The organism is Tsukamurella sp. 8F (assembly GCF_029167375.1).
Lineage (GTDB): Bacteria > Actinomycetota > Actinomycetes > Mycobacteriales > Mycobacteriaceae > Tsukamurella.
Genome location: NZ_JARFTP010000001.1, coordinates 57,672 through 285,832, shown reverse-complemented (window position 1 = coordinate 285,832; position 228,161 = coordinate 57,672). Strand labels below are relative to the sequence as shown.

The following is a 228,161-nucleotide window of genomic DNA, read 5'->3' as shown; positions in this document are numbered from 1 at the left end:
CCGGCGAGGTCGACGGAGTGGATCCACACCTCTCGGCAGCGCAGCCAGATCGTCTCGGATGCAGGAACCGTCCGGCCCTGCGCGGTCCTGACCTCCGCCTGCCACGCGGAATCGGAGGCGCGGCGCCACTTCTCGTCGAGCCGGGCGACCGCGTGGTCGAACAGATTCCGCAGAGCGCCCGCCGACAGGGTCGCGCCCTCATCGATCTCCCGGGCGCGCTGGTCGACGGACTCGTACATGGGCGTCGGGGTGCCCGTGCTCGCCCAGTCCATCAGCCGCGCCAGCGCCAGCGCGTTGTAGCCGACATGCGCAACCAGGTGCCGTCGTCCCCAGCCCGGCAGAGCGGACCGCTCGTCCAGCTCCGCGTCACTCGTCTCCCCCAGCCGACGCGCGAAATACGAGGTGCCGCAGCGGACTAACGAGAGCTGATCGGCACGCGGCAGGTCTCGGAAGCCCACGGTCAGCGCACCACCGTCTTGTTCTTCACCGAGCCGATGCCTTCGATGGTCACCTCGACGGTCTCGCCGTCCTGGATGTGTCGCGCGGGCGTCCTGGCGTGCCCGACGCCTCCCGTCGTTCCTGTGATGACGACGTCGCCGGGCGCCAGGGTGACGATGTGGGAGATGTACTCCACCAACGCCTCCGGCCCGAATACCAGATCGTTGGTCACGGCATCCTGCATGAGCTCGCCGTCGAGAGTCGCGGTGATGCGCGTGTTCGGCGTGTAGTCGGTGACCAGGTGCGGCCCGAATCCGGCCGACTTCTCGAACGACTTCCCCTGGTCCCACTGCAGCGTGCGGTACTGGTAGTCACGCATGGTGTAGTCGTTGATCACCGTGTAGCCGGCGATGTGTGCGGCGGCATCCGACGCCTTCACCTGGTATGCAGGCTTGCCGATGATCACGGCGAGCTCGGCCTCCCAGTCCAGCTCACCGGCGGCGTACGAAGGGACCACTACATCGTCGTACGGACCGGTCAGCGCCTCACGGAACTTCGCGAACAGGGTCGGATATTCGGGGAGGTCGCGCCCCATCTCGCGGATGTGCGTCGCGTAGTTCAGGCCGACGCACACGATCTTGCCCGGGGTGGGGACGACGGGGGCGTAGTCGGCATCGTCGAGGTCCATGGTGTCACCGGAGGCGTTCGCCGCCAACGACTCCCAGTCAGGATCGGCGAGCAGCGTCGACAGGTCGGCGTAACCGGAGACGACGGTGGCGGTGGTGCCGTCGACGCGCACGGCTGCGGTGCCGCCGTCGATACGGAGTGTTGCTAGGCGCATGGTTCAGGCTCCTTCGGGGGTATGCGTACGTGCCAGGTGCAGGCGCTCCAGAATCGGGGCGTCGGAGAAGGCGAACAGGTCCAGCGGCTCGTCGGCCTCGAGCCACCAACGGACCCAGGAGGGCACGGCGATCAGATCGCCCTTCGCGACCGACCAGGCCACATCGCCGAGGTGGACCGTGCCACTGCCCTCGAACACCTGGAAGACATTGCTGCCGACATCGTGCCGCGGCCTGGTATGGGCACCCGGCCGCAGGCGGTGGAACTCCGCGCGGATCGTCGGCATGATGTCCCCGCCTGTGGTGGGGTTGGTGAATCGGACCGCCGCGTGCCCCGGGTCCGTGGTTGCGGGGTATCCCTCGTCCTCGAGCTGGAGCTGGGCCGCGAGCGCAGCGTCGGTGTGCTCCCACCGGTATGCGGCGATCGGCGAGTTGACCTTCGGTCCCTGCCCGACGAGGGGCCGCAGGCCGGGGTGCGCCCACAGACGTTCCGCTCGCGACACGTCAGGTGTCGAATCGTCGGTCACCCCATCGCATCCGAACTCGAAGAACCCCGCGTCTGTGTAGTGCACGAACGGGATGTCCAGGCCGTCGAGCCAGGCCATCGGATGGTCGGTCTCGTTATGGTGACCGTGGAAGTGCCACCCCGGCGTGAGGAGCAGGTCACCACGCCGCATCGCGACCGGATCGCCGTTGACAACCGTCCAGACACCCTCGCCCTCGACCACGAACCGGAAGGCGTTCTGACTGTGCCGATGCTCGGGCGCCACCTCTTTCGGGCCGAGGTACTGGACGGCGGCCCACAGCGTGGGGGTGACGTGTGGCGCCCCACCCAGTCCCGGGTTGGCCAAGGCGATCGCACGTCGCTCGCCGCCGCGACCGACGGGAACGAGGTCGCCCGCGCGAGCGGCGAGCGGGAACAACGACGACCACCGCCACACGTGCGAGACGGCCCGCGGAGTGGGTGCCGCCGGCATCAAGTCGCCGATCTGGGTCCACAACGGTGTCATGTGTCCGGCCGCGAAATCGGCGTAGAGGCGGTCGAGTTCGGGGTCGGGCTCCGGCAGGGGCTCGGTCGCGGTCATGGTCGCTCCTCAGACTGTCGACGATGGGCCGACCGTAGGGCGCTGCACCTGCCGTCCGGTCCGACATTCTGCCTAGCGGAATATGACGTGAGGCGTCGCTCCGGTCGGACCACACTTGGGCGAACACCGTCCGCGCAAGCAGAAGGACCCACCATGGCTCTCCCGACCTCCCGTAACCTGATCGACGGCACGCTCGTCGGCGATCCCGATCAGGAGTCCATCTCTCCAGGCGATGGCGCGGTACTGGGCTTGTTCGCCGCCGGCGGCGAACCGGAGGCGGCCGCGGCCATCGAAGCAGCGGCTCGCGCATTCGACAGCACGGAGTGGTCCCGTGACCGCCATCTCCGCCACCGAGTGCTCAACGCGGTCGCCGACCGTATCGAGGCGCGTACCGACGAACTCGCGCTCGCCCTAGCCCGGGAGAACGGAAAGATCCTGCGCGAGGCCCACTTCGAGCTATCGCTGACAGTGCCCAAGCTGAGGTACTACGCGGCCCTAGCGCTCACGGACGCCGGGCGCGCGATCGAGGTGTCGCCCGGCCTGCACATGCGCAGCGTCGCCGAGCCGGCGGGCGTCGCGGGCGTGATCGTCCCGTGGAACTCGCCCATCGTACTGGCCGTCCGGTCCTTCGCGCCTGCGCTCGCCGCGGGCTGCACAGTGGCGATGAAGATGCCCGCCCAAACCGGCATCGTGAACGGCATCTTGCACGAGATCCTGGCCGACACACCGGGTTTGCCCGCCGGCGTGATCAACTCGGTCACCGAGTCGGGTTCGGCACTCGCGCAGGCGCTGGTCTCCTCACCCGACGTCGAAGTGGTCAGCTACACGGGCAGCACCGCCGTCGGCCGCACGATAATGGCGAACGCGGCCCGGCATTTGAAGCGGCTCTCGCTCGAACTCGGCGGCAAGAGCCCGATGATCGTGTTCGACGACGCCGACCTCGAAGCGGTGGTCCCCACCCTCACGGCGGCGGTCACGACCTTCGCCGGGCAGTTCTGCATGACGGGGAGCCGCGTGCTCGCCCACTCCGCGATCGCCGGCGAGCTCCGCGAGCGCCTCGTGGCGTCCTTGGGGACCGTGCACCCCGCGCCGGGCGACGCGCTGGACAGCCCGATGGGCCCCATGATCGACGCCGCGACCGCGCGGCGGGTCGAGAAGGTCCTCGCGGACGCCGAAGCGGACACGACGGTGGAGGTACTACTGCGCGGCGGGCAGGTCGGCGGTCCCGACAGCGCCTTCGTCGCGCCAGCGCTGCTGGCCCCGAAGGAATCCTCACATCCGGTCGTCCAGGGTGAGATATTCGGTCCCGTAGCAACTTTCGAGGTGTTCGAAACCGAGGACGAGGCCGTCGAGCTCGCAAACGCCACCGACTACGGTCTCGCCGCATCCGTATGGTCGCGGGACATCGACCGACCCACTCGCGTCGCCCGCCGAATCAAGGCCGGCACCGTCTGGACCAACACGTGGGCGGTCGTCGCCGACGAGTTCGAGGAGGGCGGATTCAAGCAGAGCGGCGTCGGCCGCCTCAACGGCGTCGGCGCACTCGCCGAGTTCCAGGAGGTCAAGACCTACGTGCACAACGTGGGAGCGTGACCGTCATTCGTGCCCGAGCGGTCCTCACCCGATAGGTAGGTTCGAAGCCGTGCAGCGCTACTCCATCGTCAAGAAGCCCAGCTACGCGGTAGCGGTGGTCGACAACGCGCTTCGACTGCTGACGCTGCTGCGTCGCGAAAGCGACGGTCTGCGTGTGCAGGAGGCCGCGGAGTACCTGGGCGTTGCGCCGTCGACGGCACACCGCCTCCTCTCGACCCTCGTGTACCGCGGATTCGCGGAACAGGACGCGAGCCGGAGGTACGTCGCCGGAGCCGCCCTGCGCGGTGATCCCGAGGTGGTCGGGGTCGCCGGTCTGCCTGCGACGATCGCCGGACCGCTGGGCGACCTCGCCCACGCGACCGGCGAGACCGTGTCCCTGCTGCGGCGGGACGGAACCGGCGTCGAGTTCCTGGGATCGATCGAGTCGCGCCACCGGCTGCGTGTGGGCGAGCGGACCGGAACCCTCCTCCCCGCGCACCTGACATCGGGCGGCAAGGCCCTCCTGGCCGGCCTCGGCGACACACCCGTTCGCACCCTCTATACGAGCCAGGCCGCACGGCTGGCCGGAAGCCATCTCGCGGGGCAGGACCTGGACGCGCTGATCGCCGAACTGCGCCGCGTGCGCGAGGTCGGCTATGCCCTCAATCTCGGGCTGACCGAGCCGGGGATCTGCGCCATCGGGATGGCCGTTCCCGCGGCCGGTCAGCCCTCTAGGCATGCGGTGGCCGTGAGCGTGCCCTCGATCCGCGAGGCCGTCCTCACCGACCCCGAAACGACGTCCGCCCTCTGGGCCTGCTGCGCGGCCCTGCACGCGTCGATCACAGAGGCCGAGCTCCTACCCTGACCCGTGCCCGACTGTGCCGCGGACGTGTCAGGCCAGCTCGATGAGCTCCTGGTACTCGGCCGACCAGTGGTCCTCTGTGCCGTCCGGCAGCAGGATGACGCGCTCCGGGTCGAGCGCTTCCGCGGCGCCGGGGTCGTGTGTCACGAGCACGACAGCCCCCTCGTACGACCGCAGCGCGTCGAGCACCTGCTCACGACTGATCGGGTCGAGGTTGTTGGTCGGCTCGTCGAGCAGCAGCACGTTGGCGGCCGACGAGACCAGGCCCGCCAGCGCGAGGCGAGTCTTCTCGCCACCCGAGAGCGTGCCTGCCGGTTGCTCGAGCTGGGGCCCGGTGAACATGAATGCACCCAACAGGCCACGCAGGTCCTGCTCCCCCGCATCCGGTGACGCGTGGCGGATGTTGTCCCAGACGCTTGCAGCATCGTCGAGCGTGTCGTGCTCCTGCGCGAAGTAGCCGATCTTGAGCCCGCGGCCAGGCTCCAGCCCTCCGGCATCCGGCTGTTCCACTCCCGCAAGCAGTTTCAGCAGCGTGGTCTTGCCCGCACCGTTGAGTCCGAGCACCACGACGCGCGAGCCGCGGTCGATCGCGAAGTCGATGCCCGTGAAGATCTCCAGCGACCCGTACGTCTTGGTGAGCCCCTTGACCATGAGCGGGGTCTTACCCGACGGCGCGGGCGCCGGGAATTTGATCCGGGCCGTGCGGTCGGCGACGCGCACCTCGTCGGCCTCCTCGAGGAGACGTTCTGCGCGCCGAACCATCTGCTGCGCCGCCGCGGCCTTGGTGGCCTTCGCACCGAGCTTCGCGGCCTGTGCCTTGAGCGCCGAAGCCTTCTTCTCGGCGTTCGCGCGCTCGCGGCGGCGGCGCTGCTCGTCCGTGGCACGAGCATCGAGGTACTTCTTCCAGCCCATGTTGTAGACGTCGGCCTCGCCGCGCACGGCGTCGAGGAACCACACCCGGTTCACGACATCGGCCAGCAGCTCGACGTCGTGAGAGATCACGATGAGTCCGCCGTCGTGGTTCTGCAGGAAACCGCGCAGCCAACCGATGGAGTCGGCGTCGAGGTGGTTGGTCGGTTCGTCCAGCAGCAGCGTCGTGCCGGACTTTCCGCCCGAGCCGTCGGATGCGGCGAACAGGATACGAGCGAGCTCGACGCGGCGCCGCTGGCCGCCCGAGAGGGTGCGCAGTTCCTGCCCCAGGATCCGGTCGGGCAACCCCAGGCTGTGGCAGATCCTGGCGGCCTCGGACTCCGCGGTGTACCCGCCGAGCGACGAGAAGCGGTCCTCGAGATTGCCGTACTTCCGCACGGCGACGGCGAGCTCGGCGTCATCGACCAACTCGGCCATCCGGGCCTGCTGCTTCTCCATCTGCCGGAGGATGGCGTCCAGTCCGCGCGCCGAGAGCACCCGGTCCTTGGCCAGGACGTCGAGGTCGCCCTCCTTAGGATCCTGGGGGAGGTAACCGACTTCACCCGACGAGACGATCCTGCCCGCGTACGGTTCTCCCTCACCCGCGAGGATGCGCAGCGTCGTCGTCTTTCCGGCGCCGTTGCGCCCGACCAGACCGATCCGGTCGCCCGGCTGCACCCGGAGGGCGTCGCCGGGCGCGGTCAGCAGGGTGCGCACGCCGGCGCGCACCTCGAGGTCGGTCGCAGTAATCACGAGGAGCCAGTCTACAGGCGCGAACCAGCGGATTTCCCACGCCGCCGTGCGTCCTTCAGCGCTCGCGGACCCCCGCTGCCAGTTCGGAGGTCAGCTTCCGCACGTCGTCCAGCGACGTGCCGGCGGCGCTCACCAGTGCCGAGCCGACGATGACCGCGTCCGCGTAGGCCGCGATCTCCGCCGCCTGCTCGCGGCTGCGCACGCCGAGCCCCACCCCGACGGGGATGTTCGACACCGCACGTACGCGCTCGACGAGCTCGGGCGCGACGTTGTCGACGGTGTCGCGAGCACCGGTCACGCCCATCGTGGACGCCGCGTAGACGAAACCCGACGAGGCCTCGCACGTCATGGTGAGGCGCTCGGTGGTCGACGAGGGTGCCACCAGGAAGATCTTGTCGAGCCCTGACGCGTCGGCCGCCGGTATCCAGTCGCCCGCCTCCTCGGGGATGAGGTTCGGCGTGATGACACCCCGGCCGCCCGCCGCGGCCAGATCTCGCGCGAAACGCTCGACCCCGTACTGCAGCACGGGATTCCAGTACGTCATCACCACGGGCGCTCCGCCCGCCGCGGCCACGGCCTCGGCCATCGGGAACACGTCGGCGATCCGGACCCCTTGCCGCAAGGCTTGATCCGCCGCCCCCTGGATCACCGGGCCGTCCATCACGGGATCGCTGTAAGCGACCCCGATCTCGACGATGTCCGCACCCGACTCGACCATGGCGACGACGGCCTCGGTGCCCCCGGTCACCGTCGGATACCCGCAGGGCAGATACGTGACCAGCGCAGCACGGTCCGCCGCGCGACACTCGACGAAGACCGGTGCCAGAGCGCTCACTTCGCCTCCTCCTTGCGTGTGACGTGCGAGAGATCCGCACCGACGACCTTCTGCCCCACTACTTCTCCGTGCTCATCGAGCATGCCGAACCACCGGCCCGCGGTATCGACGTCCTTGTCGCCGCGGCCGGACAGGGAGACCACGACGATCGCATCGGGCCCGAGCTCCCTGCCGATCTCCAGCGCGCCGGCAACAGCGTGCGCCGATTCGATCGCCGGGATGATGCCCTCGGTCCGGCACAGCAGCGCGAACGCATCCATCGCCTGCGCATCCGTCACCGCCCGGTACTCCGCCCGGCCGCTGTCCTTGAGCGCCGAATGCTCCGGGCCGACGCCCGGATAGTCCAGGCCCGCCGAGATCGAGTGCGACTCCACGGTCTGCCCGTCCTCGTCCTGCAACAGGTAGGCGTACGAGCCCTGGAATGCGCCCGGGGTACCGCCGGTTATCGCGGACGCGTGCCGGCCGGTGTCCACACCGTCGCCGCCGGCCTCGCATCCGATCAGCCGCACGCCCTCGTCGGCGATGAACGGGTGGAAGATTCCGATCGCGTTGGATCCGCCACCCACGCATGCCACGACCGCGTCGGGCAGCCGACCGGTCAGTTCGAGTGTCTGCTGTCGCGCCTCGAGCCCGACGATGCGCTGTAGGTCCCGGACCATGAGCGGGAACGGGTGCGGCCCGGCCGCGGTACCGAAGCAGTAGTACGTGTCGTCCGCGTGGCTGACCCAATCGCGGAGCGCCTCGTTGATCGCGTCCTTGAGCGTCGCCGAACCCGAGGCAACGGCGATGACCTCGGCGCCCAACAGGCGCATCCGCGCGACGTTGAGCGCCTGGCGGTCGGTGTCGACCTTGCCCATGTAGATCACGCAGTCGATGCCCAGCAGCGCGCACGCGGTCGCGGTTGCGACTCCGTGCTGGCCGGCGCCCGTCTCCGCGATGACGCGGGTCTTGCCCATGCGCTGCGCGAGGAGCACCTGTCCCAGCACATTGTTGATCTTGTGCGACCCGGTGTGGTTGAGGTCCTCGCGCTTCAGGAGGATCTGCGCTCCGCCGGCGTGCTCGTTCAGGCGGACGCACGGGTACAGCGGCGACGGGCGCCCCGAGTACACCTTCTGCAGCCGGTCCAGCTCGTCCAGGAAACCGCGGTCGCTGCGTACCTTCTCGAACTCTGCGGTGACCTCCTCGATCACCGCCATCAGCGCCTCCGGCACGTGGCGCCCGCCGTACAGGCCCCAGTGCCCTCCCCCGTCGGGCTGGTGTCCGGTGGGTTCGGCGAGGCCGGTCGAAGCTGCTGGAAGAGTCACACCGCGGATTATCCTCCATCGGCCGCGACCGGAGCAGAGTGGTCCCTCGGCGCCGCCGCGCGCTCTCGAATCACCGTGGGCGCAAGCCTTGGACGAACGATCGGAAGCGGCAAGCCTTGTTCGCCATGACCACCGCATGCACCCGTGGCACCGACACCCACGTGCTCGACGACCCGGTGACCACCTCGCTGCACGGCGCCCACGCGAGGTTTCGCATCGGCGAAGGCTCCGTCGTCCGGTACGACCCGCAGGTCACGCGGTTCGTCGGCTTTCCCCGCCGCGCGACCGCCACCGACTGGGCGGCGCTCGCCCGGATCGCTCAGGCAGACGAGCGACTCTCACTGCGCGGCCTCGCAACGCCGGTGCCACCCCCGTGGACCGAGCTCGACCGCTTCGGCATCGTCCAGTTCGACGGTGCCCCACTCGAGGTGGCGCCCGATCCCGACGCGGTCCGGCTCGGCGGGTCGGACGTACCGGAGATCCTGGACCTCGTCGAGCGCACGCGGCCCGGCCCGTTCACACCGCGGACGATAGAGCTCGGCACCTACCTCGGGATCCGCCGCGGAGGGCGGCTCGTCGCGATGGCCGGGGAACGGCTGCACCCGCCCGGGTGGACCGAGATCAGCGCGGTCTGCACCCACCCCGATTTCCGCGGACAAGGCCTCGCCACGCGCCTGATCCGTGCCGTGGGACAGGGCATACGCGCCCGCGGCGAACTGCCGTTCCTGCATACTGCCGCGGACAACGCGCCTGCGATCGCGCTGTACGAGCGGCTCGGCTTCGTCCTGCGGTCGCGACTCGAGCTCACGTTCGTCGGTCCCCCGGCAGGCGGTGCCGCATGACCGCCGTCGCACACCGGCCCGCCGCTCCCGCGTCCGACGAGCCCGACCTCGCGGCCATCGGCGGCCTCCCGGTACGGCACAGGCCCCATATCGGGCGATGGGTGGCGGTCGCGGTCGCCGCCGTACTCCTCGCGCAGCTCGTCGTGAGCGCCACGACCAACCCGCGGTACGACTGGCCGACCTTCGTCGCGTACATCATCAGCCCGACGATCCTCGAGGCGCTGTGGCTGACCATCGAGCTGACGGTGATCGGCTCCGTCATCGGCTTCGCACTCGGAGTCGTCCTCGCCGCCGCCCGGCTGTCGAAGAACCGGATACTCGCGGGATTCAGCTTCGCCTTCACCTGGCTGTTCCGTTCCGTGCCGCTGATCGTGCAGATCCTGTTCTGGGGATACCTCGGAGCGCTCTACCCGGTGATCGGCATCGGCATACCGTTCGGCCCCACGTTCGCGGACTCCGCGACCAGGAATCTCTTGTCGCCCTTCTCTGCAGCCGTCGTAGGCATCGTCCTGCACCAGGCGGCCTACGGTTCGGAGATCGTTCGGGCCGGCATCTCGGGCGTCGACCCCGGCCAGCACGAGGCCGCCCGCGCCCTCGGTATCCCCAGGTGGCGGCACTTCTACCGGATCACCGCGCCGCAGGCTCTGCGGCTCATCACGCCTCCTGCCGTCAACGAGGTGATCGGCCTACTCAAGGGCACGTCCGCGGTGTTCATCCTGGCCCTGCCCGACCTCTTCTACCGGGTCCAGGTGATATACGGGCGCAACGGCAGGATCATCCCGCTGCTGCTCGTGGCCGTCGCCTGGTACGCCGTCCTCACCACCGTTCTGTCCGTTGTGCAGCACCTGTTGGAGAAGCGACTCGCACGATGACCGATACCCTGATCCGCCCCGGCACGGTCGACCGGGTACCGCGGCTAGAGGCCGCCGGCCTGACCAAGACGTACGGCCATCTGAAGGTGCTCGACGACGTGTCCCTCACCGTGGCGCCCGGCGAGGTCGTCGCCGTCATCGGCCCGTCGGGCTCCGGCAAGTCCACGCTGCTGCGCACCCTGAACCGCCTGGAAGAGCCCGACTCCGGTGCCGTACGAGTCGACGGCGAACTCATCGGTGTGCGCCGACGGGGCGACCATCTCATCGCACTCGGTGAAGCCAGGGTCAGGACCCAGCGAACCCGAATCGGATTCGTGTTCCAGCATTTCAACCTCTTCCCCCACCTCACCGCACACGACAACATCGTCGAAGCCCAAGTGTCCGCGCTACGCCGCAAACGGTCCGACGCCCGGCGCCGCGCCGCGGAGCTGCTGGACCGCGTCGGCCTCGCAGACCGGGCCGACCACTATCCGCGACAGCTGTCCGGAGGACAGCAACAGCGGGTCGCAATCGCCCGAGCTCTCGCACTCGACCCCAGCCTCCTGCTGTTCGACGAGCCGACGTCGGCGCTCGACCCCGAACTCGTCGGTGAGGTGCACCGCGTCATCGCCGAACTCGCAGGCGAGGACAACACGCTCGTCGTGGTCACACACGAGCTCGCGTTCGCGCGCCGCATCGCCGACCGCGTCATCTTCATGGACAACGGGCGCATCGCCGCGACCGGCACACCGGCGTCGATCCTCGACGCGCCGCCTACCGACCGTATCCGCGCCTTCCTGGCACACAATCGTGCCTGAATCCCGTTCCCCGAGAGGACCATCCGTGAGACCCGTACGACCCGCCCTGCTCGCAGTCCTGACCGTCGCCGCCCTCACCGCCACGGCGTGTGGCGCCAGCGGAACCGAGGCCACAACGGCCAGTGTCACCGACTCCTCCGGGAAGTCGCTGAACCTCACCTCCAAGCAGGATCGCATCATTCCCGCCAAGGTCGACTCGATCGCCGCCGAGGTGCCCGCCGCGATCCGCCAGCGCGGAGACATCGTCATCGCCCAGGGGTCCGGCGCGGGCAACCCGCCGTTCGGCTTTCCCGCCAGCGACAACGACAGCGTGTTCATCGGCGACGAGGTCGACATCTCCAACCTCATCGCCGGCGTCCTCGGGCTGAAGCTCGAGACCACCAACACCTCGTGGGAAGGCCTGTTCCTCGGAATCGACAGCGGCCGATACGACCTCGGCGTCTCGAACATCACCGTTACCGAGGCGCGCAAGGACAAGTACGACTTCGCCACCTATCGCAAGGACAACCTCGCGGTCGAGGTCGCCAAGGACTCGACGCTGACATTCACCGGCCCGCAGTCGTTCGACGGCAAGACCATCGCCGTCGGCTCCGGCACCAATCAGGAGAAGATCCTCCAGCAGTACGACGCCGACGTGAAAGCCAAGGGCGGCAAAGGGATCAACATCAAGTACTACCAAGACACCACCGGCGTGTACTCGGCGCTCGCCTCCGGTCAGATCGACGCCTACTTCAGCCCCTACCCCGTCTCCGCATTCCACGTCGCACAGACCGTCGGCACGCCGCAGGCCACGAAGATCGTCGGGAACGTCTCAGGCGCCGGAACCACGCTGCAAGGGCTCATAGCCGCAACCACCAAGAAGGGCAGCGGCCTAGTCAAGGCCGTGCAGGACGCGATCAACCACGTCATCGCCAACGGCGACTACGCCAAGGTGCTGGCCAAATGGAACCTCTCCGGCGAAGCGGTCACGAAATCCGAGATCAACCCACCGGGGCTCCCGCGCGACAACAAGTAGAGGCAGCAGCGGGCCCGCCCTCCTCCTACGAGCGCCGAGCCCGCGCGACGAACTTGAAGCGGTCGCCCCTGTACACACACCTCGTCCACTCGATCGCCACCCCGTCGGCGTCCCGCCCCTGACGGTGGATCATGAGCAGCGGATGCCCCGTCGTCACTCGCAGCAGCTCCGCCTCGGCGGGCGTCGCGAGCGCGGTCTCCACCACGTCCTCCACCTCGGCGACCTCGCGCCCGTAAGCCGTGCGCAGCAGCTCATAGAGCGAATCCCCGCCCTGTAGGCGCTCGGCGAACCCGCGCAGCGGCCCTCGCAGGTGCGCGATCTCGACAGCGAGCGGCTCGCCGTCGACGGTACGCAAGCGCATGACGCGGTACACGCGCGCTCCCCGCTCGAGCTCCAGATGCTGGCGCACGTCCGCATCGGCGAGCCGATGCTCCGAGGACAGCACCTCTGCGCCGACGGTCAGCCCGCTCACGCCGAAGTCCTCGGTCGACGACGTCAGCTGCCGGACACGCACCACCTTCGGTGGCGCGACATAGGTCCCGCTGCCGTGCTCGCGCCGCAGCACCCCCTCCGCCGACAGCTCGGCCAGGGCCTTGCGCAGCGTCGTCCGCGACACACCGAGCTGCTCCGCCAGCTGACGTTCCGCAGGTAGGGACGCGCCCTCGGCCAGTTCACCGATCCTCTGCTGGAGCTCCAGCTTCGCCCGGAAGTACCTGGGCAGTCCTGCACCCTCGGCCCCGGGAACGGTCATCGCCTGCATGTGTCGCACGATACCCCTTGACGTCCCAAGTGGTCTATGCCACTCTTTCTCTACCGCGAATGGTATATACCAATCATTGCGGGGCGACAAGGAGACCCAATGAGCACACAGGTTGCGAGCGGCACCGGCCGGCTCGGCATCCTCGTCGGGGTGGCGGCCGCCAGCCTCGGCATCATCTACGGCTACGACACGTCGAACATCGGCGCAGCCAAGGACTTCATCACGAAGCAGTACGACCTCGGCACAACGATGACACAGGCGATGGCCTCGGTGGTAGTGGTCGGAGAGATCCTCGGCGCCATCCTGGCCGGCTGGCTCGCCAACCGGTTCGGACGCAAGCGGTCGATGGTCACGGTCGGTGCGTGCTATGCGATCTTCGCCGTACTGAGCGCCGTCGCCCCCAACCCCGAGCTGCTGCTCGTCGCGCGCTTCTGCCTCGGCCTCACGGTCGGCGTATCGGTAGTGGTCGTTCCCGTGTTCGTCGCCGAATCCGCACCCAGCGCGAAGCGCGGAGGCATGCTGGTGACGTACCAGTTCGCCACCATCTTCGGCATCATCCTCGGCTACGTCCTGGGGTACCTGTTCGCGGACGCCGGCTTCGGCGACGGCGCGTGGCGCTGGATGCTCGGCGTCGCCGCGATTCCGGCCGTCATCGTCACCCTCGTCCTGCTGCGCCTCCCCGATACCGCGCGCTGGTACATGAGCCAGGGCCGCGAGGTCGAGGCCCGCACCACGCTGTCGCGCATAGAACCCGACGGCGACGTAGAGGGCGAGCTGAACGATATGCGCAGAGCGCTCGCGGATGAGGCCGGCGGCGGGCTCGGCGAGCTGTTCCGGAAGCCCTTCCTGCGCGCCACGTTCTTCGTGGTGGGGCTGGGCTTCTTCATCCAGATCACCGGTATCAACGCGATCATCTACTACAGCCCGGACATCTTCAAATCCATGGGCTTCGAGGGTGACTTCGGCTCGTACATGCTGCCCGCGTTCGTCCAGGTCTTCGGACTGGTCGCCGTGATCGTGTCGCTCTTCACGATCGACCGCTTCGGCCGCCGCCCGATCCTGTTGTCCGGCATCGCGATCATGATCCTCGCGTTCGTGGTGATGATCGTGGCGTACTCGATGGCCGGCGGCGACTTCGGCAGTAGCAAGAGCGCAGGCGTCCTCGGCTTCATCGGCCTGGTACTGGTGACGGTCGGCTTCTCGTCGGGCTTCGGATCGCTCGTGTGGGTCTATGCGGGAGAGGCGTTCCCGGCCCGGCTGCGCTCGCTCGGTTCCTCTGCGATGCTCACGTCCGATCTCGCCGCGAACTGGATCGTCGCCCAGTTCACCCTGTCCCTGCTGCGTGGGCTCGGGGGCGCCTGGACGTTCGGCCTGTTCGGCGTCCTGACGGTCGCGGCCTTCGCGTTCGTCTTCAAGTTCGCGCCGGAGACCAAGGGCCGCAAGCTCGAAGACATCCAACACTACTGGCAGAACGGCGGCAGCTGGCCGGTGGAGCCAGCGTCCGGGGCCGGCCGATGACGGTGATCGGCCTCGATATCGGGGGCTCGAAGACCCAGGCCGTCAAGGTCTCCGACGCGGGGGCCGTCCTGGGAGAGGCCCTGTCGGGAAGTGCGAACATCTCGTCGGTCGGCCCGGCAGAGGCGGGGCGCCAACTGGACCTGGTCCTCGACCTGGTCGGGGTCGACGGCGTGCGTGCCGTGTGCGCCGGTGCCGCAGGGGTGGAGACGCCCTCCGGCGCGGCCGTGCTCACCAAGCTCATCGCGGACCGGGTCCCGGGCGCGCGCATCCGAGTCGTACACGACACGGAGCTGATCCTCGCCGCGGCCGCGGTCAGGGACGGCGTCGCCGTCATCTCCGGTACCGGCGCAGTCGCGTGGGGCCGGTCCGGCGACCGACATGTACGCGCCGGCGGCTGGGGTTATCTGCTCGGCGACGAAGGCAGCGGCTACTGGGTGGCGCGCGAGGCGGTCAAGCGGACCCTCGGCCGGATCGACCGCGAGGAACCGGCCGATCGCCTGGGCCAGCAGCTCGCCGCGGACTGCGGGCTCCAGGACACCTCGGAGCTACTCGATCACTTCTACGCACAGACCGAACGGCGCTACTGGGCCGGACGCGCGCGGGTGGTGTTCGAGCTGGCGGGCTCCGGCGACCCCGCGAGCCGCGCGATCGTCGACGAGGCCGCCGCCTCGCTCGCGGCGATCGCCGTCTCGGTCGGCGAGCGACTCGGGTCCAAGGGGCCCGTGGTCCTTGCCGGGGGCCTCGCCGTGCACCAGCCCGCGCTGCAGGAGGGGATCCGGGAGCAGCTGGCGCCGCACGGCTTCGACGACGTGCGTGTGCTCACCGACGATCCCGTGCGTGGAGCCGTGCTCCTGGCACACGAATCGATCAGCCGGGACTAGCGGTTCGGCTCAGCGCGCCGGCCGTGGGCAGCTGGGGTGCGAGCCTGCGGTGACGAGATCCGAGACCGCGGCGCGCGGGTCGCCTGCGGTCACGAGCGCCTCGCCGACAAGCACCGCGTCGGCACCCACGCTGGCGTAGGTCAGCAGGTCGCGACTATCGCGTACCCCTGACTCCGCGATCTTGATGACATTCGACGGCAGGCCGGGGGCGATCCGGGCGAAGCAGTCGCGATCCACCTCGAGCGTCTTGAGGTTGCGGGCGTTGACACCGATCACGGTGGCACCGGCTGCCAGTGCGCGGTCCGCCTCCTCCTCGGTGTGCACCTCCACGAGCGCGGTCATGCCCAGTGACTCTGTGCGGTCGAGCAGCGAGACCAGCACCTGCTGCTCGAGCGCCGCGACGATCAACAGGATGACGTCCGCGCCGTGCGCGCGCGCCTCGTGTATCTGATACGGACCGACGACGAAGTCCTTGCGCAGCACCGGGATGCTCACCGCCGCACGTACCGCATCGAGGTCGGCGAGCGAGCCGTGGAAGCGGCGCTCCTCGGTGAGCACGCTGATGATCCGGGCGCCCCCCGCCTCGTATTCCGACGCCTGCTGCGCGGGATCCGCGATGTTCGCCAACGCACCCTTCGACGGGCTCGCGCGCTTCACCTCCGCGATGACAGCGATACCGGGCCGACGTAAAGCGGCAGTCGCGTCGACGGGAGCCTTCGCGGCCTTCGCGGCCACCTTCACGGCCTTGAGATCGAGCTCTGCCTCGCGCCGAGCGACATCCGCGCGTACACCCTCGATGATCGAGTCGAGCACTGTGGGGGGGTTCACGCCGGACGACCTTTCCTTACTGCGCGGGAGACTGCTGTCGAGGTTAGCCCCCGGTCTTCCGACGCCCTTCATTCGGGGTCGCATCGGTCGGGTCGGCGCCCGTGTCGAGCGCGTCCCAGAGGTCGCGCTCGGTGGTCTCACCCGCGCCGTCGGGCTTCGTCACGGCGCCCTCGGAAGCCTCTGCCGAAGGCGCGCCGTCCTCCCCGAAGACCTTCTTCTCCAGCGCCGCGCGCCGCGCGGCAGGCGACAGATACCGGTCCCCTGCCGCCGCCGCAGGGCCGCCCCGACCTGCACGCACGAGGACCACCGCCGCGGCCACCGCCAGAGCACACCCGACCAGGCTGACGACAGGGCCCCACAGCGACATATGGATGTCGACCGGGACGTCCTTGTGCGACAGCTCCAGGACCTCGGTCGCGTGGGCGACGTCCGGATCGGAGGTCAGCACCCCGAGCGCGGGCAGGGTCGATGCGACGCCCACGAGTGCCACGAGCACAGCGACTACGCGCCGCGCCCGGCCTTTCACCGCGAGCACCGCCGCAATCCCGGCCAGCAGCACCAATGCGAGCGGCGTGAGTGCTCCAGCCCAGCGTTGGCCGTCGATATCGAGTGTGCGCGGCGGGCCGAGGCCGTCGGCCACGGTCAGGGTCGACCACCGCATCCGGCTGGCGCCCCAGAGCGCGGCGGCGGCAAGCGCCAGGCCGGCCGACGCGATCACGAGGGGACGCCGCGACTGCGCGGCGGCCGTCACCGGTCCGCCTCGCCGCGCACCGGCACCATCGAGCCTGCCGCTGCGACGGCCTTGAGCACTGCCATCGACTTGTTGCGAGCCTCGTTGTACTCGTAGGGCCCGTTCGAGTCGGCGACGACGCCCCCGCCGGCCTGTACGTACGCCTTGCCGTCCTTCATGAGGGCGGTGCGGATGGCGATAGCGGTGTCGGCATCGCCTGCGAAGTCGAGGTAGCCGACGACTCCCCCGTACACGCCACGCCGGGTGATCTCAGCCTCGTCGATCAACTCCATGGCACGCACCTTCGGCGCGCCGGTGAGCGTGCCCGCGGGGAAGCACGCCGCGACCGCGTCGAGGGCCTGGCGGCCCTCGGCCAGCTCGCCGGACACCGTCGACACCAGGTGCATGACGTGGCTGTACCGCTCGATCCGGCGGTAGTCGGTGACACGCACCGTGCCCGGCCTACAGACCCGGCCCAGGTCGTTACGGCCGAGGTCGACCAGCATGAGGTGCTCGCTGTTCTCCTTCTCGTCGGCCTGCAGATCCTTGGCCAGGAGGATGTCCTCCTCGGTCGTCTGCCCGCGCCACCGCGTCCCCGCGATGGGGTGGGTGGTCGCGACGCCGTCGGCGACGGTGACGAGTGCCTCGGGGCTGGAGCCCACTATCGAGAAGGCGAGCGAGCCGTCCGGCGCGGGCACCTGCAGCAGATACATGTACGGACTCGGGTTGGAGGCGCGCAGAACGCGGTAGACGTCGATCGGATCCGCGTCCGTGGCCATCTCCAGCCGCTGCGACGGCACGACCTGGAACGCTTCGCCCGCCTCGATGTCGCGCACGAGTCCGTCGACGATCGCCGTGTACTCCTCGAGCGTGCGTTGCTCGGCGAATTCGGGGTCGGGGCGCGTGAACGTGGAGACGCTGGACGCCAGCGGCTGCGCCAGCGCGTCGGCCATGCGGTCCAGGCGCGCTACGGCGTCCGCATAGGCCACCTCCGCCCGCTCAGGGCGGTCGTCCCAGTTCACGGCGTTGGCAATAAGCGTGATGGTGCCCTCGTGGTGGTCGATCGCCGCCACGTCGGTCGCCAGCAGCATGACCATCTCGGGCAACTGCAGGTCGTCGATGGTGGTCTCGGGCAGGCGCTCGAGGCGGCGTACCGCGTCGTAGGCGATATAGCCGACCATGCCGCCGATCAGCGGGGGCATGCCGTCGATGCGTTCGCTCGACAGCAACCGTTGCACCTCGCCGAGTGCGTCGAACGGGTCGCCACCCGACGGTGCCCCCGCAGGCACATGCCCGATCCACGCTGCCTCACCGCCGCGCACCGTCAGCGCGGACGGTGCCGGAGCCCCCACGAACGACCACCGCGCCCAGGACTGCCCGGCCGCGGCGGACTCGAGCAGGAAGGTCGCGGGCCGGCCGGCAGCGATCTTCCGGTACGCGGACAGCGGCGTCTCGGCGTCCGCGAGGACCGTGCGGGTCACGGGCACGACGCGGTGATCCGCCGCGAGCTCGAGAAACCTCTCGAGGGTGGTTGTGGACCCGTCGGGCTGGCCAGCGGGCTGACTCGGTACGTGTGGGCTGCTCATCGCCCCCATTATCAGCCCGCCGCCCGAAGGTGCCGGGCCCGGGGCTACTCCTCGGACGCGAGCAGGAGGTCGGCGTCGAAGCAGGTGTGGGTGCCCGTGTGGCACGCGGGGCCGGTCTGACGCACGGTCAGCAGCACGGTGTCGCCGTCGCAGTCCAGGCGGACGGACTCGACGTGCTGGGTGTGTCCCGACGTCTCGCCCTTCACCCAGATCTGCTTCCGCGAGCGCGAGTAGTAGGTGCCCTTCCGGGTCGCCAGCGTGAGAGCAAGCGCCTCGTCGTTCATCCACGCCTGCATGAGCACATCGCCGGTGCCCACCTCCTGCACCACGGCCGCGACCAGCCCGGCGTCGTTGCGCTTGAGCCGGGCGGCGACGGCCGGGTCGAGCCGGGCCGTCATCGGATCACCAGCCCCGCACGCCGCATCTCGCCCTTCACATCACCGATCGTCATGTCCCCGAAGTGGAAGACGCTGGCTGCCAGGACCGCATCGGCACCGGCCTCGACCGCCGGGGCGAAATGCCCGGTCTCCCCGGCACCACCCGATGCAATCACTGGAACCGAGACCGACTGCCGCACAGCGGATATCATCTTCAGATCGAAGCCGTTCTTCGTGCCATCGGCGTCCATGGAATTGAGTAGGATCTCACCGACACCGAGTTCCTCACCGCGCCTGGCCCATTCGACGGCGTCGATCCCGGCGCTGCGCTTGCCGCCGTGGGTGGTGACCTCCCATCCGGACGGCTGGGGCGCGCTGCCGTCGGGCACCGTGCGTGCATCGACGGACAAGACGATGCACTGCGAGCCGAATCGATTGCTCAGCTCGCGCAACAACTCCGGGCGCGCGATCGCCGCTGTGTTGACCGACACCTTGTCCGCACCGGCACGCAGAAGTGTGTCCACATCCTGGAGCGAGCGGACGCCGCCGCCCACGGTGAGGGGGATGAAGACCTGCTCCGCCGTGCGCCGCACCACCTCGAGCATGGTGCCCCGGCCGGAGCTGGAGGCAGTGACATCCAGGAAGGTCAGCTCGTCGGCACCCTGCGCGTCGTACGCTGCGGCGAGCTCGACGGGATCACCGGCGTCACGCAGATTCTCGAAGTTGACGCCCTTAACGACGCGGCCGTCGTCGACGTCGAGACACGGGATCACCCGTACCGCAACCGTCATCGCTTCGTCCCCTCTCGGTAGTCGTCGCCGTCGCCCACGGAGCGGACGACCTCGAGCAGTTCCTCGTACACGCCGGGCGCCCCCAACAACGCCGAGTCGGAGCCGGCGTGCCAGGGCGCCCCGGCCAGGTCGGTCACGACGCCGCCCGCCCCTAGGGTCAACGCCACGCCCGCCGCGTTGTCCCACGGGTGGTATCCGAAACACACGGCGCCGCCGAGAGCACCGGATGCCGTGTAGGCCATGTCGACGCCCGTACTGCCGAACAGCCGGATCCTGGACACCGCACGCGACACCTCGCCGATGACCGCGAACCGGTAGTCGCCCGGGAACCGGCCGCGGCTGCCACGACTGAAACTGCCGCACGCGATCATGGTGTCGGCCAGCGATTTCCGGTGCAGTTGCGGTAGCGTCTCGCCGTTGTTGGTGATCGCTCCGCCTACGTGGCCTGCGAATCGGTCGCCGTTCAACGGGAACCACGCGAGGCCGGCGACCGGCAGGCCGTCGTGCAGCAGACCCAGCAGGATCCCACACGCCGGGTATCCGACGGAGTAGTTGAACGTGCCGTCGATGGGGTCGAGAACCCAGACCGTGCCTGCGCCCACATCGGGGCCGCCGAACTCCTCGCCGTGTACTTCGATCCCCGTCGCGTCGACGAGTGCCGACGTTATGCGCCGCTCCAGCTCGAGGTCGAGGTCCGTCGCGAAGTCCGCTGGGCCCTTGTCGACAGTCGCCGGCGCGCCGAGCCCCTCGACGAAGCGGGGCGTCACATCGTCGAGAATCGTTGCGGCGGCCGCTATCAGAGCATCCGGGTCGCCGGAGAATCCGGTGGGCAGGTTCACGTGCGCGACACCGCGTCCAGGGCTAGAGGAAGCGTGAAGCGGCCGGCGTACAGCGCCTTACCGATGATGGCGCCCTCGACGCCCTCGTCGACGAGCGTCGCGATCGCCTCGAGATCCTCGATCGAGGAGACGCCACCGGAGGCGATCACGGGGGCGTCGGTCGCGTTCGCGACGGACGACAGCAACTCCAGGTTCGGCCCGGCGAGTGTGCCGTCCTTCGACACATCGGTGACGACGAAGCGGGCGCAACCGTCACGGTTGAGACGCTCGAGCACCTCCCACAGGTCGCCGCCGTCCGAGACCCAGCCCCGGCCGCGTAGCCGCCATTCGCCATCGATCTGCTTGACGTCGAGCCCGACTGCGATGCGATCGCCGTACTCGCCTATCGCGCGGGCGCACCACTGCGGGTCCTCGATGGCGGCGGTACCCAGGTTGACACGGGCGCAGCCGGTCGCCAGGGCCGCGCGCAAGGACTCATCGTCACGGATGCCACCGGACAGCTCGACACGTGCGTCCAGCTCACCGACGACGCTCGCGAGTAGTTCACGGTTGGACCCCCGGCCGAATGCCGCGTCGAGGTCGACGAGGTGGACCCAGTCGGCTCCGTCGTGCTGCCACGCGAGCGCCGCGTCCCGGGGCGATCCGTAGGCGGTCTCGCTTCCCGCCTCGCCCTGCACCAACCGCACCGCCTGACCATCCGCGACATCGACCGCGGGAAGAAGCACCAAACTCACGGGTCCAGGGTAGTCGAGGCGCTCAGGGACGCCGCTTCTCGTCCTCGGCGTCGGATTCGATCGCGCGCGCGACCATGCGGCGCGACACGAAACCCATAGCCGCGACGCTGCCGACGAGCCCGAGTAGAACAATGGTCAGCGCGACGCCCTGGCTGGGCTTGATGATCCACACCAGCGCGGTGGCAGCGACCAGCACGAGCGCCGCAGCCCCGAGGGAGAACACCGCGAGCCGGCCCAGGGACAGGCCCCGCGCACTCACAGTGCCTCGACCCAGTTGCGCAGCAGGCGGGCCCCCGCGTCGCCCGACTTCTCGGGGTGGAACTGCGTGGCCGACAGCGGGCCGTTCTCGACAGCGGCGACGAAGTGGCCGCCGTGGTCGGCCCACGTCACTTTCGGGGCGGCGATGTGCTCGCCGACCTCGAGTTCCCACTTCTGGGCAGCGTACGAATGCACGAAGTAGAAGCGGGTGTCGGGTTCGAGGCCGGCGAACAGCACGGAATCCGCCGCGGCGTCCACGGTGTTCCAGCCCATGTGCGGCACGACGTCTGCCTGCAGGCGCTCGACGGTGCCGGGCCACTGTCCGCAACCCTGTGTCTCGACGCCGAACTCGATGCCCCGCTCGAACAGGATCTGCATGCCCACGCAGATACCGAGGACCGGGCGCCCGCCCGCGAGGCGTTCGCCGATGATGCGGTCACCCTTCACCGATTTCAGACCAGCCATGCACGCCTCGAATGCGCCGACCCCAGGGACGACCAGCCCGTCCGCGGCGAGGGCGACACGGGGATCGGACGTGAGCGCTACATCGGCGCCCGTCCGTTCAAGCGCCCGTTGCGCCGAGCGGAGGTTGCCCGAGCCGTAGTCGAGGAGGGCGACGGTGGTCATGGCCTCAGCCTACGTCGCGGCCGGTTGTGGTCCTGAACCCGGCCGAACCGGGTCGCGGCCCCGCTCCGCGGGCGAATCGGCGGTCACGAAGGCTGTTCGTTGCGGCGCAGGCGGCGTAACCACACCGTGGCCGACATGTACGAGACCGCGACCACGCATCCGATCGCGGTCTCGAGCAGACGCTCCGGGAGATAGTGCTGAGCGCCGGGAAGCGCAAGTGACTGAGCGGTGAAGACCAGGGTGGTGATGAACACGCACGCGACGGCGTACAGCCTGATCACCGTCAGCTCGATCATGAACTGGCTTACCACGATCACGGAGAGTGCCGCCCCCAACGGCAGGTGCGCCGACAACAACGCGCCGGCGAGCAGGACGCCGACGACGGTGCCCGTGATCCGCTGGGCCACTCGTCCGAAGCGATGCGGCATCCAGGTGGGCGGCAGGGTCGCGACCGTGACGATCATCGCCCAGTAGGGCCGGCCGCCGTTCGCTCCGACGGCGATCAACCCCGCGGTGACGACGGCGAGGACGTTGCGAAGCACCGTCGCCCAGACCTGCCAGTCCGCGACCGCGCCCGGCCTGAACTCCGGTTCCCGCTGCAACGTCTTGAACAGCACGTCGCGCAGCGGCCCGGCCGACGTGTTCGATCTCCTACGGAGTAGCCACCCCGCCATCGTCAGCGTCCAAGCGAGGGCCACGGAGCCGACTGCGACTGCGAGCCGGAGCCGCCCCTCCGTGGCCACCGGAATCGAGGCACAACCCGTGAGCGCGATCATCTGGAAGAACGGCTGCGCCGGAACCAACTGGAACGCGGCCGTGAGCAGGCATCCCGGCACCAGCATCAGCGCCGCAACCGCTACCAGCCAGACGTTGCCCACCTGATACCGCGAGAGGACCATGCCCACCGCGATCGCTGCCAGGATCCCCACACCGCCGGCGGTGACCGACCGGATGCGGACCCGGTAACGCTCGTTGGAGCCGTAGACCGCGGTGAAGGCTCCGAACATCACGTACATGGTCAGATCGGTGCGTCCCGCCCAGTAGAGGACAGCCGCACCGATGGCGACCGTCAGGGCCGATCTCGTCGCCACCTCGAGCTTCTCGAGGTGGATCGACAGAGCCGGGTATCGCCGGACGGCGAGTTCGCGCACACGTGCCGACACCGACCAGCACCCCCTTGTGACTCACGCCGATTGGACAGGACCGGACGGCCCGCCTCGCGACCCGACGCCTGAACCCAACCGGACCGGAGTCCGATGTATTCCTGCCGATGGCCGGACTCCATCACGCCGCACACACGCCCCGCCCCGGTGTCCGTGCCCGTCCGGTAGCCGGACGGTGGGACTCACGGGATCAGGATGAACTTCCCGACCGGGTGCGGCTGCTTGAGCTCGGTGTGTGCCCGAGCGGCCTCCGAAAGCCCGAAGGTCTTCGCGATCGGGTTCGTTAGCTCGCCCCGCGCCGCCAGGTCGAGCAGCTCGCCTCGCACCCGATCGCGCAGCGCCGCACTATCGGGATTCCCGCCGCCGAGCGCCGTGAACCCGTCCGTGCCCGCTCGTTCGAACGCGGCGATCGTCGCGATGCGCGCACGGTCCCCCACCAGCTGCAGTGAGACGTCCACGGCCTCGTCGGTGCCGACGGTGTCGATCGCCGCGGTCACGCCGCCGGGTGCCAGCTCACGCACCCGATCGGCGAGTCCGTCTCCGTATGCCACCGGGATCGCTCCGATGCTGCGCAGGAATTCGTGGTTCGTCTCCCGCGCAGTGCCGATCACCGTCGCCCCGCGCAGCCTCGCCAGCTGCACCGCGAGCAGCCCGACCCCTCCGGATGCACCGTGGATCAGCACGACGTCGTCCTTCGTCACGCCGACGGTCTCGACGGTGTCGTATGCGGTGGCCCCGGTGAGCAGGAGGCCGCCGGCCTGCTCCCACCCGAGCCCGGCCGGCTTGCGCAACACCGAACCGGCCGGCTCCAGCGCTCGCTCGGCGTAGGTCCCGCTCCCGCGATACACCACGACCTCGTCGCCTACTGCGAGCGGGCCGTCGGGCCCTACTGCGTCCGGGCCGGCGGCTACGACGATGCCCGCGCCCTCGCTACCCAGCCGGAGCGGCAGCGCAGACGGGTCGGCGCCGAACGCGCCGGCGGCCTGCTTGTACTCGACCGGATTGACGCCGATCGCCTTGAACTCGACCAGCACCTCGCCCGGACCCGGCGCTGGGAGCTCCTCGTCGACGACCTCCAGGACCTCGGGTCCTCCGAATGCTGTAGCAACCACTGACTTCGTCATGCCCAGCTCAACTACCGGGGCCTGAGCGGAAATTCCTGCACGACTCACGGCGATCGCATCCCGGCGGGGTTGCTAGCGCAGGTTGCTCGTTCGGTCCGAGGGGCCGCGCAACGCGCGGACGAACCTGCGCGGCTCGTCCGCGGTGATGTAGACCGCCACGGGCGGATCGGCCATGGAGCGGCCGCCGACCACCACCCGCGCACCGGGCCCCAGTCGGATCTCGACGTTGGCCTCACCAGCCGCGATCGTCGCAGTCGTGCCATCGGCTGACGGGCGCCAGCCACGGGCGCCGTCGTATTCGCGATAGCGACCCACATGGACGTCCAGGACGTCGGCGCGATCGATCAGCACGTCCGTCGAGAAGCCCGAGCGCAGGACGATCCGGTCGGGCTCTACGGTGTGCGGGCGCGTCACCCCGCAGGCCTGCAGTGCCAGCAGGAAGAAGACGCCGTAGACATGGAGGGCGAGCGCGACGAGCACCCAGACCGAGTCGCCCAACACCGCTGCCAGCACGATCTCGAACACCGCCCCCTCGAGCACGGTCAGCCCCACCGCGACCCACAGCACCCCGGCCACGCCCCGGTGATGAGTGATCGGTTCCCCCGGCGGCCGCCACCCACGTATCCAGCGCACCAGTGCGAGGACGGCGCGCGGCTCGCCCATGACGAACTGCACGACGCTCACCACGCACCTCCCCGGCCCGCGTCGACGATCAGGCGTATGCACCGCTTCTGCGCGACCGATATGCCGTCCATCGCGTCGAGCGATGAGACGAGGTCGTCGGGCGTCATCGGGGCAGGTTCGTTCGACTCCTCCACCAGCGCAGCCGATTCCGAAAGCCCACGCCCCATCCGCACTGCGAGATCCGCGACCGCGACGACCCCGGGGTCGTCCGGCGCACGGTCGCGCAGCGCCTCGAACCGCGACTCGAGCTCAGACACCCGCACGACGTTGCCAGGATCCGCGAGGGCCGCTTCGTACAGGTCGACACTGCCGGGCGCGAGCGCCGTGAACGTCTCCATCATCGCGAGCTCGACGCGAGCGGTGGCTCCGTCGTCGTAGAGCTCCCGCAATCGCTCGGCTATCGCGGCCGTTCGCGGCGACAGCAGCCCGCTGTCGGCCAACCCGACGACCTCCGCGATCCGGCTGCGCCGCTCGGCGATTCGCGCCTGCTGATCGGCGAGCTCGGCGTCGAGCTCGGCCAGGATCTCGGCGGCGTCGCGCCCCGCGTCGTCCGCAAGCGCCGCGCCCACCTCGTCGAGAGACATGCCCAGATCTGCCAGGCGGCGGATCCGCAGCAGCCGGACCACATCGTCGAGCGAATACGCGCGATACCCGTTGGACTCGCGCGCCGGCTCCTCCAGCAGACCGATCCGGTGATAGTGCCTGATCGCCCGCGTGCTGATGCCGACGATCCGCGCCAACTGTCCGATCCTCATCGTGCCCTCCCGTCGTCCGGTCGAGCCGATTCCACACCTTGACGCTGCGACAAGGTCAAGTGGCACCTACAGCTCCCTCACGGCAGGACGCCGCGGGCCCGTCCGCACACCCATGTCCATTAGAACCGTTTACTCACCATCGACCCTATTGCCCGATATATAGTAGGTAAGCCTATACTTCCTTCCAACAAACGAAGCCGGCCGCTCGACGATGGATCGAGCGACGCGCCGAACTCGGGCAGTCCCCGACCGGCCGGTGGTTACTGAAAGGCCGTTCATGAACGTATCGTCGAGGTCCCGCCGAGCGCTGACCGGGATGGCGCTCTCGATCGCCCTGCTCCTCGCCGGTTGTGGTGACACCTCGCCGAACGGGGCAGCGACTCCCATCGCGCCATCGGACCACGACACGCGAATATTCGCCGCCGACAACGGCGACGTCGATATTCCAGTGGCTCCGCGGCGGATCGTGACCATAGGTAACACGACACCACTCGCGGCCGAGCTGGGTATCACGCCGATCGGCTACACGATGAGCAAGGGCGTGGACACCCGGTGGTATACAACGAACGAGCTCGAACGCTTGAAATCCGCTACAGAAGTCGGGTCCGGCTCGGGAATCGACTACGAGAAGGTGGCCGGCCTCGAGCCGGATCTGATCGTGGTGCTGGCTCCGACCGCGTCGCTGAAGACCGATTTCGGCGACGAGCGCCTCGACCGGATCGCCCCGACGGTGAAAATCGCCTTCAAGACCGACTGGAAGGAGACCAGCCGCCGAGTGGCCGACGCGCTGGGAGCGAAGGGGGCGTTCGACGCACAGAAGGCCGCGTACGAAAAGAAGGCGGCATCCGTCCGCTCCACCCACGCCGGCCCCATCGGACGTGCCACCTTCGTATCGATCAGCCGCTGGACATCCAGCGAGCCCGGGACCTTCAGCATCGAGAAGGCATCATTCGGCTGCAACAACTTCGCCACCGACGCGGGGCTTCGGCTACCGCCGCCCCGCGGCGTCGAGATGACGGCGGGAACTCTCACCGTCGGCATGGAGCGGCTGACCGACCTCCAGCAGTACGGTGCGATCCTCTACCCGCTGGACCCGGACGGACGGCCCAAGGCCGAGATGTCTCCACTGTTCGAGTCCAATAGCTGGCGGTCGCTGCCGCTCGTCACTTCAAGGAACACGATCGGAACCAAGTGTCGCGGCACGAACAGCTACGCCAGCGGGGTGGTGTACCTCGAGTCGCTGGACGCGGGTCTCGCGGCGCTCCCACATAGTCGCTGACGACGCCGGGAATCATTGGGGACGGCGGTCGCCCGGTCATCCACGTATGTCGACGGAACCGACCCGAGTGCCGTAAGACACCGCACCTCGGCGTGGTCGAGTGGCCGCTACAGCGTGCCCTTCGTCGACGGCACGCCCGTGACGCGCGGATCGGGTTCGACGGCCGCGCGGATCGCGCGGGCCGCGGCCTTGAACTCGGCCTCCGTGATGTGGTGCTGGTCGCGGCCCGACAGCACACGCACGTGCAGTGCGATGCGCGCATTCATCGCGAGCGACTCGAAGACGTGGCGGTTGATGACCGTCGAATACGGGACACCCGGATAGCCGCCGATCACGGCGTGCAGCATGTGCTCGGGCTCGCCGGAGTGCACGCAGTACGGCCGCCCGGACACGTCGACGGCGGCGTGTACGAGCGCCTCGTCCATCGGTATGTACGAGTCGCCGAAACGGCGGATCCCCTTCTTGTCCCCGAGCGCCTGCGCGAGAGCCTGACCGAGCACGATGGCCGTGTCCTCAACGGTGTGGTGCGCCTCGATCTGGACATCGCCCTGGGCGTGCACCTTCAGGTCGAAGCTGCCGTGCGCTCCGAAGGCGGTCAGCATGTGGTCGAAGAACGGCACACCCGTGTCGATATCGGTCGTGCCGGTGCCGTCCAGGTTCAGTTCGACGACGATGGAGGACTCCCGCGTCGTCCGCTCGATCCGCGCTACGCGATCGCTCACTTCTTCTCCCCTGTCAGTCCCGCCGCCAGCTTCTCACTGATCGCCAGGAACCTGTCGTTCTCCTCGTCCAACCCGATCGTCACCCGGAGATGCCCGGGGATGTGCATGTCGCGCACCAGGACTCCGCCGTCGAGATACGTCTCCCACGCCTTCGCCTCGTGGGCGAATCCGCCGTAGAGGATGAAGTTCGCGTGCGAGTCGATCACGGCGTACCCGAGCTCGCGCAGCCGCGCGGCCACCCTGTCACGCTCGGCCGACAGGTGCGCGACAGAAGCCAGGGTCTCGGCGCGGTGGTCGATCGCCGCAATGGCCGCGGCCTGTGTGAACACGGACAGATGGTACGGCAGCCGCACCAGTTGCAGGGCATCGACGATCGCCGGCGCGGCCACGAGGTAACCCACCCGGCCGCCGGCGAACGCGAACGCCTTGCTCATAGTGCGGCTCACGATGAGCTTGCCGGGGAACTCGTCGATCAGCCGGACGGCCGACGGGCCCGACGAGAACTCGCCGTACGCCTCGTCGACGATGACGATGCCGGGTGCCGCCTCGATCAGCCGCTCGAGTTCGTCGGCGGGTATCAGGTGGCCCGTCGGGTTGTTGGGATTCGTGAGGAAGACGACGTCGGGCCGCAGCTCCTCGAGAGCGGCGAGCGCCGACTCGGTATCCAGCGCGAAGTCGGCGGTGCGCTTGCCTGCGATCCAGTGCGTGTCGGTGCCCGCACTGATGATCGGGTGCATCGAGTACGACGGCACGAAGCCCATCGCGGTGCGCCCCGGCCCGCCGAACACCTGCAGCACCTGCTGCAGGATCTCATTGGAACCGTTTGCCGCCCAGAGATTCTGGGGTCCGACGGCGACGCCGGTCCGCTCGGTCACATACTCCGCGAGACGGCTGCGCAGCACGCCGAGATCGCGATCCGGATACCGGTTCATCGACTCGGCCGCCTCCGCGACGGCCTTCGCGATGTCCGCGACGAGCGCAGGACTCGGCGGGTGCGGATTCTCATTGGTGTTCATCGCCGCGGCCACCGGCAGCTGCGGTGCGCCGTAGGGTTCCTTGCCGCGCAACGTCTCCCGGATCGGCAGCTCGGCCAGCGACAAGTCCTCGCCCGGGATCGCGGTCACTTGCGCAGCCCTTCGAAGCGCAGCCGCACGGCCTCACCGTGGGCCGGGAGATCCTCGGCGTTCGCCAGGGCGATCACGGTGCCCGATACGTCCTTGAGTGCGGCCTCGTCGTACTCGACGACGTGGACTCCGCGCAGGAACGTCTGCACGGACAAACCCGAGCTGTGCCGGGCGCATCCCGCCGTCGGGAGCACGTGGTTGCTGCCCGCGGCGTAGTCGCCCAGGCTGACGGGGGCCCATGGGCCGACGAAGATCGCACCTGCGGCGCGCACGCGCATAGCGACGTCGCGGGCATCGGCGGTCTGCACCTCGAGGTGCTCGGCTGCGTAGGCGTTCACGACCGTCAGCCCGGCGTCGACGTCATCGACGAGGACGACGCCCGACTGCCTGCCCTGCAACGCCGTCGTCACACGCTCCCGGTGGCGGGTCAGCTCCAGCTGCGCAGTGAGCGCCGCGTCGACGCGCTCGGCCAGCTCCGGCGAGTCGGTGACCAGCACCGATGCGGCCATGACATCGTGCTCGGCCTGGCTGATCAGGTCGGCGGCGATGTGCACCGGATCTGCGGTGTGATCGGCCAGGATCGCGATCTCGGTCGGGCCCGCCTCGGCATCGATGCCTACCAGGCCCCGGCACAGCCGCTTAGCCGCTGTGACGAAGATGTTGCCGGGCCCCGTGATCAGGTCGACGGGCGCCAACTCGGTCCCGTCGGTGTCGGTGCCGCCGTGCGCAGCCAGCGCGATCCCCTGCGCGCCGCCGACGCCCCACACCTCGTCGACGCCGAGCATCGCGCACGCCGCGAGGATCGTCGGGTGCGGCAGGCCGTCGAAGTCCTTCTGCGCGGGCGAGAGCACCACCAGCGAACCGACGCCCGCCACCTGCGCCGGCACGACGTTCATCACCACTGACGACGGGTAGACCGCATTGCCGCCCGGCACGTACAGGCCGACGCGGTCGACGGGGATCCAGCGCTCAGTGACCGTGCCGCCGGCGACGACCTCCGTGACGGAGTCTATGCGTCGCTGGTCGGCGTGCACCTTCCGAACGCGCGCGACGGCCTCCTCGAGGGCCTCGCGCACCGTCGGGTCCAGTTCCGCGAGTGCGCGGTCGAGCCGCGCCGCGGGGACCCGCACCGCGGCGGGTCGGACGCCGTCGAACCGTTCGCCGTACTCCAGGGCGGCGTCGGCTCCGCGCTCGGCCACCGCGTCGACGATCGGCTGTACACGCGGCACCACCGAGTCGACGTCCACCCCGCCGCGGGGCAGAGCGGCGCGCAACTCGGCGAGCGACGGTCGGCGGCCTCGGAGATCGAGGCGGTGGAGCTGGAGCTGATCGGACATGGCCTTCATTCTAGGTGGCGGCGCACGCCCGTTTCGAGGCGCCGCGGCACCGTGCCCGAGTGGCGAGGTGCGCCCGTCGCACCCAGAATGGGGGCGGTAGCCCTTCGTCTTTCGATCACCAGCCCGGGAGGTGACATGCCGATCCCGTCCGATTCCCCTGCATTCGTCGGCGTCATCGCACCCTATGACTTCGCCCTCGACCGCGAGATGTGGCGCTGGGCACCCCGCACCGTCGACCTCCTGGTGACCCGCACGCCGCAGCTCGGGCTGGGGTCGACGGTCGAGATGGCCGAGGCCATCAGCTCGGACCGCGCAGTACGCAAGGCGACTCAGCAGTTGCTCACGACCGCACCCTCTGTCGTCGTATACCTATGTACCTCCGGCAGTTTCGTACGTGGAGCCGTGGGCGAGCGGCGGCTGCGACGCGTCATGACGGACGCGGGAGCGCCGATCGCGGTGACCACGGCAGGCGCGGTCGTCGACGCGTGTGCCGCGCTGGACGTGCACCGCCTCGCAGTGGCCACGCCCTATACGGGGGCGGTGAGCGCGCGACTGCACGACTTCCTGGCGGAGTCCGGCGTCGATGTCGTCGCGAGCGGGCAACTGGGACGCGAGGACCGCATCTGGCAGGTGACGCCCGCGGAGATCTCGGCACTCGTACGCTCCGTGGACCGCCCCGACGCCGACGGCGTGTTCATAAGCTGCACGAACCTGCGCACCTACGACCTCATCCCCCGCCTCGAGGACGAATTGGGCAAGCCGGTGCTCACTGCCAATCAGGTGTCGCTGTGGGCGGCGTTGCGCGCCGCCGGGATCCGCCGGCCGTACGCGCGGCAGCTACTGTTCCGGCGCACCCGCCAGCGGGCGCGCCGCGGCCCGCGCCGATCGCCGTCACAGGCCGCCATCGCGGCGCTCGAAGCGCAACCGCTCCCCTTCGGCGCCGGTGCGCCAGAGGTCGTTCGCGGCGCCGGCGAGGTCGTCGAGGCCCCGCTCGATCGTCGCGAACACGGTCCCCGGAACGAACCCGAAATCCGGGTTGAGTAGCAGGTTGTTCCGCCCGTAGAAGAGCGCCAGGTCGATCTGGCCGCCCTGCGCCGCATACCCGTGGGTAGCTGGTGTCAGCTGCCACGGCTCGAACGCGAAGTACATCACGTCGCCCGGGATCGGCGTTATGGTCGGGTTCTCCAGCCCCGGCTCTGCCCGGGCGAAAGCCTGTACCAGCGTGTAGATCTCGTTGCGCGCATATTTCGCGTGATAGACCTCGTCGCCCAGCGGGAGGGCGTCCCACACGGCGTCGCACGTCTTGGGGGCGAGGTCGTCGAGCAGCCGTGCCGTACACGTGACGCCACGGCGGGCGAGGGTGATGTCGATGTAGCGAGCCACGGGCGGACTCCTTCCATGCGAGGTAGATTGCCGACAATCTACATCCGCGCGAGGAGGTGCGACCATGACCTTCACGACCGTCGGGATCCTCTACCCCGGCCACTCTGCAGAGGACGACTACCCGCTGTTCGAGACCCTGCTGCCGGGCACGTGCGCGCTGCCCGTCCAGCACACCCTCATGAACGTCGACGCCCACCGCGTCGAGCAGTTGCTCGACTGGGGACGCCCCGAGACGCTCGCCGCCGGCGCCCTGGCGCTACGTTCCCGCGGAATAGCGCCCGACGTGGTCATGTGGGCCTGCACGAGCGGCAGCTTCGCCTATGGTTGGGACGGCGCGCATGAGCAGGCCCGGGAACTCGGGGAGGTCGCCGGAGTGCCCGCATCCTCGACGTCCCTGGCCTTCGCTCATGCGCTCGCGGAGCTGGGGTTGGAGAGGGTCGCAGTGGCCGCGACCTATCCCGCCGACGTCGCGGCGCTCTTCGCGGAGTTCCTGGGCCGCGCCGGCACACAGGTCACCGCGGTGACCAGCCACGACATCGTGACCGCCGCCGAGGTCGGGACGATCGACGGCGACAGGCTGGTGGATATGGCGCGCGCCGGCGACTCACCCGAGGCACAAGCTGTGCTGTTGCCGGACACCGCATTCCACACGGCGGCTCATCTCGCCCGCATCGAGGCCGCGGTCGGGAAACCGATTCTCACGGCCAATCAGGTGACGGTCTGGGAAGGGCTTCGGCTGGGCGGATCCCGCCCGGTCGCCGCCGGTCTCGGTGCCCTCTTCGCCGGGTGAAGCCGGTCAGACCGCAGGCAGCGTCGCGGTATCGATGACGAAGCGGTAGCGCACATCCGAGGCGACGACGCGCTCGTACGCCTCGTTGATCTTCTCCGCGGAGATCACCTCGATCTCCGCGCCCAGCCCGTGCTCGGCGCAGAAGTCCAGCATCTCCTGTGTCTGGGCGATGCCGCCGATCATGGATCCGGCGAAACTCCTCCGGTTCCGGGTCAGATCGAAGACGTTCACCGGGACCGGATGCTCGGGCAGGCCGAGCTCGACCAGCGTTCCGTCCACCGCGAGCAGGCCGAAGTACTGGTGCATGTCCAGGTTCGCGGAAACGGTATTGAGGATCAGGTCGAAGCTGCCGCGCAGCTTCTTGAACGTGTCGGGATCGGACGTGGCGTAGTAGTGGTCCGCACCGAGCCGCAGGCCGTCCTCCATCTTCTTGAGCGACTGGCTGAGCACCGTCACCTCGGCACCCATGGCGTGGGCGATCTTCACCCCCATGTGGCCTAATCCGCCGAGGCCGATGATCGCCACCCGCTTACCGGGGCCGGCGTTCCAGTGGCGCAACGGGCTGAACAGCGTGATGCCGGCACACAGCAGCGGCGCGGCCTCAGCGAGGTCGATCCCCTCCGGAATCCGGCACACGTAGTTCTCGTCCACGACGATGCTCGTGGAGTATCCGCCCTGCGTAGGCTGGCCGTCGCGTCCGACGGCGTTGTATGTGCCGGTCATGCCGCGCACGCAGTACTGCTCTTCACCCGCGCGGCACGGCTCGCACTCCCGGCAGGAGTCGACGAAGCAGCCGACGCCGACGCGGTCCCCGACCCTGTACTTCGCGACGTCATCCCCCACGGCGGTCACGGTTCCGGCGATCTCGTGGCCCGGCACCACCGGATAGCGCGCGGCGCCCCACTCGCTGCGGGCCGTGTGTATGTCGCTGTGGCAGATACCGGCGTACTCGATATGGATCTCAACGTCGTGCGGGCCGGGATCCCGGCGCTCGATCGCGAGGGGCGCTAGGGGCTCGGTGGCGGACTGGGCGGCGTAGGCAGAGACCTTGGTAGGCATGCAGCCCATTGTGCAGACCGATGCATGGATGCGCATACCCGGCCGGTCGCACACCGAGCCTTCGGCTCACATGTGACCGTCGCCGGTCACATGTCCAGACCGAGATCCAAGGCGGTGACAGAGTGGGTGAGGGCTCCGACCGCCAGGAGGTCGACGCCGGTCCGGGCGTAGTCCCTGGCGGACTCCAGCGTGAGACCGCCGGACGACTCCAGCCTCGTGCGCGGCGCGTTCTGCTTCCGTCGCTGCACCGCAACCTGCGTCATCCACAGCGGGAAGTTGTCCAGGAGGACGAGGTCCACATCGAGCGCGAGGACCTCGTCGAGCTGCTCGAGCGAGTCGACCTCCACCTCGAGCGGCACCCCGGGCGACCTCCGCCGCACGGCCTCGACCGCCGCCGTCACCGAGCCGGCCGCCGCGACGTGATTGTCCTTGATCAGCGCCTCGTCGCCGAGCGCCATACGGTGGTTCAGACCGCCGCCCGCACGCACGGCGTACTTCTGCAGGACCCGCATGCCCGGCAGCGTCTTTCGACTGTCCCGCACGTGCGCACCAGTGCCCTCGAGCTCCCGGACCCAGCGATCGGTCGCGGTGGCGATGCCCGACAGGTGTGTCAGGAAGTTGAGCAACGTGCGCTCCGCGGTCAGCAGTGCCGCGGTGGGCGCCTCGATCACCATCACGGTGTCCCCGGGTCCGATGGCGGTACCGTCGACCGTCTTGCCGGGGACACGGTAGTTCCCGACGCCGATCACCTCGTCGAGAACCCACTCCGCGACCGGCACCCCGGCGAGCACACCGTGCGCACGACTCACGACGCGGGCCTCCGTCCGGTCGCCCTCCGGCACCGTCGCCAGCGTCGTGACGTCGGGGCCGTAGCGCAGGTCCTCGCGCAACGCCGTGCGGATGAGGCCGACGACCTCGGCGCGGACGGGTTCGAGGGTCAGGTCGGTCATGCACACTCCTTGCTCTCGGCCCGGTCGGTCACTCTCCGGCCACCGACCGTGGGGGCCGGAGGACGCGCGCGGGCCTGATGCACCACTATTCGCGCGAGCGCGGTGAGCGCGGCGTCCTCATGATCTCGCAGGGTCGTCGGAATACGCGCTGGGGCGAACGCGGGGTCGTCCATCAGATCCGTGAGCCGGCTCAGACCCGACGATGTCCGGTTCACGCCGCAGTACCGGGTCATCAAGTCCTGCAGCGCGATCCGATCCGCGATCGGTCGCGGGCCCGAATCGGCAGCGGCGGCGCTCGCCGCGGGCGACACCGCGGCGGACGCCACGCGCAGCCCCATGACAAGCGCCTCCAGCAGACTGTTGGAGGCCAGCCGGTTCGCGCCGTGCAGCCCGGTGCAGGCGACCTCACCGACCGCGTAGAGACCGGGCACCGTCGTCGCTCCGTCGAGGCCGGTGACCACGCCCCCGCACAGGTAGTGCGCGCCGGGCGTCACGGGGACGAGGTCCCGCGCAGGGTCGATTCCCGCGTCGGACACCGCGGCGGTAACCGTCGGAAACCGTCGCGCGAAGCCGGCGATCGACCGCGCATCCAGGTACACGCACGGAGAATCCGTGCGTTCCATGGCTGCCTGCACCGCCCTCGACACCACGTCGCGCGGCGCGAGGTCGCCGAGCGGATGCACGCCCGCGGTGACGGAGGTGCCGTCGGCGGCGACGAGCCGCGCACCCTCGCCCCGCACCGCCTCGGTCACGAGTGCCCGCCGGCCCCGGGCGCCGGGCGTGAACAGCATCGTCGGATGGAACTGCACGAAGTCTACGCCGGAGACCTCGGCGCCTGCCGCCGCGGCGAGCGCGATTCCGTCGCCGGTGGCCCCGAGTGGGTTGGTGGTGCTGGCGTAGAGATGCCCGGCACCACCCGTCGCAAGAACGACCGCGCCCGCGCGCAGATCGCCGCAGTCGGTGCGGACGCCCAGCGCTGCACCGTCGGGCCCGAGCAGCAGGGACTGCGCGACGGCGCGGCGCACGCGGACACCGCCCGAGCGCGCCGCGGCGGTCAGCGCGCGCTGGATCTCTGCTCCAGTGGCGTCGCCGCCGGCGTGGACGATGCGGCGGGCGCTGTGTCCGCCCTCGCGCGTGCGGCTGAGGAGGCCCGTCCCGTCTCGGTCGAAACGCGCGCCCCACGTGATGAGCCTGCGCACCGCGTCTGCACCGCCGGTCAGGATCGACCGCGCCGCGACCTCGTCCACGTATCCGGCGCCGGCCGCGATCGTGTCGGCAACGTGCAGTTCGATCGAGTCGCCGGGGTCGCCCAGCAGCGGATCGTCCGGCGCACACACCGCGACGCCGCCCTGTGCGAACGCCGTGGCCGTCGCAGGCCCGCGATCCGTGGCGGGCTTGCACAGGACCGTCACGTCACGGCCCGCCTCGACGGCCGCGAGTGCCGCCGTCAGTCCGCCGACACCGGCACCGACGACGAGGAGATCGGTCATTCCCCGCCGCCGGGCCGGCCGATGCCGATCATGCGCTCCACGGCGACGCGGCCGGCGGCGGCCATCTCCTCGTCGACGAACACCTCGTCGCGCCCCTCCACGAGGCAGCGCAGCAGCGCGGCCGGGGTGATCATCTTCATGTACCTGCACGACGCCCGGTCGTTGACGGCGCGGAACTCGACTCCCGGCGCTGCCCGTCGGAGCTGGTGCAGCATTCCCACCTCGGTGGCCACCAGAACCTCCTTGGCGCCGGTCGCACGAGCCGCGTCGAGCATGCCACCCGTCGAGAGGATCTTCACGCGGTCCTCCGGCACGGCACCCTCGCCCGCGAGATACAGAGCCGAAGTGGCGCAACCGCATTCGGGGTGCACGTAGAGGTCGGCGTCCGGATGCTCGAGCGCCTGCTGCGCGAGCTCATCGCCGTTGATGCCGGCGTGCACGTGGCACTCACCTGCCCAGATGTGCAGGTTCGCGCGGCCGGTCACCCGCTTTACGTGCGCACCGAGGAATTGGTCCGGGAGGAAGAGTATCTCGCGGTCCGCTGGGATCGACTCCACGACCTCGACGGCATTCGAGCTCGTGCAGCAGATGTCGGTGAGTGCCTTGATCTCGGCAGTGGTGTTCACATACGAGACGACCACCGCCCCCGGGTGCTCGGCCTTCCACTCCTCGAGCTCGACCGCCTTGATGGAGTCGGCCAGCGAGCAGCCTGCCCGCTGGTCCGGAATGAGCACCGTCTTCTCCGGGCTCAGGATCTTCGCGGTCTCGGCCATGAAGTGCACTCCGCAGAAGACGATCGTGTCGGTGGTGACCTCCGCGGCGATGCGAGACAGCGCGAGCGAGTCACCGACGAAGTCGGCGACGTCCTGGATCGCGGGTACCTCGTAGTTGTGGGCCAGGATGGTGGCGTTGCGCAGGGTCGCGAGGCGCTCGACCTCGGCGGCCCACCGGGCGTCGGGCTCGATCCCGGCATAGTGGCCGCCCGCCTCGACGATGTCGTCGTAGAGCGGCGAGCTGGTATCGGGCAGGGATGCTGCTGTGGTCATCGCTCTGCCTCCTGTTCTTCGGCTGGGGTCCCCGGCCGCGCCGGGAGGTTTTCGCTCACTGATCGAAAACCTGCCTTCGACAGTAGCACCGCTATGCCGCGCATGACAGAATCCAGCATCGTGCCCCCCACTGCCCACGAGGTCCTGTCCGTCGTCTTCCGCGTCGACGGCGGCAGCGTGTCCGTCCTGCTCTGGCAGCGCGCGCTGGAGCCCGCCGCGGGAGCCTGGGCCCTCCCCGGCGGCCCGCTGGGGCCGGACGAGGACCTGCCGACCTCCGCGCGCCGCCTCCTCGCCGACAAGGTCGACCTCACGGACGTGGCCCATCTGGAACAGTTCGCGGAGTTCTCCGAGCCGCACCGGATACCGCCCAGCGACAGCGCATCGCGGACGATCGCGTCGGTCTTCCTCGGGTTGGTCCGCGCAGGTACCGAGCCGCGCCTGCCGGAGGACACCGCATGGCACTCCGTGGACGACCTGCCCAACACCGCCTTCGACCACGGCGTCATGGTGCACCGCGCCCGGGCACGACTCGCCGCGCGGCTGTCTTATACCAACATCGGGTTCGCACTCGCGCCGCGCGAGTTCCCCGTCTCGGAGTTGCGCGACATCTATGTCGCCGTGCTCGGATATCCGGTCGACGCAACGAATCTCCTGCGGATCCTGTCCCGCCGGTCTGTCATCACCGCGACGGGCACCACCGCGAGATCGGGGCGCAGCGGCGGTCGCCCGCCCGCCCTGTACCGGTTCCAGGACACGTATCTGCGCGTGACCGACGAATTCGCGACGCTCCGCCCGCCGGGCTGACACACCGGGGCGCTAGCGCATGACGTCCATACGGGACAGGCGGGCGACGGCCGCCGCGAACACCGCTACGCAGAGCACCGTGAAGAATGCCAGTGACCCGATACGGCCGCCGAAAAGACTGTCGATCGTGGACATCTGTCCCACACCGAGCTCGGCGTTGCGGAACGGAGAGAGCCGCTGTAGCAGCATCCCGGCGTCGCCCGGGACGAACGTGACCGCGGTCTCGACGCCGAACTTCCATAGCAGGACGCCCATCATGACGAGACCGGCCCGCGGTAGAAAGACAGCCGACCCGATTCCGAGCAGCGTAGCCAGGACCATGTAGTAGGCGACCCCGCACCAGAGCGCGACCCCGGTCGCCGAGAACAGATCCACCCGCCCCCAGATCTCGGGGAACACCACAGGCAGCCCACCCACCACGATCAGCGTCGCGAGTGCGCCGGCAACTGCGGCCACGGCTCCGAAGACGATCGCCTTCGCCACCGGCAGCGTCCAACGGCGCGCCGACGCGGCGAACACGGTGTCCACGGTGCCGTTCCCGAACTCGGCGCCCATCGAGAACGCGGCGCCGGCCATCAGGATGAACGTCGAGAACACCAGGATCCAGTAGGCGGAGTTGTTCGTGTCCATCCCACCGGAACCGTCGATCCGATTCTGCGCGGCGGCCGCCGCGATGGCCGCGTTCACAGAGAGCGGGATCAAGACGGCCAGCGGGACCGCCACGCTCAGAGCGGGGCTGCGCGGCGACAGTTTCGCCAGCTCACTGCGCACGGCGCGGCGCAGGTGGTGGCGGTCGGCGATAGTCGTACCGACGGTGCCCGTCGTCATCCTGCCTCCTCGCCGACGGCGTGATCGACGCTGCCCCTGGTGATCTCGATGTAGGCAGCCTCTGCCGGCCGGGGACCGCCGCCCTGCGCCACGAACTCGTCGCGGCTGTTGTCGGCGAGCACCCTGCCCCGGCCCATCACCACCACGCGGCATGCGGTGGCCTCGACCTCGGTGAGGTCGTGCGAGGCGACCAACAACGTCGTGCCCGCTGCGGTCAGCTCGGCCAGGAGGTCCCGGAGCCAGAGCACACCGTCGACGTCGAGGCCGGTCCCCGGCTCGTCGAGTACGACGACGTGGGGCGCACCCAACAGCGCCGACCCGATGACCAGCCGTTGCGACATACCGAGCGAGAACCCACCGACCCTGCGGCCCGCCACATCACGCAGGCCGACCCGCCGAAGGACGCGCACGACCTCCGAATCGCCGACCCCGCGCAGGCGTGCCTGCCACCGCAGATGCTGCTCGGCGGTATGCGTGGGGTTGCAGGAGAACGGCCCGAGTCCGACGCCGACCGACGGCGCACGTCGACGGCGATCGGCCAGACCGATACCGTCGACGACCACCTCCCCCGACTCGGGGCGTACAAGGCCCGCCACCATTCGAAGCAGCGTCGTCTTGCCCGCACCGTTCGGCCCGAGCAGGTAGGTCAGGGTGCCCGACGGCACCTCGAAGCTGGCCTCGCGCACCACCGTGCGACCGCCGAATCGCTTCGACACCCCGGTGACGCTGATCACGCGAGCGGGCAGCGCGACGCCATCAGTAACCGAAGTTCGGGTTGCCGGTGCAGGACATCGACTGGCAGTTGGCCTTCCAGTCGAACTTCCACAGGCCGCCTTCGCGCACGTAGTGATAGGTCGCGGTGTTGGCCGGGAAGCCGACGACCACGGCACTCATCGTCGCCGTGGCGGTGTCACCCTTCACCGAGACGCCGTTGACGCGCGCCTTCGCCGAGAGGAAGTCGTACACCTTGGAGAACTCCATCACTTTCGCGAGCGCCGGACGTGCCTTCGCTCCCCCGCGGCTCACGGCCACCTTCTGGTCCAACGAGATCCCCGGGTTCCAGAACGCCGCGGCCTGACGCTCGAGCTGGCCGGACGACGGTGTCGCGGACGTGACCGTGAGGTCGCCGGCAGACGTGTCCCGAACGGTCGTGTCGGCGGACGCGGGCGCGGCACACAGGGCGCCGATGGCCAGCATGGTGGTACCCGTAGCAACGATTCTCCGAAGTGTGCTCACGAGGGTCTTCCTTCAGGCTAGGACGGCCGTCGCGGCCGCGTCGATCGGCCGAGCGAGCGCTCGGTGGGAATTAGGCTAGCGGAACCTAATCGTCGATGCTATAGCGCTGCCCGGGCGCCCGACGCCAACCGGGCGTCCGGTGACCCGGCATGCCCTAACCTGAGATCGTGACGGAGTCGCGCGCAGTCGATCTCGTGCTGGAGGGCGGTGGCGTGAAGGGTGTAGCCCTCCTCGGCGCGGTGCTCACGCTCTCCGATGCCGGCCACCACTTCCCTCGCATAGCGGGGACCAGCGTCGGAGCGCTCGTCGGCGTCCTCGTCGCCGCGTACCAGAAGGCCGGCCGCGACCTCCACGACCTACGCGACGCGCTGGACGCCGTCGACTTCCGGCGGTTCGCCGACGGCAGCGGGCTGCAGCGCGCGCTGGGGCCCATCGGCGACGGGATATCCCTCCTACTACACGACGGGATGCACCCCGGCGGCTACCTCGAGGAGTGGCTGACTCCGCTGCTCGCCGACGCCGGAGTCCACACGTTCTCCGATCTGCGTATCACCGATGACCCCGGAACCTCCCTCGAGCCATACCAGCGCTACCACATGGTCGCGATGGTCACCGACCTCTCCCGACGGGTGTCCGTGCGCCTGCCGTGGGACTACGACCAGTACGGCCTCGACGCCGACCAGCAGCCTGTCGCGCCCGCTGTCCACGCCTCGATGGCCGTCCCGTTCTACTTCCGGCCGGTCCAGGTCGAGACGTCGCGGGGTACGTGCACCTGGGTCGACGGCGGGGTGCTCGACAACTTCCCCGTCACCGTCTTCGACCGCACCGACCGGGCGGCCGAGCGGTGGCCCACGTGGGGTGTCAAGCTCTCGGCCGAGCCCGACGCCGACCGGCCCGACCGTCCGGTGCGCGGCCCCCTGGATCTGGTCAAGGCGTGCCTCGGCACCGTGACCAACGAGGACGCAGGGCGCTATCGGCTCGCCGAGGAAGGAGTCGGGCGCCGCACGGTCTATATCGACACGACCGGCATCGGTTCGCTCGATTTCGATCTCACCGCGGCGGACCGGCAGCGTCTCTTCGACGCCGGGCGACGCGCGGCGGATCAGTTCCTGGAACTGCAGCGGTCGTGACCCCGCGCCGCGTCAGCCGGCGGCGGCCACCTTCTCGGGGTCGATGCCGCGCTTCGCGGCACGGGCACGTTCGCGCTCGACGGCGCGAGCCCGCGACTCCTCGAACCGGATGACGTTCTTCTCCATCTGATCCATGAACTCGGCGAGTTCCGCACGTGCCTGCTCACCGCGCGCCGTGAGGTCGTCGCGATCGAACACCCTCCAGATCTTGAAGATCGGCTTCAGCACCTCGTCCATGTGCTGACGCAGGTCGTAGATGCCGTGCTTGACCATCAGGACCCCGTTGCGACGGAAGCCGGGTTTGCCCTCACCCGGCATGACGAAGTTCGTGGTGATCTTCTTGATCGCCTCCATCGTCTGATCCGGTGCAAGGTCCAGCGCCGCCCCTGTGATGTTGCGGTAGAAGATCATGTGCAGATTCTCGTCTGCGGCGATCCGCTTGAGCAGTCTGTCCGCAACCGGCTCGTCGCACACCCGTGCCGTCTGCCTGTGACTGATGCGGGTCGCGAGCTCCTGGATCGACACGTACACCACCTGATTCAGTGCGCCACCGAAGCCGTCCGGCGCTGCGACGCCGAGCTCCAGGTGCGTCATCCGGTCCTGCTCGAGTGCGACCGGGTCGACGCTTCGCGTCGCGACCAGATAATCGCGCATCGCGATGCCATGCCGGTTCTCCTCCGCGGTCCAGCGGCCCACCCACGCGCCCCATGCATCGTCCAGGGTGAAGTTGTCGGCGATGGTCCGGTGGTACGACGGCAGGTTGTCCTCGGTCAGGAGGTTGGTGATCATCGCGACCCGGGCGACCTCGGACAGCGGGGACTGCTCGACGGACCAGTCCTCGCCACCGAGGGCCGCGAAATCGCGCCCGTCGTCCCAGGGGACGTAGTCGTGCGGGTTCCAGTTCTTGGCCACCCTCAGGTGCCGGTCGATATTCTCGGCGACGACGGGTTCGAGTTCGGTCAGGAGCTGCAACTCTGTGAGATCCGTCATACCCATCGACTATATGTCGCATCCTCACGGATCGCAGCATAAGTGCGCAACGAACAGGGATCAGGCTTCCAGATACGCTCGCAGGCCCGACATCGCGCGGGAGAGCAGGGCCAGCAGGTCCTGCTCCGGATCGGCCAGCCACGTCTCGTAGGCGGACAGCGAAAGAGCCAGGCTGACGTGACCGACGGTCCGCGGCAGCAGATCCGAAGGCGACGTGCCGGTACGCGCGGCGACGTACTCGGCGATCACGGCGCGCCACTGCCCGTAGCGGAGGACGGAATGGGCCTCGAGCGCCGGCGTGCCCAGGATCAAGGCCATGCGCTCGATGTGGCTCGGCACCCCGGGCCTGAACCGGTTGAACTCGAGCACACAGTCGTGGACCGCCTGGAACAACGGCAGCTCCGGATCCGCGGCGGCGAGGAGTTCACGCAGGTGCGTCAGGGTCTGGTCGAACTGCCCCCACGGGATGTCGTTCTTGGAGGGGTAGTAGCGGAAGAGGGTCCGCCGGGAGACCCCCGCCTCCGCTGCGATCGCAGCCATCGTCGTCTTCTCGAACCCGCGATCGGCGAACAGGCGGAACGCCGCCCGCTCGATATCTCCCAGTGAGGTCACCTCCGGGCGCCCGACCGTCGGTGCCCGACGCTGCTGGACCTGCCGTGACATGGACCGACGGTAGCAATATCGACCTAACCCTTCCTTTTTGCATCGAGTGCAATTATTGTGTGCTGCACGTCACAAGCGGGATCCGTGGCGTGAACGAACCCGGAACGAAGGAGATGGACATGGCCGATCAACACGTGACCGACGAGACCGACGTCGTCGCCGAGAGCCTCATCGAGGACGTCTCGATCGACGGCATGTGCGGCGTCTACTAGAACGCCCGTTACCGATGACAACCCCCGATACGGAGCGGAAGGGCACGCAGATGGAGGACGCGATGTTGGACGAGCCGATGTTGGACGAGCCGATGTTGGACGAGCCGATGTTGGACGAGCCGATGTTGGACGAGCACTGGACGACGTCACCGTCGGTGGCGCTGCGCCCGGAACCGTTCGGGGCACTCCTCTACCACTTCGGCAACCGCCGACTGACCTTCCTCAAGAGGCCGGAGTTGGTAGCGGTCGTCCGCGAGCTCGCGGGCGCGCGGGACGTTCGGGCCGCGCTCGACGCGGCCGGCATAGACGAGGAGTCCCGGCCCGCGTACCTGCGCGCGCTGGCCGGACTCGCCGACGGCGACATGATCCGACGCGCAGCGACCGGAGGTGCGGCATGACCACACTCGAACGACCGCGAGGCGGAAGTCTCATCCAGCAGTTCGAACTCGGCCTCGACGCGCCGATCTGTCTGACCTGGGAGCTCACCTACGCCTGCAACCTGGAGTGCGCCCACTGCCTTTCGAGCTCGGGCCGGCGCGACCCACGCGAGCTGACCACGCAGCAGTGCAAAGCCGTGATCGACGAACTGGAGCGCATGCAGGTCTTCTACGTCAACATCGGCGGCGGCGAGCCCACCATCCGGCCCGACTTCTGGGAGCTCGTCGAATACTCCGTCGCCCACAAGGTCGGTGTGAAGTTCTCCACCAACGGCGTCCGCATCGACCGCGGGAAGGCCGAATTCCTCGCACGCACACCGTACGTCGACGTCCAGATCTCCCTCGATGGTGCGACCGCAGAAGTCAACGACTACGTCCGCGGTCCCGGTTCGTACGACACTGCGCTGCGAGCTCTACGCAATCTGCGCGACGCAGGCTTCACCGATGCCAAGATCAGCGTGGTCGTCACACGGCAGAACGTCGGGCAACTCGACGAGTTCAAGGCGATCGCGGACGAGTACGGCGCGACGCTGCGGCTCACACGCCTCCGGCCTTCCGGTCGTGGCGCGGATGTGTGGGATGAGCTGCATCCGCTCCCCGAGCAGCAGCGGGATCTCTACGAGTGGCTGCTACGGAACGGCGAGAACGTACTCACCGGCGACTCGTTCTTCCACCTCGCGGCATTCGGCGAATCCCTGCCTGGCCTCAACCTCTGCGGCGCTGGACGCGTCGTCTGCCTGATCGACCCGGTCGGCGACGTGTACGCCTGCCCGTTCGCGATCCACGACACCTTCAAAGCGGGCAACCTTCTCGCCGACGGCGGATTCCGGCGCGTGTGGCAACAATCCGACCTGTTCGCCGATCTACGCGCCCCGCAGACTGGCGGCGCGTGTGCGAGCTGCCACGCGTACGACTCGTGCCGCGGCGGGTGCATGGCCGCGAAGTTCTTCACCGGCCTGCCGCTCGACGGCCCGGATCCCGAGTGCGTACAGGGTCACGGCGAGGGCGCCCTGGGCCGCGACCGGAGTGTCCCGGCACCCTCGCAGAACCATTCGAAACTCAGCCCGACGCGCAACCAGCCGGTGATGCTCCAGCTCACCCGGCGCAGGCCTGACTCCGCTCCCCCGGTCTCGGCCTGCGCGGCCTCCCCCCTGGCCGACTTCCGCCCTGAAAGCGATTGAGAGACATGAAGATCGAGAACCCCTGGAAGCAGAACCCCTGGTTCGAGTCCGTCGCCGTCGCTCAGCGCCGCGCGAAGAAGCGATTGCCCGCATCGGTCTATGGGGCGCTGGTCGCGGGATCCGAACGCGGACAGACCATCTCGGAGAACGAGGCCGCATTCGCGGCGCTCGGTCTCGCACCACACGTCGCGGGCCACAAACCCGACCGCACGATGAACACATCGGTGCTCGGTATCGACGTGTCGCTACCTGTGATCATCTCGCCGACGGGGGTACAGGCCGTGCACCCCGAAGGCGAACTCGCCGTGGCTCGGGCGGCCGCCGCACGTGGCACCGTCATGGGCCTGTCCAACTTCGCGTCCCGCTCCATCGAGGAGGTGGCCGAGGCGAATCCGAACACCTTCTTCCAGATGTACTGGACCGGCGATCGCGACGTCATGGTGCAGCGGATGGACCGCGCGCGCCGAGCCGGAGCCAAGGCGCTCATCGCGACCCTCGACTGGTCCTTCTCCATGGGCCGCGACTGGGGAAGCCCCGAGATTCCCGAGAAGGTCGACGTGCACGCCGCTCTGCGCATGGCCCCCGAGGTCGCGCTGCGCCCGGGCTGGTTGTGGCGTTTCGCCCGGTCCGGTGCCATCCCCGACCTCACCGCACCGAACTTGGCCGCGCCGGGAGAGGCCAAGGGGCCCACGTTCTTCGGCGCCTACTACGAGTGGATGAACACCCCGCCTCCGACCTGGGAGGACGTCGAGTGGATGGTGCGGGAGTGGGGCGGGGAATTCATGCTCAAGGGCGTCTGCCGCGTCGACGATGCCAAGCGCGCCGTGGATGCCGGCGTCTCCGCGATCTCCGTCTCCAACCACGGCGGCAACAACCTGGACGGCACGCCCGGCATCGTCCGCTGCCTCAACCCGATCGCGCAGGCGGTCGGCGATGAGATCGAGGTGCTCCTGGACGGCGGGATACGCCGGGGTTCCGACGTCGTGAAGGCCGTCGCACTCGGCGCGCGCGCAGTCATGATCGGCCGCGCCTACCTCTGGGGACTCGCCGCGAACGGCCAGGCCGGAGTCGAGAACGTCCTCGACATACTGCGCGGCGGCATCGATTCCGCGCTCCTCGGTCTGGGCCTCGAGTCCATCCAGGAACTGACGCCCGAGAGCCTGATCGTTCCCGACGACTTCCACCGCGCGCTCGGCGTTCGGACCGCAGCGGCCACGGGCGTCCACGTGGCGGCTCCGGGACCGGCCTAGACCGACGGTGCCGCGCCGGGCTCCGCGCTCACGGCTCCCGCCGGCGCGGCCCCTGCGGCCTCGTCGTCCAGGCTGTCGGGGGCGGAGTCGGGCTCGTCTACCCCGCGCACCAGGGCGACCGCGGTGCACCAGGCCGCCGTCGCCGTCGGCCACGCGAGCAGCACCACCCACGATGCGAGCCAGGCGAGTGTTCCCGAACCCCAGCCTGTCGGGTGGGCCATGACGACTGCCCCGTTCAGGTGGATGGTGGGCGGCGCGGTGAATTCGCCGCCGACGGCCGCGGGGCCGTGGAACCGCGCATCGACGATGGCTTCACCCAGCCAGGCCGCCACCGCCACCGCGAGGCATGCCGAGCCCAGAGCCGACCAGACGCCTCGCACGGTGCGCCGCCCGCCCCGAAACACACCCGCACCGTTGAGGATGCCGCCGACCGCGGACAGGCCCACGAAGCCCGCGACAGCGAGGAAGAAGTTATCCGTCTGCCCGTCGTAGTAACCGACGCCGACGCGTGTCACGAGGCCCCGGACGCCCGGCGCCCACAGGCCCCACGCCATACCGGCGGCGGCACCGAGCGCGAGTGCGAGGGCTATCGACACCGCGGCGGCTCGGGCTCGGGGCTGTCTCACCCGATCCAGGGTAGCGACGCGTCGGACGAGTCTCGTTCACCGTGTCGCGAGCAGCGCGCCGTCCAGCCGTGTGGCGAGACCTGCACTATCATTCGGCGGCCGCAGAACCCGCAGTACCGCGGCGGTTCCAGTCCGAGCCGGACCGATTCCGGGACGGCGACCCCCTCGGCCACCGGGCGACCGGTGTACTCGCAGTACGTCTTGCCGGTGGTGGTCACAACGACTCGTTGAGAGCCTTGATCGGCATCCTCAGTTCATTGAGGAGGTCTAGATCGGTCTCGGCGGGGCGGCCGAGCGTCGTCAGATAGTTGCCCACGATGACGGCGTTGATACCGCCGAGGATCCCCTTCTCCGCGCCGAGGTCGCCGAGCGTGATCTCGCGACCGCCCGCGAACCGCAGGATCGTCTTGGGCAGCGCCAGGCGGAACGCGGCGACGGACCTGAGCGCTTCGGTCGCAGGCATCACATCGAGGTCGCCGAACGGTGTGCCCGGGCGCGGGTTGAGGAAGTTGAGGGGGACCTCGTCGGGCTCGAGGGCCGCCAGATCCGCCGCGAACTCCGCGCGCTGTTCCAGCGTCTCGCCCATGCCGAGGATGCCCCCGCAGCACACCTCCATACCCGCGTCGCGGACCATGCGCAGCGTGCCCCAGCGCTCTTCCCAGCTGTGGGTCGTGACGACGTTCGGAAAGTGCGAACGCGACGTCTCGAGGTTGTGGTTGTAGCGGTGCACGCCCATCGCTGCGAGCTCGTCGACCTGCTCCTGCGTGAGCATCCCGAGGCTGCAGGCGATCTGGATGTCGACCTCGTTGCGGATGGCCTCGATGCCGGCTGCGACCTGGCTCATCAGCCGCTTGTCGGGTCCGCGCACCGCGGCGACGATGCAGAACTCGGTCGCGCCGGTCTTCTGGGTCTGCTTGGCAGCCTCGACCAAGGACGGTATGTCGATCCACGCGGAGCGTACCGGCGACTCGAAAAGACCGGACTGACTGCAGAAGTGGCAGTCCTCGGGACAGCCGCCGGTCTTGAGGCTGATGATGCCCTCGACCTCCACCTCGGGCCCGCACCAGCGCATACGGACGTCGTGTGCCAGCTGCAACAGCTCGTCGAGCCGCTCGTCGGGCAGTTGCAGCACTGCGAGAGTCTGCTCCTGGGTCAGTCCCTCGCCGCGTCCCAGGACCTGGTCGCGCGCGATGTCGAGGATGTCGGTGAGGACGCCGGTCATGGGCAACTCCTTGGGTCGATCGGCCGGGCTGTTATGTGTTCACCCACCGACACGGCGGGCACTAGCGGAGAATTGTACACCGTTCAATGACTCCCTTTTTCGAACGACGTTCGAGAGGCGCGTAGGGACACGAGTGCGCACCGTTCACCGAATCGACGTGCAGAGTTTCCTTGTCGCCTACTGGTTCTCACACAAGACTTCTCGCCATGAATGCCGCAATCCGGAGGATTCTCACAGGCGTCGTCGCAGCCACCGCGCTAGCGACGGCCACCACGACGCACGTCCCGCTGGCCGGCGCCGCCCCGACCGCGGCCTGTAGCTTCAGCCCGACGGCTGCGCCTGAGTCCGCACCGTACGGCTCGGCGGCGACCTCGTCGCCCGCGTCCGGCGACTACGTCGCACAACTCTCGGGCTTCTCCTCGCTGTCGCAGGCGGTCGAAGACCAGAACCTGGCCACCGCGATCCGGGTCAACAACACCGCCACCAAGGCCGACCAGACGGCCGCGGTGAACGACAACTACGACATCGGCACCTCGGTGATCTTCGACGCTATCGGCTCACGCCTCTACCCCGCCTTCCAAGCCGCACAGAAGGCGGGTGAGCTGCCTAAGACCAGTGCCCTGTTGATCGGCGAGGAGTCCCTGCTCGGCGAGCGGGTCAGCACGTCGGCGGCCAAGAAGCACTTCGCCTACAAGCGACCGTTCGAGGTCACGCCGGCGAGGATCAAGCACTACGGGGACGGCCGGCCCGATCTCTACGAGGACGTCCGCGGCTCGGGTTCGTACCCGTCGGGCCACACGGCATGGGGCTATTCGGAGGCGATGGTCATCGCCGCGCTGCTGCCCGAGGTCGGTCCGCAGGTCCTGGGGCGCGCAGCCGACTACGGCCGGCACCGCGTGGTACTCGGCGTCCACTATCCGCTCGACGTGATCGGCGGGCGCATCCTCGCGCAGGCCGCGGTTGCGGACGCGCTCGCAGACCCGGGATTCGCCGCCCTGGTCCGCGGCGCCCGGGAGGAACTGCGCGGTGTCCTTGCGGCACGCGTCGGGGCACCCATCGCGACCGCTGTGCGCTGCCAGCAGAACTACCGCTCCGCCGCGGACTACCGGTCCGACCTGACATGGGGCTTCGCGCGCAGCGGGGCCGACCGTCCCGAGACCGTGCCCAGCCACGCGGTCGAGCTGATCCGGGCTGCGCATCCCGGCGCCACCGATGCGCAGCTGCGGACGATCCTCTCCCGCACGGCGATCCCGGCCGGCTATCCGCTCGATCTGACCGGCACGGCGGGCGGGTGGCAGCGGCTGGACCTGCAGGCTGCGCTCCGCTAGCCGATAGATCCCGCAGCAAGACCCGCGACCCAGCCCCCGGCGAACCAGCCGGGGGCATCGGCGCGGAACCGCTCCGGTGCGAGCGCCGAGGCGCCATCGGGCACGGCGCCCACCAGGGGTACCCCCGTGACCTCTGCCAGCTCCTCCCTGTTGCACCGCTCGGCGAGGCCGGGCTGGTCGGGCCAGCGACCGAGCACGATGCCGGAGCACCTCACATCCGCACCGCGCAGCGCCGCGACCGTGAGCTCGGTGTGATTGAGCGTGCCCAGCGCCGGGTCCGCCACAACAACGACGGGTGCACCCAGATCCCGCGCCAGGTCCACGAGATTGAACACCGTTCCATCGGAATCGGCGCCTAGGCGGACCAGCACACCGCCCGCACCCTCGACCAGCGTGAGCGCCTTCGCATCCCGCCGCACCAGCGCGGCGGCGTCCACACGACTCAGCGGCTCGAGTCCCGCGCGTCGGGCAGCCGTGAGCGGCGCGAGCGGGTCGGGGTACCGCGCACCCTCGACGACACGTACTCCCGAGCTGAGACGGCGGACCTCGTCGGCGTCTGCGCGCGCACCGTCGGCATCGAACCGCGCACCAGGGCCGAAGCCGGTCTGCGCGGGCTTCACGACTGCGACGTCGATCCCCTCGGCCTGCGCCGCGGCCGCGATCGCTGCGCACGCGATCGTCTTGCCGACGCCTGTGGACGTACCGGTGACGCAGACGATGGTCACGCCGACTCGCGGACGACGGCGATGGCGCGCTCCGTGTCGGCGTCCGTCAGGTCGGCGCGGGCGGTGATCCGCAGCCGCGACGTCCCCTCGGGGACCGACGGAGGCCGGAAACACCCGACCCGCACGCCCCGGTCCGCGCACCGCGCGGCCGCCGCGACTGCGAACGCCGGGTCGCCCAACACCAGCGACACGACCGCCGACGACGGTGCCGGGGCGCCGATCCCGTGCGCGATCCGGCCCGCCCGCGCCAGCACGTGTGCAGCCAGCCCCGGCTCCGACTCGAGGACCGTCAGAGCGGCGCCCGCCGCCGCGACCGACGCGGGCGCGAGCCCGGTATCGAAGATGAACGCCCGGGCGGTATCGATCAGGTGGTCCCGCACGCGCTCGGCGCCGAGCACGACGCCGCCCTGCGAGCCGAGCGCCTTCGACATGGTGGCCGTGACCACGAGGTCCTCGGCCGCGGCCAGACCCAGCTCGTGCACGAGCCCGCGCCCGCCCGCGCCACGCACACCCAGGCCGTGCGCCTCGTCGACCAACAGGACCGCGCCGTACATTCGCGCGGTGGCATAGAGCTCGGTGACGGGCGCCAGGGCGCCGTCGGCGCTGTACACCGAGTCGGTGACGACGAGGGCCCGGGTCTCGGTGCGATCCGCGAGCGCGGTCGCCACCGCGGTCGCGTCGCCCCGGGGCGTGACGACGACGCGCGCCCGCGACAGGCGGCAGGCGTCGACGAGCGACGCGTGCGAGCCTCCGTCGGACACGACGAGCGTGCCCCTGCCGGCGAGCGCCGTCACTGCACCGAGGTTGGCGAGGTATCCGGAACTGAAGCACAGCGCGGACTGCTGTCCCATGAACGCCGCCAGCCTGGCCTCGAACTCCTCGTGGAGTTCGGTGGTTCCAGTGACCAGACGGGATCCGGTGGATCCGGCGCCCCACAGCTGCAGCGCCTCGACCGCGGCCGCGGTCACGCGCGCGTCCCGGCTCAGGCCGAGGTAGTCGTTGGATGCGAGATCGATCCCGGCGACGGCCGCGGGCCGGACACGCAGCCCGCGGCGCAGGCCGGCCGCGCGGCGGTCCTCGGCGTGGCCGTCGAGCCAGTCGAGGGCCGCCCCGGTTCGCGCGACGGGCTCCGCGAATGTCGCACCATCGAGTTGAACACCGTTCATGGGCTCACTGTAGAGCGGCGCGCACGGCCGCACCAACCCCGGCGCCGACCGCGGCCACGTCGTCGGCCGTGCAGAGATACGGCGGCATGGTGTACACGAGGTCGCGGAACGGCCGCAGCCAGACGCCCGCGTCGACCGCGGCATCGGTGGCCGACCGCATGTCGACCGGCCGCTCCAACTGCACCACGCCGATCGCCCCCCGCACACGGACATCGGAGACGCCGTCGAGGGCGGACAGCGGACGCAGGGCCGACTCCAGCCCGGCCTCGACCGCGGCCACCTCACCCGCCCAGTCGCGGCGCAGCAGTTCCTCGATCGAGGCTACGGCGATCGCGCACGCGAGCGGGTTGCCCATGAACGTCGGACCGTGCATGAGCGCGCCCTGCGGCGAGCGCGAGATGGTGGCCGCGACCTCGTCGGTGCACAGGACCGCGGCGAGCGTGACGTACCCGCCGGTCAACGCCTTGCCGACGCACATGATGTCGGGGGTGACGCCGGCGGCGTCGCAGGCGAACAGGGTTCCGGTACGCCCGAACCCGGTGGCGATCTCGTCGCAGATCAGCAGGACCCCGTGGGCGGCGCAGATACGCCGCAGATCGGCCACGAGCGCGGGCGGGTGGAATCGCATACCGCCGGCGCCCTGGACGATCGGCTCCACGATGACGGCCGCGAGTTCGTCACTGTGCTCGGCGACCAGCCGCTCCAGCCCCGCGACGTACTCCGCGTCGTACTCGGCCGGCGGCGGCGGCGCGAACACCTGCTCCGACAGGACGTCGGTCCAGAGCGCGTGCATCCCTCCCTCGGGGTCGCAGACGCTCATCGGCGTGAACGTATCGCCGTGGTATCCGCCGCGCCACGTGAGCAGCCGGTGACGACCCGCCACGCCGCGTGCCCGCCAGTACTGCAGCGCGGTCTTCACGGCGATCTCGACCGATACGGAGCCCGAGTCGCACAGGAACACGCGGTCCAGCCCGCCGGGCGTGACGTCGACGAGCAACTGCCCCAGCCGCGCCGCGGGCTCGTGCGTGAGCCCACCGAACATCACGTGTGCCATCCGCCCCAGCTGGTCACGCGCGGCACGATCGAGCGCGGGGTGCCGGTAGCCGTGGATCGCGGCCCACCACGAGCTCATGCCGTCCACCAGCTCACGGCCGTCCCCGAGCCGCAGGCGCACCCCCTCGGCGGACTCCACCACGAGCGGCGGGACCGCGCCCGGCGCGTCCGCGAGCGCGGGTGCGTAGGGATGCCAGAGCGTGGCGGCGTCCAGCGCGGACACCGTCTCGGAGGTCATACGGCTCATCACGACGGGTCAGGGTAATCGCCACTAGGGTGACGAGGTGACCTCCCCGACCGCCGATCAGGCGCCCAGCCCCGCTCCGGTCCCGCCACCTCTGGAGGTCTGGCCCGGAGCCCACTATCCGCTCGGCGCCGCGTACGACGGCGGCGGCACCAATTTCGCTCTGTTCTCCGAGGTGGCAGAGCGAGTCGAGTTGTGTCTGTTGGACGACGACGATCGCGAGACGCGTGTCGAGCTCACCGAGGTCGACGGCCACGTCTGGCACGCGTACCTTCCCGCGGTCGCTCCCGGACAGCGTTACGGGTTCCGCGTGCACGGGCCGTACGATCCGGGGTCCGGGCTGCGCTGCGACCCGACGAAGCTGCTGTTCGACCCGTACGCCAAGGCGTTCACCGGAGAGTTCGACGGGAACCCGTCGCTGTTCAGCTACTCCGAGGAGCCCGAGCGCGACTCGTTCGGGCACACGATGACGTCCGTCGTCATAAACCCCTACTTCGACTGGCGGCACGATCGCGCACCGCGCCGGCCGTACCACGAGACCGTCATCTACGAGGCGCACGTCAAGGGCATGACGATGCGGCACCCGGGGATTCCGGAGTCGCTGCGCGGGACGTACGCGGGCCTCGCGCACCCCGAGATAATCACGCACCTCAAGGATCTGGGGGTGACCGCGATCGAGCTGATGCCGGTGCACCAGTTCATGCAGGACCAGACGCTGCTGGACAAGGGATTGCGAAACTACTGGGGCTACAACAGCTTCGGATTCCTGGCACCGCACCACGAGTACGCGTCGACCCCGGACGCGGTCACCGAGTTCAAGGCGATGGTGCGCGACTACCACGAGGCCGGCCTCGAGGTGATCCTCGACGTCGTCTACAACCACACCGCCGAGGGCAACCACCACGGGCCGACCATCGGCTTCCGCGGAATCGACAACGCGGCGTACTACCGCCTGGTGGACGGCGACGCCGAGCACTACATGGACTACACCGGCACGGGCAACAGCCTCAACGTCCGCAATCCGCACACGCTGCAGCTGATCATGGACTCGCTGCGCTACTGGGTGACCGAGATGCACGTGGACGGGTTCCGCTTCGACCTCGCGTCCACGCTGGCCCGCGAACTGCACGACGTGGACCGCCTGTCCGCATTCTTCGACCTGGTCCAACAGGACCCTGTGGTATCGCAGGTGAAACTCATCGCGGAACCCTGGGACGTGGGTGAGGGCGGCTACCAGGTGGGCAACTTCCCGCCGCTGTGGACCGAGTGGAACGGGAAGTTCCGCGATACCGTCCGCGACTACTGGCGCGGAGAACCGGCGACGCTGGGCGAGTTCGCATCGCGCCTCACCGGGAGTTCGGACCTGTACGAGAACACGGGCCGCCGCCCGGGCGCGTCTATCAACTTCGTCACGGCCCACGACGGCTTCACCCTCGGCGACCTGGTCTCGTACAACGACAAGCACAACGAGGCCAACGGCGAGGAGAATCGCGACGGCGAATCGCACAACCGGTCGTGGAACTGCGGTGTCGAGGGTGAGACCGACGATCCCGAGATCCTCGCGCTGCGGGCGCGCCAGCGGCGCAACATCATGGCGACCCTGCTGCTGTCGCAGGGCACGCCCATGATCGCGCACGGCGACGAGCTCGGACGCACCCAGCGCGGTAACAACAACGCGTACTGCCAGGACAACGAGCTGACCTGGATCGACTGGTCACTCGCCGAGTCGAATGCCGAGTTGGTCGACTTCACCCGCAGGGCGGTGCGACTGCGGGCCCTGCACCCCGTGTTCCGGCGCCGCCGCTTCTTCCGCGGGCTGCCGATCCGCAGCGGCGAGCAACTGCGCGACATCGCGTGGCTCACCCCGGGCGGCGACGAGATGACCGAGGCCGACTGGGGCTCGGGGTTCGGCAGATCCCTCGCGGTGTTCCTGAACGGCAACGGCATCGAGGAGCCCGATGCCCGCGGTGAGCGGGTCGTGGACGACTCGTTCCTGCTGTGCTTCAACGCCCACTACGAGGACATCGAGTTCACCCTGCCCACCCGCTTCGACTCCCAGCGCTGGCGCGGCGTGCTCGACACGACGCACCCCGCGGGCGAATCGGAGACCGATGTGGTCGCCGGGGAGCGTGTCACGGTGGGGGCGCGGTCACTACTCGTACTCGTGCACGTCGCCGCGGAGGACGCGTGACGACGCGGCCCGTCGGGGCGACCTACCGCCTACAGCTCACGCCCGACTTCGGGTTCGCCGCCGCCGAGGCACTGGTTCCGTACCTCGCCGACCTCGGCGTGACGCATCTGTACCTCTCGCCGATCCTGACGCCCGTGCTCGGGTCGACGCACGGCTATGACGTCACCGATCCCACGACTGTGTCCGCCGAACTCGGCGGACGCGCGGGGCTCGAGTCACTCGCCGGGGCCGCGCACACAGCGGGGCTCGGCCTCGTCGTCGATATCGTGCCGAACCATATGGGCGTGGGCGCGCCGCGCGAGAACGCGTGGTGGTGGGATGTACTGCGCTACGGCCCCTCGTCGGCCTGGGCCTCGTTCTTCGATATCGACTGGTCCCCCGACAACGGGTGCGGCGGCCTCCTCGCGGTGCCCGTGCTGGGCTCCGACGGAGCCGTCACGGTGGATCGGAGCGGCCCCGAACCCGAGCTGGCGTATTACGAACACCGCTTCCCACTGGCCCCCACCACGTGGTCGCTTCCAGACGCGGAAATAGCTGCCGCACAGCAGTATCGGCTCGTTCGCTGGGACTCGCCGGTGCGCACCTACCGCCGATTCTTCGCCGTCGACTCGCTCGCCGCGCTGCGGCAGGAGGACCCGGCGGTGTTCGCTGCGACGCACGCCGAGATCGGCTCGTGGTTCTCGGACGGGCTCGTCGACGGCCTACGGGTGGACCACCCCGATGGGCTGACGGATCCCGGAGGTTACCTGCGCCGGCTCCGCGAACTCTGCGGCGGCGACGCCTGGATCGTCGTCGAGAAGATACTGGAGCCGGGTGAACACCTCGACCCGACGCTGCCCGTCGCGGGTACCACGGGCTACGACGCGCTACGCGAGCTCGGGCACGCCTTCGTCGACCCCGCAGGCGAGGAACCGCTCACGCGTCTGCACCTGCGGACGACCGGATCCACGGGCGACGCCGCGTGGCTCGGGGAGCAGGTGCAGGAGGTCAAGTGCAGCGTGGCCCGCGATCTCTTCCCCGCTGAACTCGGGCGGTTGTCGCGGGCGGCGCTCGCCGAGGCGGCGGCGACGGGTGTGTCGGCGGACGGCGTCGCCGACGCTGCGACGCAGTGGGTCTCGCGCGTGCCCTACTACCGGGACGATTACCCGGTGCTGCGCGAGCAGGCCTCCGCGATCGAGTACCTCGCCGGCCGCGCCGTGCCCGGCCCGGCGTTCACGACGCTGGCCGCCGCGCGTCGGCGAGCGGGCGAGGCGAACGCCCGCTTCGCGCAGCTGTGCGGCGCCGTGACGGCGAAGTCGGTCGAGGACACCGTGTTCTACCGCACGGCACGCCTGACCTCGCTGCAGGAGGTGGGCGGCGAACCCGGCACGTTCGGCCCGTCCGATCCCCATGAGGCGTTCGTGGCGCGGGCGCGCGACCTGCCCGCCGCGATGACGACCCTCTCGACCCACGACACCAAACGCGGCGAGGACGTGCGGGCGCGGATATCGGTGCTGTCGCAATGCCCGGGCGAGTGGGCCGCGGCGCTGGACTCGTGGCACGAGGCGCTCTCCGACACACCGCCGCCCGAGCCCGTGACCGGCCTGCTGTTGTGGCAGGCCGTGATCGGCGTGTGGCCGGTGGACGGCGTGGTGACAGACGAGCTGCGCGGGCGGGTGCACGCGTATGCCGAGAAGGCGATGCGCGAGGGTTCGCTGGGCACGTCGTGGAACGCCCCCGACGAGGCCTTCGAGGCGGCCGCGCACGACTTCCTGGACGGCGTGTTCGATCGGCTCACCCCATCGGTGACCGCGTTCGTGGCCGCGCTCGACCCACATGCGCGATCCGACTCACTGGGCCAGAAGCTGATGCAACTGGCCGGTCCCGGTGTTCCGGACGTCTACCAGGGCACCGAGCTCTGGGAGGACTCCCTGGTAGACCCCGACAACCGGAGGCCGGTGGACTTCCGGTCGCCGCGCGAGGGACATCCGAAGTTCGAGCTCGTGCGCAGCGCGCTTCGGCTGCGGCGTGAGCGGCCCGCGTCGTTCGTCGGTGGGGACTACGTCCCAGTGCGCGCTCACGGCGCAGGGTCCGGACACGTGCTGGGATTCGGCCGCGCGCCCGCGGGGTCGGCGCCGGACGTGGTCGCGCTGGCCACCCGCTGGTCGCTACATCTGGCGGTGGACGGCGGCTGGCGCGACACGATCGTCGAGCTACCGGACGGGACGTGGACCGACACGTTGTCGGGGCGCACGTACACGGGTGCGGCTGCGGCCTCGGAGATCTTCTTCGAACGTCCGATCGCACTCCTGACCTGCTGATACGGAAACTTGTCAGGGGTAGGTCGCACACTTGACCTCATGAATACGAAAGCGACCTCGGCCACCACCGGGGGCGACCGCGCCGGCCGCCCCGTGCTCGACCCGGCATCCCGCGCGTGCGCAGGGCTCCACCGCACCCCGCTACACACCGTCGCCGATGTGCTGCGCGATCACGCGCTCGATCCCGTCGTCGTGCCGGGCGGCACCCTGCAGATGCGGGTCGGCTCCGCCACGTTCACCGCGCACGCGGTCCGGGCAGGCGGCCACACAGCGATAGAGCTGCGCGGGCAACGCGACGGTCGGCGGTCCTTGTTGGGCTGCGTCACCGATCCGCATGAGGCGGCGCATCTGCTGCTGGAGTTCGCGTCCCTCGCTGATGCGTGGGCGCTGGCCGGCGAGGTCTTCGATCGGCTCGTGCTCCAGGGTGACGTTGCGGTGCTCGCGTCTGTGCCCGTCACCGAAACGGTGTACGCGCGGCTCGGCCCGCGCATCTTCGCGGAGATCGAGTGCGACCGCGGGGACCTATGCGCCGGGATCCCCGCGACGGCGCATCTGACCACCGTCATCGCGCGAGAGCCGCTGGACGACGAGTGGCGCTTCGAGCGCCTGGCAGACCGCCGGTTCGCGCTGGCCGGTCGGGTCGACGGCGGTACTCACACCGGGGTCGAGGACGTGCTCGCGGCGCTGGACCTGCATCGTGCGCGTGTGGCGGCGTGGGAGGAGTTGCACTAGCGCCGCGAACGGCACCGAGCACCGTTGCCGATAGGGTGGGCTCCTGATGGCGCAGAGGACATTCGAGGTGTGGGCCCCACGGCCGTCGTCAGTGGTTCTGTGGGTGGACGGCACCGAGCATCCGATGGCACCCGCGGGCGGCGGCTGGTGGGCCGTCGTGGCGGAGGCCGCCCCGGGGGCGCGCTACGGCTTCATTCTCGACGGTGAGGAGACCGTACTGCCGGACCCGCGGTCGCCACGGCAACCGGACGGCGTGCACTCCCCTTCACAGGTCTGGTCGGCTCCCGTCGCGCCGCCGCGGTGGGCGGGCCGTGAGCTGCACCATTCGGTGGTGTATGAGTTGCACGTCGGCACGTTCACGCCCGATGGGACGTTCGACGCGGCGATCGAGCGACTCGACCATCTCGCGGCCCTCGGGGTCGGCTTCGTCGAGCTGATGCCGGTGAACGCCGTGAACGGAGTGCACAACTGGGGCTACGACGGGGTCGGCTGGTATGCGGTGCACGAGCCCTACGGGGGCCCTGACGCGCTGCTGCGGCTGATCGCCGCCGCACACGAGCGCGGCCTCGGCGTACTCATCGATGCCGTCTACAACCACCTCGGTCCGTCCGGAAACTACCTGGGCCGATTCGGTCCCTACGAGACCGACGGAACCAACACCTGGGGTCGCACGATCAACATCGCGGGACCCGACAGCGACGAGGTCCGGGAGTTCGTCATCGAAAGCGCGTTGCGGTGGATGCGCGACTTCGGCGCCGACGGGCTGCGCCTCGACGCCGTACACGCCCTGGCCGATACCACGGCCGTCCACCTGCTCGAGGAGCTGGCCACCCGGACGGAGGCGCTGGCGACCGACCTCGGTCGGCCACTCGCCCTGGTCGCCGAGTCCGACCTGAACGATCCGCGCCTCGTCACGCCGCGCGACCGCGGTGGGTACGGCTTGGCCGCGCAGTGGGACGACGACGTCCACCACGCGATCCACGCCATCGTATCGGGCGAGCGGCAGGGCTACTACGCCGACTTCGGCAGCGCCGAATGCCTGTCGAAGGTGTTGCGGGAAGGCTTCTTCCACGCCGGAACGTACTCGTCTTTCCGGCGCAGACGCCATGGGCGCCCGTTGGATCGGGACATCGTCGACGGCGGGCGACTGCTCGCCTACACGTGCACGCACGACCAGATCGGCAACCGCGCCACCGGCGATCGCCCGGCCGCATATCTGACGCCCGGCCAGCTGGTCGTCAAGGCGGCTCTGGTGTTGTTCTCCCCCTTCACGCCGATGTTGTTCATGGGCGAGGAGTGGGGCGCCACCACACCGTTCCAGTTCTTCACCAGCCATCCCGAGCCGGAGCTGGCGCGGCGGACCGCGGAGGGCCGGGTCGCGGAGTTCGTCCAGCACGGGTGGCCGCCCGGGGACGTGCCCGACCCACAGGACCCCGTCACATTCGAAGCGTCCAAGCTGGACTGGTCGCAGCGGGAAAGGCAGCCTCATGCGCGCGTGCTCGCCGCGTACCGAGATCTACTGGCGTTCCGGGAGGGCCGGCCCGGCATCCTCGACGGCGACCTGCGGATGCTGACGACCGAATACCCGGACGACGAGTCGTGGTTCGCCGTGCACCGTGGCGATTTCACGCTGCTGGTCACCTTCACCCCGGACGGGGCGCGGATCCCGATCGGCGGCGATCCGGTGCTGTGGTGGGACGAGCCGGAGACGTCCGGGAATTCGACGACCTTGCCGGGGCACTCGTTCGCGATCCTCCGCACACGGTGATGTCCACGAGGTCGATGCGCACGGTCACGGGTTCCGCACTCAGGGCGCGTACGTTCACAGCGTTGAGCCAGCGCAGCGGCCGCCACCCGCACAGCAGGCGCTGGCGGGCAAGCGGGTCGTCGCCCGCGACCACCTGTGCGACGCCCGATACCCACACGAAACGCAGGCCGCGGCGGAAGCGGACACGCACGCGCGGGTCGCGTCGAAGGTTCTTCACGTAGTCGGCGCGCTCGCCGTGCTCGGCGACGATCCAGAAGACGCCGCCGCGGTGTCCGTTGCCCACCGGGACCACCCGCGGCCGCTGCGTGACACGCCCGGTGGTCTCCAGGAGCGCATATCCGAAGGGTACGAAGCCGATCCGGAAGAGCAGCCGTACAACGGGATTGAGAGTCCATCGCTGCACCGCGGCGACGACGGTCCGCTTGGCCCGCGGCGAGGCGAGCGTCAGGACGATGTTCGCGGCCATCAGCCCTGTGACGACCGCGGGCTGCACCGGGTCACGGCCCACGGAGGGATCGACGCCCCACAGCATCCACTGCAGAACCGCCAGGCCGACGGACCCGGTGACCACGGCGCGCGCACCCGTTCCCATACATCCGTATGGTTCCATACGGATGTATGGTTGTCCAGGTGGTGACCCGACGCAGTACCGGACCGGACGACCTCGCCGACGCGGCACTCGCGGTCGCCGGACGGAGAGGCCTGTCCGGCATGACCGTGCGCGGCGTGGCCGACGAGGCCGGTGTGTCCATCGGCGCCGTGCAACATCATTTCCCCACGACAGACGCGCTTTACCGCTTCGTGTTCCAGCGTCTGGCAGAGCGCATCCGCCGGCGGATCGATCGCGACCCGGTAGCGCGCGACGCAGGCGCGCCGGTCGACGACCGGTTGTCCGCGGCACTGCGGCATCTACTGCCTACCACGGTCGCCCGGCGTCGCGAGGCCGCAGTGATGGTCGAGTTCGCCGCGCGCGCCACACACTCCGCCGAGCTTGCCGAGGTGCAGTCGCTCATCCTCGGCGGGATCCGCTCCGAGCTCGTCGAGATCCTCGGCGCACACGGCCTGCCGGAGCCGGACGTGCGCGCCGCGCTGTTGCTGGCCACTGTCGACGGCCTGGCATTGGACGCCGTCTCCGCCCCGTCGCTCTACCCCGGCGCGACGCTCGACGCGTGCCTCTCCCGCCAGATCGCCGCAGCCCTCACGCCGTGAACGGGCTACTTCTTCAGCAGGCGCATCGCGAGCAGGGCACACAGCAACGAGGCGGCGCCGGACAGCCCGGCGGCAACGTGCATCCCGCTGACGAAAGACTCCGTCGCCGTGGACATCACGCGTGCACCGGCACCGCCACCGAGCCCCGCACCGACTTGCATCGCCGCCCCGATCGTCTCTCGTGCACGCTCGGCCAGTTCCGCGGGCAGGTCACGCAGGTCGACGCCCGCGCGGAACACCGCGGTGGCGACCGATCCGAGGATCGCCACGCCGAGCGCGTGACCGGCCTCGTATGCGGTCTCGGTCACGGCCGACGCCGCCCCCGCCCGGTCCTCGGGTACCGCGGACAACACGAGCGCAGACGTCACGGTGAGCACGGCGCCGGCACCCACGCCGATGAGCGTCTCTGCCACGACGAACGCTGCGACGCCACCGCCCACACCGACCATGGCCACGGCGCCGGCGACCTGTAGGAACAGCGCGCCCAGCAGGACGGTTCGCACCGAGAACCTGCGCTGCAGCGGCGCCGCGGCCAGCGCGGCCGCGCCGTTCGCGAACATCGCAGGCAGGATGACCAGCCCGGACTGCAGCGCGCCGAAGCCGTGCACCACCTGCAGGTACTGCGATCCGAAGTAGAGCAGACCCGCCACTGCGAACACCGCGATCAGGTTCGTCAGGACGGCGACGGTGAACGCCGGCCGCCCGAACAGCCCCACGTCGATCAGGGGCACGGCGAGCTGACGCTGGCGCCGCACGAACGCGAAGCCTGCAACCACCCCCGCCACGGCAGCTACCGAATCGATCCACGAGAAGCCGTGCGCCGCAGTCTCTTTGATCGCGTAGATCAGGGGAAGCAGAGCGAGGACGCTCAGGGCGACCGACGCAGGGTCGAGTCGCCCGGGCGCAGGGTCACGGCTCTCGCGCACCAGTACGGGGCCGAGCGCGACGATGAGCGCCGCGACGGGGACGTTGACGACGAACACCGAGCCCCAGAAGAAGTGCTCGAGCAGCCAGCCGCCGATCACCGGACCGGCCGCCGCACCGCCGGCGGCCATCGCCGACCAGACGCCGATCGCGAGCGTGCGCTGCGTCGCGTCTGCGAACGTGGAACGGATCAGCGCCAGAGTCGCCGGCATGAGCGTCGCGCCCGCGATGCCCTGGACGACACGCGCCGCGATCAGCATCTCGGGCGATACCGACATACCCGCGATCAACGAGGCGGCCGCGAAGCCGACGGCACCGATCAACAGGATTCGACGGCGGCCGATACGGTCGCCGAGGTTGCCCGCGGTGATGAGCAGCGCCGCGAGGACGAACGAGTAGACGTCCACGATCCACAGCAACTGCGTGGCAGACGGGTCGAGAGCCTGCGTCATGTGCGGGACCGCGATGTCGAGGACCGTCGCGTCCATCGAGACCAGGAACACTGCAGCCGACAACACCACCAGGGCACCCCAGTCACGCCATCCGGCGCGAGATGCCGCCGTCCTGCGGAGAGAGTCGAGGGTGGTCATCGTGTCACAGTCCTTCCGAGCCTTGCCAGAGACGATTTACTTAACCGTCCAGCCGGTACAGTAGCAGTGCACCGTCCAGCCGGTACAGCTGCTACGGTGGTGATGATGGCCACCGATACCCGCGACCGACTCCTCGACGCGACCGAGCAGATCCTGCTCGGCGCCGGCACCGCCTCCCTCACCCTCGACGCCGTGGCAGCCGAGGCCGGAGTCAGCAAGGGCGGGTTGCTTTACCACTTCAAATCGAAGGACGCGCTGCTCCTCGGCGTCGTGGACCGGCTCAGCCAGCGCTGGAACGCCGACATCGGGGACTCCGTCGCCCGCTGGTATCTCGCTGCGCCCGAGGGTGACGAGGCCCGCGAAGCGCAGATGCTCACGTCCATCGCCGCCGCCCTGCGAACCGCCGATCGCCGCGACGACGAAGTGCACGCCGCGGTCTGCCACCTCAATCGGCAATGGGACGACGCGATCCGGTCAGAGGTACCGGACCCTGTCACCGCCGAGACGGTGCGGCTCGTCGGTGACGGGCTGCTACTGGCCGCGATGCTGGGACTCCCCATGCCGGAGCCCGACCTGTACAAGCAGGTCGTTGCCCGTCTGCTCGACCCCGAGGAGGATACGACGGGGCGGGCGTAGCGACGGGAAGATCAGATACGTGTCCAACGTTGCAGGTGCCGTGACCACAATCTCCGTTCTGGACCTCGCGCCCGTCTCGGCCGACGCCACCGTCGGCGAAGCTCTCGAGGACACGGTCGCCGTGGCCCAGGCCGCCGAGCGGCTCGGCTACCACCGGTTCTGGGTCGCCGAGCATCACTCGATGCCGGGCATCGCGAGCGCCGCCCCCGCTGTTCTCATCGGCCGGATCGCTGCGGCCACCGAGTCGATCCGCGTGGGCTCGGGCGGCGTCATGCTGCCCAATCACCAACCCCTCGTCGTCGCCGAGCAGTTCGGCACGCTCGACGCCATGTTCCCGGGGCGCGTCGACCTCGGCATCGGTCGCGCACCCGGCACCGATCAGCTCACGGCCCACGCGCTGCGCGGCGGCAACGTGCAGGAGAAGGTCGAGGACTTCCCGCAGGCGCTCGCCCATCTGCGCGCGTTCTTCGCCGACGCATTCCCGGCGGACCACCCGTACGCCGCCATCACTGCGACGCCCGGCATCGGGGCGACACCCGAGGTCTGGCTCCTCGGCTCGTCGACGTTCAGCGCGCAACTCGCGGCCCTGCTCGGTCTGCCCTTCGCGTTCGCCCGGCACTTTGCGCCGCAGCAGACGATGCCTGCCCTTCGGACATATCGCGAGAACTTCAAACCCGCTGCACAGCAGGATGATCCCTCTCTCACTGGAACCCTCGATGCGCCGCGCGCGATGTTGACGGTCACCGTCGTCGCCGCCGAAACGGACGAGAAGGCGCGGCGCGTCGCCGCGCCCGCCAAGCTGGCGATGGCGCGGCTGCGCACAGGCAGCCCCGGCCGACTGCCCACCTTCGACGAAGCGGCCGCCGCACCGCTGACCGAGCTACAGGAGTCCGCGGTGGCACCGTCGTCGTCCGCGTGGATCGTCGGATCGCGAGAGACCGTGCGCGCTGAACTCGCCGAACTGATCGAGCGGACCGAGGCCGACGAGCTCATGGTGTCGGGGATGATCCCCGGACGCGCCGAGCGCATTCGCAGCCTCGAACTCATCGCCGAGGCGGCCGCGGCCTGATCTCCACCCGGAGCTCCACCCGCGGGTCGATCCGGAATCGCGCGCGCACGGCGAGTCTGAACGCATGAACGCGATAACAACCGCTCTCGTCGCTCTGGCCGTCGTGTGCTTCGTCCTCTACCGACAGACGAGGCCCCGTCCCATCGGCGACGACCTCCTCAAACTTCCGATCGTCCTCGGTGCGATAGGCGTCGTCCAGATCCTCGAATACCTCGGGCACGGAGGGGCGCCGTCGGTCGGAGAGGTGTGCGCCGCCGTACTCGGCCTCGCCGTCGCGCTGGCACTGGCGTACCCGCGTGCGGCATCGCTGCGCGTGTATCGCACTCCGGACGGCACGCTCATGCGCCGCGGGACGGCGGCGACTGTCGCCCTGTGGCTCATCGCGATCGGTGCCCACATCGCAATCGACGCCGTCGTGCCGCTCGCGTTCGGCGACCACGGGCGGGGAGGACTCGCGGGCGTGACCCTGATGCTGTACCTCGCCATCGCCCTCGGTGCGCAGGCCGTATTCCTGCGGCGCCGCGTGGCCGCGCATCAGCAGCCGGCAGCGCCCGTTCAGGTCAGGTAGCGGTACGCCGGCGAGCCCGGCTCGAGGCGCTCGCAGTGCAGTCGCGAGTCGTCCATCCGGTCGAGCAGCGCCGAGAGATCGTCGGCATGCCCGAGCTCGACGCCCACGAGCGCCTCTCCGGTGTCCCGGTTGTTGCGCTTCACGTACTCGAACAGCGTCACGTCGTCGTCGGGGCCGAGGACCTCGTCGAGGAAGCGGCGCAGCGCGCCCGGCTCCTGCGGGAAGGCGACGAGGAAGTAGTGCTTGAGCCCCTGATGCACGAGGGATCGCTCGATCACCTCGTTGTAGCGCGATACATCGTTGTTGCCGCCCGAGAGCAGGCAGACGACGGTCGACCCGGGCACCAGATCCAGCTGCTCGAGCGCGGCGACCGAGAGCGCTCCCGCCGGCTCCGCGATGACTCCCTCGTTCTGGTAGAGGTCGAGCATCGTGGTGCAGACGGACCCCTCGTCCACCTCCACGATCGCAGTGATGCCGGGCTCGACACGAGACGGCCGTTTGCCGTCCCACACCCGGGCGCCCGCGTCGACCGCTGCGTCGTAGCCGATCCTGCCGATCCGCTTGACCGCGGCGCCGTCGACGAACGGGTCGATGGTGCGTAGATCCACCGGCCCGCCCGCCGCGAGTGCCTCGACCATCGACGGCGCGCCCCCCGGCTCGACGCCCACGAGCGCGGCCTCGTCGGACACGTGGCGTAGGTAGCGGGAGATCCCCGCGAAGCATCCGCCCCCGCCCACGGGCACCACGGTGACGTCGGGAGCGCCGCCGAGCTGGTCGACGATCTCCATCGCGATGGTTCCCTGGCCCGCCGTCGTCCGGGCGTCGTCGAACGCATGCACCCATGTCGCGCCGGTGCGCGCGACATCCTCCTGTGCCGCTGCCGCGGCAGCGTCGTAGGTCTCCCCCGTCGCGATCAGCTCGACGAAGCCTGCGCCGTGGGCACGGATCCGGTCCCGCTTCTGCTTCGGCGTCGTCGTGGGTACGTAGATGCGGCCCTGGACGCCCATCGCACGGCACGCGAACGCCACCCCCTGCGCATGGTTACCGGCCGACGCGGCGACCACCCCCGCGGCCTTCTCCTCGTCGTCGAGCTGCGCCATCAGGTTATACGCGCCGCGGATCTTGTACGAGCGCACCACCTGCAGGTCCTCGCGCTTGATGTACACCTTCGCACCGGTGAGCTCAGACAGCCGCTCGACGTACTGCAGCGGGGTGGTCGTTACCACGCCGTCGAGACGTGCCCGTGCCGCCTCGATGTCCGCAATGCTCGGCACAGCGGTGTCGCCGGGCGGTGCGGACCTGGAGTTCGAGACGTCGGTGGTCATGCCGAACATGGTCCCACGTGCCGAGGCCTTGTCCGCGTCCGGCCGATAGTGCTCCCGGCCCGGACCGGGTCAGCCCGCGAACGCGGCGGTGAAGGGCTCTGGACGCCCGTGGAACCAGCCCTGCGAGTACGTGCAGCCCAGGTCGCGCACGCGGGTCGCCAGCGAGGCGTCCTCGATGCCCTCGGCGACCGTCTCGATGCCGAGGCTGCGGCACATCGCCACGATCGCGCTGACGACGACCTGACGCTTATAACCGTCGTCATCGCCGAGCGCCCGCACGAACGACTTGTCGATCTTGACGACGCTGATCGGGAACTGACTCAGGTGGTTGAGCGCCGAGTATCCGACGCCGAAGTCGTCGAGGCTGACCCGGACCCCGAGGTCGGCCAGGTCCGACAGCACCCGAGCCGCGTTGTCGGTGTCCGCGATGAGCGCGGTCTCGGTGAGCTCGATCCACAGCGCCGACGGAGGCACGCCGTGCCGCGCGAGCGCGCGATCCACCCGCTCCGCAAGGCCCGGGTCCTGCAACTGCCGTGCCGACAGATTTACCGAGACCGCCGATCGACCACCCGACCGCCGGTGACGGCCGATCTCGGACAGCGCGGCATCCAGCACCCAGTCACCGATCTCCACGATCAGCCCCGAGCTCTCGGCGACCTCCATGAACTCCTCGGGGTTGACGACATCGCCTTCGCGGTGCCAGCGCAGCAGCGCCTCGTAGGCCACCACACGGCCCGTGGTGTTGGAGACGATCGGTTGGTAGTTCAGTTCGAACGACCCGTTCGCGACCGCTTCGCGCAGCCCGGCCGTCAGCTCGAGCCGGTCCAGCGCCTCGGCCCTCAGCCGCTCGTCGAAGACCACGACGGGCTGCGCCCCGTCGGCACGCGCGCTCTGCATCGCGGCGTCGGCCTCACGCACCACGTCGACGGGGACCGTGCCATCGCTCGCCTGACCGACACCGACATGCGCGGTGAGCGCGATCCGCGCGTCGCCGATCCGGAACGGCTCCGACACCGAGGTGACCAGATGTTCCCCGAGGGCCGCCGCGACCGCGGCCCGCATGTCCGTCACGATCACGAAGTCCTCGCCGCCGACACGGTACGTACTCCCCTGCGACCCGACGACCTGCTGCACTCTCCGGGCGACCTCGACCAGCGCCCGGTCGCCGACCCCGCGGCCGAAACTGTCCGCAACGGTTCGCAGGCCGTCGACACCGAGATAGAGCACGCTCCGCGAGTTCTTCTCGGCGGCCATGACCTCGGCGAGCCGGGTCCGGTTCGGCAGGCCGGTGAGGGCATCGTGTGTGCCGTCGTACCGCGCGGCGGCGGCCTCGCGCTCGAGGTCGCGCAGTGCACGGTCGGTGCGCGTGAGTATCAATGCGACGAGGCCCGCCACTACCAACATCCGCAGCGTCGCACCCAGTTCGCCGCGGGCGCCACCGAACCCGGGCGCTATGGCGACTGCCACGCCGACCGTGGCTATCTCGACCACCTGGTACGCGCCACGACGCACCTGCATCGCGTCGGGCGGAGCGTGTCGCGCGAAGTCGGGGTGCACGGCCGCGGCGGCGAACAACGCCAATGCGATCACGACGAGCGAGCGGTACAGGGTCGGCATGGGATGCCCACCCCATGCGCCCATCACGAGCGCCACGCCGGCCGCCACGTTCACGGCGAACCCGTAACACATGAAGTTGAAAGCCCGGTTGTGCCGGGCGGTCACCAGAGAGACCTGCATGACCGTCACGAGGATCGCCGCGTCGACGCTCACGCAGAGCACCGCCGCGACGCGGGGGTCGTGCAGATGCGCGACACCGGCTCCCAGCCACAACATGGAACCGCCCCACACCAGCGGGACGAATACCACGGGCAGCAGCAGAAGCGGCCAGGACCGCTGATCACTCAGCCCGTGCGCACGAAGCCAACGCATCACGCCGAACGCGACGATCGAGTGCGCGCACAGAACCGCGACCTCGAGCGCCGGCGTCGTCACCGAGTCGTGTGGGCTGTAGTGGTCGATCGTCTGGATCACGGCGGTCGACAGCAGGCCGACGGCGAGCGGGGTGACGACCGCCGACTCACCGAGACGTATGCCTGCTATCAGCACTGCCGAGCCCGCGACGGCGGAGGTGATCACTGCGAGCGCCTCGGCCAACGGGTCGTTATCCATCACCTGCGCGAAGACGGCGATACCCACCAGCGGCACCAGCACCAGGAGCGCGAAAGCGCTGAACCACCCCTGGTTGCGCATCGTCGTGTTCTCCATCCGCTTCGGCGTGCCGACGCCACGATACCCGACCACTCTGTGCTGAAATTCACGAACACAAATCGAAGCCGTCGGAATCGGTCGGTCACCAGATAGTCGCGACGCACACCGCATACGCGGCTAAGAGCATCGCCGCGCCGTGCGGGCTCGCACGGCTGCGGGCCGATGCCGCCGCCACGAGCGAGCACACTTGCGCGAGCACTACGGCGATGCACACACCCGTCGGCCCGGCCACCCAGCCCACCGCCGCTCCCAACGGGACGGCGAGTTTGACGTCGCCCGCCCCGATACCGCCGCAGACGAAACCCACGAGATAGACGCCGCACCACGCAGCCGCGCCGACCAACGGCTCCCACTCGCCCGCCGCCGCACCCACACAGGCCGCCGTCGTGGCCAATAGGCATGCGGGCACCGTCAGGACATTCGGAAGGCGGCGCGTCCGCACGTCGATCGACGCGGCGGCCAGCGCCCACGGCACAGCGATCAGCAGGACGACGAGTTCCATGCCGGGAGCATCCCCCGGAGCACCGACAGGTTCGGCGCGCCGCGACGGATGCCCGCAGCGTCGCTAGGCCGAGCGCGCCGCCGCGAGCGCCGCGGCCATCTCCGCGCGAGGCGCGGGACGGCCTGTGAACAGCTCGGACTGCCGGAACGCCTGGTGCAGGAGCATCGTCAGCCCCCCGACGACGGCCGCGCCCCGCACACCGGCGGCAGCCGCGAGCGGCGTCGGCCACGGCTCGTAGATCGCATCCGTGACGGCAGGCGCCAGACCCGCGAGTACGGATGCGAGCTCGCCTGCGAGGGCGACGGCCGGCACCGTCGAACACACGACGTCCACCTCGCCCACGCGGACGAGGTCGGTCGGATCGAGCGCGACCCATGTGGCTTCGACGCCGAACGCCGCGGCGCATCTCAGTGCACCGTCGGCACGCTCACGCGATCGGGAGGCGACGGTGACCCGGGCGCAGCCTCGTTCCGCGAGCGCGGCGATGGTCGGCAGCGCGGATCCGCCCGCGCCTACGACCAGAGCGGTACCCGCGGCAGCCGGCGCGCCGACCTCATCCAGCATCGCGGCTGCCCCGTCTATGTCGGTGCAGTCCGCGAGCCAGCCTCCGCCAGTGCGGACGAGGGTGTTGGCCGACCCCACCGCAGCGGCACGATCGGTTCGTTCGGTGGCCGTCGCGAGGGCGGCGAACTTCCCGGGCATGGTCACCGAGAATCCCACCCAGTCCGCGTCGGCTGCGGCGACGAGACCGGGCAGGCGCTCGGCGTCGCACTCGATCCGTTCGTACGTCCAGTCCAGACCGAGCGCCACGAAAGCCGCCTCGTGCAGAACCGGCGAGAGGGAGTGCGCGATGGGCGTGCCGAGCACGGCGGCGCGCATCAGCAGCCGGTCGACAGCAGCTTGGAATCGCAGGCCTTCTGCCGGTTCTTCTCGTGCTCCGTGTAGTCGGCCGTGAACAGGGTCGTGCCGTCCTTGTCGATCGTGACGAAGTACAGCCACGGGCCCGGCGCCGGATCCTCGACCGCATCGAGCGCGTCCTGCCCGACGGCCCCGATCGGCGTCGCAGGCAGCCCGTACTTGACGTAGGTGTTCCAGTCGGTCGCCTTGGACAGGTTCTCGCCGGCGACGTCGATGTTGGTGACGCTCGCCGTGTAGTTGACCGTCGAATCCATCTGCAGTCGCTGCTTCTTGGCGAGGCGGTTCAGTACGACACGGGCGACTTTGGGGTAGTACTCCGACTTGTTGACCTCGCGCTCCACCACCGACGCCGAGACGAGTGCCTGGTACGGAGTCAGCTTGGCCGGCCCGTCTGGCGCGACGTCGAGCAGGCCCTGCACCTCGTACTTCGCCGCCGACTTCGAGATGAGATCCGCAAGGATGGCGGTGGGGCTCGCATCCGGGTCGACCTGGTCCCAGATGCCGGGCGCGATGAGCCCCTCGAGGCGCCGGTGATCGCCGGTCTTGGCCTTGACTGCGGCCGCCGCCCAATCCGGCACCCCGAGCGCCTGGGGAGTCGCCGTCGAGGCGGCCTTGGCCAGTTGGCTGACCGTGATCGCGTGCTTCTTGCCGTTCGCCTCGTACTGGGTCGCCTCGGCGATCATCGAGAAGATCCCACGGGTCGTCTTCTTGTCGATGCCGCGCTTGTCGTCGAGCTGCGCGCCCGGCGGAACGTTGAGCATCCCGACGCGGTGCGCGCGCTGCGGGTCGACGAGGACAGTCACTGCGTTCTGGGCCGACATGTGCTTACGCATCAGGTAGTAGCCGGCCGAGATCGGCTTGTCCGTGGCGGCCTCGTTGAACGCGCCGACCGACCGCACGACTCCAGCGTCGACCAGGTTCTGCGCGAATTCACCGTTGGTGGAACCGGTCACGTGTACCACGACGTCGGCGCCCTCCGAGCCCGAGGACCAGTCCTGCGCAGACACGCTGTCGCCGCCCCACAACCTGCTGATACCGAGCGTGTGCCGCAGCGGGTAGGCAACGGCGGCCACGACGACCAGGAAGATCACGACGATCGCGACGAACACGAACCGACGGCGACGGGCGACCCGCGCCTGCCTCTCCCTCTCGCGGCGACGTTCGGCCCGAGACGTGGGCGGGCGCCCCTCCTCGGAGCCGATCTGCGTCGGTTCGGCGCGCTGGGTGTGCCAGCCGTCGTTCACTCGTCGTCCTCCTCGCTGCCGGTGGCCGCCGACCGCTGCTCGTCGAGCCATCCTTGCAGGATGGCCACCGCGGCGGCCTGGTCGATCACCGATCGCTGCTGCTTGGCACGCATGCCGTTCTCACGGAGCGCGCGCTGCGCGGCCACCGTCGTGAACCGCTCGTCACTGAAACATACCCGCGGTGCAGGCTCACGCTGGGATCTCGCCAGCGCGGCGCGTAATCCACGCGCGAAGCTCTCCGCCATCTGCGCCGAGGCGCCGTGCTCGCCACGCAGGGTACGCGGCAGCCCGACCACCACCTCGATCGGCTCGAAGTCGTCGACGAGCGCCAGGATCCGGCGAATGTCGCTGCCGTCCTTGGCCGCTCGTACCGTCTCGACGGGCGTGGCGAGGATTCCGTCGGGGTCGGACACGGCGACGCCGATGCGGGCCCGGCCCACATCCAGAGCCAGTCGTCTCCCCCGCTGGAATCCGCCCACCGTCAGGCGCCCACCGCCGACGCGACGGCCGTTCGGACCGCCGCAAGAGCGGAGTCGATCCCGGACGCATCCGATCCGGCGCCCTGCGCGAGGTCCGGCTTACCGCCGCCCCGGCCGCCGACCGCCGGCGCCGCCGCCTTCACCAGATCGCCCGCACGGACACCCAGATCCTGCGCGGCGTCGTTCACCGCCACGGCGAACGGGACCTTGTCACCGTCCTCGGCGAAGAGTGCGACCACGGCGGGCTCTGCGCCTACGCGACCCTTCAGCTGCGTCACGAGGCCGCGCAGGTCACCTCCGGCCACGCCCTCGGGCGCGCGGGCCGCGACGACGCGCGCGGCGCCCACCCGCTCGGGCGACGCCGCGAGCTCGGACAACGCCGAGAGCGCCGCCTGGGAGCGCAGCTTCTCGAGTTCCTTCTCGGCGTCCTTGAGACGGTTGACCATCGACTCGACACGACCGGGAAGTTCCTCGGACGGAACCTTGAGCGACGACGACAGCGCGGACACCAGGGCGCGCTCCTTGTTCAGCTCCGTGACGGCGTCCAGGCCGACGTACGCCTCGACGCGGCGCACGCCCGAACCGACGGAACTCTCGCCGAGCAGCGTGACGGGCCCGACGAGCCCGGAACTCGCGACGTGCGTGCCGCCGCACAACTCGAGCGAGAACGGCCCACCGATCTCGACCACCCGCACACGCTCGCCGTAGTTCTCTCCGAACAGTGCCATCGCGCCGCGCCGCTTGGCTGTCTCCAGGTCGGTGACGTCGGTGTTCACGGCGTAATCGGCCTGCACGGCAGCGTTGGTGACGCCCTCGATCTCTGCTCGCTGTTGCTCCGACAGCGCGCCCTGCCACCGGAAGTCGAAACGCAGGTAACCCGGGCGGTTCAGCGATCCCGCCTGCACGGCGTTCGGGCCGAGCACCTGACGCAATGCGGCGTGCACGAGGTGCGTACCGGAATGTCCCTGGGTGCTGCCATGCCGGTGTGCCGGGTCCACGGCGACGGTGACGGTGTCACCCTCCGCGACCTCCCCGGAAGCCACGGTGCCCTGGTGGCGCCAGACGGTCTTGGCGACGCGCTGCACGTCGGTGACGACGATCTGCGCGCCGGCCGCGGTCGTGATGGTGCCGATATCCGCGAGCTGGCCGCCGGCCTCCGCGTACAGCGGGCTGCGGTCGAGGACGACCTCGACGTCCTCCCCGGTCGCGACTGTCGGAACCCGCACGCCGTCGCGGACGAGGCCCAGCACCTGCGCGCCCGAGGTGAGCTCGTCGAAGCCGGTGAACTCGGTCGGCCCGCGGTCGACGAACTCGCGGAAGACCGATAGATCCGCGAGCGCCGACTTGCGGGAGTTCGCGTCGTCCTTCGCGCGCTGCCGCTGTTCTGCCATGAGGGCTCGGAAGCCGTCCTCGTCGACCGTGAGACCGGCCTCGGACGCCATCTCCAGAGTCAGGTCGATCGGGAAGCCGTAGGTGTCGTGAAGGGTGAACGCGTCGTCGCCGGACAGCACAGAGCTCCCGGCCGCCCTGGTCGACGAGGCGGCGTTCCCGAACAACGTCGTGCCCTGTTCGAGTGTCCTGAGGAACGCAGCCTCCTCACCGATCGCAACGGTCCGTATGCGCTCGGCGTCGTCGGCGAGGGAGGGGTACGACGGCGACATCGTCGCGAGCACGGTGTCGACGAATGCGCCCATGGTCTCGCCCGCGGCGCCCAGCAGACGCGCCGACCGGACGACGCGACGCAGCAGCCGGCGGAGCACGTAGCCGCGGCCGTCGTTACCGGGATTGACGCCGTCCTCGATGAGCATCACGGCGGTGCGGGTGTGGTCCGCGATGACGCGGAACAGCCGGTCTCGCTCGGGGTCGCCCGCGGAGTAGCGCTGCCCGGTCAGCTCCTCCGCGCGATCGATCACGGGACGCAGCAGATCGGTCTCGTACACATTGTCGACACCCTGCAGCAGGAAGGCGACGCGCTCGATGCCCATACCGGTATCGATGTTCTTCTTCGGCAATTCGCCGAGGATCTCGAAGTTCTCCTTGCCGAGCCCCTTACCGCGCTCGTTCTGCATGAAGACGAGATTCCAGATCTCGATGTACCGGTCCTCGTCCGCCTCCGGGCCCCCCTCCACGCCGAAGTCGGGGCCACGGTCGTAGAAGATCTCGGAGCACGGTCCGGCCGGACCGGGGATGCCCATGGACCAGTAGTTGTCTTTCAGACCGCGGCGCTGGATCCGTTCCGGGACCTGGCCGACCTCGAGCCACAGGTCGCGGGCCTCGTCGTCATCGAGGTACACCGTGGACCACAGGCGCTCGGGGTCGATACCGAAGCCGCCGTCCTCCACTGCGCCGGTGAGCAGCGTCCACGCGAACCGGATGGCGTCGCGCTTGAAATAGTCGCCGAAGCTGAAGTTGCCTGCCATCTGGAAGAAGGTGTTGTGGCGGGTCGTGATGCCGACCTCCTCGATATCCAGTGTGCGGACACACTTCTGGATCGAGGTGGCGCGGTCGTAGGGCGGCGTCTGCTGCCCCAGGAAGTAGGGCACGAACGGCACCATGCCCGCGATCACGAACAGCTGATTCGGGTCGTTCAAGACCAGGGAGGCGCTGGGCACCTCGGTATGGCCGTTCTTCACGAAGTGGTCGGTGAACCGCTTCCGGATCTCGTGGGTCTGCACGCAGCTTCCTTAGGCTTCAGGGCGTCGGTAACGACCTACGACCTTACCGACGCCGGAGAATGGAGCGAAGGCGCGCCACCCGCGGCTTGATCTCGCGCTCGAACCCGTACTCGGTGGGCTGGTAGTAGTCGGTGCCCACCAGTTCGTCCGGCGGGTACTGCTGCGCGACGACGCCGCCGGGATGGTCGTGCGGATAGACGTAGCCCTGCGCGTTGCCGATCAGCTTCGCGCCCGCATAGTGGCCGTCCCGCAGTGCTGCCGGGACCGCACCGGTCTTCCCGGTCGCCACATCGCCGAGCGCCGCCGTGATCGCGGCGTTCACGCCGGGCGACTTGGGTGCGGTAGCGAGGTGGATCGTGGCCTGCGCCAAGGCCAGTCGCGCCTCCGGCATGCCGATCAGCTGCACCGCCTGCGCAGCCGCTGTGGCAACCTGCAGTGCCGTCGGATCGGCCATGCCGACGTCCTCGGACGCATGCACAACGAGCCGGCGCGCTATGAACCGTGGGTCCTCCCCCGCGGTGATCATGCGGGCCAGGTAGTGCAGCGCCGCGTCGACGTCCGAGCCGCGGATGGACTTGATGAACGCGCTGATCACGTCGTAGTGCTGGTCGCCCGCACGGTCGTACCGCACGGCCGCGGTGTCGATCGACGCCTCGACCCGCACCAGCGACAACTCGGTCTCGCCCGCTGCGATGGCGAGGTCCGCCGCGGCCTCGAGCGCGGTGAGTGCCCGTCGCGCGTCGCCGCCCGAGAGCCGCACGAGATGCTCGCGCGCGTCGTCCGCGATCACGAGCACACCCGCGTAGCCGCGCGCGTCGGCGAGAGCGCGGTCGATCAGCGTGCCGATCTGCTCGGGCTCCAGCGGCTGCAGCGCGAGCACCAGCGAGCGCGACAGCAGCGGCGACACAACGGAGAAGCTCGGGTTCTCGGTGGTCGCCGCGACGAGCAGCACCACGCGGTTCTCCACCGCTGCGAGCAGTGCGTCCTGCTGCGACTTGCTGAACCGATGCACCTCGTCGATGAACAGCACCGTCTGCTCGCCGGCCGACAGGCGGCGCCGGGCGAGCTCGATGACGCCCCGAACCTCCTTGACGCCCGACGACAGTGCCGACAGCGCCTCGAACCGTCGCCCGGTGGCGCCCGAGACGAGCGATGCGATGGTCGTCTTTCCCGTGCCGGGAGGGCCGTACAGGATCACCGATGCGGCCCCGGAGCCCTCGATCAGCCGCCGAAGCGGAGTGCCCGCGCCGAGTAGATGCTCCTGGCCGACCACCTCGTCCAGGGTGGCGGGTCGCATCCGTGCTGCAAGGGGCGCGCCCGCGTGCGTGGGCACGAACTCGACACCGGACCGCGCGTCGGCGCCCGCCCCCGCCGCGCCAAGGTCACCGTCGTCCCCGAACAGGCTGGAGGTCACAGCTTCCGGGCGATGTCCGCGGCGCCCGCGGCGAATTCTGCGAGGCCCGGCGCCACCTGGGGCATCTCCGGACCCAACGCGGCGGCGAGCGCCTGCCACCGGTCCGCGAGGTCGGCCCCCGACCACTCCGTGAGCGCGTGCAGGTGCCCCGCGTCGAAACCCGCGTCCTGCGAGTCCGGGCCATCGGGGAGATGCCAATAGGTCGCCAGCACCAGCCACGCCGTGAGCGCGGCGGCCATGTGCCGTAGCAGGGTCACGTCATCGTCGAGGCGCGGCCAGATCCGGACCACCTCCGAGCGCCACGACTCCACGAGCGTGCCGGACAGTCCATCCTCTAAACCCGTCCGGAGCGGGTTCGGATAGGTGAGCATCGCGTAACCCACGTCCAGCGTCGCGTCACGGAACCCGGCCCACTCGTAGTCCAGGAAGCGCACGCCTCCGTCGATCACGACCGCGTTGTCGGGGCCCACATCCGACGGACTGAATGCGCGGTAGGGCCCGCCGGTGAAGAGGCTCGCGGCCTTGCGTAGCAGCTCCGTCGGGGCGGGCGCGACCATACCGAGATCTGCGAGACGTCCCGGAACGCTGTCCGCGGCGCGCGCCGCCTCGCAACCGACGGGGTCGTGCCGCACGTCCGTGTGCTCGCGCCGGGCGAGCGCGCTCAGGTCGTCCTCACGCCCCACGGTGCCGGCGTGCATGCGGCCGAGGGCCTGCCCCCACGCCGCGAGCAGCGTGCCTGCGGCCATGGTCTCGGCACGGGCGAGCACTGCGGCGACACTGTCCCCGACACCCAGGTCCGATAGCACGAGGATCCGCTGCTCCGGATCCGACGCGAGCAGCGTCGGCCCCGGACGGGAGTCGACGGGCAGCGCGGTGGCGAACTTGTAGGCGGCGGCCTCGCGAGCGAAAGCCTCGCCGAGGTCCGCGTCGGTCGCATCGGCGTCCAGCAGCTGTTTGACGACGACGGTGCGTGGTAGCGAGAAGTTGTTGTGAGCCACGCGTGCGCGCATCACGAGAGTGCGGCCGCTCCCACCCAGGTCCTCCGGGTCCACGAGGATCGTCTCCATCCCCGTGCGCCGCTGCAGGAGGCGCTCCACGGCCGCGAGGGTCGATTCCACGACCCGTCCACGCCCGACCGATTCCACCGTTGCAACCATCGCCCCCGAGGCTACCCCAGTAGGGTGCCGACTGAGGGTGTCCACAGTTTCCGTTGCGCGGAATTCCCCGGCTGTTGCAGATCCGTTATGCGACAGGGGCTACGTCCACCGACACGGCGATGCGGCTCTGCCGGGATTCGGTGTACACGACGCCCCGAAGCGGGGGGACGTCCTCGTAGTCGCGGCCCCACGCGACGGTCACGTGCCGCTCGTCTACGAACTTGTTGTTCGTCGGGTCGAAGGGCAGCCACTTCCCTCCCGGCATCCAGACCGCCGCCCACGCGTGTGTCGCGCCGGCGCCGACCACCCGGTCCTGGCCCGGAGGCGGTTCGGTCGCGAGGTAGCCCGATACGTACCGGGCGGCGAGGCCGCGCGAGCGCAGGCACGCGATCGCAACCCGCGCGAAGTCCTGGCAGACACCCTCCCGCCGCTGCATGACGGTGCCGACCCGCGTCGATACCGACGTCGAGCCCGAGTGGTACCGGAAGTCCGTGTAGATGCCGGTCGTGAGGTCCCGGACGGCCTCCACCAGCGGCTTGCCCGGCGTGAAGATCGCCGCAGCGTATTCGCGGACCGCATCGTCGATCTCCGGCGGCTCGAGGTCGAGACGGTACTGCGTCGCCGCTGCGCCCGCCGCTCCCGCGGGCCGCGCGAGCTCCCAAGGCGCCACCGCGGCCCCCTCGCCGGTGATCGTCGCGTCGAGCGGATCCACCTCCACCAGCGACGTCCCGGTCACCGCGAGCACGGTGTGCGGTGTCGTCACATGGAAGAACGTATCGGTGTTGCCGAACGCGTCCACGCCCTCCGACCGGTCGGACGGCTCGGGATCGACCTCGATCGCGTGCTCCAGCACCCGCTGTTCCGGCAGGTCGCGAGGCGCGAGGTAGCAGCGGCCGTACGACGAGGTCACGGGCGCGTCATACGTGTAGCGCGTGGAGTGCACCACCCGGTAGGTGCGCGTGCGCGAATCCGCGGTGCGCTCGCTGAACGATAGGGGCTTCGCCGCCGACGGTGCCGCTGCGGCCGTCGTGGGTTCGGACATCATTCCCCTCCCATGGTGCCGGACCACAGCGGTCGCGCCTCGCCGGGCGGCGCGAAGCGCGTGCGCTCGAGCACGTCCGATACCTCGCGCAGCGCGTCGGCGATACCGCCCAGCAGCCCGTCGAGGGCCGCGCGACGGCCGCCGTCGACGAGGTCGGTGTCACCGGGGTCGAACCGCCCGACCTGCGCGATCTGCTCCTCGACGATCCGCTCCACGGGGCCCGACCGCAACTCGTCGGGCAGAGCGGCGAGGTCGGTACGCAGCCGGTGCAGCTGATAGATCAGCGAACGCGGATTGGACTCGTCGAAATACATCAGGTCCACAGCGGCGCGCGCCAGCATCACCGAGCGGTGCCGGCGCCGGTACGTCACCGACGACTCGCACGCGATCAGGTAACCCTCGATGAGCGCAGCGTCTGTATCGGGGTCGTGGACGGCGACGAGCACCTCACGGGTCAACGCAACCAGCTGCAGCGAGCGCTCGATGCGGCGGCCTGCGTCCATCATGAGCCAGCCCGGGTCGCGGACCATCGATTCGCGGGCGAGACCCGAGAACGCGAGCAGCGAGACCAGCACGTCGGCCAGCGTGAGATCCAGCTGGGCGCCGTCGTCCTCGACTGCGACGTCGAGACGGTGCAGCGCCCGCTCCGCACCGCCGAGCACCGTCCACGTCCCCGTCGACATCTGGTCGCGGACCGCGCGTGCCGCCCCGACCACGCGGGTGAACGACTGGGTCACCGACCCCTCGAGGCGGGGCGCCAGCGTCAACGTGCGCAGTGCCGCGGCGACGTCGGTCTCGTCCGGGCCCTCGGCGCGCACGGGCCCCAGCGCGTCGCCGGTCGCGGAAACGGCGACCACGGCGTCCAGCCACGGCTGAAGCGACGCGGCCCCGGCCTGCCACGGGCGGTTCCGGTACTCGGCGGTGCGCTCGCTCGCGACGCCGAGCATCCGCACCATCGCCTCGGCGCGCTCGGCGTAGCGACCCATCCAGAACAGATCGGACAGCACGCGTGGCGTCGCGACGGGACCGCTGGCGGGCACCGTCGGGCGCGGGATCGCCGGCAGGGTCGCGACGCGCACGCCCGCCCTGGTGTCCTCGGATATCGGGACCCACACGTCCTTGGCGGCGGCGGTGCCGCTCGTGGTGCCATCAGCGGCATCCGAGAGCACCTGCCCCAGCCCGCCACCCATGACCGCATAGCCCGACTCCTGCGCGACCGAGAACGTGCGCATGCCGAAACCACGTGCGGCCACAGCACCGTCGTCGAGCAGCGACGGCGCGGTCGAGTAGTCGGGCACCTCCTGCGCGACCCACAGCTCCGGCTCCTCGGCGACCCGCGCGCGCAACTCGCGAGCGGCGGCCCCGTCGAGGCCTCTCCCCAGTACACGCTCACCGCTCGCGATGCGGGTCAGAACCAGCGAGTCGAGCTGCTGGTCCAGCGCCGCTCGCCCCGCGGTGGACGCGAGGTGATGGGTGGGCGTCGACGGCAGCAGCAGGTCTTCGTCGAGCAACACGCGGCACAGCTCGGGCAGGAACGGGTGCAGTGCGGGACTCTCGAGGACGCCGGACCCGAGTGTGTTCACGACGCTCACCGCACCGCGGGTCATGAGCTCGACGAGCCCCACGACGCCGAGGCGCGAGTCGGTGCGCAGGTCGAGCGGATCGGAGAACTCGGAGTCGACGCGGCGCAGGACCACGTCGACACGCTTCATCCGCCCCAGTGCGCGCATGTGTAGACCGCCGTCGCGCACCGTCAGGTCGCCCGCTTCGACCAGCGGCACGCCGAGTACAGACGCGAGATGCGCCTGGTCGAAGGCGGTCTCGGAATAGGAGCCCGGGCTGAGCACGACGATGGTCGGGTCCTCGACGCCGTTCGGCGCGGCGTCCACCAATGATCCGCGAAGCAGCTGCGCGAAGGATCCGAGCGACCGCGGCGTAGCGGCGCGGAACATCCGCGGGAGCGACCGGGACAGGATCCGCCGACCGGCCAGCGCGTAGCCGACACCCGACGGTGCCTGTGTGCGGTCCGCGAACACCGCGAAGTTCCCGTCCGGGGTTCGCCCCAGGTCGACGGCGTGCAGGAAGAGGGACTTCGGCCCGGGGGGCGGGACACCCACTGCGCGGCGGATGAAACCGCGATTCCCGAACACGACCTCGGGGGGCACGATCTGCTCGCGCACCGCCCGCTGTGGGCCGTAGAGATCCTTGAGCACCGCGTCGAGTAGGGCCGAGCGCTGCGCGACGCCACGCGCGAGTCCGTCCCACTCGTCGGAGTCGAACAGCATGGGCAGCGCGTCGAGGCGCCACCGCGTCGAGGCGGCGGCCTGCGCGGTGTCCGGACCGAGGCCGTCGACCGGGCCGCCGGCGACCGGGTTGTAGGTGATGTCGTCGTCGTCGACCATCTCCCGTACCCGGTCGCGGACGCGGATCAGGGAGTCGTGGCGCAGCTCGTGCAGCCGGTGCGCGAGCGGCCGCCACGGCGTCCGGAGCGCGCCGTCGGGGTCGAGGAGTTCGTCGTACGGCTCCCCCGGCTGGTAGCCGCCCAGAAGCATGCCGGCGTCACGGCGATCGGCGCTGTCGACGGTCACGTCAGCACTGTACGTGTCGGCTACTCGCCCTCACCGCCACTCGCCTCGGGGCCGGCGGCCTTGGGCTTGGTATCCATGCCGGACTCCTTGCGTTGCTGCGCCGTGATGGGCGCGGGCGCGTCCGTCAGCGGGTCGACGCCGCCGCCGGACTTGGGGAACGCGATGACATCACGGATCGACGGCGAGTCCGACAGCAGGGAGACCACACGGTCCCAGCCGAACGCGATACCGCCGTGCGGCGGCGCGCCGAATGCGAACGCGTCCAGCAGGAAGCCGAACTTCTCGCGTGCCTCGGCCTCATCGATACCCATCACGGCGAACACCCGCTCCTGCACGTCGCGGCGGTGGATACGAATCGAGCCGCCGCCGATCTCGTTGCCGTTGCAGACGATGTCGTAGGCGTAGGCCAACGCGTCGCCCGGGTCGGTGTCGAACGTTTCGAGCGACTCGGGCTTGGGGCTGGTGAACGCGTGGTGCACCGCCGTCCACGCACCGTGGCCGACGGCGACATCGCCTGCCGCGGTGGCCTCGTCGGCGGGCTCGAACAGCGGCGCGTCGACGACCCAGACGAAGGACCAGTCGTCCTCACGTATGAGACCCAGCTTGTCGGCGATCTCGCTGCGCGCCGCGCCGAGCAGGGCCCGCATCTGCTTGGTCGCGCCCGCCGCGAAGAACACGCAGTCGCCCGGCTTCGCGCCCACGTGCTCCGCCAGGCCGGCCTTCTCCGCATCCGACAGGTTCTTGGCCACGGGGCCCGCGAGCTCGCCGTCGTCGCCGATCAGCACGTACGCGAGCCCCCTGGCGCCGCGCTGCTTGGCCCACTCCTGCCACGCGTCGAGCTGGCGGCGGGGCTGTGCGGCACCGCCGGCCATGACCACGGCGCCGACGTAGGGCGCCTGGAACACGCGGAACGGCGTGTCGGCGAAGTACTCGGTGCACTCGGTGATCTCTATATCGAAACGCAGGTCCGGCTTGTCGGATCCGTAGCGCCGCATGGCCTCTGCGTACGTGATGCGCGGGATCGGCAGCGGGATCTCGTGCCCGATGAGCTCCCACAGCGCGCGCACGATCTCCTCGCCCAGGGCGATCACGTCCTCCTGGTCCACGAAGCTCATCTCGATGTCGAGCTGGGTGAACTCGGGCTGACGGTCGGCACGGAAGTCCTCGTCGCGATAGCAGCGCGCGATCTGGTAGTAGCGCTCCATGCCCGCCACCATCAGGAGCTGCTTGAACAGCTGCGGGCTCTGCGGCAGGGCGTAGAAGCTGCCGGGCTTAAGGCGCGCCGGCACCAGGAAGTCGCGCGCGCCCTCCGGGGTCGAGCGTGTCAGCGTAGGGGTCTCGATCTCCACGAAATCGTGCCCGTCGAGCACCCGGCGCGCGGCCGAGTTGGCCTTCGAACGCAGACGCAGGGCGGCGGCCGGGCCCTCGCGACGCAGATCGAGGTAGCGGTACTTCAGACGCGCCTCCTCACCCGGCTCCTCGTCGAGCTGGAACGGCAGCGCCGCAGCCTCGTTCAAGACCACGAGGTCCGACACGTTCACCTCGATCGCGCCGGACGGCAGATTCGGGTTCTCGCTGCCCTCCGGCCGCTTCTCTACGGTGCCGGTCACCTGCACGCAGTACTCGGACCGCAGTCGATGCGCCTGCTCGGCGACCGCCGACTCACGGAAGACCACCTGTGCCACGCCCGACGAGTCCCGCAGGTCGATGAAGATGACGCCGCCGTGGTCACGCCGCCGCGCGACCCATCCGGTCAGGGTGACGACGGTGCCCTCGTCGCCGCAGCGCAGCGATCCGGCGAGGTGGGTGCGCAGCACGTGGAGGTCCTCTCGATAGAACTTCTGGTATCTCTCGGCCGACGGCCGACACGACGCTCCATGGTACGACCCGGCGTCGGCTACATTCTCACCCGCATTCGTGCTTAGCTAGCTGCGGGATCCAGCCGACTATTCGACCAGTGCACTATCCGAAAGGCGTGACCAAGTGACGTTCAGGGACGACGGTGACATCAGCGGCGGCGACGTCAGCGCCGGTGGTAGCGGTGGTGGCGGAGGAGGGTTCGGCGGATTCGGCGGCGGAGGCGGCGGTTTCCCGACCGGCGCGATACTCGGCGGCGGCGGGATCGGCACGGTGGTGATCGCGCTGATCATCTGGGGAGCGTCGAGCTTCCTGGGCGGAGGCTCGCCCAGCGGCAGCGGCCAGCAGGTCGGCTCCGGCGCCGGCTCGGCCGGACAACAACAGCTGCAGCAACAACTCGACGCCTGCAAGACCGGGGCGGACGCGAACAAGAGCACCGCTTGCCGGATCAAAGCGACGACGGTCAGCCTCAACACGGTGTGGCCGCAGCTGCTCAAGGGCTACACCAAGCCCGTGGGCACCGTGATCATGCCGTCCGGCGCGCAGTCGGTGAACACGGCCTGTGGCGTGGCATCCGCCGACACCGGGCCCTTCTACTGCCCTGCCGATAAGAAGGCCTACTTCCAGCTCGACTTCATGGACAAGGTGATCGGGCAGATGGGCGGCTCCAACAAGCCGTTCTCGCAGGAGTACATCGTGGCCCACGAGTTCGGGCACCACGTACAGAATCTGTTGGGCGACATCAAGAAGTCGCAGCAGAGCGCGCAGGGCGCGGAATCGGGCTCCGTCCGCGTCGAACTGCAGGCCGACTGCTACGCCGGCGTCTGGGCCGCACACGCCGACAAGGGCGCGAACCCGCTGCTGAAGCCGCTCACCAAGGGCGACATCCAGGAGGCGATCCAGACCGCGAAGGCGATCGGCGACGACACGATCCAGACGAACGCGGGTCGCAACGTCAATCCGGAGTCGTGGACCCACGGATCGTCGGCGGAGCGCGTGAAGTGGTTCAGCACCGGTTACCAGTCCGGCGATCCCAACAAGTGCGACACCTTCTCCGGCTCGATCTGACAGCTTGGGCTTAGGTGGCCCTTACCCGGCGTGGCATTATCGGTTGCGTGGCTCATATACAGGGTGAAGAACGACCGCTGACGCTGGCGGACGGGCGCGAGCTGTTCGTACTCGAACTTCCCGGGCCCGACCCGGACCCGGATGCGGTGACCGTCGTCTTCGAGTGTGGCGCGGCGACCACGAGGTCGTCCTGGGCTCTCGTGCAACCCGAGGTCGGCCGGTTCGCGCGAGCGGTCGTCTACGACCGCTCGGGCCTCGGCCGAAGTGCAGCCGACCCCCGCGGGCGCACCCTGAGTCGCATGGCCGACGACCTGGCGGACCTCACCGATCGGTATCCGGGACCGCTGATCCTCGTCGGGCACAGCGCGGGCGGGCCGATCGCACGGCTCGCGGCATCGCGTCGACCGGGCCGTGTGAAGGGTCTCGTGCTCGTCGATCCCACGGACGAGGGCGCCGACTCCCTGTTCGGCACCGCCTTCCGCCGCGCGGAGAGGGTTCTGACGACGATCGGCCCGCTCATCGCCCGCACCGGCCTGCAGCGCTCCCTGTTCCGCCGCGACGGAGTGTCCCTGCCGCCCGACGCGCGGGCCGACTTCTTTGCGGACGGCCTGGCGCCCAACGTCTTCCGGACACAGGCCGAACAGGCCCGGACCTTCCTCGACGAGCTGCAGACCTGGCGCGAGGCACCTCCGGACACAGGCGATGCAGCGGTCACCGTCGTCTGCGGGGCGCTGCCCGGCGACGGCATGAACCGCGCCCTACGGGCCGAGGCCAACGCGGCGAACGAGGCCCGGGCCGCGGCTTCCCCGAACGGCCGTTTCGTGCTCGCACCGCGCTCGGCCCACAAGCCGCCGCTGACCGATCCGGACGTGGTCGCGCTGGCGATCGAGGAGATGGTGAGCCTGGTGAACTCACGGCCCGCATGAAAGGCTCGGAGGTATGACCACTCCTCCGTCTGCCGCCCGCGGCGGCGAGTACAAGTTCGGTGACCGCTACGTCCGACGCCTCGGCTACGGCGCCATGCGCCTGTCCGGCCCGGCGATCATGGGGCCGCCTACCGACCCCGACGAGGCCGCCGCCGTATTGCGGCGCGCACTCGACGCCGGCATAAACCACATCGATACCTCCGACTTCTACGGCCCGCACACCGTCAACCAGCTGATCGCGGACACGCTGTATCCGTACCCACCCGAGCTCGCGATCGTGACCAAGGTCGGCGCACGTCGCACGCCCGACGGCGACTGGCCACCTGCGACCGCGCCCGACGAACTGCGGCAGGCAGTCGAGGACAACCTGGCGCGCCTACGCGTCGACTCCCTGTACGCGGTGAACCTCCGCATGTCGGGCCCCGGCGGCGACGTGTTCCGCAGTGGCTCGATCGCGGAGCCTTACGGGGTCCTGGTGGATCTGCAGCGGCAGGGCAAGGTCAGGCACCTCGGCATCAGCAACGTCGGCTCGGATCAGGTGCACGAGGCCCTCTCGATCGCTCCCCTCGTATGCGTCCAGAACGCTTACAACATCGCGCACCGCGGGGACGACTCGCTCATCGATGAACTGGAGACGCTCGGGATCGCGTACGTCCCGTTCTTCCCGCTAGGCGGGTTCGCGCCCCTGCAGTCCCAGAAGCTCGCGGAGATCGCAGCGCGTCTCGATGCATCGCCGATGCAGGTCGCCCTGGCCTGGCTGCTCCGCCGGTCGCGGAACATCCTGCTCATTCCCGGCACGTCCACGCGGGCGCATCTCGACGAGAACCTGCGTGCGGCCGATGTCGCCGACCGCATCGACGCGGGCACACTCGCGGAGCTGAACGCCCTGTGAGCGCCGCGATCTCGCCTTTCGACGCCCTCGCGGAGCGCTACGCCGTGCGTCTGTCCGCCCTCGACCCCATCGAGGCGACGAACGCCGGAGCACCGGGTAACGACGATGCTCTCACCGACTACTCCCCGGAGGGCGCACAGGCCCGCGCCGATCTCGCGCGCGACACCCTGCGCGAGCTGGACGGGCTCTCCGCGCCGCAGGATCCCGTCGACCGCGTCACCGCGGCATCGCTTCGCGAACGCCTCGGGGTACAGCTGGACCTGCACGCCGCAGGACGCTCGGTGGGCGCGCTCGACGTCATCGCGTCACCGCTGCAGGACATCCGGGACGTGTTCGACCTCATGGCGGCCGGGACGCCGGCCGCCGACGAGCTACTGCTCACGCGCCTGGGAGCGGTCCCGGGAGCCGTCGATTCGGCGATCGAGGGGCTCCGGGCACGCGTGGCGGGTCTCTCGGGCGACCAGCCCTGGCCTTTCCCCGCACTCCAGGTACGCGAGGTGACTGCTCAGGCACGCGCGGCCGGAGACCTGGTGTCCGCCAACCTCTCCCGGCTGTCCGCCCCGGTGCCCGATGGCATGGCGGATTCGGTGCGACAGGCTTTCGCACGGTACGCCGGCGTCCTCCACGACGAGATCGCACCGCTGGCAGTCGGTTTCGATGAGCCGGGCGGGCTCGGCGTGGGCCGAGAGGCCTATCCGCTGCACTCGCGGGCTTTTCTGGGGACCACGATCGACGTCGACGAGACCTACGCCTGGGGGCAGGAGTTGTTGGCGGGGATCGTGGCCCAGCAGGCCGAGATCGTCGCGGACCTCTACCCCGAGCTGACCGGGGATGGTGCCGTCGGGGAGGCCCTGCGTCGGCTCGACTCCGAGGAGCGCTACACCCTGCGCGGTACCGACGCGCTCCGTACCTGGATGCAGGAGAAGTCCGACGCCGCCGTATCGGCGCTCACGGGAACGCATTTCGACATCCCCGAGGACCTGACGCGCCTGGCCTGCCGGATCGCCCCGTCGGCCTCGGGCGGGATCTACTACACGGCACCGTCGGCGGACCTGATCAGGCCCGGCACGATGTGGTGGTCGGTTCCCAAGGGCCAGGACACGTTCCACACATGGCAGGAGACGACGACGGTCTACCACGAGGGCGTACCGGGTCACCACCTGCAGATCGGACAGGCGGTGGTGTCGCCGCGACTGAACAGGTGGCGAAAACTGTTCTCGTTCACGTCCGGCCACGGCGAGGGCTGGGCGCTCTATGCCGAGCGCCTTATGGCGGACCTCGGATTCCTGGACGATCCGGGCGAGCGCATGGGGATGCTGGACTCGCAGCGGCTGCGCGCGGCCCGCGTCGTCCTGGACATCGGTGTCCACTGCGGGTTGGAAGCGCCTACCGAAGTCGGCGGCGGGGCGTGGAACTACGACAAGGCGTGGACGTTCCTCACGAGCCACTGCGCGATGGACCGCGAGGTCCTGCGCTTCGAACTGCACCGCTACCTCGGGTGGCCCGGGCAGGCACCGTCCTACTCCATCGGGCAGCGGGTGTGGGAGTCCACGCGCGACGCGTACCTCGCTGCACACACCAACGCGACGGTGCGCGAGTTCCACACGGAGGCTCTCGCTCTCGGAGGCCTCGGTCTGGACACGCTCACCGCCGCGCTGTCGTAACGGCAGCGGACTAGCGCAGGTGCGGCCCCTGCGGTCCCTGCCAGTCCTGCGCGTAACCCTGTCCCGGGTGCTGCGGCCGGTCGAATCCGGTGGTGGGCGGCTGCGGCGGACCGGGAGGCGTCTGCGGCGGCAGGCCCGGGCCGGACGGTCCCGTCCCACCCTGCGGGGGTCCCGCGGGGCGCTGCTGCGCCGGGTAACCCTGCTGCGGCGCCGGGCCGCCCTGCGGACCCTGCGGTCCTCCCTGGGGCGGACGCGGCTGCTGGAACGCACTGGTGAGAGGCGAGTCGGCCGAGTGCGCGCCGTGGCGCGAATCGACGTCGATCGCTTCGGTGCGCTCGGCGCGGCGCGTCGAGATCTCGTCCTCGGCCTTGGACAGCCAGCCGTCCCACCGGTCCTGCATGGGCCGCACGAGGCCGCCGCCGACGCCGACGACGATCACGCCGCCGATAGTCGCGAGCACGGCGACCAGCACCGGAGTGGTCACCGCGGTGGCCACACCGATCTGGTTGAGCGCGGCGATGATTCCCGCACCCCAGATGAACAGCGACGCGAGCGTGCCGAGCAGCGGGCCGTACGAGGTACCGCCGAGTGCGCCACGGATGAGGTCCTTCACGGCCTTGGCGATCGCGGCGACGATCACCACGATCAGGATCGCCACGAACAGCTTCGGCAGCCAGGCTACGAAGCGGGACAGCAGGTCGGAGATCGGGTTCGGCCCGAACACCCCGATCGCGAGTTGCAGCGCTATCAGCAGGATCGCGTAGTAGACGACCTTGGCGAGCAACCCCGGTGCGTCGTAGTTGCCCTTGGCGAGGACACCATTGAGGCCACTGCGCTCGGTCAGCCGGTCGAAGCCGACCTTCGTCAGCACGGCCTTGACGAGCCGCGCGAGGATCTTCGCGACGATCCAGCCGATGACGAGTACGACGACGAACGCCACGAGCTTCGGCACGAACGTTGCGATGGATCTCCATGCGTCGGAGATCCCCGATCCGTAGTCGATGGCGAGATTGGAGGTCATGGGGTGCTCCTTCTCGATCAGCGCTCCACACTCGCTCCGGAGTGCGCGAACGTGTCACGGGTTGGGTCCGCCGCCCCGCCGCTGGCTCGATGAGGCGTGTAAAGCTGAACCTTAGTCACTGATCTACCCCCCTGCCCGGCACCGACACGAATTCCACCCGTCGAGTTATCGCATTGCGGACATATCGAACAAGGCCCGTTCGCCTCGGCCGCCGGCACCTCGTCGCAGCTCTCGATACCCGTGTCCAGCGACGACGGTGCGCATCGCCTACGCACCGCCCCTTAAGGCGCCATGCCGGCCACATCGCATATATACGTTGATATATGGATATTCCGGTATCGACCGAATATTGCTCGAAGAATCTTCTCTGCCAACCCCTGGTTGGTTGAGCGCCGAGGGGAAACGAAGTTTCGGACGTTAGCGGACGCCGCGGCGAAAGGCCCGGTGCCGCACGCACACCCGCGGTTGCGTAGCGGAGCGAACGAGCGAGGAGAAGCGCTAACGCCGTCGGTGATGGCGTCGAATATCCGGGCATGAAGAAAACAGTGATTCTTGCGGTGAGCGTGATGGCGCTCGCGGCACTGCTCTTCGTCTTCGGCGATGCAGCTGCCGCGAACGCGATGCCCTGGCACCCGGGCCCAGGCCCCATGTACTGCACTCCCCCTAGGTGGCACGGCGGCTATTGGGTCCCGGGCGCCTGGCACCCGGGCTGGTTCGACTGGCGCGGCTGGCACCCGGGCTGGTTCAGCCCGCCGTGGTGGCACGCGGGCTGGTGGGAGCCGGGCCACTGCTTCCCCCGCCGCTGGTGAGCGTCTGACGTAGCCATAACCGTTCAGCAACAACCGAATCGACCGCGGTGCGCCGCCCATGCCGGACGTGGGCGGCGTTCGCGTGTCGGTAGCGCAGCCTCAGGGCATGGGCGGCACGATGACATCGAGCGTGCCGGGCCGCACGACAGCGGTGAACGGCAGCTCGGTGAGGTAGTCGCCGTCGGCGTGCACGGGCACAGGCCGGTCGGCGGCGACCGTCACCGTCGTGCCTGACAACACCAGCACCTCGGGGCGGCCGACGTGCGCCCCGGTCCGCGCCTGCCCCATGAGGTTCGCGAGCCGATACTTCGAGTGATCCCCGCGCACGACGAGGATCTCCAGGCGCCCGCTCCCGACATCCGCCGACGGCACCATCCGCAGCCCATGGCCGTAATCGCCGGAGTTGGCGACCACGACCATATGCGCGGCGAGGTCGAGTGTCTCGCCGTCCACCGTGACCGTGAAGCGAGCCGGCCGCCAGCGAAGCGCGGCCAGGACGGGCGCCAAGCGGTAGGCGGCGGTGCCGATCGAACGCAGCCGGTTTATCAGTTCCGTCGACAAGGAGTCCAGTCCGGCGTAGACGTTTCCGAGGACTGTCATCCCGCCGACGTCGACGGTGTCGACGGTCCTGCGAGTGCCCGCGCACAGTACGTCCGCGAGCGCGACCGCGTCGTGCGGCAGGCCCAGATGGCGCGCGAGATCGTTCCCGCGCCCCGCAGGCGCGATGCCCAGGGCCGCGCCGGGCACGCGGGACAGGCCCTCGGCGACGACCCGGATCTGGCCGTCGCCGCCGACGGCCACGACCTGCGCACCTTCGCGTGCCGCGGCCTCGGCCGCATCGGCGGCATCCGCGGCGCCGCTGGACCAGATGATGCGGGCGTCCACGCCGCGCGCGGTGAGCGCAGCCTCCAGCGCCGGCCACACCATGCGTGCCGCGCCTCCGCCGGAGACCGGGTTCGCGATTCCCACGACCTCAGCAGTCACGGCAGCAGCACACCCGGGTTGCACAGGCCTTCCGGATCCAGGGCGCGCTTCACTGCCTGTAATGCGGCGAGCTGCACCCCGCCGATCTCGTCCAGATATGCTGCGCGATGGTCGATTCCGACGGCATGATGATGGGTGATCGACGCCCCGGCAGCCCGGATCGCGGCATTCGCCGCCTGCTTGGCGGCCGCCCATTGCGATACCGGCTCCGTGAGCGCCTTCGCTACCACCGTGAAGTACAGGGACGCCCCCGTCGGATACACATGCGAGATGTGGCACATCACCACCGCTGGTGTGCCCTGCGCGGCCAGGGCCCCGGTCACAGCGTCGGTCACGGAGTCCTTGAGCGCCTGCAGGTTCGACCAGAACGTGACGGTCTCGAGCGTTTCGACGAGCGCACCCGCGTCGAGTAGTGGGTCGCGCAGATACGGCCCCCGGAACCGCCCCTCGCGCCAGTGCTCGCCGGGCTCGGAGCCGAGATCGGTGCCGCCCGATTCCGCCAGCCTCCGCGACAGGTACGAGTACCTGGTCTCGACATCGTCCTCGTCACCCTCGACACCCAGCACCATCAGGCAGCCTCCGGCCGCCGCCCCCGCACCGGCTGCCGAGGGGTTCGCCAGGTTGAGACCCGTCTCGGCCTCGTCCGACAGGCGGATGACGGTCGGCCGGATCGAACCCTGTGCGATGGCGCGCATGGCCGCCGAACCGGATGCGAAATCCGGGAACCGCCAGCCGGAGAAGCGACGCACCACGGGCAGCGGGTGCACACGGACGGTGACGGACGTGACGACTCCGAACGCCCCCTCGGAGCCCAGCACGAGCTGTCGCAGGTCGGGTCCGGCTGCGGATTTCGGGGCGGTGCCGACCTCGGCCGTCCCCACCGGCGTCGCCAGCGTCAGCGCTACCACCATGTCGTCGAACCTCCCGTGACCGGACGACGACTGGCCGGCCGAACGGGTCACCGCACAGCCGCCGACGGTGGCCCCCTCGTACGACTGCGGATAATGGCCGAGCTCGAATCCCTCTGCGGAGAGTAGCCGTTCGGCCTCGGGCAGGCGCGTACCCGCAGCGAACGAAGCCGTCTGGGACACCTCGTCGATCGCGATCAGCCCCGTCATCCGACGCAGATCGAGACTGACGGCAGGACGCGCACGGTCGACGGCGAGCCCACCGGTGACCGATGTTCCACCCGCATAGGGGGACAGCACCAGCCCATGCGCCGAGCACACAGCGAGTAGGTCCGCCACCTGCTCCTGGGATTCGGGTGCCACGACCACGTCGGGGGCGTCTGATCCGTCGCCGGCGCGCAGACGCAGGAGGTCCGGGGTCGAGAACCCGCGTAGGTGCGCGATCCGGGTCTCGCGGTCTACGGCGACGTGATCGGCACCGACGACATCGCGCAGGGCGGCCAAGGCGGCGCCATCCACCCTGGTAGCCGGCAACCGGACGTCGGCGAGCGCGACGGGTTCGGGTGCGTCGGCATCGATCCCGAGGAAGCCCAGGGCGCCGCGCACGCCGTCGGACAGGACAGCGGGGTCGTCGGGGTCGCCCCACCGCCCGGGCGTGAACGTGAGTGTCGGCAGGGCCGCCTCGGAGACGGGCAGGTTCATGACTCCTCCAGGATCGGGGTTTCGCTGATACACTTCTACACGTGATGTCGCAGGATCTCAATGGGGGCCGGGTGCCCGCCAACGCCATTCCCGAGGACGTGATCCTCGACGCCGCGCGCGACCTACTCGCCACTGTCGGCATCCGCCGCACGACCATGGCCGACGTCGCACGCGCCGCCGTCGTCTCCCGGGCGACGCTCTACCGCAGGTTCAGCAACATCGAAGAACTCGCGGCCGCCGTCACGACCCGCGAGTTCCAGAACGCGCTCGGCGAGGTCGCTGCCGCCGACACCGGGGACCTGGACGGACTGGTCACGATCGTCGTGCACGCCGTACGCGTTGCGCGGACGCACCCGCTCATGCGCCGCATCGTCCAGCTCGACCCGGACTGGCTCGCGACGTATCTGCTGCAGCGGCCCGGTCGGACCTCGACGATGCAGCTCGGCGTCGTCGAGGATCGGCTCGCGCGAGCCGTCGATGCCGGAGTGTGCCGCGACGACGACCCGCACGAGCTCGCGGTCGGTGTGCTCCTGACCGCCTGGTCGTTCGCGCTCACGGGTCCGGTCTTCGCTCCCGACGACTCCACGCTGCTCGACCACCAACTCACCGAACTCCTGACGAGGTACCTGCGCCCGTGAGCCTCCATCCCGCCGTCTCCCCCGGCTCCGTCCTGTCCGCGGCCAGGCGCGTCGCCGATCTGACTGCGCTCCAAGCGGATCCGTCCGTGGATCTGCTCGTCGTCGGCGGAGGCGTGACGGGCGCCGGGGTGGCCCTCGACGCGGCCTCGCGTGGACTCAGCGTGGTTCTCGCGGAGCGCCGCGACCTCGCGTTCGGAACGAGCCGGTGGTCGTCCAAGCTCGTCCACGGCGGCCTGCGCTACCTGGCCTCCGGGGCCGTGGGGATCGCCTATGAGAGTGCGGTGGAGCGCGATTCACTGATCCGCACGATCGCACCCCATCTGGTCCGCCCACTCCCCCAGGTCGTACCGCTCCTGCCGGGCATGCGACCACTCGATACGGCGTTGACCCGCATAGGTTTCCATGCCGGGGACGCCCTTCGCATAGCAGCCCGGACGCCCGCGACGACACTAGCGCGGTCGCGGCGCATCGATGCCGCCCAGACGGCTGGGCTGGCGCCGACCGTCCGGCGCGAGGGCCTGCGCGGCGGCCTGTTGAACTGGGACGGGCAGCTCACCGACGACGCCCGCCTCGTCATCGGGATCGCCCGCACCGCAGCGGACTTCGGCGCACGTGTGCTCACGCACTGTCCGGCGTCCGAGGTCACGGGCGACGGCGGCCTGCTCACCGACTCCGAGACGGGCGCTGCGGTCCGCGTGCGCGCCCGAGCGGTCGTCAACGCGACTGGCGTATGGGCCGGAACGGTCGACGGTTCGGTCGCACTGCGACCCAGCCGCGGAACCCATCTGGTATGCGGCGCCTCGGCTTTCGCGGCCGACGGCGTTCCCCTCACCGCAAGCCTCACCGTGCCGGTGCCGGGCTCGTTCGGGCGTTACGTGTTCGCGCTACCACAGCCCGACGGCAGGGTGTATGTGGGACTCACCGACGAGGAGGCGCCCGGCCCGGTGCCCGACGTCCCGATCGCCGCCGATAACGAGATCGACTTCCTGCTCGACACCATCAACGGTGCACTCAGGTCGCCACTCTCGCGCGACGACGTCCTCGGGACCTATTCCGGCCTGCGCCCGCTGCTCGACTCCGGCGCGGGGAGAACCGCCGACGTGAGCCGCAAACACGCCGTCCTCACGCGGGCGGACGGGCTGGTCACCGTGGTGGGCGGAAAGCTCACCACCTACCGGCGCATGGCGGAGGACGCCGTCGACGCCGCGCTGGCACGATCACGGCTCCGCGCCGGCGCGTGCCGCACGCGCGAGATCCCACTCGTCGGCGCGGCCTCGCCACGCGCTCTGGCGATGCTGGACGCGCCCGACCGCCTGGTGCAGAAGTACGGGACCGAGGCCGAAGCCGTTGCGGCGCTGTGGGATGCCGACGCGAGGCTCGCCGCCCCGGTCGCCGAGGGCACGGCCGTCACGGGGGCCGAGCTCGTGTTCGGCGCCGCAGTCGAGGGAGCGCTGGACGTCTCGGACCTTCTCGAACGCCGCACTCGTCTGTCCCTCACACCCGTGGTCGCCGGGCACGCACGTGCCGCAGCAGAGCGGGCGCTGCGCAGGCAGTAGCAGGACAGGGCGCCGCCCTCAGAACAGTTCGCCCTGTACGGCCGGAGCGACGGCGCTGCTGCCCTCGACGCGCAGACGCCCTCGGATCGGTCGAGCCGGTCGCTTCGGTGCGAGGGAGTACGGGCCCTCCTCGAGCGGGTCGGTCGCCAGCCCGAACTCGGCTAGCAGCGGAGCCACCCGCGACCGCAGGTGCGTCCGATATTCGGGCGACGCCCTCCCCGACGAGCCGTAGAGGGTGCGATATCTCCGGATCAGCGCCGGGTGGTTCCTCGTGAGCCAGGCCAGGAACCAGCCGCGGTAGCGACCCGTGAGATTGAGCGGAAACGCCGTCACCCCGCTCGCACCCGCATCGGCAACGGCCCCGAAAAGACGCCGCAGCGAGGCTTCGTCGTCCGTGAGGTACGGGATGATCGGCGCCGCCATCACGTGACAGTCGAAGCCTGCCTCGGCGACCGATCGGATCAGCCCCAGCCGCGCCGCGGGCTTCGGTGCTCCGGGCTCGAGGCTCGCGTGCAGTTCGGCATCCATCACAGCGAGCGAGACCGCGATGCTGACCGGCACCGTGGTAGCGGCAGTCGCCAGCAGAGGCAGATCGCGCTGCAGCAGCGTGCCCTTGGTCAGGATCGACATCGGTGTGCGCGCGTTCGCGAGTGCTCCGATGATCCCGGGCATCAGCCGGTACCGGCCCTCGGCGCGCTGATAGGGATCGGTGTTGGTCCCCAGGGCGACGGTGTCGCCCTGCCACGACGCCCGCCGCAGCTCGCGGCGCAGCACCGCAGCGACATTGGTCTTCACGACGATCTGCGTGTCGAAATCCCCGCCGGCGTCGAAATCCAGGTACTCGTGGGAGGATCGCGCGAAGCAGTACGTGCACGCGTGCGTGCAACCCCGGTACGGGTTGATCGTCCATGCGAAAGGCAGAGCAGCCGACTCGGGTACATGGTTGAGTGCGCTCTTACACAGCACCTCGTGGAATGTGACGCCCTCGAACTCGGGCGTCGTCACCGTCCGCGCCACATCGTCCATCCCCGGAAGTGCCGCAGTACCCGACCGCGCCTCGACCGCCGCCACCGTCTGCCCGTCCCATCGCACACCCTAGATCGAACACTTGCGTTCGATTCATGTCAAGATCCAGGCGTGTGTGTTCGATATCGGCCGCCGGCTATTCGACGATCTCCCCGATCTCGTCGCGCGTGAGCACGAGTTCCGACCGACCCGGAAGCTCCCGCGCGATCGCAGCGGCACGGAACAGCGGTCGCATCTCGACCGGCGCACTCACCGACTGCACCCGCATCTGCTCCATCAGCACATGCGACACCGCGAGGGCCTCTCGCAGCGGGTTTCCTGCCAGCGCCTCCGCCAGCCGGCGCATGCCCAGCATCGTCAACTCCCGGCCGCGCGGACCGTCGGCACCCGGACCGTACAGGGCGAGCGGGACACGCACGGTCGTCGCGCCCTGATGCACGCGCAGGGCGACCTCGGACAGGGCAGCCGTCCTGGCCACGAGCTCGACAGCGTCCGCCGCGATGAGATTGACGCGCCGCGTGACGTACACGCGGCGCGACAGCACACGGTGGTCGATGACGACTCTGCGACGTCGCAGCCCGACGTACCCGACCAGTCCGGGCGCCGCGCCCGCGGCGAGCACGGCGCCAGCGATCCGGACATCCGTCACCAGCAGGACGATCCAGGACGCCACGAACGTGACGGTCAGACCCACCAGGAGCGCGCGACGCACCTTGGGCAGCAACAACTTCGGCGGCACGAGATCGATGTCGACGGCGTCCTCGGAGCTCAGTTCGCGGGGGTCGCGCGCGCCCGGTTCGGCTGGGCTGTACGACCAGCGGCGGTCGCCGTCGTCCCAGCCGTCACCATCCCACCCCGCCTCAGGATGGTCTTCCGGGTACCGGCGCGCCATGGGGCTACCCTGCCAGTTCGTCCACGACGGAGTCCAGAGGCATCGACCGCTGCTCACCCGTGGCGAGTTCCTTGACGGTAACGGTGCCGGCCTCGAGCTCGGACTCGCCCAGCACCAGCGCATAGCGCGCGCCGGACCTGTCGGCAGCCTTCATGGCCCCTTTCATACCGCGGCCTCCATATGCCATGTCGCATGCGACCCCGGCAGCGCGTAGGCGCCCGAGCAGCGGGACCATCGCGTCGCGGGCGGCATCGCCCAGCGGGACCCCGAACACGACGACCCGTGCCTGCGCGGGCGCGCTCTTCCCCTCGGCGGCGATCGCCAGCAGGGTACGGTCCACCCCCAACCCGAAGCCGATCCCGGAAAGGCCGTCCCGGCCGCCCAGTTGCTCGACCAGACCGTCGTACCTACCGCCGCCGCCGATCCCGGACTGGGCGCCGAGCCCGTCGTGCACGAACTCGAAACAGGTCTTCGTGTAGTAGTCGAGACCGCGGACCATGCGGGGGTTGATGGTGTACGGGACGCCCAGCGCGTCGAGGTAGCCGAGCACGCTGTCGAAGTGCCGCTCGGCCTCCTCCGACAGGTGGTCGAGCATGAGCGGTGCGCCGGCCGTCATCTCCTTCATGTGCGGCCGCTTGTCGTCGAGGACTCTGAGCGGGTTGATCTCGGCGCGCCGGCGCGCGTCGTCGTCGAGGTCCAACCCGAACAGGAAATCCTGCAGCAACTCGCGGTAGCGCGGGCGGCACGTCGAGTCCCCTAGCGAGGTGATCTCGAGACGGAAGTCCGTGAGGCCCAGCGAGCGGTAGCCGCGGTCCGCGACCGCGATCACCTCGGCGTCCAGTGCCGGGTCGTCCACGCCGATCGCCTCGACGCCCACCTGCTGCAGCTGGCGATAGCGCCCCTCCTGCGGGCGCTCGTACCGGAAGAACGGGCCCGCGTACGCGACCTTGACCGGCAACTGCCCGCGGTCGAGCCCGTGCTGCAACACCGCACGGACCACGCCCGCCGTCCCCTCGGGACGCAGCGTCACCGAGCGCTCGCCGCGGTCAGCGAACGTGTACATCTCCTTCGAGACGACATCGGTGGACTCGCCGACGCCACGGGCGAACAGTGCCGTGTCCTCGAAGACAGGCAGTTCGATGTAGCCGTACCCGGCGTCCGCAGTCGCCTGCAGCAGCGCGCCTCGCACCGCCAGGAAGTCTGCCGAACTGCCGCGCTCACCGCTGGGGCGCGGCACGTAATCGGGGATGCCCTTAGGCGCCTGGAAGCTCCCAGCGCTCACAGTCCGTAGCGTCCTTTCGTCTCCGCCGGCCTCTGGATCCCGGTCAGCGATTGCAGGAACGGGTTCGTCGCCCGTTCGTGCCCGATAGTGGTCGCCGGCCCGTGGCCCGGCAGCACGACGGTGTCGTCGGGTAGCGGCAACAGTCGATCTGCGATCGATTCGAGGAGTTGCTCGTGGTTTCCGCCGGGCAGGTCGGTGCGGCCGATGGAGCCCTGGAACAGGACGTCGCCCGCCAGGGCCACGGTGACCGTCCCCTCTTCGGTCTCGACCGGCGTGGTCAGTACGACGGACCCCTGCGTGTGCCCCGGCGCGAGGTCCACACCGAAGGTGATACCGGCGAGCGTCACGGATTCGCGATCGACGAAATCGATCACCTTGCCCGGCTCGACGAACGTCTGATCCCCGATCATCGCCGCAAGGGCACGGCCTATGCCGAGAGCCGGGTCGGCGAGCATGGGCCGGTCGTCGGCGTGGATGTAGACGGGGATTCCGTACTCGTCCGCGAGCGGCTGCGCCGTCCAGGTGTGGTCCAGGTGTCCATGTGTCAGCAGAATCGCTACGGGGTTCAGCTCGTGTTCCGTAAGCACCCTCTTCAACGGCTCCACCGCGTCCTGCCCGGGGTCCACGATCACGGCGTCCGAGCCCGGACCGTCCGCAAGGACGTAGCAGTTCGTCTGGAACGCACCTGCTGGGAATCCGGTGATGAGCATCGGCCCATTGTCGCACCCGACCCCTTGCAGGCGGCGTTCAGGTTCAACTGGCACACTTGGCGTCCGAACCATGCGTGCCCGCAGGTCGCGATGTCGCGGCGCCGCGGGTCCCGTCGATCAGGAGGTCCTCACACAGTGCCGAGCAACGAGGAGCGTCGCGCCGCCGCCCTGAAGAAACTCGAGCAGCAGAACGAGCAGCGCGCCGCCGCCGCCCGCAAGCGCAAGGTACTCGGGATCTCGGCCGGAGCGGCCGTCGTCGTGGTGCTGGTAGCCGCCGGCTGCTACCTGTGGCTCCCTCAAGGCCCGCGTGGGCCCCTGCGCTTCGCCGCGGAGAACCGCTACAAGACTCTGCATACGCAATGCGATTACGCAGACCAGAAGGACCAGGTCGCCGCGCTCCAGCAGAACATCGCGCAGGGCAAGGAGCAGACCGCGAAGCTCCCGGCCGCCCAGAAGACGGAGGCCGATCGGCAGATCAAGCGCCTAGAGGACGCGGTGCCGAAGCTGCAGGCGCAGGCCGCCTTCGTCAAGGGCCTGAAGAAGCCGTCAGGCAAGGACGTGCCGAACACCGGCGATGTGTCGGGCGAGTTGACCACCAACTTCGGAGCGCTGCCCTTCACCCTCGACAGGTCGTGGGCGCCGTGCAACGTGGAGAGCTTCGCGTCGTTGATCTCGCAGAAGTACTTCGACGGCACCCAGTGCTTCCGGGAGACCGCGGCCGACGCCGCAGCTGGCGCGAACGTTTCGGTCCTGCAGTGCGGTGACCGTTCGAACACGGCCCTCGGCGGCGCGTCCTGGACCGCGCCGGACGAGACACCCACCCAGCTCAAGGCCGCACCCAACGCGCAGGCGCAGATGGGCTCGGCGCCCACCGTCATCTACCCGGCCGGCACGATCGCGATGGCCAAGTCGTCGGCCCCGAACTCGGCGTCCAGCCAGTTCTTCCTGGTCTACGCCGACACCCAGCTCCCGGCGTCGTACTCGACCATCGGCAAGCTGAGCGACTCGGGCCTGAAGACGCTGAAATCGATCACCGACAAGGGCATCGACCCGAGCCCGTACGACGCACCCCCCGCCGCCGGAGCCAAGGTCAGCGACGGCGTGCCCAAGGAGACCGTCACGGTGTCGGGAGCCAAGCTCTCGTAGCTCCCGCACTTCGGTCGCGAAGAGGTCCCCCTGCGCGCGGGCGCGATGCCTGTTCCCGATCCGGCGCATACCTGCACCCGCGGCGTGGAGGTGTGCGCCGGTGCGCCGGCCCGGGCGCGCCACGAGCATCGGTCGCCCACTCCATGACCTCTCCGGGCGGTGCGCTGATCAGGCCGAAGCGTGCGCCACTACTGGGCCGAGGTCACGCGGTAGACGTCGTAGACACCCTCCACGTTCCGCACCACGTTGAGGACGTGCCCCATGTGCTTGGGGTCGCCCATCTCGAACGTGAAGCGGGACACCGCAACTCGGTCGCGCGACGTGGCGACGGATGCGCTCAGGATGTTCACCTTCTCATCGGCCAGCACCTTGGTCACGTCCGACAGCAAGCGGTGCCTATCGAGTGCCTCCACCTGGATCGCGACCAGGAACACCGAAGACGGCGACGGAGCCCAGGTGACCTCGAGGAAGCGCTCCGGCTGCTTCTCCAGCTCCTGGACGTTCGTGCAGTCCGTGCGGTGCACGGATACTCCACCGCCGCGCGTCACGAAGCCGAGGATCTCGTCACCGGGCACCGGTGTGCAGCACTTGGCCAGTTTCGCGAGAACACCCGGCTGGCCGGTGACCAGCACACCCACGTCGCTCGCAGCGGTGGACGAACCCGAGCGCAGTGTCGACGGCGTCGCACGCTCTGCCAGCTCCTCGGTGGCCTCCTCGATACCGCCGAGCTGTTCCAGCAACTTCTGCACGACGTGCTGCGCCGACACCTGATGCTCGCCGACGGCTGTGTACAGCGCCGACACGTCCGCGTAGTGCAACTCCTTCGCGATCGCCGAGATCGAGTCGGCGTTGGTCAACCGCTGCAGCGGCAGCCCAGAGCGGCGCACCTCCTTGGCGATCGCGTCGCGGCCGTTCTCCAGGGCCTCCTCGCGGCGCTCCTTCGCGAACCACTGCCGGATCTTCGCCTTGGCACGCGGTGACACGACGAACGACTGCCAGTCCCGCGACGGTCCCGCGTTCTCGGCCTTCGACGTGAAGACCTCGACGACCTCCCCGTTCTCCAGTTTCCGCTCGAGCGCCACCAGACGGCCGTTGACTCGGGCGCCGATACACCGGTGTCCGACCTCGGTGTGGACGGCGTATGCGAAGTCCACGGGTGTCGAGCCGGCGGGCAGGTTGATGACGTCGCCCTTGGGCGTGAAGACGAAGATCTCCTTGACGGCCAGGTCGTAGCGGAGCGACTCGAGGAACTCGCCGGGGTCCGCGGCCTCCCGCTGCCAGTCGAGCAGCTGCCGCATCCAGGCCATGTCGTCGACCTCGGCGACGTCGCCGCTCTTGCCGTTGCGCCCCTTCGTCTCCTTGTACCGCCAGTGTGCGGCTATGCCGAACTCGGCGGTCCGGTGCATCTCGTGCGTGCGGATCTGTACTTCGAGCGGCTTGCCCTCGGGCCCGATCACCGTGGTGTGCAGGGACTGGTAGACGCCGTACCGCGGCTGCGCGATGTAGTCCTTGAACCGGCCGGCCATGGGCTGCCACAACGAGTGCACGACACCGACGGCCGCGTAACAGTCGCGTACCTCGTCGCACAGGATCCGCACGCCGACCAGGTCGTGGATGTCGTCGAAGTCGCGCCCCTTGACGATCATCTTCTGGTAGATCGACCAGTAGTGCTTCGGCCGCCCCTGCACATCCGCGACGATCCGCGACGCCGACAGCGACGCGTTGATCTCTGCCCGCACATTGGCGAGATAGGTGTCGCGGGAGGGCGCACGGTCGGCGACCAGCCGGACGATCTCCTCGTACTTCTTGGGGTGCAGGATCGCGAAGGAGAGGTCCTCGAGCTCCCACTTGACCGTTGCCATCCCCAGGCGATGCGCCAGCGGCGCGATCACCTCGAGAGTCTCACGTGCCTTGCGCGCCTGCTTCTCGGGCGGCAGGAAGCGCATGGTGCGCATGTTGTGCAGCCGGTCCGCGACTTTGATCACGAGCACCCGAGGATCGCGAGCCATCGCGATGATCATCTTGCGGATCGTCTCCGCCTCGGCCGCGTTCCCGAGCGCCACCTTGTCCAGCTTGGTCACACCGTCGACGAGGTGGGCGACCTCGGATCCGAAGTCCGACGTCAGCTCCTCGAGGCTGTAGCCCGTGTCCTCCACGGTGTCATGGAGCAACGCCGCGACCAGTGTGGTCGTGTCCATCCCGAGCTCCGCCAGAATGGTCGCGACCGCGAGGGGATGCGTGATGTAGGGATCGCCCGACTTGCGGAACTGGGTGGCGTGCCGCCCGTCCGCCACGTCGTAAGCGCGCTCGATCAGCGCGACGTCCGCCTTGGGATACAGGTCCCGGTGCAGCGCGACGAGAGGTTCGAGCACGGGCTTCACGTGGCTACGCGCACTCGTCATGCGGCGCGCCAGCCGGGCGCGCACGCGCCGGGATGTCGACGACGGTGCCGGCTCCGCCGCGACCGCCCCCGACGGTGCCTGGTCGCTCTGCTCGGCGGGGGCTGAGGCGTCGGCCGGGGCACCGCCGCCGGGTACCTGCGGTGCGGACATGGGCTGGTCCTCCCCTCGCTCGGCGATCGGCGGTAGGCCTCTAGCCTACTGACAAGGACGCGACCTCTACCGGTCCGCCGACCGAATCGGCGAGCCTTGCTCGGCCGCCGAGTCCCTCCAGCTCCAGCACGACGGCCACCGTCGCCACCTCGGCGCCCGCATTGCGCAGCAGCGCCACTGTGGCCGAGACCGTGCCACCCGTGGCCAGGACGTCGTCGACGACCAGGGCGCGCTTGCCTCGCAGATCGATTCCCTCGGCCGGGATCTCCAGGGCCGCCGTGCCGTATTCGAGGGCGTACTCCTCGCGCAGCACGGGCGGCGGCAGCTTGCCTGCCTTACGGACCGCGAGCATGCCGACGCCCAGCGCGAGCGCGACACCGGATCCGAGCAGGAAGCCGCGAGCGTCGATGCCGGCGACCACATCCACCGTCGGGCCGTTCACGTCACGGCCGGCGGACGCGAGACCGTCGATGACCGCCGCGAGCGCGGCACCGTCGGCGAACACCGGCGTGAGGTCCGCGAACAGCACGCCGGGCTCCGGGAAGTCCTGCACGTGCCGTGTGCGCCGGGCGATCGCGACCTGCGCCTCGGTCGGCGCGCCGGACTCGGATTCAGCCACGGCGCCGCGCGCGCTTCGTCGTGGGGCGGGCCGCGGGCTTCGCCGGTACTTCCTGTGGCTCGGACGCGGTGCCGACTCCCCCGCCCTCCTCGCGGGCGCGACGGGCCATGACCTTCGCGGTGTGGCGCCGAACCTCCTCCGTGCGCTCCTTGAACGACACCAGCAGCGGCGTCGCGAAGAAGATGGACGAGTACGTGCCGACGACGACACCGACCAGCTGGATCAGCGCGAGGTCGTTCAGCGTCCCCACGCCCAGCATCCATGCCGCGATCACCATGAGCGCGATGATCGGCAGCACCGAGATCACCGTGGTGTTGATGGACCGCATCAGAGTCTGGTTGACCGCGAGATTCGCCTGCTCCGCGTACGTTCTCCGGGTCGTGTGCTGGAAGCCGCGCACGTTCTCCTCGACCTTGTCGAACACCACCACGGTGTCGTACAGCGAGAAGCCGAGAATCGTGAGCAGGCCGATCACCGTCGCCGGGCTGACCTGGAAACCGACCCAGGCGTAGACGCCGGCGGTGACGATGACGTCGAAGAACAGCGAGGCCAGCGCCGCGAGCGCCATGCCCCACTCCCGGAACCGGACCGCGATATAGGCGGTGACGATCACCAGGAAGACGATCAGCGCGATGATCGCCTTGCGGGTTATCTGCGCGCCCCACGTCGAGCTGACGTCGGAGAAACTGATCGCCGCGGCGGACGGTCTCCCGTCCCTACCCTCCGGATGGAACCGGTCGAACAGCGCGGTGCGGACCTTCGCGATGTCATCGTTGTTCATCTCGCTGGTCGCGATCTGGTACGTCGCAGTCGAGCCCGTGCCGGCGGTCTGTACGGACGCCGGCGCGGTGCCGGTCGCATCCGTGACGATCCTCTCGACGGCTGCGGTGTCGGCCGAACCGGTCACCGGGAACGACACCTGCGTGCCGCCGCGGAAGTCGATGCTCAACGTGAAGCCGCGCACGATGATACCGATGATCGCGACCGCGACGATGATCCCAGTCGCTGCGTACCAGACCTTGCGGCGCCCGACGATCGCGAACGCGCCGGTACCGGTATACAGCTTCGAGAGGAAGCCCTCGTGATGTGCCTGCGTGGCGGTTGCGGTCACGTCAGACCTCCTTGTCCGTGGTCACCGACGAGCCCGCGCCCGAGGACACGGCTCCCGTCGACGCCGAAGCGGTGGCGACTCGGTGCTCGTGCGCGACGCGCTGCATGGCCCCCAGACCGTTCATCGACGGCTTCGAGAACATCTCGGTCCGCGACGCGTAGTGCACGAGCGGGTGCGTCACGAGGAAGACGATCACGATGTCGAGAATGGTCGACAGGCCCAGCGTGAACGCGAAGCCCTTGACCTCGCCGATCGCGAGCACGTAGAGGACAGCCGCCGCCAGGAATGACACCGCGTTGCCCGTCCAGATGGTGCGGCGGGCGCGTGCCCAGCCCCGCGGCACAGCGGACCGGAACGTCCTGCCCTCGCGTATCTCGTCCTTTATCCGCTCGAAATAGACGACGAACGAGTCGGCCGTCATGCCGATACCGATGATGATGCCGGCGATGCCGGACAGGTCGAGCGAGTACCCGATCCACCGGCCCAGCAGCACCAGCAGGCCGTAGATCAAGGCTACCGACAGCAGCAGGGAGAGCGCGGTCAGGATGCCGAGCGCTCGGTAATAGAGCAGCGCGTAGACCAGGACGAGGACCAGCCCGATGAGCCCCGCCAGGAGCCCCGCCTTGAGCGAGGCGAAGCCGAGGGTCGCGCTGATGGTCTGCGCGGTGCCCGGCTTGAACGACAACGGCAGCGAGCCGTACTTGAGGACGTTCGCGAGGTCGTTCGCCTCGGACTGGGAGAACTGGCCTGTCACCTGGGTCTCACCGCCGGGGATCGGCCCGTTGATGGTGGGCGCAGACACGACCTGGGAGTCGAGCACGAATGCCGCACCCTTGCCGACGTTCTTGGCCGTATAGTCCGCCCACACCTTGGTGGCGTTCCCGTCGTACTTGAGCTGCACGACGTACTGGCCGCCCTGCTGGTCGAACCCAGCACTGGCCTCGGTGATCTGCTGGCCGTCGATGATCGACGGGCCCAGCGTGTACACCGCGGTGTGGTCCTGGCCGCAGGCGACCAGCGGGAGCTTGGGATCGTCGTTGCCTGCGAGGGGGTCGGGCAGCGAGCAGTTCAGCGCCTTCATGGCCTTCTGCTGTGTCGCCTGGTCGGCGCTCTGCCGCGTCGCCTTCGCGTCTGCGATCGCCTTCTTCGCGACGGCCGGATCGGTCATGTCCGGCGCCTCGGGAGTCTTGGCTCCCGGAGCCGGGACCTGCGCAGCCTCCGTCGCCACTACAGGCCGGACGTAGAGACGCGCCGTCTGACCGAGCGCACGCGCCTGATCACCGTCCTGCCCGGGGACCGTGATCACCAGGTTCGAGCCGTTGATCTGCACCGTCGAGCCGGACACGCCGAGCCCGTTGACGCGCTTGTCGATGATCTCCTGCGCCCGCTCGAGGGAGGTCTTGTCCGGCGCCTTGCCGTCCGGCGTGATCGCCTGCAGCGTGACGGTCGTTCCGCCCTGCAGGTCGATGCCCAGCTTGGGCACCGGCTTCTTGTCGCCGGTCAGGAAGACCAGCGCATAGATGGCGACGACGAACACGCCGAACGCCAGCAGCAGGCGCTTCGGGCTGATGTCGATGCTCGACGAGGTCTGTGCCACTTCGGTGTCGGCTCCTTGAATTCTGGGGGCGAGGACTTCACTGAGGCGGTCTGGCCGCCGGCCGACTAGCGGTCGTCGCCGTCCCGGTCGTCCTTGTCGAGGTCGACGCGCGGGGCTGCGTCGTCCTCCTCGTCGATCGACTCGATCGACGGCGCGTCAGTGGTCTCGGGCTCGATGACTTTGAGCACGGCGCGACGGACCCAGGTCGTGACGAGGCCGGGCGCGATCTCGAGATCGATGGTGTCCTCCCCCAGGCCGACGATGGTGCCGTACATGCCGGAGCTGGTCATGACGCGGGTACCAGGCTGCAGACTCTCCTGCATCGCGGTCTGCTCGTTCACCTGCTTCTTCTGCTTGCGGAAGCTGAACACCATGAAGCCGACCAGGACGATCAGCAGGATGGGCATCAGGGCGGCGGAGGCCATAAAAGATCCAAACTCCTCGGGGTGGGCCCGCGGTCGCCCCGCGGGTCGGGCCCGCGGGATCTCCGCGGACCTTCGCTGCCGCCTGTATTCGGACGGCACTCGGTCGTCCAGTGTTCCATATCGTCCACGCGGGGCGCCGCGCTCGACCCGCTGCGCCGGGTTCGGCTCACGCCGGTCGGTGGATCAGCAGCGGCAGGACGGCGCGCGCACCGGCCTCTCGAAGCCGTGCCGCCGCTACCGTGACGGGCCACCCTGTGGAGCTCGAGTCGACCACCAACAGCGCTGTCGCGCCCTGCACCGAGTCGCCGTCGACGACGTCGTGTGTGGCGGCGTCCGCGAGTGTGTCGCGCCAGTACGCGGCCTCCTCTGCTCCTGATGCGTCGCGCCCGGGACGGGGACCGGAGCCCGACGGGAGGGCGGCGCGCCCGAGCCTGCCGACGTTGGCGATACGGTCCGCGACGGGCTGGACCGGGTGCTGCGTGCCGGTGAGCTGCAGCGATACGACGACCTCGGGGCGTGCGACCCAGTCGTCCCGCCACCGCGCCAGCGTGCCGACCGCGGCATCGGCCAATTCATCGAGCGCCTCCGCATCGCCCGCTCGGGCCGCAGCCAGAGTGTCCACCCATTCAGGAGCGTCGGCGAACACCAGTACCCGCCCACGCTCCGCGGCTAGACCGGGCGGTATGCGACCGCGTGTGCCGAAAGCGCCGCCCGGCCACATCTTGCGCGGCTCGAGTACCTGACTGTTCCGCCGAAGCGCGCGAGCCACGTTCGTGACAGTGGCACGGTCCGGTGCCCCGTCGAGCTGCTCCGGGCGCCGGCCGAGGCACACGGAACACCGCCCGCATTCGGCGGCGTCCGGGTCGTCGAGCGACTCGGTGAGCAACTGCATGAGGCATCGGTCTCCCCGCGTGTACGCGCGCATGATGTCGGCCTCCCGGCGGCGCACCGCGACGATGCCCTCGTAGTGCTTCGCGTCGAAGTGCCACGGCGCACCCGTCGCGCGCCAGCCGCCGTCCACCCGGTCTACGGCACCGTCGACGGCGAGCTGCTTGAGCATGAGCTCTATCCGCGTGCGACGAATACCCGTACCCGCCTCGAGCGCGACCGCGGACGGCGGCGCATCTATCTCGGCATCTGCAAGCGCACGAAGGACCGTGCCCATCTGTTCCGGGTCCGGGATGGTCGCTGTCGCGAAGTAGTCCCACACGCCGGCATCGGATGGCGACGGCAGGAGGGCTACGACCGCGTGATCGATGGCGCGCCCGGCACGCCCGACCTGCTGGTAATAGGACACCGGCGAGGGTGGCGAGCCGATGTGCACCACGAATCCCAGATCGGGCTTGTCGAACCCCATCCCCAGAGCGGACGTGGCGACGAGCGCCTTGAGCTCGTTGGCCCGCAACGCGTCTTCGAGCTGCTCGCGGGTGTCCGCGTCGAGCTGCCCGGTATAGGCGGCGACCGGTATCGCGTCGCCGTGGACTGCCCGAATCGCATCGACGAGGCGCTGGGCGTCCGCGACCGTGAGGACGTAGACGATGCCGGACCCCGGCAACCGGTCGATGCGCTCGGCGATCCACGCGTAGCGCTGGATCGGCGACAGCTGCGGCAGAACGTTGAGTTGCAGCGAGCGACGCGCGAGTGGGCCCCGCAGCACCAGCGTCGCGTCGCCCAGCTGAGCCGCGACGTCCTCGGTGACACGCGCGTTCGCGGTCGCCGTGGTGGCGAGGACCGGCGTATCGGGATGGAGCCTGGTCAGCACGTCGGACACACGCCGGTAATCAGGCCGGAAGTCGTGACCCCAGTCCGAGACAGCGTGCGCTTCATCGATCACCAACAGGCCGAGGTTGCCGGTGAGTGCGTCGAGTACGCGACGACCGAACGACGGATTCGCCAGGCGTTCCGGCGACACGAGGAGCACGTCGATCTCTCCTGCGCGCAGCGCGTCCTCGATCGCGTTCCACTCGTCGAAGTTGGCTGAGTTCAGTGTGGCCGCCCGTAGACCCGCGCGCCGGGCGGCACCGACCTGATCGCGCATCAGCGACAACAGCGGCGAGACGATCAGTGCGGGGCCCGCGCCCTCACTTCGGCGGATCGCCGTGGCCACCCAGTACACCGCCGACTTGCCCCAGCCGGTCGCCTGGACGACCAGCACCCGCGCGGCGGGCTCGACCAGCGCGGCGACCGCGATCTCCTGGTCCTCGCGGAGTCGCGCTCCGGGGCCGGCCAGCGCACCGATGACCTCCGTCGCGCGCTCCGCGCGGCTCCCCATCAGTTGCTGTGCGGCGGTCACTGGTGCCTCCCAGGGGACGACGATCGATTCCCCCGCGACGGTATCGGAGAAGTACGACAGGTTCCCCGGCCCGCCGGGTCTAGTTCTGCCAGGTGCCCGCGCCGCAGCTGAATCTGCAGGTCAGCCTGCCGCTAACATCACCCCACACCGTCGCCGCCGCGTCCCGGGCCAGACGGGCGCTCCACTTTCACACCGCTGACATGCTGGAACAGTCGATCGATGTCCCGACGAACCTCGACCAGGTCACTTGCTTCGAAGGCGTCGACGAGTTCGTTCGCGTCGAACATTCGGAACCCGACCAGTCTGCCGACCAGAGACGCCGCCGCCGAAACAACGGCGCGGTGCCCACGGAACGTGGTGGACACGGCGACACGGCCTCGGGGTCGGAGAACTCGGGACATCTCCGCGATGACGCTTCCCGGTTCGGCCATGAGGTCGAGGGCGCCGAAGCAATAGACAGCATCGAACGTGCCGTCCGCGAACGGCAGCCGGTACGCATCACCACGTACGAAAGCTGCGTTGGCCGCTGGACGGCTGCGGGCGGCACGTGGGCCTCGATCAGCGCACGCGCATGCTCCAGCGCAGACCGCATCCGTCGCCTCCAGTGCCACATCGCTGGGTGAGTGCAACCCTAACGGGGTACGACGGAGTTTGACTCTGCCCCAGGGGCAGAGAACAGCGTGAAGATGCCGGCGAGGGTCGTCCGGCGAAGACGCAGACGAAGGGGTCGCCCGTGCGATCAATGGGTATAGGCGATTTCGCGCGTGCGAGTCGACTGTCACAGAAGGCCCTGCGGCTCTATGACGCCTCAGGGCTTCTGCAACCCGTGACGGTGGATCCGCACAGCGGGTACCGCCGCTACTCCGACGAGCAGCTCCCACGTGCACGATGGATCGCGCGGTTGCGTTCGGTGGACGTGCCTCTGGCCGAGATCGGCGAACTCTTGGACCTCGCGCCCGACGAGTTCGCAGCGCGGCTGCGGTCCCACGCCGCCGAACTGCAGCGGATCACCCGAGCCCGGACCGCACTGATCGAGCACCTCGTCGCCGGCGTCGACGGAAGAAGGAGCGATTACATGAGCGACACAGCAACCGTTGTCACGCGTGACGTCCCGGCGAGACGTCTCTGGACGACGTCGCGGTCACTGACATCCGATCGGATCGGCGAATTCGCCAGAGCCCTGTTCGCACGCTACGGCGCCGTCGCGCACCCCCAGGGTGTGGCCGGCCTGCCGTTCCTGCGCTACCACGGCGAGATCGGCCCGGACGCCGAGTGCCCCGTCGAATTCTGCTGCCCCATAACGGAAGACGCCGGCGCGCCGGACCACGCCGAGATGACGGTGGTGACGGCCCCGGCCGGCAGGTACGCAGCGGTGGACGTCGCCAAGCGCGACGCGTACTCACTGGTGGCGTTCGAGATCCTCTCCGAGTGGGCGCACGAACGGAATACGGAATGGGCCGGCCCGCCCGAGCAGATCTTCCTCGCCGATCCCGAGACGATCGACGACGACGCTCCCCTCTATCAGATCGCCATCCCCATCGCCTGATGATCGACTCGGCGCCGCCCCGCGCCTACGCACGGGGCGGTGGCGGATCGCCGGGGCGAAATGCGCTAGATCTGCCAGGTGAGCGCGCCGTTGTCGTCGACGGCGCACACCAGTGCGCCGCGGTGCAGTCCGGGCTGGGTGCATGGAGCGCCGAGCGCGGGGGTGGTGTGCCAGCGGACCCAGACGCCGCCCTTGCACTCCACGCCTTGATGCGGGCCGGTGATCACCGAGGTACAGGCCGTGCCGAGTCGCGGCTTCTCGGAGCCGGGCGTACCCCACGCTCCGCCCCGGCAGCCGGGCTGCGTTCCGGCGTCGGCGCCGCCGATGATCGCTCCCGTCCCGGATGTACCGCAGCCGTCCGCCGAGGCGGGCGCCGCAACTGCCGCCGCGGTCCCGAGCACGAGTGCCGCCACCGCCACCATCGATCGAGCACGCATCACGGCATCCTTCCGCACGGGAGATCGCGTCCCATTATCAGCCCTGCACGCCCGATCGGCACCTCAGAACCTGTGCCACGTCCCGAGACGGCACGTGAGGGTCGTTCCAAGGTACGTCGCCGTCGCCCCGAGGGGTGAGCATGCGGTGCCCGGACGCGCGTTCAAGGCGCTTGTCCTGGGCTTCTCATGCCACGTGCCCGCAGTGCATTCGAACGTCGTGCCGAGCCGCGTGGTCGTAGCGAAAGGTTGCGAACACCTCTGCCCCTCCCGTGCGGGGCCGTCGTCAACGAGCGGCGACGATCGCTCCCACGTCCCGTTCCGACACGTCAACCCGAACCCGTCCGTCGCGCCTGTCGTACCGGTGCATGAGTCGCCGGCACTGGGAAACGCCGAAAGGGGCCGCGACGGAACCGATGTCCCGCCCGTGCAGGTCTCCTGAAGCCCCACTCCGACGCACAGGGCAGAAGCCGGAGCGGCCTCCACCGCCGCCGGCGCGACCGCGAGCGCCACACCTGCGAGAAGCGCGCTGCACCTGCGCGAAACACTCATCTCCGCCACCTCCGACATCAGACACTAGCGGCGGACGGCCGAGCATGTCCGAGAAGTCCGGATGATGCTGTCGGCGAACACGACTCGCGAGGGCGCGACCGAACGGTCGGTGCATGCCCGAACGACCGGGGCTCACCTCCGCAGATCCAGGAAGGGCGGCTCCCAACCGACTCACAGGTTCGGGGCAGGGGGCGGGCAGACCGGGACCCGAATATCGGTGCCATGACCGCGACCTCCACCATCCCCGCGAGCCAGGCGGACGAGCCGACCCCGGAACCGACCGGGTTCACGGCTCCCGTGCTCGACATAGTCATCCCCGTCTACAACGAGCAACACACGGTGACCGGCTGCGTGGAAACGCTCCGCCGCTACCTCGATGCGCACATCCCCTTCTCCGCCCGGATCACCATCGCGGACAACGCGAGCACCGACCGCACGCTCGAGGTCGCCCGCGGCCTCGCCGAGGACGTCGAAGGCGTTCGCGTGGTGCACCTCGACCGCAAGGGTCGCGGCCGTGCGCTGCGCTGCGTGTGGGAGGAGTCCCACGCGGAAGTGGTCGCATACATGGATGTCGACCTTTCGACGGATCTCAAGGGACTGTTTCCACTGGTCGCGCCACTGCTGTCCGGACACTCTGACGTCGCGTACGGCTCGCGGCTCGCGCGATCGGCTCGAGTGGTTCGCGGCCCGAAGCGCGAATTCATCTCGCGCACTTATAATTTCATGTTACATACGGCACTCCAGGCGAAGTTCTCGGACGCGCAGTGCGGCTTCAAAGCCATGCGCACCGACGTCGCCCGGAAGCTCCTCCCTCTCGTCGAGGACGGCGAATGGTTCTTCGACACCGAGTTGCTGGTCCTAGCCGAGCGGGCGGGCCTGCGAATTCATGAGGTCCCCGTCGACTGGATCGACGACCCAGACAGCCGCGTCGACATCGTGGACACCGTCAAGAAGGATCTCAGAGGTATGGCACGAGTCGGCAAGGCCCTCGCGACGGGCGCACTCCCCCTCGACGAACTCCGCACTTCTCTGCACCGCGACACCGAGGTCGAGGGTGTGCCGCCCGGGATGGTGGGCCAGCTCGTGCGCTTCGGCATCATCGGCGTCGCATCCACCATCGCCTACGCGGTCCTCTACCTGCTACTGCACCCGGTGATGGGTGCGCAGGCAGCGAACTTCACCGCCCTGCTGGTCACCGCGGTCGGCAACACCGCCGCGAACCGTGCCTTCACGTTCGGCGTCCGCGGCTCGGGCTCGCTCGCCAAGCACCACGCGCAGGGGCTCGCGGTCTTCCTCCTGGCGTGGCTGTTCACGAGCGGCACGCTGATCGTGGTCGAACACTACGTACCGCACGCCGGCAGGACGTTCCAGCTGTGTGCACTCGTGATCGCCAACCTGGTGGCGACGGTGTGCCGGTTCGTCGGGTTGCGGTGGGTCTTCCGCAAGGCGGGTACGCCGTGACGGCACCGACAGCGCCTGGAGCGGGCACGGCGCTCATCCGCACGAACACGGACGCACCGACGGAGCGGACTGGACGCCGCTGGGACCGCTACGGTCTCACCCTGCTGTTGATCGTCACGGCCGTCGCCTACCTCTGGGGACTCGACCGGGCGGGATGGTCCAACGCCTTCTACTCCGCCGCCGTCCAAGCAGGAACAGAATCCTGGAAGGCCTTCCTGTTCGGCTCGTCCGACGCCGCCAACTCGATCACGGTCGACAAGCCGCCGGCCTTCCTCTGGGTCATGGAGATCTCGACGAGGATCTTCGGCTTCAACACGTGGGCGATACTCGTGCCCGAGGCGCTCATGGGTGTCGCTACCGTGGCCGTCGTCCATCTGACGGTGCGACCCCGATTCGGCACCGTCGCAGGGCTTCTCGCCGGCGCGATCGTCGCTACCACTCCGGTCGCCGCGCTGATGTTCCGGTTCGACAACCCGGACGCCCTGCTCATGCTGTTGCTGGCGGTCGCGACGTGGGCCACGCTGAAGGCCGTCGACGACGGCCGCGTGCGCTGGCTCGTCCTCACCGGCGCCTGCATCGGATTCGGCTTCCTGACAAAGCAGCTCGCGGCGATGTTGGTGGTGCCGCCGCTCGCGCTGACCTACCTGATCGCCGGCCCGCCGCGGCTCGGAAAGCGGATCCTGCACCTACTGGCGGCCGGCGGCGCCATGGTGGCTGCTGCGGGTTGGTGGATAGCGCTGGCGGAGTTCTGGCCCGCGTCCGACCGTCCGTACTTCGGCGGCTCACAGAACAACTCGATCCTCGAGCTCACGCTCGGATACAACGGCCTCGGCCGCCTGAGCGGGAAGGAATCGGGCAGCGTCGTTCCCGGCGGCGGCTCCGGAACCGGCGGAGGGATGTGGGGCGAGACCGGCCTGACGCGCATGTGGCAGCACGGCCAGGCATCGCAGATCGCGTGGCTGCTCGGCGTGGCGCTCATCGCTCTCGTCGTGGTGCTCGTGCTGTGCGGCCGAGCGCCCCGCACGGACGCCCGCCGTGCAACTGCGATCGCCTGGGGCGGTTGGCTTCTCGTCACGGGACTCACATTCAGCCTGATGGCCGGAATCTTCCACTCGTACTACACGGTGGCGCTGGCACCCGCGATCGGTGCCCTGGTCGGTGCGGGCGCAGCATCGGCGTGGCGGGCCCGCGACCGCCGATGGGTCCGTGGCGCCGCCGCTATCGCCGTTGCCGTCGCCGGATGGCAGGCGTGGTCGATCCTCTCGGACGTGCCCGACTGGAATCCATGGCTGCGTTGGGTCATCGCGACGTGTGCCGTCGTGGCGACGGCGACGCTCCTCGCCTCGCTCGTCCCCACGTTCGCTCCGGGCGCTCGACCGCCCGGACTCCGCCGCGCCGCCGCCACGGGCACATTGCTCGCGGCGCTGGTGGCGGGGCTCGCGGGGCCGCTCGCGTACACGGTCGTCACCCTGCAGAACCCCGCGCAGGGCTCGATCCCCTCAGCGGGCCCCAGTAGCGGATTCGGCCCCGGTGGTCTCGGGCGTGGCGGCTTCGGCCCCGGCGGCGCAGGCGCCCACGGTAGGCACGGCGGCCACGGATCGTTCACCCCGGGCATGGGTCGGGGATCGAGAACGGTGGGCGACGCCGAGATGCCGGTAGGTATCGCGCCCGGCCGTGGGATGCGCGGCGGGATGGGTGGAATGTTCGGGGGTGGCACCGTCTCCGAGTCTCTGAAGGAGACGCTGCTCGAGAACGCCGATGCCTACACGTGGGTCGCCGCCACGGTGGGAGCGAATCAGGCCGCCACTTACCAGCTCGCCACGCTGAAGTCGGTCATGCCGATCGGCGGCTACAACGGGACCGACCCGTCGCCCACCCTGCAGCAGTTCCAGGGCTATGTGAAGCAGGGCCGCATCCATTACTTCGTCGTCGCCGGCGGACCGTTCGGAGGAAGCAGCGAGGGCACGGCGACGTCGATCACCTCGTGGGTGGAGCAGAACTACGCCGAGGTCACTATCGACGGAACGACGATGTACGACCTCACCCAGCCGAACTGAGCAGGAAGTCGCGGAGCACCACGGCGTGGTTGACCTCGGGATCGTGCGCCCCGAAGGCCAGGGTCACCACGTCGTGGGCCGCGATCGCGCCGCGCAATTCCTCGAGCGCCGCGGCCTGGTCCGGGCGCGGGTCGCACAGCTCGGCGTCGTAACGCACCCGGAACTCCGCGAATCGTGCCGGGTCATGCGACCACCACTTCCGCAGCTCGGGGCTGGGCGCGACGTCCTTAGACCAGAGATCGAGCGCGGCACGCTCTTTGGTCACGCCGCGGGGCCAGAGGCGGTCGACGAGGACCCGGTAGCCGTCACCGTCGTCGGCAGGCTCATACACCCGCTTCAGTCTCACCTCACCCACCGGCGGACTCCTCTCGTAGCGACCTCGTTAGCCTGACCCTACGACGGAAGGAGAATGCGGTGCATTCGTTCTCGACCGCTGCGGCGATCCAGGTGGCCGTGGTCTTCGTATGGCTGGGCATGGTCCTGGCGATCTCGTTCCTCGAGGCGCCGATAAAGTTCCGCGCCCCGGGCATCACGATCCCACTCGGGGTCGGTATCGGCCGCCTGGTGTTCCGCGCGCTCAACGCCGTCGAGGCGGCACTCGCCGTAGCACTCGTCGTCTGCGTGAGCGTCGCGCCCGAGACGACGGCCGCCACCTGGGTGCCGGTCGCGATCCTCATCGCGGACCTGGCGGTCGGCGCTGGGGTCCTCCGCCCGGTGATGGACCGTCGCGTCGTCGCCGGCGACGTCACCGACGGGGTGCCCCGGCACAACCTGCACTTCGGCTACATCGGCCTCGAGGTCGCGAAAGTGGTGCTGCTGATCTGGCTCGGCATCGTCTCGCTGCCGTGAGTCAGAACAACGGGTCCTCGGGGTAGTCGCCGCGCACCTCGATACCCGATGCAAGCGTGCCCGCGGGTGGCTGTAGTCCTAGATGGTGCCACGCAGCGACGGTCGCCACGCGGCCCCGGGGCGTCCGGGCCAGCATGCCGGCACGCACCAGAAAGGGCTCGCACACCTCCTCCACGGTGCCCGGCTCCTCCCCGACCGCGACCGCCAGCGTCGAAACCCCCACGGGCCCACCGCCGAAGCTGCGGATGAGCGCCCCGAGCACTGCCCGATCGAGACGGTCGAGACCCAGCTCGTCGACGTCGTACACCTTGAGCGCACCCCGGGCGACGTCGACCGTGACCACACCGTCGGCGCGCACGTCGGCGAAGTCCCGGACCCGACGCAGCAATCGGTTCGCGATACGGGGCGTCCCGCGCGACCGACTCCCGATCTCTGCCGCCGCCTCGCGGTCGATGCGGATGCCGAGGATCCGCGCGCTGCGCTCGATCACCTGGATGAGCGCGTCCGTGTCGTAGAAGTCCATATGCGCTGTGAAACCGAAGCGGTCGCGCAGCGGTCCGGTCAGCGAACCCGACCGAGTGGTGGCACCGACCAGGGTGAAGGGCGCGACGTCCAGCGGAATCGACGTGGCACCCGGACCCTTGCCTACCACGACGTCGACCCGGAAGTCCTCCATCGCGAGGTACAGCATCTCCTCGGCCGGCCGCGCCATCCGGTGGATCTCGTCGATGAACAACACGTCGCCTTCAACGAGATTCGACAGCATCGCGGCGAGGTCGCCCGCGCGCTCGAGCGCCGGACCGGACGTCAGCCTCAGGGCCGCACCCATCTCTGCCGCGATGATCATCGCCAACGACGTCTTACCCAGCCCGGGCGGACCCGACAGCAGGATGTGGTCGGGCGTGGTCCCCCGCTTGCGCGCGCCGTGTAGCACCAGCTGCAACTGTTCACGTACCTTCGGCTGCCCGATGAACTCGTCGAGCGTTCGGGGACGCAAGGTGTCCGGATCGTCCGTCGCGTCCACCGCCGCACCGTCGACGAGTCGGTCCTCATCGAACCGATCCTGTGCACGCTCCGACACATCAGACTCTGCGCTCGGGCCGTGCCCGGCATCCAGCTCGTCCGGCCCGCTCACTCCGCGACCGGCGCCGTGGTCGAAGGGGTTGCCGCTCATGGCATCACGCCCGGCCCAGGATCTTCAGAGCATCGCGGAGCAACTCGGCGACCGGTCGATCCGCGCCCTCGCCGACGACGGCCGTGACGGCGGGCTCGGCCTGCTTGAGCGTGAACCCGAGGCCCTCCAGTGCGTCGATCAGCTGTTGTTCGACGCCGCCGCCGGCACCCACGACGACCGCGGGCTCGCCATTCGTACCCGGGGCCGCGATCTTGTCCTTGAGCTCGACGTGGATACGTTCGGCGACGCGCTTGCCCACACCGGGGATCAAGCACAACGTCTTGATCTCGCCGCCTGTGATCGCCCGTGCCATCTCACGTGGGTCGAGCACCGCGATCGCCGACATGGCGAGACGCGGGCCGATGCCCTGCACCGTCTGCAGCAGATGGAACAGCTCCTGCACCTCAGGATCGGTGAATCCGTAGAGGGTCATCGAGTCCTCGCGCACCACCATCGACGTGAGTAGCGACGCCTCGGCGCCGCGCGTCATCGACCCGGCCGTGGTAGGCGCGACCTGTACGCGATATCCGACTCCGCCGCACTCGATCACTACGTGGTCGAGCGCGATATGGAGCACCGGCCCCCGGAGCGACGCGATCATCACCTGACACCTCCCGCCGCGCGCGAACCCGCGGCCCTACGGCGGCTCTCCGCGAGCCGCTGCTGATACACCTTGCGCTGTTGTTCCGCCCTGCGCTCGGCCTCGGCCATGCGAGCGATCATCGGGGCGCGCCAGCAATGGCACACGGCCAACGCGAGCGCGTCGGCCGCATCCGCGGGCTCCGGGGCCTTCTGCATCCCGAGGATCCGCGTGATCATCGCAGTGACCTGAGCCTTGCCGGCTCGGCCGTTGCCCGTGACGGCCGCTTTCACTTCCGATGGTGTGTGGAAGTGCACGGCGATTCCTCGCCGCGCCGCGGCGAGAGCGACGACCCCGCCCGCCTGCGCGGTGCCCATCGCCGTCGAGACGTTGTGCTGGGTGAACACTCGCTCGATCGCGATCACGTCCGGCTCATGGGTGTCCATCCAATACTCCGCCGCATCCGAGACGGCCAGGAGCCGCTCCGCCAACTGCATATTCGACGGTGTCCGCACCACGTCGACGTCCAGGGCGGTCACCTTGCGCCCGGTCCCGGCCTCGACCACGGACAGTCCGCACCGTGTGAGCCCGGGATCGACCCCCATCACCCGCACGCCGAACCGCCTTCCACACGCCTGTCACGAAACTATGTTCGAGGGTAGCCGACACCACCGACAGGTTCGTTCAGCGACACGGGCGCCCCGCGCCCGCCGCCGCGGGGTCTCACTTCGTACAGATGACGTTGGGTTCGGGATCGTATTCGACGGTGTTCGTGTGGCGCGAGAGCTGAGCGCCGGTGCGGATGTCGGTGACCACGCGGGTGTCCGACACCGTGAAACCCGGCTGGCCGGTCGCTGCGATGCAGTCGTCTCCCGACAGCCGCTCGGTACCCGGCTGCGTCACCGCACTGCGGGAGCCCGTGATGGACTGCACCTTCCGTGTCTTCGTCGACCACATCCGCACGGTGACCGAAGACGAGTCCGCGAAGGCCTGGATCACCACGCCGTGCTGCGTGTCGTTCTTGAACGACAGGTCGATGGCGCCGTCGTACACCGTTGCCTCCCGCGCGGGTGGATACCGGGAGATGTAGTAGCTGTGTTCTGTGTGGTCGACGTCTTGCAGTCCAGCGAAGTACGCGGCGTTGTACAGCGTGGTCGCGAACTGCGAGATGCCGCCCCCCACCGCGCGGTCGGGCCGCCCATGATTGATGATCCCGGCGTCCACATATCCCTGTGCCGCCCCGCGGGTCCCGGTGTAACCGTTCAATGAGAAGGTCTCGCCCGGCAGGATCAACGCGCCGCTGACCTCCTCGGCCACCCGCCGGATGTTCTGACCCGAATCGGGTTTGAAGCCACCGGTCGTGAACTCGGAGACGACCTCCTTCACGCCCAGGCCCTTTGCACGCGCGGTGGTCACCTTGGGCCGCGTGGCCCGGAGGGTCGCGTCGACCGTGCGCCCGGCCCCCTTCGCGGTGACCGCATTCGAGACCGCCTCGGTCGTGCGCGTCCAATCCACGTCGCGGCCCACGGCCCCGGGTACGAGCACCGGTGCGCCGCCCTCGAAACGGAACGAGGCGTCCTTGGCTTTCACAGCCACCGGGGCCAGTCGCTTGCGGACGGTCGCTGCGAGCTTCGCCTGGTCGGTGCGCGCGACGAGCGCGCCCTTACCGTCGGGGCGGTACGAAAGGAAGCCTCCGATGTCCGTCGGCGTCACGCGCACCGTCGGCGCGCCCTTGCCGCGCACCACCACGTCCGACGCGACGACGTCGTGAGCCGCCCCGCGCATCGTGGCCTCGACCGTGGCCGCCGTGACAGTCGGCTGGGCCGTATCGGTGGGCACGTCCACCACGTGCGAATCGGGCCACGCCGCCGTGACCGCGGCGGCCGCCCGGCCGGGATCGATCGCTATACCAGGACGCGGCTGCACGGCCACAGGCCTACCCGACTTGAACTCGACGGCTCCATCGACCATCGCGTGGGTGAGTCGGGTCGCCGACCGCGCTACCGCGGAGTCGAACGTGGTCCGATCGACACGGGACGCGGCAGGCACCGTCGTGCGCCCGCCGAAAGTACCTGTCAGTGAGCGCCAGGGGGTGCGCGCCTCGATCGCCCGGTCGACGGTAGCAGGCACGTCGACCGCCAGCCCGAGCTCCGCGGGAGGCAGCACCACCGAGCCGTCGGGGGTCCGCAGGGTGACGCTGTCCGTCTGCCCGAACGTGGTGCGGGAGGCCAGCTTACGTTCGGCCTCGGCCCGGCTGAGACCACCGATGTCCACTCCTGCGGCGGTCGCGCCGGCGACGGTGACGTCGCGACCGACCCAGGCGGCTCCCGCCGCGCCGAGCAGCATGGCGACGGCCGCCACCACGATCGGCGTGCGCGCCACACGACCCGTCACGCTGGCCCTCCCTGCTCTCTCGACCCGGTCCCGACCTAGTCCTCGTCCAGTTCCGCGAGGACCTCGTCCGACACGTCGAGGTTGGTGTACACGTTCTGCACGTCGTCGCTGTCCTCCAGCGCATCGATCAGGCGGAACACTTTGCGCGCACCGTCGGCGTCGAGCGGGACGTCCACCGACGCCCGGAAGCCGGACTCGGCGGACTCGTAGTCGATGCCCGCCTCCTGGAGGGCACTGCGCACCGCCACCAGGTCGGTGGGCTCCGAGACGATCTCGAACTGCTCGCCGAGGTCGGAGACCTCCTCCGCACCCGCGTCGAGGACCGCAAGCAGCACGTCGTCCTCACTCTGCCCGTTCTTGTCTAGTGTCACGATGCCCTTGCGCGTGAAGAGGTAGGCGACGGACCCCGGATCCGCCATATTGCCGCCGTTGCGGGTCATCGCCACACGGACCTCGCCCGCGGCTCGGTTCCGGTTGTCCGTGAGGCACTCGATGAGCACTGCGACACCGTTCGGGCCGTAGCCCTCGTACATGATGGTCTGCCAGTCGGCGCCGCCCGCCTCCTCGCCGCCACCGCGCTTGCGTGCCCGCTCGATGTTGTCGTTGGGAACCGAGTTCTTCTTCGCCTTCTGGATGGCGTCGTAGAGAGTCGGATTGCCCTCGGGGTCACCACCGCCGGTACGCGCCGCGACCTCGATGTTCTTGATCAGCTTGGCGAACAGCTTGCCGCGCTTGGCGTCGATCGCAGCCTTCTTGTGCTTGGTGGTAGCCCATTTGGAGTGGCCGCTCATCGGTTCCTTCCGATCCGTTCATCACTTGCAACCTCGTGAGTTTACGTGAAGGCCTTCTCCAGGTCGGCCAACGCGTCCTCCAGGTGGTGGATGAGCCGCTGCAGCCGCGGCACCGCGGTGCGGCACCCGACGATGCCGAACTCGAGGTTCCGGTCGTTGGTGCAGATCGTTATGTTCATCGCCTGCCCGTCCAACGCGATCGACGCGGGATAGACGCCGTCGAGGCGCGCGCCGTTCCAGTACATCGGCTGCTTCGGCCCGGGCACGTTGGAGATGACCAGATTGAACGGCGGCCTGGCGCGGCGCACGAGACTCGGGACACCACTCATCGAGACGCCCAGGCCGGCGATGTTGGCCGCGCTCATCGCCAGGATCTGCAGCGGCGACAGCTCACCCATCACGCGACGCGCCGCGCGCACCGAGTTGTGGACGGCGGTGAGTCGCTCGGCCGGGTCGACGACGTCGGTGCCGAGCGTCGCGATGATCGCGCCAACCGCGTTCGACTGCTCGACATCGCTCTCCTTGCGCAGCGAGACGGGCACCATGGCGGTGAGCGACCTGTCCGGCAGGGCACCCAACTCGAGTAGATATGCGCGCAGCGCGGCACCGCACATCGCGAGGACCACGTCGTTGACAGTCGCGCCCGCCGCGGAGCGGACCGCGTCGATGCGATCGAGCGAGTACGACTGCGCGACGAATCGCCGCGCCCCGCCGATCGGCACGTTGAACAGGGTGTCGGGGGCTTGGAAGGGTGCCGTGTAATCGTGGTCGCGCAGCACGGTACCGACGACCTTCAACGAAGCGGGCAGCATGCCGAGCACCTCTCCCGTGACGCCTCCCGCCTGCCGAACGACGTCGAGCGGAGCCAGCAGCCCGCTGCTCTTGTGTCTGGACGGCGTGCCGTGTCGCGCCCCCAGGCCCGGCTGCCAGTACGCGCGGCCCTCGCGGTCGTCCGGGTCCGACGACAACGCGAGACCCATATAGCGCAGGGCCGAGACACCATCGCATAACGAATGGTGGCACTTGCTGAACACTGCGAACCGGCCGTCGTCGAGCCCCTCGACGACCTGCACCTCCCACATCGGGCGGTGCCGGTCGAGCAAGGTCTCGTGCCATAGCGAGACCTGCTGGAAGAGCTCGCGGATCCGGCCCGGTCGTGGTAGCGCCGAGTGCCGCACGTGGTACTCCGTGTCGATGGATTCGACCCGACTCCACCACGTGTTGCCGACGATGCCCACGGGATCGGCGGGACGGCGGCCGAAGCGCTCCGAGACCTCGGTCTGCGAGCGCAGCCGCTCCACCATCTCCCGGACGAAATCCGGTCCGGCGCCGTCGGGCGGGCGGAACAGCTGTAACCCACCCACGTGCATCGGGTGCTCACGGGACTCGGCGATCAGGAACATCGAATCGGTAACCGGCATATAGCTCATCGACCCGCTCCTCGCGCCACGGCAGCAATCACTCCCCCAGTCTGGACCGCACCCCGCTGTGGCGGGTCGGCTTGGCTATTACGCACAGGTGGTCACGCTCGTTCCGCCAGTCGCACGAAGTACTCGTGCATCCGCAGATCGCCAGTCACCTCGGGGTGGAACGACGTGGCCACCGCATCGCCCTGCCGCACCGCGACGGCGTGCGTGCGCGATTCTGCGCCGTGCGGAGCTACGTCGACGCCGGCGAGCACCTGCACACCGGCGCCGACGGACTCCACCCACGGGGCGCGGATGAACACCGCGCGCATCGGACCGCCGTCGACGCCCGTGACGTCCAAGTCCGTCTCGAACGAATCGACTTGACGACCGAAAGCATTGCGCCGCACCGTCATATCGATCGCCCCGAGACTGCGCATATCGGGCCGGGTATCGAGCACAGACGACGCCAGCATGATCATGCCCGCACACGATCCGTACGCCGGGAGCCCCTCCGCCAGAGCCGCCCTCAACGGCTCGTAGAGCCCGAACACGCCCAGTAGCCGGCTCATCGTGGTCGACTCCCCACCGGGGATCACCATCCCATCGACCCGCGCCAGATCCGAGGGGGTCCGCACTGGCAGCGAATCGGCTCCCACCGCGGCCAGGGCCGCCCGATGCTCCCGGACGTCGCCCTGCAACGCCAACACCCCGATGCGCACGCTCACGCGGGCAGCCTATCGACGCGTCACACGTGGAACCGCAGGAGCCCCTCCTGGATCACCACGGCGGCCAGGGTCCCGTCGCGCGTGAAGATCCGGCCCGCGGTGAGCGCCCTGCCGCCACCCGCCGACGGCGAACGCTGGTCGTACAGCAACCACTCGTCGGCACGGAAGCGGCGCAGGAACCACATCGCGTGATCCAGGGACGCCGCCTGGTAGGGGGACCCCTCGTGCGGCACGCGCGCGGACATGAGCAGTGTCATGTCACTCATGTAAGCGAGAGCGGCGACGTGGAAGCTGTGCTCGTGCGGCAGCGGATCGCGGTGACGGAACCACACCTGCTGGTGCACCGCCTGTCCGGGCCGCTGCTCGGTCTTCTCCTGCGGCACGATCCGGATGTCGAAGTCCATCCATTCGCGCAGCACCGGACGCGAGTCGGCCGTCTCACGAGCGTCCGGCACATCCTCCGGCGGGATCGCCGGCGGCATCTCGTCGGAGTGCTCGACGCCCACTTCCTCCCGCTGGAAGGAAGCCGACATGGTGAAGATCGCCTCACCAGCCTGCATGCCCGTGACGCGGCGTGTGGTGAACGAGCGACCGTCACGAATCCGATCGACCAGGAAGACGGTGTCGGCCTTGGTGTTTCCGGGACGCAGGAAATAGCCGTGCAGCGAATGCACGAGCGAACCCTCGTCGACGGTGGCGTTCGCCGAGCGCAACGCCTGGCCCGCCACCTGCCCGCCGAAGGTCTTGGGCAGGATCGACTCGGCGTGGATACCGCGGAAGATGTCCCGGTCGATCTGCTCCAGCTTCAGCAGCTCCTGGATGCTCGTCACGCATGGTGACTCTACCGGCCTGCCGAACGGGCTCCGCCTCTACGCCACCGGCTCCGCGGACTCGGCGAGCGTCGTGGTGACGTCCACCACGACGACGGTGACGTTGTCCCTACCACCTGCGTTCAGCGCGGCGGAGATCAGCTGTTCCGCACACTCGTCGATCGGCGCATCGCTATCCAGGATCGCCAGGATCTCGTCATCGGTGAGCTCGCCGTTGAGGCCGTCCGAGCAGAGCAGCAGCTTCTCCTCCGGCTGCGCGGGAACGATCCAGAAGTCGGCGTCCGGCTCCATACCCGCGCCGAGGGCGCGCGTGATGACGTTGCGGCGCGGATCCGTGCGAGCCTGCTCCGGGCTCAGGAACCCACCGTTCACCAGTTCCTGCACCTGCGAGTGATCCACGGTCAACTGCTCGAAGTAGCCGCCGGCCAGCCGGTAGGTGCGCGAGTCGCCGATGTTCACCACCAGCCAGTGCGGCACGCCCTCGTAGGTCGTCAGGACGACGCCGGTCACCGTCGTGCCCGCACGCTTGCCGGAATCGGAGTCGATACCCTCGATGGTCGCGTGCGCGCTGCGCAGGCGGTCGACCACCGACTCCATCACGGCCTGCGCATCCTGCGGCTCGGCCCCGAACACCTCGGCGAGCGCCTCGAGGGCCGCGGCGCTGGCGACCTCCCCCCGATCATGCCCGCCCATGCCGTCTGCGAGCAGGAAGAGGCCGGGTCCGGTGAGCGCACCGTCCTCGTTCGTCATACGGACGCGTCCCGGGTTGCTGATGGCGACCCAACGCATCGAAACGCCGCCGACGGTGCCGTAGCTGACGCCGGAACGGGCCGAGCCGTCCCCGCCCGTCTCCTCGACCGTCATCCGGCGAGCACCTTGAAACTCCGCTGGCCGATGTGCACGACACTCCCCCTCTCGACGACGTAACGCTCGCCCGGGGTGAGTTCCGTCCAGGTGTCGCGGTAGGAGATGGCAGAACCGTTGGTGGAGCCCACATCCTCGACCCACAGCTCACCGCGGGTCAGGCCGAACCGCATATGCGTCTTGGACACCGATGCGGTGTCGTCGACCAGCACATGCCTGTTGATGGTGGATCCGTCGACACCGTTCGGCACGACGGGCTCGCGGCCCAGGAGTCCCTCGCCGTTGACGTCGAGCGCATGTCCGTCGTCGAACCGGAGCTGGATCGGTGCGTGCACGCCCGGCGCAGTGCGCGGGGGCATCCCGGTGACAGGCGCCGATGGACGCGGTACCGCTGGGCCGGCCGGTCGCTGCCCCTGCTGCGGCGGCCGCGGTGCCACGGACCGCAGGGGACCCTGCTGGCCGGGCCGCGGCTGCGACGGCGCCGAAGGTCGCGGCCCCGGGGGCTGCTGCGGCAACGTCGGCCGGGGACCGGCCGGGGGCACACCCGGCCCGCCCGGGCCGACGAGGCCCGACGGTGCAGGGCCCTGCGGGCCCGGGCCAGGCGTCTGCCGGACGGTCGGCTGGTCGGGTGGACGCACCTCGGTCGCCTCGGTCACCGCCTCGGCGTCGCCACCCGCGGGCGGACCGAAGCGCGGGGCACCCGTCGCCTCGGACAGGGTCGGCGGTGCGAGGCGCGCACGCCCCTCGTCATCGAGTTCCTCGCCGGGCTCCGGCAGAACCGCCGTCGCACCCGGCGCACCAAAGCCGGCGAGACGGGATTCGGTACGGGCGTCGTCCTCGGGCTCAGCTCCGGACACGGGCTCGGTCGCATCGACGGTGACGGTGCGCGAGACCTTCTCGTGGATGCCGCGGTGGAACCCGGACTTGTCTGCGAGCGCCGTCCAGGCCGGGAGGTAGACGACCACCGACAGGATGTCGAACACGATCGAACGCGCGGCAGCCATCGGGTATCCGGGGACGCGGGCCGTGTGCTCATCGACCACACGGAGCTGCGCGAGCGCCTTGCCGGGGCTCGCACCGAACGCGCCGTGTAGGGCGACCGAGGCGACGAGCGCCACCAGGGCGCCGACTCCGGCGAGGATCCAGCCCATCTGCAGGTCGGCGAGAACGTTGATGATCAGGCCCACGGCGACGGCCGTACCCACCAGGCACAGATCCGCGATGTACGCCAGCACGCGCAGGACGATCGGTGCGGGCGTCCCGTCGATCGAGAGGTCGGAGTGCCGATCCGCGGAGTAGGGCTCCTCCGTCTCGGACGGCGTCGAAGCTGAAACGGACATGGACTCTGCCTAACTCCCCTGCTCGCAGGCAGGCATCCGCCCGCCTGATTTCGGTATCGACGACGCTATAACGAATCTACCGTCGGCCGCAGGCGACATGCCGTCATGCAGCGCACCGTCCACCGACGGCGATTCGTCACGAGCGCGTTCTGCTCTGCACGAATCTCGTCCAGCCAGCTATCCGGCAATGTGTCATCGGACGGAGTCTACTTACCCACCCGACAGATGGATGCAGGAGTCGGGATCACCGAGCACATCAGGCCGTCACGGCGAGACCGGCGCCGGCGAAGCCGCGGTGGATCCCCAGTCGGCGCCGGCCTACCAGCCGCGCTCGGCGAGGCGGTGTGGCTGCGGGATGTCGTCGACGTTGATGCCCACCATGGCCTCGCCGAGACCGCGGGACACCTCGGCCAGCTTGGCCGGGTCGTCGTAGAACGTCGTGGCGGCGACGATCGCCTTGGCACGGTGCTCGGGGTTGCCGGACTTGAAGATGCCCGAGCCCACGAACACGCCCTCGGCACCGAGCTGCATCATCATCGCGGCATCCGCCGGGGTCGCGATGCCGCCGGCGGTGAAGAGGGTGACGGGCAGCTTGCCGGCCTTGGCGACCTCGACGACCAGATCGTACGGCGCCTGCAGTTCCTTGGCCGCTACGTACAGCTCGTCCTCGGGCAGCGACGTCAGCCGACGGATCTCGTCGCGGATCTTCCGCATGTGCGTGGTCGCGTTCGAGACGTCGCCCGTGCCGGCTTCACCCTTGGAGCGGATCATGGCCGCGCCCTCCGTGATTCGACGCAGCGCCTCGCCCAGGTTGGTGGCGCCACAGACGAACGGCACTGTGAAGGCGAACTTGTCGATGTGGTTGCTGTAGTCCGCCGGTGTCAGCACCTCGGACTCGTCGATGTAGTCCACGCCGAGCGCCTGGAGGATCTGGGCCTCGACGAAGTGGCCGATACGGGCCTTCGCCATCACCGGGATCGAGACGGCCGAGATGATGCCGTCGATCATGTCCGGGTCGCTCATCCGCGAGACGCCGCCCTGGGCGCGGATGTCTGCGGGCACCCGCTCGAGCGCCATCACCGCCACAGCGCCGGCGTCCTCGGCGATCTTGGCCTGCTCCGGCGTGACCACGTCCATGATCACCCCACCCTTGAGCATCTCGGCCATGCCCCGCTTCACGCGCGCGGTGCCGGTGACGGGGGCGGCCGTATCGGTGGTCTGGGACTCGGTGGTCACGTCGATTACTCCTGCTGGCTGTGCTCGGCCACCGCCCGGACGGGCGGCGCATCGGCCCTCCATTCAACCCGATGGAGCACATCTCCGTGGGCTCGGGTGCGCCGCGTGCCCGGTCCGGGACGGCCGGGTGACCTCGCCGCTCCCTAGTAGAAGTATCCGTCCCGCCTGTTAAACCGGGTGGGACGGATACTTCTACTAGGGAGCGGTACTTCTGATCGGGCGCGGCGGCTACTGGATGTCGACGGCGACCAGTGGGCCGACCGAGTGCACGGCGGCGTGAGCCTGCGCGAGCCGCGCCGACAGCTCGACGGGGAACACGGGCCGTTCGGCAGCTAGCGCATTGAGCTCTGCGCCCGTACACCAACGCAGTTCGTCGACCACCTGCGCCTCCATCTCCCCGAGTCGCACGGGCGCGGGTGTGAACCGCGCGACCTGGCATACGAAGAAGAACTCGACCGAGTCGAACCGCTGCCCCGCGAACGTGAACACCGCCTGTCGACGGAACACCGGCCCGCGCAGCAAGGCACGGTCGAGACGCAGCCCCGTCTCCTCGTAGACCTCACGCACGGCGGCATCCACGAGTTCCTCGCCCTCGTCGACGCCCCCGCCTACGCTGAACCAGAACCCGGGCGAGCCCGGAACCTGTGGGTCGTGTCCTCGGATCAGGAGCACGGCGCCCTCCGGGTCGAACAACAGCACGCGCGCCGAGACGCGCGGGCGCCCCTCGATGACGGGCGTCTCCACCGCACCACCGCGGTCGACGATCTCGAAGTATGCCGGCATCGGAGCGGTGCCGCCAAGGTGGAACCACCGCACGAACCGGCGCCCTCGCAGCGCGCGGGTGTCGCGCACTGCGTCGTTATGGAAGCGGCGGGCGATCATCACGCGGGCGTCCGCGTCGGCGAGTTCGGCGACCAGGGCCGACGGGAGCGACTCCGCCTCCAGGGTCGATAGGGCCGCGGACAGACGGTTCTCGCGCACCTCACGCTGGGGCCGCTCCGCCGCCTCTGCGCGATCGGCGAACCCACGCAATCGCTCTGCCTTGTCGGCGGGCAGGGACACGGCGACCGTGCGCGCCACCGCCGCTCGCCGAGCCAGCGCCGACTCGAGTGCCTGCCACGACAGGTCCGTCCGGACGTGCAACCGGTCCAGACGGTGCGCGGTCTGGTACGCGGTCACCGCCACGGCGACCAGGATCAACAGGATCAGGCCCGCAACGATGACCGTGGTAGCGGTGAGGCTAATCATCGACACTCACCACCACGCCCGGGACCGCGACCGTCTCGTAAACACGCAGCACCTGGAGCGCTACTACAGACCAGTCGAACCTCCGGACCGCCGCCGACGCCCGCTGGACGAGCGCCTCACGGCGCGCGTCGTCGGAGAGCAGCCCCGACACCGCCTCGCCGAGCGCGATGCCGTCGCCGACGGGGACGAGGACTCCGACGGGATCCTCGGATCGCGGGACCACCCCGCCGTCGAGAACCCGCTCGAACGCGTTGAGGTCGCTCGCGACGACTGCCGCACGGGCGGCCATGGCCTCCACCAGCACGATGCCGAAGCTCTCGCCGCCGGTGTTGGGCGCGACGTACACGTCGGCCGAGCGTAAGGCCCGCTTCTTCTCTTCATCCGTGACCGCGCCGAGCAGCTTCAGGTGGCCGGCGAGAGGACCGGCCTCGCGCCGCAGACGCTGCTCATCGCCCCTGCCGATAACCAAGACCTCGACGTCCGGGTGTGCGTCGACTATGGCGGGAAGCGCCTCGAGGAACACGTGCATGCCCTTGCGCGGCTCGTCGTAGCGCCCAAGAAAGAGCACCGTCTTACCGGGGCGGGGGTACCCCGGAAGCGGCTCGGACCGCGCGAACGCGTCGACGTCCACGCCGTTCGGGATCTCGATGGCGTCCGATCCGAGGGATTCCATCTGCCAGCGCCGGGCGAGCTCCGATACCGCGATCTTGCCGCGGATCTTCTCGTGCGAAGGCCGCAGCACACCCTGGAACACGCTCAGCACGAGAGAGCGCGTGGTCGAGGTGTGGAACGTCGCGACGATGGGCCCCTCCGCGATCGCCAGCGACAACATCCCGAGGCTCGGGGCATTCGGCTCGTGCACGTGCAACACGTCGAAGTGTCCGTCCTTCAGCCACTTCCGCAACCGCGAGAACGCGACGGGACCGAAGCTCAGCCGCGACACCGACCCGTTATACGGGATGGCGACGGCTTTGCCCGACGACACCACGAAGTCCGGCAGCGGGGTGTCCTTCGAGGACGGTGTCAGCACGGACACCTCGTGCCCCATGCCGATTAGTACTCGCGCCAGGTCGGCGACGTGTGCCTGGACTCCGCCGGCAACGTCGAACGAGTACGGGCAGATCATGCCGATCCGCACGCCGCTCCTCCTCTCACGCCTCGGGCGCGCGGTCGGCGCCCAGGATCCGCTCGCGCCGCGCCTGTGACCAGTCCGCCTCCCAGAGCGGCTGCAGCATGTGCCAGTCCGCAGGGTGCGCGGCGATATTGCGCTCGAACGCCTCCGCGAGCTTCTGCGTCGCGTAGGCGACTCCCCTGGACACGTCGATCTCGTCCTCCGCCTTGAAGCCCCAGCCACCGTCGGTGAACCAGCAGTGCACGGGCAGCAGCGGGGCGCCCGTGTCGATCGCGAGCTTCGCCGGGCCCGCGGGCATGCGCGTCGGCTCGCCGAAGAAGGTCACGGGTACGCCATGCCGCGCGAGGTCGCGCTCGCCGAGAAGACACACCACGCCGCCCGCCCGCAGCCGGTCCGCAAGCTGCGGGAACGGGGGCTGCTCACCACCGGATAGCGGGAAGACCTCGAAGCCGAGGGTCTCTCGATAGTCGACGAAGCGACGGAACAGGGACTCGGGCTCGAGCCGCTCGGCGACGGTGGCGAACTTCCCGTAGCGGTGGACGAGCCACACGCCCGCCATGTCCCAGTTGCCGCTGTGCGGCAGGGCCAGCACCGCGCCGCGGCCCGCGGCCATGGCCTCGTGCAGCGGCTCTGCGTCGACGAAGCGGTCGATGCTGCGCCCGACCTCGCCCAGATCCATGGACGGTAGCCGGAACGCTTCCTTCCAGTACCGCGCGTACGACCGGACTGCGTCGACCATCAGGGCCTCCGGGACGTCGGCCGGGTCTACACCGATCACGCGGGCCAGGTTGCGTCGCAACTGTTCCGGGCCGCCGTCGCGGCGCCCGACCAGCGCCCCGACGCCGTCGACCCCCCACTGCGCGATGCGGTCCGGGATGCGCCGCGTGACCGCCCATCCCGCCCCGTAGCCGAGATCGGCTGCGCGCGAACGAAGTTCGGAGATCACTCGTCGTCTCCGTCCGCAGGCCTGCCGAGGGGTAGGAGCTCCGTCGCGCCCGGCGACCGCAGGACGCTGACCGCCCGCTGGACGACGGTGACGACACTCAATATCGCGAGCACCCACATGGCGATCAGGACGGCCCACCACACGCCGAGACCGGTGAATCCGGCGCCGACCAGCACGATGATGAGCCGGTCCGGACGCTCGATCCAGCCGCCGTCGCCGTTGAGACCGGACGCCTCCGCGCGCGCCTTGGCATACGAGATGACCTGCGATGTGACGAGGCAGATCAGGGTCGCGATCAGCAGGTTCCAGCGGTTGCCGTCGTGGAAGACCGACCACCAGGCGAGGCCCGCGAAGATCGCGCCGTCGGCGATGCGATCGCACGTCGCGTCGAGCCAGGCGCCGAAGCGCGTCCCGCCGCCCCGGGCCCGCGCCATCGCGCCGTCGAGCATGTCGAACATGACGAAGAACCAGATGACCATCGTGCCCCAGAACAGGTGACCGCTGGGGAACAGCAGCACCGCTGCGGCCACGGAACACACGGTCCCGAACACCGTCACCGCGTCCGGCGTCAGACCGGTCTTGATGAGCGCGCGACCCATCGGCAGCGTCACCTTGGAGACCGACGCGCGGCCCCGGATGCTCAGCATCGTTCGAGGTCCTTCCATGCCTGCGCCATCAGGTCCCGGGTACGTCCCAGAACCTGGGGCAGGACCTTGGTCCCGCTGAGCACCGTGATGTAGTTGGCGTCCCCGGCCCACCGCGGCACGATGTGCTGGTGCAGGTGCTCGGCGATCGAACCGCCGCCCGCGCGACCGAGGTTCAAGCCCACATTGAACGCGTCGGGCTGCGAGATCGACTTGATCACGCGGATCGTCTTCTGCGTCAACCGCATCAGTTCCACCGACTCGTCGTCGGTAAGGTCCTCGAGATTCGCGACCTTCCGGTACGGCACGACCATCGCGTGGCCCGGGTTGTAGGGGAACAGGTTGAGTACGACGTAGGCGGTCTCACCGCGCGCGACGATGAGCCCCTCCTCATCGGAGAGCTTCGGGATCTCGAGAAACGCCGTGCTGCCCTTGGGCACCGCCGGGGCCTCGGCGATATACGCCATCCGGTACGGCGCCCAGAGCCGCTCGATCGTGTCCTCGGCACCGACGCCGAAATCCCGGTACCGACCGTCCTCTTCGGCCATCGATGCTCCCTCTGCCCCTCTTGCTGCGATCGGCTCTGCGGTCTCGGATCTGCGGTTCGGCTGTGCGGTTCGGCTGCGGTCAGCCGAACAGTTCGGCGGTAGGCGACTCGTTACGGCGCGAGTCTATCCAGGCGGCGATGCGGTCGGTGGCCTCCGACACGGGCACCTCGTTGACCTGTGAACCGTCTCGGAAACGGAAACTCACCGCGCCCGCGGCCTGGTCTCGCTCGCCGGCCAGCAGCATGAACGGGACCTTCTGGGTCGTGTGATTGCGGATCTTCTTCTGCATCCGGTCGTCGCTGTGATCCACCTGCGCGCGGTAGCCCCGCTTGCGCAGTTCCCGGATCACCGTCTCGAGGTGGTCGCCGAACTGCTCCGCGACGGGGATACCCACGACCTGGACCGGCGACAGCCAGGCGGGGAACGCACCGCCGTAGTGTTCGGTGAGCACCCCGAAGAACCGCTCCATCGAACCGAACAGTGCGCGGTGCAGCATGACCGGCCGGTGCTTCTGACCGTCGCTGCCGGTGTACTCGAGACCGAACCGGTCCGGGAGCATCAGGTCGACCTGGATCGTCGACATCTGCCAGCTGCGCCCCAGTGCGTCCTTGACCTGCACCGAGATCTTGGGGGCGTAGAAGGCCGCCCCGCCCGGGTCGTCGACGGTCTCCACCCCGAAACTGCTCGCGGCTTGACGGAGCGCATCGGTCGCTTCCCCCCACGCCTGGTCGGAGCCGATCGACTTCTCCGGGTTCCGGGTGGACAGCTCGAGATAGAAGTCGTCGAGACCGTAGTCGCGCAGCAGGTCGACGACGAACTGCAGCAGGTTCCTGATCTCACCCGCCATCTGCTCGCGGGTGCAGTAGATGTGCGCGTCGTCCTGCGTGAACCCGCGTGCGCGGGTCAGGCCGTGCACCACGCCGGACTTCTCGTATCGGTAGACGGTCCCGAACTCGAACAGCCGCAGCGGAAGCTCACGGTAGGACCTCCCGCGCGAGTCGAAGATCAGGTTGTGCATCGGGCAGTTCATCGGCTTGAGGTAGTAGTCCACGGCCTCGCGCGTGACCTCACCCTCGGCGTTCCGTTCCTCATCGAGCTGCATCGGGGGGTACATGCCGTCCGAGTACCAGTCGAGGTGGCCGGACTTCTCGAACAGCGCGCCCTTCGTGGCGTGCGGCGTGTACACGAACTCATAACCCGCCTCTGCGTGGCGCAGCCGCGAGTAGTCCTCCAATTCCTTGCGGATGATGCCCCCGTTCGGATGGAACACGGGCAGCCCCGAGCCGATCTCCTCTGGGAAACTGAACAGATCGAGCTCGGCGCCGAGCCGGCGGTGGTCGCGCTTCTCCGCTTCGGCGAGCAGCTCGAGGTACTCGTCCTGCGCCTCCTGCGACTCCCACGCGGTGCCGTACACGCGCTGCAGGTCGGCATTGTCCTGATCACCCCGCCAGTAGGCGGCGGAGCTGCGCGTCAGCTTCACGGCCGGGATGTACTTGGTGGTCGGTACGTGCGGCCCGCGGCACAGGTCACCCCAGATGCGTTCGCCTGTGCGGGGATTCAGGTTGTCGTATGCGGTCAATTCACCGCCTCCCACCTCCATGACCTCGCTGTCGGCGGCGGCACCCTTGTCGTCGATGAGCTCGAGCTTGTAGGGCTCGCTCGCCAGCTCGGCGCGCGCCTCGTCCTTCGACGCGTACACGCGGCGGTGAAACCGCTGCCCCGACTTGATGATCTGCTTCATCCGCTTCTCGAGGCCCTTGAGATCCTCGGGCGTGAACGGTTCCGCCACATCGAAGTCGTAGTAGAAGCCGTCCCTGATCGGCGGCCCGATGCCCAGCTTGGTGCCCGGAAAGCCGTCCTGAACAGCCTGTGCCAGTACGTGGGCCGCGGAGTGGCGGATGACGCTGCGCCCGTCCTCGGTGTTCGCCGCAACCGCCTCGACCTCGGTATCGGCCTCGGGGACCCAGCTCAGATCCTTGAGCGTGCCGTCGGTCGTCTTGACCACCACGATCGCCTCGGGCCCCTTGTTGGGCAGTTCAAGGTCGCGCATGGCCGCCCCGGCGGCGACGCCGGCGGGGACGGTGAACGTGGTGCTCACGGATCTCTCCTTGTTGTAGCGGGCGGCATACCTGGCCGCGCGCGGATTATGGTCACCCGATCCTAGCGATGCGCTCGATGCGCTCTTCGGGCGGTTGTCGTGGGCAGCTGGCGCACTTCGACATCCCCGGGCACAGGTAGATCAGGCAGCACGAACCACGCCGTATCACCCGCCTGCCGCCGACGGTGGCGGTGCGCGGCGGCGGCGCACCCGGCCCGAGCGCGGCGACAACAGCTGCGGGATCGAGCCCCGCCTCGAGCGCTGCGTTGGCGACGGAATCCGTGGCCAGAGCCCACAGCGCGCGCTCGCGGGCTCCCGACACGGCGGCGATCTCCGGGATCGGATCCGGCAGGCACGACAGGTTCGGGCCACCCGGGCGCGCCGTCACCGCCTGCGGCCAGCCGCCCGGACCTGGCCTCACCTCCAGGCCCGGGTCCGCCAGGTCGACGCCCTGCAGCAGAGCCGCGCGGGCGAGCGCACCCGATAGCGAGTACCAGAAGAGCGTCCCGGTGACGAGGCCGTCAGGAGCGCCCACCTGTTCGCCCAGGCTCCGGATAGAGCGTGCGAGCGCCTCTCCGCTGAGATCGGCTAGGCCCACTGCTTCAGCGGGCTCTGCAGCCATGGCTGGTCGAGCCCGACCCAGCCCGCCACCGTGCCGATCGCCCCGAGCACCCACAGCGTGGCGATCACGATCGCGCAGGTGAACAGCCCGAAGAGGCCCTTGACCAGGATGTTCTGGCGGCCGAGCCACGCGGTGAAGGCGTCGTAGTAGCGATGGGCGAATCGCAGCACACGCTTGGCCCACTCGAATTCGGAGGCGAGGATGCCCAGGCCCGCGAAGACGACCAGCCACCCGGGGCCCGGATACGGAATCGCGATGATGCCCACCACCAGGACCGCCGTGCCGACCACACCCACGCCGATCCGCCACAGCCGCGTCCCGCCGGGTCGCGCACGGACCCTGTCTCGGACTCCGCGGATCCGGTCTCCGGCCGACTTGGCGGCGTCGCCGAGTTCGCTCGCCACGTGACTCCTCTCGCTGCGGGCGCCGCTTCGGCCCGATTCCGGTTTCCTCCAAGGTAACCTGTGGCGTGCTCGACTCCCTCCTGCAACACATCCCGGTCCCGGCCGTGTACGCCTTGACCGGGTTCGCCGTCGGCATCGAGAGCCTGGGTGTCCCCCTGCCCGGTGAGGTGATCCTGGTGACCGCGGCCCTGCTGTCCTCGCACCATGAGCTCGCCGTGAGCCCGCACGGCGTCGCCGCCTGCGCGGTGGTGGGCGCGTGCATCGGCGACGGGATCGGCTATCTCGTGGGCAGGCGCTGGGGGACCAAGCTGTTCACCAAGCTCCAGCACTGGTTCCCGCATCACGTGAACGACGACCTCATCGCCTACGCCGAGCACGTGTTCGCCAGATACGGCGTGTTCGCGGTGTTCTTCGGCCGGTTCGTGGCGCTGCTACGGATCTTCGCGGGTCCGCTCGCCGGCTCGCTGAAGATGCCGCCGGCGCGGTTCTTCTCCGCGAACGTACTGGGCGGCATCTGCTGGGCCGCGGGAACCGTGTACCTGGTCTACTACCTGGGCGTCGTCGCCGAGAAGTGGCTCAAGAACTTCAGCTACGTGGGACTGGGAATCGCCCTGGTGTTCGCCGTACTCGCGTCGACTGTTCTGCGCCGGGCGATGAACCGCAGGGTCGCGGAGTTCGCCGCGCAACGTCGCGTAGCGGACGGCAGCGCCCAGGAGGCGTAGACCGATTCGATCGCCGTCGTCCGCGCGGCGAATACCTCAGCCGAACGACCACGGGCAGAGAAGGAATCAGAATGACGACGGAGCATCACGAGATCATCGTCGTAGGCGCGGGATTCGCCGGCATCGGTGCGATGATCTCGTTGCGCGAGGCCGGCTTCGATGACGTCCTCGCCGTCGACGACGCATCCGGCCCCGGGGGTGTCTGGCACTGGAACACCTATCCCGGTGTGGCTGTGGATATCCCGTCGTACAGCTATCAGTTCTCATTCGCGCAGCGCCCCGACTGGAGCCGCAGCTACGCTCCAGGCGCCGAGTTGAAGGCCTACGCGCAGTGGTGCGTCGACGAGTACCATCTCGCGCCCCACATGCGGTTCGACACGCGCGTCACTGCTGCGACATACGACGAGGGCTCGGACGTCTGGCGGATCACAACGTCCGGCGGGGCGCTCTCCGCGAAGTGGCTCGTCCATGCGGGCGGCCCCCTCAGTCAACCCAAGCTCCCGGACATCGACGGCGTCGGGGCCTTCGCGGGCGACACGATGCACACGTCACGGTGGGACCACTCGGTCGAGCTCACCGGGAAACGCGTCGGGATCATCGGCACCGGCGCATCCGCGGTGCAGGTCATCCCTGAGATCGCCGAGCGGGTCGAGCACCTGACCGTCTTCCAACGCACCCCGATCTGGTGCCTGCCGAAGGTCGACTTCGCCATTCCCCGGCCCGTACAGGCGGGCCTTGCCGCCATCCCGGGGGCGAAGGCGCTGTCCCGGCTGGTCACCCAGGCCTACGTCGAGTACACGTTCCCCGTCATCGCCCACTACGGGGCCTCGGTACCGGGGCGCACCCTGTTCGAGAGGGCCGCGCTCGCCTACCTCGCACAGCAGGTCGACGATCCTGCGATTCGCGAGAAGCTCACGCCTCGCTACGCGCTCGGGTGCAAACGGCCCAGCTTCCACAACTGGTACCTTCGCACCTTCAACAGGACCGATGTAACGCTCGAGACCACGACGATCGACGCGATCACTCCTGACGGCGTGCGCACCGTCGACGGCACCGAACACAGCCTGGACGTCCTCGTTCTCGCAACCGGTTTCAAGGTCACCGACAAGGACGCGCTGCCGACCTACGCGCTTGCCGGCCGGGGCGGCATCGATCTCGCCGAGGCTTGGGACGCCGACCGGCTGCACTCGTACCAGGGCGTCTCCGTGCCCGGATATCCCAACTTCTTCACCGTGTTCGGTCCGTATGGTTACAACGGCTCGTCGTATTTCGCGCTGGTGGAGAACAGCATGGCGCACATAGTGCGGGTCCTGCGCGAGGCGCGGCGACGCGGCTCGGCGGTCGTGGAGGTCACTACGGAGGCCGAGGCCGAGTACATGGCAGGGCTCGAGCGGCGGAAACGCCACCAGATCTTCTGGGATCCCAGCTGTCGTTCGGCGAACAGCTACTACTTCACCAAGCAGGGCGACGTTCCGCTCCGCCCGTCGACGACCGTCGAAGCCGCGTGGCGCAGCAGGCGATTCCCGATCGACGCCTACTCTTTCGCCGCATCCGCAGGCTGATTCACACCTGGAGCCCCGCGGCGCGCGCCTGCTTGGCTATCCGGCTCATCTCGGACATGTTCCCGAAGATCGCGATCCAGTTGTAGATCAGCAGGGAGATGAAGCCCCACCAGCCGGCCACGAGGCAATGCGTCTGCGCCTCGCGGTACGCGCGCCGGACATCATCGTATGAGCCCACGACGGTGCGGGTCTGCCACTGCGCAATGATGATCATCCCCGTGTGCTTCTTGAAGCGGGCCTGGAAGACCGGTCCCGGCCGTCCACCGGGCTGCTGTCCCGGATACTGCCCGCCGTACTGCTGGTTCGGGTAGCCGCCGTTCGGATATCCCTGGCTCGGCTGTTGATAGGACTGGCCCGCGTAGGGCGCCTGATAGGACTGCCCCGGGTAAGGCTGTCGCGGAATCGGCTGGCCGGGGTACTGGTTCGGATAGGGCTGCCCCTGGTTCTGCGGGGCCTGATACGGCTGTCCATCGTTCACGGTGTGATCTCACCACCCCGACCTTGGAATCCGCTTGCACAGGGGTTGCTCATCCTACGAACGGCCCGTGAACGTCACGTGGGCGATCGCGGTCTGCCAGTTGCGCCCCGATCCCGCGAGCCCCGTGATCCAGACGAGCACGTACTTAGTCGCCGATGCACCCGACGCCGTGAATGGCGTGTCCCCGTCGCTCAACGTGCCGGACCACACCGTCGACGTTCCGTCGAGCGAGCTGAGGCTCGACGACGATGCGGTCCGCACCTCCACGGTCGAACCCGCGCTGGGCGAGGTGATCATTCCGCCCGTCACCGTCTCCGATCCCGAGAGTGTGAACAAGAGCCCGATCCCGTCCTTGAGGTTGCCGAACTTGGGGCCGGACGCATAGTTCGCGGTCTTCCAAGCAGGTGACTCCCCCGTGAGCACGTTGTCGATCCGGTTGCTCGAGTCGGGGTTGCGGCTGAAGTCAACGAGCGACACCGAGGTCGCTGTGACCGCACCCCCCGAGCCGTGCCCGGACGCTCCACCGGTGCCCGATGTCCCGTTTCCCTTCCACAGCGTCAGTCCCACGATGAGGGCGACGACGACCACCAACGCTCCCGCCGCCGCGGCCAGATACGGACCCCGCCGACGACGTGGCGCCGGCTCTGCGCGAGTCTGGCCCGCATGCAGGTCGTGCCGCGCCGAGGCCTCCGGCGGGTACTCGCGCACGGGCGGCGCCATGGCACGCGTGTGCGACGGCAGCGCCGCGGTCCCCGGCGGGGCGAGCGCCGACTGCGCCGTCCCTGCAGCGGTGCGCGGGGGCTCGTCGACGGCGGCCTGCCCGCGCAGCGCGGCGACGAACTCCGCACACGTCCCGAACCGGTCGGCCGGGTCCTTGGCCAGCGCCTTCCGGAAGACGTTGTTGAGGTATGTGGGCAGTCCCGGGGCCCGCTTGGTGATCGGCGGGACGGCCCTGGTGAGGTGCGCGGAGATCAGCGCGGTCATGGTGTCGTCGGTGAAAGGCAGGCTGCCCGTGAGCATCTCGAACACCGTGCACGCCAGCGAGTACACGTCGGCACGGTTGTCGAGTGGGCGTCCCTCGATCGCCTCGGGTGACATGTACCCGACGGTGCCGATGGTCACGCCGGTGGACGTCAGCGACGTCGCCTCCCCCGCTGCCTTAGCGATACCGAAGTCGGCCAGCTTCACCGCCTCCACACGGCCGTGCCGCAGCTCGACCAGGATGTTCGCGGGCTTGACGTCACGGTGGGTGATCCCGCGCCGTTGGTATGCGTAGTCGAGACCTGCGCCTACCCCCGCGGCGATGTCGGCGGCCAGGTCGAGCGGCATGGGCCCGTTCTCGGCCAGCAGGTGGTGCGCGTCCTTGCCGTCGACGTACTCCATGGTCAACCACAACCGACCGTCGACGACGCCCCGGTCGTACAGGTGGACGATGTTCTGGTGTGACAGTGGCGCCAGCAGGTCCGCCTCGCGCTGGAAACGTCCCGCGAAGTCCTGATTACGGCTCACGCCCGCGTCGAGGAGCTTGAGCGCGTCACGCCGCGGCAGCCTGGGGTGCTGTACGAGGAAGACCTCGCCCATTCCCCCGCTGCCCAGGCGCCGGAGCACGTGGTACCCGGCGATCGTGCGATCCGGGGTCTGAGCGTGTGGAGTCATCCGCACCATCTTCCGCGTCCGGCGCGGTCGGCGCCACCATGTCCCGCCACAACGCGACGACCCTCACCCGACTCTCAGGCGGGCGTCACACCCGGGCCATGTGCACCAGGTCGTATCCGTTGCCGGTCGGGGTCCGGTGCGTCTCTCGGAAACCGAACCGCGAATACAGCCTCAGATTAGCGGCGCTCCGCTCGCCTGTGAACAGCCGGACCGGACCGGCACCGTCGAGAGCGTGCGTGAGCAGCCGGCTCCCGAGCCCTTGTCCCTGCAGGTCCGGGGCTACGACGAGGCGGCCGAGCTCGACCGTGCCATCGCTCGCGGGTGCCAGGCGAACAGCCGCGACCAGCCGGCCGTCGCGCCGGATGCCTAGGGCGGTGACGCCGGCCGTCAACGCCGTCACGAGCTCGTCGAGGGTCTCGGTGAGGGGCGGAAGTGTCAGATCGCCGTGGGCCTGGGCCTCGGTGACATAGGCCGCCCGCTGCAGGGTGAGGAGTTCACCGGCGTCGGCACGAGCGAGCGTCAGCACGTCCATATCCGCCACTCTAGATGCGGCCGAAGACCGGAGCCGCGGTGCGATGATGAGCGGATGACGCACACCGGGTTCTCGTCGACGCTGCACTCCGGATTCAGCAGCCCGGGTGCGGTCGGCACGCCGTGGTCGGAGGTCGAGGAGCTGCTGTCGCACGCGGAGATGTTCTGGATCGGCACGGTGCGCGCCGACGGCCGGCCACACGTCACCCCACTACCTGCGATGTGGCTGGACGACACCATGTACTTCGCGACGGGACTAGAGGAGCAGAAGGGGCGCAACCTCACACGCAACCCGTCGTGCACTCTGACCACCGGTTCCAACTCGTATCGCAGCGCTCTGGACGTAGTAGTGGAGGGTCGCGCCGTGCGAGTACGAGACCGCGCCGTGCTCGAACAGCTGGCCGGGATGTGGCTGGAGCGACTCGACTGGCCCTACGACGTCGACGACGACGGGTTCCGACACCGGAGCGATGGGCGGGCGCCGAACGTCGACACGGGCTCGGTTCCCGTATTCGAGGTGCGACCGGACAAGATCCTCTCGTTCAGCCGCGGCGAGAGCTTCGTGCAGACTCGTCATCTACCGTGCTGACGCACTCCGAACAGCACGAAACCCCCTGTAATACAGGGGGTTTCGTTGCTGGTGCGCGATACTGGGATTGAACCAGTGACCTCTTCCGTGTCAGGGAAGCGCTCTCCCACTGAGCTAATCGCGCCCGTCCGTCGTGAGCTCCACTCAACTCAGCTGCTGAGTGTGTTGGAGGCGGCGACGGGAATCGAACCCGTGTGCACGGCTTTGCAGGCCGTTGCCTCACCACTCGGCCACACCGCCACGGTAAGCTCACTCCGAGCGGATGACGGGATTCGAACCCGCGACCCTCACCTTGGCAAGGTGATGCGCTACCAACTGCGCTACATCCGCATGCACCGTCTCGGACACTCACGTGCCTTCCCGGTGCGAGTGAGAACAGTACGTGAACATCTTCCCGAATACCAAATCACCAGGTCAACCTACGTGCGTGTAATTTCGCGGCGCCGCGGGCGCAGTCGCCCTGCGTGCGCATCGGGTGCAAGGCACGCGTCGACGCAGGTACCCGGCGGATTGGCGCTCGGATCGATTGCCGTGTTAATGTTTCCGCTCGTCCGGAGCTCCGAGATCGTCTGTATCGGAACCGACGGCGCGGTCCTATGGCTCAGTGGAAGAGCGTCCCCTTCACACGGGGAAGGTCGCTGGTTCGATCCCAGCTAGGACCACCCAGGTACCACCCGTCCGCAGGTTGTGTTCTTCATTCCAGGACAGCGGCGGCCGCGTTGCGGTCACGACGGTCGCGGAATCCAGCCGACGCTCGCCTACTCGCTCCATGCAGTCTCACCCCCGCTTGCCGCACCCGGATGTGATCCGGGTACGTTGCCGCAACAGCTGCACGCTCACACTGATGAGCGATCACTACCCAACGGCGGGAGAGGATCTCGGACATGGACATGGCTGAAACCGCCTGCCAGCACCCGGCGTTGATCGACGTACTAGCCGCCCGCGTCGCCGATGGCGGGCGCCCCACGCAACGCCTGGACGACCACCGAGTCGCTCTGGTCATCGAAGGCGGCGGCATGCGCGGCACCGTCTCGGCCGGGATGGCGCTGGAGCTGCACCTGCTCGGTCTCACCACGGCGTTCGACGCCGTCTACGGATCCTCGGCGGGCGCGATCTCAGCGGCATGGCTGCTCAGCGAACACCCCGAAGGGCTCGAGGGCTGGTCCGATCCCCGGTTCGCCACAGCGCTGATCAGCCGGCGGAACCTGCTGCGTGGACGCCCCCTCGTCGACGTAGAACAACTGATCGAGGACGTCTACGTCAACGACTTCGTCCTGCCGTACGCATCCGTGCTCACCAACCCGATCGAGTTCCACGCGCTCGCCACCGACGTAGTGAGCGGCCGCGCGGTCGACCTCGCGCCGTGGATCGTCGATGTCGCCAGTCTCAAGCGCGCCCTCCGCGCAAGCGCCGCGCTGCCGATCCTCGCTGGCCGCGCAGTCCCCCTGGGCGACAGCAGCTACTACGACGCGGGGCTCGCCGAATCGATCCCGTACCGCCGTGCATTACAGGATGGAGCCACTCACGTACTCGTACTGCGGTCGAAGCGGGCGATCGACGTTCCCGGGCAGGACAGCGCGACGACGTCCAGCCGAGTACTGGTTGCCACGGGGTTTCGTGGCTGGACCGAGGAACTGCGGGCCGCCTACCTCAGCCGCAACGAGCGCTCTGTCGAGGACGACCGTCGGCTGGACGCCTACCAAGCAGTGGAAAACCCGACCGTGGTGTCGATCCGCCCTGCCGACGACAGCCCGCGAGTGGGCCGTCTGGAATCGCGCGGCGAAGTACTGCGCGAGGCATTCCGTGGCGGCCGTGCAGCTGTGCGCGCTCGGCTGGGTGAGCTCGCGACCGGACCGTCGTAATAGGTCGTAGCAGGAGCACCGGTCGATCATCGGCACGATCACTGATCGGGCACCGCACCGAACGCCTCGACAGTCGAGCGGGTCCGGCGCTGTGCGGCCTGCGGCGCCGGGCCGTTCACGGACGCCCAATCTTGTGTGTGCGGCCGGACAAAGGTCGGCGGATACCACATGCGACGCGACTCTCGGCACCATCCTGACCTGGATGCTCCGACCGCAATTGCGGGGAGACCGCCCTATCGAGGGGAACAATGCCGAGTACCGATGAGCTCGCCGGCCCACTCGCACCTACCGCCGACGCCGCAGAGACCCGCAGCACTCGTCGACACGGTGGGCGAATCACGGTGATTCGCATGTTCTTCGATCCGGGGCGGTAGCGAACCGGCCCAAGGGCACTCGGGGCCCAGCGTCCCGAAATCCGCGGTCTGCATCTGTCAGCGTGAGAGCAATCCCTTCGGAAGGGGTGGGCGGTGCCCGCACTATCGTTCCTGGACCGGCAACACTCAGTCGCTCCGGCAGGCTACAGCAGGTGGCTGGTCCCACCGGCAGCGCTAGCCGTGCACATCTGCATCGGTCAGGTGTACGCGACGAGCGTTTATAAAACCCAGCTGATCGACACTTTCCATGCGTCGGAGACCACTATCGGGTTGATCTTCTCGATCGCGGTCGTGGTACTCGGGCTGTCCGCCGCGGTGTTCGGCCCCTGGGTCGACCGGGGTGGGCCGCGGCGCGCGATGTTCACCGCCGCATGCTGCTGGGGCACCGGTTTCCTGGTGGCGTCGCTCGGTGTCGCAACGACGCAACTGTGGCTCGTCTATCTCGGCTATGGCGTGATCGGCGGCATCGGCCTGGGGATCGGCTACATCTCCCCCGTGTCGACGCTGATGAAATGGTTTCCGGACCGCCCCGGTCTCGCCACGGGCATGGCCATCATGGGATTCGGCGGCGGCGCCCTGGTCGCTTCCCCGCTGTGCACCAGCCTCATGTCGGCGTACGGTGCGCCGTCCACGGCCGCACTCACCGCCGCGGCCGAGACCGCACACGGGTCCGGCGCCACCGCAGCGGCCACCGACCATTTCGCGACGCTCGTCACCGATACCCGGCACGCGGTGTCGCTCCTGCTCCTCACGCTGGGCATCGCCTACTTCGCGTTCATGATGCTGGGCACGTTCCTGGTGCGGGTCCCCGCACCAGGTTGGATGCCGCACGGCTTCGACCCGTCGACCGTCCGCACGAAGGCCATGGTGACGACGGCCAACGTCTCTGCCAACAATGCACTCCGGACGCCGCAGTTCTGGCTCCTGTGGGTGGTCCTGCTGTGCAATGTGACCGCCGGCATCGGCATCTTGGAGAACGCCTCACCGATGATCCAGGACTTCTTCCGCGGTTCCAACGCCCCGGTCGGCGCCGCGACAGCGGCCGGCTTCGTAGGCCTGCTGTCCATCTTCAACATGGGCGGACGGATCGTCTGGTCGTCGGCGTCGGATGGCCTGGGGCGCAAGCGGACATACATGATGTATCTCGGTTGCGGCCTGGTGTTCTACGTACTGCTGTCGATCGTCGGCGACACGACGACCGCCCTGTTCGTGATCCTCGCCGCGCTGATCGTGTCCTTCTACGGCGGCGGCTTCTCGACGGCGCCCGCCTACCTGCGTGACCTGTTCGGCACCTACCAGGTGGGCGCCATCCACGGCAGGCTGCTCACCGCGTGGTCGACAGCCGGTGTACTCGGCCCGTTGATCGTCAACACCGTGCTCGACGCCCAAGGAACACCGGGCACCCTGCGTGCGCACGACTACCTCACGGCCCTGTACATCATGGTCGGCATCCTCGCTCTCGGGTTCGTGGCGAACCTGTTCATCCGCCCGGTGTCCGAGCGCTGGACCGAGAAGGCAACCGTCGTCGACGCGGTCGATGCCGCACACCGTGGATGACCGGCCCGTACGACGAATCCACTCCCACCCGACCACCGGAGAGGCGACACACCGTGACCGAATCGACACCGCGCCCGACCAACAGGTACATCGTCCCGATCGCGATCAGCTGGCTGATCGTGGGGATCCCCCTCGTCTACGGACTCGTCGAGACTCTGCAGACGGCGCTCAAACTGTTCGGTTGACCGGACCACGTCGGGTAGATCGCTCCGGTCGAGCTCCGCGTTCTCGTGCCCACTTCACGAGCCCCGTGGTTCCCGGCCATCAGGTCGGGCGACTACCGCACACCGAGTCGAGCGAGATGTTCGATCATGGCGTTCACCGCCGCCTCGAGGGGTGCGGTGTCGCGGCGGACCTGACTCAGCAGCAGTCCACCTTGGACGGCGGCCAGCATCGCTAACGCAAGCTGGTTTGTATCCGCTCCCTGAGGCAGTTCGCCGCGGCCTGCGATGGCGATCAGCCCGTCGCGAATCATCTTCTCCCACTGGGCGAATGAGCGGGCCAATCGGGCCCGGGCGAGAGGGTCTATCTCGGCCAGTTCGTTGGCCAACGCCCCGATGGGGCAACCGCCGACGCAGCCGAGACCACGCACCATATCCACCATGATGTCGCGCCACCGGTAGAGGTCCTGCAGACTCTCCAATCGATCGAGACCGAGATGCTGGACCGCCAGTACCTGGTCCGTCTGGAGGTCGATGACCGCTGCGACGAGATCAGCCTTGTCGGCGAAGTAGTGATACATCTGCGACGTGCTGATGGCGGCGGCTTCCTGGATGTCTTCGATGGTGGTACGGGCCACACCGCGCTGGGACATCAGCTCGGCTGCGGCCGCCACGATACGTTCGCGGGTCGCACGGCCTTTCGGAGTGAGTCCGTCGACAGCGGCAGCAGGCATCTCGTCACCCTTCCGGCAAGTTGGAGTGTCCACTCCACAATAACGGGGCGTCGACACCGGACGATCGATCTCCGCGTCGCACTTTTTTGGAGTTGACACTCCATTTTAGTCGGACCAGGCTCGGGCTGTCCCACTGATGACCCGACGGCCGAACGCCACCGAGCGACAACCCGGCCTGTACGAAAGGACCGCCCCATGGCCACCGCTGATGCCCAGCACGCCACCATTTCCGATCGCGTCGATGAACTGCACCGGGGGATGGCGGGACAGATGCCCGACGAGGTGCTCGCCGCCTTCGGCGCCGAACAGGCGGGCTTGGACGCTCGGGGGCTTCCCGCGGGTGTCGCGACGCCTGGTGCCGAGTTGCCCGACGCCCGGCTGCTCGACGTGCACGGCGCATCGACGACACTGGCCGACACCATCGCCGGGCGCACGGCGGTCGTGGTGCTCTACCGCGGCGCCTGGTGCCCGTATTGCAACTTGACCCTGCGCGCCTACCAGGAGGACCTGGCCCCAACCCTGCAACAACGTGGCACCGCATTGGTGGCGATCAGCCCGCAGAAGCCCGACGGATCCCTGACCACGCAGCAGAAGAACGATTTGTCCTTCACTGTGCTGTCCGATCCCGGCAACCAGGTCGCGACCGCGCTCGGCGTGCTGACCGCACCCACCGACGACGCCCGAGCCGCGCAGCGCACCGTCGGCCTCGATCTGCCCGACGCCAACGCCGACGGCGGCTACGGCCTCCCCATGCCCACAGTCGCGGTCGTGGACACGACCGGCACCATCCGCTGGATCGACGTCCACCCCAACTACACCACCCGCACCGAGGTCGCCGACATCCTCACCGCCCTGGACGCCTTGCCCTGATCCCCCCGGGTTCGGTTCCGTGCTCACCACTGAAGAGTGCGGGACCGAGCGCGGCCGGGCCACGTAGCCCGACTGCGGCGGCGTCATATTCCTTTGCCTGATCGGTGCTTACCGTACGCATTATGAAAGTGCAATCAGTGCAGTTCAGCATGCATAAACAAAACTTGCATACGGAACTTCCGTACACGCATACAACGGCCGTACGCTGCGCCGGTGGGGAAGAGTCTCGTCACCGTCTCGGTGACATTCGCAATGATCGCGCTGACCATCCCGGCGGCGGCACGCTCTGCCCCTGCGGCCACCGATCCAGCCGCTGTGGCGATGCAGAAGCTCAATCGGATCCCGGTCAAGGGACGTGCCCCGAAGACCGGCTACAGCCGCGCCGAGTTCGGGCAGGCGTGGTCTGACGACGTCGCGGTATCGGGCGGGCACAACGGGTGCGACACCAGAAACGACATCCTCGAGCGGGACCTCGTCGACGTCACGTTCAAAGCCGGCACCCACGATTGCAAGGTCCTGACCGGAACACTCCGAGATCCCTACACAGGGAAGACGATCGAGTTCCGGCAGGGCTCGGCGACGTCGTCGAAGGTGCAGATAGACCACCTCGTGGCCCTGTCGGACGCGTGGCAGAAGGGCGCGCAGTCGTGGGCGGCCGAGAAGCGGCGTGAGTTCGCGAACGATCCCCGCAACCTCCAAGCGGTCGACGGGTCGGCGAACCAGCAGAAAGGCGACGGCGACGCCGCGACCTGGCTGCCCGAGAACCGTGGCTACTGGTGCACCTACGTCGAGCGCCAGGTCGACGTGAAGGCCGCCTACGGGCTGTGGATGACACGGCCTGAGGCGAACACGATCGGCCGGATCCTGGGTACCTGTAACGCCGCCGAGGCGCCCACGATCGCCGCCCCGGCGGCCGGAGCCCCGAAGCCGCAACCGACCACCCCCTCGCCCACCCCGTCCGCCTCGGTGCCCGCGGCTACCGCGCCGTCGGGCGGATACGCGAACTGCGCTGCGGCCCGCGCCGCCGGAGTCGCACCGCTGCATCGCGGCGACCCGGGCTACGCATCCAGGCTCGATCGCGACGGCGACGGAATCGCCTGCGAATAGACGCTCCACCCATCACGATCCATCGAACTCTGAGGTGAAACCAATGCCCAATCCCCGATTCCGCATCGCCGCCGTCGCCGCGTCCATCGTCACCGTGACGGCTCTTGCCCCCGCCGCTGTGGCCGACGCCGCTCCAGCTGTTCCCGGCCGCTACTGCAAAACCTCAGAGCGGGGCCACATCGCGACCTACCGCGGCGTGCGCATCCAATGCCAACGGATCGGTGGCCACTACCGCTGGAGCGCTGCCGGACCCAAGCGTGCGGTTGCGCCGAAGAAGGTTGCGCCGAAGCGAGTCGCACCGGTCCGCGTCGCGCCATCGACGGGCGGACGATCATTCGCGAACTGCTCCGCCGTCCGAGCAGCGGGTGCGGCGCCGCTGTACCGAGGCCAAGCCGGATACGCGCCCAAACTCGATCGCGACGGCGACGGGATCGCCTGCGAGTAGCGCCGCTGAACTCGCCTTTTATCACCACCCCCTGGTAGCCCGGCCGCATCCTCGCACGGCACGGGTCGTCTCACCTATCCGAATGCCCTGCGGCCCTGGAGGTCTCCGTGTCACACCCAGCTCCCTATCAGCCACCGGAACCGCCCGGTGGCGGACGTACCCGGCCCGGCCTCACAGCGAAACTCGGCGGCTGGGCGCTGATCGTGCTCGGTGCCCTGGTCGCGCTCAGCGGACTTGTCGGCGGCACCGGATTCGCCGGAAGACTCGCCGGTCTGCTGCTCGGAGTCGTGCTGGTCCTTCTCGGGGCGATCCTGGTGTGGCGCGTCGCGCGGTGGAAGGTAGGCGGACCGATCGCCGCGGTGCTGGCGGTCGTGGGCGTGATCCTGATGCCGTCCTCGACGAAGCCCGAACCGGTCAACAGCCTGGTGGGCCCCACGTCGACCACTACGACGGTCATCACCTCGACGGTCACAGTCAGCGCCACCGAAACGGTCTCGACGATCTCCGCCGCGCCCACAACCACGACGACGCCGGCCACTACGACTGAGGCGACCGGCCCGACCGGCGTCGCAGGTATTCGAGACACAGCCACACGCACCCCGGTTCCCGCACCGAGAACGACCACTGATGCGCCCCGGTTGTACGTTGCCCCGACGACCGGCACGCCGTACGTGCCGCCCACCACGTATACCCAGCCCTATACACCGCCCGCCCCGGCCTACGGAGGCGGTGGAAGCGGCGGCTCCGGCATCGGGGCCGGCAGCGGCTCGAGTGGACGTTCGGGGGCGATCTGCCGCGACGGCACCACAAGCTCCGCCACCGGGCGGGGTGCGTGTTCGCACCACGGGGGTGTCGCTGCATGGACGTGAAAGGACGGCTGAAGGCGGACGAGGAGACTCCCGGGGCGATGTTCGGGCCGCGCCGACACCCCGCCTTCTTCGCCGCGCCTGAGCCTGATCGCGATCAGAGGCGCTTGCCCCGGTACATCTGAAGATCAGCTCGCGCAAGGGCGTCCGACATCGAGCCCGCCGCGGGATCGTAGACAGTGGTGCCGATCGACACGCTGGGCGTGACCGGATGCGGGACGCCCGGCAGGTCGGCGGGCGTCGACGCGGCCGCGTGGAGGAGTCGGGCGAACTCGCCGGGGTCCGCGATCGCCGTCGAACGTGGCGCGCAGGCGAGGAACTCGTCACCCGCCCAACGGCAGAACAACGCGCCCGGCAGAGGCGCGGTCGCGAACGCGGCGGCGATCGCCGCCAGTAGCGCGTCCCCCGTGACGTGACCGTACGAGTCGTTGACCGACTTCATATGGTCGACGTCGATCATGGCCAGGAAGGTGGGGCGGCGGGGATAGGTGGCGGCCAGAGCGATCTCGAAGCCGTGCCGACTCAGCAACCCGGTCAGGTGGTCGTGCCTGACCTTGTGCTCGAGATCGCCGACATCGGACCACGCCTCGATCTGGACGACGATCAAAGGTCGTCCATCGGGGTGCTCGACAACGCTCTTCCGCACGCGGGCCCGGATCACACTGCCGTCCGCACGCAGCAGGCGACGATGCACGACCGCTCCCGCGGTCACCCCGGAGAACAGGTCCACAGCCTGCGCGTCGCGGTGTTCCCTGTCGCCGGGGTGGATGACGTCGTGGGCACTCAGCAGCCGCGCGCGGTCCAGTGAGTACCCCAGGAGGTCCGCGAACGCCTGATTCGCGTATACCACCCGCCCTTCGCGATCGTGAGCGATCACCCCGATCACCAAGGCGTCGAACATGCGCTGAAACATCGTGGTCTCGGTCCGATCACTCAATCGCGTCGATCCTCTCGGTCGAGGCAGGCGCGAGCGACTCGGTGTCCGAGGTCGCCGCCGGCCCAGTCGCAAGGTGCGGGTTCGCATCGATCCGAGGGCGGTCACCGCCCCGACGCGAATGATGGTTCACGGCCGTGCACGGCCTGCAGGGCTATGCGAGTCGACCGGTCAGATACCAGGCGGTCAGCGCTGCGGCGGAGCCAACGACCGATAGCCGCGCGCGGGGCCGCCACCGTCGGACCCGGCTCCTGCTCGTCGAAGCCCACACGGCTCCCGTACTGCGTCCCCCATATCTCGGAACGGTGACAGGCGTTCGGCCTGCCTGCCCGTGGATCGCTACGGTCAGGACCGCACGGCACCGCTGGTGCGGCGATCCAGGGCAGCCCTAGTGGGCTACCAGCGCGTCACCCAGGGCGGTGCGGCGGTACACGACCGCGCGACCGTGCCGAGCGCGCTCGACCAACCCGTTCGCGTGCAGCACCTTCAAGCTCTGGGAGATCGCCGAGGCGGACACGCCCAGCCGGCGGGCGAGTTCCCCCACGGCGAGGGGATCGTCGAGAGCAGCCAGAGCGTCGGCTTTAGCAGCACCGATCAGGCGGGGAAGAGCGTCGGACACCGCGGGACGCGGACTGTCGTGGAGTGTAGCGGAACCCCTTGCGGGATAACCGATGTGCGGCACCGTACGGATGCGGTCGTGTGCGGTAGTCACCCGACCGACGAAGACGCTGGGAAGCAGCGTGAGCCCACGCCCGGCAGACTCCACCCGACCGGAGGAGCCGCCGCACGACACGTCGACCGAGAGGGTTCCGTCGCGGTTCCACGCGACGCGCGGAGTGAGGGAATCGAACAAGCGCGTCGGGCCACCGATCGCGATCTCCCTCCCCCGGTATGCGATGTCGGCCTCGAGGATCCGGTCGATCGCGGGCCAGTAGGGCGCGACCGCCGCTCGGTGGTAGCCCTCCAGCGCCTCCGCGATACGGGCCGCCGCGTCGCCCCCATCCAGGAGCCGCGCAAGCAGGGAGTTCATCGGCCCCCCTTCGGCGAGGTCCCCGAGTTCGCGCTCGACGGTGGCGATCTCGGTCGCCGCCACCGCAGCGAGCTGGTCATCGAGGCTGGGACGCATCGACACAGTCGCCCCGAACGGGGTGAGGAAGTCCGGCACCTGCCGACCCGACGGGGACACGAGCGCGGCGATCAGCGCGCTGTCGTAGTCGGCACGCCGAGCCTCTGTTGCGACGCGCCACGCTGCGAGGTGCTGAGCCTCCCGATGCGCACGCGCGAGATGGAACAGGCTGAACACTGTTTCGTTCAACGGCGACAGCACGAACCGGACGTCGGATAGGTCCGCGACGTCCAGGACGTAGGTCAACACCGCGACGCTTTCGGTCTCATCTAAATCATTGGAACCCACACCGAGGCCGCGTGTCTACTCGAAATATGAGCGAGTACCGGACTTTTCAGAAACTGACGGCGGATCCTGTTGCGGCAGCCGCGTATGCACGTGTCGCAGACCTGTACGACGAGGCGGCGCGCAGGCCACCTCCTCCGAGACGCACCGGCATCAGATCGGCGATCGCGATGGCGCTGCGTACTACGGCGGAGAGGATCGAGCCACGCTGCGCGCCAAAGGATCCGGCTCGCCCGGCGCGGCCGGTGGCCTGACGCCCCCCACGCTCGTCCCCGGTGCCACACCACCGGGGACGAGCAGACACCCGGGATTCAGCCCAGAGTGAAGGGCTTGCCCCAGAGCACCGCGGTGCCTTCGGAATTGCCGACCTGGCCGGTCACGTAGGCGTAGAACCGCGCCTGGGCGTAGCCGGCGCAGCCGTCCACTCCGATCGTGGTGTCCGACCAGCTGAGCGAGCCCGAGTCACCATCGAAATCGAAGCTGCTGGAAGGCTTCTGCCAGCCCAGCGAGTCGGGGCTGGACGGGTTGAACTCGTCGCCCGCTTTCGGGAACTTGGGCTTGTCGAGGGTCAGGGCCTGGGTACCGATCGTGCCGGCCTCCAGCTCCATCGAACCCGACGATGTGGCCTCGCCCTTGGGCGAGACCGCCGCCCCGTCGGCGCTGCTGATGGAAACGCCCGAGTCACCCGACGCGCCGAGCTTGATGTTGGTATCGCCGATCGCGACCTGGCATCCGACGACATAACCGGCCTGGATCGTCCCGTTTCCAGGCTTCGCGCCCTTGATGGTCGCCCGGACGGTGCCCGAGACCCACGCGTTGCGCGTGCTCGGCAAGGCGACCATGCCCGGCGAGAGCTTGGCCGACTGCCCGGTCGCGGTCACCGTGATGGCTCCGCCACCGATCCGCTGTGTCACGGATCCGTTGGGTAGTGGGATGAACGTATCGGCATCGGCCGCGCCGGACGCGAGACCCGCGACGGCGGTTCCGGCGACCACGGCGGCGGCGGCGCCGCGCAGAACGATCTTCTTCATGATGTCCCCTTCGAGGAATGATGCGCCCGACAGGTGGGCGCGCGTCAGCTTCGCGAAACCGCCGTCAGCCCAAGCTGAACGGCTTGCCGTACAGGTATCCCTGGACTCGGTTGCTCCCCTTGAGCTCCACCCACGTGACGACCCGAGCCTGCGCGTAGCCGCTGCAGTTCTCGAAGTTCACGTCGTAGTCCTTGACCGAGACGTTGTAGGTCCCGTCCTTCTTGATGGAGACGTTGTCGAGCACGCTGCTCCACGGGTAGTCCTTGGTGTTACCGGTGACTCCCTTGGTGGTGCCGGGGGACAGCGGGATATCGAGGCCACCCTTGACACCGCCCAGCGACGCGCCCACCTCGGGGCTGGGGTCACCGAGGAGGTTGCCGGTGCCGGCAGTGGCCCCGGGCCCGGTCACCCCGAGGGACGCACCGATTGCGCCCGGGAACTGGCAGCCCGACATGAGCGAGACGTTCAGAGTGCCGTCGACGTCCTTGCCGGCACCCTTCACGTCCACCGAACCCGTGGAGGACACCCAGGTGGTGCGGGTCTGTGCCGTCGCAAGGGACGGCAGGATCTTCGCGTGGTTGTTGGTCGAGCGGAGCTTCACGCTGAACTCGCCTGCAGTAGCTACCTGCTTCTCGCCGTTGGGCAGCGGCACATACGTGTCCGCGTGGGCCGTGGCGGTGGACAGCACCGTGGCCGCGGCGACCGCCGCGACGACTGCTCCAGTACGTGGTGTGGGCACGCATTCCTCCTGCTGGTACGCCCGGATTCCGGGCCGGCGATCGCCGTACGCCACGAGGGTTCGGCTGATGTCGGCGACCACCATGAACACGAGTCGGGGTGTCTGAGGACGCATGCGCCCCGCAGTCGGCCGACGAACGCAGCGAACGGCGCCTGAACGGTGATTGGATCGAGCCGACAGCTCAGACACAGGCCGAGCTGATTCCCCACTCGGCGTTCTCCCAGGAAAGTACGTTAACCGATCCGTTCGAGCCTGGCAGCACGTGACCATCGGCGTCGTCCGTGTCGTCTCGAGATCACTACTCCGCACCGGCCGTTCGGCGGGCTACTACTGAGCTGGGAGGTCCGGTTCCGGCGGCAGTCCCTGCTGCTCTCGCAACACCCGGACGAGGTCGTCGACCAGTCCCGCCGCGTCGGGCGCTAGGTCCGCGTGCCGGAAGGCGGCCGCGAAGACGTTCGGGTCCGAATGCAGCCGCATGAGGTGGATCTGCTCACGCGTGCGTTCGCGTGCGTCCCGCGTCAGGAAGAAATGGATGTCCACACCGAACGCCGCGGCGATGCCCTCGACAGTGCGGAACGACGGCGACTTCGCCTTGCCGCTACGCAGCTGGCTGAGATACGACTCCCCCAGCTTGAATCCCAGCGCGGCGGCCTTCTGCGAGATCGCCTTCGCGGTGTAGGGACGCCCGTCCGGCGAGGGCACCATCCGGAAGAGGTCCTCCAACCGATCGGCGAATTCCTGCCCGGTAGCGAACTGCTCACCGCGCGCAAAGCGCGCAGCGCCGCCGGCGACCGGGTTCGGCCCCTCGCCCACGTACCGCTCCCGGTTGCGATCGATCGCTTCCATCAGGCCGTCGCCCCTTACCTGCGGAGCCGAAACCGCCCCGCGCCACGCGCATCTCGTCGTCGGTAGAAAAGCACAGTGCGGCGCGAAAGCGTGAATCCACACAACCCCTATCACGGAACGGGATACCAATCCGAACCATGATGTGTCGGCGTTCCTCGCCTTCTGACCTGCGAAAACAGTGAACACCGGTACGCGCCAGCCGGGAAGCAGATCTTCGTCACAGTCCATCCTGCATTCTCTGTGCAGACGCGTGCAGTCCAGTCAGCGCGAGGGCGGCACGAACCCGCCGATCTCGCGCTCCAGCAGTTCGGCGAGCCGAAGCACCGTGTGGTCGGAGAACATCGGCCCGACCAGCTGAACTCCGACCGGAAGCCCCTCGGACGTGCGTCCCGCGGGCACGGCGGTCGCAGGCAGACCTGGCATGGTCGCGAGCCCGGCCCACACCAGCTGATCTCCGAACGGGTAAGGAACACCGTCGATGTCGACGACGCGGCTGGTGACATCCGGTGTTCGGTCGTGTTGAAAGGCCGGCGTGGGAGTGACGGGACAGACGACCGCATCGAACTCACGGAACAGCGCCCGCCAGCCTGCCCGGTGGACCTCCCGCCGCCCGGCCGCGGTAGCCCAGTCGCGGTACGTCGCGACCGCGCCGCGAAGTGACGCAGCACCGGTACCGGAAGCGTCCGCCGGCAGTCCATCCGCCACCTCGCGCATGTGCGCATACGCCGCATCCGGGAGGCCGGCCGCCAAGGTCGCCATCAGCATCTGCATATACAGTTCCGCGGCCTCGTTCAGATCGGGCGCGAGAGCACTCTCGCGGCGAACCCGTGCGCCCGCGTGGGTCAGCGCCGACGCCACACCGTCGACGGCGGTGCGCACAGCCGCGGACGTAGGGATCACGGGATGTTCATCGAGGACCAGCACACGGAAATCGGCTAGCCGATCGTGCCGCGCCCCGGGTAGATCCAGCCGGAACGCGACCCCCTGGGTGAGCGGGTCCGGACCGGCCATCACATCGAACAAGAGGGTGAGGTCCCGCGCCGTGCGGGCGAGTGGTCCGACGACCGCGAGCTCCCGGTCCGACGGCAGGGCCGGGGCGGGCGGCGGCACGTGACCGCGATTAGCTACGACGCCGAAACTCGGCTTGTGTGCGTAGACGCCGCAGAAGTGGGCCGGGGTGCGTAGCGAACCGGCGATATCCGATCCGAGGGACAGCGGCCCGTACCCGGACGCCAGGGCCGCGGCAGACCCGCCCGACGACCCGCCGGGACTCCGGCCGAGATCCCACGGATTGTTCGTCGCGCCGTAGATCTCGTTGAAACTCTGCAGATCTCCGAGCATGAGCGGCACGTTGGTCTTACCGAGTACGACCGCACCGGCGTCCTTCACTCGCGCAACAGCGACCGCGTCTTCATGCGGCACGAAGTCGCGGAACTCCGGCATGCCCCACGTCGTCGGCAGCCCCGCGACGTTGTACGACTCCTTCACGGTGATCGGAAGTCCGAGCAGGGCGCGTTCCTCGCCGCGACCCCGGGCCCCGTCGGCGGCGCGGGCGGCCTCACGCGCGTTGTCGAAGTCGCGGACGCACACGGCGTTGACCTCGCCGTCCTCCGCTTCGATACGCGCGATCGCGTCATCGACGATCTCGACAGAGGACACCTCCCCGGCCCGCATAGCGTTCAGAAGCTCCACCGCAGACCGGAACTCGTTCGCCATGGCCACGACGATACGCGCGCTGGGCGCGGTGACCACCCGGCGATTCGACATTCGCCCGGTGGTCGCCTAATCTTCATTCCCGCACCGCCGACGCGGCGCATGCGGATGTAGCGCAGTTGGTAGCGCATCACCTTGCCAAGGTGAGGGTCGCGGGTTCGAATCCCGTCATCCGCTCCACATATCGGCTACAGTGCTCAGCGTCCGGCCTTCCCACCGGTGCTCGGAAAAGGGGCACGTAGCGCGTACCGCGCGAGACATATACGGCCACAAACCCGTTCATGTCTCCGAGGTTTCAACATGCCATCCGTATCCGCACACGTCGCGCTGACCCTCGCGGCCCACGTCGACGACGTCTTCGGCGTCATGGGTAACGGCAATGCCCACCTGCTCGATGCACTGGCGCGCGACACCGACGCCGTCTATACGGCCGTCCGGCACGAGGCCGGCGCGGTGGTCGCCGCCGACGCGTACTTCCGCGCGTCGGGCCGCATCGCAGCCGCGACGACGACGTACGGCGCGGGGTTCACCAATATGCTGACCGCGCTCGCCGAGGCGGTCCAGGCGCACGTACCGCTCGTCCTCCTGGTCGGCGACGAGCCCACTCCGGGGCCGCGTCCCTGGGACGTCGACCAGATCTCGCTCGCCTCCGCAGTCGGCGCCCGCACGTACACCGTGGGCCGCACCGATGCAGCGGCCACTGTCGTCATCGCGCTGGAACATGCACTCGCGTACCGGGTTCCGGTCGTGCTCGCCATCCCCTACGACGTCGCGACCGTCGACGCGGGCCCGGTACCGGCGGTACCGGGGCCCCGACTTCCCCCACCGGTCCGGCCGTCAGGCGAGTTCGCGCACGGCACGATCGAGCGCCTCGCGCGCGCACTCGACGACGCCGAGCGCCCCCTGCTGCTCGCCGGACGCGGGGCATTCCTTGCAGGAGCCGGCCCGGCCCTGCGCGCTCTGGCCGACGCGACCGGTGCGCTCACCACGTCCACGGCCCTCGGCCGTGGCATCTTCGATCCTGCCTACGACCTAGGCGTCGCAGGCGGTTTCGGAGCGGATGCCGCCATGGCGACGGTCCGGGAGGCCGATGTGGCGGTGGTCTTCGGCGCGTCGCTCAACCAGTTCACGATGCGCTTCGGCGAGCTCTTCGGGCCACGGACCCAGGTATTCCAGGTGGACGTCGCGGGCACGCCGACCCATCCGAACGTCTCCGGTTTCGTCCGCGCCGATGCCCGCGTCATCGCCGAGCACCTGGCGGCCGCCGTAACCGCGCACGCCCGTGGGTGGCGCGATCGCTTCGATACCAAGGCATTACGCGCGTACGACCCCGGCGACGCCACAACACCGGACGGGCTCCTCGACCCCCGTGCGGCGGCACGGCTGATCGGGGAACTGCTGCCCGCCGACCGCATCGTCGTGTCCGATGGTGGCCACTTCATCGGGTGGGCCAACATGTACTGGCCCGTTGCCGGGCCCGACCGGATGATGATGGTCGGCACCGCCTACCAGTCCATCGGCCTGGGCTTTCCCAGCGTCGTCGGAGCTGCGCTCGCACGGCAGGAACCCACGATCGTGCTCACGACCGGCGACGGCGGCGGCCTGATGGCGCTCGCGGACATGGAGTCGGCGGTGCGCGCGGCGTCCGGACGCGGCATGGCGGTCGTCTGGAACGACGCAGCGTACGGCGCCGAGATCCACGTGTACGGCCGAAAGGGTCTCGCCCAGGAGCCGATGCTCATACCGCAGGTCGACTTCGCCGCGCTCGCGATCGCCGTCGGCGCGCAGGGCGTGGTGGTGCGCACGCCGGCCGACCTCGAGCCGCTCGCCCGCTGGACCGCAGAGGACCCGGCATCACGCCCTTTCCTGCTGCTGGACCTGCGGGTATCGCCCACTGTCGTCGCGCCGTACCAACAGGAGATCCTCCGGGCCGGCGGCTAATCACCCACCCGGGCGACCAGGAACTCCTCGCCGTGCGACGGGACCAGGCCGTCGGCGCGACCTGCGAAATAGCGTTCGGTGAGTTCCTCGGTCGAGACGCACCGTGCCTCGGCGAAACCGGCATCGCGCGCGAGGGCGATCGCGTCCTCGGGCGTATAGAATGAGATGAACGGGGTCCCGTTACGCGCCGCACCCGCCATGGCGATCTCACGGAGCTCGCGCGCCGCGCCGACGAGCGACTCCGTCGGCGGCTGGAACGTCATGGCGAACTCGGTGCCGCGCGCGAACCGGGCTACACGCGCCAGCGAGTCCATCGTCGCCTCGCGCGTGAGATACATGGAGACTCCCAGGGATGCGACGACGGCGGGCCGCGCGGGATCGAATCCCGCTGCTCGGAGCCCGGCAGGCCAGTCGCCGTCGCTCTCGAAGTCGACGGGCACGAACGTCGGCGCCGGAAGCGCGAGCTCGGCGAGGCGCCCGCGCTTCCACTCCTGCGGCTCGGGCCTATCGATCTCGAACACCCGAACCCGCACGCGGGGACGACGCTGCACGAACGTGTCGACGCCCGCTCCGAGAAGGACGTACTGTTCGACGCCGGAATCCACCACAAGGTCCTCGACGAATCGCGAGCGCGTCGCGATCCAGGCGCGCATACCGCGCGTGAAGGCGGGGTCCATATCGCCCCGCGCGCGCCAGCCGTCTTCGGGCGCGAGGAGCTCGAGCCCGACGGTGTCCTCCAGCACCGGTGGCGCGTCTAGTTCGGTGTGCAGCGCCCGCCACAGGGCGGTTCGCGCGGAGGTGTCCTCAGGACCGGCCTCGCGCGCAGCCTCGCCCGTCATGCGCCCACGCTCTGCAGAGTCCACTCACGCCCGTCGGGATCCTGCACAACGGCCTCGCGGGTGCCGTAATGCGTATCTGTGAAGTCGACGCCTGCGGCGCCCTCCGCGGCGACGCGCAGGACGACCTGTGTCTGAGGTTCCTGGTCCTGCGGCACCTCTGCGACGAACAGGTAGGGGCCGCCCGACGGCGCACGCAACCGACCCGAGCTGTGGTCGGTCTCGAAATCGAGCTCGAAGCCGAGATCTGTGAAGAACTTCGCCGCAGCGCCCCAGTTGTGCGTGGTCAGGAATACGGCCTCGATGCCGGATGCGGTCATGTCAGTGCCTCTCGTCTGATGAATCGGATGGGTCTGATGCGTCGGCGGGCCCGGCGAGATGCGCGCGCAGCGCCTCGGCCACGAGCGCCGAGAGCGACTGCTCGGTTTCGACCGCCCGGAACTTGACCTGCTTGATCAACCCCACGGGGAGGTACACGTTGAACTGCTTCACCTCGTCCGACACGCTAGTATGCTAGCACACTAGCCCGACGGTTCCGTCGGCACGGAATATACGGTAGGGGGGTATTGTATTGAGACAGCCAGAGGAGGATTACGGACACCCCTCAGCCGTCAGGAGCAGCAATGACCGAGCATCACCACCACGGGTACATCCAGGGCAAGGACGACTACCTCAAGCGACTGCGGCGCATCGAGGGGCAGGCCCGCGGACTGCAGCGGATGGTCGAGGAGGAGAAGTACTGCATCGACATCCTGACCCAGGTGTCGGCGATGAACAAGGCGCTGCAGGCTGTCGCACTCGGCCTGCTCGAAGACCACATGAGCCACTGCGTCGTCGATGCGGCACGCGCCGGCGACGAGGCGGAGACGGCCGCCAAGATCAAAGAGGCGACGGACGCGATCTCGCGACTCGCCCGCTCTTGAGAGCGTCGACCCGAGTCCGGATCGCCGCAGAACAAGTAACCCAGGTCCGTTTCATTCAGCAGTACACGGATCGGCAACCTGGATTCACAAGCATCGGAGCGTGCGCTATAGTCATCCCGTCGCGCATGTGATCCAAGTCTCAGCGCGGCGCCCCACCCTCACCCTGTCGCCCGCCCGGGCCACCATCCCCGGGCGGGCGACGTGATTTCACGCACCGTTGCACCGGAATTCTTGTGGCGAGTATCACACTCTACTATTCACGCTAGTGAAGTGGGGCTTTTCGGAATTTTGTCTCGGGAGTTGCTTCAAGACCTTGGAACCAGCCCCGGGTATTCGCTAGCGTCAATTCGAACACAACCGGGCTAAGGAGTTCTGAAGTGAATACACAGTTCCGCAAGATCGCCGTTGCCGCGGTGGCCGTTGCCGCCACCGCATCCGTCGCCACCGCCTGCTCGCAGGCGAAGGACGCGGCAAGCAATGCCACCGCCGCTGCGGGTTCCGCCGCCGGCCAGGCCACCGCGGCCGCCGGATCCGCTGCGAACAAGGCCACGGAGGCCGCGGGTAGCGCCGTCAACGGCGCTAAGAGCGCGGGCAACTCCGCCGGGGCAGAGGCCTCGGGTGCCGCGGGCTCCGGCGCCGCGGGCGCGTCGGGTGCCGCCGAGTCCGGCGCCGCAGGTGCGTCGGGCGCCGCAGGCGGCGAGGCCAAGCCGGCGGTGACCTCCACGGAGATCAAGTCCGAGAGCGGACAGGCCCTGTCGATCACGAACGCTCCCATCCTCGCCGAGTACGCCAAGTACGGCTACGCCGAGGGCCACCTCGGCGCACCGCAGGGCGCCGTCTGGACCACCCCCGACGGCAAGGGGAAGGCGCTGACGCTCAAGGGCGGCACGATCTACTGGAGCGAGGGCTCGGGTGCGCACGTCGTGCACGGTGAGATCGGCGACAAGTGGGGCACCCTCAAGCACGAGGCGGGCAAGCTCGGCTACCCCACCGGCGACGAGGTCGACGCCGACGGCGCGATCACCCAGAAGTTCCAGGGTGGCGAGATCACCTTCAAGGGCGGCGAGACCACGGTCACCTACAACTGATCGATCCGTCCCAGACGTTCCCCCGGTTCCCCCGGCTCACCCCCGCGCGTGCGGGTGGGCGGGACCCGGGGGAACCGTCGTCTACGGACTAGTCCGCGGCGCGCGCTGCGTCCGCGGACGCGAAGCGAGAGAGTGCGAGCAGGCGGGAGGTCGCGCGCAGATACTTCTTGCGATAGCCGCCCGCGATCATCTCGGGCGTGAAGATCTCGTCGAGCTTCGCACCGGAGACCAACACCGGGATGGACGCGTCGTATAGCCGGTCGGCGAGCACGACGATGCGCAGGGCCACCGTCTGGTTCGCCGCCGGGTGCACTCCCGAGATGCAGACCTTCGACAGTCCCGCCACCAGCTGCTTGTACTTCGATGGATGCAGCTTGCTCAGGTGCTCGCTCAGCGCGTCGAAATCGTCGAGCGAGGCGTCGGGATCGGCTTCGGCGATTGCGATCAGCTCGTCGTCCGTGAGCGGGTCCGGCGCCGGCGGGAGGTCACGGTGCCGGTAGTCCGGCCCGTCGACGCGCACGGTCTGGAACACCGACGACAACTTGTTGATCTCGCGCAGGAAGTCCTGCGCGGCGAACCGGCCCTCGCCCAGTTGCCCAGGCAGCGTGTTGGAGGTGCACGCGATCGATACTCCACGTCCGGACAGATCCGTGAGCAGACGGGACATCACCATCGTGTCGCCCGGGTCGTCGAGCTCGAACTCGTCGATGCACAGCACCGAATGGTTCGACAGGTACTCGACGCACCGGTTGAAGCCGAGCGCACCCACGAGGTGCGTGTATTCGACGAAGGTACCGAACGCCTTCGGCCCGGGCACACTGTGGAAGATCGACGCCAGGAGGTGTGTCTTCCCGACGCCGAAGCCGCCGTCCAGATACAGGCCGACGCCTTGGGCCGGCTGGCTCTTCCGCCCGAACAGTCCCCGTTTGCCCGACGACTTCGCGAGCTTGTTCACGGCCGCCGAGAAGTCCCGCGCCTGCTGCACCGCCTCGGCCTGACTGGGCTCGTTGGGGTCGGGGATGTAGCTGTCGAAGCTGACCTCGTGGAACATCTCGGGCGGGACGAGCTCGTCCACCATCTGCTCGGGGGTCACCGACGGGGTGCGGTCCACAAGGTGCAGAGTCATGCGCCACAGGATATCTGCAGCTCGCGATGGCAAAACCGGTGGGCTCGGTACGCTCGGGCGGTGCCGACCGTCGAACCCCACACCACACAGACCATCGAACCGCTCGGCGATGACCGCCGTCTTGCGGAGTTGTATGCGCATCCCGCTCCCGAGGGCCGCGCGTACGTCCGCTCGAACTTCGTCGCCAGCCTGGACGGCAGCATCCAGGTACCGGACTCGCGTGGACACCTGACGTCGGGAGACCTGGGGGGCGATGGCGATCACCGCGTGTTCGCCGCACTCCGGGCGGCCGCCGACGTGGTACTGGTCGGGGCCGGCACGGTGCGCGCCGAAGACTACGAGACCCCGGACCGGCCGGCGATGGCGATCGTCACCGCGGGTGGCCTGCGCCCCACGCCCCGGCTCTTCCCGCACGACGGGCCGCGTCCTCTGGTGTACGCACCCGAGGGGGCCGACACCGCCGCGCTGGCCGATGCCGGGGCCGTGGTGGTGGCCGCCGGTGACGGCCGCGTCGACCTCGCACTGGTGCTCGCCGACCTGTACGGCCGCGACCTCGGCAGGGTCCTCGCCGAGGGTGGGCCCGGTCTGCTCGGGCAACTCGTCGCCGAGAGTCGGTTGGACGACTACTGCCTCACGATCGCGCCCCGGCTCGTCGGCGGCGACGGCAAACGCCCCACCGACGGGCCCTTCGCGCCCGACGGGACGTGGGCCCGCGCGCATCTACTCGCCGACGACGAGGGCTACCTGTACGGCCGCTGGCTGGCCCCGCGGCGCGCGTAGCCCGACCGCGACATGCGCACCCCCTAAGGTGGTGCGCATGTCGCGCCGCCGGACTCTCCGCACCACCACCGCGCTGCTCGCCGTCGCGGCGACCCTCGCGGCATGTGCGCCCGGACCGTCGCCGGCGCCGCCGTTCATAACGGGACTCGGCGACCAGGGCGCACCCGCGGCGTCGTCGAAAGCGCCGGCGCCGGCGCCGGCCTGGAAAGCGCCAGCCGCCGACTCGATCGCCTGGCGGGACTGCGGCGACGAACTCGGGCGGCAGTACGGGACAGGCGCACCGGTCGGTTCGGTGACCGTCGAGTGCGCCAGCATCCGCGTCGCGCAGGACCCGTCGGCGACGGGGGGCGACGAGATCGAGATCGGCCTGACCCGCGCGTCGTCGTCGACAGCGCCGAAGGACGCAGCGCCGCTGGTGTTGGTGGGCGGCACGACCTTCACGTCTGATCGCGCGCTACTCACCCTCGCATCGTCGGACGCGCCGCTGCTCGCCGAACGCCCCGTCGTGGCGGTCGAGCGGCGCGGGCTGGGCCCGGACTCCGCCGTCTCGTGTCTCACGCCCTCCGCGCAGGCGACGCTGCGGACAGGCGGGGCGCCCGGCGCGGTCGCCGCACGCTCCAAGGAGATCACCGCCGCGTCGACCGCGGCCGCCACGACGTGCTCCGACAAGCTCACCGACAGCCAGACGCTGTTCACGCCCGCCAACGCGGCCGCAGACCTCGATGTCCTGCGGAGCACCTGGGGCGTCCCCGCGCTCGGCCTTCTGTCGGTGGGCGACGGATCGACCGTCGCGCTCGCGTACCTTGCCGCACACCCGGACCGCGTCGCGCGACTGGTGCTCGACTCCCCCGTCCGGTACGGCGGCGACCTCCGCGACCGGGTCGAGGACGCCGCGAAAGGCACCGCCGCCACGCTCGCGTCGTTCGCCACGCAGTGCCGGGCGGTGGCCTGCGCACTCGGCGCCGACCCGACCGGGGCCGTGAGGGACGTTTTCGCGAGGGCGCAGGCGGGCACGCTCGGGGTGTCGGACACGGAGTTGCTACAGGCCGTCACCGCGGCGCTGGCCATCGGTCCGGGCCCACAGAGCGCGCGGGTCTCGAAGGTCGCGACCGCTCTGGCGTCGGCCCGGGCCGGTGACGACGCGGGACTGCGCGGGCTCGTCTCCGACGCCCAGGCGGCCGCCGACAGCGACGGTCAGTACGTGTCCCGTTGCTCGGACACCGGCCAGAAGCCGTCGCCGGACCAGGTGTCCACCGCGGCGGCCGACTGGGAGAGGCGATATCCTCTCGGTGGCCGGGCCGCCGCGCTGTCGATGCTCGACTGCAGCGCGTGGCCCGCCGTCGCCTCGCCGCCGGCGCCGCGCAGCGCCCGGGTTCCGACAGTCGCCCTCCTGCCTGCCAACGACCCGCTCACCTCTCGCGACGCCATGACCGGCCTGTCCGGCCAGTTCCTCATGGCCGGCACTCGGCTCGCTGCGGTCGAGTGGTCCGGCATCGGCGACGGTGCAGTCATGCGTTCGACCTGCGCACAGCAGGCGATCGCCCCCTATCTCGACGATCTCGACTCGCCAGCGACGGGCGCCTGTCCGGCGTAGTGGCCGCACGGTACGGTTTCCGCGTGTCCGTTCCCGATACCGAGGCCGTGCGCGAGCGCGTCGCCGACGCCCGCGCGCATCTGAAGGCCGACCCGGCCACCATCGTGAAGGCGATCGCATGGCCGATCGCGATCATGACCATGGTCCAGAGGCTGGTCGTATTGGTGCCGAACCGCGCCAGGACCGACGACTTCACGACGGTGTACCGCGCGGCGGTGCGATTCCTCAACCATCAACCGGTGTACGTCGAGAACTACATAACGGTGGATCCGCACTACCTCTACCCGCCTTCCGGGACACTGCTGATGGCGCCGTTCGGCGTGTTCAATCCAGACCTGGCGCGCGACATCTTCGTCGGGTTGAGCACGATCGCGCTTCTGATCGCGCTGTACGTGATGATCCGGATGTTCGGATTCGGGCTGGGGTCCGCGGTCGCGCCGGTTGTGCTGTTCGTCGCGTTCACGTCCGAGGCGGTCACCGACACGCTGCTCTTCACCAACTTCAACTGCTTCATCTTCCTGGCCGAGGTCGTGACGATGTCTCTGCTGCTGCGGCGTCAGGCGCTGTGGGCCGGCATCCCACTCGGCCTCTCCCTCGCGGTGAAGCCGCTGCTCGCGGTGCTCTTCGTGCCGATCCTCCTGAAGCGCGAGTGGTGGAAGTCGATCCTGTCGTCCGCGGTCGTCGTGATCGTGCTGATGGCCGCCGGTATGGGGCTCGCGGACGACCCCGGCAGCTTCTGGAAGCGCACGCTGCCGTATCTGTCCGAGGGACGCGACTACTACAACAGCTCCATCGTCGGGAACGCCGGCTATTTCGGGCTGCCCGACTACCTGGCATGGGGCATGCGCATCGTGCTCGGGCTGATGACGGTGGGATCGCTGTACCTGCTGTGGCGGTACTACCGCCGCGAGAACGAACTGTTGTGGCTCACGACGTCGACGGGGCTGTTGCTCACCGCCTATTTCCTTCTGGGCCCCCTGGGACAGGGCTACTACTCGATGCTGATGTTCCCCATGCTGATGACGGTCGTCTATCGGGCCTCGGTGATGGGCACATGGCCGGTCTGGCTCGCCGTGTACGGCTTCCTCTCGTACGACCAGTGGGCGTCGCAGAAGTGGCTGGCTTTCGGGCGCTCGGCTGCCTTCATCAAGTGCACACTCGGGTGGTCACTGCTGCTGATCGTGCCGTTCTGTGTACTGCTGTACCGGTACCTGGACGCTCGCGCCGAGGACCGCCTCGACGAAGGCATCGACCGGCCGCTGGCGCCCTCCGCCGCGTCTGGTTAACGTGGATTCATGAGCTCTGACGCATCCTTCCGCCCCAAGCTGGAGCTGACCGATTCCCAGTGGCGGGAGAAGCTGACACCCGCCGAGTACCGCGTGCTCCGCCAGGCCGGCACCGAGGCACCGTTCGTCGGCGAGTACACGGACACCAAGACCGAGGGCGTGTATCGCTGTCGGGCCTGCGATGCGGAGTTGTTCCGCAGCGACACCAAGTTCGAGTCGCACTGCGGCTGGCCCTCGTTCTTCACCCCCCTTGCCGGCGACGCCGTGATCGAGCGCGCCGACGATTCGATGGGCATGCGCCGCGTCGAAGTGCTGTGCGCCAACTGCGGCAGTCACCTCGGGCACGTCTTCTCCGGCGAGGGTTACCCGACGCCGACGGACCAGCGCTACTGCATCAACTCGATCTCGCTCAAGCTGGAGCCCGCGACCGACTGACCTCGCGGTTCCCGAAAGGTGTCGTACCTCGCCGCTACGGTTCCCATTGTTTCGAGGCCCGGGTCGGTAGTCTTGCCACCCGAGATGTGATGGAGGACTTGGCGTGGGACGTCGTGCGGTAGGCCTGTTCGCGGGCATCGGTGGGCTCGAGATCGGGCTGGCCGAGCACGGATGGGAGTCGGAGCTGCTGTGCGAGCTCGACCCCGCCGCCACGGCCGTGCTGACGCACCGATTCCCCGGAGTAGAGCACCACGCCGACGTCACCACCCTGCGCTCGCTACCGTCCGGCACCGAGCTCGTGATGGCGGGGTTTCCGTGCCAGGATCTGTCTCAGGCCGGGCGCACGGCGGGCATCACCGGCGAGCGCTCAGGCCTCGTCGACGAGGTGTTCCGGCTCGTACGCCGCAAGGCCGGGCCACGCTGGCTGCTGCTCGAGAACGTACCGTTCATGCTGCGCCTGGACCGCGGGGCCGCCATGGGCCATGTCACCTCCGCGCTCGACGCCCTCGGGTACCGCTGGGCGTATCGCGTCGTCGACGCGAGGGCGTTCGGGCTGCCCCAGCGGCGCCAGCGCGTCTTGATGCTCGCTTCCCGTACCGAGGACCCACGCGAGGTCCTTTTCGGCGACGACGCAGGTCCGGTTCCCGAAGGCTCGCCGGACGCCCACCCGTGCGGCTTCTACTGGACCGAAGGCACTCGCGGGCTGGGTTGGGCCGTCAACGCGGTTCCCACTCTCAAGGGCGGCTCGGCCCTCGGCATCGCGTCGCCGCCCGCGGTGCGGACGCTCGGCGGCGCCATCGTCACGCCCGGGATCGTCGACGCCGAGCGGCTGCAGGGCTTCGACCCGGACTGGACGAGGCCGGCGCTCGAGCTGCCCGGCGTACGTGCCGGCCAGCGATGGAAGCTGGTCGGTAACGCGGTCAGTACCCGCATGTCGTCGTGGGTGGGGCACCGCCTCGATGCGCCGCTCCCATACGACCCGTCATCGGATCTCGAACTCGCACAGAGTGACCCGTGGCCCGATGCCGCGTGGGGGTCGGGCGGGCGGTCATACGCCGCCGCCGTGTCGACGTGGCCGGTACACCACCCGTACGAAGACCTCGACGGGTTCCTCGAGGAGTCGCGGCCGCTCTCCGCGCGGGCCACCGCCGGATTCCTCAAGCGGGCGCGGGCGGGTTCGCTGCGCTTCGTGCCCGGCTTCCTGGGCGACGTCGAGACCCACCTGGAGCGGATGCTGGGCACCGCCGGGGAGGAAGTGGCGTGACGGGCCTGTTCCCGCCACTGCAGTTCGCGCTCGACGCGGCCGAGCCGAAACCCGAGCCCGAGGCCGACCGCGCAGACAAGAAGAATTACGCACAGAAGCTGTCGAATGCGTTGGCGCAGACCGTCGCCGACGCCCTACGACCGATGTATCCCGACATCACGCCGACCGCCACGGGCGCCGGGCAGGAGGCGCAGATCGATGTCGTCAAGGGCCGCAAGAAGCTCGACGTCAAATCCGTCGACCCGAATCTCGGCCTGGTGCTGTGTGTTTCGATAAAGACGTACAGCTTTCCCGACTTCAGCGGCAAGACGGGACGCGCGGGCCGATACACCAAGAACATCGTGCGTAACGACCACGAGTTACGTGGCGAAGCGATGGTGCTCCACCAGCGCCAGCCCTACAGCGTGCTCGTCGCGGTGATGTTCGAGCCCTACGCCACGTGCGGCGACGGCAACCCCGATCGCGCAGGCCAAGCCGGGCAGAGCTCGTTCGCCAAACACGTCGAAACCCTCGCCAAGCGCTCCGGGCGCGGGCGGCGTGCCGTCGTGGGTGGCCCCGAGGGCATGTACGTCGATCTGGGCGCGGAGGACACGCGCCACGACCTGTTCGAGCGGGTGTTCATCGGGCTCTACGAGGTCGACGGACCGGACCGCGGCACCGTGCGCTTCTTCGACGCCGAGCAGGCGCCCCCACGCTGCGGCCGGCCCGCCGACGATACGACGCTGTCATTCGACGAGTTCGTCTCCGAGATACACCGGGAGGTCGCCCGCCGTAACCGCCTCGCCCCTACTTGGTCGGACGCCGACGCGGACTTCGACTGACCCGCAGGTCTTCCGTCGGCGGAGCCGTGGATCCCCTTCCCCCTCACGGCCCGGGGCGAACCGGTGTACCACCGCCTCGACCGCGGCGAAGAACGCCAACTCGTCCCAGCAGAGCACCGATGGCCGCGTCGACACCCCGAGGGGCGACGAACGGATCCGGCCGGGGAGGAAACCACCACCGCACTGTGCCCGGAACCGGCATGGGCCGCACTCCGTCGGCAGCAGCGCGTCCAACGCGAGCAGGTCGCCGAACACGGCGTCTGTGTGGAGTTCGCAGACGGCATGCGTGTGCACCGATCTATCCGTGCGAGCCGCCGAGTCCCCCGCTACCCGGAAATAGTCCGGGTAGCAATAGGTTCCGTCGGTATCGACGCCGAACAGGGGAATCGCATCGTTGACCAGGGAGTCCGGATGGCCGTGTCCGCCCAGAAACAGGCCGATCACCGAATCGAACAGCCGGATGCGGACGCTCGGGTCATCGCGTCGAATCCACTCGAAGAACACGTCCGTCAGCCACGTTCCATAGCGGGGACGCTGCCGATAGGCACCCTCGTCGGCAGCGTCGCCCCACGGTGGATGCTCGGGGGTGTACTCGATCGGCCACAGAAGGTCGACTCGTGTGACCGGTAGTTGCTCGATCCAGTCCAGGAACTCGACGGGATCGATGGACGGGTCCATCACGCATAGGAAGCCGCCGAGGATATCGCCACCGCCCCTCGTCACGAGGTCGCCGATCGATCGGAGCACCCGATCGTAGCTACCACGGCCACGTCGATCGACCCGATGCGCGTCGTTGAGGTGGCGCGGGCCGTCCAGGCTGACCCCCATGTGGGCGCCCATGGCACGAAGCCACCCGATGAACTCATCGGAGAAGGGGCGCAACCCGTTCGACTGGATACCCACGTCGATGGCGACACCGGATGCTCGGGCGGCATCGATCGCGTGCCCCAGGTCCCTGAAGTGTCCCATCGGCCAGAGCGAGGGCTCTCCGCCGTGCAGCACGAGCTGATACCGGTGGCCCCCGCCCCGCTGACCGTCGTACTCCGCGATCCGCGACACGAGTCGCTGCGCCGTCACCGACGACATCATGTTCGGCAGCGCGGCCTGACTGGTGTCCGCGAGGTTGAACATGTAGCAGTAGTCGCAGTCGAGATTGCAGAACGACGTCAGTTTGGCGACGACGACCGAGAACCCTCGTGGGCCCGGCGGAGAGACGCTCATCAGACAGGACTCACGGCTGCCGCTGCCTGGTCCCATCCGATATGCAACGTGAACTCGAAGCCCGATTCCTCGGCCGCGGACGTCGCCCGCGTGAGCTCGGCTGTCACGATCTTGTTCCGCTCCGCCTCGCTGATGTCCTTCGGCAGCTGGACGTTGGTGGTGAGCACGCGCGAGATGCTGGTGGCCACGGTTACCTCCTCGATGATGTCGCCGGAATCCCCGGCGGCATCAGCTCACCACCATGGGTCCGCCGGCGCCTCATCCATGTAGACGATCTTTCAACGCCCAGGCACGTCAGGCGCGGGGATAGGGCGAGCGGGCACGCAGGCGATCGACGTGTATCCGCTGGAACTCCGTTGTCGCGGTGAGGAATTCCGCGACCAAGCCGAGTTGCTGCGAGGTATAGCGCGACAGCAGGTCGCGCTGCCCCTCCGCGAGCAGCGGCGCGAGCACCTCCGCGGAACGGGCCACGACGGCATCCGTCGCGCGCACGACGAGCCGGCGGCGATCCGTCGGATGCGGACTGCGGGTCACGTAGCCGCGCTGCTCCAGGCGGTCGAGCATGCCTGTGACGCTCCCCGTCGTCAGCCCGAGACGGTCGGCCAGGAGCCGTGGTGTGGCTCCGTCGGGCTCGTCGCGCATCAGGACCTCGAGGCATCGGAGGTCCGTCTCGTTCACGCCGAGCACCCGCGCGCACTCGCGGTCGAAGTCGTCGACGGCGGCCTGATAGTCGGCGATTGCGCGCCCCAGTCGATCGCGAACATCCTCGTCATCACTTGACATACGAGCTACTTACCTTTCAAGCTATATATCACTCGGTAACCAAGCAATCGAGTTGCCAAGCTAGTGAGGAGTCTCCCACATGACCCACGTCCTGATCATCGGAGCAGGCATAGCCGGGCCCGTCCTGTCGATGGCGCTCTCGCGTGTCGGCATCGAATCGACGGTCTTCGAGCGCGACGAGCACGGCGCGTACCAGCGTGGCGGCTGGCTGACGTTCCAGGCCAACGGCATGGACGCGCTGCGCGCCATCGACGCCGCCGGCCCCGTCGAGGACCTCGGCTATCCGCTCGACACCATCAGCTTCGTCAACGGGCGTGGGCGCGCACTGGGCCGGATGCCACTGGCGGCGACACGTACCGACGGCCAGGAGTCGCTCATGATGCCACGAGCAGACCTGTACGCCGCGTTGGGCGATGAGGCCGCACGACGGGGAGCCCGCGTGGAATACGGCAAGCGCCTGGTCACCGCCCAGCGAGTCGACGGCGGCGTGCGCGCGGAGTTCGCCGACGGGTCGACGGCGACGGGCGACGTCCTCGTCGGCTGCGACGGCATCCACTCCCCCGTGCGCACCCTCATAGACCCGGATGCCACGGCCCCGCGCTATATCCCCGTCCTCAATGCCGGGGGCTACATCCCGAAATTCGAGGTGGACGTGCCGGCGAAGGAGTTCCGGATGCAGTTCGGCACTCGGTGCTTCTTCGCATGGGCACCCACGCCCGACGGTGGCACGGTGTGGTTCGCGAATCCGCCGATGGCGCACGAACCCGAGCGTGGCGTGCTGTCGACGATGTCCGACGCCGACTGGCGCACCTGGCTGCACGAGCTCATGGACGGCGACGTGGGTCCCGCACACGAGATCATCGACGCCGCACCCGGGCCACTGTTCGGCTGGGCCACCTACGACCTGCCCGTCGTCCGACGATGGCACGACGGCGCATCCATGCTGGTGATCGGCGATGCTGCGCACGCGACCTCGCCTGCGGCGGGCCAGGGCGCGTCGATGGCACTCGAGGACGCCGTCGTCCTCGCGCAGTGCCTGCGCGACACGGGCTGCGCTCGCGACGCCGGCCGCGCCGGGGCAGCGTTCGGAACGTTCGAATCCCTACGCCGCGACCGCGTCGAACGCATCGTGAAGCAGGGCCACCGCGGTTCCTCCGCCAAGGCCGCCGGTCCGGTGGCGCGACACGTACGGGACATGCTGTTGCCGTTGATGTTCCGACGGGCCGAGAGAGACGGTGGCAAGTCCATGCAGTGGTTGCAGGGGCACCACATCGACTTCCAGCAACGGGTCTCGTAGCGCCGCCTCCCGCGTTCGGACACCTCATGAGGCACCTGCCGACGAGCGAGCGGGTCGAGTAGCCGACTACGCGCACCCCCGTGCCGGATCCGGAGGGACAATCGTGCGGTCACATCGGGAGGTCTCATGGACGACGCGCAACAGTCCACCGACGGCGAGCGGACCCGGCCCTCGGACACGGAGACCGGGACCGGGGTCGTCTACGAGAACGCCGACCGGGCGATGCTGGTGGTCGACGAAGCTCGAAGGATCCGGGTGACTAACAACGCCGCACGATTGCTGCTCGATAACGAGGACGGGCTCTCCATCGATGCCCACCACACGCTCCGGAGCCCCGTGCGGACCGCTCCCGGGCTGCAGGTCGCGGTCACGCGCGCGACGGTGCGCACCCCTCGGGCGACGACCGCCGTCATCTGTCCGCGCCGCTCGGGCGCACGGCCCTATGTCCTCACCGTCTCGCCGCTCGGCCCCGCCCACGGCAGCGACCGGCGCGCCCTCGTCGTCATCCACGACCCGGCGCTGCCGACGCGTGCCCCGGCCGCGGTGCTGCTGCGGCAATACTTCCGTTTGACGGCGTCGGAGGCCCGTGTGGCCCGGCATCTGGCGCGCGGCGAGGATATCGCCGAGATAGCCGCTGCCTTGGGGATCGCGCGCACCACCGTCCGGACCCATCTACAGCACGTGTTCGACAAGACGGGCACGTCGCGGCAGGCCGAACTGGCGACACTGCTGGGCCGATTCCCGCCCGAGGCAGTCGCCTAGCGCCGCTTGGGCACCAGCCCGAACCACGACGCGAGACGCTCGAAGGACCGGGCCGTTCGTTCGCCCGGCTCCTCGGGCTGCGGACCGGAGTGCTTGTCCCGCCCCACGATCCAGCTCAGTGGGGAACCGACGAAAGCGTCCAGCACCCGCCTGCCTGGCGCACTGTTACTCATAACGACCTCCCGATGTTCGACTGCCGAGCACCAGCATGCCGGGCTCTATGCTTGATTGTCAAACACTGCTACTGTCGGCAGCATGGGACGCGACGAGTTACTGGTAGCGATCAGCGCAACGATGGCGGACATCCAGGCCGCACATGACGACCGCGACCGGCTCCTCGCCGATCGGCTCGGCGTGGGCCGCACCGATCTGCGATGCCTCGACGCGATCGTGCGGCACGGGCCGCAGACCGCCGCCGACCTGGGCCGCACTCTCCATCTGACGCGCGGCTCGATGACCACCCTCGTCGATCGCCTGGAGCGGCAGGACCTCGTCGAGCGCCGTCCCGACCCCGATCACGGACGACGCAAACTCGTATGTCCTACAGCGGAACTCATCGATCGGATCGCCCCGCTGGTAGGCCACCTCTCCGACACCGCACATGCCGAGCTGACAGACTACACCGATCGACAGCTCGCCGTCGTCGCCCGCTTCCTCGACACGACGCTGGCGCGACAACGCTCCATCGTCGATGGTCTGGCGATAATGGAGGCACCCTGTGACGCTGCTCCCTAGTAGTCCTCTGCCTCCCACCTGGTATCAGAGGTGGGAGGCAGAGGACTACTAGGGAGGGGCCTAAGACGTGGAAACGGCGGCCGGAACCGATGCTCCCCAACCACTTACGGTAACGCAGCGATGAGCTCACCTATGTCGACGCGCGGACCCGTGAAGAACGGCGTCTCCTCGCGCGTGTGACGGCGGGCGTCGGTGGCACGCAGGTCACGCATGAGATCGACGATGCGGTCGAGCGCGGGAGCCTCGAAGGCGAGCAGCCACTCGTAGTCGCCGAGTGCGAAGGCGGGCACCGTGTTCGCTCGCACGTCGGGGTACGGACGCGCGCCCATGCCATGCTCGGCGAGCATGCGGCGGCGCTCCTCGTCCGGCAACAGGTACCACTCGTAGCTCCGCACGAACGGGTACACGCAGATGTAGTCGCCGGGATCCTCGCCGGCGATGAACGCGGGGAGGTGGCTCTTGTTGAACTCGGCCGGCCTATGCAGCGCGGCGGACGACCACACGGGCTCGCTCGCCTGACCGAGTAGTACCCCGCGGCGGAAGCGGTTGTACGCGGCCTGAAGATCCTCGATCCGCTCAGCGTGCCACCAGATCATGAAGTCGGCGTCGGCGCGCATGCCGGACACGTCGTAGACGCCGCGCACCACCAAGTCGCCCTCGGTGATCTCCGACAAGAACCGCTCGGCGTCCGCGGCGGCCTCCGCGCGCTCGGCTTCGCCACCCAACTCCCCGGGCCGCACCGCGAACACCGAGAACATCAGGTACCGGAGAGTCGAGTTGAGCTGCGCGTAGTCGAGTTTCGCCATGCCCTCATCCTGCCACTCGCCGCTGGAGCAGCCGCGCGACGGCCCGGTCCGCCCGGGCCACACAGGCAGGTACCCCGACACCGTCGAAGTAGGCACCCACCAGCGTCAGGCCCTGCGGCGTGGCGGCCTCGATCTCCGCGACCCGCTGCAGGTGTCCCGGTGTGTAGACCGGTATGCCCTGATACCACCGCTGCACCGTGGCCGCGACCGGCGTCGCATCGACCCCGACTGCAGCGGCCAGGTCCGCGCGGGCGATGGCCACGAGCTCATCGTCGGGCAGCTCCACCGCCCGGCTCACCCCCAGCCGCCCCATCGACACCCGGACCACGTTGCCGGGCCGCACACCGGCGCCCCACTTCTGTGTCGACAGGGTGAACGCCTTCGCAGTGAGCACCTCGCCCGACGCCACGAGCACACCCGATGCGTCGGGGAAATCGACGTCGTCACCGAATGCGAGGGACACCATCGCCGAATCCGCAGCCGGGACTCCAGCCAGGAGCCGAGCCAGCTCGGGGGCGTGCGAGCGCGTCAGCCGGGCCGCCTGCGAGGGCGGCACCGCGAGCACGACCTCGTCGAACAACCACCCACGCAGCATCCACCCCGGACGGAGCTCGCCGACGGGCGCGCCCAGCACCACCGACCCGCGGAGCCGCCGGACGAGTGCATCGAGCAGCACCTGATAGCCGCCGCGGAAGGCGCCGAACACCGGACCGGCTCCCGTACCGGCACTCAGCACGTCAGTCACCGCCGCCGTCAACGACGGCGCGCCCGCATCCAGCCGGGCCGCGACGGCGGGTACCGCCGCCCGGAGCGAGACGTCGTCGGCGTGCGCCGCGTAGACGCCGGACACCATGGGATCGACCGAACGCGCGACCACCTCGTCACCGAGCCGCGAGCGCACGAAACCGCCCAGCGACACGTCCTCGTCACGCCGCCACGCGAGCGGTGCGTCGACCTCCCGACCGAAACCCGGGATCCCCATCACCGACCGGGGCTCGAACGGGCGCAGTGTGCCACCCGCATAGACCAGCGGCCGCCGGCCGACCGGCGACACCACCTGATCCGCGAGGCCGAGTTCGGCGGCGAGGTCCATGACCTCGGGGCGCCGCCGCAGGAACGCCTCGGCCCCCACGTCGACGGTCCGCGACCCGAGCGTCGCCGACCGTAGCTTGCCGCCGACCCGGTCCGAGCCCTCGAAAACCGTGACGCGACACCCCGCCCGGCTCAACCGGTAGGCCGCGACCAGGCCGGAGATCCCGCCACCGATGACGGCGACGGTGGTCACAGCGAATGCACCAGATCCACGACTCGGGTCAGGACCGTCGGGTCCGTGGCGGGCAGCACCCCGTGTCCGAGGTTGAAGATGTGCCCCGTCGCTCCCGCGGCGATCGCGGCATCGGCGTCGGCGCACACGCGCCGCACCTGCGACTCGACAGCGTCCCACGGCCCGAGCAGAACGGCGGGATCGAGGTTCCCTTGGAGCACCCTGGGCCCTACGCGACGCGCGGCGGACGCGAGCGGCACTCGCCAGTCCACCCCGACGACGTCGGCGCCCGCATCCCCCATGGCGCCCAGCAGCTCGCCCGTCCCCACGCCGAAATGCAGCATCGGCAGCGCGGTGTCGGCAAACGCCGCGAAAACCCGCGCCGAGTGGGGCAGCACGAACTCGCGGTAGTCCGCCTCGGACAGGGCACCAGCCCAGGAATCGAACAGCTGGAACGCCTGGATGCCGGCGTCGGCCTGCGCCCGCAGGAACACGATCGCGATGTCCGCGAGCCGATCGAGCAGATCGTGCCAGGTCTCGGGATCCGAGTACATGAGGGCCTTGGTGCGCTCGTGGTTGCGGCTGGGCCCGCCCTCTACGAGATACGACGCAAGCGTGAACGGCGCCCCCGCGAATCCGATCAGCGCCGTCCCGCCCAGCTCCGCGCGCAGCAGCCGCACGGCCTCGGCCACGGGCTCTACCTGCTCGGGTGCCAGCACCGGTAGGGAGGCGACGGCCGCGACATCGCGCACCGGACGCTCGATGACCGGCCCGACGCCGCTGACGATATCCAGGTCGATCCCGGCGGCGCGCAGCGGCACCACGATGTCGGAGAACAGGATCGCTGCGTCCGTCCGGTGTCGGCGCACCGGTTGCATCGTGATCTCGCAGACCAGGTCGGGCCGGAAGCAGGAGTCGAGCATCCCGATCCCCTCACGCACCCTGCGGTACTCGGGCAGGGACCGGCCCGCCTGCCGCATGAACCAGACGGGGCGCCGCGCGGGCGACTCTCCGCGGGCGGCGGCGAGGAGCGGGTTGACGACGGTATCGGTACTCATCAGGTCTCATCTTGGCAGACGCATGGGCCGGGTCGGCGCGCCTCCTTCATCGGCCCCGCCCGCGCGACTACGGTGCCGAGATGTGAGCCAACCTGGAGCTGGGCCCGACCCCGAGCCCTTTCGCGACGCCATCGATTCGATGCATGCCGCCTCCGTCCGCTCCGAGATCGAGATCGGGTCCATCAGACCCCCGCAACGGCTGGCCCCGTACAGCTACGCGATCGGCGCCGAGGTGCGCTCGGCGCAGACCGAGACCGTCGCCGAGCACTCGGACGGCGAGACGTTCGGCCGCCTGATCCTGCTGTACGACCCGCAGGGCCACGAGGCGTGGAACGGCCTGATGCGACTCGTCGCCTATGTGCAGTCCGACGTGGACGAGGAACTCGCGGCCGATCCCCTGTTACCCGAGGTGGCGTGGAGCTGGCTGACGGATGCCCTCGCCGAACGCGGCGAGGAGGTCACCGCACTCGGCGGCACGGTGACCGCGACGTCGTCGGTGCGGTACGGCGACATCTCCGGCCCGCCGCGGGCGCACCAACTGGAACTGCGCGCGTCGTGGACCGCCACCAGCTCGAATCTCGCGGGCCACGTCGAATCGTTCGCCAGCGTGCTGGCGATGGCCGCCGGACTTCCGCCTGAGGGCGTCGCCAGGTTGGGGCCGGTCCAATAGTGTCGATCGAGCTCGCGGAGCCCTATGAAGGAGTCCCGCAGCCGCTCACCAGCGCCGGCGAATTCGTGCGCTGCGCCGAGGCTCTCGCCGCCGGCACGGGGCCCGTCGCGCTCGACACCGAACGCGCGTCGGGCTTCACCTACTCGTCGCGCGCATATCTGATCCAGATCAAGCGCACCGGCTCCGGGCTGTTCCTCATCGATCCCGTCCACGAGCCCGACGCCCTCGGTCCCGTCGCCGACGCGTTGCGGGGAGTCGAGTGGATCCTGCACGCCGCGGACCAGGACCTGCCCTCGCTGCGTGAGGCGGGCTTCGTGTGCGACGAGCTGTTCGACACCGAGCTGGCCGGTCGGCTGCTGGGCGAGCCGCGCGTGAACCTCGCCGCGATGACCGAGGCCTACACGGGCTACCTGCTAGCGAAGGGACACGGTGCGGCCGACTGGAGCAAGCGCCCGCTCCCGGACGACTGGCTCACCTACGCCGCCCTCGATGTAGAGCTCCTCATCGACCTGCGGGACGAGACTCTCATCCGGCTCGAGGACGCGGGGAAACTCGAGTGGGCGCGTCAGGAATTCGAGGCGGTACGTCTGCGCCCCGATCCCCCACCGCGGATCGACCCGTGGCGCCGCACGAGCGGCCTGCACGGGCTCCGCAACCGCCGCCAGCTGGCACGCGCCCGCGAGTTGTGGGTCGCCCGGGACGAGCTCGCTGCCAAGCGCGATGTCGCGCCTGGACGCACATTGCCCGACGCCGCCATCGTCAACGCCGCCACCGTCAACCCCGCGACCGAGGAGGAGCTGACGGCGCTGCCTGTGTTCGGCGGGCCGCGCATGAGACGCACGGCCAAGCGATGGATGGGCGCGATAGAGCGGGCGAACGCCCTGCCGGACAAGCAGCTCCCGCCGCTACACGGGCCACGCCCCCCGATTCCGGCGGGAAACCGTTGGAGCCGCAATCACCCCGAGGCGGCCGAGCGCCTCACCGCAGCGCGTGCCGCGCTGGCGACGATCGCCGAGGAACATGAGCTCCCGGTCGAGAACCTGCTGCCACCCGACGCGGTGCGGCAGCTCTGCTGGTCCTGGCCGTTCACCTCCGACGGGGACGCTCCGCACACCGACCCCTCTCGCATCGTCGATGACGCACTCCGCGATGCCGGCGCCCGCCCGTGGCAGCGCGCCCTCACCGTGGACGCGTTGGCGGCAGCCCTCGACGCCGCCGAGTGACGCCCGCGGTAGCCGCATGGCACCCCGCGACGGCAGTCACGGCGAACGCCACGCCCGCAGCCACCGCCCGTCCGGTCGACATCCGGTCACGACCTGCGAGGTCCCGCCACGCCCACCAGGCGTAGGGCAGTACGACCGGCAGCACAGTGGCGACGCCCGGGGCGTACCCGCGGTTGACCGCCGAGATCGCGAGGTGGGAGAAGCCGTGTAGCCCGAAGGCCGCGACGGCGGCCTGGTACGTGGGCGAACGACCGTCCGTCACCCAGCCCCGCACGCTCGCCGTAGCGACGACCGCGCCCATCAGCGGGATCGCGCGCCGCAGCGACGAGGCATCGACGGGCGACGAGAACCTCAGTCGCTCAACGTTATCCGCACGTATGTACTCCTCCGCGTCATGCACCGCCCAGGCGGCCAGCAGCGCGAACGCCGCAGGATAGCGGCGGGCCCCCTTCGCTGTCATCGGCGTCCGACCAGACACAGGAGTGCGTGGAGCGACGGCACGTCCCACGCATGGCGCCGGTGCGTGCTCGCACGGGATGGCAGATGCAGCGCCCTCCGTCTCGACACGGCGACGGGGTACGTGAACTCGCGCAGACCGTCTACGCCGTGGATGCGGCCGAACCCGGATGCGCCGCGGCCTCCGAACGGCAGGGCCGGGGTCGCACCGAAGCTGACCACATCGTTGATCGCAACCATGCCGACGCCGAGACCGCGCGCGATCTGGCGACCACGGCGACGACTGAAGACGGCCCCGCCGAGACCGGTATCGACCGCGTTGGCCCGCACGATCGCCGTCGCGACGTCCGGAACGACGGCAACGATGAGAGTCGGACCGAACGTCTCGTCCCGGGCGGCCACCGATTCCTCGGGAACATCGGCGAGGATCACCGGGTCGACGAGCCTCCCCCGCACCGACTGCGGACCGCCGACCAGAGCGCGGCCGCCGTCCGCCACAGCGGCACCGATATGACGTGCGACGATCCCCGCCTGCCGCTCCATCGTCATCGCTCCGTAATCGACTCCGGCCCTCAGATCTCGGGCACGTTCGGTGAGAATCCTCGTGAATTCGTCCGCGACCTCCTCGACCACGTACACCCGCTCGATTCCCGCACACGACTGCCCCGCATTCATCGTCGCGCCCCAGAGGATCGCATCGACGGCGGCCGAGATGTCCGCATCGTCAGCCACGATCGCCGCATCCTTGCCACCGAGTTCCATCACGACCGGGATCAAACGCTCGGCGCACGCCGCCATCACGAGCCGACCCGTCGCCGCCGACCCGGTGAACGCCACCTTGTCGACGTCGCTCGACGTCAGAGCGCATCCCGCCGCCGGACCTCCTGGCACGACACGGAACACGTCGTCCAGGCCCGTGGCGTCGGCGAACGTCCGCCCGAGCCACTCGGCAGCACACGTCGCGTACTCGCTGGGTGTGAACACGACCGCATTACCCGCCGCCAGTGCATACGAGATCGAGCCGAGCGGCGTGTACACCGGATAGTTCCACGGGCCGATCACCCCGACGACCCCGTATGGTCGCCGCTCAATCGACGTCTCGTGATCGAGCATCATCATGCCCGGGCGCACACGCTCCGGCGCGAGTACCCGCCCCGCACTGCGAGCCGCCCAGTCGAGATGGTGTAGAGCCATCGTCAGCTCGAGCGTCGCGTCGAAGTGAACCTTGCCCGCCTCGTCGCGGAGGATCGCGCGGATCTCATCGCGCGTTCGATACATCTCTCGTTTCCACTGGAGCAGGTGGTGGCGGCGTCGAGCGGCGGTCAGCCCGGCCCACGCTCCCGTGGAGGATCGCGCGGCGGCGACGGCATCGTCCACGCGCGGCAGTACCGCTGTGCGCTCGTCCGGCGTCGCTGTCGTTGTCGTGGTCATGGAGCCGACGGTAGCGGCGACTCGACAGAAATACAACGCACCGTTGCGTTGTATTCAGGGGTACTATGAGGCACATGCCCGCCCCACGCCGCGCCACCGAGATCCACGCCGCGACCCTGCGGATACTCACCGAACGCGGGTACGACGGACTGACCATCGAGGGGGTCGCCGCGGCGGCGGGCGTGAACAAGACGACCATCTACCGGTGGTGGCCCGGTAAGGACGAGTTGATCGCCGATTCGGTCCGGGAGTCGCACCTGACCAGGCTCGACACGCCCGACACGGGCTCGCTGCGTGGCGACGTCGAGGCCCTCCTGAACCAGGTCGCCGACATCCTGACCAGCCCGACGGGCCGCAGTATCGCCGCCGCGACGATCACGGACAGCAACCCCGCCATCACCGCGTTCGCGCGGAACGTGCTCGGGGAACGCGCGGCGATCGAGCAGACCGTCCTGGACCGGGCGGTGGGCCGTGGCGAGATCGCCGATACCGACGCCCGCGACCTCTTCGTGCCCGCGATGGGCGCGCTGTGGCTCCGCATCCTCGTCCTCCGCGAGGACCCCCAGGTCGCTCATTTGGCGGATCGGGTGGTCAAGGAGGCGACGCGAGGCACGTAGCCTGTAACGGATTCGAGAAGGAGGAGCAGCAATGCCCCACTCTGCAGATCCGGCAGTCGATCCCGACGCCGGCGAGACCGACGTCAGGCGTGTCACTCTCGCGAACCGCGCCCTGGGGCCGCTGGCCGAACTGGGCTACTCGCGCTCGACGCTGGACGAACTCGCGGCACGGTCCGGCATCGATCCCGCGGATCTCGCCGGCGCGTTCACCGACGTCACCGACCTCGCGACCGAGTGCGTGCGCCTGTACAAGGCGGGGTGCGTACACCGCTTCGACGAGGTACTAGAGCACGCACCCGACGCCCGGTCGTTCGAGTCGGGAGTGGCCGCAGTCATGGCGGTGACACTGCGCGACGAGGGCCACCTCCACCGGCTCTGGTACGACCTGCGCACACACGCGATGTACGACCCGGAGTTCGCCCGCAGCATCGCCGACATCGACCGCAGCATCGGCGCTATGTTGCTGCGTGTCGTGGAGCGCTTCGCCGAGCTCCGGGGCTCGCAGCCCGCAGCCGGCCCGGAGATCACGTACGCGATCATGGACGGCCTGTTCCAGCGGGCCCTCCTGCGTTACCTGTCCGGCGACGACGGAGCCCCGGAGGCGTTCGCCGGTGATATCGCGGACACCCTCATCCTCAGCGTGCGCGACTGACTGCTGCTACTGCGGCAGGAAGCTGCTCCGCTGCGCCACGCCGGCATCCTGCACAGCCTGGACCGTCTTACCGTGCGCCGAGAGCTTCTCCGTCACCGCTACGGCGACGTCGGCGGCGGTGAGTCCCAGTTCGCCCAGGAGCTCGCCGCGCGAGCCGTGGTCGAGGAACTGCTGCGCTACGCCGAAAACGCGCACAGGTGTGTCCACGTCGGCGCGCTGCAGCGACGCCGACACGGCGGCTCCGATGCCGCCCGCGACGCCCGAGTCCTCCAGCGTGACGACCAGCCGATGGCCGCGGGCCAGCTCCGCGATCGACGCCGGCACGGGCAGCACCCAACGCGGGTCGACCACCGTCGCACCGATCCCCTGCCCGCGCAGGCGCTCGGCGACGTCGACGGCCATGTGTGCGAACGGACCGACAGCTACCACGAGCACGTCGGTCGCGGTGGCGTCGGCCACGAGGACGTCGACGCCGTCGTCGAGCCGCCGCACGGCCGTCAAGTCCGCGGGCACCGCGCCCTTGGGGTAGCGCAGCAGCGTCGGGCCGTCGGAGACGTCCAGTGCCTCCGCGAATTCCTCCCGCAGCCGCCTACCGTCCCGGGGCACCGCGACCCGCAGTCCGGGTACCACCGACGCGAGGGAGAGATCCCACATCCCGTGGTGGGAGGCCCCGTCTGGGCCCGTGACGCCGGATCGGTCCAACACCAGCGTCACCGGCTGCCGCAGGAGCGCGACGTCCATCAGCAACTGGTCGAACGCGCGGTTGAGGAAGGTCGAGTAGAGGGCGACGACGGGATGCATGCCACCGAGAGCCAACCCCGCAGCCGAGGTGAGGGCGTGTTGCTCGGCGATGCCGACGTCGTACATGCGGTCGGGGAATTTCACCCCGAACGGCGCCACGCCGGTCGGCTCCGCCATCGCGCCCGTCAAAGCGACGATGTCCGAACGCCTCTCGCCGTGCGCGACCAACTCCTCGGCGAACACCGCCGTCCAATCCCGGCCGCCCGGGCTCGACTTCGACAGTCCCGTGGCGGGGTCGTTGACCCCGATGCTGTGCATCTGATCCGCCTCGTGGTTCTCGGCGTGCTCGTAGCCCATCCCCTTGCGGGTGATCGCATGCACCACGACGGGGCCCCCGAAGTCCTTGGCACGCCGTAGCGCAGACTCGAGCCCCGCCTCGTCGTGCCCGTCCACCGGGCCCACGTACTTCAAGCCGAGGTCGGCGAACATCGCCTGCGGGCTGACCATGTCCTTGATCCCGGCCTTCATGCCGTGCAGCAGCGAGTACGCGGGCTGCCCCACGACGGGCAGGTTCCGCACGTGACGCCGCCCCTGCTCGAGGAACTGCTCGTAGGCCGGCGTCGTTCGGAGTCCCGCAAGGTGCGTCGCCAGCCCGCCGATGGTCGGTGCATAAGACCGCCCGTTGTCGTTGACCACGATCACCACGGGCCGCTCGGACGCGGCGATGTTGTTGAGCGCCTCCCAGCACATACCGCCTGTCAGAGCCCCGTCGCCGACGACCGCCACGACCGTGCGCGACTCACCGGCGAGTCCGAAGGCCTTTGCGAGACCGTCCGCGTACGACAGCGCGGCCGAGGCGTGGGACGACTCCGTCCAGTCGTGTTCGGACTCGGCTCGGCACGGGTACCCGGACAGGCCGTTGCGCTGCCGAAGTGAGTCGAACGAGTCGCGGCGACCCGTCAGGATCTTGTGGACGTACGCCTGATGGCCGGTGTCGAACAGGATGGGGTCGATCGGCGAGTCGAACACGCGGTGCAGAGCCATCGTGAGCTCCACGACTCCCAGGTTGGGGCCCAGGTGGCCGCCGGTCGCGGACACCTTCTCCACCAGGAACTCTCGGATCTCGGCAGCTAGCTGCGTGAGGGCGGCCTGATCCAGCTTGCGCAGGTCCCCGGGGGAGTCGATGGTCTTCAGCACGTCCATGTGCCTCGTGTTCTCCTATCACCGCCGGTGGATCCTTGGGCTTTGGTCGTGTGTACACCTTCAACGAACGTGCTCGCCACTTTACGGGGCCGCGCCCGGAGTGAGGTGCGCCATCACCTCGAGGTGGTGAGTCCCCGGGAACGCGTCGAACGCCACGACCTCGCGGGCGGCGTACCCGGCGTCGTGCCATAGCCGGAGATCGCGCGCGAACGCGGCCGCATCGCACCCGACGTGCACCACGTCCGCCGGACGCGCCGCCGCGATCGCCCGGACCGTCTCGGCGCCCGCCCCCGCTCGGGGCGGATCGAGCACGACCGCGCCGGGGCGACGCAGTCGGGGCAACGCCTCGGCGACGCCGGATCGCAGGAACCGGACCGGCGCGCCCTCGAACGCCCGCCGCCCCGCGCGCACGGCGTCCGGCGACGTCTCCACGACCTCCGCGCTCCCGCCCCGCTCGGTCAGGGCCGACGCGAACACCCCGACCCCGCCGTACAGATCCCACACGTGCACGTCAGGGGGCACCCAGCGCGCGGCCAGCGCGGTATACGCGGCGACCGCGTCCCGGTGGGCCTGCCAGAACGCGGTCACGGGGACGTCGAACTGCCGCGTCCCGACGCGCTGGCGCGTGATACCGCTCCCGTCGACCAGCAACTGGGCGGCCCAGCTCCCGCGCCGTGCGGGCGAGCCGAGCACGGCGTGCCGCACACCGTCGTCGTCGCGGGCGACGACCAACTCGGGCGCGCCGTGCTCCAAGTCCGTAAGCCCGTCGACGAGCCCGGACACCAACTGCCGACAGTGTGGCTCGGCGACCAGATCGTGGCTCCGCGCAGCGCGCCAGCCGAGCTCTCCCCCGCGCCCTACGGCAAGCCGCGCCCGGGTCCGCCATCCCGCGTCCATCCCCGGCGTCACCGGGATCACGGCCGTATCGACGGCGCCCGGCGCGAACCGCCCGATCCGGCCGAGCACATCCGCGAGGACCTCGGACTTCAGCTCGCGCGCGTAGGCGGGTTCGGCGAACGAGAGGTCGCAGCACCCGGCGCCTGCCGCGGCAGCGGGGCACGCCTCGTCGACGCGGTGCGGCGAGGGTGTCAGGACCTCTGTCACCGTCGCGCGCAGAAAAGACTTCCTGGTCTCCGTGACTCGCGCGCGCACCGGCTCACCCGGCAGCGCGCCGCTCACGAACACGACCTGGCCGTCGGTGCGCGCTACCGTGAAGCCGCCGTGCGCGGGCCGACCAGCGACGAGCTCCAGCTCGCGCCCTTCGCTCACCTCGGGCCGCCGGTCGTATCCGGCCCGCTCGCTCCGCTCCCGGCGCCCGAATCACCCGACCCGCTCGCTCCGCTCCCGGCGCCGGAATCACCCGGCCCGCTCGCTCCGCTCCCGGCGCCGGTGAGCTGCCGGGCCACCGCATACGTCACCAACAGGCATACCCCGAACATGGGCCAGCCCATGACGATTCGAGCGATACCCAGCCAGCCCGTCCGGTCGGACTGGTACAGCAGCCCCTGCACCACGAAGCGCACGGCGAACACCAGCGTCCACAAGATCGTCAGCGCGTCGTATGCGCGACGCTCACGGGGCACGGCGCGCCAATCCCGGTCGGTGTGCCGCTTGCCGCCGATCTCGAGCATGTTCCACAGGACACCGACGAGTGGGCGTCGCACGATGACCGACACCAGAAACGCGACGGCGAGCACCGCCTGCGTGACGATGCCGTAGAGGTAATAGCCCTTGGCGCTGCCGATGGCGAACGCGATCACGACACAGATCCCCACCCCGAAGAATCCGCTCACGGCGGGCTGCACGCTGCTGCGGGTGACGAGACGGACCACCAGGATCACAGCCGCCACGCCGAGAGCGACACCGGCGCCCCAGCCGAGACCGCCGATCGCGTTGGCCGGTACGAAGGCCGCGACGGGCAGGGTCGAATAGACGAGGCCCTGCCAGCCGCCCATCTGGGCGAGGACCTGGTCCTTCAGCGGCGGCTCGGGTCCGTTCTCTTCGGTCACAGCCGCCCACAGTAGTCGCCGTGGACGTCCGGCAGGATGAGGGATGTGACGTCTGATTTCTCGGCGGCCACCGCCGTGCTGCTGCCCGGGTCGGGCTCCGACGGCGACTTCGTGCGCCGCGCGTACGCGCCCCTCACCGCGCTCTGCGCGCGTGTGCTAGCCGTCGACGCACGGCCGCCCTCGGTGGAGGCTGCATACCGGTCCGCCCTCGACGATGCCGCGGCCCTCGGCCCGGTGGTGGTGTGCGGCGTGTCCCTGGGCTCTGTGATCGGCTCGCGGTGGGCCGCGGAGCGGTGCGGTGCGGGCGTCGCGGGCCTGGTGCTCGCGCTGCCGCCGTGGACGGGCCCGACGGCACCGGATACGCCTGCCGCACTCGCCGCACGGGTCACCGCGGACACCGTCGACGCCGTCGGGCCCGTCGAGGCGACGGCACGGATGCGGTCATCGAGCCCGGGTTGGCTAGCGCGCGAGCTCAGTCGCTCGTGGGCGGCCCACGGCGCCTTCCTGTCCCCCGCTCTCCGCGAGGCGGCCGCGTGCCCGGGCCCGACGGGCGTCGAGCTCGCCCGGGTGCATACGCCGACTGTCGTGATCGGCGCTCGCGGCGACGCTGTGCATCCCGCGGCCGTGGCGGACGAATGGGCCTCGGCCATCCCGGCCGCGACCGCGCTCACCGTCGAGCTGGCAGAGCTGGGCGGTGATCCGGCCGTCCTGGGGCGCGTCGCCGCCAAGGCGCTGGGCTGGGCCGCGAGGCCCTAGGCGCGCTCTAGTTGCGCCCCTGCTGGAGCCGGGACAGGGCCGATCCCTGAGTGAGCCGGTCCTGGCTGGGCTGGCGCAGGGCGGCGGGCGCCTGCTGAGCGGCCTCCGCCTCCGCCTGCGCCTGCTGCTCGGCCACGGCGGCCTGCAGATGCGCTAGAAGGTCTGCGGGAAGGGAGATCTCGAGATTGTCGCGAGCGGGCCTGGGCTCGTTACCGCGCCGGATCACGGTCTCCGCGAGCATCGCGCGCGCGATCTGCGCGGCCTGCGGTTCGCTGCCCTCGGGTGCCGTGACGACGAAGCGGGTCATCCATCGCGGCCCCTCGGCGCCGATGAAGCGCACCAGCACGCCGGGGCTGCGACCGAGCACCTCACGCCCCCAGTGACCGTCCTCGATGGTGACCTGCGCACCCTGATCCCGTAGCGAGTCGGCGATCTCTGTGACCACCTCACGCCACTGCCCGCCGGAGCGCGGGGCAGCGAACACCCCCGGCGTGATGCGGCCGAACTGGGTGTCGATGTGCACCACCATTGGGAGCCCGTCCGGACCCATCTCGACCTGCATCTGCGCCTCAGGTGGCATGGCGAGCACCATCGAACCCAGGTCTAAGCGGCCGTCGCCGAGCGCCTCGGCATCCTCGAGTTGGTCGAGATCGTACGGCCCCTCGCCCGAGCCCAGAACCTTCGTCTCCTGCTCGGTCGGCACCGTCGGGTGGTGTGCCCGTTCAGGCTGCCCGATCTCGGCGTACGGGTCCACGTTGGACGCGCCGCCCTTGCCGGACTTGCGTCGACCGAAGGCCATGAAAGCTCCTTGACGTTGGCTGCCCGCGGGCTGGTCCCGCGCGCAGTCGAGTTTAGCTACGCAGTCGTCGACGCGGTCCCGTCGAGGCTCGCGTGTCCCCCGCTAGAGCCGTAACCGCCTGCCCCGCGTGCGGTCTCGTCGAGCGAGTCGACCTCCTCGAATTCCGGTAGCTCGACCCGCTGCACCAACAACTGCGCGATCCGGTCGCCGCGCGCGATATCGATGGGGGTGTCGCGGTCCGTGTTCAGTAGACACACCTTGATCTCGCCGCGGTAGCCGGCGTCGATGGTGCCCGGCGTATTCACAACCGTGAGGCCGTGGCGGGCCGCGAGACCGGACCGCGGATGCACGAGCCCGACCGTGCCCAGAGGGAGCGCGAGCGCCACCCCGGTACCGACCAACGCACGGTCTCCGGGCGCGAGGGTGATGTCGACGGCGGAGTACAGGTCCACGCCGGCGTCACCGGGATGAGCCCGTTCGGGCATGGGCAGTCCGGCGTCGAGGCGCAACAGGGGTATCCGGGGCGTCATGGCGAGGAGACTACGCTTGGGACCGTGGATTCGACTTACCGTGAGCGCCTCTACGTGCCGTGGCAGTGGTGGCCGGCGGCTGCCATCGCCGTGGCGCTGATCGGTTACGAGGTGCAGATCGCCGCGCGCGGCTCTGCTTGGGTCTGGGCGGTGTACGCGGTGCTCGGCGCGCTGGCGGCGGTGCTGTTGTTCAGTATGGGCCGCGCGCAGGTCCAGGTCCGGGATGGAGAGGTGTGGGCCGGTGATGCCCACCTTCCGGTGGAGTTGATCTCTCGGGCGGCCGCGGTGCCTGCGAGCGCGAAGAGCGCGGCGCTCGGCCGGCAGCTCGACCCCGCCGCCTATCTGTTCCACCGGTCGTGGGTGAAGACCCTCGTGGTTCTAGTGCTGGACGATCCCGACGACCCCACCCCCTACTGGATGGTGTCGACGAGGCACCCCGATCGGGTGCTCGCCCATATCCCCACGGCGACCGCGCTGAGCTGAACCACTCGCCAGCGCGTCGCCGTTCGCCGTCAGGCGCAGTCGACGCAGATGAGCTGGTTGCCGTTCTCCACAGCCAGCCGGCTGCGGTGGTACACGAGGAAACAACTCGTGCAGGTGAACTCGTCCGCCTGCTTGGGCACGACTCGCACTGACAGTTCCTCACCCGACAGGTCCGCGCCGGGCAGTTCGAACGACTCGGCGGTCTCGCCCTCGTCGACGTCTACGGAGCCCGACTGTGCCTCGTTTCGGCGCGCCTTCAGCTCCTCCAGGGAGTCTTCCGACATCTCGTCGGATTCAGTCCGACGCGGAGCGTCGTAATCAGTAGCCATTAATGATCCCCATCCTTGCTGCGACCCGCCCGAATAGCCCGAGATCATCGGTTCCGGTGGGCCCCGGTCCGCTGAGCGGCCCGAAGTGTAGCCGATCCCTTTTTCATTGTCACGGGTTGTGCCCGAAGATCGCCGAGGTCTACGGCGATGCAGCCTGCAACGCGACGACCCTCCCGATGATTCCCGGTCTCGGGCCCTACACTGGCCGCGTGGTTTCACAGATCACCGCAATCGGCCGCGACCAGGACCGCAGGGGCGAGCCGTGGCGGCGCCGCAACGCGTACCCGGTCCTTATTCTGGTGATCGTGCTCGCGGTCGCCGGGGTGATCACCTGGGGCGTCGCGCTGTCGCGGCGTACCGAGGCGGCCGCCCCGGTCACGTGCCCGACGCCCGCCGCGCCAGCGTCCGCCTCGGCGGCGCCACGCCCCGGGGCCGCAGGCGCAACGACCGCGAAGGCGCCCGCGTCGACGCGGTTCGACGTCGTACCGCCCGGCGACATGGTGTCCGTGAAACCTGCGCCGCTGGCGAACACCAATGTGCGTGTGCTCAACGCATCGGACCAGAACGGTCGCGCCCAGGAGGTCCTGGCGAAGCTCAAGGACTACGGGTTCACCACCCCCGCGACCGGCGGCTACGGCGACGACACGCACTACAACCACGACATGGCGTGCCAGGCGCAAGTGCGGTTCGGCGACGCCGGCAAGACCGCGGCTGCGGGCGTGTGGATCGCGGCGCCGTGCGCGCAGCTGATCAACGACGGCCGGAAGGACAACTCGGTCGACCTGGTGATCGGCACCTACTTCAACGGCATCGACCCGTCCGCGGATGCGCAGGAGGTGCTCCGGACCCTGCGTGCGGCAGCCGCCGGCGCGCCCGACGGCGGCGCCAATCCAGCGCTCATCGCCGCCGTGCACAACCAGAACTGCAGCTGAGCGACCGGTGTCAGGTCTGCGGCAGCGCCTCGTATCCGCCCGCAGCGCGCAACAGCTGGGCGAACGCGTCGGCGACGCCCGGCACGGCGACGAGGGTGAGTTCGCCGTCGGCGCTGGTGCTGTCGGGGCCGGGTAGCACGACACGCGCCCCCGCCTCGTCCGCGATGAGGGCGCCGGCCGCCCAGTCCCACGGGCTCAGGCCGTGCTCGTAGTGCGCGTCGACGCGGCCCGCTGCGACCATGCACAGATCGAGTGCCGCCGAGCCGATACGCCGGACGTCTCGCACCCGGGGCAGCAGCTGCGCGAGGATCGCGCCCTGGCGCGCGCGCCGCTCGGGGTGATAGCCGAACCCCGTCGCGACGAGCGCGAGCCCGGGATCGTCGAGGGAGTTGACGCGCAGGTCGCGCACCGCGCCGTCGGGGGCGATCTCGCGCGCACCACCGCCCCGGCTCGCGGAGTACAGGGCGCCGCTCGCGATGTCGGCGACGGCCCCGGCCACGGACACGCCGTCGATCTGTGCGGCCAGCGAGACCGCATACGCGGGGACGCCGTACATGAAGTTGACGGTGCCGTCGATCGGGTCGACCACCCAGCGCACGGCCCCCGGAGCGGGACGCTCGGTCGCGCCCTGCTCTTCACCCAGGATCGCCTCGCCCGGACGCAGTTCTCCGAGCCGCGCGCGCACGAAATCCTCGGTCTCCGTGTCGACTACGGTGACCGGGTCGGTGGGCGTGGACTTCGTCCGGACCGGGCCCGGCGAAGCCTCCCCGGTGATCTCCTCGCCCGACGGCGCGGTGTAGCCGCCCGCGCCGAAGACCTCGGCGCGGCGGGCGGCGGCGCGGGCCGCGGCCTCGCGGACGATCGTGACGGCTGTGTCTTCCAAATCGGCATGCGGACTCACGACCTACATCGCACCACAATCCGGAGTAACTTGACGACCGACCGACACGCCGCGCGGCGCGCCGGTGGATCCCTCCGGCCCTACTCTGTGCCGGCAAAGCGACCCGAGGAGCTGGGAAGGTCATGAGCGACAACCATGGTTTCGGCGTAGACATCGGTGGCAGCGGCATCAAGGGCGGTGTCGTGGACATGGAGACGGGCGAGCTGGTCGGCGACCGTTTCAAGGTGTTGACCCCGCACCCCGCTACTCCGGGGGCGTGCGCGGAAGCGGTTCGGGAGGTCGTCGCTCACTTCGGGTGGACAGGTCCGCTCGGCATCACGGTTCCCGCGGTCGTGACCGGGGGTACCGTGCGCAGCGCCGCGAACATCGACGCGGGGTGGATCGGCACGAACGCGGACGAGTTGTTCAGCGAGACGCTGGGCGCGCAGGTGACCGTCGTCAACGACGCGGACGCAGCCGGTCTGGCAGAGGACCGATACGGCGCGGGCCATGACAAGGACGGCGTCACGCTGCTGCTGACGCTCGGAACCGGGATCGGCTCCGCTCTGCTCTATCGCGGAACGCTCGTGCCCAACACCGAGCTGGGCCACCTCGAGGTCGACGGCAAGGAGGCCGAACACCGCGCCGCCAGCTCGGTGAAGGAGCGCAAGGGCTGGTCGTACGAGAAGTGGGCCGTGCACCTCTCGCGGGTGATCCGCGAGTACGAGAAGCTGCTGTGGCCGGACCTGATCATCGTGGGCGGCGGCATCAGCCGAAAGTCCGACAAGTGGATCCCGCTGCTGGAGGTGACCACCCCCGTCGTTCCTGCGAAACTGCTGAATACGGCGGGCATCGTCGGCGCCGCCATGGCCTCCCTACCGGCTCGCTGACAGGCGCGCCGCGCGGAGCGGTGCACCGAGGTCACGCCCGGATCGTTACAATGGTGGTCCCGGCGTCCCCGGCCGGGAACATCCCCGGACCTCACGACTTCGCACACGCACGCTCTCGGCCACGTCTGTCGCTGCGTTGGGCGGACCGAGGTCCGCGCAGAACACATCGGTAGGAAAGGGCGTAAGTGGTAGCGACTGAGACCAGTTCGGCCGCGCAGCCGGCGACGGATGGCGCGGCGGGCTCGGTGACCGCGACCGGCGATGCGGCACCGGCGAAGGCTCCCGCGAAGAAGGCCCCCGCTAAGAAGACCGTCGCTAAGAAGGCTCCGGCCAAGAAGGCGGCGGCGAAGAAGACGGCAGCGAAGAAGGCTCCGGCCAAGACCGCGGCGAAGAAGACCGCCAAGAAGGCCGCGGCCACGAATGCGACGGCCAAGAAGGCCGGCGCGAAGAAGGCGACGGCGTCGGCGACGGGTCCCGAGGGCGAGAACGAGGAGGACGCCGAGTTCGACGGCGAACCCGCGGCCGGCGACCTCGCTGACGAAGACGTCTCGCTGGACGAGGAAGAGGCTTCTGAGGAGCCCGACAAGGCGAGCGCGGTCAAGAAGCCCTCCCCCGCCGACGCGGAGGACGAGGTCGAGGAGCCGTCCGAGAAGGACAAGGCCTCCGGCGACTTCGTCTGGGACGAGGAGGAGTCCGAAGCGCTCCGGCAGGCCCGCAAGGACGCCGAGCTCACCGCATCGGCGGACTCGGTGCGCGCATACCTCAAGCAGATCGGCAAGGTCGCCCTTCTGAATGCCGAGGAGGAGGTCGAGCTCGCCAAGCGGATCGAGGCCGGCCTGTTCGCGGTGCAGAAGATCAACGAGTGGGCCGCGCGCGGCGAGAAGCCACCGATCGGTACGCGTCGCGACATGAACTGGATCGCGCGCGACGGTAACCGCGCCAAGAACCACCTGCTCGAGGCCAACCTGCGCCTCGTCGTGTCTCTGGCCAAGCGCTACACGGGCCGCGGCATGGCGTTCCTGGATCTGATCCAGGAGGGCAATCTCGGCCTGATCCGCGCGGTCGAGAAGTTCGACTACACCAAGGGCTACAAGTTCTCGACGTACGCGACGTGGTGGATCCGCCAGGCGATCACCCGTGCGATGGCCGACCAGGCCCGCACCATCCGCATCCCGGTGCACATGGTCGAGGTCATCAACAAGCTCGGCCGCATCCAGCGTGAGCTGCTCCAAGACCTGGGCCGCGAGCCCACGCCGGAGGAGCTGGCCAAGGAGATGGACATCACGCCGGAGAAGGTGCTGGAGATCCAGCAGTACGCGCGTGAGCCCATATCGCTGGACCAGACGATCGGCGACGAGGGCGACAGCCAGCTCGGCGACTTCATCGAGGACTCCGAAGCCGTGGTCGCCGTGGACGCCGTGTCGTTCACCCTGCTGCAGGATCAGCTGCAGTCCGTTCTCGACACGCTCTCCGAGCGCGAGGCCGGCGTCGTCCGGCTGCGCTTCGGCCTCACGGACGGCCAGCCCCGCACCCTGGACGAGATCGGCCAGGTCTACGGCGTGACCCGCGAGCGCATCCGCCAGATCGAGTCCAAGACGATGTCGAAGCTGCGGCATCCGTCCCGGTCGCAGGTCCTGCGCGACTACCTGGACTAGCCTCCTACGCCACGAGACGACGGGCCCGCCGGTGACTGCTCACCGTCGGGCCCGTCGACTTCGCCCGCTTGCTCGACGAGGTCCGATCTGAGCTGGTGACGCCGACGGCCGCAGCTCAGATCGGCGAACCGTGGACGATCACGTGTCCATTCCGGCAGGGTCTAGTCAGCCCCAAGAGAGGAACCGACATGAATCAGATCGTCGCGGGCCGATACGCCGGGCGGCGCTGCCTGGTGACCGGCGGCGGGTCCGGGATCGGGCAGGCCACGGTGATGCGCATGCTGGCCGAGGGCGGCACGGTGGTGGCGGGGGATATCAGCGAGGCGGGTCTCGCGGACACCGTCGAGAAGGCGGGCGCCGATGCGGCGCGTCTGACCACCGCGACGGTCGACGTCGCCGATGAGGAGTCCGTCGTCGCGGCAGTCGCATCGGCCATCGAGACGCTGGGCGGCCTCGATGTAGTCGTCAACGCGGCCGGGATCCTGCGCTCGTCGCACACCCTCGACACGACGGTCGAGCAGTTCGAGCGCGTCCTTCGCGTCAACCTGACCGGCACGTTCCTGGTGATCCGTCAGGCCCTACCTGCGCTGATCGCGTCGCAACACGCCGCCGTCGTCAACTTCAGCTCGACCTCTGCGGCGTTCGGTCACCCGTACATGGCGGCGTACGCAGCGAGCAAGGGCGGCATCCAGTCGATGACGCACGCTCTCGCCGCCGAGTACGCCAAGCAGGGCGTCCGGTTCACGGCGGTGCAGCCCGGTTCGATCTCGTCGGGCATGACCGACGGGTCGGGCCGCAGCGGCCAGAGTGTCGGCCCCGGCTTCCCCCAGGACATCGACGTCAGACTGCTGGGAAAGCTGCTCCCGGCGATCGGAAAGGGCTTCGCCGGCGCCGAGACGGTAGCGAGCGTCGTCGCGATGCTGGCCAGCGACGACGGCGTCTTCATCACCGGAACGGAGGTCCGCGTCGACGGCGGAACACACTTCTGAGCACGTCGGTCTCAGCGCAGCGCCGGCACCATCTTCTGGACGACACGGACGCTGGGCTCGACGACGCGGGCGGCGATCGGGCCGACGACGGCCATGATGAGGACATAGGTGGTGGCGAGGGCCGCGAGCTGCCCCTCGACCGCGCCTGCGGCGACCGCAAGGCCCGCGATGACGATGGAGAACTCACCGCGTGCGACGAGCGCGGCGCCGGCCCGCGCACGCCCCATCCTGCGGACGCCCGCCTGACGTGCGGCCCACCAGCCGGTCAGCACCTTCGTCAGTGTCGTCACGGCGGCGAGCGCGATCGCCCACCCGAGCACGGGCGGGATCGACTTCGGATCGGTGTTCAGCCCGAAGACGACGAAGAACATGGCCGCGAAGAGGTCCCGCAGGGGCTCGAGCAGCTTGGCCGCGCTGTGCGCCGCGCTGCCGGATATCGCGATGCCCAGCATGAACGCGCCGACCGCTGCCGACACCTGCAGCGCGGATGCAACGCCCGCGACCAGTAGGGCCGCACCCAGCACCTTGAGTAGGAAGACCTCACGGTCCGGGCTGTACAACACAGTCGATACCCAGTGGCCGTATCGCAGGGCGGCGATGAGCACCACGGTTATCACGACTACCGCGACCACCAGCGCCTGCACACCGCCCCAGAGCCCGACCCCCGCCAGGATCGCGGTGAGGATCGGCAGGTAGATCGCCATCGCCAGGTCCTCGAACACCAGCACCGACAGCACCACAGGCGTCTCGCGATTACCGAGACGCCCCAGATCGGACAGCACTTTGGCCGCGATGCCCGACGAGCTGATGTACGTCACGCCGGCGAGTGCCAGCGCCCCCGTAGGCCCCCAACCGAGCAGCAGCGCCACCGCCGCGCCCGGCGTCGCATTGAGCACGATGTCGACGACGCCCGCCATCCACGATCGGCGAAGGCCCGTCACGAGCTCGCTGGCGGTGTACTCGAGACCCAGTAGGAGCAACAGCAGTACCACGCCGATCTCGCTGGCGATGTGGCTGAACTCGAAGGTCTGACCGAGTGGCACCACGCCGCCGTGGCCGAAGGCCACGCCCCCGATCAGGTACAGCGGGATCGGCGACATGCCGATCCGTCCCGCGACGCGCCCGAGGAAGCCCAGTGCGAAGAAGATCGCCCCCAATTCGAGGAGGGCGATCGCGTTCTCGTCAGCGTGGAGTGTCACCCGTGATGCAGAATCTTGGCGGCGGCGGCGAGCCCCTCAGCCGTACCGACGATCACGAGCACATCCCCCGCGGTGAACGTGAACTCGGGCCCCGGCGACGGCTGGACCTGACCCGCGCGCATCACCGCGACGATCGACACCTTTGTGCGGGTGCGCATCTGCGTGTCGCCGAGCGTGCGGCCGTCGAACGGCGAACCCTCGAGGATCGGCAGCTGCTTCGTGTTGATCCCCGTGAGGCCACGATGCTCCTCCTGCAGCTGAGTGACCAGCTGCGGCGCGCCGAGCAGGTTGCCGAGCACTGCGGCCTCCTCATTGGAGAGTGGCACCTGCGCGCGGCATGCGTCGGGATCGTCCTGCTCGGACAGGATGAGATCGACGGTGCCGTCGCGGTGGGTCACGACCCCAACGCGCCGCCCGGAGGAGAGTTCGAAGTCCTTCCGGACGCCGATGCCCGGAAGTGGTGTCACGTCGACGTTCACACCGCCGAGCTTAACCTCACGTCCACTCTCCGTGGGCCCGAGTCGCGCCTCGTGGCGCATCCCCCTCGACGTTATAGCACTTACATGCTATTTTATTTGGCATGTTCCTGCTATCTGCTGACGACCATTCCCTCGAGACCGTCCTGAACGTGCTGCTCATCCGCTTCGGCATCGTCGTCGCGCTCGTCGGCATGGCGGCCGTCGTGGTCTTCGCGCTCGCCCTCCGGCTCAAACGACGCGGCCGTCTGGACGCGGCCCGGCGCCGGTACGGCGCCCCCGCGGCGCGTGCGATGCGGGGCTACAGCCGCCGTCGTGGCGGCCTGACCCGCGCTGCGCTCGACGAAGCCGCCCGCCGCCTGGAGGACCGACGGTGACCGCACTCGTACTCGCCGACGGTTCAGAAGTGCTGCGGCACATACTGATCGACCGCCTCCTCAAAGCCGGGATCGTGGCGGCGATCATCGTGATCGCTCTGGTCGCGATGGTGATCCTATGGCGCCGCTCGTAGCGGCCTTAGGCTGAGCCCATGCCCAAGATCGTCGATCCCGAGGCCCGGCGCGCCCATATCGTCGACGCAGTGTTCCGTGTCGTTTCCGTGGGCGGTATCGAAGCCGCCACGCTGAAGAACGTCGCCGCCGACGCTGGGCTCGCCATCGGCTCGGTGCGGCACTACTTCGACTCGCACGAGGCGATCCTGCAGGCCGCCGCAGAGGCGATGGCAGGGCGCGTCGGGTCCCGCCTGCTCGCCGAGCGGGAAGCATTCGTCGCCGACCCGACCGTGAACCGCCTAGCGGACCTACTGTCCGAGCTGCTACCGCTGGACGCCGAGCGGACCGCGGAGGTCAGGGTCTGGCTCGCCTTCTCGGCAGCAGCGGCAGCGCGGCCCACGTTGGCCCGGTGCGCCACCGAGATGGCCGAGCAGACTGCGACCATCGTGCGGATCGCGCTCGAGCGTGCCGGGCTCCCGTCCGACGCTGCGACGGTGCGCGGCACCGTCGCACTCGTGGATGGGCTGTCGCTCGCAGGCGTCTCCGCGCAACCATTGCCCCCCAGCCGGATCCGCGCCGCCCTGGACGCCTACCTGATCCGGCTCACGACCGACCCGAGTACCACACCGGACCCGTGAGCAACCAGATCGCGGTCACGACCCCCAGGGATCCGAACACGCCGAACAGCCCCGATCGCTGCGGCGCATCCGCGACCGTGTAGCCGAGCGCGAGCGTGAGTGCCGTCGCGATCGCGGCCGCTCCGAGCCACCGCGCGAAGTCCACCCACTCCTTGCGCCTGCGCTCCGGCCCCCGGGGCGGCACCTTCGCCGGAATCGGACCCCCGCCGAAGCGGTACGCGAACCGCGCGTCCGCCCACCGGATGATCGGCCCGGCGAACATCACAGTGCAGCCCAGGTAGATCGGTGCGAGGCGGTGCGCGAAGCCCACCTCGCCGCCCCGGGCCAGGTCGACACCTACGGCGACGAGTAGCGCCACGTCCAGCAGGGGCACCGCACCGAGCACGAGTACAGACATGCGGCGACGACGCAGCAGGTACCGCAGGCAGAGTCCGAGCGCCAGCAGTGCCCAGAAGCCGCCCTCACAGGCCGCGATGGTGCCGAGGACGGGGTCGATGGGTGCGTTCACTCCCCCACCCTCGCGCCGGCCGGCGGAATCCGCGTCCCCCGAACCGCGGAAGCGCATCCCCCGTTCGGCGGACCCGCTCGACTGCTCCGTGTGCTGTAGTGGTGGCGATGACCGGATCCCGAGACGACGCGAGGATATCGGTCCTGATGGCGTTCGGGACCTTCGCCGTCGGTCTGCTGCTCTGGGCCGCCGGTGCGTTCCCGATCGCCGTCGATCGCGACCTGTACCCGGGCCCAGTCAAGTTCGCGCTACTCTGCGGCGCACTGGCACTGCAACTCTCGGCACCCCGTCGACCGGGTGCCGCCTTCGCCGCTATGGCCGCTCTGCTGGCTTGGGACGCGCTCCTCGGACCATCGCTGCCGCTGTGGATCGCGATGTCCGACATCATCTACATCGCCGTCGTGCACGGGGGGGACCACCTGCGCACTACGGTGACCGTAGTCAGCACCGTCACCACAGCAGGCCTGTCGGCGGCCGCCGCGCTGGCGTTCTCGCCGCACGTGGGCATCCTGGTCGGCCTGGTCGGCCTGGCACTACTCATGGCGCCGCTCGGCTACGCGCAGGCGGTCCTGGCATCACGCCGAGCAGCGCGGGCCGAGATCGCCGCCGCAGAAGGCGCACGCACCGCAGCACTCGCCGAGGAGCGACGCCGGGTCGCCCGGGAACTTCACGACACCGTGGCCGGCCACGTCGCGGCGATAGCGGTCCTCTCGGAGGCAGCTCGTTCGGCGGACGATCCGCAGCCCACCGTCGCCTCGATCCGTGCCAACAGCCTGCGGGCCCTCGACGAGATGCGCAACATGATCGACCTGCTCTCCGCCGATGGCGACGAGACCGCGACCGCGCGCTGGGACTCCTTGGCGCCGTTGGTCACAGCAGCCCAGACGGTGGGCTCCGAGGTCACCGTCGACCCGGTCCCGGACGGTCTGCCCAGAGATGCCGAGGCGGTCGCTACACGCATCGCCGGTGAGGCGCTTGCCAACGCGACCAGGCACGCGCCCGGGCTACCGGTGCGGGTGAGCCTGGATCTAGGCCGGGACCTTGCGGTCACCGTCCGCAACCCGCTGCCCTGCGACGGCACTAGATGGCAGGAAGGAAACGGCATGCGCAACATGGTCATCCGCGCTCAGGCGGTGGGCGGCCACGCCACCGTCGGACCCGAGGGAGCCGACTGGCTGGTGACGGCCGAGATCCCGGTCCGGCGCCCGTGAGCCACGTGCGGGTGGTGCTCGCCGACGACCACGCGGCGGTGCGTGAGGGGCTACGGATGGTGCTCGAGGCCTCGGGGCAGATCTCCGTGGTCGGCGAGGCCGGCGACGGTGCCCGCGCCGTCCGGCTCGCGCGGGAACTGCGGCCCGACGTGGTGCTCATGGATGTCCGGATGCCCTCCGTCGACGGTATCGCGGCGACGGCCACCGTCGTCGGCGAGACGGATTCGAAGGTCCTGGTACTCACCACTTTCGACATCGATGAGTACGTCCTCGGCGCGCTGTCGGCGGGTGCGTCGGGCTTCCTGCTCAAGTCCGCCGCAGGCGCCGAACTCGTGCGCGCGACCCTCTCCGTCGCTGCCGGCGACGCGGTGCTCGACCCCGCGGTGACCCGCATCGTCGTCGCCGCGTTGCGCACGCATCCGGTCGACCCCGGACCGGATCTGAGCGTCCTCACCGACCGCGAGCTCGACGTCCTCGCCGGCCTCGGCGCCGGGCTGTCGAACCAGCAGATCGCGCGGCGGTTGACGATCGGCGAGGCCACGGTCAAGACGCACGTATCACGTGTGCTGACGAAGCTCGGCGCAGAGTCCCGCGTGCAGGCCGCCGTCCTGGCGGCGCGAGCGGGACTCTAGCCGGCGCCCTCTCCCGGTCGAGCCGACCTCGTCTCGGGTGCGCGAGCACCACGTCACCGCGGGGAGCTCAGCGCGGGAGCGAGGCGTGCACCTTCAGCGTCGCATCGACCGCTCGCGCGCCCTCCTCGCCCTTGAGGACGAAATGGCGCGTGAAGTACTCGACGTGCTCGCTGTGTTCGTGGAAGTGGTGCGGGGTGAGTACCACGGAGAACACCGGGACATCTGTGTCGAGCTGCACGCGCATGAGACCGTCGACGACGGCGGCCTCAACGAACTCGTGCCGGTAGATGCCGCCGTCCACGACCAGCGCGGCCGCGACGATCGCCGAATACCTCCCCGATTTCGCGAGTAGCTTCGCGGTGAGCGGGATCTCGAACGCTCCGGGTACCTCGTAGAAGTCGAGCGCGTCGGAGCCGTACCCGAGACGGCCCATCTCCGATGTGAAGCCGGCGCGCGCCTGGTCGACGATATTGCGGTGCCATGTGGCCTGCACGAAGGCCACCCTGGAGTTGTCGCTCATCGCCCCAACCTATCCGACCGGCGAGTCCGGTGCCGCGCGCAGCTCCCGCTTGAGGATCTTGCCCGTCGCCCCTTTAGGCAGCTCGTCGACGAAGTGGTACTCCCGTGGATACTTGTACGCCGCGAGCTTCTCTTTCGCGTAGCCCGCAAGCACGGTGTCGTCGTCGGACGCGCCCCTCCTCAGGACGACATACGCGACGACCTCCTCACCCAGCCGGTCGTCGGGCCGCCCGATCACCGCCGCCTCCACGACGTCGGGGTGCTCGTAGAGCACCTCCTCGACCTCCCGCGGGTACACGTTGTACCCGCCGCGCACCACGAGATCCTTGACCCGGTCCACGACGAAGAGGTAGCCGTCCCCGTCCATGTATCCGAGGTCACCGGTATGGAACCAGCCGTTCCGGATCACCTCGGCTGTGTCCTCAGGCCGCTTGTAATAGCCCTTCATCACGTTGTGCCCACGAATCACGATCTCGCCCACATGATCCGCGCCGCGCGGCAGGTCGGCCCCGTCTGCGTCCACCACGCGGGCCTGCACCCCCCAGATCGGCTTGCCGATCGACAGCACCTTGCGCTGCTCCGCATTGATGTTGAAGGTCGCGGTGCTCGCCGTCTCGGACAGCCCGTAGCCCTCCAGGATCACCACGCCCGCGAACTTCTCCTCGAACCCGCGGATCACGTCGCCCGGGATGGACGCGCCTCCGGATATGGCGGCCCGTAACGACGAGAGGTCCCGCCCGCCGGTATCCGCTTGCAGCAGGGACACATACATAGTCGGTACCCCGGCGAACACGGTGACGCGGTGCTGCTCGATCGCGTTCAGTACCGCGTCCACCTCGAATCGTGGGACGAGCACCATCGAGCCTCCGTACCGCACACCCGCGTTGAGGACGCTCGACAGCCCGAAGACATGGAAGAGCGGCAGCACGGCCATCGCGACGTCATCTTCCGACAGACCGAACAACTCCGGGCCTATGGTGCAGTTCATGTACAGCTCGAAGTGCGTGAGCTCGGCACCCTTCGGCCGTCCCGTCGTGCCCGACGTGTACAGCAACACAGCCGTGTCGTCCGACGATGTGGGCGCCATGTCGCGTGTGTCCTCCTGCACAAGCAACGTCTCGAACGACCTCGCCCCCGAAGGGGTCTCGCTACCGAGGGATACGGCCACCACATCCTTGACGCCCGCCTCCGCGGCGCCTTCGAGGGCTGCCTGGACAGAGAAGTCGGACGTGATGATCATCCGGGAGTCGCTGTCCGACAGGTGATACGCCACTTCACGCGCGGTGAACAACGGGTTCAGCGGCACCATGGTCAGGCCCGCCTTGAGGATGCCGAAGTACGCGAACAGGAACTGCGGCAGGTTCGGAAGCTGAACGGCTACCTTGTCTCCCGTCTCCAGGCCGGCCGCGAGCAGCGTCGCGGCGACGCGCCCCGAGGCTTCGTCGACCTGCGCGTAGGTGAACGTGGAGCCCATGAAGTGGATCAGCGGGGCGTCGGGCGTAGCGTCGGCCGACTCCCGCAGCATGACTGCGAGGTTGAACGACATCGTCAGCCCCCTTCGAAGAAGCGCCGCGGCACATCCACCAGCATGGTGTCGATCTGGTCCTGGGTGACACCGCGCTCCAGCACATAGGGGAAGACGTCGTCGAACACATGCGTGTAGTGCCACTGCGGAAGCAGACCGAACACGTTGGGGTCGATCCAGTCGATGTAGCAGGACGCGTCCTGCGACAGCACCATCCGGTCTGCGTAGCCCCGGCGGACCATCTCGACGAGGGTGTCGGCGCGTTTCTCGAATGTCGTCTCGAGGTTGATGCCGAAGCGGTCCATTCCCAGCACGAAGCCTGCGTCGGCGAGGGCCGCGAGATGGTCGCAGTCGTCGCTGTCGCCGCTGTGGCCCAATACGATCCGCGACGGATCGACGCCCTCCTGGTCACACATGACGCGTTTGACTATCCAGCCCGCCTCGGTCCCGGGGTGAGTGTGCACCGTGATCGGCGTTCCCGTGGCGACGTGCGCCTTCGCCACGGCCCGCATGACGCGTTCCACACCGGGTGTGAGGCCCTGGTGATCGATGGCGCACTTGAGCATCCCCGCCTTGACCCCTGTCCCGGCGATCCCCTCGGTGATGTCACGGACGAACATGTCGACCATCGGATCCGGCACGTCCACACCCGCTGCCTCGGACAGCGCCGGACCCCGGTACATGAAGTACCGCGGCACGTCGCCGTAGGTGTATATGCCGGTCGCGGCGACGATCCGGATCGGCACCTGCTCCGCGATCCGTTCGATCCGCGGGATGTAGCGGCCGAGCCCGACCACCGTCGGGTCGACGATCGTGCGCACCCCGGCGTCGTAAGCCTTCCGCAGCTTGGCGATCGCGTCGGCGACGCGATCCTCCTCGCTGCCCCACTCGTCGGGGTAGTTCTGCTGGATGTCGGGAGTGAGCACGAAGACGTGCTCGTGCATCAGGGTGATACCCAGGTCCGCGGAGTCGACGGGACCTGTGACCGTCTGGATCATGCTCATGCGCAGTGCCTTTCGTGTGTGACTACCCGGTGGCCGGAAGATCGACGAGGTCGGCCAGCGCGGCGCGGTGTGCGCCCGGCGTGCCAAGACCGATCTGATCGGCCTTGGCACGCTTGAGATAGACGTGCGCGGGGTGCTCCCATGTCATGCCGATCCCGCCATGCAGTTGCACGGCCTCCTCCCCCGCGAGGACTGCCAGGTCACCGCAGTACGACGCCGCCACGGCGGTCGCGATCGCGGTCTCCGGATCGTCCGGCCCCAACTCGGCGAGCGACACCGCGGCATACCGTGCCGTCGCACAGCCGGATTCGACGGCGACGTACAGATCCGCAAGGCGGTGCTTGATCGCCTGGAAGCCGCCCACCACGCGCCCGAACTGGCGCCGCTGCTGCAGGTACGCCACGGTCGCGTCGAGGCACCAGCGGGCGACGCCCGCCTGTTCCGAGGCCAACAGGGCCGCGCCTGCCACGAGACCTGGCCGCACTGCGGCATCCGCATCGTCCGAGATCCGCTCGCCCGTGGCACCGCTGAGCGTCACGTCGGCGACCACCCGCGTCATGTCGAGCGACGGCACCACCTCGATCGTCGCATCGGTGGCCTCTACGGCGTAGAGGGCACCGTCGTCTCCGGGCACCAACAGGACATCGGCCGACTCCGCTCCCGCGACCGAACGAACCGTGCCCGTGGGCCGGCCATCGGCGACGACCACCTTCGGCACCTCAGCATACGGCGAGGTGGAGAACGGAACCGTCAGCGCCGCAGTGGACTCTCCGGAGGCGGTCCTCTCCAGCAGCCCGTCCGCATCCGTCCCCTGCAGGACGGTCACAGCGACGACCGCGCTGGTGAGGAACGGCACCGGCGCGGCGGCGCGGCCGATCTCCTCCAGCACCACCCCCGCAACCGCCGCCGTCGCCCCCGCGCCGCCGCGCTCTTCCGGCACGATCAGCCCCGCGAGTCCGAGATCCGTTGCCAGTTCTCGCCAGACCGCGGATATCGGCCCGGCGTCCCCGTCGTACACGGCGATCAGCGCAGCAGCATCACACCTCCGTGCGAGCAGGTTGCGGACGGACGCGCGCAGGTCTTCTTCCACCTCGGTGTACAGCAGATCCGGTTCGAAGCTCATCTCTCGAGGTCCTTCCACGCGATGTCCTTGTCCACCCGGTGCTCGGCCGGCAACCCGAGGACACGCTCCGACACGATGTTCCTGAGGATCTCCGACGTGCCTCCCTCGATCGAATTCCCCTTGGCGCGCAGATACCGGTATCCGGCGTCGCGGCCGAAGAAGTCGACGTGCTCCGGGCGGACCATCGTCCAATCCGAGTAGCGCAGCCCGTCCTCGCCGAGCATCTCCAGCTCGAGGCCCGAAAGCTGCTGGTTGATACGTGCGAACGACAGCTTCACCGCCGCCCCCTCGGGCCCCGGCTGCCCACTCGCGAGCTTCTGCCGCAATCGGACCCCCGTCTGCCGTGCGACCTCGGACTCGATCCACAGCCGCGTGAGGCGGTCGTGCGCGTCGGCCGTCCGCAGCTCCGGATGCTCGCGCCACGTGCCCGCCACGACACCTATCATCCCGTCCTCGCGTGCGGCGGCGCGGCCTCCGATCGCGACACGCTCGTTGTTGAGCGTCGCGGTCGCGACCCTCCAGCCTTCGCCTATCGCCCCGAGGCGTTGCGCGTCGGGGATGCGTACGTCGGTCAGGAAGACCTCGTTGAACTCGGCCTCACCGGTGATCTGCCGCAGCGGGCGCACGTCGACACCCGGGGCCGTCATATCGCAGAGAAAATAAGTCAGGCCACGGTGTTTCGGCACCTGGGGGTCGGTTCGAGCGACGAGGATCGCCAGTCGCGCGTTATGTGCGCCGGACGTCCATACCTTCTGACCGGTCACCACCCAGTCGTCGCCGTCCCGCACGGCCCTGGTCGCGACGGCTGCCAGGTCCGATCCGGCCCCCGGCTCGCTGAACAGCTGGCACCAGATCTCCTCTCCCGTCCACAAGGGGCGGAGGTACCGGTCCTTCTGTTCCTCGGTTCCGAATGCCAGGATGGTCGGCGCGGCCATACCCAGCCCGATGCCGTTGGCGCGGCTGTTGTTGTCTGGCGCCCCGGCCTCGCGGAACAGTCGTTCGACGCGCGCCTGCAGCGACTGCGGTAGGCCCAGGCCGCCGCGCCCGGCCGGATACCCCACCCATGCGAGGCCCGCGTCGTACCGCGCCCGCAGCCAGTCCAACCGCGCTTCGGCGTCCGCATCCGGCGCCGGAACCGAGTGCACTGCAAGGAACTCCGAGACGAGTCCGTCGACGTCAGTTGCCACGACGGGCCGCCTGACGCTTCAGCTCCGCGCGGGCCAAGGCGTTCTTGTGCACCTCGTCGGGCCCGTCCGCGAACCGCAGGGTGCGGATCCCCGCATACGACTCCGCAAGCGGGAAGTCCTGTGACAGACCACCCGCCCCGTGCGCCTGGATGGCCTTGTCGAGGACCCACTGCACGGTGGTCGGCGTCGCTATCTTGATCGCCTGGATCTCGGTATGCGCTCCGCGATTACCGACGGTATCCATCAGCCACGCCGTCTTGAGCACCAGCAGTCGTAACTGCTCCACGCGCACGCGCGATTCGGCGATCCAGTCACGGATCACACCCTGGTCCGACAGTGGCTTTCCGAACGCCACGCGGTTCGAGACGCGATCGCACATCAGCTCGATCGCCCGCTCCGCCACGCCGATCGACCGCATGCAGTGATGGATGCGGCCCGGCCCGAGGCGGGCCTGTGCGATGCCGAAGCCGTCGCCTTCGCCACCGATCAGATTCGACGCCGGCACGCGGACATCGGTGAAGGACATCTCGGCATGGCCGCCGTGGCTGTGGTCGTCATAGCCGAACACGTGCATACCGCGCTCGACCTCGACGCCGGGCGCGTCCCGCGGCACCAGGATCATCGACTGCTGTCGGTGGCGCTCCGCCTCGGGATCGGTCTTGCCCATCACGATGAAGATCCGTGCGTTGGGGTTCATCGCACCTGTGATCCACCACTTACGGCCGTTGATCACGTACTCGTCGCCGTCACGATCGATCCTGGTCCCGACATTCGTGGCGTCCGACGATGCCACATCCGGCTCGGTCATCGCGAACGAGGACCGGATCTCACCCGCCAGCAGTGGCTTCAGCCACTGCTCCTGCTGCTCCGGCGTGCCGAACTGGTCCAGGACCTCGATATTGCCCGTGTCCGGGGCTGCGGAATTGAGTGTGGGTGGCGCGAGATGTCCGGCGCGGCCGGTGATCTCGGCGAGAGACGCGTACTGCAGGTTGGTCAGGCCAGCGCCGCGCTCCCCGGGCAGGAAGGCGTTCCACAGCCCCCGCCTACGAGCCTCCTCGCGCAGCTCCCCCAGGATCGGCACGGAGTCCCACGCCCACTTGTCGTCCAGCGCCTCGAGCTGGTCGTGGAAGGTCTGCTCGGCGGGGTGGATGTGGGAGTCCATGAAGTCGAGCAGGCTCGCCTTCAGTTCCTCGGTCCGTGGATCTGTTGCGAAGTCCATCAGCGGTGCTCCTCGAGTGCTGCGAGCCCCGCCTCGAGCATTATGTCCACCGCGTCGCCCACGCGATCGAACCCTGCTCCAACGGTCTGGCCCTGGATGAATCGGTAGTGGATGCCCTCGATGATCGCGGCCAGCTTGAAGGACGCGAGCCCGAGGTAGAAGCCGAAGCTCGACAGGTCACGGTCCGACCTCGAGCGGTAGAGATCGATCACCTCGTCTTCGGTCAGGAATCCGGGGGCGGTATTGGCATCGGCCACCGAGGCGGCGCCCAGCAGCGCACCGAGTCGGTGGTACACCACCATGAGCGCCAGGTCGGTGAGCGGGTCGCCGAGAGTGGCCATCTCCCAATCGATCACGGCCGTGGGCCGGTCACCGTCCACGAGGACGTTGTCCAACCGGAAATCGCCGTGGACGATCCCCGGTGCCGATTCGGTGGGGACATCGGCCTCGAGCCGAGCGTGCAGTTCGTCGGCGAGCGGCAGGTCCCGACTGTGCGACGCGTCGAGCTGTTTGCGCCAGCGCCGTACCTGACGCGCCAGGAAGCCGTCCGGGTGACCGAAGTCGGCCAGCCCGACGGCCGTCGGCTCGACGGCGTGCAGCGTGGTCAAGGTCTCGACCAGCGCGACCGAGATGCTGCGGGTACGCTCCGGCCCGAGAGGCTCCAGTTCGGACGCACGCCGGTATGGCACGCCGGGCACCTTCTCCATGACGTAGAAGGGGGCGTCGAGGACATCGGTCTCCTGACACATCGCGTACATGTGCGGTACAGGAACATCCGTGCCGCCCAGCGCCGACATGACGCGGTACTCGCGGCCCATGTCGTGCGCCGTCGCGAGCACGTGCCCGAGTGGGGGTCGCCTGACTATCCAGGTGCCCGAGCCGTCGCTCACCTCGTACGTCAGGTTCGACTTGCCGCCCGCGACGAGCTTCGCTGTCAGGTATCCACCCGCGCCCGGGATCCGAGTCGCGAACCACGGTCCCAACCTGTCCAGATCGAGGCCCGGAAGCTCATGCCGGGCAGCTGCTTCGGGCTCCATCAGAACACCACCACGCTCACTACCTCAGCGACGCAGGCGGGCTTGCCTCCGCCCTCGATCTCGATGGTGACACGAGCGACGACGGAGTGTCCGGTCCCTCCGGGCTCGACCGACACCAGCTCGACGCCCGCCCGTACCCGCGAGTCCACACGAACCACGGAAGGGAATCGAACCTTGTTGCAGCCATAGTTGATTCCCATCTTGGTGCCTTCGACCCGATACACCTGCCACGACAGCATCGGGATCAGTGACAGCGTCAAGTAGCCGTGCGCTATGGTCGCGCCGAAGGGTCCCGATGCGGCCTTCTCGGCGTCCACGTGGATCCACTGGTGGTCGCCCGTCGCATCCGCGAACGCGTCGATCTGCGCCTGGTCGATCGTGTGCCAGTCGGAATAGCCCAGATGCGTCCCGACGGCGGCGTGTAGTTGGTCGATGCCGTTGAGTACCTTCATGTCCCTAGTCCCTCGGTCCGCCCGCGACATACAGCACCTGCCCGGACACGAACCCCGCTCCCTCGCTGGCGAAGAAGGACGCCGCGTGTGCGATGTCGTCCGGGTCGCCGACCCGCTGTACCGGAATCTCCTTGGCCGCATGGGTCTTGAAGTCCTCGAACGAGACACCGACGCGCGCAGCTGTCGCAGCCGTCATATCGGTCGCGATGAATCCGGGCGCGATGGCGTTGGCCGTCACACCGAACTTTCCCAGCTCGATCGCAAGGGTCTTCGTGAACCCCTGCATACCGGCCTTCGCCGCGGAGTAGTTGGCCTGTCCGCGATTGCCCAGCGCGGACGTCGACGACAGATTGACGATGCGACCATAGCCCGCCTTGGTCTGATACGCCTGAACCGCGCGCGACATCAGGAACGCACCACGCAGGTGCACCGCGAGCACCGTGTCCCAGTCGTCCACAGACATCTTGAACAGCAGATTGTCGCGCAGCACGCCGGCGTTGTTCACCAGGACCGTGGGGGCGCCCAGCTCGTTCGCGACGCGCTCCACCGCGGCGGCCACCTTGTCCTCGTCAGCCACGTCGACCCCCACGGCGACGGCTCTTCCACCGGCGGCGACGATCTCGTCGACGGTGCCCTGACACGCCGTCTCGTCGAGATCGAGGACAGCGACATTCATACCGTCGGCCGCGAGGCGTTTCGCAACGGCGGCGCCGATGCCACGGGCTGAACCGGTGACGATCGCGGTACGGGTTTCGGTCATGCGTGGATCTCCTTCTGTAGCAACGCGGCGAGTGCCGCGCGGGTAGTGGGTGCGCCGGTGTGCAGCACGCCGCGCATGCCGACGGCCTCGGCGCCGTCGATGTTGGGCTGGGCGTCGTCGACGAACGCGACCCGCTCGGGCGCGTCTGCGTACGCGACACCGTCGGACGCCGTGCCCAGCGCGCGCAGGGTGTACTCGAAGCTGTCGGCACGCGGCTTACGCAGACCGACCTCCTCAGAGATGACGACGGGGTCGAAGAGAGCGTCGAGCCGCCCGCGCGGGTAACGATTACCCCAGCTGTTGGACAGCAGGGCGACGCGCACGTCCTGCGCGACGAGTTCTTGCGCGAGTGCCCACATGGCGGCGTCGTCGACGGTGCCGGCGAAGAGGCGGCCGAGCAGCCCCTCCGCGACGACGGGCTTGCCGTCGATCCGGCGCAGACGCCCCGCTAGGAGCACGTCGAACTCGGCGGGCGCCAGCTCACCGGTCTCCAACAGGTGGACCGGTGTTCCCTCGGGCGCGCTACGCGACAGCCACGCGCGCAGCGCCTCCGTGAACGACGCCGGGTCGATGCCTTCCGTTGCGATGAATCCCGCGATGGTGTCGCGCATAGGGCCTGTGAGCACGCCGCCGTAATCGAACACGACCGCCTCGACGGCTGTCACGAGCGCGCTCCTGCCACGTACGACACACGGCCCACAGTGCTCCCGTCGGCCAACCGTTGCATGGCATCGCCGACCGTGTCGAGCGGGAGGCGCTCGCTCACCAGCGGCCCGATCAGCCCCTCGTCCGCGAGCCGTGTGAGCTCTGCGTGACACTCACGTACCAGTTCGGGTGCCTTCACGTTGTACAGGCCCCAGTGCAGGCCGAGGATCGAGTAGTTCTTGATGAGTGCGTGATTGAGCGCGGCGGTCTGGATGTCGCCGCCCGCGAAGCCGATGATGAGGATCCTTCCCTCGAAAGCGACACACTTGGTACTGCGCCCATAGGTATCCCCGCCGACCGGGTCGAAGATCACGTCTGCGCCACGTCCTCCGGTAGCGTCCTTGACGACCGAGACGAAGTCCTCCGTGTGGCGGTCGACTACGATGTCAGCGCCGAGTTCCTTAGCGACGGTGACCTTCTCGGCTCCGCCGACCACGCCGATCACCGTGGCCCCAGCAGCCTTTCCGAGCTGGATGGCGGCCGTACCCACACCGCCGGCCGCTGCGTGCACGAGCAGGGTCTCCCCCTCCCGGATGGCAGCGCGTCGATGCAGCGCGAACCATCCGGTCTGGTAGCCGATATACAACGATCCAGCCTGCGCGTCGTCCAACGCAGCCGGTGCGGGGAAGGTCACGGCCTCCTCGAGCACGGCGTACTCCGCGAATCCGCCGTGCGGCAGGAGGGTTCCACCCAGCACGCGGTCACCGGGCGAGAACCGGGTCACCCCCGGCCCCACCGCGACGACCTCGCCGCACAGCTCGACGCCCGGGGTGAACGGAAGCTCCGGCTTGACCTGATACAGACCGCGGCACATGAGGACGTCGGGGAAGTTGGCAGGAGTGGCGAGGACTCGCACTACGATCTGTGTGCCGGTCGGCTCCGGATCCCGGACGTCCACTAGGTGCATGACGTCCTTGGGCTCGCCGAGTGCGCTTACGCGCCATGCCTTCATCTAGAGAGCTCCTTGTTGTTCGAGGCCGCGTTGGATCTTGTTCATACCGGCGAGCCACTTGTCCGTGTGCGCGGCGCGCGTCGCGTAGTAGCCCGCGACCTGGGGGTGCGGCAGAATCAGGAAGCGCTCGTCTCCCAGGGCCTCCCATACGGTGTCGGCCAACTGCTCCGGCGTGAGCGCGCTGTCGTGTGCCAGCAGGCCCTGCAGGGGCCCGGCATCGTCGAACATGCGCGTACGCACGCCCTGCGGGCAGATCGCCTGCACCACTACGCCCCTGTGCCGGTACGTCGCGGACAGCCACTCGGCGAAGCCGATGACGGCGTGCTTAGTGGTCGAGTACGTCGGCGTACCGAGCATCGTCAGCAGGCCGGCGGCGGACGCCGTCGCGACGTACCGCCCGGAGCCCCGCTCCGCCCAGGCGGGGACCAGGAGGCGCGCCGCGCGAACATGGGCCATGACGTTGACGGACCAGGACAGCTCCCAGTCCGCCTCGGTGGCATCGAGCCCACGGCCGTGGTCGATACCGGCATTGCCGAACCAGATGTCGATGTCTCCCAGATGGTCCCGGGCGGCTTCGACCAGCGCCCGCGCGCCCGCCTCGCCCGCGGCATCGCCCGGTACGGCGAAGCCACCGATCTCGGCGGCAACCGTGGCCACGGCGTCGGCGTCCAGGTCGTTGACGACGACCCGCTCGCCCTCCGCAGCCAGCTTGGTCGCGATCGCGCGCCCGATGCCGTTGCCCGCACCGGTGACGACGATGCCCCTGCTCGTCGCTCCGTCGCGACGTCCTCCCCCGACGAAACCCGTCACTAGACGCCGCCCATCAGCGTCAGGCCGCCGTCGACGACGAGCGTCTGCCCGGTGAGCCACGCCGCGTCGTCGGAGAGTAGGAACGCTACGACAGAACCGATGTCGTCCGGCACACCGAGACGCTTGAGCGGATACCGCGCCGCGACCTCCTCCTCGCGGCCCTCGTACAGAGCCGTCGCGAAGCGTGTCTTGACGACCGCGGGTGCGACGGCATTGATGCGCACGTTCGGCCCGAGCTCGACGGCTAGCTCCTCTGTCAGGTGGATCACGGCAGCCTTGCTGGTGCCGTACATCGCGATCCCCGGCGCGGGATGCAGGCCGGCCACGGAACCGACGTTGACGATCGCGCCGCCGTGCTCCTTCTGCCAAGCCCGATGGACCTGCTGCGCCCACGCGAGCGCGCCGAGGACGTTGACCTCCATGATCTTGCGCGCCGCGTCGACATCGATGTCCATGAGCGGGCCGAACACGGGATTGATGCCCGTGTTGTTCACCAGAAGATCGGCGCCACCGAACGTCTCGATCGCCTTCGCGACCACCTCGGCCTGGTGCTCCGGATCGTCTGCGCGCCCGGCGACCGCCAGAGCCTTGTCCGGCCCGCCCAGCGCGGCCACCGCCTCGTCGAGGGCGGGCTGCTTGCGGGCCGTGATGACGACCCGGGCACCATCGGCCACCAGCCGCTCTGCGATCGCGAAACCGATGCCCCGGCTCGCGCCGGTGACGATCGCCGTCCTACCTTCGAAACGCTCTGTCATGTCCCGCCTCTCCTCTCGTGCTCAGCTGAGCCGCTCGATGACCATCGCCATGCCCTGCCCGCCGCCGACGCACATGGTCTCCAGGCCGAATTGCTTGTCGTGGAACTGCAGCGAGTTGATCAGCGTGCTGGTGATGCGGGCGCCCGTCATACCGAACGGGTGGCCCACCGCGATAGCACCGCCGTTGACGTTCAGCCGGTCGAGATCGATGCCCAGCTCCCGGTACGAAGGTACGACCTGTGCGGCGAACGCCTCGTTGATCTCGACGAGATCGATGTCCCCGACGGACATTCCGGCGCGCGCGAGCGCCTGCTTGGACGCCTCCACCGGGCCCAGGCCCATGATCTCCGGCGACAGACCCGTGACGCCCGTGCTCACGATGCGCGCGAGGGGTGTCAGACCGAGCGCGCGAGCCTTGGTGTCCGACATGATCACGACCGCGGCGGCACCGTCGTTGAGCGGGCAACAGTTGCCCGCGGTGACGGTGCCGTCCGGCCGGAACACCGGTTCGAGGCTCGATACGCCCTCCAGGGTGACGCCCGCGCGCGGGCCGTCGTCCTTCGCGACGACGGTGCCGTCGGGCAACGTCACAGGAGTGATGTCCTTCTCCCAGAAGCCGTTCGCGAGCGCCTTCTCTGCAAGGTTCTGACTCCGGACCCCGAACTCGTCCTGGTCCCGCCGCGAGACTCCCCGCGACTGCGCGACGTTCTCAGCGGTCTGTCCCATGGCGATGTAGACGTCCGGAAGCTCACCCGAGTCACGCGGATCGGCCCACGTCCCGCCACCCCCGGCCAACTTCTCGGTGCGCTCCTGCGCAGCCGCGAACAACGGGTTCTCGGTGCCAGGCATCGCGTCGGCGCGGCCGGCCACGTACCTGCTCACGGTCTCGACGCCGGCGCTGATGAATGCGTCGCCCTCGCCCGCCTTGATCGCATGGAACGCCATCCGGGTGGTCTGCAGACTGCTGCTGCAGTAGCGATTGACGGTCACGCCAGGTATGTGGTCGAAGCCGGCAAGCACCGCGACGGCCCGGCCCACGTTGTACCCGGACTCTCCGGCGGGCTGGCCGCAGCCCATCATCAGATCGTCGATGTCGCGGGGATCGAGCTGCGGGACCTTGGCCAGGACCGCCTGCACCATCTGCAGCGCCAGGTCGTCGGGGCGCATCGTGACCAGCGAACCCTTGGCTGCGCGGCCGATCGGTGAGCGGGCGGTGGCAACGATGACTGCCTCGGTCATGGCGTGTCCTTTCTCACAAACTAAGCAGTCGCTTAGTGGTGTAGCGTCTACTGTGCCGAACCGGAAGCCGAGCGTCAACCGCCCACTCTATGTGATGTGACTCACCATCCGGTCCGACCGAGGAATCCGACCGAGGAAGTAGGGAGGTGAAGGAGGGCCATGCCAGAGCCGGAGGACTTCTCCCGCGCAGCCCAGACCCGCGCCCGCCTGCTCGACGCCGCCGTCACGGCATTCGCCGAGCGGGGTTTCCACGGCACCAGTACCCGAGACATCGCGTCCGCCGCAGGGATGAGCCCAGCGGCGGTGTATGTGCATCACCGCTCGAAAGAGGAACTGCTGTACCAGATCTCCTCGACGGGCCACGCGATGATCGCCGAGGTCGTGCGGAACGCCCTCGCGTCCACCGACGATCCCGTCGACCAGCTACGAGCGGTGGTGCGCGACTTCGTCGCCCATCACGCGCGCCGTCACACCAGCGCGCGGGTCGTCAACTACGAGCTGGCGTCGCTCGGTCCCGAGCACCGCGAGGAGATCCTCGCCGAGCGACGAGAGATCGACGCGGCTGTGCGCGGCGTGATCGAGAGAGGCGCGGCGGCCGGGGCCTTCGACGTCACCAGCGCCCGGATGGCCGCCGTGGCGGTCCTGTCGCTCGGCATCGACGCCGCGCGGTGGTACCGCGAGGACGGAGACTGGAGCCCGGAGGAGATCGGGGACTTCTACGCCGACCTCGTACTACGCATGGTCGCCGCCACACCATCCACCGATCATGCCGACGGAAGCAGCGCCGACAGCAGGAGGTCGGCGAAATGACCGCCCACCTCCTGCGGCGAGAGCGCACCTCCGCTCCGGTACCACACCGGGAGATAGTGAACCGCACCGAAGAAGAAGTCCGCCACCAGATCCGGTGTCGTGTCGGCGCGGAACTCACCCGCGGCCTGCCCCTCCAGCACGATCTCGCAGAATCGCTCGTGATAACGCCGCCGGTCGGCGCGCACCGCACGCTGAACCTCCGGTTCCAGCAGATACAACGAGCGTGCGACCACAGTCACCGCGTCGATGTCACGCAGCGTCGTGACCACTACGTCGGTGGCCGCCAGACGCAGCCGGGAGGTCACATCGCCCGGCCCCGACGCGACCTCGTCCAAGCGGGCCGACTGCTCGGCGAGCAGCCTCCCGTAGATGGTCTGCAGCAGCTCATCCTTCGACGAGAAGTAGTGATAGAAACCACCTTTGGTGACCCCCGCCGCGACGACGAGCTCCTGCACGCTGGTGCGCTCGAAGCCTCGTATCGCGAACAGCCGCGTTGCCACGAGAATCAATCGTTCGGGGACCGACAGACCACCGACCACCGAAGGCGGGCGGCCCGCGCGAGATCCGGCACCGTCGTTCCCCGACCCCTCTGAACCGCCCGAACCCGAAACCGTCACACCAGGATTATCCCCCAGATCGAAACAGAAGGAGGTGGCGCACCATGCGCCGGACCATCTACAACGAGGATCACGAAGCCTTCCGCTCGACACTGCGCTCGTTCATCGAATCCGAGGTGGTGCCCGAATACGACCAGTGGTACGAGAAGGGCATCGTTCCGAAGGACTTCTATCGCAAGCTGGGCGAGCTCGGCGTCTTCGGCATCGAGATCCCTGAGGAGTACGGCGGGGCCGGCATCGAGTCCTTCAAGTACCAGGCTGTGATCAGCGAGGAGCTCGCGCGCGCGGGCGTGTCCTTCGGTGGCTCGTCCGTGCACATCGCGCTGTGTCTGCCGTACCTCAGCAAGCTCGCCACCGAGGAACAGAAGAAGCGCTGGATTCCCAAGATGGCCACCGGCGAAACGATGTTCGCCATCGCGATGACCGAGCCTGGCACCGGCTCCGACCTCGCCGGCATGCGCACCACTGCGAAACTGTCCGAGGACGGCACGCATTACGTGCTCAACGGCGCCAAGACCTTCATCACAGGCGGCGTCAACGCCGACCGCGTCATCGTCTGTGCCCGTACCGCACCGCAGAAGGAGGACGACCGCCGCTACGGTATCTCGCTCCTCGTCGTCGACACCGGCCTCCCTGGCTACGAGGTGGGCCGTAAGCTCGACAAGATCGGCCTGAAGACGTCGGATACTGCGGAATTGTCGTTCACCGATGTCGAGGTACCGGTCGAGGATCTGCTCGGCGAGGAGAACAAGGGCTTCTCATACCTGGGGCAGAACCTGCCGCAGGAACGCCTCTCCATCGGCGTCGGCGCGTACTCCCAGGCGGCAGCCGCACTCCGCTTCGCGCAGGCCTACACAGAGGACCGGAAGATCTTCGGCAGGACGGTCTCGTCGTTCCAGAACACCAAGTTCGAACTAGGCGCGTGCAAGGCGAAGGTGGACGCGATGGAGGCCGTAGTCGACCGCGCTCTCGAAGCCCACGACGCCGGCGAGCTGACCGCGGCCGATGCCGCGTCGGTGAAACTGTTCTGCACCGAGGCGGCGTCCGATGTGATCGACCGTTGCCTCCAGCTCCACGGCGGTTACGGATACATCAACGAGTATCCGATCGCCCGCCTGTACGCCGACAACCGCGTCAACCGCATCTACGGTGGCACGTCCGAGGTGATGCGTTCGATCATCGCGAAGGATATGGGGCTCTAGCGCTCTCGGTCCTGCCGGGCGGCTCTACGCCGCTGCCACTCGAAGCCGTCCAGGAGCGCGTTCATGGTCAGGGCCAGCTGCGCCTCGGTGGCTCGCCGTTCGTCGTTGCGGTTCGCGAAGTCGTCCAGGTAGGGCATCAGCGCGGCCAGCGCCGGCTCGTGCTGAGCGCGTTGCTCGATCGAATCCATCATCGTGGCATGGTCGCGGACGGCCTCGCGCTGCCGGGGTCCACGCTCGTCCGCGACCATCACGGCCGACATCGCTGTGACCACGCATGCGCCGAAGACCCGTCCCGGCTCGGAGAACCCCGCATCGGCGATGCACTCGACGAATCGGCCCACACCGTCGTGCGGTGTGGGAAAGGCGGTGGGGCCGCCGTGCAGGGTCAGCCACTTGGCTACACCCGGATAGTCGTACAGGTGACGGCACAGGGGGATCAGCCAGGCGAGCAGCGCATCGCGCCAGTCCACGCCCGCGTCGGGCACCGGGATCGGCACGCCCTCGAACACCCTCTGCGCCACAGCGCCACACAGCTGATCCCGTCCACCGACCTTCTCGTACACAACGGAGTGCGATGTTCCTATCTCGGCCACGAGGTCGCGGATAGACCACTCGTACAGTCCTTTACGGGCGGTGAGCTCTACTGCCTCGCCGACTATCCGATCGGCCGTGATGCCGGTGCGGTATCTACTCGCCATAGCAACGACTATGCCTGCACACCTACCCGATCGCTTCTTGGAACTGCCGATACCGGACCGGCGCGTCCTTCGCGCTCGCAACGTGCGACCAGTCGTTCCGCTCTATGGCGGCGAGGTCCGCGAGTATCCAGTAGACCGCGAATGGGAAGGTGCCGAACCACATGTCGCCGTCGACGTTCACCGCGTGTCCGGTCAGCAAGGGGAACGTGGGCTGATTGCGGACCGCGTCCGCCGAGTAGACCCCCTCAGCGAACACGGCGACGACGTCGGCGTCGTGGTCGGCGAGGTGCTCGGGAGACAGGGGCAGATAGGGCTGCCTGCCCGTACCCGTGCGGCGCTCCGCGGCGGGTGTCGTCATCCCCGCATCGGCCAGAAGCCCGTTGAGCGGTGCGTCACCGGACAGGCCCGCTAGCGTCCCCGCGTAGGACATGAGCACGGCGATGGTCTTCCCGCCACTGCTCTGGACGGCCGTGAGCCGCCGGACGAGGACGTCGACGACATGCTCGGCCTCGGACTCGCGGCGCAGTTCCGCGCCGATCGTCTCGATGCGTTTTCGCCACGCGGTCTGAACCGACGTCAACGGTAGCGTCGGCACCACCGGGGCGAGCCGGTCGTACGCCTTGCGGTCCCCTCCGGAGCTGAACACCACCAGATCCGGCCGGCGACCGAGAACCGTGTCGACATCGATGGTGCTGCCTACCGGGATGTCGATGACGTCGCTTCCCGCGTCGCGCAGGACCGTCTGGGCGATCGTCGAACCGTAGCCCGTGAACACGGCCCGCGGCACGATCCCGAGCGCGAGCAGGTCCATCGCCGCGTATTCGTCGAGCGCGACGACCGCTTTCGGGCGGTCGGGGATGTCGGATACGCCGAACTCGTGAACGACCCGGTGCGTCGCCGCCCGCGTAGGCGCCGGTGCGTGCGAGCCGCATCCGGCGAGTGCCGCCACGGCGGCCACGGATGCGATCAGTGCTCCGCACCGTAGTGCTGTGCGGCGGATGGCGGTCATGTCGTCCCCTTCGATCGTAGTGTGATCTGCCAGTCCTCGGCAGCGGTGCGAGCGGCCCACAGCGCGGCGAATCGCCCTCCCGCAGCGACCAGTTCGTCCGGCGTGCCGCTCTCGGTTATCAGGCCGTTCTCGAGATAGACGACCTGGTCTGCGTCCCGGATCGTCGACAGCCGATGGGCCACGACCAACGACGTGCGGTCACGGACGATCTCGCGGATGGCGCCGACGATCGCGCGTTCGTTCTCCGCGTCGAGCGCCGATGTCATCTCGTCCAGCAGCACGATAGGCGCGTCCTTCAGGAGTGCGCGTGCTATCGATACCCGCTGTCGTTCACCGCCGGACAGCAGGCTTCCGCCCTCCCCGACCCGTGTATCCCACCCATCGGGTAGGCGCCGGACGACATCGTCCAGACGGGCGGCGCAGGCAGCCGCGAAGACCTCCTCCTCGGTCGCATCGGGGCGCCCGAGGAGGACGTTCGCTCGTACGGTGTCGTCGAACAGATACACGTTCTGGGATACGATCGCCACTCGTTCCATCACGCCGCGGCTGCCTATATCCCGCAGATCCCTCTCGCCGAGCAGTATCGCGCCACCGTCGGGATCCCAGAACCGCGCCACTAAACGCGCGAGTGTGGTCTTGCCTGCACCCGACGGTCCGACGATCGCCGTCATCGCCCCGGCGGGCACGTCGAGGGAGAGCTCCCGGATCACCCGCGTGTCGCCGTAGCCGAACGATACCGCCCGCGCGGCAACGCAGTTGGACGATGGGACGGCGGCGACGTCCGGCTCAGCGAGTGTCGGTGTAGCACAGAATCTCTGGACCCGGCGCAGGTCCGTCATGGCACGTGCCAGTCCCTCTGCGCCGAGACCTCCCAACTCCGTGACGGGCTCGGCGAAGCGTACCGCGAGGACGAGGACGGCGACGAGGTCTGCAGGGTGAGCACGTCCGGTCGTGCCGAGCAGCACCGCGGCGCCCACCACCGCAGCGAGGCCCGCCGAGACGACGGCCTTGAACTGCACCCTCGGCCGGTCGATCGCATCGAGAAGGCGCACCACCGATCGCCGGTCGGCCTGCAGCGCCTCATCGAGCCGGCCCCAGCTCTTCTCCATCAAACCCGATGAGCGGAGGACCGCCTGCGCCTGTGCGAACTCGACCACCCGGGACGAGACGGCCTCGTCATCGTCTCCCAGTTGCTCGTGCTCCGCCTGCGCCACCCGCGATAGACGACGGTAGGCGACCAGACCGAGGGGCACGAACGCCACCATCGCCAGTGCCATCCTCCAGTCCACGAACAGCACGACGACCAATACGGTCAGCGGCGTCACGATCGCCGAGACGATCCGCGCGGTGATCATGCCCGGGATCGTCATCAGCACCGAGGTCGATTCTGTGACCAACGCGGTGAGCGCACCGACGTTCTTCTTGGTGAACCACCCCAAGGGCAGCGACGCCGCATGCGCTCCGACACGGCGCATCGCCCCGCCAGCGAGCCGTTCGATCCCTACGCCGTAGGCGCGATATCCGGTCAGAAAGCTCGCAATACCGGAAACAGCTGCGCAGCAACAGATGACTCCGAGCCATCCGAGCGCGTCAGACGGACGCCCGTCGAACAGCACGCGCAGCACCGGCACCAGTAGCGCGAAGCAGATCCCCTCGGACACCGCCGTTATCAGGTGGCCCACCAGTTGCCCGCGCATGCCACTCCGTCGACCGACCACGTCGTCGGCGATCCCCAGGAAGGTATTCGCGAGGAGCCGACGGGCGCACATCACTCGTTCACCGCCTGAGCCGATCGCCACATCCGTCTGTAGAGCCCGTCGCCGTCCAGCAACTCGGCATGGGTCCCGCGCTGCACGATCCGCCCCTCGTCCAGTACCAGGATCTGGTCCGCGTGCACGATGGTGTGCAGCCTGTGCGCCACTACGAAAAGCGTTGCGCCCTCTGCGGCCAGCTCGGACAGCGCGCGCTGTATCAGCACCTCGTTCTCGGGATCCACATGCGCGGTGGCCTCGTCGAGTACGACCATGCGCGGGTGACTGACTATGGCGCGAGCGATCGTCAGCCGCTGCTGCTCGCCGCCCGAGAGGCCGCCTCCGGCCGCGTCCAACTCGGTGTCGTACCCCTGGGGCAGTCCGTCTATCACGTCGTGGATCTGCGCCCGGCGCGCCGCATCGACGACCTGCGCGTCGGTGATCCACGTCCGGCCCAGTCGGATGTTCTCGCGCGCCGTGTCGCGGAGTACCGTGACGTCCTGGAACACCAGCACCATGGAGCCGAGAAGCGACGACGAATTCTGCTCTCGCACATCGACTCCACCGACGCGTACCGTCCCCCGATCGACGTCCCAGAACCTCGCGATCAGGCGCGACAACGTCGTCTTCCCCGAGCCGGAGGGGCCGACCACTGCGGTGAAGGTACCCGGCTCGACGGCGAAATCCACATCGTCCAGCACCCGACGATCAGCGTGGTAGCCGAAGGTCACGTGATCGAACTCGATCCGGCTGGAGCGCATCTCGACCGGCCTCGACGGCTGGCACGGCCCGGGCGTGGCCAGGATACGACCGATATGCGATGCACCGGCCTGCCCTGCGCGGATGATGCCTCGCATCGACCCCAGGTGCAGTACGGAGACCGGCACACCCACACCGACGATCAGGAACGCGATGACGGCCGTCGGCGTGGCGCGGCCGGCTTCCACCAGCCACAGCCCGAGGGCTGTCAGTACCGCGATCAGCGCCGCGGGCGAGAGCATGATGCCGGCGAGCGCCGTCGGACGGCCGGTGGTCGACATCCACCGGACACAGATCGCGACGAGGTCGTCGACGGCACGGGAGAATCGCTCGGACAGCGACGATCTCGACGGATAGGTCTTGAGTACCTCGATGCCGTCGCCTAGCTCCACCGTCGCCCTGGTCAGCTCGACCAGAGCGCGAGTATAGGCGCTCGCGCTCTCCTCGTAGTCCTTGCGAAAAGCCGGGACAACCACCAGCGCCGCCACGGCCAGATATGCGGTGAACGCCGCGGCGTACACCCAGTCGACGGCGTAGAGGTATGCCATCCCCGCGACCGGCGTCAGCACAGTGGGGACGACGTCGATCGGAAGGTGCGCCACGAGGACGTGCATGCGTTTCACATCGTCCGACAGCGCCTGCTTGACCTCGCCCGTGCCGCCGGCGTCGAACCATCCCAGCCCAAGCTCGCCGATGTGGTCCGCCAGTCTGGTACGTACGAGCAGCCGAAATCGAGCATCCGCAAGGTGACTCACTCGAAGCGCGTGGTTGTACAGCAGCACATGCACCGCTGCCGCACCAGCGGATGCCGCGCCCCACCACCACGCCTGCCCGCCGCCGGACATCAGATGGCGGCATACCTCCACCAACGCGACCAACGTCAGGATCGCGAACGGCACGGACGCCGCTGAGAGCACCACGGCCCACAAGAGACGTCGTCCTACCAATGAGATAAGCGGCCGCACAGTACCGTTCGTGCCCCGGCCGTCTCGCGACACACCCCACCTCCCGAACAGACGGCGTTCGGCCGAGCGCGACGTCGAGCCGCACGCAGAGAGTCCGAACACTGTTCGGAAACTAGTCAGTCGAGTGAGGTAAGTCAACCCTCAATTCGATAGTCTCCGCCCTAGTAGAGCGCGTCGGGGCACTCACTTCCTCCCCCGATGCGCGGATCGGCCTTCGTGGTCGTCCCTAGCAATATCCCCACATCAGATCCACGACCTGATGTGGATCCTCCCGATGCATCAGGTGACCGATACCTATAGCTACGCGCACCTCGAGCCCCAACCCCCGGAGGCGGTCGTGTAACTCGGCCGGGACCAGGGTGCTGTCCGAGGCGGCGATCACCAACGCCGCCGTCGCCCCGTCCCGATGGTCGGGCGGCGCCGGTAGCTCGGAGCGATACCACCACACCCGGCTCATCTGCGCCCATGTCTCAGGATCGAGTCGGGCGTTCGCATCGCACCGGGCCTGTACGTCCGCCGGATGTAGGCCGGCCCCCCGCGCACGGATCTGCTCCTCGGTGACTTGCGGCAGCCGGTCGGGACGATCTCGCTCGATCACAGCCTCCATCGGCGTCAGCGCCGGATCCAGGTACACAGCCTTGCCGGGACGCCACTCCCCCACGACCGAGCCCAGCACCAGTGCTCCGAACGAGTGCCCGATCGCCAGATCCGGCGCCTCCGGCAGAGTGTCGAGGACATCCTCGACCACGGCTCCGAACGAATAGTCGCCGCTTCGATCACTCAGCCCGTGACCTCGCAGGTCGGGTGCGACGACCCGATAGCCGCGGCGAACGAGCAACTCCGCCAGCCGTGCCCAGCACGCACCGTCTTCACCGTATCCGTGCAGGAGGGCCGCAACCGGTGGTCGCCCGCCGGCGCAGGATGCGGCCCACTCCCATACATGCAACTTCATCGCACCCGTCCATCCCGACGCTCACGTTCCCACTCGCACTCAGCCCTAGCAGTCGACGAGCACCGTCGCAACCGTCGTCGCCTCGGGCACACGCGACGTCGCGGTTCGACGGTGCCGCGCGGGATGCGAGCCTGCACACCTCATCCGGCGTCACGGGCCACGCATTCACGTCGGGGCGGGACGTTGGCCCGTCGCGACCGAGGTCTCGGCGGTGCCGAACCGAACCCCCTTGCGCTCCTTGCCGATCGCCGTCAGAACGACGACCGCGATCAGCACCGGGACGATCGTCCATGCGAGCGCGAACGGATAGCCGTGCGATTCCGCAAGCCGTTCCTGGATCGGCAGATTGAAGGCGGCGAGACAGTTTCCGAGCTGATAGGTGACGCCGGGATAGAAGCCGCGGATCTCGTCGGGTGACAGTTCGGTCAGATGCGCCGGGATGACACCCCACGCGCCCTGCACCACGACCTGCATCAGGAACGAGCCGAGCGTGATCAGACCGACGGTGTGGGAGTACGCGAAGAGCGGCACGATCGGCAGGCCGATCACGGCGAATGCGATGATCACGACCTTGCGACCGAAGCGTTCCGAGAGGGCGCCCGCGATCGTGCCGCCTATGATCGCACCGATGTTGTAGCCGACCACGATCCACGTCGCATGGGATGCGGTGAGGTGCAGGCCACCGTCGTCCTTCGCTTTGAGGAACGTGGGGTACACGTCTTGCGTTCCGTGGCTCATCCAGTTGAAGGCAGTCATGAGCAGTACCAGGAACACGAAGCGCCGCCAGATCGCGGGGTTGCCGAACACGTCCCGGAAGCCGGTCTGCGTCTGCTTCACCCGCTCCTGCGTCTGCTCCCAGACCTCGGACTCCTTGACGCGCGAACGGATTATCAGGCTGATCGCGGCAGGGACGATCGAGAGCGCGAACATCCACCGCCAATTCAGCCCGAACACGGTGTTGAGCAACAGGAACGCGAGCGACGCCATGAGATAGCCCATCGAGTATCCGCTCTGCAGGATGCCCGAGAAGAATCCGCGGCGGCTCGACGGGATCTTCTCCATCGCCAGAGAAGCGCCCAGGCCCCACTCACCGCCCATGCCGATTCCGTAGAGCATGCGCAGCACCATCAGCACCGTGAAGTTCGGGGCGAACGCGCATAGGAACCCGACGACCGAATAGAACGTAACGTCCACCATCAGCGGGATGCGGCGACCAGCGCGGTCGGCCCACAGACCGAACAGGAACGCCCCGACCGGGCGCATGATGAGTGTCATCGTGGTGATGAACGCCATCCGATCGAGGCTGACGTGGAACTCCTTGGCGATGTCGGCGTAGACGAGCACCACCAGGAAGTAGTCGAACGCGTCCATCGCCCAGCCGAGGTACGCCGCGGCGAACGAATTCTTCTGGTCCGCCGTCAATCTCGGCGATTCCGGCGCCGTCGCAGATGTCACCTCATGCTCCTGCCCGTCGATTCCCGCGGCCTGCGAGTCGATTCTCGCCCCGCGGGTAGTCGTCCGTATGCGATGCGCTTAGTTAGATGATGGGAATTAACGACATATCCCGACCAATACGTTGATTGCGGTCGGCGAGGACGGGACCGCGGTAGCGCGAAGAGTTGTAGCATCGGTGGCAGTGCTGCTCGCACAGCCACCCGAGCCGTCCCGGCGTCCGCGCCGCCACCGACAGCGACCGAGGGCAAGGTCCACTGGATCTGCGACCTGTTCAGCCCTCCCACGGGTGGCGGACGGCGCGGACGCTTCCGCCACGGAATCGGATGGTGAACTCGTGACATCTAATTCGGCTGTGAAGCGCGCCGCGAGGAGCTACGGGCGGCAGCACGGAGTCGGCTATCGTGCCGCATTGCGAATCATCGGTCGGCGCGGAGACGATCGGTTCGAACCGGTCGCCACCCGGATACTCATCGAGGCGATCGAAGGATGCGGCATCCGGCACTGGGCACGTATCGATGCTTGGGACGGCCGCTCCGAAGCGGTCATCACCGACCTCGGAGGTGAGGTGTTCGACCTGAGCATCGCCACCATGACTCCGGCTGTTGTCGACCTCCTCGAACGCGATCCGGAGTGCGACGTGGTCGACATCGACAGCTACCTGGCCGACGAGATCGTGCAGCAATGCCTCTTCGGTCTGGTCCTCTACCGCAGCGAGGTACGCCGACGCCCGACGACCGGATAGCCGCAAGGCACGGAGAGCGCGGCGACCGCCAGCCTGACGGTTCGGCCTGAGGGTGCGGGCGCCCGGCACCGGACCGACCCGCCTCATCCGAGGAAGTCGAAGCACAGCGATCACATATGGTCGGGCGCCCCGGTATCGACGCGCGCGAGTGGACGCCCGTGATACCACCCCTGGGCGTACGTGCATCCGAGGGCCGCGACCTGTTCGTCGAGTTCCGCGTCCTCCACTCCCTCTGCGACCGTGGACAGGCCCAACTGTTGGGCCATGGTCACGATGTTGCGGACGACGACTCTCCGCTTACGCGTCTCCTCGCCACCGCTCGCACGCGCGCGTAACACCGAAACGAACGACTTGTCGATCTTGACGACGCTGATCGGGAACATGCTGAGGTGGTACAGCGCGGAGTAACCGACCCCGAAGTCGTCGAGACATATGGTGATGCCGAGCTCGGCCAGTTCCGAGAGCACGCGTGCGGCGTTCGCCGTGTCCGCGATGAGGGCGGTCTCCGTGAGCTCCACCCACATCGCCTCGGGGGCGAGCCCGTGTCGGTCCAGCGCTCTGGCAAGACGATCGGCGAGCCTCGCATCCAGCAGCTGTCGAGCACTGACATTGACTGTGACGGGAGTCCGCACCGCACGCGTCGCCCCCCACTCAGCGGCGGCGCGCGCAGCGGTGTCGAAGACCCACTCCCCGATGTCCACGATCATCCCCGAGTCCTCGGCGATATCCATGAAGAACTCCGGACCTCGGATGGTGTCGCCATCACGCCATCGCAGGAGAGCTTCATACGCGGCCACGGTCCCGCTGCGCGCATGCACGATCGGCTGATAGTGCAACTCGAATTCGCCCGCCTGCAACCCTTCTCGTAGTCGGGCACTCACCTCCCACCTCCGGATCGCCTCCGCCCGCTGCCGATCGTCGAACTCCACGACGGAGCGGACCCCTCCCCGGCCGGCCGATTCGACGGCGGAATCGGCTTCACGAATCAGCTCCTGCGGCGTGAGCAGGCGATTCCCGAGAGAAGCGACACCCGCTCGCACGGAGAACCCGAGGTTGATGCCGCCGATCGGCAATGTATCCGATAGTTCGTTCACGGTCCGCTCGGCGAACTCCATCGCGCGGTCCGCGGCGCAATCGACACGTACCGCGAACACGTCGAAATCGTGCCGATACAACCTGCCGCTGTCCCCCAACGTCAACCTGATCCGCAAGGCGACGGCGCGCAGGAGCTCATCGCCTGCGGCGTGTCCGTAACATCCGATCACGGTCCTCAATCCATCGATCTTTACGAGGATCAGAGCGGCATCTGCCGCTCCGTCCGCCTGCCGGCCGATGGAACCCGATCCCCTTGCCGCCTCCATGTCCTCGACCATCAGCACCCAGTTGGGCAATCCTGTGAGCTGGTCGTGCATGCTGCGGTAGCGCGCATCGGATGCGCGTGCCTCCAGGTCCCGCAGCGCGCGATCACTCCATGTCAGGATCAGGGCGACGAGCAGCATCGCGGCCAGCAGACGCAGGACCTCGAACGCATTGTCGTCACCCGCGGCGAAACCCGGCGCGACGGCGATGGCGAGCGCGAGCGTGGCGGTCTCGATGACCCGGTACGCCCGTCCCTGCACCGCGACCGTGGCCGTCGCCCGCTCCCCACGGAAGCCGGGGTGAAGTGCGGCCGCCCCGAACAGGGCCATCGCGACGATGGTCAAACCACGGAACAGGAGCGGGATACCGAAGCCGTGCCAGATGCTTGTCGCCAACACCACTGCGGAGCCCACCTGGGCCGCGAAGCCGTATCGCAGCAGTTTGAAGGCACCGTTGCGCCGTGCACCCACCGCCGATGCCTGAACCACGATCACCAGAACCGACGCGTCGACCGCCAACCGCAACGCAGACGCCACCCGAACGTCGGTCAGTGCACTCCATCCTGTGCCGAGCAATACGGCGGCGACAGCCCACACCACCGGCACGACCATCGACGCCACCGCCGGCACCAGCCACGGCGACCTGCTGGACAGCGCACGCATGCGCGCCCACTCCATAACTCCGTAACCCACGGAAACGTGCCCGATCAGAACGATCAACTGGAGCACGAGCGACGCACCGGGACCATGTGGGAAGACCCAGGCGAGCGCCTGCGTGGCCCCGGTGACGGCTATGCCGATCGCGAGCGGCGCGGCGATCCGGACTCGCCGCATATCGATCGTTCGCGCTCCGGCGACGATCGCCGAGCATCCTGACGAGAGGATCATGATCATGATCGCCAGGTCGTCGGCACGCAGGAGTTCGGCAACGCCGGCGAGCGCCACGAATGCCACCAGGTACAGCAACCAACTCGACCGTCGGATCCTGTGCTGCGTCGACATGGTCGTCTCCATTCATCGATCGCCGGCCGGCGCTACCGGGGAAGCCCCCGCCTCATCGCTCGCGACCGCGCAGAACGGCGAGAAGCCGCCGCATCGGCCGGTCGCGGAACTTGTCCCGGTACATCGCATCATCGGCACGTACCAGTGCTGAGTCGATCGTCTCGGCCACCGGCGAGAACTCCGTGGTTCCCACGGAGAGTGGCGGCAGCCCTTCGTCGTCGTTTCTGCGTCGCAGGTCGTCGGAGAGGAATCCGAGATCGCTGCCCCCGGGGATGCAGACGACGAACTCATCGCCCGACCACCGCGCAACCAGCGCATGATCGGGGGCGGCGTGTGCCAATTTCTTCGCCACCGACGCCAGCACGAGGTCTCCCGCAGCGTGCCCGAAACGATCGTTCACGGCCTTGAAGCGATCGATATCGACGAGCACTACCGTGACGCGGAGGTCGCTCGGGTAAGAGGTCCGCAGCGCTCGACGCAGACCGCGCCTGTTCAGCAGGCCAGTGAGTTCGTCGTAGTGGGAGTCACGTTCGAATGCCGATTGTGCTCCCAGTTGCTCGAGCGTGGCGAGCGCGAATAGGCCCTGCTCGGTGGATACCACGGTCTTGCGCACCCGGACCGCTACGACCGAGCCGTCTTTACAGACGACACGACCGAAGGCGGGCGCCCCCTTGCGCACCCCGGCGAGCCACTGCGCCGCCCACCGAGCACTCTCATCCTGCTCGTCCGGGTGTACGACATCGGAGACGGTCATCCCGAGCAACTCGGCGCGCGAATAGCCGAGCATCTCCACGAATGCCTCGTTTGCATCCACGAACCGCCGATCTGCAGAGTGCAACGCCATCGCGCAATCCGCGTGCCGGAACGCTTTCTGGTAGAGCTCCCCACCCAGACTCGAAGTCGGAGTACATCCGGGCGCCCGCCGACCAGCGGCCATCAGAGCAAGCACAGTCGTCATCCAGTCCCGCCGCGCCATCGATCGCACTCCCGTCCCGTCGCAGGCCGCTGATCTCGACCGTCGACCGATTCGAACATTCGAACCGGCACGCGCCGGTATGCTGCCAATTCAATAAGGAATGTTCATTATTGAATAATAGCAGGACCGGAAGGGCCGAGTGCAGCCTCGGAACTTCTATTCGGCGTCCGGGTCCGGCACACCCTCGGGGTGGCTCTTCGACGAAACACGATCTCGTCGAATTCTGGACGGCCGTAGCGCTCGCGGAACGCGGGAGACCGTAGCTATAAGGGCATTCCGAGGCGCTGACGGAAAGGAGTGCGCACAGCGAGCGGCGCACTCTCGGGGGCGGCGACGAGGAACAGCAGACTGACCAACATCAATGCAGCGGCATAGAAGCCGACCGGTACGACACTGTCCGAGACCGCGACTATCCGGTTCGCGACCATCGGTGCGATACCGCCACCCACCACTGCGCCGACCTGGTAACCGATGCCGACGCCGCTGTACCGCTGCCGAACCGGGAACTGCTCGGCGAACATCGTGAACATCGGGCCGTACACGAAGCCCGTCAACGCGAATCCGACACAGATCGCGGCGATACATACCGTCAGTGACCCGTCGACGGCCACCGAGAAGACGACGGGCGCGATCAAGATTGAGGAGACCATGCCGAAACCCACTACCGGCTTGCGACCCAGACGGTCTGACAGCCAACTACTGAGCACCACTGTGACGGCGTGGAAGACGAGCGCAAGGGTGATTCCCATGACCACATCGGAGCGCGCGAAACCACGGCCCGGGGCGGCCTCGGTCAAGAAGGAGAGCATGAAGGTGAAGTAGAGGAACGCACAGCAGTTCTGGCCGACATTGATACCCGCCGTCCGCACCACACCCCACCAGTCGTCACGGAGCACGGCCAGCCCGGAAGGCGCACGCTCGGGTGTTCGAATCGCTCCTGCGAGGTCCGGGTTCGTGAATGCCGGCGTATCCGCGATACGGGTACGCGTCCAGACGCCGATCACCAGCACGACTCCGCCCACCAGGAATGGGATACGCCATCCCCACGCGATGATCTCGTTCATGGGGAGCAGTAGGACCAACGCGAAGGCGAGGTTCGCCAGGATCGCACCGACCGGTGACCCGAGAGTGACGAAGCACCCGTACAACCCGCGCCTGTGCGGAGGGGCGTGTTCGGCGGTCAGGGTCACAGCGCCGCCGATCTCGCCACCCCGCGAGATCCCGTGGACCATCCGAAGGAATATCAGAATGATCGGCGCCGCGATACCGATGGAACGCGAGTCGGGCACCAACCCCATCGCCAGTGTTGCGCCACCCATCATGATGAAGGCCGTCGTCAGTGCAGCGCGCCTGCCGAACCGATCACCGAAGTGACCGAACAACGCCGCCCCGGCCGGTGCCATGACGAACCCGATGGCGAATGTCGCGAAACCGAGGAAAGTGCCCAGCCACGGGTCTCGGACGTCGAAATACACCTTGTTGAAGACCAGTGCCGTGGCCGTGCCATAGATGGCGAAGTCGTAGAACTCGAGAACGGTGCCCACCCCGGCGGCGACTGCAATCCTGGTCGGGCGCTCGGACGAACGTCCTGAGCCACAGGAGAACTCGTCGACCGATGTCATGATCGTGCCCCACTCGGGACGGCGCGGCGTGGCGTGTCGCGTATGGGGAGCGAGGCGTATCCGTGCAGGTTCCCGGTAGCCGCCAAGACCTCGACGAACTTCGCCGTCCGCTCGGCACGGTAACCGTCCGCGGCCGATGGCGAGATGGCGTAGAAGCCCGCTCCATCCTCAACTCCCCGTCGATGGGCCGCCATCTTCCTCTCCACGAGTTCGGCCGGGGCGAAGCGCTCGCCGAGCTCGTTCTGCAGGTAGCGGGACGCGTGATACAAGGTGTCACAACCGCCCCAGTCGATGAACTCGAGCAAACCGAGTACCGCGAATCGCGAACCGAAGCCGATGCGCACGGCACGGTCGATCTCTTCGGCACTGGCGACCCCCTCGTCGACCATGCGCGCCGCCTCGTTCATCACGAGCGCTTGCAACCGCGGGACGATGTATCCGTGGGAGGCAGCACACACCACGGGGCTCTTGCCGATCGACGCGAGGAGTGCACAGGCCGCGGACAACACCGAGCCGTCGGTGCGCGCACTCGGGCTGACCTCGACGAGCGGCATCAGGTCAGCGGGATTGAGCCAGTGCGCGTTCAGGAGTCGGTGCGGCCGGGAAAGGCAGTCCGCCAGGTGATCCACCAGGAACGTCGACGTCGTGGACGCGATCGGGACGTCCGCCCCCGCGGTCGACTCGATCCAACGCAGCGCGGCACGCTTGGCATCCATCACCTCCGGCACCGCCTCGAAGACCATCTGCGCGGACGCCATCAGCGATGCCGCGCCCGACCGGTCCACCACTCGGACGCGGTCGCGCACCTCGGGAAGGTCGGACCGGTCCAGCAGTCCCAGCTCCACTTTGAGGTCGAGCGCCCGGTCGACCGTGCTTCGAACGGACTCCCGATACGCGATGGCTGCATCCCCGCGGTCCGGTAGGTCGACCACGACGACGTCGACTCGCCCGAACGCGAGGGCCGTAGCTATACCCCGGCCCATACGGCCGGCTCCTACCACTGCGACCGAATCCATGGTCACGACGCGAATCCTTCGCGGAGGATGCGCACCATGGCGTCGCGATCGAGCTCCGCAAGTCCCAGCGCCTCCAGAGTCCTGCCGCCGGCAGACGCAGGTCGGCCGGTGATCGCCGTTGCGATCGCCAGCAGACCGGTCGCGATCGGCATGGGGACCTGCGCCCATCGACCGAGGGAGACCAGCAGCGCGAGACCGACCTCCACATCCTCGCGCATGTACCGGTGGCTGTGCAGATCGATCTTCTCTCGCCAATCTCCGCTGTCGGTGAGCTTCTCATGCGCGGCATTGCCGTACATCCACTCGTCGCCGTCGGCGGAGTAATGATCCGCGAGGGGGAAATGCGGTGCGCTATAGCCGAGCGCTGTCCGAACGGCGATGCGCTCGGCATCGAGCCCGCTCGTCACCCTGCGGATCGAGTCCTGCGTCCCCTCGTTATGGATATCCCACGCCGCGAAGTGTTCCAGGGGAGCCGCATTCATCAGTATCAGCGGTGGATGGATGATCGGCCCCGCATTCATCAGAGCCGCACTCATGGCATCCTCGACGGGTTCGACCGGGTATATCCGTCCAAGTAGTGCCAGCGCCCATTCACTGTCTCGGGCGGGCAGGACACCGGTCGGCAACCGTGTCGCGTGACCACTGATCACGACACGGGTACCTTCGTCGTGTTTGCGGGCGAGATACGGCAGGGTGCCGGTCTCCGCGACCGCGATCTTCGCGGAGTTCCCCACCGCGGCCAGGGCGCGTGCGAATACCACGGTTCCGAGGCTGCCCGGTGGCAGATATACGACCTGACCGTCGACGAGATGAGGTGCCATTCTCTGCGCCAGGTCTTCGTGGGCGAATGCGGGTACCGGCGCGATCACGATCTCCGCCCCGGCGACAGCGCGCCCCAGTTCCGTCTCTATCGCTATGCCCTGGGCGGTTCCGACGGGCACCGTGCGGGCGCCCCGGTGGTCGTCCACGGTCAGTCCGCCCGACGCGAGCAGCAACGCGAACTCGTCGCCGTTGCGACGCCACCATGTGACCTGGTGTCCCTTCTCGAACATATCCGCCGCCGCCGCGTACGAGCCGTGGCCTCCGCCGATCACTGTGATTCGCATGTCCTACTCTCCTCTGCTCACTCGGCATCCGCCGAGCAGTGCCTGACGCTAGGGAACGGCGCCACACGGCATCGCGCTTGTCGAGAAGTGCTCTTCCGGAGCCTCTTTCGTGCAGAATTGTGACGTGCCAGACGCCGTTGACTTCCGAATCGTTCACGCTCTGCAGGCAGCGGCGAGGGCGCCCTGGGATGTGGTCGGTCAGGTCGCCGGCGTCAGCGGACCCACCGCCGCGAGGCGCTGGGAACGACTGCGGCGGGACGGACTGGCGTGGATCGTCACCTATCCGGGTGCGACCTTCCTGAATACACAATGCACCGCATTCGTCGAGGTCCAGATCCACTCCGGAGCGATAGATCTCGTGGCGACATTGGCGCGCGACGGGAAAGTGGCGACCATTCAGCGCGTCGCCGGCGACAGCGATCTCTTGCTGACGGTGATGACTTCCGACCTCGACACCCTGGGCGACTGGGTTCAGGAGCTCGCTGCATCTCCGAAGGTCGCACGCACGCGCACGCGGGTGGTGATGCAGGTATTCGGCGAAAGTGAACGATGGCGGGTCTCGGCACTCGGCGACGAGGACGAGTCGGTATTAGCCCGCTACCGCGCCCGTCACCGTCCTATGAGTCACTCGCCGGACGACGCCGACCTGGCGCTCATCGCCCATCTTGCTCTCGACGGCCGGCGCTCCGCCGTCGATCTTGCTGCGGACAGCGGATTGAGCGCCCCTACCGTCCGCCGCCGACTCGAGTCATTGGTCGCCGAACGCATACTCTCCATTCGATGCGAAGTCGCGCACGTCCTCGGCGGCTGGCCCGTAACGGCGAACCTGTGGGCACGGGTACGGCCCCAGGCGCTCACGCATCTGATGGACGCACTCGCGGAATTCCCCCAGATCCGCGTGTGCTGCGAAGTCACGGGCACCGCGAACATCCTGATGACCGTGTGGCTGCGCAGGATCGGCGAACTGCCGATTCTGGAGTCCGACCTGGAGACGGTCGTGCCCGGCTTCATCGTCGTGGATCGAGCTGTCACCTTCGATACGCCGAAAAGACTGGGGTCGCTCCTCGACCGTTCAGGGAGATGCACAGACTTCCATCCCCTGGAACTGCTCACGGCCGAGTCGGTATGACGCGGGCCGAAGCGTCTGCGCACTCACGTCCCCGGGGTGTAAGTTCCTCCGCTCGTCCCTATCACTTCGACGGTGGAGCCGATCGGCATCTCGTCGTAGACGTAGCGACCGTCGGCCGTGCTCACGTTGATGCACCCATGGCTGACATTCGTCCTTCCCTGGTACATCACCGACCAGGGTGCGGCGTGAATGAAGATCCCATCCCAGGAGAGCCTCGTCGCGTACTCGACGGGGGTTCTGTAGCCTTCCGGAGAATCGACAGGGACTCCGAACGTCGACGAGTCCATAACCATCGAACGGAATTTCTGCATCGTGTGATAGATGCCGTTGGGCGTGGGATGTTTACGATTCCCCATGGCGATCGGAATCACCCGAACGACCGATGCTCCATGCCAGATGGTCATCATATGCGTGGAATCGTCGGCGCGGGCGGACCATCCGGTCGGGCTCGGCACCGGCGGTGCCGCTGCGGCAGCGACACCGCCGGCGTGTACAGCCGGGACGAATGCGACGATCGCGGCGAGGAATATCGAACAGAAGGATGGACGCGGAGTCGCGCTCGTCATCGGGATGATCCCATCATCGATGGTGGCCACGGTCGTCACCGACCGGCGTCAGAACAGTCGCCCGATATTGCCGAGGCCGAGCCCCGAGGACGCCGAGTTCGCCGAGGCCGCGGCGGCCGCCGCCGCGGCCGCCGCATCGCTGGTGCTGCTGCTCGCGGACGTGCCTGTCGCACTGCCGGCAGGAAAATGCGATCCTCCGCTGTCTATCGAGCCGACCGGCCTCGTGGCGGCGGACCTGCTGTCGCTCGTCGCCGCAGATGTCGTCGAACCGGCCTGCGAGCCGGCGGCAGCGTTCGATCCCGGCGAGGACGACGACG

General features: G+C 69.0%; 226 protein-coding genes, 5 tRNA genes and 2 pseudogenes (2 of these 233 cut by a window edge). 83 read left to right on the top strand and 150 right to left on the bottom strand.

What is annotated here, in order from left to right; genetic code table 11:
* The 3 genes in view from P0W64_RS01420 to P0W64_RS01410 are tightly spaced (at most 3 nt apart) and all read right to left on the bottom strand, a layout consistent with a single transcriptional unit that may run on beyond the window.
* Positions 1–458, bottom strand: the 5' portion of a protein-coding gene (locus tag P0W64_RS01420; protein ID WP_275478251.1) for a maleylpyruvate isomerase family mycothiol-dependent enzyme. 289 nt of this gene lie to the left of the window's left edge; the window shows 458 of its 747 coding nt (coding positions 1–458); the start codon lies at positions 456–458; its stop codon lies beyond the left edge, outside the window.
* A gap of 2 nt (positions 459–460) precedes the next feature.
* Positions 461–1,279: a fumarylacetoacetate hydrolase family protein gene (locus P0W64_RS01415; protein ID WP_275478250.1), complete on the bottom strand. Its 819-nt coding sequence runs from the start codon at positions 1,277–1,279 to the stop codon at positions 461–463.
* A gap of 3 nt (positions 1,280–1,282) precedes the next feature.
* Positions 1,283–2,362: a cupin domain-containing protein gene (locus tag P0W64_RS01410; protein ID WP_275478249.1), complete on the bottom strand. Its 1,080-nt coding sequence runs from the start codon at positions 2,360–2,362 to the stop codon at positions 1,283–1,285.
* A gap of 153 nt (positions 2,363–2,515) precedes the next feature.
* On the opposite strand from P0W64_RS01410, the gene P0W64_RS01405 reads away from it, so the two are divergent.
* Together P0W64_RS01405 and P0W64_RS01400 are read left to right on the top strand one after the other, a co-directional pair.
* Positions 2,516–3,955, top strand: a complete 1,440-nt coding sequence (locus tag P0W64_RS01405) for an aldehyde dehydrogenase family protein (RefSeq protein ID WP_275478248.1) — start codon at positions 2,516–2,518, stop codon at positions 3,953–3,955.
* Positions 3,956–4,004: 49 nt separating this feature from the next.
* Positions 4,005–4,799, top strand: a complete 795-nt coding sequence (locus P0W64_RS01400; RefSeq protein ID WP_275478247.1) for a helix-turn-helix domain-containing protein — start codon at positions 4,005–4,007, stop codon at positions 4,797–4,799.
* A gap of 27 nt (positions 4,800–4,826) precedes the next feature.
* On the opposite strand, the gene P0W64_RS01395 is transcribed toward P0W64_RS01400, so the two are convergent.
* The 3 genes from P0W64_RS01395 to trpB are packed head-to-tail and all read right to left on the bottom strand — an operon-like array spanning position 4,827 to position 8,606.
* Positions 4,827–6,458 (bottom strand): ABC-F family ATP-binding cassette domain-containing protein, encoded by a 1,632-nt coding sequence (locus tag P0W64_RS01395; RefSeq protein ID WP_275478246.1) that lies wholly within the window; start codon positions 6,456–6,458, stop codon positions 4,827–4,829.
* A gap of 55 nt (positions 6,459–6,513) precedes the next feature.
* Positions 6,514–7,293, bottom strand: a complete 780-nt coding sequence (trpA, locus tag P0W64_RS01390) for a tryptophan synthase subunit alpha (protein WP_275478245.1) — start codon at positions 7,291–7,293, stop codon at positions 6,514–6,516.
* Positions 7,290–8,606 (bottom strand): tryptophan synthase subunit beta, encoded by a 1,317-nt coding sequence (gene trpB, locus P0W64_RS01385; protein WP_343232830.1) that lies wholly within the window; start codon positions 8,604–8,606, stop codon positions 7,290–7,292. Before trpB ends, trpA begins: the two co-directional genes overlap by 4 nt.
* Positions 8,607–8,722: 116 nt before the next feature.
* Between trpB and P0W64_RS01380 the strand changes: the two genes are divergently transcribed.
* The 4 genes from P0W64_RS01380 to P0W64_RS01365 are packed head-to-tail and all read left to right on the top strand — an operon-like array spanning position 8,723 to position 12,123.
* Entirely contained in the window at positions 8,723–9,439 is a 717-nt protein-coding gene (locus P0W64_RS01380; RefSeq protein ID WP_275478244.1) for a GNAT family N-acetyltransferase, read from the top strand.
* Positions 9,436–10,311 (top strand): amino acid ABC transporter permease, encoded by an 876-nt coding sequence (locus tag P0W64_RS01375; protein ID WP_275478243.1) that lies wholly within the window; start codon positions 9,436–9,438, stop codon positions 10,309–10,311. The genes P0W64_RS01380 and P0W64_RS01375 overlap by 4 nt, the downstream gene beginning before the upstream one ends.
* Positions 10,308–11,108 (top strand): amino acid ABC transporter ATP-binding protein, encoded by an 801-nt coding sequence (locus P0W64_RS01370; RefSeq protein ID WP_275478242.1) that lies wholly within the window; start codon positions 10,308–10,310, stop codon positions 11,106–11,108. Before P0W64_RS01375 ends, P0W64_RS01370 begins: the two co-directional genes overlap by 4 nt.
* A 25-nt stretch (positions 11,109–11,133) precedes the next feature.
* Positions 11,134–12,123, top strand: coding sequence for an ABC transporter substrate-binding protein (locus P0W64_RS01365; protein ID WP_275478241.1), 990 nt, complete (start codon positions 11,134–11,136; stop codon positions 12,121–12,123).
* Positions 12,124–12,148: 25 nt separating this feature from the next.
* On the opposite strand, the gene P0W64_RS01360 is transcribed toward P0W64_RS01365, so the two are convergent.
* The gene (locus P0W64_RS01360) at positions 12,149–12,883 is read right to left on the bottom strand and encodes a GntR family transcriptional regulator (RefSeq protein WP_275478240.1); all 735 of its coding nucleotides are present in this window, start codon (positions 12,881–12,883) and stop codon (positions 12,149–12,151) included.
* A 99-nt stretch (positions 12,884–12,982) separates the two neighbouring features.
* Between P0W64_RS01360 and P0W64_RS01355 the strand changes: the two genes are divergently transcribed.
* Together P0W64_RS01355 and P0W64_RS01350 are read left to right on the top strand one after the other, a co-directional pair.
* The gene (locus P0W64_RS01355; RefSeq protein ID WP_275478239.1) at positions 12,983–14,401 is read left to right on the top strand and encodes a sugar porter family MFS transporter; all 1,419 of its coding nucleotides are present in this window, start codon (positions 12,983–12,985) and stop codon (positions 14,399–14,401) included.
* A complete protein-coding gene (locus P0W64_RS01350) occupies positions 14,398–15,282 on the top strand; it encodes a BadF/BadG/BcrA/BcrD ATPase family protein (RefSeq protein WP_275478238.1) in 885 nt (294 codons plus the stop codon). The genes P0W64_RS01355 and P0W64_RS01350 overlap by 4 nt, the downstream gene beginning before the upstream one ends.
* Before the next feature lie 9 nt (positions 15,283–15,291).
* Here the strand turns inward: P0W64_RS01350 and trpC are convergent, their stop codons facing one another.
* The 13 genes from trpC to P0W64_RS01285 all read right to left on the bottom strand — a co-directional run bounded on the left by trpC (position 15,292) and on the right by P0W64_RS01285 (position 25,778).
* Positions 15,292–16,110 carry an indole-3-glycerol phosphate synthase TrpC gene (gene trpC / locus P0W64_RS01345; protein WP_275478237.1) on the bottom strand — a complete coding sequence of 273 codons (819 nt, stop codon included), beginning with the start codon at positions 16,108–16,110 and terminating at the stop codon, positions 15,292–15,294.
* Positions 16,111–16,153: 43 nt separating this feature from the next.
* Entirely contained in the window at positions 16,154–16,861 is a 708-nt protein-coding gene (locus P0W64_RS01340) for a TIGR02234 family membrane protein (protein ID WP_275478236.1), read from the bottom strand.
* Positions 16,858–18,426, bottom strand: coding sequence for an anthranilate synthase component I (locus P0W64_RS01335; RefSeq protein WP_275478235.1), 1,569 nt, complete (start codon positions 18,424–18,426; stop codon positions 16,858–16,860). The genes P0W64_RS01340 and P0W64_RS01335 overlap by 4 nt, the downstream gene beginning before the upstream one ends.
* A gap of 44 nt (positions 18,427–18,470) precedes the next feature.
* Positions 18,471–18,824, bottom strand: coding sequence for a phosphoribosyl-AMP cyclohydrolase (gene hisI / locus P0W64_RS01330; protein ID WP_275478234.1), 354 nt, complete (start codon positions 18,822–18,824; stop codon positions 18,471–18,473).
* A complete protein-coding gene (gene hisF, locus P0W64_RS01325; protein ID WP_275478233.1) occupies positions 18,821–19,594 on the bottom strand; it encodes an imidazole glycerol phosphate synthase subunit HisF in 774 nt (257 codons plus the stop codon). The genes hisI and hisF overlap by 4 nt, the downstream gene beginning before the upstream one ends.
* On the bottom strand, positions 19,591–20,433 hold the full coding sequence (locus P0W64_RS01320) for an inositol monophosphatase (protein ID WP_275478232.1): 843 nt from the start codon (positions 20,431–20,433) through the stop codon (positions 19,591–19,593). The genes hisF and P0W64_RS01320 overlap by 4 nt, the downstream gene beginning before the upstream one ends.
* Positions 20,430–21,167: a bifunctional 1-(5-phosphoribosyl)-5-((5-phosphoribosylamino)methylideneamino)imidazole-4-carboxamide isomerase/phosphoribosylanthranilate isomerase PriA gene (gene priA, locus P0W64_RS01315; RefSeq protein ID WP_275478231.1), complete on the bottom strand. Its 738-nt coding sequence runs from the start codon at positions 21,165–21,167 to the stop codon at positions 20,430–20,432. Before priA ends, P0W64_RS01320 begins: the two co-directional genes overlap by 4 nt.
* A gap of 22 nt (positions 21,168–21,189) precedes the next feature.
* Entirely contained in the window at positions 21,190–21,426 is a 237-nt protein-coding gene (locus P0W64_RS01310; protein ID WP_275478230.1) for a hypothetical protein, read from the bottom strand.
* A complete protein-coding gene (gene hisH / locus P0W64_RS01305) occupies positions 21,423–22,052 on the bottom strand; it encodes an imidazole glycerol phosphate synthase subunit HisH (RefSeq protein ID WP_275478229.1) in 630 nt (209 codons plus the stop codon). Before hisH ends, P0W64_RS01310 begins: the two co-directional genes overlap by 4 nt.
* Before the next feature lie 83 nt (positions 22,053–22,135).
* A complete protein-coding gene (locus P0W64_RS01300) occupies positions 22,136–23,215 on the bottom strand; it encodes an FUSC family protein (protein ID WP_275478228.1) in 1,080 nt (359 codons plus the stop codon).
* A gap of 182 nt (positions 23,216–23,397) precedes the next feature.
* Positions 23,398–24,339 (bottom strand): NADP-dependent oxidoreductase, encoded by a 942-nt coding sequence (locus P0W64_RS01295; protein WP_275478227.1) that lies wholly within the window; start codon positions 24,337–24,339, stop codon positions 23,398–23,400.
* Positions 24,340–24,411: 72 nt separating this feature from the next.
* Positions 24,412–25,023 carry a hypothetical protein gene (locus tag P0W64_RS01290; RefSeq protein ID WP_275478226.1) on the bottom strand — a complete coding sequence of 204 codons (612 nt, stop codon included), beginning with the start codon at positions 25,021–25,023 and terminating at the stop codon, positions 24,412–24,414.
* Positions 25,020–25,778: a MerR family transcriptional regulator gene (locus P0W64_RS01285; RefSeq protein WP_275478225.1), complete on the bottom strand. Its 759-nt coding sequence runs from the start codon at positions 25,776–25,778 to the stop codon at positions 25,020–25,022. Before P0W64_RS01285 ends, P0W64_RS01290 begins: the two co-directional genes overlap by 4 nt.
* Positions 25,779–26,055: 277 nt before the next feature.
* Between P0W64_RS01285 and P0W64_RS01280 the strand changes: the two genes are divergently transcribed.
* Positions 26,056–27,057 carry an ABC transporter substrate-binding protein gene (locus P0W64_RS01280; protein WP_275478224.1) on the top strand — a complete coding sequence of 334 codons (1,002 nt, stop codon included), beginning with the start codon at positions 26,056–26,058 and terminating at the stop codon, positions 27,055–27,057.
* Between the two features lie 107 nt (positions 27,058–27,164).
* On the opposite strand, the gene hisB is transcribed toward P0W64_RS01280, so the two are convergent.
* The 3 genes from hisB to hisD are packed head-to-tail and all read right to left on the bottom strand — an operon-like array spanning position 27,165 to position 30,240.
* Positions 27,165–27,779, bottom strand: a complete 615-nt coding sequence (gene hisB / locus P0W64_RS01275) for an imidazoleglycerol-phosphate dehydratase HisB (protein ID WP_275478223.1) — start codon at positions 27,777–27,779, stop codon at positions 27,165–27,167.
* Entirely contained in the window at positions 27,776–28,903 is a 1,128-nt protein-coding gene (locus tag P0W64_RS01270; RefSeq protein WP_275478222.1) for a histidinol-phosphate transaminase, read from the bottom strand. The genes hisB and P0W64_RS01270 overlap by 4 nt, the downstream gene beginning before the upstream one ends.
* Positions 28,900–30,240 (bottom strand): histidinol dehydrogenase, encoded by a 1,341-nt coding sequence (gene hisD, locus P0W64_RS01265; protein ID WP_275478221.1) that lies wholly within the window; start codon positions 30,238–30,240, stop codon positions 28,900–28,902. Before hisD ends, P0W64_RS01270 begins: the two co-directional genes overlap by 4 nt.
* An 87-nt stretch (positions 30,241–30,327) precedes the next feature.
* Here hisD and P0W64_RS01260 point away from each other — a divergent pair.
* Positions 30,328–31,044 (top strand): annotated as a pseudogene (locus P0W64_RS01260) (Asp/Glu/hydantoin racemase); the annotation flags it as partial.
* Positions 31,045–31,131: 87 nt separating this feature from the next.
* Here P0W64_RS01260 and P0W64_RS01255 read toward each other — a convergent pair.
* The gene (locus P0W64_RS01255) at positions 31,132–31,623 is read right to left on the bottom strand and encodes a DUF3830 family protein (protein WP_275478220.1); all 492 of its coding nucleotides are present in this window, start codon (positions 31,621–31,623) and stop codon (positions 31,132–31,134) included.
* 64 nt (positions 31,624–31,687) lie between these two features.
* Here P0W64_RS01255 and P0W64_RS01250 point away from each other — a divergent pair, with 64 nt between their 5' ends.
* Positions 31,688–32,413 carry a maleate cis-trans isomerase gene (locus P0W64_RS01250; RefSeq protein ID WP_275478219.1) on the top strand — a complete coding sequence of 242 codons (726 nt, stop codon included), beginning with the start codon at positions 31,688–31,690 and terminating at the stop codon, positions 32,411–32,413.
* Between the two features lie 6 nt (positions 32,414–32,419).
* Here the strand turns inward: P0W64_RS01250 and P0W64_RS01245 are convergent, their stop codons facing one another.
* From P0W64_RS01245 to nadA, 4 genes are all read right to left on the bottom strand, one after another.
* A complete protein-coding gene (locus P0W64_RS01245) occupies positions 32,420–33,472 on the bottom strand; it encodes an NAD(P)-dependent alcohol dehydrogenase (protein WP_275478218.1) in 1,053 nt (350 codons plus the stop codon).
* An 86-nt stretch (positions 33,473–33,558) separates the two neighbouring features.
* Entirely contained in the window at positions 33,559–34,422 is an 864-nt protein-coding gene (nadC, locus tag P0W64_RS01240) for a carboxylating nicotinate-nucleotide diphosphorylase (protein ID WP_275478217.1), read from the bottom strand.
* Positions 34,419–35,912, bottom strand: coding sequence for an L-aspartate oxidase (gene nadB / locus P0W64_RS01235; RefSeq protein WP_275478216.1), 1,494 nt, complete (start codon positions 35,910–35,912; stop codon positions 34,419–34,421). Before nadB ends, nadC begins: the two co-directional genes overlap by 4 nt.
* Positions 35,909–36,958, bottom strand: a complete 1,050-nt coding sequence (gene nadA / locus P0W64_RS01230; protein ID WP_275478215.1) for a quinolinate synthase NadA — start codon at positions 36,956–36,958, stop codon at positions 35,909–35,911. Before nadA ends, nadB begins: the two co-directional genes overlap by 4 nt.
* Positions 36,959–37,078: 120 nt before the next feature.
* Here nadA and P0W64_RS01225 point away from each other — a divergent pair, with 120 nt between their 5' ends.
* Positions 37,079–37,762: an NUDIX domain-containing protein gene (locus P0W64_RS01225; protein WP_275478214.1), complete on the top strand. Its 684-nt coding sequence runs from the start codon at positions 37,079–37,081 to the stop codon at positions 37,760–37,762.
* Between the two features lie 12 nt (positions 37,763–37,774).
* Here the strand turns inward: P0W64_RS01225 and P0W64_RS01220 are convergent, their stop codons facing one another.
* Genes P0W64_RS01220 through P0W64_RS01210 form a run of 3 tightly spaced genes read right to left on the bottom strand, consistent with a single transcriptional unit; the run spans position 37,775 to position 39,826 of the window.
* The gene (locus tag P0W64_RS01220; protein ID WP_275478213.1) at positions 37,775–38,590 is read right to left on the bottom strand and encodes an ABC transporter permease; all 816 of its coding nucleotides are present in this window, start codon (positions 38,588–38,590) and stop codon (positions 37,775–37,777) included.
* On the bottom strand, positions 38,587–39,306 hold the full coding sequence (locus tag P0W64_RS01215) for an ATP-binding cassette domain-containing protein (RefSeq protein ID WP_275478212.1): 720 nt from the start codon (positions 39,304–39,306) through the stop codon (positions 38,587–38,589). Before P0W64_RS01215 ends, P0W64_RS01220 begins: the two co-directional genes overlap by 4 nt.
* A 40-nt stretch (positions 39,307–39,346) precedes the next feature.
* A complete protein-coding gene (locus P0W64_RS01210; protein ID WP_275478211.1) occupies positions 39,347–39,826 on the bottom strand; it encodes a hypothetical protein in 480 nt (159 codons plus the stop codon).
* Between the two features lie 167 nt (positions 39,827–39,993).
* On the opposite strand from P0W64_RS01210, the gene P0W64_RS01205 reads away from it, so the two are divergent.
* Positions 39,994–40,956 carry a patatin-like phospholipase family protein gene (locus tag P0W64_RS01205; protein WP_275478210.1) on the top strand — a complete coding sequence of 321 codons (963 nt, stop codon included), beginning with the start codon at positions 39,994–39,996 and terminating at the stop codon, positions 40,954–40,956.
* 12 nt (positions 40,957–40,968) lie between these two features.
* Here P0W64_RS01205 and P0W64_RS01200 read toward each other — a convergent pair whose 3' ends face one another.
* Together P0W64_RS01200 and mftR are read right to left on the bottom strand one after the other, a co-directional pair.
* Positions 40,969–41,946 (bottom strand): acyl-ACP desaturase, encoded by a 978-nt coding sequence (locus tag P0W64_RS01200; RefSeq protein WP_275478209.1) that lies wholly within the window; start codon positions 41,944–41,946, stop codon positions 40,969–40,971.
* Positions 41,947–42,006: 60 nt separating this feature from the next.
* Complete coding sequence (gene mftR, locus P0W64_RS01195) at positions 42,007–42,609, bottom strand: mycofactocin system transcriptional regulator (RefSeq protein WP_275478208.1); 603 nt, start codon at positions 42,607–42,609, stop codon at positions 42,007–42,009.
* A gap of 113 nt (positions 42,610–42,722) precedes the next feature.
* Between mftR and mftA the strand changes: the two genes are divergently transcribed.
* The 4 genes from mftA to mftD are packed head-to-tail and all read left to right on the top strand — an operon-like array spanning position 42,723 to position 45,689.
* Positions 42,723–42,821 carry a mycofactocin precursor MftA gene (gene mftA, locus P0W64_RS01190; RefSeq protein ID WP_275478277.1) on the top strand — a complete coding sequence of 33 codons (99 nt, stop codon included), beginning with the start codon at positions 42,723–42,725 and terminating at the stop codon, positions 42,819–42,821.
* A gap of 14 nt (positions 42,822–42,835) precedes the next feature.
* A complete protein-coding gene (gene mftB / locus P0W64_RS01185) occupies positions 42,836–43,219 on the top strand; it encodes a mycofactocin biosynthesis chaperone MftB (RefSeq protein ID WP_275478207.1) in 384 nt (127 codons plus the stop codon).
* Complete coding sequence (gene mftC, locus P0W64_RS01180; RefSeq protein ID WP_275478206.1) at positions 43,216–44,439, top strand: mycofactocin radical SAM maturase; 1,224 nt, start codon at positions 43,216–43,218, stop codon at positions 44,437–44,439. The genes mftB and mftC overlap by 4 nt, the downstream gene beginning before the upstream one ends.
* A 5-nt stretch (positions 44,440–44,444) precedes the next feature.
* Positions 44,445–45,689, top strand: a complete 1,245-nt coding sequence (gene mftD, locus P0W64_RS01175) for a pre-mycofactocin synthase MftD (RefSeq protein ID WP_275478205.1) — start codon at positions 44,445–44,447, stop codon at positions 45,687–45,689.
* On the opposite strand, the gene P0W64_RS01170 is transcribed toward mftD, so the two are convergent.
* The 3 genes from P0W64_RS01170 to bioB are packed head-to-tail and all read right to left on the bottom strand — an operon-like array spanning position 45,686 to position 47,537.
* On the bottom strand, positions 45,686–46,315 hold the full coding sequence (locus tag P0W64_RS01170) for a hypothetical protein (RefSeq protein ID WP_275478204.1): 630 nt from the start codon (positions 46,313–46,315) through the stop codon (positions 45,686–45,688). The genes mftD and P0W64_RS01170 overlap by 4 nt on opposite strands.
* A complete protein-coding gene (locus P0W64_RS01165) occupies positions 46,312–46,533 on the bottom strand; it encodes a hypothetical protein (protein WP_275478203.1) in 222 nt (73 codons plus the stop codon). The genes P0W64_RS01170 and P0W64_RS01165 overlap by 4 nt, the downstream gene beginning before the upstream one ends.
* Positions 46,530–47,537, bottom strand: coding sequence for a biotin synthase BioB (bioB, locus tag P0W64_RS01160; RefSeq protein ID WP_275478202.1), 1,008 nt, complete (start codon positions 47,535–47,537; stop codon positions 46,530–46,532). The genes P0W64_RS01165 and bioB overlap by 4 nt, the downstream gene beginning before the upstream one ends.
* A 206-nt stretch (positions 47,538–47,743) precedes the next feature.
* On the opposite strand from bioB, the gene P0W64_RS01155 reads away from it, so the two are divergent.
* Positions 47,744–48,865 (top strand): phosphatase PAP2 family protein, encoded by a 1,122-nt coding sequence (locus tag P0W64_RS01155; RefSeq protein WP_275478201.1) that lies wholly within the window; start codon positions 47,744–47,746, stop codon positions 48,863–48,865.
* Here P0W64_RS01155 and bioD read toward each other — a convergent pair.
* Genes bioD through P0W64_RS01140 form a run of 3 tightly spaced genes read right to left on the bottom strand, consistent with a single transcriptional unit; the run spans position 48,862 to position 52,056 of the window.
* On the bottom strand, positions 48,862–49,590 hold the full coding sequence (gene bioD / locus P0W64_RS01150) for a dethiobiotin synthase (protein WP_275478200.1): 729 nt from the start codon (positions 49,588–49,590) through the stop codon (positions 48,862–48,864). The genes P0W64_RS01155 and bioD overlap by 4 nt on opposite strands.
* Positions 49,587–50,756 (bottom strand): 8-amino-7-oxononanoate synthase, encoded by a 1,170-nt coding sequence (locus P0W64_RS01145; RefSeq protein ID WP_275478199.1) that lies wholly within the window; start codon positions 50,754–50,756, stop codon positions 49,587–49,589. The genes bioD and P0W64_RS01145 overlap by 4 nt, the downstream gene beginning before the upstream one ends.
* A 4-nt stretch (positions 50,757–50,760) precedes the next feature.
* A complete protein-coding gene (locus tag P0W64_RS01140) occupies positions 50,761–52,056 on the bottom strand; it encodes an adenosylmethionine--8-amino-7-oxononanoate transaminase (RefSeq protein ID WP_275478276.1) in 1,296 nt (431 codons plus the stop codon).
* A gap of 91 nt (positions 52,057–52,147) precedes the next feature.
* Between P0W64_RS01140 and glgX the strand changes: the two genes are divergently transcribed.
* Genes glgX through treZ form a run of 4 tightly spaced genes read left to right on the top strand, consistent with a single transcriptional unit; the run spans position 52,148 to position 59,044 of the window.
* On the top strand, positions 52,148–54,244 hold the full coding sequence (gene glgX / locus P0W64_RS01135; protein ID WP_275478275.1) for a glycogen debranching protein GlgX: 2,097 nt from the start codon (positions 52,148–52,150) through the stop codon (positions 54,242–54,244).
* The gene (treY, locus tag P0W64_RS01130; protein ID WP_275478198.1) at positions 54,241–56,544 is read left to right on the top strand and encodes a malto-oligosyltrehalose synthase; all 2,304 of its coding nucleotides are present in this window, start codon (positions 54,241–54,243) and stop codon (positions 56,542–56,544) included. The genes glgX and treY overlap by 4 nt, the downstream gene beginning before the upstream one ends.
* Positions 56,545–56,583: 39 nt before the next feature.
* Positions 56,584–57,276 (top strand): hypothetical protein, encoded by a 693-nt coding sequence (locus P0W64_RS01125; protein WP_275478197.1) that lies wholly within the window; start codon positions 56,584–56,586, stop codon positions 57,274–57,276.
* A gap of 46 nt (positions 57,277–57,322) precedes the next feature.
* Positions 57,323–59,044 (top strand): malto-oligosyltrehalose trehalohydrolase, encoded by a 1,722-nt coding sequence (gene treZ, locus P0W64_RS01120; protein ID WP_275478196.1) that lies wholly within the window; start codon positions 57,323–57,325, stop codon positions 59,042–59,044.
* A gap of 112 nt (positions 59,045–59,156) precedes the next feature.
* On the opposite strand, the pseudogene P0W64_RS01115 reads toward treZ, so the two are convergent.
* Positions 59,157–59,510, bottom strand: a pseudogene (locus tag P0W64_RS01115) (nitroreductase/quinone reductase family protein); the annotation flags it as partial.
* A gap of 164 nt (positions 59,511–59,674) precedes the next feature.
* On the opposite strand from P0W64_RS01115, the gene P0W64_RS01110 reads away from it, so the two are divergent.
* The gene (locus P0W64_RS01110; protein ID WP_275478195.1) at positions 59,675–60,253 is read left to right on the top strand and encodes a TetR family transcriptional regulator C-terminal domain-containing protein; all 579 of its coding nucleotides are present in this window, start codon (positions 59,675–59,677) and stop codon (positions 60,251–60,253) included.
* A 5-nt stretch (positions 60,254–60,258) separates the two neighbouring features.
* On the opposite strand, the gene P0W64_RS01105 is transcribed toward P0W64_RS01110, so the two are convergent.
* Positions 60,259–61,767, bottom strand: a complete 1,509-nt coding sequence (locus P0W64_RS01105) for an MFS transporter (protein WP_275478194.1) — start codon at positions 61,765–61,767, stop codon at positions 60,259–60,261.
* 105 nt (positions 61,768–61,872) lie between these two features.
* Between P0W64_RS01105 and P0W64_RS01100 the strand changes: the two genes are divergently transcribed.
* The 3 genes from P0W64_RS01100 to P0W64_RS01090 all read left to right on the top strand — a co-directional run bounded on the left by P0W64_RS01100 (position 61,873) and on the right by P0W64_RS01090 (position 64,040).
* The gene (locus P0W64_RS01100) at positions 61,873–62,403 is read left to right on the top strand and encodes a TetR/AcrR family transcriptional regulator (RefSeq protein WP_275478193.1); all 531 of its coding nucleotides are present in this window, start codon (positions 61,873–61,875) and stop codon (positions 62,401–62,403) included.
* 40 nt (positions 62,404–62,443) lie between these two features.
* Positions 62,444–63,472, top strand: a complete 1,029-nt coding sequence (locus P0W64_RS01095) for an LLM class flavin-dependent oxidoreductase (RefSeq protein WP_275478192.1) — start codon at positions 62,444–62,446, stop codon at positions 63,470–63,472.
* A 64-nt stretch (positions 63,473–63,536) separates the two neighbouring features.
* Positions 63,537–64,040, top strand: coding sequence for a hypothetical protein (locus P0W64_RS01090; RefSeq protein WP_275478191.1), 504 nt, complete (start codon positions 63,537–63,539; stop codon positions 64,038–64,040).
* Here the strand turns inward: P0W64_RS01090 and ilvA are convergent.
* The 12 genes from ilvA to aspS form a co-directional block, all read right to left on the bottom strand.
* Positions 64,028–65,365, bottom strand: coding sequence for a threonine ammonia-lyase IlvA (gene ilvA, locus P0W64_RS01085; RefSeq protein ID WP_275478190.1), 1,338 nt, complete (start codon positions 65,363–65,365; stop codon positions 64,028–64,030). The genes P0W64_RS01090 and ilvA overlap by 13 nt on opposite strands.
* Positions 65,366–65,434: 69 nt before the next feature.
* Complete coding sequence (locus tag P0W64_RS01080) at positions 65,435–67,630, bottom strand: bifunctional diguanylate cyclase/phosphodiesterase (RefSeq protein WP_275478189.1); 2,196 nt, start codon at positions 67,628–67,630, stop codon at positions 65,435–65,437.
* A gap of 85 nt (positions 67,631–67,715) precedes the next feature.
* Positions 67,716–68,135: an A24 family peptidase gene (locus P0W64_RS01075; RefSeq protein ID WP_275478188.1), complete on the bottom strand. Its 420-nt coding sequence runs from the start codon at positions 68,133–68,135 to the stop codon at positions 67,716–67,718.
* Positions 68,136–68,198: 63 nt separating this feature from the next.
* A complete protein-coding gene (locus P0W64_RS01070; protein WP_275478187.1) occupies positions 68,199–69,014 on the bottom strand; it encodes a shikimate dehydrogenase in 816 nt (271 codons plus the stop codon).
* Positions 69,014–70,297 carry an endolytic transglycosylase MltG gene (locus P0W64_RS01065; RefSeq protein ID WP_275478186.1) on the bottom strand — a complete coding sequence of 428 codons (1,284 nt, stop codon included), beginning with the start codon at positions 70,295–70,297 and terminating at the stop codon, positions 69,014–69,016. The genes P0W64_RS01070 and P0W64_RS01065 overlap by 1 nt, the downstream gene beginning before the upstream one ends.
* On the bottom strand, positions 70,294–70,776 hold the full coding sequence (gene ruvX, locus P0W64_RS01060) for a Holliday junction resolvase RuvX (RefSeq protein WP_275478185.1): 483 nt from the start codon (positions 70,774–70,776) through the stop codon (positions 70,294–70,296). Before ruvX ends, P0W64_RS01065 begins: the two co-directional genes overlap by 4 nt.
* Before the next feature lie 2 nt (positions 70,777–70,778).
* Complete coding sequence (gene alaS, locus P0W64_RS01055; RefSeq protein WP_275478184.1) at positions 70,779–73,451, bottom strand: alanine--tRNA ligase; 2,673 nt, start codon at positions 73,449–73,451, stop codon at positions 70,779–70,781.
* Positions 73,452–73,494: 43 nt separating this feature from the next.
* The gene (locus P0W64_RS01050) at positions 73,495–74,865 is read right to left on the bottom strand and encodes a replication-associated recombination protein A (protein WP_275478183.1); all 1,371 of its coding nucleotides are present in this window, start codon (positions 74,863–74,865) and stop codon (positions 73,495–73,497) included.
* Entirely contained in the window at positions 74,862–76,022 is a 1,161-nt protein-coding gene (locus P0W64_RS01045; protein ID WP_275478182.1) for a hypothetical protein, read from the bottom strand. The genes P0W64_RS01050 and P0W64_RS01045 overlap by 4 nt, the downstream gene beginning before the upstream one ends.
* Before the next feature lie 85 nt (positions 76,023–76,107).
* Positions 76,108–77,064: a transglutaminase family protein gene (locus tag P0W64_RS01040; protein WP_275478181.1), complete on the bottom strand. Its 957-nt coding sequence runs from the start codon at positions 77,062–77,064 to the stop codon at positions 76,108–76,110.
* On the bottom strand, positions 77,064–79,652 hold the full coding sequence (locus tag P0W64_RS01035) for a circularly permuted type 2 ATP-grasp protein (RefSeq protein WP_275478180.1): 2,589 nt from the start codon (positions 79,650–79,652) through the stop codon (positions 77,064–77,066). Before P0W64_RS01035 ends, P0W64_RS01040 begins: the two co-directional genes overlap by 1 nt.
* Positions 79,653–79,672: 20 nt before the next feature.
* The gene (gene aspS / locus P0W64_RS01030; RefSeq protein ID WP_275478179.1) at positions 79,673–81,469 is read right to left on the bottom strand and encodes an aspartate--tRNA ligase; all 1,797 of its coding nucleotides are present in this window, start codon (positions 81,467–81,469) and stop codon (positions 79,673–79,675) included.
* 166 nt (positions 81,470–81,635) lie between these two features.
* Here aspS and P0W64_RS01025 point away from each other — a divergent pair, with 166 nt between their 5' ends.
* From P0W64_RS01025 to P0W64_RS01010, 4 genes are read left to right on the top strand one after another with little or no spacing between them, the layout of a single operon-like run.
* Positions 81,636–82,577, top strand: a complete 942-nt coding sequence (locus P0W64_RS01025; protein WP_275478178.1) for a neutral zinc metallopeptidase — start codon at positions 81,636–81,638, stop codon at positions 82,575–82,577.
* 47 nt (positions 82,578–82,624) lie between these two features.
* The gene (locus P0W64_RS01020; RefSeq protein WP_275478177.1) at positions 82,625–83,503 is read left to right on the top strand and encodes an alpha/beta hydrolase; all 879 of its coding nucleotides are present in this window, start codon (positions 82,625–82,627) and stop codon (positions 83,501–83,503) included.
* 13 nt (positions 83,504–83,516) lie between these two features.
* Positions 83,517–84,395: an oxidoreductase gene (locus P0W64_RS01015; protein WP_275478176.1), complete on the top strand. Its 879-nt coding sequence runs from the start codon at positions 83,517–83,519 to the stop codon at positions 84,393–84,395.
* Positions 84,392–86,059, top strand: coding sequence for a DUF885 domain-containing protein (locus P0W64_RS01010; protein WP_275478175.1), 1,668 nt, complete (start codon positions 84,392–84,394; stop codon positions 86,057–86,059). The genes P0W64_RS01015 and P0W64_RS01010 overlap by 4 nt, the downstream gene beginning before the upstream one ends.
* Before the next feature lie 10 nt (positions 86,060–86,069).
* Here the strand turns inward: P0W64_RS01010 and P0W64_RS01005 are convergent, their stop codons facing one another.
* A complete protein-coding gene (locus P0W64_RS01005; protein ID WP_275478174.1) occupies positions 86,070–87,080 on the bottom strand; it encodes a hypothetical protein in 1,011 nt (336 codons plus the stop codon).
* Between the two features lie 533 nt (positions 87,081–87,613).
* Here P0W64_RS01005 and P0W64_RS01000 point away from each other — a divergent pair.
* Positions 87,614–87,889, top strand: coding sequence for a hypothetical protein (locus P0W64_RS01000; RefSeq protein WP_275478173.1), 276 nt, complete (start codon positions 87,614–87,616; stop codon positions 87,887–87,889).
* A gap of 99 nt (positions 87,890–87,988) precedes the next feature.
* On the opposite strand, the gene P0W64_RS00995 is transcribed toward P0W64_RS01000, so the two are convergent.
* Positions 87,989–88,873, bottom strand: coding sequence for a YegS/Rv2252/BmrU family lipid kinase (locus P0W64_RS00995; protein ID WP_275478172.1), 885 nt, complete (start codon positions 88,871–88,873; stop codon positions 87,989–87,991).
* Complete coding sequence (locus tag P0W64_RS00990) at positions 88,870–90,483, bottom strand: FAD-binding oxidoreductase (protein ID WP_275478171.1); 1,614 nt, start codon at positions 90,481–90,483, stop codon at positions 88,870–88,872. The genes P0W64_RS00995 and P0W64_RS00990 overlap by 4 nt, the downstream gene beginning before the upstream one ends.
* Before the next feature lie 44 nt (positions 90,484–90,527).
* Here P0W64_RS00990 and P0W64_RS00985 point away from each other — a divergent pair, with 44 nt between their 5' ends.
* Both P0W64_RS00985 and P0W64_RS00980 read left to right on the top strand, forming a co-directional pair.
* Entirely contained in the window at positions 90,528–91,121 is a 594-nt protein-coding gene (locus P0W64_RS00985; protein WP_275478274.1) for a TetR/AcrR family transcriptional regulator, read from the top strand.
* Positions 91,118–92,677 (top strand): glycerol-3-phosphate dehydrogenase/oxidase, encoded by a 1,560-nt coding sequence (locus tag P0W64_RS00980; protein WP_275478170.1) that lies wholly within the window; start codon positions 91,118–91,120, stop codon positions 92,675–92,677. Before P0W64_RS00985 ends, P0W64_RS00980 begins: the two co-directional genes overlap by 4 nt.
* 18 nt (positions 92,678–92,695) lie before the next feature.
* Here P0W64_RS00980 and P0W64_RS00975 read toward each other — a convergent pair whose 3' ends face one another.
* The 4 genes from P0W64_RS00975 to P0W64_RS00960 all read right to left on the bottom strand — a co-directional run bounded on the left by P0W64_RS00975 (position 92,696) and on the right by P0W64_RS00960 (position 96,587).
* Entirely contained in the window at positions 92,696–93,769 is a 1,074-nt protein-coding gene (locus tag P0W64_RS00975; RefSeq protein WP_275478169.1) for an Rv2578c family radical SAM protein, read from the bottom strand.
* 70 nt (positions 93,770–93,839) lie between these two features.
* Positions 93,840–94,595 (bottom strand): hypothetical protein, encoded by a 756-nt coding sequence (locus P0W64_RS00970; RefSeq protein ID WP_275478168.1) that lies wholly within the window; start codon positions 94,593–94,595, stop codon positions 93,840–93,842.
* Positions 94,596–94,599: 4 nt separating this feature from the next.
* A complete protein-coding gene (hisS, locus tag P0W64_RS00965) occupies positions 94,600–95,877 on the bottom strand; it encodes a histidine--tRNA ligase (RefSeq protein ID WP_275478167.1) in 1,278 nt (425 codons plus the stop codon).
* The gene (locus P0W64_RS00960) at positions 95,874–96,587 is read right to left on the bottom strand and encodes an MBL fold metallo-hydrolase (RefSeq protein WP_275478166.1); all 714 of its coding nucleotides are present in this window, start codon (positions 96,585–96,587) and stop codon (positions 95,874–95,876) included. The genes hisS and P0W64_RS00960 overlap by 4 nt, the downstream gene beginning before the upstream one ends.
* A gap of 135 nt (positions 96,588–96,722) precedes the next feature.
* Here P0W64_RS00960 and P0W64_RS00955 point away from each other — a divergent pair, with 135 nt between their 5' ends.
* Positions 96,723–97,733 (top strand): peptidylprolyl isomerase, encoded by a 1,011-nt coding sequence (locus P0W64_RS00955; protein ID WP_275478165.1) that lies wholly within the window; start codon positions 96,723–96,725, stop codon positions 97,731–97,733.
* Positions 97,734–97,921: 188 nt separating this feature from the next.
* Here the strand turns inward: P0W64_RS00955 and P0W64_RS00950 are convergent, their stop codons facing one another.
* The 6 genes from P0W64_RS00950 to P0W64_RS00925 form a co-directional block, all read right to left on the bottom strand.
* A complete protein-coding gene (locus tag P0W64_RS00950) occupies positions 97,922–100,285 on the bottom strand; it encodes a RelA/SpoT family protein (RefSeq protein ID WP_275478164.1) in 2,364 nt (787 codons plus the stop codon).
* A gap of 40 nt (positions 100,286–100,325) precedes the next feature.
* Positions 100,326–100,904, bottom strand: a complete 579-nt coding sequence (locus P0W64_RS00945) for an adenine phosphoribosyltransferase (protein ID WP_275478163.1) — start codon at positions 100,902–100,904, stop codon at positions 100,326–100,328.
* Positions 100,897–102,015, bottom strand: a complete 1,119-nt coding sequence (gene secF, locus P0W64_RS00940; RefSeq protein WP_275478162.1) for a protein translocase subunit SecF — start codon at positions 102,013–102,015, stop codon at positions 100,897–100,899. Before secF ends, P0W64_RS00945 begins: the two co-directional genes overlap by 8 nt.
* 1 nt (position 102,016) lies before the next feature.
* The gene (gene secD, locus P0W64_RS00935; protein WP_275478273.1) at positions 102,017–103,591 is read right to left on the bottom strand and encodes a protein translocase subunit SecD; all 1,575 of its coding nucleotides are present in this window, start codon (positions 103,589–103,591) and stop codon (positions 102,017–102,019) included.
* 86 nt (positions 103,592–103,677) lie between these two features.
* Complete coding sequence (gene yajC / locus P0W64_RS00930; RefSeq protein WP_275478161.1) at positions 103,678–104,037, bottom strand: preprotein translocase subunit YajC; 360 nt, start codon at positions 104,035–104,037, stop codon at positions 103,678–103,680.
* 166 nt (positions 104,038–104,203) lie between these two features.
* Positions 104,204–106,309, bottom strand: a complete 2,106-nt coding sequence (locus P0W64_RS00925; RefSeq protein ID WP_275478272.1) for a DEAD/DEAH box helicase — start codon at positions 106,307–106,309, stop codon at positions 104,204–104,206.
* Positions 106,310–106,422: 113 nt separating this feature from the next.
* Between P0W64_RS00925 and P0W64_RS00920 the strand changes: the two genes are divergently transcribed.
* Together P0W64_RS00920 and P0W64_RS00915 are read left to right on the top strand one after the other, a co-directional pair.
* Entirely contained in the window at positions 106,423–106,953 is a 531-nt protein-coding gene (locus P0W64_RS00920; RefSeq protein ID WP_275478160.1) for a hypothetical protein, read from the top strand.
* A gap of 119 nt (positions 106,954–107,072) precedes the next feature.
* The gene (locus tag P0W64_RS00915; protein ID WP_275478271.1) at positions 107,073–107,876 is read left to right on the top strand and encodes a MerR family transcriptional regulator; all 804 of its coding nucleotides are present in this window, start codon (positions 107,073–107,075) and stop codon (positions 107,874–107,876) included.
* A gap of 65 nt (positions 107,877–107,941) precedes the next feature.
* On the opposite strand, the gene P0W64_RS00910 is transcribed toward P0W64_RS00915, so the two are convergent.
* Positions 107,942–108,313 carry a hypothetical protein gene (locus tag P0W64_RS00910; protein WP_275478159.1) on the bottom strand — a complete coding sequence of 124 codons (372 nt, stop codon included), beginning with the start codon at positions 108,311–108,313 and terminating at the stop codon, positions 107,942–107,944.
* A 771-nt stretch (positions 108,314–109,084) separates the two neighbouring features.
* Here P0W64_RS00910 and P0W64_RS00905 point away from each other — a divergent pair.
* Together P0W64_RS00905 and P0W64_RS00900 are read left to right on the top strand one after the other, a co-directional pair.
* Complete coding sequence (locus P0W64_RS00905) at positions 109,085–110,323, top strand: bifunctional glycosyltransferase family 2/GtrA family protein (protein WP_275478158.1); 1,239 nt, start codon at positions 109,085–109,087, stop codon at positions 110,321–110,323.
* Positions 110,320–112,380 (top strand): glycosyltransferase family 39 protein, encoded by a 2,061-nt coding sequence (locus tag P0W64_RS00900; protein WP_275478157.1) that lies wholly within the window; start codon positions 110,320–110,322, stop codon positions 112,378–112,380. The genes P0W64_RS00905 and P0W64_RS00900 overlap by 4 nt, the downstream gene beginning before the upstream one ends.
* Here the strand turns inward: P0W64_RS00900 and P0W64_RS00895 are convergent.
* Positions 112,364–112,735 carry a DUF488 domain-containing protein gene (locus tag P0W64_RS00895; RefSeq protein ID WP_275478156.1) on the bottom strand — a complete coding sequence of 124 codons (372 nt, stop codon included), beginning with the start codon at positions 112,733–112,735 and terminating at the stop codon, positions 112,364–112,366. The genes P0W64_RS00900 and P0W64_RS00895 overlap by 17 nt on opposite strands.
* A gap of 59 nt (positions 112,736–112,794) precedes the next feature.
* Here P0W64_RS00895 and P0W64_RS00890 point away from each other — a divergent pair, with 59 nt between their 5' ends.
* Complete coding sequence (locus tag P0W64_RS00890) at positions 112,795–113,229, top strand: hypothetical protein (protein WP_343232829.1); 435 nt, start codon at positions 112,795–112,797, stop codon at positions 113,227–113,229.
* 1 nt (position 113,230) lies between these two features.
* Here the strand turns inward: P0W64_RS00890 and ruvB are convergent, their stop codons facing one another.
* The 19 genes from ruvB to P0W64_RS00795 form a co-directional block, all read right to left on the bottom strand.
* A complete protein-coding gene (ruvB, locus tag P0W64_RS00885; RefSeq protein WP_275478155.1) occupies positions 113,231–114,403 on the bottom strand; it encodes a Holliday junction branch migration DNA helicase RuvB in 1,173 nt (390 codons plus the stop codon).
* A 4-nt stretch (positions 114,404–114,407) separates the two neighbouring features.
* Entirely contained in the window at positions 114,408–115,004 is a 597-nt protein-coding gene (gene ruvA / locus P0W64_RS00880) for a Holliday junction branch migration protein RuvA (protein WP_275478154.1), read from the bottom strand.
* Positions 115,004–115,597: a crossover junction endodeoxyribonuclease RuvC gene (gene ruvC / locus P0W64_RS00875; RefSeq protein WP_275478153.1), complete on the bottom strand. Its 594-nt coding sequence runs from the start codon at positions 115,595–115,597 to the stop codon at positions 115,004–115,006. Before ruvC ends, ruvA begins: the two co-directional genes overlap by 1 nt.
* 109 nt (positions 115,598–115,706) lie before the next feature.
* The gene (locus P0W64_RS00870) at positions 115,707–117,377 is read right to left on the bottom strand and encodes a VanW family protein (RefSeq protein WP_275478152.1); all 1,671 of its coding nucleotides are present in this window, start codon (positions 117,375–117,377) and stop codon (positions 115,707–115,709) included.
* A 35-nt stretch (positions 117,378–117,412) separates the two neighbouring features.
* Entirely contained in the window at positions 117,413–118,168 is a 756-nt protein-coding gene (locus P0W64_RS00865) for a YebC/PmpR family DNA-binding transcriptional regulator (protein ID WP_275478151.1), read from the bottom strand.
* Positions 118,169–118,209: 41 nt separating this feature from the next.
* Positions 118,210–119,598, bottom strand: coding sequence for a wax ester/triacylglycerol synthase family O-acyltransferase (locus P0W64_RS00860; protein ID WP_275478150.1), 1,389 nt, complete (start codon positions 119,596–119,598; stop codon positions 118,210–118,212).
* 92 nt (positions 119,599–119,690) lie between these two features.
* Positions 119,691–120,302, bottom strand: coding sequence for a pyridoxal 5'-phosphate synthase glutaminase subunit PdxT (gene pdxT / locus P0W64_RS00855; RefSeq protein WP_275478149.1), 612 nt, complete (start codon positions 120,300–120,302; stop codon positions 119,691–119,693).
* Positions 120,303–120,322: 20 nt separating this feature from the next.
* Positions 120,323–121,132 (bottom strand): acyl-CoA thioesterase II, encoded by an 810-nt coding sequence (locus P0W64_RS00850; protein ID WP_275478148.1) that lies wholly within the window; start codon positions 121,130–121,132, stop codon positions 120,323–120,325.
* Between the two features lie 39 nt (positions 121,133–121,171).
* Positions 121,172–121,996 (bottom strand): protein phosphatase 2C domain-containing protein, encoded by an 825-nt coding sequence (locus P0W64_RS00845; protein ID WP_275478147.1) that lies wholly within the window; start codon positions 121,994–121,996, stop codon positions 121,172–121,174.
* Complete coding sequence (locus tag P0W64_RS00840; RefSeq protein ID WP_275478146.1) at positions 121,993–123,336, bottom strand: RDD family protein; 1,344 nt, start codon at positions 123,334–123,336, stop codon at positions 121,993–121,995. Before P0W64_RS00840 ends, P0W64_RS00845 begins: the two co-directional genes overlap by 4 nt.
* A gap of 318 nt (positions 123,337–123,654) precedes the next feature.
* Positions 123,655–124,572 (bottom strand): pyridoxal 5'-phosphate synthase lyase subunit PdxS, encoded by a 918-nt coding sequence (gene pdxS, locus P0W64_RS00835; RefSeq protein WP_275478145.1) that lies wholly within the window; start codon positions 124,570–124,572, stop codon positions 123,655–123,657.
* Between the two features lie 228 nt (positions 124,573–124,800).
* Positions 124,801–125,820: an NUDIX domain-containing protein gene (locus tag P0W64_RS00830; RefSeq protein ID WP_275478144.1), complete on the bottom strand. Its 1,020-nt coding sequence runs from the start codon at positions 125,818–125,820 to the stop codon at positions 124,801–124,803.
* Positions 125,813–126,958, bottom strand: coding sequence for a glycosyltransferase family 4 protein (locus P0W64_RS00825; RefSeq protein WP_275478143.1), 1,146 nt, complete (start codon positions 126,956–126,958; stop codon positions 125,813–125,815). The genes P0W64_RS00830 and P0W64_RS00825 overlap by 8 nt, the downstream gene beginning before the upstream one ends.
* A 13-nt stretch (positions 126,959–126,971) precedes the next feature.
* Positions 126,972–127,895 (bottom strand): phosphatidylinositol mannoside acyltransferase, encoded by a 924-nt coding sequence (locus P0W64_RS00820; RefSeq protein WP_275478269.1) that lies wholly within the window; start codon positions 127,893–127,895, stop codon positions 126,972–126,974.
* Positions 127,895–128,545, bottom strand: coding sequence for a phosphatidylinositol phosphate synthase (gene pgsA, locus P0W64_RS00815; RefSeq protein WP_275478142.1), 651 nt, complete (start codon positions 128,543–128,545; stop codon positions 127,895–127,897). The genes P0W64_RS00820 and pgsA overlap by 1 nt, the downstream gene beginning before the upstream one ends.
* The gene (locus P0W64_RS00810; RefSeq protein WP_275478141.1) at positions 128,539–129,090 is read right to left on the bottom strand and encodes an HIT domain-containing protein; all 552 of its coding nucleotides are present in this window, start codon (positions 129,088–129,090) and stop codon (positions 128,539–128,541) included. Before P0W64_RS00810 ends, pgsA begins: the two co-directional genes overlap by 7 nt.
* 79 nt (positions 129,091–129,169) lie before the next feature.
* Positions 129,170–131,140, bottom strand: coding sequence for a threonine--tRNA ligase (gene thrS / locus P0W64_RS00805; protein ID WP_275478268.1), 1,971 nt, complete (start codon positions 131,138–131,140; stop codon positions 129,170–129,172).
* Positions 131,141–131,240: 100 nt separating this feature from the next.
* Positions 131,241–131,810 (bottom strand): (2Fe-2S)-binding protein, encoded by a 570-nt coding sequence (locus P0W64_RS00800; RefSeq protein ID WP_275478140.1) that lies wholly within the window; start codon positions 131,808–131,810, stop codon positions 131,241–131,243.
* On the bottom strand, positions 131,777–132,169 hold the full coding sequence (locus tag P0W64_RS00795; RefSeq protein WP_275478267.1) for a TIGR02611 family protein: 393 nt from the start codon (positions 132,167–132,169) through the stop codon (positions 131,777–131,779). The genes P0W64_RS00800 and P0W64_RS00795 overlap by 34 nt, the downstream gene beginning before the upstream one ends.
* A gap of 110 nt (positions 132,170–132,279) precedes the next feature.
* Here P0W64_RS00795 and P0W64_RS00790 point away from each other — a divergent pair, with 110 nt between their 5' ends.
* Positions 132,280–132,936 carry a DedA family protein gene (locus tag P0W64_RS00790; protein WP_275478139.1) on the top strand — a complete coding sequence of 219 codons (657 nt, stop codon included), beginning with the start codon at positions 132,280–132,282 and terminating at the stop codon, positions 132,934–132,936.
* A 71-nt stretch (positions 132,937–133,007) separates the two neighbouring features.
* Complete coding sequence (locus P0W64_RS00785; protein ID WP_275478138.1) at positions 133,008–134,498, top strand: NAD(P)/FAD-dependent oxidoreductase; 1,491 nt, start codon at positions 133,008–133,010, stop codon at positions 134,496–134,498.
* A gap of 1 nt (position 134,499) precedes the next feature.
* Here P0W64_RS00785 and P0W64_RS00780 read toward each other — a convergent pair whose 3' ends face one another.
* The 3 genes from P0W64_RS00780 to P0W64_RS00770 all read right to left on the bottom strand — a co-directional run bounded on the left by P0W64_RS00780 (position 134,500) and on the right by P0W64_RS00770 (position 137,164).
* Positions 134,500–134,976: a hypothetical protein gene (locus P0W64_RS00780; protein WP_275478137.1), complete on the bottom strand. Its 477-nt coding sequence runs from the start codon at positions 134,974–134,976 to the stop codon at positions 134,500–134,502.
* A gap of 54 nt (positions 134,977–135,030) precedes the next feature.
* Positions 135,031–136,632 (bottom strand): serine/threonine-protein kinase, encoded by a 1,602-nt coding sequence (locus P0W64_RS00775; RefSeq protein WP_275478136.1) that lies wholly within the window; start codon positions 136,630–136,632, stop codon positions 135,031–135,033.
* Between the two features lie 85 nt (positions 136,633–136,717).
* Positions 136,718–137,164, bottom strand: coding sequence for a GNAT family N-acetyltransferase (locus tag P0W64_RS00770; protein ID WP_275478135.1), 447 nt, complete (start codon positions 137,162–137,164; stop codon positions 136,718–136,720).
* Positions 137,165–137,218: 54 nt separating this feature from the next.
* On the opposite strand from P0W64_RS00770, the gene P0W64_RS00765 reads away from it, so the two are divergent.
* A complete protein-coding gene (locus P0W64_RS00765; RefSeq protein WP_275478134.1) occupies positions 137,219–137,752 on the top strand; it encodes a pyridoxamine 5'-phosphate oxidase family protein in 534 nt (177 codons plus the stop codon).
* Between the two features lie 49 nt (positions 137,753–137,801).
* Here P0W64_RS00765 and P0W64_RS00760 read toward each other — a convergent pair.
* The 3 genes from P0W64_RS00760 to P0W64_RS00750 form a co-directional block, all read right to left on the bottom strand.
* A tRNA-Val gene (locus P0W64_RS00760) sits at positions 137,802–137,876 on the bottom strand.
* Between the two features lie 42 nt (positions 137,877–137,918).
* Positions 137,919–137,992 (bottom strand) — tRNA-Cys (locus P0W64_RS00755).
* 17 nt (positions 137,993–138,009) lie between these two features.
* Positions 138,010–138,082: transfer RNA gene (locus tag P0W64_RS00750), tRNA-Gly, on the bottom strand.
* Positions 138,083–138,342: 260 nt separating this feature from the next.
* Between P0W64_RS00750 and P0W64_RS00745 the strand changes: the two genes are divergently transcribed.
* The 4 genes from P0W64_RS00745 to P0W64_RS00730 all read left to right on the top strand — a co-directional run bounded on the left by P0W64_RS00745 (position 138,343) and on the right by P0W64_RS00730 (position 141,730).
* Positions 138,343–138,414, top strand: a tRNA-Val gene (locus P0W64_RS00745).
* Between the two features lie 222 nt (positions 138,415–138,636).
* On the top strand, positions 138,637–139,614 hold the full coding sequence (locus P0W64_RS00740; RefSeq protein ID WP_275478133.1) for a patatin-like phospholipase family protein: 978 nt from the start codon (positions 138,637–138,639) through the stop codon (positions 139,612–139,614).
* Positions 139,615–140,081: 467 nt separating this feature from the next.
* Positions 140,082–141,545, top strand: coding sequence for an OFA family MFS transporter (locus tag P0W64_RS00735; protein WP_275478132.1), 1,464 nt, complete (start codon positions 140,082–140,084; stop codon positions 141,543–141,545).
* Positions 141,546–141,598: 53 nt separating this feature from the next.
* A complete protein-coding gene (locus P0W64_RS00730) occupies positions 141,599–141,730 on the top strand; it encodes a hypothetical protein (RefSeq protein ID WP_275478131.1) in 132 nt (43 codons plus the stop codon).
* 92 nt (positions 141,731–141,822) lie between these two features.
* On the opposite strand, the gene P0W64_RS00725 is transcribed toward P0W64_RS00730, so the two are convergent.
* The gene (locus P0W64_RS00725; RefSeq protein ID WP_275478130.1) at positions 141,823–142,380 is read right to left on the bottom strand and encodes a TetR/AcrR family transcriptional regulator; all 558 of its coding nucleotides are present in this window, start codon (positions 142,378–142,380) and stop codon (positions 141,823–141,825) included.
* 255 nt (positions 142,381–142,635) lie between these two features.
* Between P0W64_RS00725 and P0W64_RS00720 the strand changes: the two genes are divergently transcribed.
* The 4 genes from P0W64_RS00720 to P0W64_RS00705 all read left to right on the top strand — a co-directional run bounded on the left by P0W64_RS00720 (position 142,636) and on the right by P0W64_RS00705 (position 145,731).
* Positions 142,636–143,310 (top strand): peroxiredoxin-like family protein, encoded by a 675-nt coding sequence (locus P0W64_RS00720; RefSeq protein WP_275478129.1) that lies wholly within the window; start codon positions 142,636–142,638, stop codon positions 143,308–143,310.
* Between the two features lie 252 nt (positions 143,311–143,562).
* A complete protein-coding gene (locus P0W64_RS00715) occupies positions 143,563–144,417 on the top strand; it encodes a DUF1524 domain-containing protein (protein ID WP_275478266.1) in 855 nt (284 codons plus the stop codon).
* Between the two features lie 43 nt (positions 144,418–144,460).
* Positions 144,461–144,862 (top strand): excalibur calcium-binding domain-containing protein, encoded by a 402-nt coding sequence (locus tag P0W64_RS00710; RefSeq protein WP_275478128.1) that lies wholly within the window; start codon positions 144,461–144,463, stop codon positions 144,860–144,862.
* A 107-nt stretch (positions 144,863–144,969) separates the two neighbouring features.
* Entirely contained in the window at positions 144,970–145,731 is a 762-nt protein-coding gene (locus P0W64_RS00705; protein ID WP_275478127.1) for a hypothetical protein, read from the top strand.
* Between the two features lie 94 nt (positions 145,732–145,825).
* Here P0W64_RS00705 and P0W64_RS00700 read toward each other — a convergent pair whose 3' ends face one another.
* The 6 genes from P0W64_RS00700 to P0W64_RS00675 form a co-directional block, all read right to left on the bottom strand.
* Positions 145,826–146,665: a GGDEF domain-containing protein gene (locus P0W64_RS00700; protein WP_275478126.1), complete on the bottom strand. Its 840-nt coding sequence runs from the start codon at positions 146,663–146,665 to the stop codon at positions 145,826–145,828.
* Positions 146,666–147,050: 385 nt separating this feature from the next.
* Complete coding sequence (locus tag P0W64_RS00695; protein WP_275478125.1) at positions 147,051–148,037, bottom strand: MarR family transcriptional regulator; 987 nt, start codon at positions 148,035–148,037, stop codon at positions 147,051–147,053.
* Between the two features lie 347 nt (positions 148,038–148,384).
* On the bottom strand, positions 148,385–149,104 hold the full coding sequence (locus P0W64_RS00690; protein ID WP_275478124.1) for an MspA family porin: 720 nt from the start codon (positions 149,102–149,104) through the stop codon (positions 148,385–148,387).
* A 64-nt stretch (positions 149,105–149,168) separates the two neighbouring features.
* Complete coding sequence (locus tag P0W64_RS00685; protein ID WP_275478123.1) at positions 149,169–149,957, bottom strand: MspA family porin; 789 nt, start codon at positions 149,955–149,957, stop codon at positions 149,169–149,171.
* 213 nt (positions 149,958–150,170) lie between these two features.
* Complete coding sequence (locus tag P0W64_RS00680) at positions 150,171–150,548, bottom strand: helix-turn-helix domain-containing protein (RefSeq protein ID WP_275478265.1); 378 nt, start codon at positions 150,546–150,548, stop codon at positions 150,171–150,173.
* Positions 150,549–150,950: 402 nt separating this feature from the next.
* Positions 150,951–152,405: an amidase gene (locus tag P0W64_RS00675; protein WP_275478122.1), complete on the bottom strand. Its 1,455-nt coding sequence runs from the start codon at positions 152,403–152,405 to the stop codon at positions 150,951–150,953.
* A 101-nt stretch (positions 152,406–152,506) separates the two neighbouring features.
* On the opposite strand from P0W64_RS00675, the gene P0W64_RS00670 reads away from it, so the two are divergent.
* A tRNA-Gly gene (locus tag P0W64_RS00670) sits at positions 152,507–152,582 on the top strand.
* A gap of 120 nt (positions 152,583–152,702) precedes the next feature.
* Positions 152,703–154,343, top strand: a complete 1,641-nt coding sequence (locus P0W64_RS00665; protein WP_275478121.1) for a thiamine pyrophosphate-binding protein — start codon at positions 152,703–152,705, stop codon at positions 154,341–154,343.
* On the opposite strand, the gene P0W64_RS00660 is transcribed toward P0W64_RS00665, so the two are convergent.
* Genes P0W64_RS00660 through P0W64_RS00650 form a run of 3 tightly spaced genes read right to left on the bottom strand, consistent with a single transcriptional unit; the run spans position 154,340 to position 155,683 of the window.
* Positions 154,340–155,182 (bottom strand): class I SAM-dependent methyltransferase, encoded by an 843-nt coding sequence (locus P0W64_RS00660; protein ID WP_275478120.1) that lies wholly within the window; start codon positions 155,180–155,182, stop codon positions 154,340–154,342. The genes P0W64_RS00665 and P0W64_RS00660 overlap by 4 nt on opposite strands.
* Positions 155,179–155,499, bottom strand: coding sequence for a VOC family protein (locus tag P0W64_RS00655; RefSeq protein WP_275478119.1), 321 nt, complete (start codon positions 155,497–155,499; stop codon positions 155,179–155,181). The genes P0W64_RS00660 and P0W64_RS00655 overlap by 4 nt, the downstream gene beginning before the upstream one ends.
* Before the next feature lies 1 nt (position 155,500).
* A complete protein-coding gene (locus tag P0W64_RS00650; RefSeq protein ID WP_275478118.1) occupies positions 155,501–155,683 on the bottom strand; it encodes a CopG family transcriptional regulator in 183 nt (60 codons plus the stop codon).
* 119 nt (positions 155,684–155,802) lie between these two features.
* Here P0W64_RS00650 and P0W64_RS00645 point away from each other — a divergent pair, with 119 nt between their 5' ends.
* Positions 155,803–156,102, top strand: a complete 300-nt coding sequence (locus P0W64_RS00645) for a metal-sensitive transcriptional regulator (RefSeq protein ID WP_275478117.1) — start codon at positions 155,803–155,805, stop codon at positions 156,100–156,102.
* 377 nt (positions 156,103–156,479) lie between these two features.
* Positions 156,480–157,190 (top strand): hypothetical protein, encoded by a 711-nt coding sequence (locus tag P0W64_RS00640; RefSeq protein ID WP_275478116.1) that lies wholly within the window; start codon positions 156,480–156,482, stop codon positions 157,188–157,190.
* A gap of 88 nt (positions 157,191–157,278) precedes the next feature.
* On the opposite strand, the gene zapE is transcribed toward P0W64_RS00640, so the two are convergent.
* Positions 157,279–158,316 carry a cell division protein ZapE gene (gene zapE, locus P0W64_RS00635; RefSeq protein WP_275478115.1) on the bottom strand — a complete coding sequence of 346 codons (1,038 nt, stop codon included), beginning with the start codon at positions 158,314–158,316 and terminating at the stop codon, positions 157,279–157,281.
* Between the two features lie 60 nt (positions 158,317–158,376).
* Here zapE and P0W64_RS00630 point away from each other — a divergent pair, with 60 nt between their 5' ends.
* From P0W64_RS00630 to P0W64_RS00605, 6 genes are all read left to right on the top strand, one after another.
* Positions 158,377–159,096, top strand: coding sequence for a dihydrofolate reductase family protein (locus tag P0W64_RS00630; protein WP_275478114.1), 720 nt, complete (start codon positions 158,377–158,379; stop codon positions 159,094–159,096).
* 37 nt (positions 159,097–159,133) lie between these two features.
* Complete coding sequence (locus P0W64_RS00625) at positions 159,134–160,690, top strand: alpha/beta hydrolase (protein WP_275478113.1); 1,557 nt, start codon at positions 159,134–159,136, stop codon at positions 160,688–160,690.
* Between the two features lie 23 nt (positions 160,691–160,713).
* Positions 160,714–161,976, top strand: a complete 1,263-nt coding sequence (locus P0W64_RS00620; protein ID WP_275478112.1) for a glycosyltransferase family 87 protein — start codon at positions 160,714–160,716, stop codon at positions 161,974–161,976.
* Between the two features lie 9 nt (positions 161,977–161,985).
* On the top strand, positions 161,986–162,411 hold the full coding sequence (msrB, locus tag P0W64_RS00615; protein WP_275478111.1) for a peptide-methionine (R)-S-oxide reductase MsrB: 426 nt from the start codon (positions 161,986–161,988) through the stop codon (positions 162,409–162,411).
* 103 nt (positions 162,412–162,514) lie between these two features.
* Entirely contained in the window at positions 162,515–163,675 is a 1,161-nt protein-coding gene (dcm, locus tag P0W64_RS00610; protein WP_275478110.1) for a DNA (cytosine-5-)-methyltransferase, read from the top strand.
* A complete protein-coding gene (locus P0W64_RS00605; RefSeq protein WP_275478109.1) occupies positions 163,672–164,496 on the top strand; it encodes a hypothetical protein in 825 nt (274 codons plus the stop codon). The genes dcm and P0W64_RS00605 overlap by 4 nt, the downstream gene beginning before the upstream one ends.
* On the opposite strand, the gene P0W64_RS00600 is transcribed toward P0W64_RS00605, so the two are convergent.
* The 3 genes from P0W64_RS00600 to P0W64_RS00590 all read right to left on the bottom strand — a co-directional run bounded on the left by P0W64_RS00600 (position 164,401) and on the right by P0W64_RS00590 (position 166,500).
* On the bottom strand, positions 164,401–165,717 hold the full coding sequence (locus P0W64_RS00600; RefSeq protein WP_275478108.1) for a radical SAM protein: 1,317 nt from the start codon (positions 165,715–165,717) through the stop codon (positions 164,401–164,403). The genes P0W64_RS00605 and P0W64_RS00600 overlap by 96 nt on opposite strands.
* A complete protein-coding gene (locus tag P0W64_RS00595) occupies positions 165,717–165,905 on the bottom strand; it encodes a hypothetical protein (protein ID WP_275478107.1) in 189 nt (62 codons plus the stop codon). Before P0W64_RS00595 ends, P0W64_RS00600 begins: the two co-directional genes overlap by 1 nt.
* A gap of 106 nt (positions 165,906–166,011) precedes the next feature.
* Positions 166,012–166,500, bottom strand: a complete 489-nt coding sequence (locus tag P0W64_RS00590) for a MarR family transcriptional regulator (protein WP_275478106.1) — start codon at positions 166,498–166,500, stop codon at positions 166,012–166,014.
* 79 nt (positions 166,501–166,579) lie between these two features.
* Between P0W64_RS00590 and P0W64_RS00585 the strand changes: the two genes are divergently transcribed.
* Positions 166,580–167,797 (top strand): NAD(P)/FAD-dependent oxidoreductase, encoded by a 1,218-nt coding sequence (locus tag P0W64_RS00585; RefSeq protein WP_275478105.1) that lies wholly within the window; start codon positions 166,580–166,582, stop codon positions 167,795–167,797.
* Between the two features lie 126 nt (positions 167,798–167,923).
* Positions 167,924–168,559 carry a helix-turn-helix transcriptional regulator gene (locus P0W64_RS00580; protein ID WP_275478104.1) on the top strand — a complete coding sequence of 212 codons (636 nt, stop codon included), beginning with the start codon at positions 167,924–167,926 and terminating at the stop codon, positions 168,557–168,559.
* Here P0W64_RS00580 and P0W64_RS00575 read toward each other — a convergent pair.
* Complete coding sequence (locus tag P0W64_RS00575) at positions 168,556–168,732, bottom strand: hypothetical protein (protein ID WP_275478103.1); 177 nt, start codon at positions 168,730–168,732, stop codon at positions 168,556–168,558. The two genes, P0W64_RS00580 and P0W64_RS00575, sit on opposite strands and share 4 nt — an antisense overlap.
* An 82-nt stretch (positions 168,733–168,814) precedes the next feature.
* Here P0W64_RS00575 and P0W64_RS00570 point away from each other — a divergent pair, with 82 nt between their 5' ends.
* Positions 168,815–169,294: a MarR family transcriptional regulator gene (locus P0W64_RS00570; RefSeq protein ID WP_275478102.1), complete on the top strand. Its 480-nt coding sequence runs from the start codon at positions 168,815–168,817 to the stop codon at positions 169,292–169,294.
* Between the two features lie 104 nt (positions 169,295–169,398).
* Here P0W64_RS00570 and hemQ read toward each other — a convergent pair whose 3' ends face one another.
* The 3 genes from hemQ to hemE are packed head-to-tail and all read right to left on the bottom strand — an operon-like array spanning position 169,399 to position 172,422.
* Entirely contained in the window at positions 169,399–170,100 is a 702-nt protein-coding gene (hemQ, locus tag P0W64_RS00565) for a hydrogen peroxide-dependent heme synthase (protein ID WP_275478101.1), read from the bottom strand.
* A gap of 4 nt (positions 170,101–170,104) precedes the next feature.
* Positions 170,105–171,385 carry a protoporphyrinogen oxidase gene (gene hemG, locus P0W64_RS00560; RefSeq protein ID WP_275478100.1) on the bottom strand — a complete coding sequence of 427 codons (1,281 nt, stop codon included), beginning with the start codon at positions 171,383–171,385 and terminating at the stop codon, positions 170,105–170,107.
* Entirely contained in the window at positions 171,382–172,422 is a 1,041-nt protein-coding gene (gene hemE, locus P0W64_RS00555) for a uroporphyrinogen decarboxylase (protein WP_275478099.1), read from the bottom strand. Before hemE ends, hemG begins: the two co-directional genes overlap by 4 nt.
* A gap of 82 nt (positions 172,423–172,504) precedes the next feature.
* On the opposite strand from hemE, the gene P0W64_RS00550 reads away from it, so the two are divergent.
* Positions 172,505–173,092 carry a DUF3000 domain-containing protein gene (locus P0W64_RS00550; RefSeq protein WP_275478098.1) on the top strand — a complete coding sequence of 196 codons (588 nt, stop codon included), beginning with the start codon at positions 172,505–172,507 and terminating at the stop codon, positions 173,090–173,092.
* Complete coding sequence (locus P0W64_RS00545; protein WP_275478097.1) at positions 173,092–174,315, top strand: HRDC domain-containing protein; 1,224 nt, start codon at positions 173,092–173,094, stop codon at positions 174,313–174,315. Before P0W64_RS00550 ends, P0W64_RS00545 begins: the two co-directional genes overlap by 1 nt.
* Here P0W64_RS00545 and P0W64_RS00540 read toward each other — a convergent pair.
* Together P0W64_RS00540 and P0W64_RS00535 are read right to left on the bottom strand one after the other, a co-directional pair.
* Complete coding sequence (locus P0W64_RS00540; RefSeq protein WP_275478096.1) at positions 174,272–174,775, bottom strand: HXXEE domain-containing protein; 504 nt, start codon at positions 174,773–174,775, stop codon at positions 174,272–174,274. The genes P0W64_RS00545 and P0W64_RS00540 overlap by 44 nt on opposite strands.
* On the bottom strand, positions 174,772–176,202 hold the full coding sequence (locus tag P0W64_RS00535) for an aldehyde dehydrogenase family protein (RefSeq protein WP_275478095.1): 1,431 nt from the start codon (positions 176,200–176,202) through the stop codon (positions 174,772–174,774). Before P0W64_RS00535 ends, P0W64_RS00540 begins: the two co-directional genes overlap by 4 nt.
* Before the next feature lie 74 nt (positions 176,203–176,276).
* On the opposite strand from P0W64_RS00535, the gene P0W64_RS00530 reads away from it, so the two are divergent.
* Both P0W64_RS00530 and P0W64_RS00525 read left to right on the top strand, forming a co-directional pair.
* Positions 176,277–176,819 (top strand): TetR/AcrR family transcriptional regulator, encoded by a 543-nt coding sequence (locus P0W64_RS00530; protein WP_275478094.1) that lies wholly within the window; start codon positions 176,277–176,279, stop codon positions 176,817–176,819.
* A 31-nt stretch (positions 176,820–176,850) separates the two neighbouring features.
* Complete coding sequence (locus tag P0W64_RS00525; RefSeq protein WP_275478093.1) at positions 176,851–177,471, top strand: TetR family transcriptional regulator C-terminal domain-containing protein; 621 nt, start codon at positions 176,851–176,853, stop codon at positions 177,469–177,471.
* A 6-nt stretch (positions 177,472–177,477) separates the two neighbouring features.
* Here P0W64_RS00525 and dxs read toward each other — a convergent pair whose 3' ends face one another.
* From dxs to P0W64_RS00510, 3 genes are all read right to left on the bottom strand, one after another.
* Positions 177,478–179,415 carry a 1-deoxy-D-xylulose-5-phosphate synthase gene (gene dxs / locus P0W64_RS00520; RefSeq protein ID WP_275478092.1) on the bottom strand — a complete coding sequence of 646 codons (1,938 nt, stop codon included), beginning with the start codon at positions 179,413–179,415 and terminating at the stop codon, positions 177,478–177,480.
* 81 nt (positions 179,416–179,496) lie between these two features.
* Complete coding sequence (locus P0W64_RS00515) at positions 179,497–180,684, bottom strand: TRAM domain-containing protein (RefSeq protein ID WP_275478091.1); 1,188 nt, start codon at positions 180,682–180,684, stop codon at positions 179,497–179,499.
* A complete protein-coding gene (locus P0W64_RS00510) occupies positions 180,681–181,424 on the bottom strand; it encodes a DUF3159 domain-containing protein (RefSeq protein ID WP_275478090.1) in 744 nt (247 codons plus the stop codon). Before P0W64_RS00510 ends, P0W64_RS00515 begins: the two co-directional genes overlap by 4 nt.
* 45 nt (positions 181,425–181,469) lie before the next feature.
* Between P0W64_RS00510 and P0W64_RS00505 the strand changes: the two genes are divergently transcribed.
* On the top strand, positions 181,470–182,180 hold the full coding sequence (locus tag P0W64_RS00505; protein ID WP_275478089.1) for an alpha/beta hydrolase: 711 nt from the start codon (positions 181,470–181,472) through the stop codon (positions 182,178–182,180).
* A gap of 7 nt (positions 182,181–182,187) precedes the next feature.
* On the opposite strand, the gene P0W64_RS00500 is transcribed toward P0W64_RS00505, so the two are convergent.
* Positions 182,188–182,979, bottom strand: a complete 792-nt coding sequence (locus tag P0W64_RS00500; protein WP_275478088.1) for a DUF3710 domain-containing protein — start codon at positions 182,977–182,979, stop codon at positions 182,188–182,190.
* Positions 182,980–183,035: 56 nt separating this feature from the next.
* Positions 183,036–183,509: a dUTP diphosphatase gene (gene dut, locus P0W64_RS00495; RefSeq protein ID WP_275478087.1), complete on the bottom strand. Its 474-nt coding sequence runs from the start codon at positions 183,507–183,509 to the stop codon at positions 183,036–183,038.
* A 24-nt stretch (positions 183,510–183,533) separates the two neighbouring features.
* Between dut and P0W64_RS00490 the strand changes: the two genes are divergently transcribed.
* Entirely contained in the window at positions 183,534–183,992 is a 459-nt protein-coding gene (locus P0W64_RS00490) for a DUF3093 domain-containing protein (RefSeq protein ID WP_275478086.1), read from the top strand.
* Positions 183,993–184,021: 29 nt separating this feature from the next.
* On the opposite strand, the gene P0W64_RS00485 is transcribed toward P0W64_RS00490, so the two are convergent.
* Positions 184,022–184,321, bottom strand: a complete 300-nt coding sequence (locus tag P0W64_RS00485) for a DUF4193 domain-containing protein (RefSeq protein WP_275478085.1) — start codon at positions 184,319–184,321, stop codon at positions 184,022–184,024.
* A 209-nt stretch (positions 184,322–184,530) separates the two neighbouring features.
* Between P0W64_RS00485 and cei the strand changes: the two genes are divergently transcribed.
* Positions 184,531–185,253: an envelope integrity protein Cei gene (cei, locus tag P0W64_RS00480; protein ID WP_275478084.1), complete on the top strand. Its 723-nt coding sequence runs from the start codon at positions 184,531–184,533 to the stop codon at positions 185,251–185,253.
* Positions 185,254–185,263: 10 nt separating this feature from the next.
* Here the strand turns inward: cei and P0W64_RS00475 are convergent, their stop codons facing one another.
* A complete protein-coding gene (locus P0W64_RS00475; protein ID WP_275478083.1) occupies positions 185,264–186,136 on the bottom strand; it encodes an inositol monophosphatase family protein in 873 nt (290 codons plus the stop codon).
* A 140-nt stretch (positions 186,137–186,276) separates the two neighbouring features.
* Here P0W64_RS00475 and P0W64_RS00470 point away from each other — a divergent pair, with 140 nt between their 5' ends.
* From P0W64_RS00470 to P0W64_RS00460, 3 genes are all read left to right on the top strand, one after another.
* The gene (locus P0W64_RS00470; RefSeq protein ID WP_275478082.1) at positions 186,277–187,023 is read left to right on the top strand and encodes an ROK family protein; all 747 of its coding nucleotides are present in this window, start codon (positions 186,277–186,279) and stop codon (positions 187,021–187,023) included.
* A 185-nt stretch (positions 187,024–187,208) separates the two neighbouring features.
* A complete protein-coding gene (locus P0W64_RS00465) occupies positions 187,209–188,678 on the top strand; it encodes an RNA polymerase sigma factor (protein ID WP_275478081.1) in 1,470 nt (489 codons plus the stop codon).
* Between the two features lie 188 nt (positions 188,679–188,866).
* A complete protein-coding gene (locus P0W64_RS00460; protein ID WP_275478080.1) occupies positions 188,867–189,667 on the top strand; it encodes an SDR family NAD(P)-dependent oxidoreductase in 801 nt (266 codons plus the stop codon).
* 11 nt (positions 189,668–189,678) lie between these two features.
* On the opposite strand, the gene P0W64_RS00455 is transcribed toward P0W64_RS00460, so the two are convergent.
* Both P0W64_RS00455 and P0W64_RS00450 read right to left on the bottom strand, forming a co-directional pair.
* Positions 189,679–190,866, bottom strand: a complete 1,188-nt coding sequence (locus P0W64_RS00455) for a cation:proton antiporter (protein WP_275478079.1) — start codon at positions 190,864–190,866, stop codon at positions 189,679–189,681.
* Positions 190,863–191,345 carry a cation:proton antiporter regulatory subunit gene (locus P0W64_RS00450; RefSeq protein ID WP_275478078.1) on the bottom strand — a complete coding sequence of 161 codons (483 nt, stop codon included), beginning with the start codon at positions 191,343–191,345 and terminating at the stop codon, positions 190,863–190,865. Before P0W64_RS00450 ends, P0W64_RS00455 begins: the two co-directional genes overlap by 4 nt.
* Before the next feature lie 101 nt (positions 191,346–191,446).
* On the opposite strand from P0W64_RS00450, the gene P0W64_RS00445 reads away from it, so the two are divergent.
* From P0W64_RS00445 to P0W64_RS00435, 3 genes are read left to right on the top strand one after another with little or no spacing between them, the layout of a single operon-like run.
* Positions 191,447–191,719, top strand: a complete 273-nt coding sequence (locus P0W64_RS00445; protein WP_275478077.1) for a hypothetical protein — start codon at positions 191,447–191,449, stop codon at positions 191,717–191,719.
* Entirely contained in the window at positions 191,716–191,853 is a 138-nt protein-coding gene (locus P0W64_RS00440) for a hypothetical protein (protein ID WP_275478076.1), read from the top strand. Before P0W64_RS00445 ends, P0W64_RS00440 begins: the two co-directional genes overlap by 4 nt.
* Positions 191,854–191,871: 18 nt before the next feature.
* Positions 191,872–192,471 carry a TetR/AcrR family transcriptional regulator gene (locus tag P0W64_RS00435; RefSeq protein WP_275478075.1) on the top strand — a complete coding sequence of 200 codons (600 nt, stop codon included), beginning with the start codon at positions 191,872–191,874 and terminating at the stop codon, positions 192,469–192,471.
* On the opposite strand, the gene P0W64_RS00430 is transcribed toward P0W64_RS00435, so the two are convergent.
* The gene (locus P0W64_RS00430; RefSeq protein ID WP_275478074.1) at positions 192,437–192,979 is read right to left on the bottom strand and encodes a hypothetical protein; all 543 of its coding nucleotides are present in this window, start codon (positions 192,977–192,979) and stop codon (positions 192,437–192,439) included. The genes P0W64_RS00435 and P0W64_RS00430 overlap by 35 nt on opposite strands.
* Before the next feature lie 107 nt (positions 192,980–193,086).
* Between P0W64_RS00430 and P0W64_RS00425 the strand changes: the two genes are divergently transcribed.
* Positions 193,087–194,190, top strand: coding sequence for a histidine kinase (locus P0W64_RS00425; RefSeq protein WP_275478073.1), 1,104 nt, complete (start codon positions 193,087–193,089; stop codon positions 194,188–194,190).
* Positions 194,187–194,822, top strand: coding sequence for a response regulator transcription factor (locus P0W64_RS00420; RefSeq protein WP_275478072.1), 636 nt, complete (start codon positions 194,187–194,189; stop codon positions 194,820–194,822). Before P0W64_RS00425 ends, P0W64_RS00420 begins: the two co-directional genes overlap by 4 nt.
* Positions 194,823–194,889: 67 nt before the next feature.
* On the opposite strand, the gene P0W64_RS00415 is transcribed toward P0W64_RS00420, so the two are convergent.
* From P0W64_RS00415 to P0W64_RS00350, 14 genes are read right to left on the bottom strand one after another with little or no spacing between them, the layout of a single operon-like run.
* Positions 194,890–195,342 (bottom strand): 6,7-dimethyl-8-ribityllumazine synthase, encoded by a 453-nt coding sequence (locus tag P0W64_RS00415; protein ID WP_275478071.1) that lies wholly within the window; start codon positions 195,340–195,342, stop codon positions 194,890–194,892.
* A 9-nt stretch (positions 195,343–195,351) separates the two neighbouring features.
* Positions 195,352–196,887 (bottom strand): long-chain fatty acid--CoA ligase, encoded by a 1,536-nt coding sequence (locus P0W64_RS00410; protein ID WP_275478070.1) that lies wholly within the window; start codon positions 196,885–196,887, stop codon positions 195,352–195,354.
* 2 nt (positions 196,888–196,889) lie between these two features.
* On the bottom strand, positions 196,890–197,870 hold the full coding sequence (locus P0W64_RS00405; protein ID WP_275478069.1) for a phosphotriesterase-related protein: 981 nt from the start codon (positions 197,868–197,870) through the stop codon (positions 196,890–196,892).
* 22 nt (positions 197,871–197,892) lie between these two features.
* The gene (locus tag P0W64_RS00400; protein WP_275478068.1) at positions 197,893–198,993 is read right to left on the bottom strand and encodes an acyl-CoA dehydrogenase family protein; all 1,101 of its coding nucleotides are present in this window, start codon (positions 198,991–198,993) and stop codon (positions 197,893–197,895) included.
* Positions 198,990–200,180, bottom strand: coding sequence for an acyl-CoA dehydrogenase family protein (locus tag P0W64_RS00395; RefSeq protein ID WP_275478067.1), 1,191 nt, complete (start codon positions 200,178–200,180; stop codon positions 198,990–198,992). The genes P0W64_RS00400 and P0W64_RS00395 overlap by 4 nt, the downstream gene beginning before the upstream one ends.
* Complete coding sequence (locus P0W64_RS00390) at positions 200,170–201,399, bottom strand: acyl-CoA dehydrogenase family protein (RefSeq protein WP_275478066.1); 1,230 nt, start codon at positions 201,397–201,399, stop codon at positions 200,170–200,172. The genes P0W64_RS00395 and P0W64_RS00390 overlap by 11 nt, the downstream gene beginning before the upstream one ends.
* On the bottom strand, positions 201,399–202,436 hold the full coding sequence (locus tag P0W64_RS00385; protein WP_275478065.1) for a phosphotransferase family protein: 1,038 nt from the start codon (positions 202,434–202,436) through the stop codon (positions 201,399–201,401). Before P0W64_RS00385 ends, P0W64_RS00390 begins: the two co-directional genes overlap by 1 nt.
* Positions 202,436–202,888 carry a MaoC family dehydratase gene (locus tag P0W64_RS00380; protein WP_275478064.1) on the bottom strand — a complete coding sequence of 151 codons (453 nt, stop codon included), beginning with the start codon at positions 202,886–202,888 and terminating at the stop codon, positions 202,436–202,438. Before P0W64_RS00380 ends, P0W64_RS00385 begins: the two co-directional genes overlap by 1 nt.
* Positions 202,889–202,892: 4 nt before the next feature.
* Positions 202,893–203,648 carry an SDR family oxidoreductase gene (locus P0W64_RS00375; protein ID WP_275478063.1) on the bottom strand — a complete coding sequence of 252 codons (756 nt, stop codon included), beginning with the start codon at positions 203,646–203,648 and terminating at the stop codon, positions 202,893–202,895.
* The gene (locus P0W64_RS00370; protein WP_275478062.1) at positions 203,645–204,313 is read right to left on the bottom strand and encodes an HAD-IA family hydrolase; all 669 of its coding nucleotides are present in this window, start codon (positions 204,311–204,313) and stop codon (positions 203,645–203,647) included. Before P0W64_RS00370 ends, P0W64_RS00375 begins: the two co-directional genes overlap by 4 nt.
* Complete coding sequence (locus P0W64_RS00365; protein WP_275478061.1) at positions 204,310–205,305, bottom strand: NADPH:quinone oxidoreductase family protein; 996 nt, start codon at positions 205,303–205,305, stop codon at positions 204,310–204,312. The genes P0W64_RS00370 and P0W64_RS00365 overlap by 4 nt, the downstream gene beginning before the upstream one ends.
* Positions 205,306–206,115, bottom strand: coding sequence for an SDR family oxidoreductase (locus P0W64_RS00360; RefSeq protein WP_275478060.1), 810 nt, complete (start codon positions 206,113–206,115; stop codon positions 205,306–205,308).
* The gene (locus P0W64_RS00355) at positions 206,115–206,870 is read right to left on the bottom strand and encodes an SDR family oxidoreductase (RefSeq protein WP_275478059.1); all 756 of its coding nucleotides are present in this window, start codon (positions 206,868–206,870) and stop codon (positions 206,115–206,117) included. Before P0W64_RS00355 ends, P0W64_RS00360 begins: the two co-directional genes overlap by 1 nt.
* Before the next feature lie 21 nt (positions 206,871–206,891).
* Positions 206,892–208,109, bottom strand: coding sequence for an acetyl-CoA C-acetyltransferase (locus P0W64_RS00350; RefSeq protein WP_275478058.1), 1,218 nt, complete (start codon positions 208,107–208,109; stop codon positions 206,892–206,894).
* A gap of 159 nt (positions 208,110–208,268) precedes the next feature.
* Here P0W64_RS00350 and P0W64_RS00345 point away from each other — a divergent pair, with 159 nt between their 5' ends.
* Complete coding sequence (locus tag P0W64_RS00345) at positions 208,269–208,919, top strand: TetR/AcrR family transcriptional regulator (protein WP_275478057.1); 651 nt, start codon at positions 208,269–208,271, stop codon at positions 208,917–208,919.
* Here the strand turns inward: P0W64_RS00345 and P0W64_RS00340 are convergent.
* Positions 208,874–209,419, bottom strand: a complete 546-nt coding sequence (locus P0W64_RS00340; protein ID WP_275478056.1) for a TetR/AcrR family transcriptional regulator — start codon at positions 209,417–209,419, stop codon at positions 208,874–208,876. The two genes, P0W64_RS00345 and P0W64_RS00340, sit on opposite strands and share 46 nt — an antisense overlap.
* A 161-nt stretch (positions 209,420–209,580) precedes the next feature.
* Between P0W64_RS00340 and P0W64_RS00335 the strand changes: the two genes are divergently transcribed.
* Complete coding sequence (locus P0W64_RS00335; RefSeq protein ID WP_275478055.1) at positions 209,581–210,738, top strand: acyl-CoA dehydrogenase family protein; 1,158 nt, start codon at positions 209,581–209,583, stop codon at positions 210,736–210,738.
* On the opposite strand, the gene P0W64_RS00330 is transcribed toward P0W64_RS00335, so the two are convergent.
* The 6 genes from P0W64_RS00330 to P0W64_RS00305 form a co-directional block, all read right to left on the bottom strand.
* Positions 210,735–211,436 (bottom strand): hypothetical protein, encoded by a 702-nt coding sequence (locus P0W64_RS00330; protein WP_275478054.1) that lies wholly within the window; start codon positions 211,434–211,436, stop codon positions 210,735–210,737. The genes P0W64_RS00335 and P0W64_RS00330 overlap by 4 nt on opposite strands.
* Positions 211,437–211,458: 22 nt before the next feature.
* Positions 211,459–212,445 carry an ABC transporter substrate-binding protein gene (locus P0W64_RS00325; RefSeq protein WP_275478053.1) on the bottom strand — a complete coding sequence of 329 codons (987 nt, stop codon included), beginning with the start codon at positions 212,443–212,445 and terminating at the stop codon, positions 211,459–211,461.
* On the bottom strand, positions 212,442–214,244 hold the full coding sequence (locus tag P0W64_RS00320; protein WP_275478052.1) for an ABC transporter ATP-binding protein: 1,803 nt from the start codon (positions 214,242–214,244) through the stop codon (positions 212,442–212,444). The genes P0W64_RS00325 and P0W64_RS00320 overlap by 4 nt, the downstream gene beginning before the upstream one ends.
* A complete protein-coding gene (locus P0W64_RS00315; protein WP_275478051.1) occupies positions 214,214–215,875 on the bottom strand; it encodes an ABC transporter ATP-binding protein in 1,662 nt (553 codons plus the stop codon). The genes P0W64_RS00320 and P0W64_RS00315 overlap by 31 nt, the downstream gene beginning before the upstream one ends.
* A gap of 271 nt (positions 215,876–216,146) precedes the next feature.
* Positions 216,147–216,872: an alpha/beta fold hydrolase gene (locus tag P0W64_RS00310; protein WP_275478050.1), complete on the bottom strand. Its 726-nt coding sequence runs from the start codon at positions 216,870–216,872 to the stop codon at positions 216,147–216,149.
* 165 nt (positions 216,873–217,037) lie between these two features.
* On the bottom strand, positions 217,038–218,327 hold the full coding sequence (locus tag P0W64_RS00305) for an MFS transporter (protein WP_275478049.1): 1,290 nt from the start codon (positions 218,325–218,327) through the stop codon (positions 217,038–217,040).
* A gap of 409 nt (positions 218,328–218,736) precedes the next feature.
* On the opposite strand from P0W64_RS00305, the gene P0W64_RS00300 reads away from it, so the two are divergent.
* On the top strand, positions 218,737–219,069 hold the full coding sequence (locus P0W64_RS00300) for a hypothetical protein (RefSeq protein WP_275478048.1): 333 nt from the start codon (positions 218,737–218,739) through the stop codon (positions 219,067–219,069).
* Positions 219,070–219,179: 110 nt separating this feature from the next.
* Here the strand turns inward: P0W64_RS00300 and P0W64_RS00295 are convergent, their stop codons facing one another.
* From P0W64_RS00295 to P0W64_RS00275, 5 genes are all read right to left on the bottom strand, one after another.
* Positions 219,180–221,429 (bottom strand): bifunctional diguanylate cyclase/phosphodiesterase, encoded by a 2,250-nt coding sequence (locus P0W64_RS00295; RefSeq protein ID WP_275478047.1) that lies wholly within the window; start codon positions 221,427–221,429, stop codon positions 219,180–219,182.
* Between the two features lie 52 nt (positions 221,430–221,481).
* A complete protein-coding gene (locus P0W64_RS00290) occupies positions 221,482–222,366 on the bottom strand; it encodes a sensor domain-containing diguanylate cyclase (RefSeq protein ID WP_275478264.1) in 885 nt (294 codons plus the stop codon).
* A gap of 302 nt (positions 222,367–222,668) precedes the next feature.
* On the bottom strand, positions 222,669–224,027 hold the full coding sequence (locus tag P0W64_RS00285) for an MFS transporter (RefSeq protein ID WP_275478046.1): 1,359 nt from the start codon (positions 224,025–224,027) through the stop codon (positions 222,669–222,671).
* Positions 224,024–225,043: a 3-hydroxybutyryl-CoA dehydrogenase gene (locus tag P0W64_RS00280; protein ID WP_275478263.1), complete on the bottom strand. Its 1,020-nt coding sequence runs from the start codon at positions 225,041–225,043 to the stop codon at positions 224,024–224,026. The genes P0W64_RS00285 and P0W64_RS00280 overlap by 4 nt, the downstream gene beginning before the upstream one ends.
* Before the next feature lie 2 nt (positions 225,044–225,045).
* The gene (locus P0W64_RS00275; protein WP_275478045.1) at positions 225,046–226,149 is read right to left on the bottom strand and encodes an NAD/NADP-dependent octopine/nopaline dehydrogenase family protein; all 1,104 of its coding nucleotides are present in this window, start codon (positions 226,147–226,149) and stop codon (positions 225,046–225,048) included.
* Between the two features lie 124 nt (positions 226,150–226,273).
* Here P0W64_RS00275 and P0W64_RS00270 point away from each other — a divergent pair, with 124 nt between their 5' ends.
* Positions 226,274–227,278 carry an Lrp/AsnC family transcriptional regulator gene (locus P0W64_RS00270; protein ID WP_275478044.1) on the top strand — a complete coding sequence of 335 codons (1,005 nt, stop codon included), beginning with the start codon at positions 226,274–226,276 and terminating at the stop codon, positions 227,276–227,278.
* A 23-nt stretch (positions 227,279–227,301) separates the two neighbouring features.
* Here P0W64_RS00270 and P0W64_RS00265 read toward each other — a convergent pair whose 3' ends face one another.
* Positions 227,302–227,874: a L,D-transpeptidase gene (locus P0W64_RS00265; protein ID WP_275478043.1), complete on the bottom strand. Its 573-nt coding sequence runs from the start codon at positions 227,872–227,874 to the stop codon at positions 227,302–227,304.
* Here P0W64_RS00265 and P0W64_RS00260 point away from each other — a divergent pair.
* On the top strand, positions 227,864–228,161 hold the 5' portion of the coding sequence (locus tag P0W64_RS00260) for a hypothetical protein (RefSeq protein WP_275478042.1). 392 nt of this gene lie beyond the right edge of the window; 298 of the gene's 690 nt are visible here — the first part of the coding sequence; the start codon lies at positions 227,864–227,866; the stop codon falls past the right edge of the window. The genes P0W64_RS00265 and P0W64_RS00260 overlap by 11 nt on opposite strands.

What these genes read in the sequence shown, in the direction of transcription:
- P0W64_RS01415 (WP_275478250.1), bottom strand. Translation starts at nt 1,279, where the DNA reads ATGCGCCTAGCAACACTCCGTATCGACGGCGGCACCGCAGCCGTGCGC.
- P0W64_RS01410 (WP_275478249.1), bottom strand. Translation starts at nt 2,362, where the DNA reads ATGACCGCGACCGAGCCCCTGCCGGAGCCCGACCCCGAACTCGACCGC.
- P0W64_RS01405 (WP_275478248.1), top strand. Translation starts at nt 2,516, where the DNA reads ATGGCTCTCCCGACCTCCCGTAACCTGATCGACGGCACGCTCGTCGGC.
- P0W64_RS01380 (WP_275478244.1), top strand. Translation starts at nt 8,723, where the DNA reads ATGACCACCGCATGCACCCGTGGCACCGACACCCACGTGCTCGACGAC.
- P0W64_RS01375 (WP_275478243.1), top strand. Translation starts at nt 9,436, where the DNA reads ATGACCGCCGTCGCACACCGGCCCGCCGCTCCCGCGTCCGACGAGCCC.
- P0W64_RS01370 (WP_275478242.1), top strand. Translation starts at nt 10,308, where the DNA reads ATGACCGATACCCTGATCCGCCCCGGCACGGTCGACCGGGTACCGCGG.
- P0W64_RS01360 (WP_275478240.1), bottom strand. Translation starts at nt 12,883, where the DNA reads ATGCAGGCGATGACCGTTCCCGGGGCCGAGGGTGCAGGACTGCCCAGG.
- P0W64_RS01355 (WP_275478239.1), top strand. Translation starts at nt 12,983, where the DNA reads ATGAGCACACAGGTTGCGAGCGGCACCGGCCGGCTCGGCATCCTCGTC.
- P0W64_RS01350 (WP_275478238.1), top strand. Translation starts at nt 14,398, where the DNA reads ATGACGGTGATCGGCCTCGATATCGGGGGCTCGAAGACCCAGGCCGTC.
- P0W64_RS01335 (WP_275478235.1), bottom strand. Translation starts at nt 18,426, where the DNA reads ATGAGCAGCCCACACGTACCGAGTCAGCCCGCTGGCCAGCCCGACGGG.
- hisI (WP_275478234.1), bottom strand. Translation starts at nt 18,824, where the DNA reads ATGACGGCCCGGCTCGACCCGGCCGTCGCCGCCCGGCTCAAGCGCAAC.
- hisF (WP_275478233.1), bottom strand. Translation starts at nt 19,594, where the DNA reads ATGACGGTTGCGGTACGGGTGATCCCGTGTCTCGACGTCGACGACGGC.
- hisH (WP_275478229.1), bottom strand. Translation starts at nt 22,052, where the DNA reads ATGACCACCGTCGCCCTCCTCGACTACGGCTCGGGCAACCTCCGCTCG.
- P0W64_RS01295 (WP_275478227.1), bottom strand. Translation starts at nt 24,339, where the DNA reads ATGACGAAGTCAGTGGTTGCTACAGCATTCGGAGGACCCGAGGTCCTG.
- P0W64_RS01285 (WP_275478225.1), bottom strand. Translation starts at nt 25,778, where the DNA reads ATGAGGATCGGACAGTTGGCGCGGATCGTCGGCATCAGCACGCGGGCG.
- P0W64_RS01280 (WP_275478224.1), top strand. Translation starts at nt 26,056, where the DNA reads ATGAACGTATCGTCGAGGTCCCGCCGAGCGCTGACCGGGATGGCGCTC.
- hisD (WP_275478221.1), bottom strand. Translation starts at nt 30,240, where the DNA reads ATGTCCGATCAGCTCCAGCTCCACCGCCTCGATCTCCGAGGCCGCCGA.
- P0W64_RS01250 (WP_275478219.1), top strand. Translation starts at nt 31,688, where the DNA reads ATGACCTTCACGACCGTCGGGATCCTCTACCCCGGCCACTCTGCAGAG.
- P0W64_RS01245 (WP_275478218.1), bottom strand. Translation starts at nt 33,472, where the DNA reads ATGCCTACCAAGGTCTCTGCCTACGCCGCCCAGTCCGCCACCGAGCCC.
- nadC (WP_275478217.1), bottom strand. Translation starts at nt 34,422, where the DNA reads ATGACCGACCTGACCCTCGAACCCGTCCGCGCCGAGGTCGTCGGCCTC.
- nadB (WP_275478216.1), bottom strand. Translation starts at nt 35,912, where the DNA reads ATGACCGATCTCCTCGTCGTCGGTGCCGGTGTCGGCGGACTGACGGCG.
- nadA (WP_275478215.1), bottom strand. Translation starts at nt 36,958, where the DNA reads ATGACCACAGCAGCATCCCTGCCCGATACCAGCTCGCCGCTCTACGAC.
- P0W64_RS01220 (WP_275478213.1), bottom strand. Translation starts at nt 38,590, where the DNA reads ATGACGACGGGCACCGTCGGTACGACTATCGCCGACCGCCACCACCTG.
- P0W64_RS01200 (WP_275478209.1), bottom strand. Translation starts at nt 41,946, where the DNA reads ATGACGGATCTCACAGAGTTGCAGCTCCTGACCGAACTCGAACCCGTC.
- mftR (WP_275478208.1), bottom strand. Translation starts at nt 42,609, where the DNA reads ATGTCACGGCAGGTCCAGCAGCGTCGGGCACCGACGGTCGGGCGCCCG.
- mftA (WP_275478277.1), top strand. Translation starts at nt 42,723, where the DNA reads ATGGACATGGCCGATCAACACGTGACCGACGAGACCGACGTCGTCGCC.
- mftB (WP_275478207.1), top strand. Translation starts at nt 42,836, where the DNA reads ATGACAACCCCCGATACGGAGCGGAAGGGCACGCAGATGGAGGACGCG.
- mftC (WP_275478206.1), top strand. Translation starts at nt 43,216, where the DNA reads ATGACCACACTCGAACGACCGCGAGGCGGAAGTCTCATCCAGCAGTTC.
- mftD (WP_275478205.1), top strand. Translation starts at nt 44,445, where the DNA reads ATGAAGATCGAGAACCCCTGGAAGCAGAACCCCTGGTTCGAGTCCGTC.
- bioB (WP_275478202.1), bottom strand. Translation starts at nt 47,537, where the DNA reads ATGACCGGCGTCCTCACCGACATCCTCGACATCGCGCGCGACCAGGTC.
- P0W64_RS01155 (WP_275478201.1), top strand. Translation starts at nt 47,744, where the DNA reads ATGAATGCCGCAATCCGGAGGATTCTCACAGGCGTCGTCGCAGCCACC.
- P0W64_RS01145 (WP_275478199.1), bottom strand. Translation starts at nt 50,756, where the DNA reads ATGAACGGTGTTCAACTCGATGGTGCGACATTCGCGGAGCCCGTCGCG.
- P0W64_RS01140 (WP_275478276.1), bottom strand. Translation starts at nt 52,056, where the DNA reads ATGAGCCGTATGACCTCCGAGACGGTGTCCGCGCTGGACGCCGCCACG.
- P0W64_RS01125 (WP_275478197.1), top strand. Translation starts at nt 56,584, where the DNA reads ATGAATACGAAAGCGACCTCGGCCACCACCGGGGGCGACCGCGCCGGC.
- treZ (WP_275478196.1), top strand. Translation starts at nt 57,323, where the DNA reads ATGGCGCAGAGGACATTCGAGGTGTGGGCCCCACGGCCGTCGTCAGTG.
- P0W64_RS01105 (WP_275478194.1), bottom strand. Translation starts at nt 61,767, where the DNA reads ATGACCACCCTCGACTCTCTCCGCAGGACGGCGGCATCTCGCGCCGGA.
- P0W64_RS01100 (WP_275478193.1), top strand. Translation starts at nt 61,873, where the DNA reads ATGGCCACCGATACCCGCGACCGACTCCTCGACGCGACCGAGCAGATC.
- P0W64_RS01090 (WP_275478191.1), top strand. Translation starts at nt 63,537, where the DNA reads ATGAACGCGATAACAACCGCTCTCGTCGCTCTGGCCGTCGTGTGCTTC.
- ilvA (WP_275478190.1), bottom strand. Translation starts at nt 65,365, where the DNA reads ATGACCACCGACGTCTCGAACTCCAGGTCCGCACCGCCCGGCGACACC.
- P0W64_RS01080 (WP_275478189.1), bottom strand. Translation starts at nt 67,630, where the DNA reads ATGGAGAACACGACGATGCGCAACCAGGGGTGGTTCAGCGCTTTCGCG.
- P0W64_RS01075 (WP_275478188.1), bottom strand. Translation starts at nt 68,135, where the DNA reads ATGGAACTCGTCGTCCTGCTGATCGCTGTGCCGTGGGCGCTGGCCGCC.
- P0W64_RS01070 (WP_275478187.1), bottom strand. Translation starts at nt 69,014, where the DNA reads ATGCGCGCCGCCGTGCTCGGCACGCCCATCGCGCACTCCCTCTCGCCG.
- P0W64_RS01045 (WP_275478182.1), bottom strand. Translation starts at nt 76,022, where the DNA reads ATGGTTGCAACGGTGGAATCGGTCGGGCGTGGACGGGTCGTGGAATCG.
- P0W64_RS01040 (WP_275478181.1), bottom strand. Translation starts at nt 77,064, where the DNA reads ATGTCCGAACCCACGACGGCCGCAGCGGCACCGTCGGCGGCGAAGCCC.
- P0W64_RS01015 (WP_275478176.1), top strand. Translation starts at nt 83,517, where the DNA reads ATGACCACTCCTCCGTCTGCCGCCCGCGGCGGCGAGTACAAGTTCGGT.
- P0W64_RS01005 (WP_275478174.1), bottom strand. Translation starts at nt 87,080, where the DNA reads ATGACCTCCAATCTCGCCATCGACTACGGATCGGGGATCTCCGACGCA.
- P0W64_RS01000 (WP_275478173.1), top strand. Translation starts at nt 87,614, where the DNA reads ATGAAGAAAACAGTGATTCTTGCGGTGAGCGTGATGGCGCTCGCGGCA.
- P0W64_RS00990 (WP_275478171.1), bottom strand. Translation starts at nt 90,483, where the DNA reads ATGAACCTGCCCGTCTCCGAGGCGGCCCTGCCGACACTCACGTTCACG.
- P0W64_RS00985 (WP_275478274.1), top strand. Translation starts at nt 90,528, where the DNA reads ATGTCGCAGGATCTCAATGGGGGCCGGGTGCCCGCCAACGCCATTCCC.
- P0W64_RS00970 (WP_275478168.1), bottom strand. Translation starts at nt 94,595, where the DNA reads ATGGCGCGCCGGTACCCGGAAGACCATCCTGAGGCGGGGTGGGATGGT.
- P0W64_RS00960 (WP_275478166.1), bottom strand. Translation starts at nt 96,587, where the DNA reads ATGCTCATCACCGGATTCCCAGCAGGTGCGTTCCAGACGAACTGCTAC.
- P0W64_RS00950 (WP_275478164.1), bottom strand. Translation starts at nt 100,285, where the DNA reads ATGTCCGCACCGCAGGTACCCGGCGGCGGTGCCCCGGCCGACGCCTCA.
- yajC (WP_275478161.1), bottom strand. Translation starts at nt 104,037, where the DNA reads ATGGCCTCCGCCGCCCTGATGCCCATCCTGCTGATCGTCCTGGTCGGC.
- P0W64_RS00925 (WP_275478272.1), bottom strand. Translation starts at nt 106,309, where the DNA reads ATGGGGAGCCGCGCGGAGCGCGCGACGGAGGTCATCGGTGCGCTGGCC.
- P0W64_RS00915 (WP_275478271.1), top strand. Translation starts at nt 107,073, where the DNA reads ATGGGTATAGGCGATTTCGCGCGTGCGAGTCGACTGTCACAGAAGGCC.
- P0W64_RS00910 (WP_275478159.1), bottom strand. Translation starts at nt 108,313, where the DNA reads ATGCGTGCTCGATCGATGGTGGCGGTGGCGGCACTCGTGCTCGGGACC.
- P0W64_RS00905 (WP_275478158.1), top strand. Translation starts at nt 109,085, where the DNA reads ATGACCGCGACCTCCACCATCCCCGCGAGCCAGGCGGACGAGCCGACC.
- ruvB (WP_275478155.1), bottom strand. Translation starts at nt 114,403, where the DNA reads ATGAGCGGCAACCCCTTCGACCACGGCGCCGGTCGCGGAGTGAGCGGG.
- ruvA (WP_275478154.1), bottom strand. Translation starts at nt 115,004, where the DNA reads ATGATCGCGTCGCTCCGGGGGCCGGTGCTCCATATCGCGCTCGACCAC.
- P0W64_RS00865 (WP_275478151.1), bottom strand. Translation starts at nt 118,168, where the DNA reads ATGAGCGGCCACTCCAAATGGGCTACCACCAAGCACAAGAAGGCTGCG.
- P0W64_RS00860 (WP_275478150.1), bottom strand. Translation starts at nt 119,598, where the DNA reads ATGAGCTATATGCCGGTTACCGATTCGATGTTCCTGATCGCCGAGTCC.
- P0W64_RS00845 (WP_275478147.1), bottom strand. Translation starts at nt 121,996, where the DNA reads ATGACGGTCGAGGAGACGGGCGGGGACGGCTCGGCCCGTTCCGGCGTC.
- P0W64_RS00840 (WP_275478146.1), bottom strand. Translation starts at nt 123,336, where the DNA reads ATGTCCGTTTCAGCTTCGACGCCGTCCGAGACGGAGGAGCCCTACTCC.
- P0W64_RS00830 (WP_275478144.1), bottom strand. Translation starts at nt 125,820, where the DNA reads ATGATTAGCCTCACCGCTACCACGGTCATCGTTGCGGGCCTGATCCTG.
- pgsA (WP_275478142.1), bottom strand. Translation starts at nt 128,545, where the DNA reads ATGCTGAGCATCCGGGGCCGCGCGTCGGTCTCCAAGGTGACGCTGCCG.
- P0W64_RS00810 (WP_275478141.1), bottom strand. Translation starts at nt 129,090, where the DNA reads ATGGCCGAAGAGGACGGTCGGTACCGGGATTTCGGCGTCGGTGCCGAG.
- thrS (WP_275478268.1), bottom strand. Translation starts at nt 131,140, where the DNA reads ATGCGCGACCTTGAACTGCCCAACAAGGGGCCCGAGGCGATCGTGGTG.
- P0W64_RS00800 (WP_275478140.1), bottom strand. Translation starts at nt 131,810, where the DNA reads ATGGCTGCAGAGCCCGCTGAAGCAGTGGGCCTAGCCGATCTCAGCGGA.
- P0W64_RS00785 (WP_275478138.1), top strand. Translation starts at nt 133,008, where the DNA reads ATGACGACGGAGCATCACGAGATCATCGTCGTAGGCGCGGGATTCGCC.
- P0W64_RS00775 (WP_275478136.1), bottom strand. Translation starts at nt 136,632, where the DNA reads ATGACTCCACACGCTCAGACCCCGGATCGCACGATCGCCGGGTACCAC.
- P0W64_RS00770 (WP_275478135.1), bottom strand. Translation starts at nt 137,164, where the DNA reads ATGGACGTGCTGACGCTCGCTCGTGCCGACGCCGGTGAACTCCTCACC.
- P0W64_RS00765 (WP_275478134.1), top strand. Translation starts at nt 137,219, where the DNA reads ATGACGCACACCGGGTTCTCGTCGACGCTGCACTCCGGATTCAGCAGC.
- P0W64_RS00740 (WP_275478133.1), top strand. Translation starts at nt 138,637, where the DNA reads ATGGACATGGCTGAAACCGCCTGCCAGCACCCGGCGTTGATCGACGTA.
- P0W64_RS00720 (WP_275478129.1), top strand. Translation starts at nt 142,636, where the DNA reads ATGGCCACCGCTGATGCCCAGCACGCCACCATTTCCGATCGCGTCGAT.
- P0W64_RS00715 (WP_275478266.1), top strand. Translation starts at nt 143,563, where the DNA reads ATGATCGCGCTGACCATCCCGGCGGCGGCACGCTCTGCCCCTGCGGCC.
- P0W64_RS00710 (WP_275478128.1), top strand. Translation starts at nt 144,461, where the DNA reads ATGCCCAATCCCCGATTCCGCATCGCCGCCGTCGCCGCGTCCATCGTC.
- P0W64_RS00690 (WP_275478124.1), bottom strand. Translation starts at nt 149,104, where the DNA reads ATGAAGAAGATCGTTCTGCGCGGCGCCGCCGCCGCCGTGGTCGCCGGA.
- P0W64_RS00685 (WP_275478123.1), bottom strand. Translation starts at nt 149,957, where the DNA reads ATGCGTCCTCAGACACCCCGACTCGTGTTCATGGTGGTCGCCGACATC.
- P0W64_RS00680 (WP_275478265.1), bottom strand. Translation starts at nt 150,548, where the DNA reads ATGGTGCCCTCGCCGGACGGGCGTCCCTACACCGCGAAGGCGATCTCG.
- P0W64_RS00675 (WP_275478122.1), bottom strand. Translation starts at nt 152,405, where the DNA reads ATGGCGAACGAGTTCCGGTCTGCGGTGGAGCTTCTGAACGCTATGCGG.
- P0W64_RS00665 (WP_275478121.1), top strand. Translation starts at nt 152,703, where the DNA reads ATGCCATCCGTATCCGCACACGTCGCGCTGACCCTCGCGGCCCACGTC.
- P0W64_RS00660 (WP_275478120.1), bottom strand. Translation starts at nt 155,182, where the DNA reads ATGACGGGCGAGGCTGCGCGCGAGGCCGGTCCTGAGGACACCTCCGCG.
- P0W64_RS00655 (WP_275478119.1), bottom strand. Translation starts at nt 155,499, where the DNA reads ATGACCGCATCCGGCATCGAGGCCGTATTCCTGACCACGCACAACTGG.
- P0W64_RS00645 (WP_275478117.1), top strand. Translation starts at nt 155,803, where the DNA reads ATGACCGAGCATCACCACCACGGGTACATCCAGGGCAAGGACGACTAC.
- zapE (WP_275478115.1), bottom strand. Translation starts at nt 158,316, where the DNA reads ATGACTCTGCACCTTGTGGACCGCACCCCGTCGGTGACCCCCGAGCAG.
- P0W64_RS00625 (WP_275478113.1), top strand. Translation starts at nt 159,134, where the DNA reads ATGTCGCGCCGCCGGACTCTCCGCACCACCACCGCGCTGCTCGCCGTC.
- msrB (WP_275478111.1), top strand. Translation starts at nt 161,986, where the DNA reads ATGAGCTCTGACGCATCCTTCCGCCCCAAGCTGGAGCTGACCGATTCC.
- P0W64_RS00600 (WP_275478108.1), bottom strand. Translation starts at nt 165,717, where the DNA reads ATGAGCGTCTCTCCGCCGGGCCCACGAGGGTTCTCGGTCGTCGTCGCC.
- P0W64_RS00590 (WP_275478106.1), bottom strand. Translation starts at nt 166,500, where the DNA reads ATGTCAAGTGATGACGAGGATGTTCGCGATCGACTGGGGCGCGCAATC.
- P0W64_RS00585 (WP_275478105.1), top strand. Translation starts at nt 166,580, where the DNA reads ATGACCCACGTCCTGATCATCGGAGCAGGCATAGCCGGGCCCGTCCTG.
- P0W64_RS00580 (WP_275478104.1), top strand. Translation starts at nt 167,924, where the DNA reads ATGGACGACGCGCAACAGTCCACCGACGGCGAGCGGACCCGGCCCTCG.
- P0W64_RS00575 (WP_275478103.1), bottom strand. Translation starts at nt 168,732, where the DNA reads ATGAGTAACAGTGCGCCAGGCAGGCGGGTGCTGGACGCTTTCGTCGGT.
- P0W64_RS00570 (WP_275478102.1), top strand. Translation starts at nt 168,815, where the DNA reads ATGGGACGCGACGAGTTACTGGTAGCGATCAGCGCAACGATGGCGGAC.
- hemQ (WP_275478101.1), bottom strand. Translation starts at nt 170,100, where the DNA reads ATGGCGAAACTCGACTACGCGCAGCTCAACTCGACTCTCCGGTACCTG.
- hemE (WP_275478099.1), bottom strand. Translation starts at nt 172,422, where the DNA reads ATGAGTACCGATACCGTCGTCAACCCGCTCCTCGCCGCCGCCCGCGGA.
- P0W64_RS00540 (WP_275478096.1), bottom strand. Translation starts at nt 174,775, where the DNA reads ATGACAGCGAAGGGGGCCCGCCGCTATCCTGCGGCGTTCGCGCTGCTG.
- P0W64_RS00535 (WP_275478095.1), bottom strand. Translation starts at nt 176,202, where the DNA reads ATGACCACGACAACGACAGCGACGCCGGACGAGCGCACAGCGGTACTG.
- P0W64_RS00530 (WP_275478094.1), top strand. Translation starts at nt 176,277, where the DNA reads ATGCCCGCCCCACGCCGCGCCACCGAGATCCACGCCGCGACCCTGCGG.
- P0W64_RS00525 (WP_275478093.1), top strand. Translation starts at nt 176,851, where the DNA reads ATGCCCCACTCTGCAGATCCGGCAGTCGATCCCGACGCCGGCGAGACC.
- dxs (WP_275478092.1), bottom strand. Translation starts at nt 179,415, where the DNA reads ATGGACGTGCTGAAGACCATCGACTCCCCCGGGGACCTGCGCAAGCTG.
- P0W64_RS00500 (WP_275478088.1), bottom strand. Translation starts at nt 182,979, where the DNA reads ATGGCCTTCGGTCGACGCAAGTCCGGCAAGGGCGGCGCGTCCAACGTG.
- dut (WP_275478087.1), bottom strand. Translation starts at nt 183,509, where the DNA reads ATGACGCCCCGGATACCCCTGTTGCGCCTCGACGCCGGACTGCCCATG.
- P0W64_RS00485 (WP_275478085.1), bottom strand. Translation starts at nt 184,321, where the DNA reads ATGGCTACTGATTACGACGCTCCGCGTCGGACTGAATCCGACGAGATG.
- P0W64_RS00470 (WP_275478082.1), top strand. Translation starts at nt 186,277, where the DNA reads ATGAGCGACAACCATGGTTTCGGCGTAGACATCGGTGGCAGCGGCATC.
- P0W64_RS00460 (WP_275478080.1), top strand. Translation starts at nt 188,867, where the DNA reads ATGAATCAGATCGTCGCGGGCCGATACGCCGGGCGGCGCTGCCTGGTG.
- P0W64_RS00445 (WP_275478077.1), top strand. Translation starts at nt 191,447, where the DNA reads ATGTTCCTGCTATCTGCTGACGACCATTCCCTCGAGACCGTCCTGAAC.
- P0W64_RS00435 (WP_275478075.1), top strand. Translation starts at nt 191,872, where the DNA reads ATGCCCAAGATCGTCGATCCCGAGGCCCGGCGCGCCCATATCGTCGAC.
- P0W64_RS00425 (WP_275478073.1), top strand. Translation starts at nt 193,087, where the DNA reads ATGACCGGATCCCGAGACGACGCGAGGATATCGGTCCTGATGGCGTTC.
- P0W64_RS00415 (WP_275478071.1), bottom strand. Translation starts at nt 195,342, where the DNA reads ATGAGCGACAACTCCAGGGTGGCCTTCGTGCAGGCCACATGGCACCGC.
- P0W64_RS00410 (WP_275478070.1), bottom strand. Translation starts at nt 196,887, where the DNA reads ATGTCGTTCAACCTCGCAGTCATGCTGCGGGAGTCGGCCGACGCTACG.
- P0W64_RS00405 (WP_275478069.1), bottom strand. Translation starts at nt 197,870, where the DNA reads ATGAGCATGATCCAGACGGTCACAGGTCCCGTCGACTCCGCGGACCTG.
- P0W64_RS00400 (WP_275478068.1), bottom strand. Translation starts at nt 198,993, where the DNA reads ATGAGCTTCGAACCGGATCTGCTGTACACCGAGGTGGAAGAAGACCTG.
- P0W64_RS00390 (WP_275478066.1), bottom strand. Translation starts at nt 201,399, where the DNA reads ATGGACTTCGCAACAGATCCACGGACCGAGGAACTGAAGGCGAGCCTG.
- P0W64_RS00385 (WP_275478065.1), bottom strand. Translation starts at nt 202,436, where the DNA reads ATGGAGCCCGAAGCAGCTGCCCGGCATGAGCTTCCGGGCCTCGATCTG.
- P0W64_RS00380 (WP_275478064.1), bottom strand. Translation starts at nt 202,888, where the DNA reads ATGAAGGTACTCAACGGCATCGACCAACTACACGCCGCCGTCGGGACG.
- P0W64_RS00375 (WP_275478063.1), bottom strand. Translation starts at nt 203,648, where the DNA reads ATGACCGAAACCCGTACCGCGATCGTCACCGGTTCAGCCCGTGGCATC.
- P0W64_RS00365 (WP_275478061.1), bottom strand. Translation starts at nt 205,305, where the DNA reads ATGAAGGCATGGCGCGTAAGCGCACTCGGCGAGCCCAAGGACGTCATG.
- P0W64_RS00355 (WP_275478059.1), bottom strand. Translation starts at nt 206,870, where the DNA reads ATGACAGAGCGTTTCGAAGGTAGGACGGCGATCGTCACCGGCGCGAGC.
- P0W64_RS00350 (WP_275478058.1), bottom strand. Translation starts at nt 208,109, where the DNA reads ATGACCGAGGCAGTCATCGTTGCCACCGCCCGCTCACCGATCGGCCGC.
- P0W64_RS00345 (WP_275478057.1), top strand. Translation starts at nt 208,269, where the DNA reads ATGCCAGAGCCGGAGGACTTCTCCCGCGCAGCCCAGACCCGCGCCCGC.
- P0W64_RS00335 (WP_275478055.1), top strand. Translation starts at nt 209,581, where the DNA reads ATGCGCCGGACCATCTACAACGAGGATCACGAAGCCTTCCGCTCGACA.
- P0W64_RS00330 (WP_275478054.1), bottom strand. Translation starts at nt 211,436, where the DNA reads ATGGCGAGTAGATACCGCACCGGCATCACGGCCGATCGGATAGTCGGC.
- P0W64_RS00325 (WP_275478053.1), bottom strand. Translation starts at nt 212,445, where the DNA reads ATGACCGCCATCCGCCGCACAGCACTACGGTGCGGAGCACTGATCGCA.
- P0W64_RS00310 (WP_275478050.1), bottom strand. Translation starts at nt 216,872, where the DNA reads ATGAAGTTGCATGTATGGGAGTGGGCCGCATCCTGCGCCGGCGGGCGA.
- P0W64_RS00295 (WP_275478047.1), bottom strand. Translation starts at nt 221,429, where the DNA reads ATGTCGACGCAGCACAGGATCCGACGGTCGAGTTGGTTGCTGTACCTG.
- P0W64_RS00290 (WP_275478264.1), bottom strand. Translation starts at nt 222,366, where the DNA reads ATGGCCGCTGGTCGGCGGGCGCCCGGATGTACTCCGACTTCGAGTCTG.
- P0W64_RS00285 (WP_275478046.1), bottom strand. Translation starts at nt 224,027, where the DNA reads ATGACATCGGTCGACGAGTTCTCCTGTGGCTCAGGACGTTCGTCCGAG.
- P0W64_RS00280 (WP_275478263.1), bottom strand. Translation starts at nt 225,043, where the DNA reads ATGGATTCGGTCGCAGTGGTAGGAGCCGGCCGTATGGGCCGGGGTATA.
- P0W64_RS00275 (WP_275478045.1), bottom strand. Translation starts at nt 226,149, where the DNA reads ATGCGAATCACAGTGATCGGCGGAGGCCACGGCTCGTACGCGGCGGCG.